Consider the following 227,775-nt stretch of genomic DNA (forward strand, 5'->3'; position numbering starts at 1 on the left):
GTAAATTATTCTTTATTAAATATAAGAATAAATAGTTTATTTGTTTTTGATTTTTAATTCCTATAATTAAGGAGTTTTCAGTTTCATCATATTTAAAGGATTTAATATTATATTTAGCAAGAAAATTTTTAAGATTTTCTACGTTAAATTTCTGTTTAATAAATAATTTATATTTAGGATATAAATCTAACTCTTCTTTTGAGCCTTCAAAGATTTTTTCTCCCTTTTCTAAAATTATATAATCATCAATAATATCTGCTATTTCATCAATATTGTGAACTGTAATAATAATAGTTTTGCCCTGCTCTTTATAATTTATTAGCAGTTTTTTTATTTTGTATCTTCAAACAGAGTCTAAATTAGCTCCTGGTTCATCCATAATAATAATTTCTGAGTCTTTTATAAAACAAAGAATTAGATTTAATCTATTTTTCATACCTCATGAGAAGTTACTTATTTTCTTATTTCTTGCTTCTCAAAGATCAAAAAACTTTAATCAATACTCTATTTTTGAATTAATTTCTTTTTTATTTATTCCAAAACTTAAGCACATGGTTTTTAGAAAAAAAGTTACTTTAATATCATAAAGAGCAAAATCAATTTGAGTATAAAAAGTTATTTCTCTATTTACTTTATAATTAAATAATTTCTTTCTAGAGATATTTTTTATTAAAATATCTCCTTTAAATTTCTTTGTAGCACCAATAATTGAGTTAATTAAAACACTTTTACCACTGCCACTTGAACCAAGAATAGCTGTTACTCTATTTTTCTTTATTTCACATGAAATTGGCCCAACCTTATTTTGTTTAAATTTCTTTAAAAAATTCTTAATAACTATTTGCATTTTATCTACCTCAAATCAGCTCTGCTAAATTTATAACTTCCAATCAAAATGAAAATTAAAGATAAACAAGACTGAATGGCTAAATAAATTCAAGCTTGTATATAGTTTTTAGAAGAGTTTTTGTTAATAATATTTTGTTCATTTAGTTTAAAAGTATAATTTTTATAACTTAAAAATAAATTTTTTTGTTCATTTAACTCTATTTTAGATTTTGAGTAATTTTTAAATCAAAAATCATCATAAGAAAATCCAGAAAAGTTTGCATAATTTGTTCAAATTCCATTAAATATATTTACATTGTTATATCAGTCAAATTTTTCTCTAGCTTTTAAATAATTTATTCAACCTTCATTGTTTACATCTACTTGATAATTTGTAGCAACAATATACTTACTTGTATAATTTATAAAATACTCTTCTAAAATTCTGGCAGCTAACATTAAAGGTAAAAATAAATCCTCTTTAACAAATTTATTTTCATTTACTCCAGGTTTCAATGTTAAACCATTTTGCAATGAAGAAGTTGCATTTAAGTTATATTTGTAAAGATTAACTAAATAATCTTTTCTCATTGTTGCACTTATTGTTTTATTGTCTTTATAAATTTTACTTTTTGATTCATCAACAAAAACAAACTCATTAAAGTAATCACTTGATAATTCTTTAAAATTTGAAAGTTGATTTTGAATTGTTTTTAAAAAATTGTAAAGATCTTGTAATACTAATTTCTCTGATTGACTTTTATCTTGTGAATTATAAGCTAATTCTTTTAAAGCAACTTCATCTATAAAAGTTTTATTTAAATAGATTTTAAAATCAACTGAGTCATTTGGTTTAAAAGCTGCTAAATCTGTTAGAGCAGCATCAACAGGTAAAGTTTTTAGATTTAAATTATCTTTCAAAATCAGCATTTCTGTATTGTTTATAACTCCTAAGGAAGTTCAAAAATTATTTAGTCTATTTGAAATTGATTCATTAGTTACAAAACTTTCCTTAGTAAATTGATTATCTTCGACCATAAACTTATTTAAAGCAAAAGATAAATAAGGGTATTTAACTTTATAGTTTACAATATAGTCTTGTAAATCAAATGAGTCATATAAATCAGGGATTTTATACAATTGCCCTCCATTATAGTTAAATTTTATTGTAGATTGCTCTTCTTTTGTAGTTATGAATTGTCTTGGAATGTTTGATAAAAAAGTTATAGAGATCAATAAGGTGCAAATTATTGTTGTTACTTGCAAAGAAGTAACTAGCAATAAGAGCAAAATAAAAGATATTAAAAATAAACAAGACATAAAAGAGTATGCTAAAAATGCTAAATTAAGTCTTAGCACTAATTTAAAATTATCTGACATGAAAGTTGATGCAGCTATAATAACAATACAAGAAAATAATATATTTATAAAAGCAATTCCAAGTATTAATATAAATTGACCGCACAACATTTTTAGTCTAGAAATTTGATTTGATAAGACAAGATAAAGCAATTTATTATCTATAATGTTAACCAGAAAAAATTGTAATGATCTTAAAATTATTAAGAAAATAAACAATGAAATGTAAATAATGATATAAAAATTAAAATAAGTTACAATTTTTTCTCCTGTATCTAAAAATAGAAAAGTTAAAGAATATATTATTGGAAAAGTTAATAAAAACAAATTTAAAATAATAAATGATTTTTCACGAAAAATCATTTTAAAATTAAATATTAATATATTCTTAAAAGAGATTGTAGATGCTAATTTTTTATTTGTAGTTAACAAATTAACCTTTACTTCTTTCAATAAAAATTGACTGTAGTGAACTATCTGCTTTATATTGTTCACAAACAAAAGCAATATAAATGAAATTCATTTTTATAGCTAATGCAGTAGTTCTACTTGTGAATCCACTAAATAATCTTGTTTCTTTATAACCTTGATCAGTTACTTCTAAGTCTGAATAAATACCATACCATTTCTCAATATCATTTATTGAGTTATTTGAATTAAAGTTTGTTGTTGCTAATCTAAATGTTGATTGATATCCTTCCTCTAATAATTTATCTCTGAAATTAATTTGATTCTTATAATTTAATGATAAGGATTCATTAAGATTTCAAACAAAGCTTCCATCACTATTTTTCAATTTGTCTCAAATATTTTCTTCAATTTGACCATCTCTTACTTTACCACTAAATGCAAATGGTGTTCTAAATTGCTTGCTTCCACTATTGTTTAAAATTGTTGGTTCTCTTGTATCAAAAACATTTTGAAATGATTCAAGACCTTTAATTACATTAAAGTAAATTGCATTTCCCAAAGATGTGTCTTTTATCATTGTGTCATTGTTATTATCACTGCTTTCACTATTATCAATAGAAGCAGAATAGCTTAATTCAAAAGCATTAATTGGTAAAACATAATTTTCATTTATTCTCATTAATAAACCTTCAAGTAAAACATTTCCATGCATAAATGAATTAGTTTTTTTGTAATTTCCTTCATAACTATTTGCTGTTAAAAACTTACTAAAATCAGTTTGATAATTAGAAAGCATACCTTTTAAATTCTTATTTAATAAAGAATAAATTGCATTATTTACTTGTTTAGTTCCATAATCTTTAAAAGCAATTTGATCTCCATATTGTTGAATTTTTTCCATAACAGCTTTAGTTATTGCAGAATACTCTTCACTGTTTTGTTTATCTAAAAAGTAATCATGTTTTGTTGTTTCTATTTTTTTAGTTACAGTATTTGATTTAAAATTAACTTTGTTATCTTCATACTCTAAATTTATATTAATATTATTTAAATATTTTGATTTAATAAAACTTGAAAAATCTGTTTTAAACTCATCAGAAGTATAAATTTTTTTAAGTGCTTGCATTCTTTTATTTTCATTAAATAAATCAAACATTTCATAAGTTTTATTTTGAGAAATATTTAATGCACTATTTTTATAATCCAATCATGAGTATTTAGAATCAGTTGCTAAGAAATCTTTTTTAATATTTGTTTGAATATTTTTAATAATTTCAACTATAGTTTTATCATTTGTATAAGTAAATGATAAGGGTGTAGTTGTTGTAAAGTTTTCTTTTATCCCATCTTCATTTTTATATTGAATTGCTATATTTATTTTAATAATTGTTGATGATAAAAAGTAATCATCATTAGCTTTTGTTAATTGTTCTTGTTGTCAATCTTTATTAGTATATTTTATATCAATAGAGCTTTTATCAAAGTCAATAGAGTCAACAACTGAACCGTTTCAAAGTATAACATCATATTTATCTGATGTTTTGCTTATATCATTTAATTGTTTTTCTAAATCTGAAGTGTTTAAAATATTGCTGAAATCTTTTGCAATATTTTCTTTAATTTCTTCTGTCATTTCTTCTTTAGTTGAATAAGTAGAAATATCTGTTGATTTTCCATACTTTTCAATGTTTTCTCTATTAAAGAAATTATATTGAACTCCATCATTTACTAATCCCAATAATTTATCTTTTTTTGAATTTATATGAGAACTTATAATATCACTTGCTTTTGTTTTAAGTTCTTTAATAAGTTCAGAAATATCTTCATTAGGTTTTGAAGGATTTTTATCTTCATCCTTTTTTGTTCCACAAGCAATAACTGTAGTTGTTGCTGAAGCTACAATACCAAAACCTGCTAATAGGTTTAATAAAGCTTTCATTTTTCTTCCTTCTTTCAAATAAGTACTTGAAAAAAGTCAAATAAGTATCTATAAATTTTTATTATTTTTTAATTCAAATTATCCTTCTTATGATATTAAAAAAAAAAAAAAAAAAGCAATAGATAAATGTAATTATTTATTATATACTTTTTTTAAATTATTTTCTTTTTAATTCAATATTAATTTTACTTTTATATAACTATATTATTTCTCAATTTCTTGAATAAAGTTATTAATTTCTCTTGTTGTTAAGAATGCATTTGGATCTTCTTCTGCATCTCTATAGATTATTTCAGCTTTTTTAGCTCTTAATTCTTTAATTTCTGTTCTTAGTTTTTCAACTTCTTGATTATTTTCAAAATCAATAGTTTTTTGCTCTTCTAAATCTTGTTCTAATCTTCTGATTTTTTGTTTTAACATTCTTTTTTCTTCAGAACTTAATTCCATGCTTTCATTTTCTTGATTTTTTAAAGCATCTTCTAGTTTTTTAATTTTTGCTTTTAAAGCTTCTTGTTCTTCAGATGTAGCTTCTAATTCTCTGATTTTTTGTTTTAACATTCTTTTTTCTTCAGAAGATAATTCATCTCTAATATTTTCTTGATTTCTTAAAGTTTCTTCTAATTTTTTAATTTTTGCTTTATATGCTTCTTGTTCTTCTAAAGCTTCTTCTAATCTTTTGATTTTTGCTTTTAAAGTCTTTTTCTCTTCTTCTGCAGCTTCATCACTTAAAAGTTCTTGAGTTTTTAAAGCATCTTCTAATTTTCTAATTTTTGCTTTTAAAGCTTCTTGTATTCTTAAACTATTTTCATCTTCTTTTTGCTTATTTTTTTCATTTAAAGATTTTTCCAATTCTTGAAGTTTAGCTTTTCAAAACTCTTCATTATTGTTTTTATCTAATTTTTTATTTCTACGATTATTAAGTTCATTTATTTCATCCATTTGATTAATTAGTGGATTATTTTTAATATATTCATCATAAGTACTTTCATCTGGTTTTAGATACATATTTTTATTTGGAATTGGTAAATTAAAATTTTTTACTTTTCCAGAGAAACCATCATAAGGCAATAAATTATTTATATTATTAATTGGTAAACCACCATTCATTCTCATTGGAAAATGAGTGTTTATAGAACCTTGATAATTTAGAAATGATGCTACTTGTTGAGCTTCAACAAGTGTCATGAATTTATATATAACGTTCATAAATCTATCTACAACATAAAAAACACGCCCATTTGAAAAAACATAATACATATTTTTTGCCTCCTCTTAATTTAAAAGAATACATTTTTTTATAAATGCAGTAATAGATTATATACATTTCTAAAAATCTTTCAATATAATAATACACAAAAAATCAAATAAAATCAATGCTTTTGGTCTAAATAGAAAAACTTCTCACCTAAAAGAGAAGTTTTTTATAAATTATTCTTAAATAAAATATTTTAATAAACAATCAGCAATTTAAAATAAAGACATTTGTAATAATAATACTAAAACCTCTACCTCTAATTCAAATGACAGCTATATTATTATTTTGATACTCTTTTTAATGATAATTTAGCTTGGTCTTTGCTTTCATCAGTTGAAATTACATAACCTTCCATTTGTTGACCTACAGTTACATAGTCAGCTACATTAGTAACATAAGCGTCAGCAATTTCAGATATGTGAATTAAACCTTTGTAGATTTTTCCATCAATTTCAGCATCACAGAATGCTCCAAAATCAACGATTTTAGTAATAGTAATATTTACAATTGTTCCCATATTAAATTCTCCTTACTCAATTAACTATAAACTATTTTTATAATTTTGATAGGTTTTTTTGAATAAAAAATAAAATATTTTTATAATTGAATTAAAAAAATATTTTATTGATAAGTTATAAACATAATTTTTTTGTTATTTAAATAAGCTAATTTACTAATTTAAAAGTACGATCTTTTTTTTGGAATTTTCTTTTTCATTGCTTTATAGTGCTTTTTACAGATTCTTCCAGTTAAAAAAGGTTTATATCCCTTTCTTAAATACCCATTTATTGGGCAAGAACTAATTTCCATACAAATATATCTTAACTCCTCCAAATTGTGAGAAATTTACATTTTTTTTAAAATTATAGGTTTAATAAAAATTTTTAAGATTTATTAATATTTTATTTTGGATTTTTCAATAGTTAAATAAAATTAAGAACTTAATGACTATATTAGAACTAAATATTGATCTAATAACACCATTTTTTCCGTCTATTACCCTTTCATAAAACGTATACTTCTTACATAGTAATTTTAAATCCAGTGGGAGATAAAATATTTTTATCTAGAAACAGGAAAAAATTTTACTGAAAAAAAGTAATTTTTAAAATATTTTTCCCTTTTTATTATTTTATTGATCTGTTATTGTTTTTTTCTGCTTTAATTTGATTTTTTAAAGCTAATTTTGATTGTTTATCTTTTAATATCAATTCTTTAAAGTCTTTTTTAGAGATTGCTTTTAATTCGTAAATATCTTCATTGTAATCTTCTAATAATAAATCTCTTGTTCTTTTTTCAAAAAATTTAATTTTTCCTAAAACTAGGGTCATTGTAAAAGTAACGCTACAGCTTACAAGAATAGAGATTCCACCCCATACATAACCTCCTCCAATTCAAGTAGTTGCTCCTGTTAATTCTGGAGCTTTGTGTTGAAACATTAAAAATCCAAAAATAGAACTAGCACCTTGTACAGCAAATGTATTTGAAGCAACTAAAACTAAACTTCCACAAAAGACACCTATTGAACATGCAATTAGTGGAAATAAATGCTTTAAATTTACTGTAAATAGAGATGGTTCAGTAATTCCCCCAACAATAGCAGAAACTCCATTAGAAACACCCAATTCTTTTAATTGTCTTACTCTTCTGTTCAATACAACAAAAGCAATAGTTGCTACACCTTGTGAGATGTTTGAAAGTGTACAAAGACCTTGAATAATAGTGGTTCCATATGCTGCTTGTCCTTGTAAAATGATTGGAGTTAAAGAATGATGTAAACCTGTAATTACAAGTGGACCATAAGCAGCTCCAAGTAAAGGTAAAGCAATATATTTGGCAATACTGTTAGTACTCAATCAATTTACAGATATAGATAAATAATTTGTAAATAACATTCCAATTGGTGCCACTACAAAGATTGCAAATAAAAATGTAACTCCAATAATAGCAATTGGCCCTACTATGTTTTTTGCAGTAGTGTTTTTTATTTTTGATGTTCATATTTCCATGTAAGCACCAAAAATAGCAATAAATATCATTGGAACCATTAAACCATTAAAATTAATTTTTCAAGGATAAGTGATTCCTTCTCCGAAAAGAGTTCATCCTGGATAAACACCTAAAATTGTTTGTCCAGATTCAGGTTTTACATCTCCCATGGCAACTAATCCTGGTGCAGTTAATACAACTCCAATTAAAATTCCATAGATTGGTGTACACCTCATCGCTTTAAATACAGTATAGCTTACAGCTATTGTAATAAACAATGAAAATGTGCTTGTTAAAACATCTAAAATGCTTGCAAATTCGCCAAAGAAATGTACAGTTGAGGCAAGTGAACTGTCTTTTCCACTTCATTCAACTGTCATCACTGATCAAAGAGTTAAAAGTAGTCCATATCCTATTAGAGGATAGACGATTGGTGAAAATACTTTAGAAATAAAAGATAGACATTTATTTGTAAGTCCTTTTACTTTAAATTTATCTTTCATTTGTTTAATATCTTCAATTTGTTTAGTTTTAAAATTAGTATCTTTTTGTGAAATCTCTTTAAAGATAATAGTTTTTCCATCTTTGTCAAAACCATTTATTTCACAAAAAGTATCATAGAAATCTGCTACATCCATACCCACTATTATTTGATATTCATCTCCACCTTGATTTTTATTAATACCTGTAGCATAACTGCTAGCTTTAATTTTTGCTTCATTTACTATACTTCAATCTTTTAAGTGAAATCTCATTCTTGTCATGCAATGAGTGAAATAATCAATATTGGCATATCCACCTAAATCTTCAAAAAGTTCTTGAACTGAATCAATATATTTTTTCTTTATCATAGCTTTATCCCTTCTTATTTAAAATTAAATCTTTGTATCAATACGCAGATTTTTTAAATTTTCTACTCTGATCTTCTAAATTAACTTCAATAAGACCATATCTATTTTTAAAAGCATTTCTAAAACTTCAACAATCAAGTGCAGCTCAAATGTGATAACCAAAGCAATTTGAACCACTGTTAATTGCTTTTTTTATTTGAGACATGTGCTCAAATAAAAATTCAATTCTATAATCATCGCTGATAACTCCATTTTCATCTCTAAATCTATTTTCATTTTCAACACCCATACCATTTTCTGCAATATATCAAGCTATATTGTCATATTTTTCTTTTATTTCCATTCCAATTTCATATAGAGCATCAGGATATATTTCTCATCCTCGATGAGAATTTATTTTAGCATTTTTTGGAATTTCAATAGTAAATTCATCCATGATTCATCTTTTTTTACCATTACTTTTTGCTTTTACTCTACAAGGGAAATAATAGTTAATTCCTAAAAAATCTATTTTAGTTTTTTTAATAATTTCTAACTCTTCTTTGCTATATTTAGGCAATAATGAATATTGTTTTAAAGTATCTATTAAAATTTGATCGATTGTTCCATTAAACATTATATTTAAAGGACCTCTATTCACATAAGCATCATAGATTTTTGCAGCTTCTTTATCTTCTTGAGAATCAGAAAAAGCATAGGTATAATTTCAATTAAAAACAAGTCCAATTGGTGATTTTAAATTATACTTTCTAAAAGCTAAAAGTGCTTTTGAATGAGCCAAAAAGATTCCATAAACTTGTTCTACTGCTTGTTTTGGATCATCAATTGCAGGATAGTGTTTATCATTTAAATATCCTTCATATACTGGCACTAATGGCTCATTAAATGTTACATAGTAATCTACTTTATCACCATATTCTTTAAAAACAAATTCACAATAATTGATAAATAAATCAATTACTTCTCTTGAAGCTCATCCACCTTTTTGATGCGCTCATAGGGGCATATCAAAGTGAAATAAAGTCATATAGATTAATATATTATTTTTTCTGTATTCATCTAAATATTGATGATAAAACTCAACTGCTTGTTGATTTAAAGTTTTTCCATCAGGAAACAATCTTGCTCATGAAAAACCAGTTCTTATAGAATCTAAGTTAATTTCTTTAAACATTTTTATATCATTTTTATAGTGTTTTGTAATATCACAAGTAATTTCTGGACCAACATTGTTATAAAATAACTCTGGTCTCTCTTGAAAATACTTATCAAAAGTTAATTCTCCTATTTTTGTTATTCCTTTTCCTTCAGTTTGCATAGAGCTCATTGATGCTCCTATTTGAAAGTTTTTGGGAAATTTAATCATGTTTTGTTACCTCCAAATTAATAATATTGTTTGGAATATTTTTTTACAATGAATTTAAGGTAATGGAGAAATTTTTAGGAAAATAAGAAAAAATTCTTATTAATGAGAATATAAGTTAATATAAAAATAGGAGATAAATTATGTTTAAAAGTATTAAAGAGAAATTAATTTTAATAAAAAATAATCCAGAGAATCAAACTCATGTAAGTATTGCCAATTACCTACTAAATTGTATTGAAAATAAAAAAACACCCAAAATTAATGAGTGTTCAAAAGAAAGTTTTTGTTCTGAGTCAGTTATCACAGCTTTTGCAAAAAAATATGGCTATGATGGTTTTAAAGAATTGGCTATAAGAGTAAAAGTTGAAACAGAATATTATGATTGATCAATTGCTAAAAATATAAAAAATAAAGATAGTAACTCTTATAGAAATTTAATAGATAAATCTTTAGATTTATTAGACAGTCAAAATGAAAAAATTCAAAGCTTGATAACTTCTTTAAAAAAATCTGAAAATATATTTGCCATAAGTTCTTATCAACAATTGTTTAACACAGAGCTTTTTATAAGTGAATTAAATTTACTTGGATATAACGCTTTTTTTAATTATCAAAGAAAATTAAATGAAACTTGAATAAATAAAGTTAAAGAAAATGATACATTTATTATTGTTGCTTTTGGTTTAGACAATCAATATATTATTAACTTCTACAATCTTTTAAAAGAAAAGACAAACAATATTTTTATAGTCTGTTCACCTTCTCAAAAACATAAATTTGATAAGTATCAAGAAATAATTATTGTTGACTATTATGATAGAGGAACAATTTTAGAATCAACTCGCTCATCTTTGATTATGTATCTATTTAGTTCAATTGTTTATAAATTATAAAAATCCCTTTTAAAGGGATTTTTATAAGAAGCATTAAGATTATTTATCTTGATCTGAAAAGATAATATCAAAAGTAAGATCTTTTTTTGTTAAATATTCAAAACTATTAGTTTGAGTATTAACTTTTACTAAAAATTGAGCTTCTACTACTTTCAATTTAAAACTACTGTAAATTTCAAAAGTTCTAGAGTTGATTCCTTTTGTAACAGAAGTTCACTCTTTTGATTCTGAAGAATAAAACTGAAATACAAATTTAGCTTTTTTAAAAGTTACTTGTGCATTATCTAAATATCTTTTATCAACTCCAAGTTCATTTATTAATAATCCAGGGAATCTATTTATTATTTTCTGCATAGACATTTCAGGTAAAAATGAATTCATTGCGCCATTTAATTTATCTGTAATTGTTGATTTTATTAAAGGAACTGCTGCTTGAATAATTGGTTTTCGAATTGTATCAAGATCCATTCTTTCAACTATTGCTTCTAAATTAATATCAGAGTTTTCAAAAAACTCTATTTTTAAGTTAGGACTTAAAAATAGTTCATCTAATTCAAGAAAGTTTTTTCCCTCAAAATTAAATAATCTATTAATAATTTTTAAAACCATTTCTCCAGGAACTACTTTAATATCTTGTAATACTTCATATAAATTATCATCAAATACTTTTTTTGTTCCTCCAATAACTGATCCACTTAAATCTAAATTTAAATGTATATATAAATTTAAATTTTCTGTTTTTCTGCGATTTTTGTTATAATCTAACATTAAATTAAATAACAATGAATCAACTCCACTTTTTGCATTACTTGCACTTAAATGATCTGGATTATTTTTTTCATTAATTTTTAATAAATTTGGATCCATATCTGTTATTAATTCTTTTAATAACATGTAAAGTAAATTGTGACTTCCTCCAAATTCAGGTTTGTAAGTTTTTGGATTTAGAAATTTTGCAAATATATGAACAATATTTGGAGCAACATTTGCTAATAGATCACCTAAAAGAAGTTTTTTATTTTGACCTTTTGAACCAATTTTGGCAGTCATTTTCATTGATAACCCCATACCCAAGTCTTGATTCATTGCAATACTGTCTGGATCAAAATTTACAATATCAAATATATTTGTATCTAATAATTCTGAGATTTTTATAACAACTTCTGGTTTAGTTTCACTTGCAGGTATTTTAATACTATCTTGCATACCCAAAGTTTTCAAAACTCCTCCAAGTGCTCCAAAAAGATCTTTAAAATATTTTCTAAAATTTTTATCAAATTCATTATAAATATATTGACCATTTGCATCATTTGGATTTGCATCTGCTAATTCTTGAACATTTAAATTAACTATTTTTTTAATTGGAGTTAAAATAGCTGTCATTCAATCAGTTGAGGTTCCACTTTTAGTTGAAGAAAAAGAATTAGAAGAGTTTGTGATATTCAATAAAGATATAAAAGTATGAATTGTACCTAAAGTTATTTTTAAAGGTATTCCCATTCCTGATAAATCAGCTAAGGGAATATCAATCTTTTTGGACTTATAATCTCCTACATTTGCATAACTATTTACTTGTAATATATTAATTACATTTTCAATAACTTCATATTCTGGAATAGTTCATTCAAATACTTTTGTATATATTTCTTTATCTAAATAATTTAATCTTAAAAAAGCTTGACCATAGACTAAAGAAGCATCATTGTCAAATGTAATTCCATCACTGCTTAATCCTTTTAATTCTGGAAGAGAAAATGAGTTATTAGAATCAATTGTAATTGTAAAACCATTTTCTGTTATATTGGCTTGTTCTTTTATATTACTAATTAACTCTTTTATTATTTTTTCCTCTGATGCAAAATTACTTTTTTGAATTTTATTTGTAGCACTTTTAACTGACACATTTACAACAACTTTTTTAGAAACAATATTTTCTAATTTTTTAATAATTTGATCAGGTCCATCAACTATAAAGTCACCTTTATTTTCATCTTGAGGTTTATTTTGATCAAATATACTATCATAGTCATTTTTACTTGTACAACTTGTAACTGAAAGTACTGAAACAGAACTTAACGTCATACACGACAATACTGTAAGTAATTTTTTCATTTTTTTCTATCCTTTCTAATTGTTAATTGCCAATGAATCAACTGCTCTTATTTTTGAAAATTGTTTATATGAAATTAATATTGTTATTAAATACATTAGTATTAGAATTGAAAGAACAGCAAATGGTTCTCACCCTAAAAATTGATAAGGAATTGCAAAAGAGTAATTTGAAGAAATATATTTTATTACTCTCCCTATTGCAAATCATGCTGTGACAAATCCGAATATAAACATTAAGAAGATTGGCAATATATATATTGCTATAATTTGAGACATAATATATTTATCAGAGTATCCCAAGATTTTCATTGTAGCAATAAATTGAGTATTTTCTCCAATAATTAAAACTGTAGTTATAACAATAATAGAAACTGAAATTATTAAAGCAATTGCTGTTACTAAATAAATTATGATTCCAATAATTGCTTGAACTTGAGCTAATAGTTGTCTTTTAAATTTTAATGAGTCAACTTTTTTTAATCCATTTTCTCCATAACCTTGAATATAAGTTATTTTTGAAGTTCCTGTATCATCAGTTTCTAAATTTGATTTACCCATCATACCAATTGTTCCATAATCACCAAATGGTTGAGTTTTAGAAGTATTTATAATTTGATCATTATAATCATCTCTTATTGAATATTTATAATTAAATATTGGATATTGATTTTCAAATAACTGTCATAAATATTTTGAAGCATATTTGAATCCATTTGGATTATCATAATCATCTGATAATTTTAAAAACATGTTGATATATTCATCATAAGGATTATCAGCTCCTGTAATAAATCTATCATTGCCCCCACTTGCTCACTTAACTAATAAGAAGTTATTGTAATAATTTATAAAACCCTCTCATTGAGTTTTGCTAATTTTGCTCATAATACTTTGATCATAGAAATTTTTTAAAGCATTTCCATCTCTTCACTCATTTAAAAAGAAATTATTGAAGAAATATTTTTTAACTTTATCATAACCTAAAATTTTATTAGCATTATCATTTGATACTCAAGCTTTTGAGTCACCATAGTTTTGAGTAATACCTGCAATAACAAATTTTTTATTCTCTCCCGTTTGTGCTTTTTTGATTTCAGAACTATCTGCTGCTTTTTGAATATCTGTTTTTTGAGATATACCAGCTAAAGTATTTGAAGCAACATTATATCCATTTATTTTTGCAACTGATATTGTTGATTCAGAATTTCAACTTCTATTTGAATCATTATAGGCAAAATAGTTTTTTTTATGCTCAGAAATATAATCATTTGAAGTTTGAGTAACATAATTATATTTTGACTTAATTCCCATTTCAACTTTGTCTAGCTCAATTGCTTTATTTTCTTTATCAACTAACTCTTTTTTCAGAATTGAAATATCTATTACATCTTTTGCCTTTAAATTTAATTTTTCAGCAATAGTTGCATTAACAACTATTGGCGTATATTGTTTGTAATCATTTGTTAATCTTTTAAATAAATTTTGACTTAGATCATTTCCACTTCTATCTAACAAATTAACAGCTTTTGAACCTTTATTTATTCCATAAATTTTAATGTTTTGCAATTTACTATTTGAAAAATATGTACCATTAATCATTGTTCCCAGTTCGTCATTTTCTTTATTATAAGGAACAATGTTTGTTGTAATATTGTAGTTTGTTCCTTCCAACAATGCTTTTTTAATACTTTGTTGAGCAACACTATTTGCTTGTTGATAAGTAGCTTCAATTAACATGGTTCCAATTTTTGATTCAAAATTTATTCAGTATCATAAGATTAAATTAGTGTTAAAAATTTTAAATTCTTCAGTTGTTCAATCAACAGTTTCTAAATCAATTGCATTAACATCTTTTTCTTTAAAGAAAACTTTTTTACTTTGCAATTCAAAATTTTTATTTGCAAATTCTAAAACTTTTGAATTTCATTTTGAATTGGCATCTGTTGAATTTTTATCATACCCATAAAACAATCTATTGTTTCCTTTTGCAGCTAACTTAAAAGGAGTTTTTACATTTTGTTCAGAGTAAATGTTATTAGTTGAAGTTGCAAATAATTGATTGTCAAAATTTATTTTTTTAATTTCTTCAATGTTTAATTTGTTCTCACTGCCAGTTAAATATTTTTTAGTAACATTTAATGGTAAAGCATTTACATACTTTTTATAAAAATTCTGAAGTTCTTTTGATATCTCTACAACATTTTCTTTGTTATCATCAATATTTTGTTTAATTGATTTTATTGCAACTTTTTCAATGCTATCAACTAAATTTGAAAAATCAGTTCACTGATTAATAATTGAAACAATTGCATTATAAGGAACTCCTTGTGTATCTCTTGAAGGTATAGTTACTTCATCTAATTTTCTTAAATACTCTAAAGACATGTTCTTTCAATTACTATAATTATTTTTTGTTATTTCTTTATATAAATCAAAATTATTACCTATTACAGGAATATTGTATGAATAAAAATTAGAACTAATATCATTGTTCATTAAATCTTTAATTATTTTTTCTGTATCATAACTGTATTCTGTTTTAGAATCTTTTAATTTTAATGGATAAGCTGTTTGATATTTTTGTTTTGAATTTGTAGCTTCAGAAATATCTGTTACATTATTTTCTTGTTTGTAAGTTCAATTATCTTTTTTATTAGGATTATAAGTTTTTAAAAAAGTAGAAGGATTATTTGAAATCGGTTCATTAAATTCAACTATGTCATTGTAATTTAATCCTGTAAAACTTGCCGTATTATTTTTTTGTAAAACTATTGGAACTATTACAGCTGAAGAAATTAAACTTATTGAAACAAACAATGTTGCAGAAGTTGCAAATATTTTTCCTGTTGAACTCATTAATAAAGCTGAATGTAATTTTACTGTTGGATTTGAATTTTTAAAAAGATATTTAAATCCTCTTCCAACTTTTGAATTTGTTTTTGCAAGATTTCCTGCCAATAATTTTAAAGCACTTTCTTTAATAACAAGATAAGCAATTAATAAAGTTAAAGACATTAATATAAATAACACAAATGCAAATATTAAAATTGATTCTCCCACTACTGGATTAAATTTTAAAAAGTGAATATTAAAATAAGTTGCAAAGAAGTTTACAATTTGATTTTGAAGTGACAGTGTAAGAATATAGGCAAAAATTGAACCAAAAAAACTTATAACTATTGAAGGTGATATAAAGAACATTAAAAGAGAAAAATCAGAATATCCCAATGATTTAAATGTTCCAAGTTTTGTTCTTGTCTCTTCAATTTGTTTTTTTATTATTAAAATAATAATAAAGAAACTTATTAGTACTAGAAGTATTAGTAGAAATGCGGAAAACATTCAATAAACTCAAATTACTTGTCTATAAGTTGCTGTTCTAAAATAATATTTATACTCTGTATCTCTTAAAGAATAAAATAATTTAGTATTTTTTATATTTAAATTTCCATAATTAATTCACTCTTGATTAAAAGCTCTTAAATAGGATTCTGAATTATTACTTTTATTTTTAAACTTTCCTGAAAAATAAACTTCTCTGTCTTTTTCAGATTCTGGATTTAGTTTACTACTTGCAATATTATAAAGATAAAGTTGCATTTTACTTCCATATTCTGATTTAACATTTACTTTGCTTAAACCAAAAATTGAAGGTGCCACATACACTACTAAATTTCTTTTTGTAGAAGGAATTGAGGAGTTAACTTCTGTAACAGGATAAACAAAATCAGCTGATGCTCCAAATCCTATTACTTGAAATCAAACTTGATCTTTATACTCACTTGCTTCAATTCCTAATTTTGAATCATTAATACTTACATCATTTCCAAAAGTTAAATTATTAATATTTTTTTTAACTAATAGTTCACTTCCATAAACATCACTTGTAAGTCTAATAATATCTCCTCTTTTAATATTATTTTTTTTAGCAAAACTTGATTGAATAATAACTTCTCTTGAAGCTAATTTAGTATCTGAAGAAAAATATTTATCTTTTGTTTCATCTTCTAAAATAATTTTGTCCACCATTACTTTTTCTTCTTTTGTTTCTTCAAATCTTTCATCTACAATAGAAGTTTTTGTTAATGCTTTAATACTTAAATCATTATTATTTAGTTTTACACTTGAAAAAGTTCTTCCCTCTGTTCTAGATCAGCTAAAGTAACTATCTCCAGTTACAATACCTTGAGAATTTTTTATTCCCTTTCTTGATAAAGAATTTATTAAGTATTGAGAGTATAAATCTTGATTTGAGAATTTATCAATATCTTCTCCCCCAATTCAATTATGTTCATCAAAAGAGATTCTTGCAGAGTTAGCTTCATCAACTATAAAGTCATGTTGAACAGATTTATTTAATAAGTCAGTATAGCTTTTATCAACTCTATTTTGTACAACAAATATTGACATACCTGTAAGAACAGCTACTGTTACTAAAAAACTCAAAACAAGTAAATGTCCCAAATTTTTTATATTTGTTTTAAAACCAGACTTTATTATTAAAAACATTTTACTTTTCTTTTTCATTATTAAGAAACCTCTATACTATTTACAACAACTGATCATGATGATTGAAAACTACTACATCCTGATCAATCTTGAAGTTTAGAAGATATCTTTATTTTTATTACAAAGTAATCAATTGAATTAGCATTTGTTTTACTAATTGAATAATAGAAATTACTTGTAAATTTTATATTCGTACTTGATGTACAAAAAAATCCGCTTTTAAATGAAACAGGAATTGAGCTAGACTCTCTAAGAGATTTTTCTCCATTTTGATTTCCTTGTGAAAAATCATAAGAAATACTTATATTTTCTTTATCATATTTTTTTAACTCTGCTGCAGACACAGCTGATTTTGCTGACATCTTTTTAGCTTTTGTTGATAAGTTAAAATTAATATTTTTTTTACCAGCATTTATTAAACTCTCATAACTGTCTGGAATTGCATAGCGCAATTCAAAAGTAGAATCATCTGGAGTTTGATACATTGTTGGTACATCTTGTTTTGAATCAAAAGATTCTGCTGTTAAGTTTCCATTCACTGCATTTTTAAAATCAAAGTCATTAATTTTTTTAAACACTGTTTCATAAATTATTTTTACTTGTCCATAATAATTTAGTGATTTTTCTTTTGCTTTTAAATCTATACTTGTATAACTAGGTTTTGAAAAGTCCACACTATCTTCATTAAAATTTGTTCCATTTTTATCTTTGATTTTTTGAATTATATCTGAAGTTTTAATTCAATAAATTTTTCCTAAATTTTTTGTTGTTATTAAAGAAGAAATATTTTCTCTTCTAATATTAAACTTTCCATTTACAGTTCCATTGTAATTTTTTATTTTTAAATTAAATTTTACATCTTTAATTAAAATGTCATTTATTCCAAACTCTCCAATTTCAACATTACTAATAATGAAATCTGAAGCTGGCAGTTTTTTTAATAATGGATTAGATGTTTTAATAGCTTCAACAATTAACTGATCTCTTTTTAAAGTTTCTTCACTATAGTTTGAAATATTTCCAATATTTTTTTCAGTAACAATAACATTTATATCATCAATTTGGAAAGTTAAATTAATTCGATTTGCTAAATTTGGATTTGAAATAATAGCTGAATTTAAATCAAAATCTATAATAGAACTATTTACTTGACTGTATTGAGCAAATATAGGATTTAATTCTTTTACTTTTGATAAAATTGTTTCTTTATCAAGTTTATTTAAAATACCTAAATTTGTATTTTTAATTAAAGCAGCTATATCACTTACATTATAAGTAACCATTAAAGCATTTCCTTCTTGGAAATTAACAATTTGATTATTATATTTAATTGATATGACTGCGTTTTCTGGAGTTTGTTTTGATGTATCAGAAATTATTATTTGATATTGTTGACTAGATAAGAAGGAAGACTCTTTATTAATTTCCAAAATCTTATTTGAGATTCATGAAGAACTAATGTCATTTGTTACTCCCAAATCTGTATTCATAAAAATTCCATCAAGTGAAATTGATTCATAAGTTAAAGTTAACTCTTCTTGTGATTCTTTTGTTTCTTTAGCTCATGTTAATTTAATTTCATTTAGTGATGATACTTTTAAATCAATATCATTAATAAAATCCATACCTGCAATATTAGGATTTAACTCTTTTATTTTTTCAATAATTGTTGTTGATTTAATATTTTTAATTTTTCCAAGTTCTTTATTTTTAATAAGTCCATTTAAACTTGTAATTTTAAAATCAAAATCAAAAGTTCCAGTATAATTCTCAACAGTAATTTTTATTTTTTTCAAAGTTAAAGCTTTAATATATATTTTTTTATCTTTTAATGTTGGATTAACTTCTTGTATTCTTTTAATTAATCCCTCTTCACTTATATCTGAAATTGATCCTAAATTAGATTTTAAATTTAGAACGCTTATATTTTGATAACCTTGATTACTATCTTTTACATCTTCTCCTACTTTTTTCGATTCATCTTCATCTACATTTGGATTATACTGTTCTAAACTTCTAACAAACCCTTTTACAACTAACATGCTTGGTGCTAACACTGCACCAAATCCTATTGTACAAACTCCTCCTAAAATAAGTAATTTTTTCATAATTCACACTCTTTCTTAATTTTTTTAAAAAATATAAGCAAGAACAATTCCTTTTTTAAAAAAATTAAGCAAGTGGAATAATACTTTTCTTTTTAATTAACAGTAAAATTTTGTTTTTCATAAATACATAATTTAAAAATATAAAGTAATCGTTAAAGAATTCAAATACTTTATTTATTTGTTTAATAATTTTTTTAGTTTCTTTTTTAAATATTGGTCTAATTCGTCTAATAAAAAATAATGGCAAATCAAAAATAAAGAAATTAATTGGTTCAAAATCAATTAAAGGATTTCTTTTCTTAAGTATTTTGTAAATAATCATCATTATTACTAAAGAAACAATTAGAATGAAATTCATTGAAAATAATATAAAAATAGTTACTAACTGATCATTGTTTGATTCAGCTATTTCCTTATTTTTAAAAAAGAATATAGTAATAAAAAGAACTAAAGGAATTACTACTAAAACAACTTTAAAAATAAAAATTGAATCAACTCTTTTTTTATAAAGCTTTATAAAATTTCTTCAATCTATTTCTTTATTTTTAATTGTGAGAAGAATTGATAAAAGATTTATAAATAAATACGCTAGTAAACAAGTTAAAAAAAAGTTATTAATTAATACTTTATTTGCAAATAAAAAAGAGTTATTTTTATAAAGTAATAAAAATAATATATAAATTACAATTAGTGAGTAAGATATAAGCAAAGAAAAAGTTTGTTTTGGATTAAATAATTTTATCTTCGACAGCATATCTCTTTCAACTCCTATTGCTTTAATATTTTTAAGATTTTAACACTATAATTTTGTAAAACTTTTTTTGTATATAAAAATCCTTTTATATAATTATTTTTAGTTTAAAAATCTTTTAATTCTACTTTTTATATGCTTAAATATATATTTAAAACCTAAATAAAAAAACCTTTGTATTTAACAAAGGTTTTTTTGTTTTAAATTAATTTTAATAAAAAAAGTTTAATTTTTTTTATTAATTTCATTATTATTATTCAGATTTTGCTAAAAATAAACTTTGAATCTCATTTGCAACATGCTCAACATCAGTTCCTATAATTAATTGTAGACCTTGATCACCAAGTCTTTTTAAACCATAAATTCCCAAAGCCTTTAGTTCTTTATCTTCAATTCCTTCTTTATTGTTTTTAAGAGTCAATCTTAATCTTGTACTGCAATTCTCTACTTTTAAAATATTGTCTAATTTAACAATATCTACAATACTTTTTGCCATTTTATTATATTTATTTTTATCTTTTATTTTATTTATTATCTTTTATTTCCATTTCTTCTTCCCGTCCAGGAGTTAGAATATTCATTTTTTTAATAAGTATATTAAATGTAAAGAAATATGTAGGAAATGCTAAACCAGCTAAAACAAACATTCATAAGGGATTTGATAAAATACCATAAATAGGTCCATTTATTATTCTTTCATATTTGCTCATAGCCCATGAGTTTGAAAATGAAATAGCATAATCAATAAATCCTCCACTAAATCCAAATCCAATATGCATGTGCATAGCAATTGCAATAGATGCAAAAATTGCAGTATATAGAGCATTAATCACTAATAAGATAGGTCCAACAAAAATAAAAGAAAAAACCAAAGGTTCATCAATTCCAGTTAAAGCAGCAACTATAGCTACTCCTGCTAAAAATGATATGACCTCTTTTCGATTTTCCTTTTTAGCTGAATAAATCATTGCTAGTGCAGCTCCTGGTAATCCACCTCAAAACATTGGAAAGTAACCTGTTTGAAAATTTCCAGAAACCATAGATTTTTGAAAAGCATTTATATCTCCAAATATTGTAAAACAAGGGACATTATTTGTTGTTGTCAATATTACATTATTTGGAATTGCACACATTTGTATTGAAAAATACTGATTAAAGTTTTGGTTTGTAATAGAAACTTGTCCAAAAATTGAGTTTGAAATTTGATTCATTACATCTAAGCCAGTTGAAGAAAGTATTGTTGAACTTTTTAGTAATGGATTTTCATACATGTTATTAAATAATACTACTTTTCCATTAAAATCAACAATAAAACCATTTATTGGCATTTGAAATCATAGAAAAGTATTAATGATATGATGTAAACCTGTTGGTTGAACAAGTCGATTTAATAGTGCATAAAGAAATGCTCCAGGTATTGGTATTGCTCAAGAATCACCACTTGAAACCAGCTTTCCAAAATTAATTAAGGAATACTGAAATCATGGTCAAATAATGGCAAACATAAATGCTATTGGAATTGATAAGACCATAGCTACTATTGGAGCAAATCTTCTTCCTCCAAAAAATGATAATGCTTGAGGTAGTTTAACACTTTTAAATTTATTATATGCTCAAGCACTTAAACACCCTGAAACAATACCTCCCAAAACACCAATATTTAATATATAAGTACCACCAATTATCTCGAGTTTATTTTTAATTTCTCCATATTTTGGAACATAAAATAAACTCGACAAAGACCCCGCTAGTTCCGGTCCATTATTGCCTGTTTTATAGAAATCAAATGTAATTACATCATCATAAAATAATTTTGGAAGACAATTTCTACCAAGAAGTCCTGTCAAAATTAAGTAAAATCCTGCACCAATAAGAGCTGCTTCACCTCTTTGATCTTTTGCAAGACCAAATGCTATACCTATTGCAAATAATAAGGGTAAATTATCAAAAATAACTAAACCTGGTTTTTGTATTATAAAACCAATTCACCATCCAACATTATGAACTGTTTGACTATTGAGTTCCATTGCCAAAGACCCAAAACGATTTAAAAAAGCAGCAAAAGGTAACAGTGCAATTGGATACATTAAAGATTTACCAAGACTTTGTAATTTAATCAAAAAACTTCCTGCAAATTTTTTTTTAATAGATTTGTGTTTTTGATTATTTACTTCTTGTTTTCTATTAAACGTATTCATTTGTACTCCTTTCTACAAAAATTTTATTTTATTTTCAAAACTTTATTTTACTTTGCTTTAAAAAATGTGAAAAAAAATGGAATTGTTTCCATTTTTTTTCATTATTTGTTATTTCAACTATAAACATCAAAATATAAAAGAACATAATTAATATTAAAAAGATAAATAAATATATTTAATTAGTTAGTTAATCTACTTTTAAAAAATTTTAAAACATTACATTTTTATAAATTAAATTTTTCAAAACTCTAGTAAAAGTTTCTTTAAAATTTTTTAAAAAAGTTTTTTTATCTTTCAATAATATCTACTTTTATTTTTAAATTTGCAATTGGCAACTATATTTATTTAAATGTATTAAACTTTATATATTTTTTATTAGAATTCATTTTCTTGTTCTATCATAGAGTAAATAATTTTTTTAGGTTCTAAAAAATCATTAAAATTATTATTATCTGAAAAATCTGTTACTAGTATATCTATTTCTTTAATATTCATAAAACCAGCTCCAACTTTTTTCATAAACTTTGTTGAGTCTACTAATAAAATTTTTTTACATGACTTTGTCATAACTTCTTTTAGAATGTTTGCCTCTGGAATAAAATTATCATAGATATTTCCTTTGCAATCAACAGAAAAACAACTAAAGAAAGTATGTGAGAATTTAATTCCCTCTAAATATTTCTTTGCATCTTTATTTCAAAAAACTTGACTGTTCTCTCTAAATATTCCCCCTATTAAAAGAATATCTTTTACGTTATCATTTTTTCAACCTTCCAAAAAAACAGGAAATGAATTTGTTACAAGTAGTTTTATTTTTCTATTTATTTTTCTAACAAAAGCTTCAACTGTTGTTCCTGGACCACAAAAAATATTGTCACATTTTTCTAATAGTTTTATAGCTTCTTTTGCTATATTTTCTTTTTTATTAATTTCTTTATATTTCTGTTCAGATCTTAGAATTAAATTTTTATCATCTTCAATGGATTTAATTAATCCAAAAAATATATTTATTTTACATTCATTTTCTAATTCCTTTAGATCTCTTCTAGCTGTAGAAGAGTTTATATTGAAATCACTGATATAATTAAGAATTACTTTAGTTTCAATTACTTTTTCAATATTTATTTTTTTTAATAGTAATTCTTTTCGCTTAACTTTATGCATAATTTCTCCCTTTATTTGCAATTATAGAACTTTATAATTAATTAGATTTCAAACAAAGTGGAAATATTTTAAAAAAAATGAAACTTTTTGCTTTTTTTCAAAAATTAAATTCTGACAACTCTAAAATATCAAATTTACTTTTTAATAATTTTTATAATATACAAATTATTAAATAACTTCATCAATTGAAAGCATTACAAATTTTATTTAACCTTTCAGTTTTATCTACTTCAATTTCATCTTCAAATAATATTTATTTATTTCTTCAAAGTTAAACTTTGCAAGTATAAAAAATTCTTTTTGAAGAGTTTTAATTATCAAGTTTTCTAGTTAAATTTTTTTCTTACTACCCTAAATAATATTTTATTTCATCTTTATTTTTGAAAATCAATAAATATGAAAAAATAATTAATATTAATTATTTATAATAAATATAATCTTTTTTTCAATAAGATAGTAAATATTTACTAAGAAAAAAGTTTCTTTATTAAAAATAAAATATTTTATATCTTTTTTACACTCATATAATTATTAAGGTAGTAATGATTTTAATTTTAAAGAGAAAAAAATTTTTTTAATCAAATAAGAAATTTTAATTTTTAAATTTTATAAAATTAAATCTTAATGTTTATAAATTAGTAAAATTTAAAAAACTTTTTAAATTTAAAAGAAAATAAAAATTGTTTTATGATAAATTTAAATAAATAAAAAAAACTATTTTTTATAATAGTTTTTGATAATTAATTACTATAATTTCATAATTTATAAAACATATTTGTTTTATTTATTGAAAATATATTTTTTTTCATAACTCAAAGGTAAGTTTTCACTAATTAAATATGTTTCTTTTTCAACATCAACTTTAATTTTATTTTTAGAATTAAATTTTGATGAATCCATTAGAATGTAGCTTCTTAATGAATTTTTAATAACTTTTTCTTTTATCATTGCTTCTTCAATATTTGTAGTGTAGAAATCATTTTTATATAAATTATTCATTCCTAAAAAAGCCTTATCAAAATTAAAGTTATCTAGAAATTTTAAAGCTAATTCACCAGCTGTTGCATGAGTTGTAGGAATAATTGTTCCTCCAACTAAACAAACTGAAATATCATTTTCTAATAATTCTAAAGCAATTGAATAACCATTGGTAACAACTTGTATATTTTTTCCAATTAAATAATTTATCATTTTTTTAGTTGTTGTTCCTGTATCAATAAATATTAAATCATTTTCTTCAATTAATGTTGATGCAAAACTAGCAATTTGATTTTTAGCCTCAATATTTAATGATTCTTTTTCTTCATCAAAGTATTCTCTAATTGTTTGTTGATTATTACTAATGGATCTTGCTCCACCATAAACTTTTATCAAACGACCTTCTAATTGCAATTCATTTATATCCATAATAATTGTTTGAATTGTTGAATTTGTTAATTCAGATAATGTAATATTTTTCATAAAGCCATTTTTATTTAATAACTCAACAATTAATTCTCTTCTTTCATCTTTTAGCAAAAACTTAATCCTCCATACTTATTAATATAATAAACTTTTATTTCTTTTAGTAAAGCAAAAAAAATTATAATTATTAAAAAGTAAAATTAAACATATAATCATTCAGTTTTTGGAATTAAATTTATATTCTCCATTTTCATCATTTTTATTTATAGAAAAATATATAAAATAAAAACTTTGTATTATATACAAAGCTCTTCTTTTTATTTTATATATTTTTCTATTTCATGCACTGATTCAATACTATATTTTACACATTCAAATAACTTTTTATTTGTTAACTCTGATTTTATTAAAAATGAATTATCATTAAATAACAACATTTCTTTATCATTTGGTCCATCACCAATTGTATAAATATCTTTAGAATCTATTTCAAAAGTTTGTGCTAATTTTTTAATTCCATAATCTTTTCCTGCATCTTTGTGAACTACTTCTATTGTTTGATTTGTAATCATTAAAACTCTTAAATCTTTAAAGTTTTTTTCAAAATAATCTGTTACTTCTTTTACATCATTGATATGACATGCAATTTGAAAAGATATTACATTTTCATCTTCTAACAGTTCATTGAAATTTTTACAATTATCTGTTCCTAAAAACTCTTGATAATTAAAATTATCATTTCTAATGACTCCCTTTGGCAAGACATTAATCATTTTTCTTGCTTGAGGTGTACAATATGAAACTTCTCATCGATTTAATTCATCTTTAACAAAATTCCATAATTTCTTTCTAGTTTCAAGATCTATTTCTAAAGAATAAAGTACTTTATTTTCTTTTCTAGAATATCCCATTGTTCCATCACAGCAAACTAATAAATCTAAATCAATATCATTTAACTCAAATAATTTATTCATTTCTCTAGGAATTCTTCCTGTGTTTATAATAAATTCATTGCCTTTTTTTTGTCATTCTTTTACAAATTGTAAATCTTGTTGAGTGATTTTATCATCTCGTGTTTTACACAAAGTTCCATCATAGTCTGAAAAAATTCATTTTCTAGTCATACTTTAATTCCTTTCAAAATATTTTTTATAAACCTATTTAATTTTATATAAAATTAAATATTATTGTGATAATTTTACTTTAAATAATGGAATTAACACTAATGCAGCAACAAAACCAGATATTGCAACAAAACCAAATACTCAGTTATAACCTAAATGCATTAAGCCCATTCCTACAATTATTTTAGACATGATAGCATCTCCTGCATAACCTGCAATACCAAGTAATCCCCCTGCAGTTGAAACAACTCTTCAATGAGAAACTTCTGCAACCATAATTGGTAAAAAACATTGTGGAATAAAAATAACTCCAGCTATTAGTAAAAATACAATTATTAATGCTTCATTATCATTTGCCAATAGTCAAAAACCAAGCAAAGAACCAGTTGCTATTAAAATAACAATAAATGTTATTGGAGCAAATCTTTTTAAATATTTATTTGCAGTTAATCCAATTACTAGTGTAAATAAAAGTCCTCCTCAATCAAACATTGAGTATAGAAACGCTGCACTACTTTGTTTGTCAAAGTGTTTTTCATTAATTAAATAATCCAATGATCAATCACTTAATGCCATTCTTAGAGTATAAATACACAAATTTGAAATAAACAATAGTCAAACATATTTATTTTTTAAAACATATTTAACAAAAAAGTAACCTCATTTTTTATTATCTTCATTAATATCTTCTTGTGTTTTTTCTCTTTTAGCTCCAATTAACTCCATTTTGTAATAGTCTTTTAATGGAGGCAAACCAACTGTTTCTGGTCTGTCTTTAATAAAAAATATTAAAAAGATTCCCATAAGTATACTAATAATACTTGGTAATAGAAAATAGCCCATATAACTTCCATTTAAATATTTGCTAAATAAAGTTTGTGAACCTAATATTAAAAATGTTGCCAAAGCACTTCCAATATTGTGTGCTACATTTCAGCTAATAATTCTTGTTCTTCTTTGTTTATTTGGAAATCAGTTATAAAAAAACCTAACTGATGGAGTTGCTCCTAAACTGTGAATAAAACCAATTGCTACTTGAATAACACAACTTAAAATAATTGGTGTCAATATCATAGAAGCATTAAGTCAAGATAAACCTAAAAGTAAATTTAAACCCCCTGCTCCTATTAACCCTATTCCTAACAGTCACTTGTTGGACTTTGTATCAGATAATGGTGAAGATACAAATTTTGCAATTCCATATGATATAGCAAAAACTAAACCAACTGTGGCAAATTGAGTACTGCTAAGAACACCATCTGTCATTAAAATAGTTCCAAATATTGTTCATTGTTTTCTAGTTAAATAAAATACCATGTAACTTACAAATACAGTTCAAAAAACTTTCTCTTGATTGTATTTGTATTCTTTTTTTATAACAAAATCATAGAGATTTTCTTCTGTTATTAAATCTCTTTCATTTTTTTCTGCTAAAAAATTTTTAAAACTCTTTTTCTTCATTATTTTTAAAACTCCTTTAAAATTTATTTTACTTGCCTTATATAAGTTTTCTTTTGTAGAAATGATTTAAAAATGTTTTTACTTCTACTAAAGGATTTTAAGAAATAAGAAAATATTGATCCCAAAAATTCTTGATTTAAATAAAATAAAAAAAATGAACAACTAATTTTGTTCATTTATAATTTTATATAATTTCTACAAATATAGATAATGGTACAAAATATGAAATGTTTACGTTCTTATAATCAACTTCAGTATCATTAAAGATTAAGTTCTTGGTAGTACTTTCTCTACCATCTAATCATTTTTTATTCCTTTAATCTACCTTTTAGTTTTTATTTAAATTTCCCTCTTATTTTCAAGAAGAGTTTTAATAAAAAATTATTCTAAAACAATATTTTCTTCATTCTTAATACCATTTTTTCTAGTTTTTGATGTATTAAATATGATTAAGAAAGTTAAATAATTTAAACATGGTATTGCAAGAAATGATAATAATATAATTTGCTCTTTTTTTGAAAATTTTATTTCTTTATCTGCTAATAGAGAAAAAATATATATTATACAAGTTGTATAAAGAAGTGAAATCAATATTATAGTTGTAATCAAACTACTTTTGAATGTTTCATCTTTATCTAAGATAGCTCATATTAATGTTATTCAAAAATAAATTTCTAAAAAAAAGTTAAAGAAAAATTGTCAGAAGCATACTATTTTAAGAGTTTTTATGGACTCAGTTTTAAAATTTGGATCTGAATAATTTATATTTAATTTACGAGTAGCTTTTATATAATAGACAATACTTAGAATATATGTTGGTATAAAAATAATTGAAAATACATCAAAAATTCCTAATACTAAATATTTTGTTATTATTCCTTTATCTATTTTTACTCAAGCATTTTGTATTGCAAAAATAATATAGGCGTATGATACAAATATTGCTATAGTTAAAATAACATCAATTATTCCTCCAAAACCTTTTAATTTAACTAAAAAACTTTTATCATTAGAATTTTGTATGAATAACTTACTAATTAAATTAAGTCAAATAATAAAAGCTACACTACAAAATAAAGCAATTATTGTATAAATAAATATTGTTCTGCGAAGTATACTACCATCAAGTCATTTTTTTTCCATAATATCTCTTTTCTAATTTTTATGTTTTTACATTTGATTTCAATTAACAATTATTACATCAAGAATACCTATATATGCTCCTCCACTATAATTTTTAAAACTCTCTATTGTAAAGTGATACAGTATTGCATTTAGCAATAAAATTAGTCCAATTCCCAGAAGAACTCATCAAAGAATACTTGCTATTGCAGCTGCTCCTGTTATAGCTGCATTTACTAAAATAGTTTCAACTGTAAGAACACTTCCTGCTGAACTTAAAACCTCTTTAGCTGCTTTTAAAAGAACATCAGCTCCAATATTAACTAATATTTCTCTTCCATATTGACTCATTTCAAATCTTTTATATCCAAATCAATATCATTTACTTACTAATCAAAAATCGCTTGTAAAATCGATAGTTCAATATGGTATTTGTGAATTATTAATCATGTAATTTTCATTAAATATAAGTTTATTATTAATAATTAGTATTTCATTTGAATTAATAGATTTAAGTATTTCTTTTTCAAAATCTTTTGATTCAAGTAACTCTATTAAAGATTTTGTTAAATTTAATTTATTTAATTCTTTAAAATTAATTTCTATTTTGTTATTTAAATAAATAATATTGCTTAATATTACATCTTCAATATTAATTTTGTCTTCAAAACTATCTTTGCTTTTAAAATAACTAATATTGTCCATTTTTTTATTATAGTTATTAAATTCATTTTCTAATTTCAAAGAAATATTTGAAAGTCCATTATTTTCTAAAGGAACTGGATTTTCTAATTTCTTTTTATTATTTATTACTGAATAAAATATTAATAAAGCAGATACTATTAAAATAGTTGATAAAAATATTTTAAGTTGTTTTGTAAAGGAAAAAAGACTTTCCTTATTTAAAAAACTTTTTAATTTACTCATATATTTCTTTCTAAAGTACTACAAATCAAATTGTTACTTTTATATTACTCCACTTTTAATATAAGCTTAAATTTTATAAATAATAAAATGTATTTTATAAGTTAAAAATTATTTTAAATTTTAACTGGATTATAAAAAAATCCTTTATAAAAATAAAAGGATTTTTCTTAATAAAAACTTAATTGTTAAATTTAGGTCTCTTTTTTATTCATATTTGTATTTTTTTCATTTATTAAAAATAATGTTTGAACTTCATTTGCAACATGTTCTACATCTGTTCCAATAATTAATTGTAAACCTTGATCTCCTAGCCTTTTAATTCCATAAATTCCTAAGGCTTTTAAATCTTTATCTTCAATTCCGTCTTTATTATTTTTAACAGTTAATCTTAATCTTGTACTGCAATTCTCCACTTTTAAAATATTGTCTATTTTAACAATATCTACAATACTTTCTGCCATTTTTCCATCTCTTAAAAAAATTAAATAAAAAAATAATCTAAAAGTAGATTATTTTTAAAATATTTTATATAAATTATTCAAGATTTTTTAATTCCAAACTATTAATTTGTTCTTTTAATTGATCAACAAGCTCTTTGCTAGCTATTCTCTTTGAATAAGCTGTAGCACTTCCACATATGATTGCCATTTTTAAAGCTTTTTCATAATCATTTGTTAATATATACTCATTTAAAAAACCAGCTACCATACTATCTCCAGCTCCTGCTGCATTTACAAGTTTATGATCTCACTTGCCAACACTACAATATTTCATTAGTTCTTTATTCAAAAAGATTGCACCTTTTTTTCCCATGGAAATAAGAATATTTTCAACACCCTTTTCAAGAAGTTTTTTTCCAGCTACTAAAATATCTTTTTCATTATTTATGACAATACCTGTAGTCAAACTTAACTCTTCTATATTTGGTTTTATTAAAAACGGTTTTTTCTCTATTGCATAATTTAGAGGTTCACCAAAAGCATCAACTATACATTTACATTTTAAAGAATTACTTACCTCTACTATTTGAGAATATATTTTTGAATCAAGTCCTTTTGGCAAACTACCTGTTGCAATTACAAAGTCACCCTCTTTTAAATTTTGTTTTAAATACTCAATCATTTTTTTTAAGTCATTTTCATCAATTGCAGGAGCTTGTGCAGTACATTCAGTTTGATCTGAATCAATTAATTTTAAATTTATTCTAATATTTTCTTTTGCTCTAAATTTTTTGTAATCAATTTTTAATTTATCAAGCTGACTGTAAAAATAATTCTCTAAATCCCCTGTTGTAAAAATAATTGATTTACTCTCTAAACTTAGATTTTTTAACATCATTGCTATATGAATACCTTTACCAGAGGGATACATTTCAGTATTAAATGGTCTATTAGTTTTATCTTTTTTTAAGTCATCAAATTCTAAAATATAATCTATTGCTGGACTCAAAGAAATTATATATATTTTATTTTTCATATTTATAACCTTTCTCTTTAATCATTATCTAATTTGAATTTGATTTTCTTTTATTTGTAAATAATGAATATTATTATAATAATTATTTTTATAATTAATTAATGACTCATTCATTAATTTTTCCATTTTGTTTAAAGTCTCTTCAATCTCAGAATAATATTTTTGTGTTTCTATTGATAAATTTATATAACTGTCATTTATTTTTACATTTTGCTTTTCTATTTCTAAATTTAAATTTTTTACTTTATCTGTTTCTAAATTTTTTTCTCCTGAAGTTTTAATTAGTAACTCTCCAATTTCAACTTTTCCTGGATCCTTGCTTATTATTAATTTTTTTCCTTTATTGAAAAGTTTTACACTCTTCTCTTCATTAATCTCTAAAGTTTTGTTTAAAGAATATTGCAAATTAGATTTTTTAATAAGCAATTTATAATGTTCTTTTGTGTAAGGATTAAGTTTATTTAACTGCTTATTAAAAATAAATAAACTTTTTAAAATATCTCTTAATTGTTTTTGTCTATTAGATTTAATTGAATTTAATTTGATTATTATCTCTTTTTTTAATTCAGCATTGTATTTTTCTTTTAATAAATCCTCAATAAATAAATCAATTTGTTTTTCTAAATTGGAATCAATATCAATAAGTTTTTTTCTTCAAAGTAAAATATTTGAAATAAGCTCTTTATTTTTAATTTTTCTATTAGAAACTTTTTTAAGATAATATATTAACTTTTTAGCTGAAAAATCTGTATCTTGGTTTAAGTAATAATCTCTTGCCAATTTTTTTGTAGTTTTAATTGCTAATTGTTTTTCTGTTTTTTCTTCTTTTCACAAAAAGTAAGTTATAACAATTCCCAAAGCAAATGAAAGTAAATCAATTGCTATTGCAAGTGCAAGATGATTTGTATATGCTAAGAAACCAACAATTCCTCCAAGTCCTGCTAAATTATCTAAACTTACTCCCAAAATACCAATCATTCATCCCCCAATTGCTCCTGCAAGAGTTCCTGTAATAAAAGGCAATCCTTTTGGGAGATTAACACCATAAATACATGATTCAGTTGGACCAGAAATTACTCCTGGCAAGACAGCAGCAAAGGCAGCTGACTTATCAATAGTTTTTTTAGATTTTAATCCTACTGCAACAGTTGCACCCATTTGTGCTCAAGCTGCTGCAAAAGCCGCTGCTAAAAAAAGTGAAGGTCTTCCTGTTGTACTAAGATCTGTAACAGCTGCAAAAAATAAGATATTGTGAACTCCTAAAACAACAAGTGGTTGTCAAGTTAAACCAACTATCATTGTTCCTAAACCTAAAGGTCAATTCATAAATCAATTAAATACATTTAATAATGAATTTTCTACTATTCCCATAATTGGACCCATCACAAAGAATGCTAAAAGCCCCCCCACTAATAAAGTTAAAAATGGATTTAATATAAAATTTGCTACTGGATTAAAATATTTCTCCATTAGTTTTTGACAATAAGCCACAAGAATTCCCATTGCTATAAAAACCAATATTGTTGAATAAAATGGTTTTAAAGCAACTTCTCAACTTCCAATTGTAAATAGATTTATACCTTTTTCAGGTAAAATTGGATTTACCATAATTAAACCTAGAGCAATTGCAATTGGAGTTTTGCCTCCCAAATATCTAACAGTAGATCAAATTGCAATTACACCCATCATTTTAAATCCTGTACTTGATATCACATTTAAAATAACATCAAAGATATTATAATCTTGTCCTAAGATAGCATTTTCTTTATTTGGATTATGAACTAAACCTGTTCTTAACAGTAATTGTTCTAAAGCCATAATTAGTCCTACTCCAATTAAGAATGGAATTAATGGACCAAATATTGCAGAAACAGATTTAATTAATCTCTTTCATATTGGTACTTTTGTTGAATTTAAATTATTTTCAACTTTAAAATTAACTTTATCATCCTTATTTTTAAAACTAGTTAATTTATTTTTTAATAGTTGTGTAACTTTAGAAACTACAGGTCCAATTATTAATTGTAACTCTCCATTGGATCAAAGAGCACCTTTAATATTTGTAATAGTTTTCAGTTCCTTTAAATTGGCTGAATCTTGATTAAATAAGGTAAGTCTCATTCTTGTTGCACAATGATAGACATCTTTAATATTTTCAGAACCACCAATTTTATCAAAAATATTTTCTATTAATATTTCATTTTTTGATTCTTTACTCATTTATTTCTTTCATTCTTCTTAATTAGAGCAAATATTAAAATGTATTTGCTTTACTTATGAAAAATATATATCCTTTCGTAATCAGAAGGCAAATCTTCACTGATTAAGTCAGTTTATTTATCAACTTTAACTTTAATTTTAATTTAATTTCGTTTAATTACAGTTTTACCAATTAAGTATTTTATCTTTTTTTAAATGTTGTTGTATTGGTAAATATTAAATCATTTTTTTTCAATTAAACTTGAAGCAAAACTTACAATTTCATTTTTTGAATCAATACTTAATTGTTCTTTTTACTCATCAAAATATTCCCTAGTTGATTGTTGACTATTATTAATGGATCTTGTTCTCCAATAAACTTTTATAAAGCACTTTTTTAAATGAAGTTTATTATATCCATAATAATTGTTTGAATTGTTGAATTTGTTAATTCAGATAATGTAATGTTTTTTTTAAAAATTACTCTTATTCAACAATCCTTTCCTTTCCTTTCTCTTTTAGCAAGGATTTAACCTTCCATATTTATAATATAATAAACTTTTAATTTTTCTTATCAAAGTTTAAAAAAGTTTAAAAAAGTTTAAAATTATTTAAAATATATACTATACTATTCTTGAGAAAGGAAAAGATATGAAAGCGAGTTTAAAGAAAGAATTATTAAAAGCAAGAAATGGTAAATATGCTGTACCAGCTTTTAATTTTGACAATCTTGAAATGATGAAAGGTATTATTGAAGCTGCAGAAGAAGAAAAAGCACCTGTTATTTTAATGGTAACTGAAAGTGCTGCCAAATATATGGGTTTAGATTTAGTATTTTCTTTTGCAAACACAGCAGTTAAAAATTCAACTGTTCCTATTGTTTTACACTGAGATCATGGTTTTGATATAAATCTTATTAAAAGAGCAGTTGATGCAGGTTTTTCAAGTGTAATGTTAGATTCATCTTTAAAACCATTTGAAGAAAATGTTAAAGAAACTAGAGAAGTTGTAAACTATTCTAGAAAAAAAGGAGTTGAAATAGAATCTGAAATTGGTCATGTTGGAGGAAAAGAAGATGATAGAAATTCTAATTCAAAAGGATATACAAATATTGATGAAGCTATAAAATTTGAACAATTAACTAATGTTGATGCTTTAGCTATTTCAATTGGTACAAGTCATGGACTTTTTAAAGGAGAAGTTAATTTGCAATTTGATTTATTAAAAGACATTGCAAATAAAATTGAAACTCCCTTAGTTTTACATGGATCAAGTCAAGTACCTCTTGAGGATTTAAAAAAAGCAATTGAATTAGGAATAACAAAAATCAATATTGGCACTGATTTAAAAATAGCTTGTGCTCAAGGAATTCAACAATGATTTAAAGAAAATGATAATGGTTTTGATGCAAGAAAATATGGTCGAATGGGAATAGATTTTGTTAAAAAAGAAGCAATTAAAAAAATTAGAGCTTTTAATGCTAATAATAAAGCTTGTTAAAATAAAAATAAAAAAACTTAACTTATGTTAAGTTTTTTCAAATTAACTTTATTTTTTTTTATTATAATTTATAACTATATTTTTTTAAGTTCATATATAAAAAAGATAAAAGATATACTTATTGTCTATTACCAAATAAAGGATAATCTGTACTTAAAATTCTATTTCCATTTCCAAAAATTTCAAAATCAGTTTCTATATTTCTATAAAAAATTATAGTTTGTATTTTCTTATTTTTTAAATAGTTGAATAATAGTTTTTTAAATTCAAAATCAGCATTATCAAATATTGAAGAATCAATAACCATAGGTCCTTTTAAATCAAAAAGCTCTAATATTTGAGATTTTAAATAAATTGTTGTTATTTGTTCTCTACCTTCACCTTGTGTTATTTCTGCTCCTGTTTCTAATCCTTTCATTGAAATTTTACATTTAAGATCATTTTTAATATTAAAAAACTCCACAATCAAATTTCTTTGAATTAAATCTTTAAAAATAAGTTCTCATTCTTTTAAAACTTTTTCCTTAAAGTTTTTCATTTTCATATTCATTGAGAAACTATTACTTTTACTTCTTTTTTGTTTAATATCTTTTTTTTCTTCTTCAAGATCTTTAATTTTTTGAATAACTTGATTTAGATTGCTAATTTTAGATTTAATACTTTCAATATCTGAAATTGCTATCGATAGACCCAATTCCTCTAATATTTTATAATTTTCATTTATTTTTATTTTTGTTTTATTTAAAATTTCTTCAATATCCTCTTTTTTATAAATATTTTCACTGTAGCTTTTTTGCATTATTGAGTAGAATTCTTTCACATCCTCAATTTTTTTTATTGATTCCTCTTTTAAAAAATTTTTTGAGTAATTTTTTAAAAATTTATTAAATAGTTTTAAATCAAAATTTAAAGTATTAGCATTTACTTTCAAACAATTTTTTAAGTATCTATATTCTTCTTCCAATATATTAGTTTCTATGTATAAACTATTTTTAGAAAACATAAATAATTTCTCTTGCTTTTTATTAAGTTCTTTGTTTAAATTACTAATTTCCTTAAAAATATCGCTTTTATTAATATCTTTAATTAATATATCAATTTCTTTTAATCTAACTTCTAAGCTCAAATCATAGAATTGAGTATTAAAATCAAAAATACTTCTTATTGTTTCACTTGTAGTCTTTACACTTTCCTTTGAATATTTTTTAAATAGATCCATTTTATTTTCTAAAGGTATTTTATTTATAAAAAATAAATTCATTTGTGTTTGATATTCTTCTCCAAAAAAAATATTTATTTCTTTTAAATAATCTTTGGAAAATAAAAGTTTATTGTTTAAAAAATATTTATTAGTAAATATATAAAATTTAGCAAAATGTTTTTCATCATTTCTATTAGAACAAATTTCCATTTCAAAAAAAACTTCTTCTAGTTTTCTTATTTTAGTTTTTTTTGATTCAAACAAATCTAAAATTATGTTTTTTATATTATCAATACCTGAAGTTTTTTTACCTAATAAAAGTTTAATGATTGTATAAAATGAAGATTTACCTGCATCATTTGCAGATTCCTTTTGAGAGTTCCTAAAACCTGATGAAATAATTGTAAGATTTTCTGAAAAATTAAAATTAAATCCTTCATCAATATTTGAATTTATATTTTTGATATAATACATATTTTATCATCTCCTTCAAAAATATAATCAATATAACCAAAATTGTATGCTAAACACAAAAAATATTTAGTTTTTGTTTCTAATTGTATTTCTTCTAAATATATTTTTTTCAAATTTTCTATTTGAGATAAAAAATATATAAAAGTATTATTAAAAATGCAGCTCTTATTAGGTAAAAGCGAACTGATCTTGTATTTCTTTTTCAAAAATATCACACTCCACAAACATAATTCATATTATTTTTAAAATAAAATATTCAATATTTTCCAAATTTATATTAGCATTCTTATAAACAATTATAGTTTCTTTTTCTGTTGTTTCTTTTAATAACAAGTTAGATAATAAATTTCTCAATTCCTTAATTATTTTAATATTTCTATCACTCAATTTTAAGTCAAAATTTTCTTGTTTTAATAATAAATAATTTTGATTTAAAAAATTTCTAATATCTTCAAATTCCACATTGCTTTTTTTTAGAAAATCCCTATATATTTTATAATCATTTGTCATTAAATTTCTTATTTGAATATTTATAAAAATTTTATCATCCTCATGAAAGCTGTTTATATCCATTTTTTCTTTATATTCTATAGTTTTATAATTAATTTTATCCTCAAAAATATCTTGATCAATTTTTGAAATTAATTCGTATATGATTTCTTGATTTTCTATTCACATTTTTTCTGTATGAACAGCATACCTAACAGAATGTCTTTCTTTTAGTTCTATTAATTTATCCATTGGAAATTTTTCAGGATTTATAGAATCAATGTTTTTATGACAGTTCTTACAAAGTAGAACTGCATTTTCTTCTTTATTGAGTTTATCTTCTCCATATCTAATAATAAAATCATCTTTATATTCACTTCTTGGCTCACCTTCTTTATTAGAAGAAGGTATTATATGAGCAATTTCACAATACTTGAAATTAAATAAGGAAATAAATGAGTTTTTCCATCTTTTTTTTGCATCAGTTTCCATAACAAGAACACAAAGACATATAGTACAAATGCCTTTATATTTTTTATAAACTTCTTTTTTAACTTTTTCACTAAAATCAAATAATCTGTTACTCATTTTAACCTCGTTTAAATAATCAACATTATTATTTTAACACTTTTAATTTTATAATAAATTATTAATAGATTTAAAATACATTTTAGAATTTAAAAATATTTTTAAAATAGTAATTATAAATTAAAAATCAAAGTTATCTGGATCTGGTCCATCTCTGTATTCTTTAATTGTTGCCAATAATTTCATATCTTCACTAGTTAACTCAAAATCATCTATTTGAATGTTTTCTACAACCCTTTTTGGTTTTGAAGATTTTGGAATAATAACATAGTCAAGTTGTAAAGCTCAACGCAAGCAAATTTGTGCTTCACTTTTATTATATTTTTTAGCCAATTGTTTGATTTGATCAATTTCAAAACATTTTCCTCTAATCATTGTTCCTCATGATTCAACAACAATATCATTTTCTTTACAAATATTTACTACTTCTAAATTTTGTAAAGCTGGATGTAGTTCAAATTGATTTATAACAGGTTTTATTTTACATACCTCTAATAATTCTTTAATATGGTGAGGTTGAAAATTGCTTACACCAATTGATTTAACTTTACCCTCTTCTACTGCTTCTTCTAAAGCTTTTCAACATTCAAGTCTGTGTTCAGTTGGTCAATGAATTAAAAGTAAATCAATATAAGTTAATTCCAATTCTTTTAAAATTTCATCAATTGCTTGTTTTGCAAGATCATAGCTGTGATGTGAATTTCATATTTTTGAAGTAATAAAAATATCTTCTCTTTTTACTTTACTTTCTTTAATAGCTCTTGCCACTACTTTATGATTGTTATAAATTGTTGCAGTATCAAGATGTTTATAGCCATTTTCTAGTGCTGCTTTAATAGATTCTAAAGTTTCTTTTTCATCTGTTAATTTGTAAGTTCCTAAACCTACTTGTGGGATTTCTAATCCATTGTTAAATTTTATTTTTCTTTCCAATACTTTATTCATACATTTTCTTCTCCTTTTATAAAGTAATTAAATTATACAACTTTATAAATAAAAAAAATGAAAGATTATTTTTTAAAATAATCTTTCATTTTTAAAATATATCACCATTTTTTGAAATTAAATCTTTATATCAAAAAAACGATTTTTTCTTATATCTTTTAAGTTCTTTTAAATCTTTTTCAGTTCTGTCAACAAATATAAAACCATATCGTTTTTTAAAACCTTGATGTGAAGAAACCACATCAATTGCACTTCAAGGATTATAAGCAATTACTTCTACTCCTTCAGAAATAGCTAATTGTAACTGTTCAATATGTTTTGAATAATACTCTATTCTTTGCATATCATTTACAGTATCATTTTCTAATTCTTCTGTTAAACCAATTCCATTTTCTGAAATCATTAAAGGTAAATTATATCTTTCATAAACTTCTCTAAGAGTTATTCTAAAACCAACTGGATCAGTGTTTCAACCATATTCAGTTTTTTCAAGTTTATCATTTTGTGCATAACTAAATAAACCATTAATATCAAACATTGTTTGTTGATCTATTTTTACTTGTTCAGATGTATTTTTAATATTTTCTTGAACAGTTCCAGAAGTATAATAGTTTATTGATAAAAAATCAGGTTTTCCTTTTTTTAATATTTCAAAGTCATCATTTAAAATTTCAGGCATTAAATCATTGTCAATAAAATATTTCTTAGCAATGGGATTGTAAATTCCTCTTACAATTGCATCTAAGTAATATCAATTTCTCATAACACTTGCATTTTGTGCTGCTAAATAATCTTCTGGTTTATTAGAATTGGGATAAATACATACATTATTTAAAGCTGGTCCAATCTTTGCATTACTATTATATTTTCTAAGCAATTCAACTGCTTTTGCTTGAGCTATAAACATGTGATGTGATTGTTGATATAATTCTTTTTCTGTTAAAGATGATTTTCCCCCATTTAACATAGCAACTTTATTGCCAATCATTATTATTACATTTTGTTCATTGAAAGTTATTCAGTATTTTACTTTTTGAGAAAAGTGTTTAAACAAAGTTTCAACATATTTTAAATAAGCATTAACTGTTAATTCTCTGTTACTTCACCCTCCTCTTTCACTTAAAGAAAGTGGCAAGTCAAAGTGGTATAAAGTTGGAATTGGCTCGATATCATTTTTAATTAATTCATCAATTAACTCTTCATAAAATTTAATTCCTTTTTCATTAATTTCTCCATCTCCATCAGGAATAATTCTTGATCAAGCAATTGAGAATCTAAATGATTTTATTCCCATTTCTTTAAGCAATTTTATATCATCTTTAAATTTATGATAAAAGTCAGATGCTACTTTAAAATCAGCAATTTGCTCTCCATATTTTTTAACATCTTGAATTGAAAGTCCTTTACCATCTTGATTGTAAGCTCCCTCTGCTTGAAAAGCAGAGATTGATGCTCCTCAAAGAAAATCTTTGGGAAATTTATTTTTCTTTAATAACATTTTTATTTAACCACCTTTAGTTTGATATCTTTTTTTAACAAACTTTGATTAACTTTATTTGTCAAGCCATAATTTATATCAAGAGAATGAATAGCATTGAAATATTGTCCATCAATATTTGTTAGATTAGAGAAGTTTAACTCTTTTGCAAGTTTTGCTGTATTTTGTGAAACTATTTTCATAAACTCATCTTGTTTATCATCAAATCATTTAGATTTATTTTTCACAATTACTTTATATTCTTCAATTTCTTTTGTTAATTCTTCTTTTTTATTATTTGATTTAAAATCTTCAAATTTTAAATATAGAATTTTTAAACTTTGAGGATTATCACTGTTTCTTAATTTTTTTAATTTGATAAGATAGTTGTTATATTTTTTCTCATATTTATTTTGATATTGTTCAAATTTTGCTTCTTTTTGATTTAAAATGATTATTTCTTTTTCAAGCTCTTTAATTCATTTTAAATCTTCTTTTTTAAGAAATTCATTTTGAGATTTTAAAACCTGTTCAAGTTTTAATTTAGCTTCTTTTTTAGAAATTTGTTTTCTAGATGCATAAGCACTTATTAATAATTTATTAATTTTATTAACTGTTTTTAATTCATCTGGTCTTTCTTGATAAATTAAAATGGTAGCTACAGCTCCCCCACCAAGAGCAACCAAAAGACAAAGGACAAACATAGCAACATTAGTTGCACCTCCAGGAATATAGCCTGTAATTGAGAAAATTCCATATCCTCCTGGAACGTGTAATTTTACACCAATTATTCCACTTAACATCCCCCCAATTGCAGCTCCTATATTTCCTGCTATAAAAGGTTTTTGTTTTGGTAAGTTTATACCATATAAAATGGGCTCTGACACTCCAATAAATCCTGCTGGCAGTGAAGCAATTGACATTGCTCGCAGTTTAGCATCTTTGGTTCTTATTATAATTCCAATTAAAGCTCCAACTTGTCCATAAACTCCATACATTAATCCAGGACTTAAAAGTTGAGGTATTCCTTGTTGAACTTGTAAACTAATTGGCATTGCAATTGCAATGTGAATTCCCAAAACAACAGCTGGTTGTCATACAAATGCAAAGATTGCAACTCCAATTCCAAATGGGATTAAACCAATTTGATTAACTACATAACCTATTCCATATTCAAATAGTCCTAATATTGGTCCCACCAAAAAGAATGTTCCTACAACTACTATTAAAAATGCTAGAGTATGTCTAAAAATTATATCAACCATTGAAGGCATTCATGTTTTAATTCATTTGTCCAATCAATAATAAGCAATCATTGCAGCAATACAAGGTAAAATTGTATTTGCATATGCTTTAATTCCAATTGCCACATCACCAATTTTAAATCATTCTCAAATTGGTTGACCATTTTGAAATAAATAAGGATTGGCAATTACTAAACAAATTAGCAATCCCATTTGTGAGTTACCACCTAAATATCTTATTGTGTTATAACCAACAAATAGACCTAAAAATTTAAAAGCAACATCAGTAATTATGAAGAAAAACTGACTGAAATGATCTATATCATTTAAAGATACTCCAAATCCTGGTTTTGTCAATACATTTGCTTGAATCAAAATACTTTGAACAGCCATTAACATACCTATTCCAATAAAGATTGGTAAGTTAGGTACCATTACTCCTGCAAGTGAAGCCATGATTCTTTCTTTAATTGGTTTTTTTACTTTTATTTCATTTTTATCTTCATTAATTTTTTGATCAATATTTTGAAAGGCTGTAAAAACTTTTTGAACTTCTCCTCCAATTATAATTTGAAGTTCTTCACCATTTCAATGTGTTCCTTTAACTAAAGCAATTTTTTCAATTGCTTTTAAATCTACTTTAGATTTATTTTTTACAATAAGTCTAAAACGAGTCATACAATTATAATATTTTGAATAATTTGCAGAAGTACCTACATTTTTATAAATTTCTTCTGCTGTTTTTTCATATTTGTTAATTGAAAATAGAGCATCAATATTTTTTAAAATATCAACTTCTTGATCTAATTCAAAATAACCTATTTCATCTCCTTGTTTAACTTTTGTTAAACCTTCTTTTAATTTTAACTTTCACTTTTCATTTACATCTTCTTGTATAACAATTGGTGTTGAAATAGCTAAATTATTTTCTTTAATTAACTTTAAATCTACTTCTACAATTTTGTCTTTTAATGAAATCTCTTCATTAATTTTTGAAATAAATTTAAAAGGTTTTCCTTTTAAATTTACAGTATCAAGTCCAATATGTATAAGAACATTAGGACCATCTTGTGCTTTTACAAAAAAAGCATGTTTTGTTTCAAAAATTAAGTTTATTGTGCTTTTTTCAAAGGGTGAATAAAATACATTTGAACTAGGTTCAATATAAATTCCTTCTCCAAGCATTTTTTCACTAAACACGCCATCATTAAGTTTTTCTATTGGAAAAACCATACCATCACATGGTGCATAGAGTTTTATTTTTTCCATTTCTTCCTCCTCATTTAAATAATAAAGACTAAGAAAAAATATATAAAGAGATTATTGTTCTAATTCATTTAGATTAATTTTTTTCAAGTAAATTAATTGCTTCATGAAAATAAGCAATAATATAGCTCATTGCTATATTCCTGTATATATAATTGTGTGGTTTTTGATTAATATCTAAAACAATTTTAGTATCGTAAAAATCAAATTTATATTTTTGAGAATTAGAACAAAATATAAAGATATTTTTATTTATTTTAGATATTTTTTTATATATTTGAAACAATACATCATTATCTTGACCTGCAAAGAAAAATATAATTGAATCTTTTGAATTAGTATTTTTTATATATTCATAAAATAAATAATTATTTAAAAATAAAGTTGAATCAATGTTATTAAACTTAAAAATCTCATTTAAAAGTTCTGTTTGAACTCTTAGTTGATTTGAAGAGAGTATAAAAACTCTAGTTTTTAAGATTTTGTTAAAAATATTGTCAATATCGCTTTTATTAAAATTAAATAAATCAACTAAATTCTCTTCTTGAGAAATAGTTTCTCTATTATTTGCAGGTTTAATTTGTTCTAATCTTTCAAATTTTAAAAGTGATATCAATTCTCTATATCCTTTAAGATCTAATTTTTTTGCAAATACTGTTAAAAGAGATTCGCTAACATGAATATCTTGTGCTAATTCTTTAACTGATAGAAAATTATCTTCTAAATACATTTGAACTAATTTTTTAGCTATCAAATAATCTGTATTTTCATTTTTACTATTAGAAATTGCTGTTATTTTATCAAAAATCATTTTTCTCTTCTCATATCTATTTTTTAATTATTTTAAAACAATTTAATTATAATCAAATATTAATATAAAGATATAAAAACAAAAAAATCAGTGCATTTTAATGCACTGATTTAAATCTTTTAGTCAAAGAATCCTAATCCGTTAGCAACTTTTTTTGATAACTTTTCATCTAACTTGTATTCTTCATTGTTTGTAAGTTTTATAAATACTTGAGTTTGACTTTTAATATTTACACTAACAATATGATCTGTTAATATTTTAACAACACCATCTTCTTTGCGAATAGTTAGATAATTTTCTTCTAACAAATCAGGAAATTTTCTGTCGAAAAAGAACTTTTCTTCATTTCGATTTTTCATTTTTATATCTCTACTTTACTCCTTTAAAAAAATTATATACCTTTCATAAGAAAATCACATAAAAGTTTTAAAAATTTTATTTAAAATATTCATTTTTTAAAATGCCTTATTCATACTTCTAATCATTAAATTTTTTTACAATAGATTCATCAAATAATTTAAAAATATTAATTTCCTCATTATTTATCTATTTTTAATTTTATATAAAATAAGATTATTAATTTCTATCTTTAAAATTTAGCTAATAGATGCTTTTATAAAAACAGTATTTTATAGATTATTTAATGTAGTTATATTTTTGTTTCTAACATAATCTCTTTAAAAAATTTATGTAAACTTGAAAAGTTTACATTTTTTTATTTCTTTGTATTTAATATGCAAAACAATTTAACATATTTAAGTTTATTAATTATTCTTTTTATTCAATTCCTTAATATAAAATACTTAAGTCCTCTAATTCAATTTTAAGACCTCTTAATGCTAATTGTGAATGTCTTTCATTATATAATATTGATATCATTTTATATTTATCTTTTTTTGTTGAATAATGAATTTTCTTATGACAATTAGGACATAATGCTACATAATTTTCAATAACTTCTATTGAGTTTTTAAAATCCTCACTATAACCATGTGGAATTAAATGATGAATTTCAATATAATTTTCATTTGTAGTCTCTGATATAAAGTATTTACAATTATTATTATTTTCAAAATAGCACTTATTATTATAATAATTTCTAGCTATAGATTTCATTTTATTAAATTCTGTACGATCTTTTCTAGATATTTTTACATACTTAATTTCTGCTTTTTCAATTGGCATTATAACAAGTTCCTGATTATTAATATTTTTATAATCAATAAAATTTACAATAGATGTAAAATCTGAAAATAATTCAATAACTGATTCATTATATTCATTTAAAAAAGAGTCTCTTTCTAAAAAATTTATAATATATTTATAATCATTTTTCTTAAATATACTATATAAAGTTTTTACTGTTTCTTCAAGATTTAAATTTTCAAGAAAATTGATAATAAAATTATAAATAAAAAGTTCATCTTTAAATGTCTTTATAGTATAAACTCCTCCAGATTTCAATTTTTGGTCTAGAATCTCATTAATTTTTAGTAAATCTTCGGTTTCTAAATAATTAAAATTTCTCATAATTTCAGAAGTTAAATCAGAGAAATTAGAAAAATTCCAAAGCATAAATTCTAAACTTCTTACTTTTGAATTATTTTTTTTGGTATATACTTCATAAAATAAATTACTAATTTTTTTATTAAAAATTTGAAATTCTTCAACACTTAAATTATTTTTAAAAACCTGAATTTTTTTTAAAATTTTTACAAAAAGTTTCTCATTATTTGCCATCATAAAATATAGTGTATATATTTTAGAGTCAAAATCTTTAAAATTTGAGTTTTGTTCAATTTTCAACAGTTCATTTTCATAAAAAATAGAATTTTTAGTGATAATCTCAAAATCATTTTCTTTTTTAGTTAAATTGTACTCTTTTCATTTTTTAATTGATTGTTTATGTTTATCTTGACCTGAACGTTGTTTTGGTCAATCTTTTACCTTTATATTTTGCAAAGTCTTTATTGTATCTATATTATGTTTAATGGATTCTAAAACTCTAAAGTTAGTTGAAAATATATTTGATATTAAAGAAAGATTACTTGTTATCTTTGATGAAGTTCAAAATTCGCTTTTATCTTTAATAAATTCTTTATAATATTTATCTATTACTACGTTTGCAGACATATAAAATCTCCTTATGATCTATAAAATTTGTTTTACCACTATTAAATGACTTATATGGTTTTTCATAAATTTCTACTTTTCCATATTCTTCAAAAATTTCAATAATATCCTGTTCTGTAATTTTATTATTTGAAGCTGTTGAAGATGCATTATAAGTATTATTATACGACATTAATATCACTTTACTTTTACTTGAATTGATTAATTCTTTTAAAAAGTGTTTTGCCTTTGATCTTGAATATTCACTTTTTAAATGATCTCTCAAAAATTTCATCGATTTACCTTGAAATTCAGTTGGTTTATTTCAAATTGCTATATTTTCTAATACATGATAAAAGTTTATATATTGTCTTGCATTGTAAGGTGGATCTAAATAAAGAATAGAGTTTTCTTGATTTAAATTCTTTATTAATAAATTTGCATCCATATTAAAAGGAGTAATTTTTGAACTATATTTTTGAACAAATAAAGTTTTTAACTCTAAATTTTTATCAAAATGCTGGTTATTTAAAAAAGATTCATAATGTCCAACAGTATTTGCTATTTTATCTGCACCAAACATAAGACTTGTAATTAAATAATATTTTTCATCTTCATTTATTATTTTACTTTTAAATTTTTTTTCAATATCTTCTCTTATTTCTCCAATTTTAAAAGCTTCAGTTTTACTAAAGTACCTATTTCCATAAATTTCACTAATATAATTATCAAATAAGTATTCATATTTTTTGTTATTATATTTATCAATAATATTAGATAATTTTTCTTGATCAATGTTATCAAAACTATTAAATGCTCTATAAATTACATAATTATGAAATAAATTATCATTTAAAATTGTATTATATCCTTTTTCTGCAAAATAAAAGCCAACAGCTCCTGTACCAGCAAAAATATCAATAAATTCAGTATTTATATTCATTTCCTTTTCAATTGTTTCAAAAATTCAACTAGTTAATTTATTTTTATTACCAATATATCTCCTATTATTATATTTCAAAATTCATCACCAACACTTCTTTATCTAACGTATATCTATTTTTTTTATTATAGCTACTTGAAATGTAATTTTTTTCAATTTCTTTAACTATTAAATTATTTCTTTTAATAAATTTTTTTAATTCAATATTAATTTTATCTCCTCTTTTAAGAATATTTGAAATTATAATTTTTTTATTATTGGCTAATATTTTTTTTTCAATAAAAGCATAAAATTCAATTTCAGTATTAATATCTCATTCCTTATTATAAGTTGCTTCTGTTAACAAATATGGAGGATCAATATAAACTATATCTGAATCTAAAATCTTTTGATTAAGTCTTTCATCTCTAAAATCGAAATTATTTATATCTATTTTCATATTATTTGTCTTTAATTTGAAATTTTCAATTCTCTTAAATGTGGCTTTATTAAAATCAGTTTTACCTACAGGAATATTATAATTACCAATAGAATTAAATCTAATTTCTCCATTAAAACCATAGATCTTTAGAACAAACAAAATAATAATTGCTTCTTCTGTAAATTTATCATTTAAAGAATTGTAGTAACTTCTTAACTTATTAAAAGATACAATATTTAATTCCTTTAATCCATTATTAGAAGTATTTTTTAGTTTACTTTTGTAAAATGAATAACTATTTCTAAAAGAATTTGTTAAATCAAATTTATGTATTACATTTTCTATATCTGAAACAATTTTATCCAATTTATTTTTAATTAAATACTTTAATATTTCAATAATGCTCTTATTTAAATCATTAATTATAATTTTTTTATTTCTCGAATTTATTCCCACAACAGAACTACCACAAAAAAGATCTAAAATAACTTCATCATTTTTTATGTAATTATAAATTATATTCAATATTTGAAACTTATTTCCAGCATAACTCAAAGGACTTTTAATAAACATATATACTCCTATAACTATTATAGTATAACATCTTTGTTTTAAAAATTAATTTAGTTACTTAATATTTACTATTAATATTTTTAAAAATAAAACGAGATTTTTACCTCGTTTTACTATTATTTTCCTAAATTTTAATCTTTCATTTATGAATTTCTATTTCCCTTTTAAATTTCTTTTCTTCTTTTTCTCTTTTTCTTATCTTACTTTAACTTCTAAAAACATTTTATCTAGTGAGCTTAATTCTTTTTGCAATTTTTCTTTTCTTTTTAACTATTATATTTGTTTCTACATATTATAAAAAAACCCTTTTATTAGTTCTGTATATAACTAAACTATTAACTAACATAGAAAAAGAATAATTATAGTATTAATTAATTTAATATATTTGCATAATTGAGTTTAAATCATAACTTTTAATATTAAATAAATCAATATTAAAAGATATATTTTTGATTTTATTATCATATTCTTTGATATATGGTATTTCTTTAATATTAATAAACTTTATTTTTATTTCTTCTTCTGAAAATCTTATAAGATTTCTTTTATCATGATTTTCTTTGAAATCTGTAAAAAATTCTTTCATCCCTAATGCTAATGAAGGAATAGATAAATATCAATCAATTAAATCAATTAAGGTTTTTCCACCTTTTCTTACCTCCGAAATTTTTATTGCAGCAAAATAATCATTAATATTTTCATTTATTTGATGATTTTTCAAAGAAAAAAGATCTTCATCACTTGTAGTAGTTTTAACTTCTATATTTATTTTTTTATTATTATGTGTATTAATTTCAAAATCAGTTTTAGATTCAAATTTTTTAAAATTATTGTACTCTTCTATATGATATCCTTCTAAAAATTCTTTTAAATATTCTCCACTATTTTTTAATATTAATAATTCTCCTATTAAACCTATTTGAATTTTTTTCTTAATTTTAAAGACTAATCCAAATATTGTTTCCAAATTAACTACAGTATCAAAAATTGTTTGAGATAAATCATCTATATTAGAAATAGTTTTAAATACTAAATCTACAAAGTATTTTTCCATTTTAGGTTGTAAAATTAATACTTCTGCATCACAGTCTTCATGTCCTTCAACATCGATATTCATTGTTTGACTAGGAAATCCAGAAAGTTTTTCATCTCCTTCAATACCATTGGAAATTGATTTTATTGATGGATAATATGAAAAGTTAGGCTTTTTTAAACTTTTTATATTTTTTGGTAAATTTACATTTTTATAAATTGGTTTTAAAATAAAATATGTGCTTGACTCAGGTAAAAGAAATAAAGAATATTCTCCTATATCTTTAATTGCTATAACATTTAGTTTTTCCATTGTTTTCTCCTAATTTGTTCATCTTAAAGAGAATTTTTTAAACTCCTCTTTAATATCTTCTGATTTTTTATCATTATGAATAGAATCTTCTTTGTACATTTTTCTCAATTTATTTTCAATAATTTCAATATCTTTATAAAAACTAATTGCTTTTTTTGAAGTAAATATATTCATATCTTTTATATAAGAACTTCTATATCCAAATCATCTAGCTCTTTGGAGTAATGTATCAGCAGTTAATTCATTAGAGTTTGAGTGATTTAACATAATTTCAAATAATAATTCTTCAAAAGTAAATCCTCTTGACAATAAATTACCTCCAATAATTATTTCAGGACATTTTTCTCTTAAGTACTCTATTCCTTCTCTTACTTCTTTAATCTTCAACTTATTAATAATTTTTATTAAATCTGACTTAGTAGTTTTCATTGAAAAAGTATCATTAAAATCACTTGACATTAAAGCAATAGATAAATCACTTACTGCATCTCTAAAAATTTTTTCTAATCATATAATATGATTTTTACCAACATCAATATTTATAAGAAACTGAAAATTTCTATTATATTGGATACACTTATTAAGAAATTTCAAAATAACTTCTTTTATAAAATATTTTAATTCATTTGATAACATCTTATTTTTAAAACTAAAGACAATTTGATCTTTGAGCTCTACATATAAATTATTATTATTAAAAATTTTTAGTCCACAATATGAATTTGGAGATACAAGGGGTATTAAAAAATCAGGTTTAATTCAATCAGTATAATGTGTTATATTTGCATAAGGTGTAGCAGTAATTTGAAAATATAACACATTTTTAAAGCCACAGTTAATAATATTTTCAATATTATTATTTATTGATCTATTTTTTTTACCTTTCTCAGAAGAAGCTTCATCACATTCATCATCAATAATAACTATTTTAAATTCAGATTTTTGATTCTGAGTCATTTCCTCTAAATTTATTAATATATTTTTTATATTTTGTTTTATGCCATATAAAAACTCTGTTTTATTATCATTTTGAAAAAAATTACTTTTATTTGAAAAAGGCAAAAAACGACTTTTTTGATTTGCTTGTTTAAATCTATTTATATTTTGCTTATTAAGATTATTTTTAGTTCCAGTCAAAATAATAAATTTTTTAAAATCATTATCCCTTAAAAAAGAAGTTAAAAATATAATATTATTTGTTTTACCAGATTGTACCTCACCCAGTAGAAGAAATTTTTGTATTTTTTTTTCATAAGAAAGTTTTTCACTTATATTCTTTAAATTTACTTCTATAACATCATCAATAGTATTTTGACCATAAGTTTTATTTTCTCTTATAAATTTTTCTCTAAGTTCTAAGTAATTCGCTCCTTTAGAAAAATCATTATAATTCTTTTTTTTAGCTAAACTTATTTGTATTCTACTCACCTTCAATACCCTCAATCAATTCTTTAAATCTTTTATTTTTTTCTTGATTAGTTTTATATTTAATCAATTCACACATAAGTAGTTTTATTAATGGATTAAATAATATTGAAAAATGTTCATCTTTTAGATTATTTTTAAATCCATAGAATTCTTTGTTAAGAACAATAACAAATAATATTGAGTTATCTTCACAAGGTAAAGCTCTTGTTTTAAATAACTTATGTTTATTTCCAAATTGACCTTCTGGATGGCAAACTATTTTAAAAGCACTTTCTTCTTTTTCATTTACAACTATAAAACCATTTCTAAATCTTTCACCATCTGTATCATTTATTTTTAATTCTTCTGTAATTACAGAATGATTCTCTAAAATTTTATTTTTATTAATTTCATTTGCGAATCTATCAATTTCTTGTTGAAACAGCTTATCTTCAAGAAGCTGATCATTTTTATAAAAAATAATATCCAATATTTTATCAAAAAGTGGAGACAGATAATTTTTAAAAATGTCTGATAAAGTTTTTTCAATATCCTCTTTAACTGTTCCATGAAATCCCATTTTATTATTATCCACTCTAAATATTTTCTTATTATTAAGGTCAATTTCGCCAATAAATCTTTTAGTTACTTTATAACTACTATCACTTAGGGCTTTTGGATAAGAAAGTCATGTTAAATTACTCTTTTCAGAATTTGGACCTGAAATAATAGCTCTATCATCTTGATAAACTGTTAAACCATTATATTTTAGTAAACTACTATTATTACCTATAAAACCAAAAGTGAAGGGTATCCTTTCATTTTCATAATAGTTATAGGGTAATCTAAAAAAAGTTTTAAATTTAAGTTCTTCTTGATTTTCAAATTTTTCAATTATCATTCCATAGGTTATATCTTCTAAACCCTCAATTACATTGTTTCAAGAATCTGCAAATGCATTTTTAATTTCTTTCATTGATTTAATATAAAATTTTGATTTATTAATATTAATTTTTTCCTTATCAGATACTTTAAACTCATAATCCTGTCTTTCTTTGGAATTTTTTATATACATATCAGGTATTTTTGATTTTGTTATTTCAACAGGAACTTTATTTGGCATTTCTTCATCACCATCTTCATTAATATAACTCATATTTATAGATAAAAAGTTTTTCTTTATATATCTTGAATATCTACAAGCTAACTGTTCTTCTAAAGCTTTACCCTCGTTTTTAGTACCTTTATTAAACATTCTTTTTTCATATCTTTCTGAGTGAACAGTATCTATATGAAATTTATCTATTTTTATAATTGTTCCATGATCATAATTGAATTGTATACCAGATTCCTTTTTAATGTTTATATCCTTAGTATCATAAAAATTAAAATTTTTTCCCTTTAATTTGTCTATATCAAGATTTATCATATATGGAAAATCATCTTCAATACTTTTCGTAAAAATTCTTAATCTTTTACCAAATCATATTGCTGCCATTTTCATTCCAACTCCAAACATATTTAAAGAGTTTCCTTGTTCACTTTCATCTTTTCCATTTCTAATTGCAATACTTCTATTTTTATAAGCAATACCAGCTGCATTATCAATTATATAAATTGCCTTTTCTAACATGTTAACAATTATTTTAACTTCAACATATTCAAAATTATTATCTATTGCACTTTGAATTGAATTATCTATAAATTCAGAAATCATATATATATGACTTGTTGTTTTATCAATGTAACCAAGAAATTCTCTATTCGTTCTTGGTATTTCATTTTCATTTATTTTACTCATTTAATTGTACCCCTTTATTTGCTCAAACAATCCACTAATCTTTTCATCAAGATACCTATCATTTTCTAATGCTTCCATTACTATTTTAAAAATTTCTTTTATTTTATTTATTTCCTCATCTGAAATAATCTCAATTTTATATTTCTTCATCGCTTTTTTTAATTTAAGAATTTCTATAAGTAGTTCTTTTCTATAGTCTAATGTATATGGACCTAAACCAACTATTGATAATTTATCATTATCTAAGTTTTTGTCTAATTTAATTACAAAATTGAATAATGGTATTTCTCCCTCTACATAAGGATTTATTTTACGTTGATCAACTTTTTTTCGATATTCTGATTCACTAATTATTTTAAAAACTTTTTTATTATATTTTAATTTTGTAAAATCTTCGTTAATTTCACCAAATATAATCTCTTCTCTTCCCTCTTTTTTTGGTAAATAATAAATTCCATTTTTAAACTTTAAATCCATATATCTATATTTAACTAAGGTTACAATTTTTTTATTTTTCATAATTCTTAAGGAACCATGATATCTATTTTTTAGTAAATCTCTTTCTTTCATTAATTTTTCTCTAAAACTCATAAGTGGTTGTAGTCAATCTTGACCTGAATTTATAAAACCCTGAAGTGATTTGTCTTGAGTAACAACAGGACAAAGTCAACAACCTCATCTAGAATTTCCACAACCCTTTTGCAATTTATCATCTAAACTCGATGGACATTCTCCTGTTCCCACCGATGAATCTTCATAAAGAATAGATAATTTATCATTATTTTTTTTAAAAAAATTAATATTGCTTTCAGCTAAATATTTTCATATATCATAAAGTTGAAATTCTTCAATTGGTGAGAATATATATTTTCCATTAGTATTATTAATTCTCAAATCTGAATCTTCAATTTTGGTTTTATCCATTTTTATATCTCTACTTAAAGATTCTCCTTTACGAACACCTAAAACAGTAAGTATTTCTTTTTTACTTTTTTTAGATATTTCTTCCATATAATCATTCATAGGTTTAATTTTTAATCTATCAGTACATCATCTAAAACTTTGATTAGGTAGTGGATATCCTCTACCTATTAAATTTACTCAAAAAGTCTCATTAATATCTGGTGTAACTTTAAATACTTCCACAGGTAGTTGTTTTTCATCTGCATAAGTTTGCAAAATTTCTAGTGAATTATTTAATTGTTCCAATACAATTGGGTTTTCAATTAAAGTATCAGAACTAACAATATAAATTTTATTTTTTAATTTTGTTTTTATCTCTGTTAATGATTCTAATATTATTTGAACTAATACTGATGAATCTTTTCCACCAGAAAAACCAATCATTCAATCATAATTACATTCTCTATAAACTTTTTTTATTTTTTCTTTTACTATCTTAACTTTTTTAAGATATATATCTTCTCTGTTCATTTTAATAACCCTTATTAGTTTTTTTATTATTATACCTATCATAGTATGCAATTGCAAAAATATTTTTATTTATATTTTTCATATACAATTCCTCTTTCTTTTCTAAAGAATAGAATAAAACTGATCTTATTCATACTAAACTAAGATTATTTATTGATAAACTTAATATTTTTTTCATTTTCCTCCTTTTATAAAAGCTATTAAAATACAAATAAACAATTCAAATTGATATCAATGATTATATAAAAAAAAAAAAAAAATCAAGTTTATTGATTTTATTCTATTAAGGAATGTTCCCCCCCCCATTTAGGCAACAATTTTTATACAATAATAGAAAAGGATAAAGTATATGGCAAAAAAAGGACAAAAGTTTAGAAAGTGAACTCAAGAAGAAAAAGAAAAAATTATTGAATTAAGTTTGAATGGTTATTCTCTAAAGGAAATAGCATTAAAATTTAACTCAACTACAGGATCAATTGGAACAATAATAAACAAATACAAAAATACAGATATTGGTGATTCAAAAACTCGTTTACCTTATAAAATAGATTACAGTATATCTCAAAAGGCAAATGATCTGTTTGTAGGAATTCTATTTGATTACAATAAGGAATTAATTAAGGAGAATGATATTTTAAAAAAGCAATGAGCCTCCAAGGCCAAAACCAAAAAGAAATAGTTCAACAATTATTGATAAATACCAAGAGCAATAGAACAATGATTTGTAAAATTTTAAATATTAATAGAACATCAACATATAAAAAAAATAAAACTTTAATGAATTTCCTGGATGATACAAGAATTATGAATTTAGTTATTTCAGAAATTGAAAGGAATAATTTCCTTAGTGCTTATAGTGCTAAAAGATGAGCCCTATATTTTAAATTAAATTATATTGACCCTTTCAGAATTAATCATAAAAAATTAGAACGTATATTTAAAAAATTTAATCATATTGCATATTACATTAAGAAACAATCTAAACATGAGATTAAAAGATATAACGAAACTATTAGAAAGAATTATTTAAAAGAAGCAAAAGAAATTGGTTTTGAAAATATTTGAACTAGTGATATAACTGAATTTTCAGTTAAAACAAAAAAAGGTTATATTTGCACAGTTCAAGATAATTTAACTGGAGAAATAATAGGAAAATCTAAAAGAATTGATAATCAAAAAACAGATTTTGTTCTTGAAGCTGTAGAAATGGCATATAAAAATAAAAAATATTTAGGTTCAATATTATTACATTCAGATAATGGAAATCAATATACCTCTCTGGATTACATAAGTTTATGTAATGATTTACAAATTATTAGAAGCTATTCAAAACCAGGAACACCTCATCATAATGGTAAACATGAAAGTTTTCATGGTCGTTTAAAAGATGAAACTATAAGAACATGTCATATTGAAAACATTAATCAATGTATGGAAATAGCATGAGCATGATTGGACTTTTATAATAATGATAGAATTAGAATGAATAAAAAATGATAAAAAAAAAAAAAAAACGTTCCCAATTTGGGGGGAACGTTGTAAATCCTACTCACTTAAATTTTTTAAAAAATTAATAATATTTAAATGGAGATTTCTATATATTTTAACCAATTATTATAACAATACACTTTGTTTTATATTGAATAACTCCTGCACTTTTATGTTTATATTCAAATTCAATTTCAATTGGATTTGAAAAATCAGTATTTTTTACTATACTTTCAATAAGATTTGCATCTAAATCATTTTCTGCAAATGCAACATATAATCTATAATCATAATCAAATCTCTCTTCATCTTGATTTTCATACATTCATTTAGCTAAAATTTCAGGATTGTTTTTTAAATACTCCTTTGGATTTACAATATTTAAATCTTCAATTAACTTATTTCCAAGAGATTTTGAAACTTTTTGATCAAACATAGTTCCATCTATAAAAAAATCTACAGATTTATTATGTAATAATAGTAGTATTTTTTAATATAACCCTCTTTAATTAGATTATTAGTATTTTCCAAAACTCTTTGCCTTTTGTTTATTGCATTTTGGATGCATTGGTTGAAGGTTATTTATAAAATTATCCTCGTAATTTTCATTTATATGATCTATATCTCAACTATATTTTTTATCTGGTTGTACTCCTTGATATTGTGCTTTTAACATTAAAGAACCACAAAGTGGACATGGTGCTTCTTGACTAAAATCTCATTTTTCTTTATCTAATTTTTGAAAATATTTAAACATTTTATTACTAATATAATCTTTTCATATTATATTTCTATCTTCTTTACTTCAAGTTCCTCTTTTATCTGCCATATTTTTTACCCCTTTATAATAATATTTTAATACTAAATTTAACTATTTGAGTAAACTTTTTAGTGATTTTTATTTATAAACTAAGTATTTTGTTTTAATTCACAAAGTAGACATTATAAACAGGAAAAAATAAATTCTTCATTTTCAAAAAATGAGAGATAGAGTTTTTTTATGTCAAAAAAGATAATTATTAATCAATGAATTAAAGTAATTAAAATTAGAAAAAATGAGAATACAAAGAAACCCATAAATACTATTTAAGCATTAATAATTCAAATATATCTTATAAAAATTTTTTAAGTTTATATAAATAAAAAATAGGCCTTTTGCCTATTAATTTTAATTTTATATGTTACATACTATTTTTTTCAAAAAATAAATAAAAACAATAACTACTATTGAGCAGATAATATTTCAATAATTTCTTTTATTTTTGGGGATTTTATATTATCTTCTCCAAATAATTTAATTTGATCATTTCATTCTTTACTATTTATACTTATAAGATTTTTTTTAACATTATTTAAATCTATTTTTTCAGAGTTAGCAGCTCATATATCCAATTCTTTATTACTAATTACTATATTTTCATTATTTTTTAATGTTTTTTTCATGATAACTCCCCCCACTTATGTTAAAAACTAAAATAATTAACATAAGTTAATAATATACTATTTTTTTTAATATTATCAATTAAATTAGTTGTTTTATACATCAAGTATTCTTTTGACATTCATATTTGATAATTTACATTTATTGTAACATTCTCCAAAATGAATAATTTAATTTCTTCTAAAATTTCATTTTCTCTTTCTGATTCAAAACTTGCAACATGAACCATAAAATTCTTTACTCTTTCAACTAATTCTGCTTTATCTATTTTTAACAAATAGTTTTTTCAAGTATCTATTTGCACTATCTTTGCAATAATTATCATATTCAACAAATATCACTTCATAGCTTTTAAAGATTCTTCAAATTCTTGTAAAAACTGCTTAAATTGAAATTCCCACAGTATAACCAAAAAAAGTAGAGTTAAATACCTCTACTCACTTTAATTATTTAAAAAATAACAAATTGAGAGCCTCCAATATTATAGTTTCTATCGAATTTAATTTTAACCTTTACTACTCCAAATAAATTTAAAATCATATAATCATAAGTTTTTAAAGATTTACTTGATGAATATAAACTATCAACAAAAACAAAACCATCATTTAGAACTTCATTTTCTTGAAAAACAAATTTAATAGGTTTTTGTATTTCTTGATCAAACTCTTTTGTCATATTAAAAGAAAAATAGATATTTTCTTCTTTAAAAGAGTTACTTGATAAATTAAACTTATTTAAGTGCTTTTCTTTATTTTTATAATAACTATTATTAAAGTTTAATAATGTATTGTTAACATCTCTTACACTTCTTATTTGAGTATTATTTGTAGGTTTTCAAATCTCATATTTATAAAATCATAAATCAAATAATCATTTTCTTTGAGAATGACTTTCTTCTTCTTTTGGCATATAAAGTTCTTTGTAAACATTAAATAACTCTAAACAAAATTCACTAAGACTTTGATTATGTTCATCATTTATTCCATTAATTGAATAAGAAATAGCTAATTTAAAATCAGGTAATTCATGATTATAAAAAGACTCATCTTTTCCAATTTTTATACTAGGTCCAATAAATTCAACATATCCCATAGCTACTCCAAGATCATAGTTTTTTGTTTTTTGATATTCATAAATTTCACTTTGATTTAAAAAAGAGGTTAAAAAACTATTTTGAGCAATTTTATAATTGCTTCTTATTTTGCTTCAATTAGCTCTATTAAATTGAGTATCTAGAAAAAATTTATTTAATTCTTCATTATTATTTAAAAGCATTTTTCTTGTCATTTCATATTCTTTTGTATTTGATAAGTCAAAACTTTTAATATCTTCATCGCTTTCATAAAAATTATTTACAATTAAATAGTTTTTATTTTCTTTTGCAAAGTTATTAGTTTTATAGATACTTTTTTTATTATAACTAATATCTATTGATGGAAATTGAGCTTTAAAATATTTATCATTAATTGTTTTTAGCAAAGAGTTATGAAAACTTTCATTTTCATTATAATATTTTTTTAATTGAGAATTTGAGTTTACATAAGCTTTAGAATCACTGCTATTGTTCTTTATATCACTTCATTTCAAATTTACATACTTTTGTGTTTCTTGTGAAATAAACATATCTTTGGCAATATTTTTATACATTACATCTCCAACTTCTTTAAATGACTTACTATCTGTTGAAGTATATTTTAAAGTTCCTGATTTTTTAAACTTTTCTATATTATTCATTCCCATATATTGAGTTACAACTTTATAATCAACTATTACATTTCCTATGTAACTTCCAGGAGCTATTTCTCCTGAATTAATTTGAAAATTATTGTTAAAAACCAACTCTACATGTTCAAAAACTGAACTAACTTCATCAAGAATTATTTTATATTTAGTTACTTTTTTAAGAGCATCTATCTTTTCTCTTAATAATTTTGCATTAAAAAGCTTTTCAATATCATTTGTTAGCTGTTTTTTATTTTCAATTGTTAACTTATCTTTATTTTCAGGTTTAGAGAATTTTTGAATATTGTACTTATTTAAAAACTCATTGTCCTCTTCCATACTTTCAACACCAATTAAGTTACCTAGAACTTCTTTTTCATAATGCTTTGTTCATATTTTCTCTACATCTTTTTGAAAATCTTGAACTATTTGAGTAATGTCTTTTTTTGATTGATTATTATTTTTTGTTTCTTTTGTACCACATGCAATTACACTAACAGATGATGATGAAACAACTCCAATTGTTGCCAATACACTTAATAATTTTTTCATTTTTCCTCCACTTTAAAGAACGATAAAAGCAATTCAAATTGATACATATGATTATAAAAAAAAAAAAAAAAAGTCAAATTTAAGTGTATAAAAACTAAATAGAATGTTCCCCCCATTTAGGCAACAATTTTTATACAATAATAGAAAAGGATAAAGTATATGGCAAAAAAAGGACAAAAGTTTAGAAAGTGAACTCAAGAAGAAAAAGAAAAAATTATTGAATTAAGTTTGAATGGTTATTCTCTAAAGGAAATAGCATTAAAATTTAACTCAACTACAGGATCAATTGGAACAATAATAAACAAATACAAAAATACAGATATTGGTGATTCAAAAACTCGTTTACCTTATAAAATAGATTACAGTATATCTCAAAAGGCAAATGATCTGTTTGTAGGAATTCTATTTGATTACAATAAGGAATTAATTAAGGAGAATGATATTTTAAAAAAGCAATGAGCCTCCAAGGCCAAAACCAAAAAGAAATAGTTCAACAATTATTGATAAATACCAAGAGCAATAGAACAATGATTTGTAAAATTTTAAATATTAATAGAACATCAACATATAAAAAAAATAAAACTTTAATGAATTTCCTGGATGATACAAGAATTATGAATTTAGTTATTTCAGAAATTGAAAGGAATAATTTCCTTAGTGCTTATAGTGCTAAAAGATGAGCCCTATATTTTAAATTAAATTATATTGACCCTTTCAGAATTAATCATAAAAAATTAGAACGTATATTTAAAAAATTTAATCATATTGCATATTACATTAAGAAACAATCTAAACATGAGATTAAAAGATATAACGAAACTATTAGAAAGAATTATTTAAAAGAAGCAAAAGAAATTGGTTTTGAAAATATTTGAACTAGTGATATAACTGAATTTTCAGTTAAAACAAAAAAAGGTTATATTTGCACAGTTCAAGATAATTTAACTGGAGAAATAATAGGAAAATCTAAAAGAATTGATAATCAAAAAACAGATTTTGTTCTTGAAGCTGTAGAAATGGCATATAAAAATAAAAAATATTTAGGTTCAATATTATTACATTCAGATAATGGAAATCAATATACCTCTCTGGATTACATAAGTTTATGTAATGATTTACAAATTATTAGAAGCTATTCAAAACCAGGAACACCTCATCATAATGGTAAACATGAAAGTTTTCATGGTCGTTTAAAAGATGAAACTATAAGAACATGTCATATTGAAAACATTAATCAATGTATGGAAATAGCATGAGCATGATTGGACTTTTATAATAATGATAGAATTAGAATGAATAAAAAATGATAAAAAAAAAAAAAAAAACGTTCCCAATTTGGGGGGAACGTTGATAGAGTCAAAAAAATAGGCCAAAAAAGCCTATTTATAACTTTAATTTCTTAAAATTTACTTTAACTACTCTTTATTAAATTCTTTTAGTTTCTAATAAACAAAATAAAATTAATTAAATATATTTCTAAAGAAATAAGTTAATTAAAATAATCAGAAAAAATCATCATTTGCTGAATAATTCTTATCAAATTTCACTTTTAGTTTCAATATTCCAAACAAGTTTAATGTCATAGAATTTAAATTGTCAAATACTTTGATATTTACAGTATCAGTTAATCTAATAAAACTCCAGTTTAAGCCAGTATTATTAATTGATATTTTAGGATTAATTATATTCTCATTATAAAAGTTAATTGAGAAATATATATCCTTTTCTTTAAATGTGTTTTCATTTATATTAATTAGATTCAAGTTTGACTTTTTATTTTTAAAATAAAATTGACTAAAATCAACTAATCTTTGATTAATTTTAGTTCCAGTTAAAGAAAATTCATCTTTTTTGTTAACAATAGTTCAAACACGTTTTTGAATATAATTTGGATTAAAATTCATATTAAAATAAAAATAATCAGGTCTTTTTTTAATTGGATCATATATATTTTTATAAACATTAAATAATTTTAAAGAAAAATCAGCAAGAGTTTTATAATTTTCATCATTTATACCATTCATTGAATAAGAAATTGCCAATTTAAAATCAGGCAATTGATGAGCGTAACTTTCTTCACCTGTCCCTATTTTTATACTTGGTCCCACAAATTCAACATTTCCTATTGCTATTGCAAGTTTATAACTGTTAGTTTTTTGATACTCAGATATTTCACTTTTAGTTAAGAAACTATCTAAAAAACTATCTTGTATATTTTTATAACTATTTCGAACTTTAGATCATTTCAAAGCAGTAAATTGATCATTTAATAAAAAGTTATTTAACTCATTTTCATCTGCTAAAAATATTTTATCTACTTTATTTTTTTCTTCTAACTTAGATAAATCGAAAGTTACAATATCATCATCACTTTTATATAAATTGTTAATAATTAAGTAATTTTTATTTGATTGAGCAAAATCCTCTGTTTTATAAATACTTTTTTTATCATATTTTATTTTCATTGTTGGAAACTGTTTTTTAAAATACTTATTATTAATAGTTTCTAATAAAGCCTCATGAAAATCATTCTTTTCATTATAGTATTTTTTTAATTGAGAATTTGAAGTAGCATATGCATCTGAATCATCTTTATATCCCTTAATATCACTTCATTTTAAATTCACATATTTTTGTGTTTCTTCGGAAATAAACATATCTTTGGCAATATTTTTATTCATTTCATCTCCAACTTTTTTAAAAGACTCACTTTCAGTTGAAGTATATTTTAATGTTCCAGATTGTTTAAATTTTTCAATATCACTAACTCCTTTATATTGAGTTACAATTTTATAGTCAACTATCACATTTCCTATATAGGTACCTGAAACTATCTCTCCTGAATTAATTTGAAAATTATCATTAAAAACTAATTCAACATGTTCAAAAACTGATTCAACTTCATCAAGAATTATTTTATATTTATTTATTTTTTTAAAATCATTTAATTTTTCTTCTAATAATTTTACTTTAAATAATTTCTCTACATCATTTGTTAGTTGTTGCTTATTTTGACTTGTTAATTTATCTTTTCACTCTGGTTTAGAGAACTTTTGAATATTAAACTTATTTAAAAATTCATTTTGCACTTCCATACTTTCAACACCAATCAAATTGCTAACAACTTGTTTTTCATAATGTTCTGTTCATATTTTTATTACATCTTGTTCAAAATCTTGAACAATTTGAGTAATATCTTTTTTAGGTTCTTCTGGTTTATTTTCTGGTTTATTTTCTGGTTTTGTACCACATGCAACTGCACTAGTAGCAGATGATGAAACAACTCCAATTGTTGCCAATACACTTAATAATTTTTTCATTTTCCTCCTTTTTTAAAGAGCTATTAAAATACAAATAAAACAATTCAAATTGATATAGATAATTATAAAAAAAAAAAAAAAAGTCAAGTTTATTGACTTTTCTTCAAAAAAGTTGACCTAAATGTCTACTCATTCCATCTCACTTTATTAAATATTTTTTATTAGTATTTAAACTTAACAAATGCTTTTGAATCTTGATTTTCAGATAATTTAAATAATTTTTCGTATTTAAAATTAACTGCTAAATAACCCAATTTAAATGTAATTGAATCAGGATTTTTATCTTTTGCTCCACCCTTTGCTGATGTAAATACAAATATATCATCATTTAATGAAGCTGTTATTTTATTATTTCTATTTCCTCAAACTCTACTTGAGGCATAATCAAATAAATTATTAGAGTCATTAATATTGATAAAAAATGATTCATAAACTGGTTTATCAGATAAAGTTGAAGTTTTTATATTCTTTAAAAGAATACTATGTATTTGTGAAGTATTTGCATATATAATCGTTCAAAATACTGTTGCTAAATAACCTTCTCCCAAATCACCTGGATTATTTTTGTAATATTTTTTCATATTAGAAATTAAGTTTTTATCTCCAATATTCATTAAATAATCTTCATTAGAATTAAATTCAGGATATTTAAAATTTGAATCAATTCCATAAAAATTATGAAACTCTTTTATTATTTCTTTAGATGTAAACTCGCTTAAATAATCAATCATTTGTGAATCATTATTTGAAGCATTGTAAGTTATTGATAAATTAAAATCAGGTAACTCATGATTATATTTATTTTCTCCAGTTCCAATAATAATATTTACTCCTTTAATTTTGACATTTCCAATTGAACTTGCATTATTAAACTCATTTGTTTTTTGAACTGTAGTAATTTGATCTTGAGACATTTTTATATCTTTAAGATAATTATTTTTTAAATCTAATAACTCCTTATTTCACTTTTGAATATTTGTTTTTGTAAAATATAATTCTTTTAAAGAATCTATATTTATTTTACTATTTGGATCATTTCTAAAAATAGCTTTAAATATTTTTTCAGAACTAGCTTCTGAACTTATATAATTTTCAAATGAGTTAGAACTTTTATTTTCAAAAACATTAAGTAAATTGGTTTTAAACTTTGAATCTAAGTAAATATTGCTATTGCTAAACTCTAAATTTAGATTTTGAAAACTTGTAAAGTACTTTTGCTTAATAAAATCAATTAAATTTTTTTTATACTCATCATTTGAATTTATATATTTTTTTATTTCATCAGAAAAATCCCCAAAACCTTCATAAGTTTGTTTATTTCCTTTTATGTTGTTTCATTCAAAATTAGAATATTTTCTCATTTCATTTGAAACTAAAAAATCTTTTTCAGTATTTTTTACTAAATTATCTCCTACTAGTTTAAATGTTGCATCATCTGTTGAAGTATATTTTAATATATCTTTTATTTCAAATTTTTCTATAGAGTTTTTTCCCTTATATTTAATATTTACTTTATACTCATTTATAAAATTTCCAATATAAACTCCTTGAGATAATTCTCCTGATTTTATTTTAAGATTATCATTATAGATAATTTCTACTCCATCAAAAATAAAATCAATATCATCTAAAATAACTTTATATTTATTCACCTTTTTTAATTCATTTAATTTTTGTGCAAGCAAAGTAGAATTTAAAATTAAGTTCTCATCATATTCAATATCTTTTTTATCTTTTAAAGTTAACTCTTTTTCTTTATTTGAAAAAGCTGTTATTTTATCTTTTTTAATAAATAAATGTTTTTTTTCACTTTCTTGTATTCCAATCAAATTTTGCATAACCTCATTTTTAATATGATCTATATAAATATTTGTTGCTTCATCTTTAAAGTCTTTTATAATTTTATTTAAATCTTCTTTTGGTTGCTCAGGTTTATTTTCAGGGTTTTTATTTTCTGATTTTGTACCACATGCAACCACTGTCACAGTTGCTGATGAAGTAATACCAAATACTGCCAACATACTTAATAACTTTTTCATTTTTCCTCCTTTTTAAAGAACTATTAAAATACAAATAAACAATTCAAATTGATATCAATAATTATAAAAAAAAAAAAAAAAGTCAAGTTTATTGACTTTATTCTACTCAGAATGTTCCCCCCATTTAGGCAACAATTTTTATACAATAATAGAAAAGGATAAAGTATATGGCAAAAAAAGGACAAAAGTTTAGAAAGTGAACTCAAGAAGAAAAAGAAAAAATTATTGAATTAAGTTTGAATGGTTATTCTCTAAAGGAAATAGCATTAAAATTTAACTCAACTACAGGATCAATTGGAACAATAATAAACAAATACAAAAATACAGATATTGGTGATTCAAAAACTCGTTTACCTTATAAAATAGATTACAGTATATCTCAAAAGGCAAATGATCTGTTTGTAGGAATTCTATTTGATTACAATAAGGAATTAATTAAGGAGAATGATATTTTAAAAAAGCAATGAGCCTCCAAGGCCAAAACCAAAAAGAAATAGTTCAACAATTATTGATAAATACCAAGAGCAATAGAACAATGATTTGTAAAATTTTAAATATTAATAGAACATCAACATATAAAAAAAATAAAACTTTAATGAATTTCCTGGATGATACAAGAATTATGAATTTAGTTATTTCAGAAATTGAAAGGAATAATTTCCTTAGTGCTTATAGTGCTAAAAGATGAGCCCTATATTTTAAATTAAATTATATTGACCCTTTCAGAATTAATCATAAAAAATTAGAACGTATATTTAAAAAATTTAATCATATTGCATATTACATTAAGAAACAATCTAAACATGAGATTAAAAGATATAACGAAACTATTAGAAAGAATTATTTAAAAGAAGCAAAAGAAATTGGTTTTGAAAATATTTGAACTAGTGATATAACTGAATTTTCAGTTAAAACAAAAAAAGGTTATATTTGCACAGTTCAAGATAATTTAACTGGAGAAATAATAGGAAAATCTAAAAGAATTGATAATCAAAAAACAGATTTTGTTCTTGAAGCTGTAGAAATGGCATATAAAAATAAAAAATATTTAGGTTCAATATTATTACATTCAGATAATGGAAATCAATATACCTCTCTGGATTACATAAGTTTATGTAATGATTTACAAATTATTAGAAGCTATTCAAAACCAGGAACACCTCATCATAATGGTAAACATGAAAGTTTTCATGGTCGTTTAAAAGATGAAACTATAAGAACATGTCATATTGAAAACATTAATCAATGTATGGAAATAGCATGAGCATGATTGGACTTTTATAATAATGATAGAATTAGAATGAATAAAAAATGATAAAAAAAAAAAAAAAAACGTTCCCAATTTGGGGGGAACGTTGTCACCTCAAGAAATTATTGCTTAATATATTTCTTATAGAATATCTGCAAGATTTGTAATTGCTACTTTAAATAGAGCAATTAATATTATTTAAAAAATAAAAAATCTGAGTTGAATAACTATTTAACTCAGATTATGGATTTCAATAGACAAGTTAAACTTGAAAAACTGTTTGTAACCCGAACTATTTAATTATATCAATGGAAATGAGAAACAAGCATGCGTAAATAAAATGATTATTGAAAGTTGTCACTTTTTACTTATAAAGGAACAATTCATAATAACAAATATAAATCACTTAAACATTATATAACTAATGATATGACTCAAGAAAATTTTAAAATAGTTTTTTTAATAGAGAATAAGAAAATAAAGATGTCTTTTATCGAACAATAACTAGATAAATAAAAAATAGGCTAAAAAGCCTATTCACTTCATTTAACATAAAAATATAAAATACTAATAATTTTAAAATAATATAAAACGTCCTTTAGAGTAAGTTACATTTTTATCAAAATATACTTTTATTTTAATAAGTCCAAATAAATTTATTTCAATATATTCTAATTCTTTAAAAATTTTATCCCCCGTATTACTAGTTCACTTTGATAAAATTAAATAAGCATTATTATCATCTCTACTTAGAAACGCTAAACCTCTTTGTTGTTCATAAGATAAATTTTCATTTGTTGCTTTTATTGTAAAAATGATATCTTTATTTTTAAATATATTCTCAAAACCTTTTGTTTTGCTTAATAATTCTTTCATTCTTGTATAATAAACACTGTCAAATTTTTTTAAATATTCATTAATATCTGAGTTAGTTTTAGGTTGAAAAGTAGCAAATTGTTCCTTTGAAAATAGATAATTATCAAAATATAAACCAAAAACATAACTATAACCATATCTCTCTTCTTTTTCAGCAACATTTGCATTAGGTTTATAAACTTGTTTGTATATATCAAATAATCTCATTCCAAATTCACTAAAAGGTTGTTGAATTTGTTCATTGTTACCATTAATAGAGTAAGTAACTATTAATTTAAAATCAGGCATTTGATGATTATAAAAAGAATCTTCTTTTCCAATCTTAATGCTTGGTCCAATAAACTCTATGTAACCTATAGCTATTGCTAATTTGTAACTATCACTTTTTTGATACTCAGATATTTCATTTTTATTTAAAAATTTTGTTAAAAATTCATTTTGAGTTTTTAAATATGCATCTCTTATTTTAGAGATATTTCTATTTGAATAATATTTATCTAATAAAAAAAACTTTATACTTTCTTCATCACCTTGAAGAATTTTGGAGATCTCTTTTTTATCTTTTTCAATTGTTAAATTGAAACTTTCTTCACTCTCTTTATTTTCAGCAATATTATTTATAATTAAATAATCTTTGTTTTCTTTTACAAAGTCAGAAGTCTTATAAATATTTTTTTTATCATATCTAATTTCTAATGAAGGAAATTTTGAATTAAAATATTTTTTAATTGTATTTAATAAAAGTTGATGAAAATCTTTATTACCATCAAAATATAATTTTAAATCAGTATTTGAGTCTATATATCCATCAAGATCATTGGAACTTTTTTGTTTAACATTATTTCATTTTAAGATAACAGAATCTTTAGTTTCTTGTGAAGTAAACATATCTTTTGCAATATTTTTATACATTACTTCTCCAACTTCTTTAAAAGTATCATTATCTGTTGATGTATATTTCAATGTTCCTGACTGTATAAATTTTTCTATATTATTAAGTCCTTTATATTTAGTAATAATTTTATAATCAATAATTACATTTCCTATATAAACTCCTGGAATAATTTCACCAGAATTAATTTGAAAATTATCATTAAAAATTAACTCAACATGTTCAAAAACTGAATCAATTTCATCAAGAATTACTTTATATTTACTTACTTTTTTAAGATCACTTAGTTTTTCTTCTAACAACTTTGATTTAAACAGTTTTTCAACATCATTTGTCAACTGTTGTTTATTTTGACTTGTTAATTTATCTTTATTTTCTGGTTTTGAAAATTTTTGAATATTATATTTGTTCAAAAATTCATTTTTTTCTTCCATACTTTCAAGAGCAATTAAATTATTTCTAACTTCTTTTTCATAATGTTGTGATCAAATTTTTGTAACATCTTGTTCAAAATCTTGAACTATTTGAGTAATATCTTTTTTTGAGTTTTCAGAATTATTTTTTGATTTTATACTACATGCAGCTACGCCAATAGTTGATGAAGAAATAAAACAAAATGCTGTTAAGAAACTTAATAATCTTTTCATGTTTTTCCTCCTTTTTTAAAGAGTTTAAAAACAAATAAGTAATTCAAATTGGTATTTTTAATTATATAAAAAAAAAAAAAAAATGCAAGACTAATTTTACTAAACTTAATTGTAGACTAGACTAAGTTAAAAAAGTAGGTATTGAAATTTATCTAAAATATTTAAAAGAAAGAAGATAAAAATGGCAAAACTTGGTCAAAAATTTACTAAACACAAAGAAGAGTTTAAAGTAAATATAATACTTTATGTAAATGAAAATGATGTAACAAAAGCTTATAAATCAACAATAATTAATGGATTACCAAAAAAAATATTACATCAGATATCTCTTTTAGAATGCTTACAAAATTTGAATTTCTACTTTAAAAAGAACAATTAATATTATTTAAAAAATAAAAAACCTGAGAGAAATAATTATTCACTTAGATTATGAGTTCAATACACAAGCAAAGTCTAAAAAAATTATTTGTTATTCAAACAATTTAATTACATCAATGAGAACAAAAAACATGTGCAAATAACATTATTATTGAAAGTTATTATTCTTTACTTAAAAAAAAATTCATACTAATAAATATGAATCACTTAAGCATTATATAACTGATAATATCAAATAAAATAAAGGATATAACTCAAGAAAATCTTAAAATAGTTTTTTTAAAATATAGAATAAAAAATAAAGATGTCTTTTGTGTGACAACAACTATATAAATAAAAAAATAGGCTAAAAAAGCCTACTCACTCTAAATGCTTTATTTTTTTAACTAAATAAACTTAATAAAAACTTTTGACTCTTGACTTTCTAATAGCTTAAATAGTTTTTCATACTTTAAATTAACTGCTAAATAACCTATTTTTAAACTAATAGAATCAGGATTTTTATCTTTTGCTCCAGCTTTTGCAGGAATAAAAGAAATATCATTATCTTTTAAAACAAATTCAATTTTATTATTTATGCGAGCATTTCCATTTTTTCCGTTTTCAATATCTAATAAGTTTTCTGAATAATTTAGGCCAAATAAATATGTTCTATATACATCTTGATTTGCCATTGAACTAATTTTTAAATTTCTAAAAAAATTAATTTTATCTTGTGAATTAATATAAAATAAAATACCTCAAATTAAAGGATCCAAATATCCATTATAAGGATAATTAATATTTTTAAGATTTTCTTTTATTTGTCGAATTATTTCTTTGTTTCCAATACTCATTAAATAATCCTCATTAGAATTAAATTCAGGATATTTGAAATTTGAATCAATTCCATAAAAATCATGTAACCCTTTTATTTGAATTTTTGATGTAAATTCACTTAAATTGTTTATTTTATCTGCTTCATTATTAGAAACATTATATGTTAAAGATAAATTAAAATCAGGTAACTCATGATTATATTTATTTTCTCCAGTTCCAATAATAATATTTATTCCTTTAATTTTAACATTTCCAATTGAACTTGCATTATTAAACTCATTTGTTTTTTGAACTGTATTAATTTGTTCTTGAGACATTTTTATATCTTTAAGATAATTATTTTTTAAATCTAATAACTCCTTATCTCATTTTTCCATGTTAGTTTTTGTAAAATATATTTCTTTTAAAGAATCTATATTTGTTTTACTATTTGGATCATTTCTATAAACAGCTTTAAATATTTTCTCAGAGTTAGCTTCTGAACTTGTATAGTTTTCAAATGATTTAGTAGTTTTATTTTCAAAAACATTAAATAAATTAGTTTTAAACCTTGAATCTAAGTAAATATTGTTATTGCTAAACTCTAAATTTAGATTTTGAAAACTTGTAAAGTACTTTTGCTTAATAAAATCAATTAAATTTTTTTTATACTCATCATTTGAATTTATGTATTTTTTTATCTCATCAGAAAAGTCACCAAATCCTTCATAAGTTTGTTTATTTTCTTTTATGTTATTTCATTCAAAATTAGAATATTTTCTCATTTCATTTGAAACTAAAAAATCTTTTTCAATATTTTTTACTAAATTATCTCCTACTAGTTTAAATGTTTCACTATCTGTTGAAGTATATTTTAATATATCTTTTATTTCAAATTTCTCTTTAGAGTTTTTCCCCTTATATTTAATATTTACTTTATATTCATTTATAAAGTTTCCAATATAAACTCCTTGAGATAATTCTCCTGATTTTATTTTAAGATTATCATTATAGATAATTTCTACTCCATCAAAAATAGAATCAATATCATCTAAAATAACTTTATATTTATTCACCTTTTTTAACTCATTTAATTTTTGAGCAAGTAAAGTAGAGTTTAAAATTAAATTCTCATCATATTCAATATCTTTTTTATCTTTTAAAGTTAATTCTTTTTCTTTATTTGAAAAAGCTGTTATTTTATCTTTTTTAATAAATAAATGCTTTTTTTCACTTTCTTGTATTCCAATAAGATTTTGCATAACTTCATTTTTAATATGATTTATATAAATATTTGTTGCTTCATTTTGAAAGTCTTTTATAATTTTATTTAAATCATCTTTTGGTTGCTCAGGCTTATTTTCTGAGTTTTTATTTTCTGTTTTAGTACCACAAGCAACAACTGTAACAGTTGCTGATGAAGTAATACCAAATACTGCCAACATACTTAATAACTTTTTCATTTTTCCTCCTTTTGTAAGAGCTATTAAAATACAAATAAACAATTCAAATTGATACCAATGATTATAAAAAAAAAAAAAAAAGTCAAATTTTTGACTTTTCTTTAATAAAATTATCTTTAAACTATACAAATTTAATAAATATTTTTGATTTTTGACTTTCAGATAAATTAAATAATTTTTCATACTTAAAGTTAACTGCTAAGTAACCCAATTTAAATGTAATTAAATCAGGGCTATTACTTTTGCTTCCACCTTTTGTAGGAATAAGAGATATATCATTTTCGTTTATAGTAGGGTCAACTTTATTATTATAATAAGTTCCATTACTTGAAGATGAAAAATCCTTTAGAAATTTTGAATGGTTTTCAAAAATAAAATGCACAAAACCTAATGCATTAGTTGACAACATATTAAAAATATTTAAATTACTAATAAATTCCTTAGATTTTTGATAACTTACACTACTTCAAATATTTCAAAAAACTTGACTAAAAGTTCCTGGAAATTTTAATTGATATTCATTACTAAATTTTTTCTTTATATTTGAAATTATTTCTTTATTTCCAATATTCATTAAATAATCTTGATCAGAATTAAACTCTGGATATTTAAAATTTGAATCTATTCCATAAAAATTATGCATACCTTTTATTATTACTTTTGAAGTAAACTCACTTAAAAAGTCAACTTTTTCTTCAACTTTTGAAGAAGCATTATATGTTACAGATAAATTGAAATCAGGCAATTCATGAATATATTTATTAATTCCAGAACCTATTGTAATAGTTGCCCCTTTCAATTTAAAATTTCCTATTGAATCTGCACTAATATATTCATTAGATTTTTCAATTAAATTAGTTTGTTGATCTGTTAATTTCAAATTTTTAAGATAATTACTTTTTAAAGTAATTAGTTCTTTATTTCATTTATCCATATTATTATTTGTAAAATAAAGTTCTTTTAAAATTTGTTTAGTTGATTCACTATTTGGATCATTTCTAAAAATAGTTTTAAAAATTTTCTCAGAGTTTTGATCTGACTTTGTATAATCCTCAAAAGACTTTGCACTTTTACTTTCAAATACATTTAATAAATTATTTTTAAAACTTGAATCCATAAAAATGTTGTTTTTATTAAATTCTAAGTTAAGATTTTGAAAACTTTCAAAATAATTTTGTTTAATAAAGCTAATTAAACTATTTTTATACTCATCATTTAAATTTATATAATTTTTTATCTCATTTGAGAATTCACCATAGCCTTCATAACTTTGTTTATTTCCTTTTATGTTATTTCATTCAAAATTAGAATATTTTTTCATTTCACTTGAAACTAAAAAATCTTTTTCCATATTTTTTGCTAGATTATCTGCTGCTAATTTAAATGCTTCACTATCTGTTGAAGTATATTTTAATATATCTTTAATTTCAAATTTTTCTATAGAGTTTTTACCTTTATACCTAATATTTATTTTATATTCATTTATAAAGTTTCCAATATAAACTCCTTGAGATAACTCTCCTGATTTTATTTTAAGATTATCATTATAGATAATTTCTACTCCATCAAAAATAGAATCAATATCATCTAAAATAACTTTGTATTTATTTACTTTTTTCAATTCATTTAATTTTTGAGCAAGCAATGTAGAATTTAAAATTAGGTTTTCATCATTTTCAATATCTTTTTTATCTTTTAAAGTTAACTCTTTTTCTTTATTTGTGAAATCTTTTATTTTATCTTTTTTAATAAATAAATGTTTTTTTTCACTCTCTTGTACTCCAATAAGATTTTGCATAACTTCCTTTTTAATATGATCTATATAAATATTTGTTACTTCATCTTGATAGTCCTTTATAATTTGGTTTAAATCTTCTTTAGGTTGCTCAGGCTTATTTTCTGAGTTTTTATTTTCTGTTTTAGTACCACAAGCAACAACTGTAACAGTAGTTGATGAAATAATACCAAATACTGCCAACATACTTAATGACTTTTTCATTTTTCCTCCTTTTAATAAACTTTAAAAAACAAATAAACAATTCAAATTGATATTGCTAATTATAAAAAAAAAAAAAAAAGTCAAATTTTTGACTTTATTCTACTCACTTAACATATCATTTTAATAAATAAAAAAAATAGGCAAAGTGCCTACTCACTTCAAAAATTAGTTTAACTAAATTTTTATATTTTACTGCTCCAACTTATTTTTAATAACTTTGTATATATTTTTATTTTCACAATAAATGCAAGTCCCAATTAAAGTTCTTATAAATAAATAATATACAAATTAAATAAATATAATTTGAAATCTATATTTTTATATTTATTAGAATATAATACTTCATTCATTTACAATATAACTTCTATCAAACTTTAGTTTTATTTTAATAATTCCAAATAAATTTAATGTCATATAATCAAAATTTTGAAATGGAGTTTTTAGAAAATTTGAAGAACTTTCATCATCTATATTAACTCTAAAAAAACTTTCATTATTTCTATTATTAATTCAAACTTGATTATTAACTAAATTTACATCAACATTTTTAATTGAAAAATGTATATATTTTTCTTTAAACATATTATTATTTAAACTTTTTTTATCTAAAGACTCTTTTAAATTAGCATAATAAATATCTTTAAAGTCAGTTAAAGCACTATTTATTTTCAAGTTATTGGCTCCTTTTATCTCTTTTTCCTGTCATATTTTGGTTTTTTTAAAATAAACTGAAGTAGCTGAATAACGTATATTTTTCAAATTAATTTCATAAGTATTTTGATAAACATTAAATAATTTTAATGAGAAATCTATAATAGATTTATAATTTTGATCAGTTATACCATTCATTGAATAAGAAATAGCTAATTTAAAGTCAGGCATTTGATGATTATAACTTGACTCTTCCTTTCCAATTTTAATACTTGGTCCAATAAAATCAATATATCCCATTGCAATTGCAAGTTTATAATTATCAGTTTTTTGATATTCAGATATTTCATTTTTATTTAAAAAATTATTTAAAAAAGTATCTTGAGCAATTTTATAATTACTTCTAATTTTAGATCAATTTGAATAATTAAATTGATCTACTAAGAAACTTTTACTTTCTTGTTCATCTTGAGCAATTATTTTTTGAAATTTTTTGTACTGTTCAGCATTTCTCATGTCAAAACCTATAATATCATTGTCACTTTGATTTAAATTATTGATAACTAAGTAGTCTTTATTTTGTATTGCAAAATCATCTGTTTTATAAATACTTTTTTTGTCATAACTAATTTCCATTGAAGAAAACTCTTGTTTAAAATATTTATCATTAATAGTTTTTAATAAAACTTCATGAAATTCATTATTTTCATTATAGTATTTTTTTAATTGAGAATTTGAACCAACATATGCATCTGAATCATTTTTATTTTCCTTAATATTATTTCATTTTAAATTTACATATTTTTCAGTATCTTTTGAAATAAACATATCTTTTGCAATATTTTTATACATTACATCTCCTACTTTTTTAAATGATTCACTTTCTGTTGAAGTATATTTTAATGTTCCAGATTGTTTAAATTTTTCAACGTCTGCAAGTCCTTTATATTTTGTAACAACTTTATAATCTACGATTACATTTCCTATGTAACTACCAGAAACTATTTCTCCTGATTTAATTTGAAAATTATCATTAAAAACTAATTCAACATTTTCAAAAACTGAATCAACTTCATCTAGAATTATTTTATATTTATTTACTTTTTTAAGTTCATTTAACTTTTCTTCTAATAACTTAACTTTAAATAGTTTTTCTACATCATTTGTTAATTGTTTTTTATTTTCATTTGTTAACTTATCTTTATTTTCTGGTTTAGAGAATTTTTGAATATTATATTTATTTAAAAATTCATTACTTTCTTCCATACTTTCAACACCAATTAAATTTGCTGCAACTTCTTTTTCATAATGTTGTGATCAAATTTTGCTAACTTCTTGTTCAAAATCTTGAACAATTTTAGTAATATCTTTTTTAGGCTCTTCAGGTTTATTTTCATTTTTCGACTCTGTTTTAGTGCCACAAGCAACTACTGTTACAGTTGCTGATGAAGTAATAGCAAATACTGACAAAATACTTAATAATTTTTTCATTTCTCCTCCTTTTATAAGAGCTATATAAAATTCAAATAAACAATTCAAATTGATATTGCTAATTATAAAAAAAAAAAAAAAAGTCAAGTTTATTGACTTTATTCCACTAACGAATGTTCCCCCCATTTAGGCAACAATTTTTATACAATAATAGAAAAGGATAAAGTATATGGCAAAAAAAGGACAAAAGTTTAGAAAGTGAACTCAAGAAGAAAAAGAAAAAATTATTGAATTAAGTTTGAATGGTTATTCTCTAAAGGAAATAGCATTAAAATTTAACTCAACTACAGGATCAATTGGAACAATAATAAACAAATACAAAAATACAGATATTGGTGATTCAAAAACTCGTTTACCTTATAAAATAGATTACAGTATATCTCAAAAGGCAAATGATCTGTTTGTAGGAATTCTATTTGATTACAATAAGGAATTAATTAAGGAGAATGATATTTTAAAAAAGCAATGAGCCTCCAAGGCCAAAACCAAAAAGAAATAGTTCAACAATTATTGATAAATACCAAGAGCAATAGAACAATGATTTGTAAAATTTTAAATATTAATAGAACATCAACATATAAAAAAAATAAAACTTTAATGAATTTCCTGGATGATACAAGAATTATGAATTTAGTTATTTCAGAAATTGAAAGGAATAATTTCCTTAGTGCTTATAGTGCTAAAAGATGAGCCCTATATTTTAAATTAAATTATATTGACCCTTTCAGAATTAATCATAAAAAATTAGAACGTATATTTAAAAAATTTAATCATATTGCATATTACATTAAGAAACAATCTAAACATGAGATTAAAAGATATAACGAAACTATTAGAAAGAATTATTTAAAAGAAGCAAAAGAAATTGGTTTTGAAAATATTTGAACTAGTGATATAACTGAATTTTCAGTTAAAACAAAAAAAGGTTATATTTGCACAGTTCAAGATAATTTAACTGGAGAAATAATAGGAAAATCTAAAAGAATTGATAATCAAAAAACAGATTTTGTTCTTGAAGCTGTAGAAATGGCATATAAAAATAAAAAATATTTAGGTTCAATATTATTACATTCAGATAATGGAAATCAATATACCTCTCTGGATTACATAAGTTTATGTAATGATTTACAAATTATTAGAAGCTATTCAAAACCAGGAACACCTCATCATAATGGTAAACATGAAAGTTTTCATGGTCGTTTAAAAGATGAAACTATAAGAACATGTCATATTGAAAACATTAATCAATGTATGGAAATAGCATGAGCATGATTGGACTTTTATAATAATGATAGAATTAGAATGAATAAAAAATGATAAAAAAAAAAAAAAAACGTTCCCAATTTGGGGGGAACGTTGAACTTTATAAGTTGATAGTTAAATTAGATTTAAAAAATTTAAACGATACTTAAATAAATTTAACAAATATTTTTGTTTTTTGCCCATCTTTTAATTTAAATAATTTTTCATACTTAAAGTTAACTGCTAAATATCCTAGTTTAAATGTAATAGAATCTGACTCTCTATTTTTTTCTCCACTAACAGCTGGATTTAAGTTTAATCCATCATTTTCTAATTTATAATCTAGTTTATTATTTTTTATTCCATTATTAGATGAATATTTATAATTAAACAAATTATCAATAGAGTTATCAAATATATAATAATTATAAGAAATACTTCCTATTGTATTTCATAATTTAGATAACTCAAATATTTTTTTAGCTTTTGAATTCTCTATTTGATCATTTACAAAACGATGGAACATATGTGAGACATTTCCATTGTCAAAACTTTTATACACGCCTTTTTTTATACTTTCTATTATTTCTTTATTACCTATATTCATTAAGTAATCCTCATCAGAATTAAAATCTGGATATTTATATTCTGTATCAATACCATAAACTTTGTGAAAATTACCAATTAATTCTTTTAAAGTATAATCGTTAATTAAATCAACTTTTTGTGATAAGTTTGATGTAACATTATATGTAAATAAGAAATTAAAATTTGGTAACTCATGTTTATATTCATTTTCTCCACTACCTATTAAAATTGAAAGATTTTTAACATTAGCCTGGCTAATTAAGTCTGCATTAATATAAGCACTAGATTTATTAATTGTTTCTAATTGTTCTTTTGTGAATTTTCTATTTTTTATGTATTCATCTTTAAGAGATAAAAACTCTGTATTTCATTGTGTCATATTTTTATCATTAAAATATAAATCTTTTAGTGTTTTTTTACTTTCGCTACTTTCTGCATTTGTTCTAAAAATAGTCTTAAATATTTTTTCTGAACTTGAATTATCATTAAAAGTAGTAAATTTATTTACATCTTTTTTTTCAAATAACATAGCTAAAGATATTTCACTTGATGAATCAGTAATTAAACTTTTATCTTTAGTAAAGTCCATTTTTAGATTTTCAAAATTTTTAAAGTAATTTTCTTTAATAAAATTAATTATTTTAAGTTTATTTTCACTTTTATTATAAAAGTTATCTCCATACTCTGATCTAGTAATTAAATCTGAATATCCCATATATAATTGATCATTATCTTTTTTAACTTGTTGTCACTCTATATTTGAAAATTCTTTCATTTCATTTGAAAATAAAATATCTTTTTCAACATTTTTAATTAAATTATCTGAAGATAATTTAAAAGCTTGACTTTCAGTGGAAGTATATTTAAATGTATCTTTAATCTCGTATTTTTCTATATCATTAATGCCTTTATAATTAACAGTTATTTTGTAATCATTAATAAAATTTCCAATATAAGCATCTTGATTTATTACTCCAGATCTTATTTTAAAATTATTATCAAATATAACTTGAAAATTATTATAAACAGAATCAACAGAATCTAAAATAACTTTATATTCATTAACTTTTTTTAATTCATTCAGTTTTTCTGCCAATAAATCTAGTTTTAAAATTTTACTTTCATCACTATTGATTTCATTTTTATTTTTTGCAGTTATTTCAGTTTCTTTATTAGAAAATTTTAAAATATTGTCTTTTTTAATAAAAGAATAGTTTTTCTCAGTTTCTTGTAAACCAATAAGATTTTGTAAAACTTCAATTTTAATGTGCTCACTATAAATTTTTGTTACATCTTGTTCAAATTTTTGAACTACTTGAGCAATATCTTGTTTTGGTTCTTCTGGTTTTTCAACTTTAGGAGTTTCTTTTTTTGCTCCACATGCAACTACGCCAGTAACTGATGAGGATATAACTCCAACAGTTGCTAATACACTTAACAATTTTTTCATTAGTTTTTTCTCCTTTTTTAAAGAGTTTAAAAAACAAATAAGCAATTCAAATTGGTATTTTTGATTATATATAAAAAAAAAAAAAAAAATGCAAGACTAATTTTACTGAACTTAACTAAGTTGAAAAAAATTAGCATTAAGATTTATGTAAAATATTTAAAGGAAAAAAGATAAATCTAGCAAAACCTGGTCTAAAATTTATAAAATAAAATATAATTAATTAATTTGCAAAGAAAATTATTGCATCAGATATTTCTATAAAATGTCTGCAAAATTTGTAATTTCTCTTTTTAAAAAAGAAATTAATATTATTCAAAAAATAAAAAACAAAATGGATTAACTATTAACTCAAATTATGGAGTTTAATATACAAGTAAAGCATAAAAAACCTTGCAATATAACAATAAATAAAAAGAATATAAATAAAAACCTACTTACTTCATAATAAACAAAAAATAGGTATTAATAGACCTATTTTCTTGAATCCTTTTATAGGATTTATTTTTTATCCTTAATTTTCTACTATTTTTAATTCTTAAAGTTAGTTATTTTAATTTAATAAAATATGTTTTTGATTCAATTTTCATTGAATATACTTCTTTTAAAATATCTTTAAAAAAGATACTTGTTTTGTTATTAGAAGCTCCATAGTTTTTTGGATTAAAATCTGGTAATTTTTTATAAAGATTTTCTATTACTACAGAAAACTGTATATAACCTTGATCATCTTTATCATTATTATCCATTATATTATTTACTAATTCTATTAATTCTTTAACTTTTTTATCATTTAAATTAATAGAGTTTGATTTATTTTTAACAGTTTGTGATTTTTTGTTATTTTCATTGCCAATTGCTTGTTCAATTGTATCTACACTTATAAATCTATCACAAATTTTTTTGTATAATTGATTTGTACCTGATAAACCTGCTCCTATTACAGTTTTATTTTTCAGCTTTAATCGTTTCAATATTGGAGCAAAATCTAAATCATTTGTTGCTAAACAAAAGCAATCAATATATTCTTTATAAAATAACATGTCTTGAACATCTAATGCCATTCTTATATCAACAGTATTTTTACCTTTAGAATAAGAAGGTTCAACAATAAAATCAGTTATACCATAATTTGTAGCTTTTTCTTTTACTTCTTTATCTTTTGTATCACTGTAAAAAGCTCCTTTATATAATATATTTCCCATTTGTTCTAATTCTTCAATTAAAATTTTAAAATGTTGCTCATTATTAAAATTATCAAAATCAATAAAAAGTGCAATATTTTTATTTTTTATTTCCATTATGTCACCCTTTCATAATGAATAAATTATAGACTTATTAATGTTTTGTTTATTTAATTTTTAATATATTATTTTTTTATACTCCTAGCTTATTTTTAATGATTTTATAAATATTTTTATCTTTACAATAAATGTATGCTCCAATTAAAGCTCTTGTTAAAAGAGTCATTAATCGATTATTTTTAATTTTATCTTTTATAGAAATATAGTTTACATTATTTATTTCTATTCCTTTAGGAATATAAATAACAACATAATCTACTTCTAATCCATGAACATAATAAATTGTTGCTATTTCTTCTTTTGAAAATGGAGTATTTAATCATCCAGTTTTAAATTCAAACTTATTGTCATTAATACTAAATGCTTTAATAGATAACTTATTATTTTGTTTTAATAAGTTATTAATATCAAAGTGCATTTCATTTAAATTATTAAAAAGATGAATATTTGCTTTTGAATTATCAATAAATGTTTCATCATCTGAAAATAATGATTCAACCATAGTAATATATTCTGAGTTTTTTAAAAATCTCATTTGATTTAATAGTGTATTTTCATAAATTGATCCTTTTGGATCAATAGATTTAAAAGTATTTTTAATTCATTGTTTTGTTACATTATCTTTTGCATTAATCTTTTGTTGTTCATCCAAACAAATAATAACTGTTTTTGCTACTTTAATAGCATTTGTTACTTGATTCATCGTCAATCTTTGAGCTTCATCAAATAAAATAATTTGATCTTTTGCTTCTTTAAAAGTTTCAACACTTGATGCTCTATTAAATTTATAATTTTGTTCTAAAAAAAGATTTATGTTTTTTACATATGTTGGATTTCTTGCCATTATAAAAGTATTATTTTCATATTTCTTTAAATTTTTGAAATATAAAAATAAAGAATAAAGAAAGATAGTTTTTCCAGTTCCAGCTTTTCCTTCTAAAATTACAAGTTTTTTATTATCTTCTACTTTTTGAACAAAAGTTTTTACTTCTTTTGCTAATTTCATTTGAACATCAGTTAAAACAATATCGTGTTCATTTGTTTTATTTTTTAAAACCTCAACAGTTTTAAATCCTCTTTTATTCTTAGTTTTTTCAAACTCTTCAATAAAATTGCTTTTTTCACAATCTTGAAACACTTCATTTAAATAATTTGCAAATTTGTCATGCTCATCATGTAAGAAAAACTTTAAATTTGTTCCTGTTACTGTTCAATCATTTTTATTTAATTGCAGCTCTTTTTTTATTACAGTACTTCTTTTTAAATTATGAAGATAGGCAACTCCATTTATTTCAAATTCTTTTTCATGATTTTGCATTTGAACAACTGTTTCAAAGAAGTTTATATATCTTTTAATTTGTGAACCCAAATAGCCTCTTCCAGTTTTTCCTGTTAGAAGTTGAATATCATTTCCAAGACTTACTCTGTTAAAAGTTGAATGTTGTTTTAATTCAATTACCAAAACTTTGTCAACTCCTTTTACATTTCCAGTAAGGATGACATCACATCTTGATTCACAAAAATCAAACTTATATTCCAAATATACTTTTACATTTGTGTTTAAGTTTGATTTTTGTATAACTTTAGCAATTTGCATTAAAGATACTTCTCATGCTTTTTGCTCTCCATTTGTAGCTATTTTATATAAATCAGGTAAAACTTCATCAAAAGTTTTTCATAGCATATCATATGAAAAATCTTCTATATTTGCTTCATAACAAATCATAGATATCTCCTATTCTATTCATATTAAAGTTTATAATTAATATTAAAAATGGTTAAAAATTTGAAAGTTTCCTATTTACAAGTTAAAATTAAAATTTTTAAGTAAATACAATAGTTTTAGTTATCATAAGAATTATAACACTCAAAATGTAAAAAAACGAGGTTTTTCCCCGTTTTGTCTAAGATTTCAAAAAAATATTTTAATAAGAGTGACCCTATATGAATTGATGATTTCTGCTTAAATATATAAATCTATAGTCTCTTTTTATAAGTAGGTTTTTAAATATCTTATAGAATATAAATAAAAATATATAATTTATTAAAGGCATTAAACTTATAAAAATATATAAAGCTTTTGGTTTAACAATATCTTCTCTTTTTAAAACATTACAGAGATTATTTGCTAAAATAGCACAATTTGTGGATAAAGAAATTGTTGCAAGACCAAGAACTACTGAAAAGATAATTCATCAAAACTTTGCATCTTTTTCTTTACTAGAAATTAAGAAATAGTAAATTAAATATGATGAAAGAATAATAATTATTACTTTAGCAATATTATATGAAAAGAAATCTATAAAAGCTTTTCGATCTATTTTCCTATTTTCTAAATCATGTGCCTCGAAATGATAATTTGTAATTAAAAAGCAAAAAGCTAGTCCTCAATCCATAAATAATTTACCTCCTAAGTAATTAAATAAAATTAAGATAATCTAAATAAAATATAAAAACAAGTACATCTAATTTTAAATATTATTACATCTCCAAAATTCTTTCTAATTCTATAAATTTGTAATCTTTTTTTCTAAACTGCTTTTTAAAAAAATAATAGAAAAACAATAGAAAAATAAAATTTATAAAAGGTATTATGTTTATAAAAATAAATAACTTCTCTGGTTTTTTGATCTCTATTTTTGTAAAAACATAACACAAACTTTTCACTAAAAATATACAATTAATCGATAGTGAAATTAAAAAACATAATGCTACTACTGAACATCCAATTATTCCCCCAATATTTTTAGAGCCTGCTAATATATAAACTGAACTTAAAAGAGCAATGGTAAAAAAGATTTTAACTAAATTAACTCAAAAGAATTTTTTAAATACTCTTGAATCTACATATTTCTTTTCTAAATCTCTTTCTCAATAATCGCATTTTGTTACTGCTGTTATTGAAGATAAACTAAAAAGATCCATAAAGATTCTCCACTAAAAGAAATATATAAGGGAGTAATACTGCTTTTACTATATATCCAACTATACTTGTATTCAAAGTAGTTGTAACTATACTAAAAGTATTTTTCATAACTTTTATTTCCGTTTCTACACCAAATTCAAGTTATTGTTTGATACACTTATATTCTATTTTCTTAAAGAAAAATAACAATTAAAAAGTTGCATAATAAAAGTCTTTTTATAAATAAAAAGATTTTTAGTAAAAATTAAATTAATAGCTTAGATTTGTTTTAAATGTATTTAAAATAAAAAAATAAAGTCTCTCAATACTTTATTTTTTGTTATCAATTAACGCTTTATTATCGTATTTATTATTTTTTTATCTTTTAATTTTTTTAAACAATTCTTTTACTATATTTAGTTTCTAAACCTTTTTTAGAAAACTCTTAAATTTTTATAAAAAAAGTTAGTTTCCATATATTTAATTATTAAAGAGTTTACTTTTATTATTTTATTTCTTAAAATTAGATAAAACTTTATTATAAAAATCGTAGATATTTAATATTCTATTTTTATTAAAGTTTATAGTTAATAATATAAAGATTTGAAATTTTTAAGAAATTATAATAATTTGAGTTATCCTAAAAATTTAAATACTCAAAATGTAAAAAACGAGGTCTTTGCTCGTTTTTTACTAATTTTTGACCAATCTTTTATCATTCAGGATTTTGTGGATTTCTATTTAAACTTATAAATTTATAATCTTTTTTTCTAAGTGATTTTTGAAATACTATATAAAAAATAACTAGAGCTATAAAATTTAATATTGGAAAAAAGCTTAAAGAAATAAATAATCATTTTGGTTTATTAATATCTTCTCTCTTTAAAATATTAAATAAATTCTTTGTTAAAACCAGACAATTAATTATTAATGAAATAGTTGTGAAACCCAGTATTACTGATGTAAAAATTAACAAACTTTCCTTTTTAAATTTTATAGTATCATAAATTCCAAAAATACAAAGAGAAATAACTATTATTTTAAACATGTTAAAAGAAAAGAAATCTCTAAAAGCTCTTCTATCTATTTTTTTAATATTCAAATCATTTTCATTATAACGGCAATTTGTAACTAATATTAGCAGCTCCAATCCATAGTCCATAAAAAATCACCTCCAAAACAATTAATTATAAAAGAATATATTTGAGATATTTAAAAGATGTATTTGTTCTTTTAGAAAATTACTATTCAAAGGCTCCTTTATAAAGTTTAAATAATAAATTCCCTATTATAGGTACAAGAACAGCTGATGTTATATATCCTACTATACTTGCCGATAGAGTAGTTTTCACAATCAAAAGTTTAGGAATAGCTATCTGACCTATTGTAGAATATAATCTATAAGAGTTTAATGATCAAGTTAAAACATCCCAAATACTATTTAATTTCTCTCTAAATGCAGCTACTGTTAATCCTAATCCTGCTGAACAAACTGTTAAAACAGCTGCTACTCTAGCACAATCAATGGCAAATGGAATACTTATTCCAAATCATCAAGCTGCTGCTCAAAATCCAGCAGCAGCAGCTGCAAGTGCAATAGCTCCTCACCCTAATTTACCAGCTACTAAATTCATATCATCAAGTAGAGAATTAAATCAAGTTTTTGATATATTTTTTTTAATTTTTTCATAACTATCTAGATTTAAAAGATTATAAATTGAATTATTACTAGTTTGTTTATCAAGATTTTCTTTAAATCCATCTACATTATTTTCAAAATATTTAATCATTTCTTCTAAACTTTTTTGTTCATTTTTAAAAGAGTTCAAGAGTTTTTTAGTTTCTTGTTTTGCAAACTTTAAAACCTCATTTGTTATATTTTGATTATCATCTGAGTAAAACTGTGAATTTGAATTATTTACTAATTTCTCAAAAATATTATTTGTTTCTTGATCAATATAGTTTCAATTCACATCATCTTTTTTATTATTAATTTCATTTGATATATTTTTAGTATTAAAAGTTGTTGTTGATACTAAAGGAGCAACCAATACTGTTGATCCTAATATGCTCAAAATTTTTTTCATAACTTTTATTTCCGTTTCTACACCAAATTCAAGTTATTGATTGATACACTTATATTCTATTTTTTTAAGAAAAAATAACAATTAAAAAGTTGCATGCTAAAAATATTTTTATAAATAAAAAGACTTTTATTGAAAATTAAATTAATAATTTAGATTTGCTTTAAATATATTTAAAATAAAAAAATAAAGTCTATCAATACTTTATTTTTTGCTATCAATTAATGTTTTTTACTGTGTTTATTTTTTTTAATTTTAAAAACTATAATTTTAACATATTCATTACTTATGCTTTTCTCATTGATCTATATTTTTCTCCATTTTTTTGATTGCTTCAATTGGTATATTTTTTCTTTTTCTAACACTTGCAAATATTTGTTTTTGAAACTCATCATCTCAATTTTCTGGAAGATTTAAATAAAGTATCTTTAATTTATCTCAATCAGTTTCTAATAGAATACCATGATGCATAACTTTATTTCTTAATTCAACAATTTCTTTTAAATCAGTAGAAAAATAATTTACATCATAATCTGTAAAATCTTTTAAATTAAAATTATTCTCTTTAATTCCTATAAAGCTTAAAATATTGTGAGAATATCCATCTGTGTAATATCCCTTACTCTTTTTAAAATACTTTGCTCAATTATTTAAAACTTTCATAGTTTCTAAATTTAATTCTAAAGATTTTCTTTCTTCTATTTTTAATATATATTCTTTTTCTTGTTCATCAACTACTATATTGTATTTATCTAAAATAATTGTTTTTATTCATTCTTCATATGTTGAAAGAAATTTATAAGTTATATTTTTAATACTTTTATCAAGTCTTACAAAGTCATTTACTATTTTATATTTTACTTTTTCATTAGCATAAAATAGTGAGCTCTTATAATTTTGCTTTATATAATATGCTATAGAATAGTATAATTCCTTAGATGTAACTTTTGAATATATTTCAAAATTCTCTAAATCGTCTTGCTCAAAATCTATAATATCTTCATTTCTCATTTATATTTTTCCTTTATTAATTTACTATATAAAGATTTTAAATTAATTTTTATAATCTATATAAAAATTATTGATTAGAAATTCTATTTTCTTTCATTCTATATCAGTTTTAATAATTTTTCTTTCTATAATTTTATGTATATTATTTTTTGATATAATATCATTTTCTTTTTTAATTGAATATTGTTCATTCATATAAATAACTATTCCTGAAAAAATATAATTATAATTTTTTTTCAAAAAATTCATTACAGTTTTAATATCTTCTTCTTTGTATAATTCATTTAAGATTAAATCATAGAATAAATAAATAATTTCCGATATAGAAATAATTTTTATTAAAATATTTAAAAAAGAAATAACTTCTATTTCACTTTTTATAATTCCTCTATAAATTAAAGAGAATATTATCTCTCTATTATTTCCAATTAAAGTTGTATTTATTAGGAATTGAATATTTTTATTTAGAAAATAAAATTCTTTCACATAATGCTCATCATCATTTTCAACACATTTATTCAATATGAAATATACAATAATAAAATTATTTAATTCTTTTATATCAGTAGTATCTTTTATTTTATAATTCTTTGAAAATATATTTTGAATAATATGGTTTCATGTACATATTAAGTCTACTTTTTCTTGATAACTTGAAAATCAAATTTTATTTTTGATACTATCAATAAAATATTTCATATCTTCAAAATTTGAATAGTTTGAAAAAAAGTTTTCATCTAATGGAATATAAAAAAACTCCTTAATTAGCTCATACAAATTACTTGAATTAATTTTTAATAATAGCAATAATTTAAAGAATTCTCTTAAATCATCACTATTTATATCAAAGTCTATGTCTATTTTTCATTGATAATATTTTTTTATAATATCTGAAACATTAAAAGATAGACCAGATAAAAATGAATAATTTTCCTGATTTTCAACAATATCAAAAAATATATCAGTATTATTTTTTAAATTTAAAAAATTATTTTCTTCCAGCAATAAATTTCCAAACAAATAATCACTGTAAATATTCTTAGGTAAATTTTTAGTCTCATATACTTGCTTTTTTTGTTTATTACCCAAGGGACCATATTCTTCATATTCTTTTAATTCTAAATCAAAAAAATTTATATTATTATAAAGTTTAGATTTTTCAATTTCACTCTTAATAATATTTTCATAAAATAATTCATCTACATACTTTAAATAAAAAATACATATTAAATCATTAATTTTAAATAAAGATTTTAATGTTTCCATATTCTTAAAAGTATTTTCAAAATGAGTAAACTTTTCTACAAAATTATTGGTAATTCTAAAATTACCTATTTTTATTATTTTTTTAATAAATACATTATTTAAATTATCTTTTAATATTTTACTTTTGATTATTATATCTTTTATATTTTTTTTGCTTGCTTTTTTTAATAAAATTAAGTCAAAGTATTTTTCCTCAAAATCTATATTTAAAATTTCTGATTCTGGACTATCTATGAATATGAATTTTGTAGTATTGTTTTCCTTCACAAATTCCAATGCTGAGCTTATTAAATTATAAATTCTTAATTTTAAATTTTTATCTTCAATTCTATTTATATCATCAAAAATAATTAAATCATATTTACAAAAATAGTTAATAAGAACCTTAATATCGCTTTTATTACCATTTCAGAAGAAAAATAAAAAAACAGTAGCAATTGATATACTAATTGGAACTAATCAATATCATGGGCTTGCATTAAATTTATCAATAATAAATCAAGATGTTATAAAAGATATTATTGACAAAATCATATTTAGACTAGTTTTTATGTAATTAAATACTAAACTTTTTGTTCAAGTTCATGAATATTTTGAAGGAATATAATTATCAATTAAATCTTTTATTAAATCATTTTGAGGATTAAACAAAGACGCATTAATTCATATTTCCTTATATGTGACTTCACTATCTTTAATATAATCTTTTAAAGATGTGGTTTTACCAGATCCGTAGTCTCCTTTAATTAATATTTTTTTATACTCTTCTTCAAAATATTTTTTATAATGAGAACTTTTCTCTATATAATTCATTTATAAATCACTCCCTTCAAATTTAAAAAATTAAATTTAAGTACTATTTTTTTCAATATCTAATTTAATTTTTTTTATTATCTCATCTGTAATTTTATATAATTCATGATTTCGCACATCACTACTATTAATTTCTTTTATTACTATTTTTTTAATTTTATAATTAATATTAGGCATTTCATTTTGTTTAAAATAAAAATAATTAATTATTAGTTCTATATTTCCTAACTCTAAAATTCTAAATTTTGAAGAAAACTGTAATGCTATATCTTTACATATTGAATGTATTAAGTGATTATCATTATTCATTGATAATCCATATAAATCAATTTCTATATTTAGATTTTTTAAACTAGGATTGTTACTGTGATTATATCAATAATTCTCAAAAGGTATTTTTAAAAATGAAAGTTGAGTAGATATTTTCTTATCTTCAAGATTTATTTGAATATTAGAGTATCTTTGAATAAAATTTTCTGCGTTAATTTCATTTTTTCCATGAATATTAATGACTCTGAGTTCAAAATGATCATAGTAAATGCTATTTCGTCTTCATTTATAAATAAAATTTTTCAGAATTTCATTATAATTTGTAGTAAAAATTAAATCATATCCTAAATTTACTAAATTTTCAAATGACCCACTTTCAAATTGATAGTTTTCAATTCCATTTTCAAATCACATAGCAATTTGGTCATCAAATTTTGAAGAAAATTCAATATAATAACCTAATAGTGTTTTGCAAATTGAAAAAAATAGATCTTTATTTTTATTTTCTTGATTGAAATCACCTTTATTTTTAATTACATTTCTTGAATAATTTTCTCCAATTAGTTTTATAGCACTCTCAATTGTAAAATTTTCAGTCAAGTTTTCTTTATATTTTATTAACTCTTTATAAAAGTACTTTATTATAACAAATATTTTTTCTTTAAAATCTTCAAAATTATTAAAAACTGTATCAAAAAAAGAATCAAATTCATCAACACTAGAAGCATAATTTTCTAATCATATTAGAAAATTATTATTAAAATCCTTTAGCTTATTATTAAAATGAGCATTTCATCCATTTCCAACTATTAATATTTTCATAGTATCTTGATTATCACTCATAATTAATACCTAAACCCTTCTAAGAAATCTAACATTAATGTTTGTCAATTTCTTCATAATTTTTCCCTATGTTTTTTAATATCTTCTACTTTATTTAAAATAGTTCTTTCATCTGATTCAATTCCATCAACTGCTTTTTGAACAATGCCTTTAAATGTTTCTAAAGAATTTAATTTTCATTTATTAAATTGTTCAAAAGTTTCATTATTATCTGTTTTATCTCTTAGGTTAGATTCAATTAAAATTAACTTTCTAACCATTGAAGTTACAAATACAAAACTGTCAGGATCTGCAATTAAGATATTTTTATTTTTTTGTGATACTAAAAATGGTACTTTAAATTTTTCATGAGTACTTGTTGCAACAAGAATTGCATAATTTGCTCCTTCTTTTGCCATATCTTCTGTTAATTTAGGCTCTCATGTTTCTTTTCATTCTCCATTTTTACATTCAAAAACTATTTTTCCTAGATCTTTATCTTTATCTCTTACAATTTGTAAGAAGTCAGCTTTTGTACCTGTTCGTGTAATTTTATTAACTTCATCTCCTGTTGATGAAGCAATTTTTCTTAATTCTAATTCAACTTCATTTTCTCAGTTTTCACCTTTTGTTTTGTTATTAAGAATTCTGTTTGTAGCATTAGCTATTTTCAGATCAGTTATTTCTATTTCTTTTGTAGAAATTATTGATTCATATTTTTCTTTAAGTTCTAATTCCTTTTGATTTAATTCAAGTTGTTTTTCATTTTTATAGTTCTCCAATTGAGAACTATATTTTGATAAATCTAATTCAAATTTTCTTTTTTCTATTTCAAAATTTGAAGTTAATTCAAGTTGTCTTTTCTCTAACTCACTTTTATTCAATTGATCAATATTTTTAGCATCACTTTCAAGTTTTACAATTTTCTCTTTTAAAGAGTCAATTTCTGATTGTTTTTCTTGAGTAATTTTTGACTCTAATTGAGTTGCTAACATTTGACTTTCTTTTTGTTTATTCTCTTCAATATAGGCCATATCTTTTTTTAAATTTTCTATAATTGTATTTAGCTTAGATAACTCTATATTTTTTTCTAGATCAATTTCTTTAATTTTAGATTCTAATCTAAAATTAAAATTTTTTTCTAAATTTTGACTGATGTCCTTTTCAATTTGACCTCTAATTTCTTCTTCTAAGTGTTTTTTATACTCTAAAAAACTTTCAGTATCTCTATTTTGTACTTTACCTATCTCAAGTAAATCGAAATCTTGGTGACATTTTGGACAATTTATTAGTAATTGTTGCATTTTTTATTCCTCTTTTTTTCTATTTAAAAAGGAATTAGAACTTAAATTTTTAGGTTAAGCAGATTTATGTATCAAGAACTATTTATCTATCAACTATAAGATAACCTCGAATAAATATTTCTATTTATTCAATAATTATAATACTCTTAAAAAAAGAAAAAACAACTTAAATAGTTATTTTTTTCTTTTCTTTTAAATTTTCTATATATAGAAAGCCAACAATAAATATAATACCTATTATTCAAGAAACCATTAAACTAAATCCAAACATTAAAGCCAATACATCAACTGTATACTGTAATGCCCCTATTGAATTAATTATTATAAAAGGTACGAATGTTAAAATATTGCAAATTAATGCTTGAGCTGTTATTAATCAATTTTTACCTTCTCCATTAAAATGAGCACTAAAAGTAGATGCTGAAACATAGAAAATAAAAAACCAAATTAATTTTGAAAATATAGTTCAACTTCTATTTACTAAATCAACATTGTTGTCTGAAAGAAACATTGTAAATTGCTTATAGACAGGAATAAAAATAGCAAAGGAAAGTAGAATTGACAATAATGATATTAATTGAAATTCAAAAATAAGCATTACTCTTTTTTTAAAATTTAGTTGATTTTGTGTTGAAACAATTGACTTATTTATAGAAAAAATAACATTTGGTATCATCAATATTCAAGATCATATAACTGTATTTGATAACCAGTAAGCATCGCTTTCTTTTGCTATATTCATATTTTTTGCCATCATAAATAAGTAAAAAGTATTATTTATTGTTGAAAATAGAAACGAAGCTAATACATTTGAGAAAAATACTTTATTAAAATTTCATTTCTTGATGTTAAAACTAAATGTCTTTAAGTTAAAAAAGTTTTTAAAACCAAATATGTAAGCTAACATAATAATTGATGTAACAAATAAACAAATTTCAGTAAGAAGTGTGCTTAATCCTAATCCAATATATGCATTATCAAAAACATTATTATTTGCAAGAGTAAAGTCAAATATTATACTAATTAATAATTTAACAATAAGTAAAGCTAAAAATCCTTTGTAATTTTTTAAATTTAATAAAATAACAGTTGAAATTCCAGTTAATATACTTGGAATTTTGCTTCACAATTGTAATGAAAAAAATACTCTTTGTTCATAACCTTGTTGTGAACCTATTACTTTTACTAAATCACCTACAAATATATTCAAAACACAAATAAGTATAAAATAAATAATAAATGTAAATATATAAACTTCTCTTATTTTATTAAGATCTTCTTTTTTACCAATTTTTATACTTCCAAATCATCAAAATAAAGGTAAGACTATTGTTTCTTGAATAACTTCTAGCATTATATTTAAATAATCTCATTGTGCATAAGTTTCAACACTTGCAGACATATATCTTGTTATAACAATAGCTCTAACCAATATTCAGCATGCAGGTATTAAAGAATATAAGAATATTCAAATGAAAAGATTTCAATGACTTTTTTGTTCTTTAAAAAGAGAGCTAAATTCCTCTTTTTTTATATTAAATAAATTCATTTTCTATTTTACCCCAATATTTTTTCACTCAGCTTTTAGTATATTCATATCAATTATAAATATTTAAATTTGAGTTTCTTTTTTGATCTTTATTTATTCTTATGAGAATAGAATTTTCTTATGAGAATAGAATTCTTAACGTTAATAACATCTATTTTTTTATAACCCAAATACTTGAAAATTGCAATAATTTGTAACACATATTTGCTATGTTCTTGTTTATCATCTCCAAAATTAACTCACAATCAACAAATATATCCAATATCATCATATTTACTTCCAAAATAAGAGCCATCTCAATCAATTAACTTTTTTGGCAACAATTTATTATTAAATATGGCATTTACTGGACTTATATCTCCATGTACTATTACATTATTTTCACTATCTATATATAAAGACTGAAGTTCTGATATTATCTTTATAATTTTCATTGTTGATTCAAATGGCATAGCTTTTACTTTTTCTAATGTAATGCCTTTAACATATCTATATGAGTAAGTGAAATCATCAATATCTTTGAATTTTGAAAAATATTTAAACCTCTTTTCATTTAAAATGTTTGATATTTCAACTAAATTTTTTGAGTTACTATTTTTTTCCTTTATAATTCATTTACCTTTTTTAATTAACTTTTTACCAGACAATCCATTATTTTTCATATATTTATTTTAAAGGTTTATTGTTTATTTTTGAATAAAAAAACAAACTAATAGTTTGTTTAAAACATTAATTTTATACATAAATAAATATTTTACATTTTCTATATAAATAAATTTAAAATTATCTAATTGCGTTAAACCCTATTGATCCTGAATTTGTTAGATTTATTCATTTTGTTTCAAGTTCTTTTATTTCTTGTTTAGTTCAAGAAATAAAATCTTTATTTTCTTCTACAATATAAAAGAAAATGTCTTTTAAAGATAAATCATAATATTTAATATATTCAACTATTTTTTTATATTTGATTTCAAGATTCTTTTTTTCTTCATAAAAAACCTTTTCGATATTTGCAATATGCTATTTTCATCTTAATGATAAATTTGTTGCTTGTCCTACATATATAGGTATTTTATAATCATCAGCTTGCTTATCATTGTGAATTTTTATTACATAAATTCCCTAATTTGTATTTTCAAACAATCCATTTTTTAAGGGATTAAAGTTTTTACCTCTTTGCTTGTTTAATATTTTATCTAATGATTCAGAGTTAAATTTTGAAACACTATGGAATTTAAAAAAGTAGAGTTTAATCTCTACTTTTTTTATTATAAAAAGCAATAAACTATCTTCTCATAACTTGAGCTGGAAGAAGTTCATCTTCAATTGTTATTTTATCATCTTTAATTTTTAACAATAAACTTGGAGCTGCTCCTCTTATTCTTTGCAGTTCATTTTCTCCATTTGAAGAGAAATTAGAAAATGCTAAAGTTAGTAGATAATCAGAGTCTAAATTATCATACATAACTCCTCATGCATAAGCATAATTTTTATTTCATACAACTTCTCCATTAATTGTTTCATTTTCTGGGTGTGAATATAATATTAATCCATCATCATTGATTGGTTTCATTTCTCCAAAAATACTTTCTTTTGCTGTGAAACCATGTAAGCTATCATTTTTATCTAATCCTGGTGCTAAATTCATATTATAGTAACCATGTGTTGTTGTAAACATATAATATCTATCATATTTGGCATTATAAATTAAACTTGGTCTTTCAGTTTCATCTGAAACTAGATTAGATGCTCATAAAGGATTTAAGAATTCTACTTTTCCTTCTTGTAAATTTAATTTAGCAATCCCTATTGCTGAATTTGCCATATTGCTTCTTTCAAAATCATAATTTTCTGGATAATCTTCAAATCCTCCAGTGTATTCAGGAAGTCTTTCACCTTCTTTACCAGTTAAAAGACCTGTGTTTCCTTCAAATAACATATATTCTTGATTTGTTTTTGGATCTCTAAAGTAAAATGGATCTCTAAATGCTCATTTTTGTTTTGCATAACCTTGTGCTTCTGCTGCTTGATGAGTTTGATATAAATCTCCATCTGGTTGTGCTATTATTTTATGAAATACTGGAGTATTAAATTTTGGAATATCTTGATCAAAATTTAAATCCATTTTAGCTAAAGCTATTCTTTGATTTCAATTTTTTCCATAAGTGTGATTAGAAACAGTATAAAATAAATTAACTTGTTTTGTTTTTTCATCAAAGAGTGCTGAACCAGATCACTCTTCTGTACCTTCAATTAAATTTTGACTTAAAGCATATCCTCCTGGAATTCAATCAGATCCAGTTTTTGAATAAAAGTACATTATTTTTGTATGTCCTGTTCCATCACTTGGTTTTGATAGAGCAAATCAAATTTGATATCCATTTATAGTAGCTACTTGACCATTATTATCTAATAGCGCTCAACTATCTCAAATATCATAATTATCGATAAAAGCAGTTTTATTTGAATAATCAATATTAGGTATTAATCTTGATTGATCAAATTTTACTGTAGATGCAGCTTTTTCTGTTCATCTGTAAGTTTGATTATTAATGACTACTTGTTCTTGAACTAAAACATTACAAATTGATGCACTTGGAAATAAAGAACTTCCAAGCAAACTTAATAATATTTTCATATTTGACCCTTTCTTTCGCAAGCCCACCCAACCAACCAAATATTGATAGTTGATAAATATTTATATTATTTTTTATGATATTTTTTAATTCTTAACTCTAAATATGTCTTTTGCTAATTGCTAATTGTTCTTATCATACTCTTTAAAATAAATAAAACAATATTATTTAATGATTATTTTATATTAATATAAAAAAGAAAAAGTAATTAGATAATTACTTTTTCTAATATTTTAAATAAATTCTTTACAATATAAAAATATTTACAACATTTAATTTGGCTTTAGCTCTTGAATAATATGTATTTATTCAACTTGCATATGCTTTAACTTCTATTTTAAATTCAAATTCTATTCTATTTGTAAATGTTATGCTTCTTACATAACCTTTTGAGAAATTTCAATTTACTGATCCATAATATTCTCTATCTCATAATTTATAAGGTCCACTATTAATTTGATATTTTACAATTCCATTATGATATTGTGTTATAAGAGAATTTTTATCTTCAATTGCTGAAAGAGCGCTAAATTCAAAACTAAAAAATTTAAAATGAGATAAAAAATCATTCATTCCAAATACTGGATAATGAACTACTTTAAATGTTTGAGAGTCATATTGAGTAGAATTATAAGCTTCTACAAATAAATCTCTTGATCTAAATTGATCTTCAAATTCTAATCCAGATCTATAGTTAATAGTTTCTTCTTGTCCTGCAAATTCATATAAACCAACTAGTGTAACTTCACTATATTTAAAGTTAGTAAGTGAGAACATATAATTTTTTAACTTTGGATTTTCTTTCATAAGAGTTTCTCTAATTTTATTTTCATTTGGATTATAAATAAATCCTATATCACTTTGAGTAATATAGTTTGCCAATTTTTCTGGTTCCGGATTTACAGTTGTAGAGTTTGTAATTACTAAGTTTGCAGTTAAGTGACCTTTAAATAATTCATTTTCACTTAAAGCTCTAAAACGCAATTTAGTTTCAATTACTTCTTCAGGTTCAGGAATTTTAAAGTCATATCCGCTTAATTCTCAATAATTGCGATTCTCTAGAAAATCATATAGTGCATCATAAACATCATCATTATCTGCACTGTCCATTATTTCATAAATAAGAAATTTAAGCATATCCTCTTCTGTTTCTAATTTGACATTCTTTACATCCACATATGTTGTTTCAATTTTAATTTTAGTTAAATCAACTTTTTCAGATGAGTCGATACTTAATATATGTGCACTATTTGTACTGTTTATAATTGAAGCAGTTGATGGTGAAGTTAAACCAACACTTGCAACTAATCCTAATAATATATTCATATTTGTGACTTTTCTCCTTTCGAACACTAACTCTTTAGTCTTCATTTTTATAATAGTTAATAATGTTATAAAAACTCTTTTTTCTTTACAAGTAAGGAAAATTAAAAAAACTTTACAGTATTGTAAAGTTCTCTAACTATTTTTTTAGTAATTAATTTTTAATTTTTGATCTTTCTAAGATTTTTCCTTGTGCAGTTTTTTCATTTCCTCCACCTTTAATTACTAATGAATCATGTGTATCCATTCTTTCAAAAGCATTAATAGAGCAATTAGATTTACAGAAAAACATTTTTGCACCTTGATCAATTATTTCTACATATGAATTTTTATTATTTTTTAAAACAGTTTCACAAATAAAATTATAATCTTTGTTCTCCAAATTATTTTCGTTTATTACAAATATTTTATTATCTCCAAACACAGTTGGTTCTATATTTTTATATTTATTAAATAAGAAATCTTTTTTCTTTGCATCAACATGAATTAAATATTCATTCATTGCTTTTCTTAAATTTGTTGTAATAATTTTAAATTTTATATATACATCTCACTTTGGAAGTAAAAATTCTTTTGTAATTGTTAAAATGGCATCTCTTGCTTTTTCAACATTTTTATCTTCCCCATACTTAAATTTAAGTGATGAGTATTTTTCAGATATATGAATAACTTCTGGAAGTTCATTTTTTCTAAACTTATCATATTCTTGTTCTAAAAATTTTGGATTTGTTCTTGCATAAAATCTGTAAATATTACTTCCTTTTGATTCAAAATCATAAATTAAAAAATTAGGTATTTCAAGTAAGTTCCTTACATGAGTTCCACTACACAGTTGAATGGAGATGTTTTTGAATTTTACAATTCTTAAATCTCCTTCTAATTCTTTTTCATTAAATTCTATAGCAAGATTATATTCATTTTTTGCAGTTTGTGCATCAACAATAATTTCTTCTTTATATGCTCCCGATTTTGTTTTTTTAATAACTATTTGATTTAATTTAAAAATTAAATCTCAATCCACTTTTTCATCAAGTTGCATATCAATTCTTAAACCATTTTCATCATTAAAATAACCTTTTCCTAAACTTGTTGGAAACAGTTCTCTTATTGTATCAAATAATAAATGAGCTGCACTGTGGTTTTGACTTACAAGTTCTCTGTGTTTTAAATCAATTTTTGCAACAACTTCTGATCCTACTTGAATATCTTTTATTAATTCAGTTTTATGCACTACTTTATCTTCACTTATTGCAAGACCCAATATTTTATAGCTGTTATTATTAAATTCAATTACCCCTAGATCTCCTGTTTGTCCTGCAGATTCTGGAAAAAATACAGTTTCTTGTAAATACATTAAAGTAAATTTTTCTTTATTTACAAATTCTGTTACTTTAGTATTTATTTCAAATTGTTCATAGCCTTTAAAGTTTTTTAACATTTTTTATCTCCCTGTTATTAAGATAATTTTTTTATTATCAGTATAAATTTATTATAAAGAAATATATTGTTAAAGAAAAGTTAAAAAATAAAAAGAGCAATTTTAAATTGCTCTTTTTATTACAAATGTATTTTTAAATTATTAAAAGTTACAATAAAATAATGCTCCTGTAAAACCAAAATAGTATCTAAAAAAACCTAAATTTACTCTCAATTGTTTATAAGTTGTAGTATTTGAAATCATATAATAGGATTTAGTAGTTCTACTTACAGTATCACTTATACCAAAATTAAATTGTAAAATATTATTTTGATTATTGATAGTCATTTTCTTTAAAGATTCATTATAATCTTTCCATTTAAATGTTGTATAGTAACTAGAACTTGAAGTTGGCAATTCAAGACCATCTCAAAGAGGATTTTTTACAGTTGTTTTTGTTTGACCTAATGCATTATCATGACTTAGTGCTGTTGAATCATCAATTTTTACTATTTCAGCCAAATTGTGAAATTCTTGTGCTAAGTGAGTTAAGTACTCTTTTGCTTTAACACTTGTTTTAGATATGTTATTTGAACTAACTGTAGTATATTGAGATTTATATGTAAATGGTATCATTACTGTTCCTAAACTGATAGGTTCACTTCCAGCATATTTTACTTTTAAATTACTTAAAGTAAATTGACCAAAAGAATAAACTCCTTCTAAGTATTTTGAGATTTCTTCTTCATTAGTATTACTATCATATTTTCATTTTCTTTTCAAAAATATAACTTCTTTTTCAAAGTCTTTATACAAATCTTGATATAGTTGTAGATTGAAGAACTTATCTTATCAGTTATCTTCTAAATTGGCTCTAAACAATATATTGTTAATTACATTAGCTTGTGCATAATTTAAATTATTAGAATCTGTTTGAAATTCTTTTTCTATTACTAAATTGTCTAAAAAATTTGTACCTTCAAAAATAATTTCAGCTTTATCATTTCCATTACTCTCTATTGAATTTTCTTCTATTTCTTTCATAAAATCATTAATATTTTGTTCATTCTTTTTTGGGTCAAAATAGTTTGCAATATCTTGAGAAACATCTTTTCAACTTGAGTAAGGATTAACTCCTAGTTTTGTATCACTAAAATGAATTGTTAATTCTTTTTGATTAAATAATTTTTTTCCCACATCAGTTATATTAATTACTTCTTTAATGTATTCTTTATTTTCAAAAAGATTAAAAGTTACTTTATAAGTATAAACTTCTGTATTAATTGATTGTAAAAAGTATTGTCAGTTAAAATTAACTTCAAATTCTCCTGTATATACTATTTTATCTTCTACATTTTGTTTTTTAATAGTTATTTCTTTTCCAAGATAATAATTGGCATACACATTTTGTACTTTTGAAAGAAATATTGAATAATTATTAATCGTATTTGTTTTTAAAAGATTTAAATTATTCTCAAGATTATTTAAATTAACAAAATTTTGTAAATCATTTTTTAATTGATCTACATTATTTAAAGAGCTTATTGATAAATTCAATTCTTTATCTTCTTTTCCTTCAAATAAACTTTTTAAATTATTTTTACTAAAAAATTTATAGTCATTTGTAAAATCATTTACAAAGGCATTTTTATATTGAATAAAATGATTTTGAAATACTGAACTTATATCTCTTTTTAAATTTTCTAATAATTCTTTATCTATATCTTTATCTTTATCATCTTTAATTTCTGTAACTGGTTCTTCACCACAAGCAACTATTGATAATGTTGAACTTGTTGTAATAGCACAAGCAGAAAACAATATTAAAAGTTTTTTCATACCCTTATTTCCCCTTTAGTTTTACCTACCTAAATCTTATCATAATAAAAGTGTTTTAGAAAGATAAAAAAGTTAATTAAGCTTTTACTTATAGCAATTTTTGAGAAAATAAAAAAGTAATAAAAATTACTTTTTTATATATTTAATTTATATTTTTTCCATTATACTTTTGAAAAAAACAAAGCACCTTTATGAGAAAATTTATATTTAAAATAACCCAAATTAACTAAAACATCTTTTGCAGTACTTGCATCAGAAATTAGATAATTGGAGTTTGTTTTATATACATAGCTATTAGAACTATATTCTTGAATTTTCAATATATCATTTTCATTATTTATAACTACTTTTTTTAAAGATTCATTATAATCATTATAATTAAAAGTATTATACCTACTATTTGTAAAATTCAAATTTAGTTCTTCTCATATATAAGTATCTTTAACTGTACTAGTATATGCCAAAGCTTTGTCTGGTCAATTTGAATCTGTAGATTTTGCAATTTTGGTTACATTGTGAAATTTTTCTAATAAAGTAGTTAAGTATTTTTTTGCACTTACACTCGTTTCCCCTATTTTATCAGAACTAACTGTAGTGTATTGAGATTTATATGTAAATGGAATTACAACTGGAGCCAAATTAATAGGTTGATTATCTTTATATACTAATTGCAAATTATTTAAAGTAAAGTGACCAAAAGAATAAATTCCTTTTAAGTACTCATTAATATTTTGACTATTTGAACTTTGATCTTCTCATAGTTTTGCAAATTCTGAAACTGAGTTTTCAAAACTTATATATGATTCTTTATTTGAATTTAAATCAAAGAATTTAGTTCAATTATCAGTTTCTAAATTAGCTTTAAATACTAAATTATTAAAGATTTCAAGTTCCTCACCAGATAGATATGCACCAGAGTTAGTATATTTAAACTCATTTGCTACTTTTAAATTTTCTATTAAAGTAGCATTACTTGATTGCAAATTAAATTTAGTATTCTCACTATATTTTTTTATTTCTTCAAAAAATGAGTTAACATTTTGCTCAGTTTGAAATATTTTAAAATATTTTGAGAAACATTTTTTCAACTTAAATCTTTGTCAATATCTAATTTTTTATTATTAAAATGAATTAATGAAGTTTCATCATTAAAAAACTTTTTACCAACATTAGCTATTTCAGTAATATGAGGAATTAATTCTTTATCTTCTGAAATAATAAAACTTCCTTTATAATTGTAAGTTTCTGTATTAACTGACTCTGTATAATATTGTCACTTAAAATTAACTTCAAAATTTCCTGTATATGTTATGTTATCATCAATTATTTGTCTTCTAATTATAAAGTCTGGTCCAAATTCATAATTTGCATAAACACTATTCACTTTTGAAAGAAATATAGAATAATTATTTTTATCACTATTTTTTAAAGAGTTTATATCAGTTTTTAGATCCTCTAAATTAAGATGCTTTTGTAAATCTTTATTAAAGCTATCTAAATTTGCTAAGGAGTTTATTGATATTTTTATTTCTCCATCTTGTGAATTTGTATATAAATTAGCCAAGTTAGTACTATTGAAAAATTCATAAAGTTCATCTGCTTTATCAAAAGTTTGTACAAATGGGATGTTATTTTTAATGAAATGACTGTCATATTTTAAATTCGCTTCATTTTTTAACATTTTTAATAAATCTTGATCTACTTCATAGATATCTGTAATTGATTTTGTACCACAAGCAACTATCGATGATGATGTACCTGTTATAATTGCACAAATAGAGAACAGCATTAAAAGTCTTTTCATTTTTTTACCCCCTTTTTTTGATTAGTATAATACTACACTAAAAAATTTTAAAGTAAATAAAACTCTTTAACTTTTAATTTTTGTTTTATTATTTTGATTATCTTCAATAGCTTTATTAATTGACTCCATATTTATTGGTAACTTTACAAGATTTAATATTGGATTTGCCAATCCAATAAAGTATAAGAAGATTCAATTTATTTCTTTTAATGAGTTTGTTGCAAAAACAATAGAGTTTTCATCCTCATTATATCTAAAGCTTTTAATATTTTTTTCTTTTAAGAAGTCTTTAAATTTCTCAACACTAAATTTCTTATCTAAAAATAACTTGTACTTATTATAAATATTTAATTCTTTTTGAGAACCTTGAAAGATTTTTTGACCTTCTTCTAAGATTATATAATCATCGATAATATCTCATATTTCATCAATATTGTGAGCTGTAATAATAACAGTTTTTCCCATTTTTTTATGCTCTTTTAATAAGTTTTTAATTTTATTTCTTCAATAAGAATCTAAATTAGCTCCAGGTTCATCTAAAATTATAATCTCTGCTCTTTTAATAAAACACATAATTAAGTTCATTCTATTTTTCATTCCCCATGAAAAATTTTTAACTTTTTTATTTCTTTCTTCTCAAAGACCAAAATAAGTCATTCAATATTCAATCTCTTCTTTTATTTTATTTTTTTCAATATTAAATGATAAGCAAATTAACTTTAAAAAACTATATGCTGAAATATCATAAAGAGAAAAATCCATTTGAGTATAAAAACCAAATAATGAATTTTGTAAGTATGAACGACGCTTTCTTCTATTTACACTGTTAAAGAATATGTTTCCTTTGTATTTTTTAATTGCCCCTATTATTGAATTTAAAATAACAGATTTTCCACTACCACTTCTTCCACACAAAGCAGTAATTTTTCCTGCTTTGATTTCCAAATCAATAGGACCTATTTGAGTTTTTTTAAATTTCTTTTTAAAATCTTGAAAATTAATAACTGTTGTTTCCATTATACAAAATCCTTTTTCTTATAAATATTCAAACAAATTATGTTATTTATAATTGCAATAGTTAGATGAACTATTAAAAAATAATAAGGTTCTACAAAATTGTTGTAAGTGTCAGGTTTAATTTTATTATTTTCATCTAATTTAAAAATATATGATGAGTAACTTAAAAATAAATTTTTCTGTCATGTTAAATCAATATATGAGTCACTGTTAATTGCAAATCAATTATCTTCTCATGACTCTCCTGCATATCTAGTATAAACTGAAAACATATTTGCCAGTGGGTTTAGATAAAAAGCAATGTTATATATATCTCTAGCTCTTTTGTATTCTCATCACTCTGATCTTGAAGTGTCTAGAGTATAGTTAGTTAAATTTACATAACTGGAAGTATAGTTTATAAAATATTCTTCTAAAACTCTAATTGCAATATATAAAGGATCATATAAAATGTCATTATACAGTTCATTGGCATTAGAATCTCTGATAAATCCTACTGAATTAATTCCATCAACAAAATGTAATTTATAACTGTCAATTAAATAAGCTTTTGAAAAGTCTGCTTTAACACTAGGATCAGATACTAATGAGATTTCTCCTGTTTCAAAGTTTAATAAATCTCCATATAATTTGTAGTATTGTTTTTGAAAGCTTTTTGAGTTTGAATAATAATTTAATAAAGAGTTTGTAAAATCATATAAATCAGTTAAGATTAGTTTTTTCTCACTGTCAGTTTGTGCACTTATTAAAGTTTTCATATTATCCATAGAAATAAATCTACTGTTTTGAAAAATAGATAGATTTACACTATCACCTAATTGAATACATTTTTTTTGTTCTGAGGGTTGGCAAGTATCTCCTCAATTGGTTGGCAATTTTGAAACTGTCAAATTGTTTCCTTTGATAGTTCATTTTGAAGTATTAATTACACCCAAAGAATCCCAGAAATTAAATCGAGAGTTTAAAGTTGTTTGACTAGTTCACTGTGTACTTTCTTTTGAAAATTTGTTAGATATAAAAAAGTTATTTAAATAATTTGATAAATGCTTATATTTTATTTTCTTGTTTGTAACTCTTTGTTGAAAATCAAAAGCTTTATAAATTTCATCAATTTTTTCAACATAAGTATTTCCTAATGTTGATGTAAAATATAAATTTCTATTTTTCTCAGAAGAGATTATAAATTGATAAGGTAAGCTTGCTATAAAGCTCAAAGATAAAATAAGTGTAATAATGATTGTTGTAATTTGATTTTTGAAACAAATACTTAAAAGCGAAAAGAAATTAATCAATGCATAGCTTATAAAAAATAAGTAAATCATATGTACTAAAGTCATATTAATAATCACTTTATCTTCTCAACCAAATATTAAAGCAAAAATATTTATTATTGAAAAGTTCATTAAAATAGCAAACACAACATATAAAAATAAAGTTGATGTTTGCACTAAAAATATTTTGCTTCTTGATATTGACTGAGTTGAAATAATATAGATGGTTTTATCTTCAATTTTAGAATACATAAATAAAAAGACAAGTCTCATAATTAGTATGATTCAAATAATTCCACTAATAAATAAAAAGTAATAATTATAATAAATCACAAATTGACCTATATTTTTTATTAATAAAAAAGTAAAACCAAACAAAACTGACAAAACCAATGATATGAAAGCTATTATTCCTGAAGCCTTATCAAAAAAGATTAATTTGAAATCAATCTTAAACATTGTAAAAATGCTTATAGATTTTTTTTTCATTTTTAATTATTAAACCTTTGCGTAAAATATAGCACCTTTATGAGAAAATTTATATTTAAAATAACCTAAATTAACTCAAGCATTTTTTGTAGTAGTACTATCTGAAATTATGTAGTTTGGATCAAATTTATATACATAACTATTCTTACTTCCCTCAAATTTTAAAATATTATTCTCACCATTTATAACTATTTTTTTTAAGGTTTCATTGTAATCATTGTAATAGAATTGTGTATATTTATTACTTCCAAAATTTAAATTTACTCCCTCTCATAATAAGCTATTTTTAGTTGTACTAGTCATTCCAAGAGAGTTGTCTGGCAATTTTGAATCTGTTGGTTTCACTAACTTAGTTTGTTTATGAAATTCACTTATTAAATTTGTTAGATATTCTTTTGCTTTAATACTTGTATTGTCAATATCATTTGAACTAATTGTAGTATATGAAGATTTATATGTAAATGGAATTATTACTGGACCTAAATTGATAGGTTGACCATCTTGATAACTTATTTGCAAATTATTTAATTTAAATTGACCAAAAGAATAAATTCCTTTTAAATATTCATTAATATTTTTACTATCTAATTGTGGATCTTTTCATATTTTCTTAGCTTCTGATACTGAGTTTTCAAAATTTATGTATGATTCTTTATTTGAATTTAAATTAAAGAATTCTTTTCAATTATCTGCTGTTAAATCAGCTTTAAATATTAAATTATTAAATGTCTCTAACTCTTTTCCAGAAAGATATGAATTTGAATTAGTGTATTTAAATTCATTAGCTATTGTTAATTCATCTAATAAGTTTTTTGGATCATATGTAATTTTAAATTTAGTATTATTTGTATACTCTTTTATTTCATCTAAAAGTGCATCAATATTATCAATTACTTTATAATGTCTTGAGATTTCTTGAGAAACATCTTTTCAACTTTCATTATCTTTAATTTTTAAATCACTATTTTTAAAATGAATTAATGAAGTTGCATCATTAAATAATTTTTTACCTACATCAGCTATTCCAGAAATATTTGCAATTAACTCTTCATCATCTGAAATAACAAAGTTTGCCTTATATTTATAAGTATCTGTATTAATAGATTGTGTGTAATACTGTCATTTGAAGTTAACTTCAAAATCTCCTGAGTATGTAGTTTTACCGTTAGAAGATTGAGTTTGTTTTTTAATTGTAAAATCTTGACCAAAATCATAACCTACATAAACATTATTTACATTTGAAAGAAAAACAGAATAGTTATTTTTTTCATCTTTTTTTAAAGAATTTATATCATCTTCTAAATCTTTTAGATTAACAAAGTTTTGCATATCACTTCTTAAATTATCCAAATTCTGTAATGAATTTATTGGTAATGTCATTTCTCCATCATTGGGATTTGTATATAAAGCTTCTAAATTTTCTTTTTTAAAAAAAGAAAATTTCTTTGAGTTTTCAAAAGTATCTACAAATGGAGTATTATTTTTAATAAAGTGATTATCAAATCTTAGATTTGCATCATTTTTTAACATTCTCAATAAGTCCTGATCAACTTCTGAATTATTTGAATTAGGTTTTGTACCACATGCCACTATTGATGATGTTGTACTTGTAACAACTATAGAAATAGACAACAACATTAAAAGCTTTTTCATTTTTATTATTATCTCCTTTTAGAATTAATTCTTAGTATAATTTTATATAAAAAAAAAAAAAAAATATTTTTAATTTAGTAAAATCATTTTATCTTTTCATTAACTCTAATTAAAATATCTGTAAGAGTTTTATATTTTTTCAATAAAAAAACAGCTAAAATAAGCTGTTCTTTTTTATATTTAATTAGTTCAATAATCTCTTTCATAAAAGAAAATTTAAACTATTATTAATTTTAAATTTTTGAAAATAAATATTTTCAATAAAAATAATTTGAATTATATCTACTAATTATACTTATATTTTTACTTAACTTGCATCTGCAGAAAATATAGCCCCTTTATGAGAAAATTTATATTTAAAATAACCTAAATTAACTTCTACTGTTTTTTCAGTAGTATTATCAGAAACATAAAGGGCTGACTCTATTTTAATTTTATATACAAAACTACTATTATTTCCATTTACTTTCAAGATATTGTTTTCATTATATACAAGTAGTTTTTTTAATTCTTCATTATAATCTTTATAATTAAAACTATTATAATATCCTCCTCCAAAATTTAAATCTAAACTTAATCATAAAGGAGTTTTTACAGAGGCTGTAAATGCTAAGGTATTTCTTAGTACTTGTGAATCTGTAGCTTTTATTGCAGTTTGATTACGAAATTCATTTAACAATGCATTTAAATATTCTTTTGCTTTACCACTTGTATTGACAATATCATTTGAACTAATTGTAGTATATGAAGTTTTATATGTATATGGAATTATAATTTGGCCCAAACTTATTGGACTCATTTTTTTATAACGTATTTTTAAATCATTTAATCTAAATTGACCAAAAGAATAAATTCCTTTTAAATAATCATTGATAGTTCTTGTACTCTCTTCAATTTGTCATAATTTTGAAAAATCAGTAAGTGAATTTTCAAAACTTATATAAGAATTTTTGTTTGATTCTAAATTAAAGAAATCCTTTCAATTACTATCAGTTTTTTTAACTTTAAATACTAAATCATTAAATTTTTCTAACTCTGTTCCAGAAAGATATGCACCAGAGTTAGTATATTTAAACTCATTGACTACTTTAAAATCATCAACTAAAGTATTCTTTTCATACTCAAATGTAAGGTCTTTACTTCCTACATTAAGATTTAATATTTCGTTTAAAAATACATCCACATTTTCAAGTTTTCCATCAGAACTTGTTTTTCTAAAATAGCTTGAAACATTTTGTGAAACATCCTTTCAACTTCTTTTAGAATCAATGCCTAATTTTGTATCAGTTAAGTGAATTAATTAACTTTCATTATTAAAAAGATATTTACCCATATCCTTTATTTTATTAATGTCAATGATTAAATCACCATCTTTTGATATAACAAAATTTGCATTATAAGTATAAATATCTGTATTAATTGAATTTGTATAATACTGTCATTTAAAATTAACCTAGAATTCTCCTGAATATGTTATACTTCCAGATTCATCACTACTTTTTTGTATTAAAAAATCTGATCCGAAATCATAACCTGCATAAACATTTGCCACATTTGAAAGAAATACAGAATAATTATTTTCATCACTTTTTTTCAAAGAATTTATAGACGTTTCTAAATCACTTAAATTGACAGAATTTTGTAGATCACTTTTTAAGCCCTCTAGATTTTTTAAGTTATTTGTTTTTAAATTTAATTCTGTTTGACTAGAATTTTCAAATAAACTTCCTAGATTAGTTTCATTGAAAAAAGCATATTTTTTATTCGCATTTTCAAAATTGCTTATAAATGGAATACTATTTTTAATAAAATGATTGTCAAATTTTTGATTTGCATCTTTTTTTAATTTATTTAATAAGTTTTGATTTATATCTTTTCCACCTGGATCTGGTTTTGTACCACAAGCAACTATTGATGATGATGTACCTGTAACAATTGCTGATATAGAAAATAACATTAATAGTTTTTTCATAATTATTTCTCCTTTATTTATTATTACTAATATAATTTTACTCTAAAATAAACTTTTAAGTTATAGAGTTTTTTAAGCCCTATTTTTTTACTTTATTATCTTCAATTGCCTTATTGATAGATTCCATATTTATAGGCAATTTTATAAGATTTAAAATAGGATTTGCCAAACCAATAAAGTATAAGAAAACTCAGTTAATTTCTTTCAGTGAATTAGTTGCAAATACAATTGAATTTTCATCATCATTGTATTTAAAGCTTTTAATATTTTTTTGTTTTAAAAATTCTTTAAATTTATCAACATCAAATTTCTTATCTAAAAATAGTTTGTATTTATTATAAATATTTAACTCTTGATTAGAACCTTGAAAAATTTTTAAACCATCACCTAAAATTACATAATCATCAATAATATCTCATATTTCATCAATATTGTGAGCACTTATGATAACTGTTTTACCTTCTTTTTTATAATCTTTTAATAAATTTTTAATCTTATTTCTTCAATAAGAATCTAAATTAGCTCCAGGTTCATCTAAAATTATGATCTCTGTTCTTTTAATAAAGCACATAATTAAGTTCATTCTATTCTTCATTCCCCATGAAAAATTTTTAACTTTTTTATCTCTATCCTCTCAAAGACCAAAATAAGTCATTCAATATTCAATTTCTTCTTTTATTTTGTCTTTTTCAATGTTAAATGATAAACAAATTAATTTCAAAAAACTATATGCTGAAATATCATATAAAGAAAAATCCATTTGTGTATAAAAACCAAATAATGAGTTTTGTAAATAAGACTTGCGTTTTCTTCGATTTTCATCAGCAAAGAAAATATTTCCCTTATATTTTTTAATTGCCCCTATTATTGAATTTAAAATAACAGATTTTCCACTACCACTTCTTCCACACAAAGCAGTAATATTTCCTTCATTTATTTGTAAATCAATTGGTCCAATTTTTGTTCTTTTGAATTTCTTTTCGAAATTTTGAAAATTTATAACTATTTTTTCCATTATACAAAGTCCTTTTTCTTATAGATATTTAAACAAATTACATTATTTATAACTGCAATAACTAATTGAATTATTGCAAAATAATATGGTTTTATAAAATTATTATAAGTGTCTGATTTAATTATGTTTTGATCATCTAAATTAAACATATAGCTTGGATAGCTTAAAAATAAATTTTGTTGTCATGCTAAATCAATATATGAATCATTATTAATAGAAAATCAATTAGATTCTGATGCTTCTCCAGAATAGTAAGTATAAGTTGAAAACATATTTGCTACTGGATTTAAATAAAATGCTATATTATATATATTTCGCGCTTTTTGATATTCTAATCACTCACTTCTTGAAGTATCTAAAGTATAAGTTGTTAGATTTATATAATTTGAAGTGTAATTAATAAAATACTCTTCTAAAACTCTAATTGCAATATATAAAGGATTATATAAGACTTCATTATATAATTTTTTTGCATTCGAGTCTCTAATAAATCCAATTGAGTTAATACCATCAACAAAATGTAATTTATAACTGTCAATTAAATAAGAACTTGAGAAATCTATTTTTACATCTTCATTGTCAGCAAGAGAAAGTGTTCCTGTTTTAATATCTAATAGATTTCCATATAATTTATAATATTGATTTTGAAATTCTTGCGAAGTTGCATAGTGTCCTGATAAGTAATTTGCAAAATTATACAAATCAGTTAATATCAATTTTCTTTGACTGTCAGTTTCAGTATCTACTAAACTATTTAACTCTTCAAGAGAAATAAATCGAGTGTGTTTAGAAATTGAAAGATTTACTACAGATCCTAATTTAATACAAGCATTTTCTTCTGTTCCTTCACAATTATCTTTTCAATTTACTGGCAGTTTTGAAATATACAAATTTTGTGCTTCAATCTTTTGCTCTGAAGTATCAATAATTTTTAGAGAGTCTCAAAAAGTATAGCGAGAGTTTAAAGTTTCTGTACTAGTTCAATCACTGTTGTTTTTTGAAAATTTATTAGTTATAAAAAAGTCATTTAAATAATTTGATAAGTATTTATATTTGATTTTCTTATTTGTAACTCTTTGTTGAAAATCAAAAGTTTTATAAATTTCATCAATTTTTTCAACATAACTATTTCCTGTTGAAGATGTGAAATATAAATTTTTATTTTTTTCAGAAGATACAATAAATTGATAAGGTAAGCTTGCAATAAAACTTAAAGATAAAATAAGTGTAACAATAATTGTTGTAATTTGATTTTTAAAACAAATACTTAAAAGAGAAAAAAAGCTAATTAATGCATAAGTTATAAGTAATAAATAAAGCATGTGCACTACTGTTATTCTCAAAATTACTTTATCATCTAATTTTGACATCAAAGCAAAACCATTTATTATTAAAAAGTTAATTAAAATTGTAAATGTTGCATATAAAAATAAAGTCACGTTTTGTACAATAAATAATCTACTTCTTGATATTGATTGAGTTGAAATAATATAAATGGTTTTATCTTCAATTTTAGAATACATAAATAAAAAAACTAATCTCATAATTAGTATTATTCAAATAATTCCACTAATAAATAGAAAATAATAATTATAATAAATTACAAATTGACCTGTATCTTTTAATATAAATAAAGTTAGACTAAATAAAGCTGTAAGTACAAGAGCTATAAATGCTATTATTGCTGATGCTTTGTCAAAAAATATTAACTTTAAATCAATTTTAAACATTGTAAAAATACTTATAGATTTTTTTTCATACTCTTAGCTCCTAGCTATTAGTATAAAAGAAGCTATAATAAGCTTTTTATAAAATTAAGCCCATAACAATTTAAAAATTAGAAAACAAAAAAATGTTTTCCTAATTATTTTCCCCTTTTTATACACTTATATATTATCAAAAAAACCTCATATAGTCTAGTCCAAAATTAACTTTATTCCTATAAAAGTTAAGAACAATTAAATAACTTTTCTACATATAGTTAATTTTCATACATTGAATATATAATATTAATAAATATTTAAAGGATCTATTATGAATAAGGCAAAAGAAAATTTTAACTACTGAATAAAACTTTTAAAAGATTTACAAGAATTAGATAAAAAAAATACAAAAAAAATTGAATGAGAAGATCAATTTGATAAATCTTCAAATAGCAACATAAAAGAAAATATGAAAAGTGTTTACAATAGCATAATGTATTTTTTTGATTTTAATTATAAAAATGATTATAAAAATATAAATAAAGAATCAGTTTTATATTATTTTATGCACGGAGAGTTTAAAAAAAATCTTGATAAAGAAGAAAGAAAATTAATATATCCTTTTGGAATTAATAATAGTCAAAAAAGAGCAGTAGAAAATGTTTTTAAATCAAATATTTCAATAATTCAAGGCCCTCCAGGTACTGGAAAAACACAAACTATATTGAATATAATTTCAAATATTTTATTAAAAAATCAAACTGTTGCTGTTGTATCAAATAATAATTCAGCAATTGAGAATGTTTTTAATAAATTAAATCCTAATATAAATGTTGATAATCAAAATGAAGAAAAACTTGAAAACATCTCTTTTTTAACCTCTTTTTTAGGATCTTTTGAAAAAAATAAAAAATACTTTAGCCAAGAAAATAAAGAAGAATTTGAAAGATTTAGAAAAAATTGAAAAGAAGAGTTTGAAAAATCATCATTCTTTAAAAATAATCAAAATTATAAAGAACAATTATATAAAGCAAATCAAATAATAAAAGATATTCAAAGAGTTCAAAATTTAAAAGAGTCAATTTTTAACAATAAAAATCTTATTAAAAAAATTGAAAAAGAAAAGCAATTATATGAAAGCAAAATAGTTTTAAAATATAAAGAAAATAGAAATTTATTAAATCTTCCCTTAGAAAAGATTAATAAATTTTATCTTCAAATAAAGACTTATAAAAAAGATAAATTATCATTTCTATTTAAATTTATAAGTAAATTAAAATATAAGTTACCAAGAAAGTTTTTTAAAAGCGATTATATATCAGAATTATATTTCTTTGTTTTATCTAGAAAAAATATAGAAACTAGAATTTCTATCGAAAATGATGAAAAAGAGCTTGAAAGTTTAGATAAAGAGCAATTAAATAATTTGATATTGTTATCAAAAGAAATACTCTATAAACATATATACAACAATTATTTAACTAATTTAACAATAGATTTAAATGCAGAAAACTTTTACAAAAATGAACAAAAAATGAAGCAAATATTTAATCAAAGACCAATAATATTGAGTACTATTTTTTCAATTATTAATGCAAAACCCCCTACTTTACTTTTTGATTATTTAATAATTGATGAAGCTTCTCAAACAGATATGCTTGCAAGTGTTGCTGCTATGGCATGTGCAAAAAATATTGTAATTGTAGGAGATTTAAAACAACTTCCTCAAGTTGATTCTCCAATTTATGAACAATACTTTAAAAAAAATGTAGCTCCTGTTGAAAAAGGTTATACTTTTTGAAAAAATAATATTTTAAAAGCTTTTATAGAGATTTATAAAAATACTGTTCCCAATCAATTGCTTAGAGAACACTATAGATGCCATCCAGCAATTATTGATTTTTGTAATCAAAAGTATTATCAAAATCAACTTATAATTATGAGTGAAGCAAAGAATCAAGAAAGTCCTTTTGAATCAATTATTGGTGAATCACTTTATTACAACGATACTGATAATTGAAAAACTAGTAAAAAAGAACTTGCAAATATTAAACAATATATAATAGAAAATAATATTAAAGATATTGGCCTTATTAGCCCTTTTAGAGCTCAAGCAAACTTATTTATAAAAAATTTAGCAAATAACAAAATTGTTGCAAATACAATTCATGCTTTTCAGGGCCAAGAAAAAGATACAATTTTATTTGCAGTTACAAAACAAAAAATAAGTGGAAAAGATGATTTTGTTTGTAATCCTCAATTAATAAATGTTGCAGTTTCAAGAGCAAAAAGCAAATTTATATTAGCATATTCTAACTCTGTTAAAGAAGGTCCTGACAATGATATTAAAGACTTAATAAATTATATTGAATATAATTTTCCTAAAAGTAAAAAGATCTATAAAAAGAATACTGAATTTTATATTCTATCAAAAGAATATAATAAAAAACTAATAAATTTCATTAAAAGTTACAATGAAACTCATAAACAAGGTTCAAAAGAACCAACAGAAATAATAATTCATACAGTTCTTGAAAAGATTATTGCATTAGAGGAATTCAATAATTTAGACATAACTTTATTTAAAAAATTAAGTCATATTATTCCAAATGCTATTAAAAATCAAACTTTTAATGAAAGAGAAAAAGCTTTTTTGAGTCATCACTGAGCACATATAGATTTCTTAATATATGATAAATTTAGTCACGAACCTGTTCTTGCAATTGAAGTAGATGGTCTAACTTATCACAATAGTAAAAAACAAATATGAAGAGATAATCTAAAAGATAAAGCTTTAAAAGTAGAAGGTATTCCTCTTATGAGGATAAGAACAGATACTTACAAAAATATTGGTATTTCAATAATTGAAAAGTTAAGAAAAATAAAAAAAAGTTAATATATTTAATTAACTTTAAAAACATAAACTATATTTTTTTAAAATTTCAAATCTTTTTTAAAGATTTGGTATAACACCCATTTGCTCACTTTTATCAATTTCAGTTTTACTTTTAATTATATTTATCTGTCTTATCATTAACATAATTCACAATGGTAAATATAATAAAAAATAACACAAGACAAAACTTAGACAAGTAAAAATAAATAATGTTTTTGTATAAGATTTTTCTTTTAGATAAGTAATTCTAAAAAATAGAAAAAAACTAAATATATAAACTAAAATAGTTAAAATGCTGAAAGGAATAATCAGATGATAACTTGTGCTAAAAAATATATTTATCTTTTCTCTGCCTTTTTCAGTAAGAGAAAAGATAACTAATAAGAAAAAATTATTTATTAAAACTAAAGATAAAATTACACCTAGAACTAAACCATAAATTCTAATGGCAGAATCAAGTTTTTTCACAATAAAGACCCCCATTCACAAATATAAGGAAATGAAATAAATCAATTAATATTTCATTTCCTTATATTAAAAATCATAATTTTTTTAATTATTTAAAAAACGATATCTTTAATATTATCTTGAAAGTTTTAATGAAAGAAAAATAATAACTATTAATAAGTGAAAGCTATAAATAATTACTCAAAAATAATAAGAAAGGTCTTTCAACATTCCCACCCAACCAACCAAATAGTAAAAGCTTTTTTACACTTATATCTTATTCCTAATATCAACTAAAACTAAAAACATAAAAGAGTTTTTATACTTTAATAATATTTTTATAAACTTATAAAAGGTTTAAACTTATAACTACAGTTGACTTAAATAAATTTGAAAAAATTTTTTTTGAAATAGATTATAATACTGTAATTTACTTTATAATCAATAGGTATAAAGGAAACTTAATTAACATGGATGACAAACAATATAAACAAGATTTACTAGAAATATATGAAACAGCTAAAAAAGCTATAGGAAAAACTTTAAGAGAACTTGCAAATAATAATATTGATAAAATAAGATATTTTGACAATAAAGATAAAGTAAAACACTTTCTTCAACAAGCAATATTTAATATACCTTTATTAAGTAAAGTAGAATATACTTTTGAAGATCTTCAATTAGAATTAAAACCAGTGGCTTTAAAAAGAAACAAGTATGATGAATTAATAGTAAAAGAACGATTACTTTTAAACGATATTTACTATGATGAAATAGTTAATGAAACATTTAAAGACTCTAAATTTATAAATAGAAATCAATTGCTTTTAATCATAACCTATGTTCATGATTATGAAAAAGATTTTTTAGATTTTAAAATTCATGATGCTTTTATAATAGATATATCAACACAAAAAGAATTTTATTTAATAGTAAACGATTGACTTGCTATTCAAGAGAAAGTAAAAAAAGGAAAAGCAGAAGAATTGAATGAAGGATTTACAAAGATTCTTTCTGCTTCAACTAGAAGTCAAAGTAGAATTGATTTAAAAAAACAACCCTATTCAAATGTACTTGCAAGATTTAGAAGTTATTCATTTAATACTAACTTTTTAAAAGAAATTATTTCAAGACACAAAAATAAAGTTGAATATATTAATGAAATTTTTGAAGAAAGAGAAATCAAAGATATTGTTGAATTTAAAAACGAGCAAATTCAAGAATATATGACAAGTATAATTGGAACAGATATTTCCAATTATACTCAATCAAAAGCTAATCAAAAACATCAAATGGCATTTGAAAACTTTTTAAAAGAAAATAACTCTGAATTATATGACTTTTTAAAAATTACAAATTTCAAGCTAACACATAAGTTAACTCAAAACAGTAATTTACAAGAACAAATTACTACTAACTATGAATTAGATCCTTTTGAAATAATGAATGATGAATTTGAAGATAGTACTTTTTATCAAGATATAATATTGAAAAATTATTTAGTAATTATGATTGAAAAGAGTACTAACAAAATTCTAAACTTTAAACTATTTAATCTAAGTGAACAAGATATAAAAAATTCTCAATTAGTTTTTTATAACACTAGAAAAGAAATTGAAAGATTAATTAAAGAAGATAAGTTAAATAAAGAAGAGCCAAATTTTGCTAAGACAAAAGATAATCTCTCAATTAGTTTAAGAAAAAGTAAGAAAAATGAATATGCAATTTATAAAGTAAATGAAAATGAATTTAAACTTCCTGCATATGAGTTTGTAATTAATAAAAATGTAATTTTTAAATAAAATTAAAAAAATCTCTATTTTAAAAAGTAGAGATTTTATTTTTATTATTAATTTTAATAATTATATTTTATGCACTTAATTTATCAATTGTTAAAGTTTTTGCACCTTTAACGATTTTTGAATCTAAGCTTGCATCAATTTTAATTGATCCTGTTGCCTCTTTTGTAGCTTTTGTTTTAGTAATTGAAACATCATCTGCTGTTAATTTTTCAAGTCCTTTAACTGCTTTTAATGCATCAACAATTTGAGCATCTGTTGTATCATTTGTTGCTTTAAATGAACCTAAGTTAACAGTTGATAAATCAACTAGTGTAGCTGGTGCCTCTAATTTAGCAATTTCTAAAGTTTTTGTACCTTTAACAATTTTTGAATCTGATTTTGCATCAATTTTAATTGATCCTGCTGCTGATGTAGTAGCTTTTGTTTTAGTAATTGTAACATCTGATGTTGTTAATTTTTCAAGTCCTTTAACTGCTTTTAATGCATCAATAACTTGAGCATCTGTTGTATCATTTGTTGCTTTAAATGAACCTAAGTTAACAGTTGATAAATCAACTAATTCAGCTGGTGCCTCTAATTTATCAATTACTAAAGTTTTTGTACCTTCAACGATTGTTGAAGTTGATTTTGCATCAATTTTAATTGATCCTGTTGCTGATGTAGTAGCTTTTGTTTTAGTAATTGTAATATCTGATGATGTTAATTTGTCAAGTCCTTTAACTGCTTTTAATGCATCAATAACTTGAGCATCTGTTGTATCATTTGTTGCTTTAAATGAACTTAAGTCAACTGTATCTAATTTAACTTTTGCTGTTGAAGCCCCTTTTTTACCAATTTTAACTTCAACTGATGCAACTTTTACTGGTTCTGCTGCTTTAGTTGATTTTGATTTTGATGCATCTTTTGCTTTATGCATAACATCAATTGTTTCTTTAACTTCTTTATCTGTTAATTTATCTGCTGTTGTTGAAATTATAATAGTAACTTCTCCAGCTTTTTGTGATTTTTCTTTAACCTTTACAGTTAAAACTGATTTTTCCGCTAATTTAAAAGTAATTGTTCCATCAGCTGTAATTTTTTTTGATTTAACAACAGTTTCTGCTGATAATTTAGTTGCAGTTAAACTAACAGTTTCCACTTTTTGTCCACAAGCAACAACTGTTGCACTTGTAGTTGCAACTAATCCAACTGCTCCTAATAATCCTAATAATTTTTTCATGTTATTCCTCCATAATTGAAGTATCCCGACTAACACATTCAAGCTTGATATAATTATAAATTTAAAATGTCCTATTTAATGAACAACCTAAAACCAGAAAAATATTTTAGTTAGATAAAATAATTTTCAGTTTAAAAAAAAAAAAAAAAACCGTTTTTTAATATATAATACGGTTTTTTAATAAAATAAATTTTTCTAAAAATATGAATATACTCATCTATTTTTCTTCAAAAATTTCAGCTTATTATTTTTTTATTTTAAATTAATAGTAACTTTTTAATTACCTTATGCAACTAAAGTTCTTTTTTTGCTTATAATTTAGCAATTACTAAAGTTTTTGTACCTTTAACTATTGTTGAAGTTGATATTGCATCAATTTTAATTGATCCTTCTGCTGATGCAGTAGCAGGTGTTTTAGTAATTGTAACATCACTTGTACTTATTTTTTCAAGTCCTTTAACTGCTTTTAAAGCAGTAATAACTTGGTCATTTGTTGTATCATTTGTTGCTTTAAATGAACCTAAATCAACAGTTGCTAAATCAACTAGTGCTAATTTAGCAATTACTAAAGTTTTTGAACCTTCAACAATTGTTGAATCTGAGCTTGCATCAATTTTAATTGATCCTTCTGCTGATGTAGTAGCAGGTGTTTTAGTAAATTTAATATCACTTGCACTTATTTTTTCAAGTCCTTTAACTGCTTTTAATGCATCAATAACTTGAGTATCTGATGTATCATTTGTTGCTTTAAATGAACTTAAATCAACTGAATCTAATTTAACTTTTGCTGGTGCATCAGCTTTTTTACCAATTTTAACTTCAACTGATGCAACTTTTTCTGGTTCTGTTGCTTTAGTTGATTTTGATGCATCTTTTGCTTTATGCATAACATCAACAGTTTCTTTAACTTCTTTATCTGTTAATTTATCTGCTGTTGTTGAAACTATAATAGTAACTTCTCCAGCTTTTTGTGATTTTTCTTTAACTGTTACAGTTAAAACTGATTTTTCTGCTAATTTAAAAGTAATTGTTCCATCAGCTGTAATTTTTTTTGATTTAACAACAGTTTCTGCTGATAATTTAGTTGCAGTTAAACTAACAGTTTCCACTTTTTGTCCACAAGCAACAACTGTTGCACTTGTAGTTGCAACTAATCCAACTGCTCCTAATAATCCTAATAATTTTTTCATGTTATTCCTCCATAATTGAAGTATCCCGACTAACACATTCAAGCTTAATATAATTATAAATTTAAAATATCCTATTTAATGAACAACCTAAAACCAGAAAAATATTTTAGTTATATAAAATAATTTTCAATTTTAAAAAAAAAAAAAAAAAACCGTTTTTTAATATATAATACGGTTTTTTAATAAAATAAATTTTTCTAAAAATATAAATATGCTCATCTATTTTTTTCTAAAATTTCAACTTATTATTCTTTTATTTTAAATTAATAGTAGCTTTTTAATTACCTTGTGCAACTAAAGTTACTTTTTCGATTATAATTTATCAATTACTAAAGTTTTTGAACCTTCAACGATTGTTGAAGTTGATTTTGCTTCGATTTTAATTTCTCCTGCTGCCTCAGCAGTAGCAGCTTTTTTAGTAATTGTAACATCATCTGCTGTTAATTTTTCAAGTCCTTTAACTGCTTTTAATGCATCAATAACTTGAGTATCTGATGTATCATTTGTTGCTTTAAATGAACTTAAATCAACTGAATCTAATTTAACTTTTGCTGGTGCATCAGCTTTTTTACCAATTTTAACTTCAACTGATGCAACTTTTTCTGGTTCTGTTGCTTTAGTTGATTTTGATGCATCTTTTGCTTTATGCATAACATCAACAGTTTCTTTAACTTCTTTATCTGTTAATTTATCTGCTGTTGTTGAAACTATAATAGTAACTTCTCCAGCTTTTTGTGATTTTTCTTTAACTGTTACAGTTAAAACTGAGTTTTCTGCTAATTTAAAAGTAATTGTTCCATCAGCTGTAATTTTTTTTGATTTAACAACAGTTTCTGCTGATAATTTAGTTGCAGTCAAACTAACAGTTTCTACTTTTTGTCCACAAGCAACAACTGTTGCACTTGTAGTTGCAACTAATCCAGCTGCTCCTAATAATCCTAATAATTTTTTCATGTTTTCCTCCATAATTGAAGTTACCCGACCAACATATTCAAGCTCAATATAATTATAAATTTAAAATACTCTATTTATTGAAATATATCAAAAGTAAAAATGCTTTTAATTTTTTTTTTTTTTTTAAAAAAAAAAAAAAAAACTGCTTTTTTATATATAATACAGTTTTTTATTAAAATAAATTCGTTTAAAAAATGAGTATTACTCTTCTTTTTTTTCTTCTAAAATTTCAACTTGTTCTTCTAATTCTTCAACTTGATCTGATAAAACTTCAACATTTTCTTCTAGTTTTTCAATTTCTTTTTGCATATTAATGATTTCTTCACTTAAAAGCTCATTTTCATTTTGTATTTCTACTACAGACATTTCTTCTAAATTTTCATTTAATTTTTTGTCTTTTTTTAATCTATTTAAAGTAATTTTATCTTTAACTTTATTAGATATAATAAAGATTAAAATAAACAATGATGCTCCCATTGCAGCTAAATTAGCACACCCTACTTGTAAGTCAGGTGTTTCTTTTGTAAAAAATGCATAACTTGTTCATATACATGAATTTAAAAAAGTTAAAAAAAACATTATTGGTGAAAGTGCTTTAGTATTTTTTGTAATACAAACTTTAATAACTTGAGGCATTAACATTGAAAAACTTGTTGCAAATCCAATTCATCCAAGAATTAAACTAGCCATTTCTTTACTTTCTGATGATAACAACAACATAATAAAAACCCCCTTAACTTTTTTATAATAACAAATAAGTTTAGTGGGGTCAAATTGGAGTGTTTAATGATTGTATAAAAATAGTAAACTTTATAAAATAAATTGAAAGTTATAAATAAAAATTTCTAAATTTAATTATCTTTTCAAATATCACAGCAAATTTTTGTTAATTGTTCAGTTCTTTTTTTAATATTATCCTCATAAAAGTTATTAAGTTCTCTTAAATCCATTAATTCTAAAGTTTCATCTTTATAACCTTTAAACTGATAAGAGCTGAGGATTTTGCCTTCCTTTGAATACTCATAAATTTTCTTATTAAAAGTTTTATTTTGAATTTTTGAATTTGATTTACCTTCAATACACATTAAATTACCTAATTTATTTAAAAATTTAGTTTTTCATCTTTTAGCTTCTTCTAATGATAATTCGTGATCACTTCATACTATTATATCTTGATATCATTCCTCATTAGGTTTTTGAGGAATTATATGTTCTAATGTTCTTTTTTCATATTTAGTGTCAATATAATTATAATCGTCTCCAAAAAAGTCCTTATTATTCGATAAGTAATTCTCAATTCTATATCCAATAAGAGTTGCTATCTTATTGGATATATCATACTCTCTCAAACTATTTCTAAATCTTTCTAAAGAAATTCTATTATTTGATTCATCTTCATGTTCACCTATAAATAATTTTCTTATAAAATCAGGAGTTATAATTCCATTTCCTAGCTCTTTTAAAATATTAAAATCAATATATTGAGAAAGGGATTGACCTTTATAATTAGAAACTTGAAGTCTAACTTCATATTTTTCAATTTCAAAAAATACTCTTCTTATCTGTTTTGTAATTTCTTTATTTGTCTTATTATTTTCATAATCAAAATTTATTAAAATTTTCATTAATAGAGGATAATAAATTTCTCTGCCTTCTAACATAGTTAGAATATCTTTAAATCTATATGTTAAGGAGTCTGCTTTATTAAATGAATTAGAGTCTGAAACAGAAATATACATATCAATGTATTTACCTAAATCTATAAATAACTTTCTAGATTCTTCAAATGATTTTAAGTTTCTATTATTAATAAAATCAGAAATCAAAGTTTCTTTAAAACTTTCAAATGCTGATTTTGTTGCATATTGTTTTTCTTTTAATCTTAAAAATACATTTATAAAACTATCCATTTTTGATGTAGGATTCTTAAAATCTTTAAATTTTGAAGTAATTTCTTCTTCAAAAGTAAATTGTAACTGCTGTTCATGTTTATCTACTATTTGTTGATCTATATGCATAAACAAGAAGTTTTTTATTAAATCCATAGTAGAGAGTTGCAAAGATTTAGTATTCAAGTTTTCAAATAAAGTATATTCATTTGATATATGATCTGTAGTAACTGAAAGAATTAGCTGTTCATAAATTTTTTTTAAAAGATCATTTAAACCTGCTTCATTAAAATCTTTAATAATATTAAAAACTGCAACTGAGTTTGTAAATACTGAAGTTGTAGTTTCTTGAATTTGTTCACCTTTTATAATATTATTAAATGTTCTAAAATCACTGTTAGTATCTATTCTTTTAAAAGTTTTTGATATTGCATTTTCATCATACTGATCAAGAACAAATAAATTATATAAAACATCAGGTATTTTATAGTCCTTCATTAAATATACATTATATATTTGTCTTAAAATTATTAAACAAGTTGTTAATCTTTGTTGTCCATCAATTAATTTATTATTCAATCTGTCTCTAAGAGGCACAAATAATACAATACCTCCAATATAATGATATTTTCCTTCCTTTAGATTTAGAATGTCATTTAAAAGACCTGTAGCAAGTTTTTGTTCTCAATTATATTGTCTTTGATAAATAGGAATTGCAATTTTTGAGTTATCTCCTGTTTTTAAAAAATAATGATTTATAAATTCTCCAAAAGAGTAATTTTTTGAGTAAATCAGCTCTTCATTATTTCAATTCATAGGTAAATTTATAATATTTTCTTTATTAACTTTAAATTTTTTAAAGCTATCATTAATAAACATATTCTCTATATCATTAATTTTGTAATAATTCGTTCATTCCTTTTCAAAAATATATTTATAGCAGGCTTGAATTATTTTTTTATTATCATAAATCCCTTTTACTTTATATGTTGTTAGCAATCTTCTAAGAGAATCATTATTTTTTATATCATCTAATCCTTCAATTAAAAAATCAGCTTTATTATCACATTTAGAAATAGCTTTATTAATTCTATTTTTTATATTTTCATCGTTATCATCATAAGTTAATTCATTTTGTATTAATGTAGCAATTGAAAATCCATTATAAAAAGTATGTTCATTTTTAAAACTATATTCAGTATAGCCATTTAATCTTTTTTCAATAATTTCTCTTGCTTGTCTTTCTAAATCTTCATCAAAACTATATTCAACAATAAAATCATATTCAAAAAAGGTATCTAGCTTTTCAATAAATTCAGCATTTTTTAACTTAATAAATCCTAATGTACATCAAACTCTTAGAATTTGCACAAATGTACTTCTATCTCCTTTTTTAATTATGTTGGTATCTTTTTTATTTATTTTAACTTTTAACTCTTTTCCAGATGGAGTAAGAGAAAAATTTACTATGTCTCCTTTTTTAAAACAACTAGTTTTTATATAATCATTTATATAACTATTAAAATTTGTTGCAATATTTCATGCGCTTCCTGATCTCATTAATTCTTTTCCTCTTTCATCATATTATTGAAAAGAGCTACCAATACGTTTACTACAATTGAATTTCCTGCTTGTCTATAAAGTATATCTTTTCGTTGATTAAATACTGTAGCCTTTTCAAAGTCTTCTTCTGTAAATCCCATTAATAAAAAAGTTTCTCTAGGAGTTAAAAATCTGTAATTGGATTTGCCCGTTTTTTCTAACTCTTTTATTATTTCTGTTTCCTTGAGAACAACAATTCCTGCGTTAGGATGTCTATCTTGTTTTGTTGTGATAGTTCTTACAAAACTAAGATATCTATATTCTCCCTTTATAACCTGAAACACTTTTGGATTCTCTTTGTACATTTTTCTTCTACTTGGTGTATTATTTGGTGAACAATTTTTAGCTTCTTTTTCATATTTTTTTATTGAATAATTAACTTTTAAAATTTTTTTTAATTGTTTATTAATATTAAATTCCTTAGATACATCTTCAATATCATCTGAATCATTTATAAAATTTTCTATATCCAATAAAATTTCTTCATCTTTTAAAATACTAATTGCAAATACTCTTTTTCTTTTTTGTGGTATTCCATACTTACTTGCATCTAATATATAAGTTTTTGTTTCATAACCTAACGAGGCTAAAAACTCTAATCATTCAATATAATCATCTTTATGCTTATTAGAAATCATATTTTTGACGTTTTCCAATAATAAATATTTAGGCAACTTATTAAGCTTTTTTAACTCTTTAAGTATTCTTTCAATTTCTCATAACAAACCACTTCTAGTATTTGAACCTTTTGCCATTCCTTGATTAAAACCATGAAAACTTCCTGCAACAGATAAATCTTGACAGGGAAAAGAATAAGTTAAAAGATCAAAATCACCAATATTATTAATAAGTCTATTACCAGTTATTTCTAAAATACTTCCTTGATTATTACAATTTATTAAAGAACTATATAATAACTCTCTAATTTTTCTAGGCTGTCTTAATACAAACTTTTCATCAATTGGTTTTTTTCCATCATTTGAAAGAGTATATTTTGTAATGAAATTATTAATTTCTTCATCACTTAATTTTTCAGCTACATTTTTATTATTATGATGTATTGCATTATAACTTAAATTTGCTCAAATATCTCATTCACTTGTTCCAGCTATTTCATAGTCAAATCCCACTATATTCTTTTTAAGTATTTCTAAAGCTTTATGTTGCGCTCCTATACCTGCAAATGTTTCAAATACTCTTAATTTACTCATAAAAAAATACCCCGTTAAGAGTAATTTTATTGTTTTTTTTTTTTTTTTGCAAGGGGTTAATTAGCTAATTTTAAAAATAAATTTGGGTTTTTTATGGGATTTTTTTTCAGACCCATTTTCTACTTCTTTTCTATCAATTATTTTTTCAATTTTTCCAATAAATACTTTAGCTTTATCTCCCTTTTCATTTCTAAGTTTTTCATCTGAAAAGAATACATAAGTTTTATATTCCTTTAAATTCATCATATTTCTTTGCATTTCAGTAATTTTGTCCATATCAAATTTTCAATCATCAGGAGTATCTCAATATAAAGTTTGATTTTCATAATCATAAATATTACCGTGTCCAAATTTTGTGGAAATTGTATTAGTTGAAGCATCAATTGCAAAGATTTTATCTTCTTTATTACTAATAATTCCCCCTACACCTTTACCTTTAAATTGATTGTCTTTTACTGTAATAGAGCATAATGCTTGAAATTGATTATGATTTAAATGTAAACCTTTAAAACTTTCAATTTCTTCAGTTAGACTTGTTGTTAATAATTTTTCATTGTTTAATTTAAATTTAAGTAAATATTTAATTTCTTTTAAAAAAAACTTATTTTCTATATTAAAAATAGTTTCAAAAGCTAAATTTAAATCATAATAAAAATTATCTTGTTTTGTTGGTGAATGATGAAAAGAAACTAAAAATATTTTATTAATAAGCTTATTATTTGAAATCTTTTTATTTTCTATTATTTCTAGAATCTCTTTAATTAAGTTCTTATTATTAAAAAACATAAATTGGCGAATTCTTGTTTGGTTATTAGTTGTTAAGTTTTCTCTGAAATATGCTTTTTTAAGATTATAAAATTCATAGATACTGACTTCCTTATCTCTAAAAAATGATTCATAATCTTCAAATACTCCAGTTCTATATTCATCAATAATTGATTTATATAAATTATGTTTTTCATATTCTTTAAGTTGATTCAAAAAATCTTCTTTGATAATTTTTGTAAGTATAAAATTAGAATCACCTGGTAAAAAATCGTTAATATGATTTATGTTTTTCTCAAACTCATTTATTTTTAAGTCATTTGTAAGAACATTAAAAGCAGTTAAAGGATTATAATTTTTATTTACTTTAATATCAACATTATTTACAAAATCATATATTTGCAATCTCTTGTCAGTAACTTTTCTCATTCCTCTACCAAGTTGTTGTAAATAAATAAGAACAGAAGCAGTTGGTCTTAAAAACATTATAGTATCTATTTCTGGAACATCAACACCTTCGTTTAAAATATCTCTTACACAAAGAAAGTTTATTTTTCCTCTTCTAAAATCATTTAATATTTCTTTTCTTTTCTCTTTTGTTATTTTTTCAGAAACTAAAAATTCACTTCTTTCTCCCTTTTCATTTAAAAAATTTGATAAATCACGTGCATGCTCTATTGAATTACAAAATAATATGGCTTTAACATTTCTAGAATTTGTACCTATATATTTTTGTATATTTTTATAAACAAATTCATGTCTTTTTTTAATATTTAAAACTTTGTTTAATTTATCAGTTTTTAGAATATCTATGTTTGTCAAATCAGTTGAATCATCTTTTATAAAAAAGTAATCAAAATCACATAATAACTCTTTTTCAATAGCTTCAAATAATCTTATATTTGCTGCATATTCATCATCAAAAAAAATATTTACATTTATATTATCAGTTCTTTCTGGGGTTGCAGTTAGGCCAAATACTTGTTTAGTATTTGGAAGTACTAAAGAATATATTTCCTTAAATGTATCTGCTTGAACATGATGAGCTTCATCAAAAACTACAATATCAAATTTTTTATTTCTTAATTTTTCTTTTCTTCTTATTAAAGTTTCTGTATTTGTAAATATTCAATTTTCTTTTGATAAATCAGCATCATTATTTCTACTATCATAAAATTCCAATCCAAAATCATATATTTCAAGATAATCTCTAAAGTCTTTAACAGTTTGATCAAGTATTTCTTTGGAAGGTGCTATATATAATAAACTTGGTTCTTCTATTTCTCAAAGATTTGCAAGAGCTTCGTATGTAAAAATCATAGTTTTAGTTTTACCTGTTCCTGTTGCCATAACAAGCAAATGTTTATTTTTTCCATTATTTACCCTATTTAAAATATTGTCAACAACTTCTTTTTGATAACTATATGGAGTTATAAATTTATTTTTTGCATTTATTCTTTCAAAATGCTTTGACCTATTATCTTCATCTTCTCATATAGAATTATTAATTTCTTCTCATTTATCATTTTCAATTTTTTGACGTAGTAGTATATTTTGAATTTGTTCATGATCTTTTATGTCTATAAAATCAGTTGAATTAAATAATTGATCAAACTCTTCTCTATAATCTTCAATAATTTTTTTATCTTTAAATTCACTAATTCTTAAATTATGTTCATTGCCAGTTATTAAACCAGTTTTTGTAAAATTACTACTTCCAATATATAAAGAACTAAAGTTATTTTCTCTATTAAATAAATATGACTTTATATGTAATCTTTTTGCACTTTTTTCAAACAGATTTTCTATTTTAACTTGAATTATCTTATTATATTCATTAGCTAGTTTTATTAAATCTTCTAAAGCTAAGAACTTTGAAGTTCCATCATATGTTGTTGTTATTATTTTTAATGATTCTATATTTGGATTATTTACTAAAATATCTTCTAACTTATTTATCATGTGTTTTGAGATAAATGGTGAGATCATTTGAATATCATTTGAAGATTCAAATTCTTTTTTTAAATTAGATCATAACTTATTTTTAATAAGTTTGTTTATACTTATTTGATCTAAACTATTATACTTAACATCTTTTTTTATTGCTTTTAATGAAGTTCATTGTTCCTCATTAGTTAAATTATTTAAAAACTTTATTTTATCTTCTATTGTTTGAAAATTAGATAATTTATCTTTAATTTGTCTAGAAAACTGATTTATTAATCAGTCATCATCAACATTTTCTAATTCTCTAATATCATCTTTTTGAAAAAACTGCAGCTCGTTTTCTTTAATTAAAAGATCATATATTCCCTTTTTAAACTTTTCCATAAAAAATACCTCTATATAAACAGTTTAACAGGATTAACTTTTTAAATAAATACATAATAAAAAAAGTAGATAATCTACTTTTTGTTTTAAATTAATTTATTTTTTTTGCCTCAATTTTTTTTTATACTAATAATTCTTCAGTTTTTGTTAAAAAATCTGAGTTTAAATCAAATAATGATAAATCAATTTCAGAAGAGTATGAGTTTTTTCGATCATTAATATCTTTTGAATTTAGCAAAATCATATATTTTTTAATCTCTAAAATAAGATTTTCTAATTCTTTGTAATTGTCTATTTTTTCATTATCATTGCTAATTAAAGCTACTTTTTTATTTAATTCATTAATTTTATTTTGAATTACATCTTTAATTTCCATATTTTTAGAATTATTTTCATTAATAACTTCTAATTTATTTTCTAAATTCTCTGGATAATATTCTTCTAATGTTAGATAATTTGTTCCCTCTTCTTGAGAATTTAATAAGTTATTTTTATTATTGTAAGTATATTTTTTTAAATCATTAATATGCAATACTGCTTCATGAAAGTATTTATACTTTGCCATTACAACATTGCCAATTAAATTAATGACCAAATATTCTTCTTTTATTTTTTTAATAAAATACATAAAGTCTCCCCTTTAAATAAAATTGATTTTACCCTAACCATTGCTATTATATCAAATTCCAAAGGTATTTTATTTTTAATTTTTATTAATATTTTACAAATAAAAAATGTAGAATAATCTACATTTCATAATCTACATTTCACAACAACCCAATAATGTTGCATCTTCTAAATCTTTGGCAAATTCAAATTTAACTTTATAATTTGCATCTTTTGTTACTTGTCAAACTTTCTTCATGATTTCTGTTATAAATTCTTGATTCTTTATAGCAACACTTCCCCCAATTACAATCATTTCAGGATTTAAGAAGTTAATTGAAGTTGAAAATAAACTAATTAGTTGATTTTCAATTTTTGCAAAAAACTTATTTACAGTTTCATTTTTTTTGGTTTTATACAATTCAAAAGCTTGTTTGGCATTTTCTACTTCTACTCCAAGTTTATTCAATTGAACACAAATGTTTTTTCCACTTGCTTGAAATTCAATACCACTTCTTTGTGGATTTTCACTTTCTCAACATGGAAGTGAATTTGCTATTTCAAGAGCAGTTCCATTATATCCTTGAAATATTTTGCCCTCATAAATAAAACCTGCTCCAATTCCTGTTGAAATTGTAAAATATAATAAAGAGTGCAAGTTTTTTCTAACAATATATTGACCCAAAGCTGCTATATTTCCATCATTGTCTATTTTTACATTGTCAATCTTAAATAAGTCTTTAATTTCTTGTAAAATGCATTTTTCACTTCAATCTGGAAGATTGTAAGTAATTAATATTGTTCCTGTTTTTAAATCTAAAGGTCCAGGACAACAAATACCTATATAGTCAATTGTTTCATTTCAAGATTCTACTGTTTTTTTAATGTAATCAAAGTTACTTTTTCTGTCATTTGGATTAGTATCCATTACTTCTTTTTTTATTATTTGATTTTTGTCAATTAATGCAAATCTTATTGAAGTACCACCAATATCAATAGCTAATTTCATTATTATTTCTTGTCCTTTTCTAGTAGTTTACAACTATTCTTAAATATTCTATCAAAATTAAAAGAAACAACCACAAACTATTGTTAATAAACCTGCTACAAAAAAGATTATAGGAATAGTGTCTAAAAAGTATTTTACAATCCCTCTTTTTATACAAAAAATGCTTTTTGTTTTTTTTATTAAAAAATATATTAAGAAACCCAAAGACATTAATAATAGTCCAAAAAACACATATATTAATATACTAGTCATATATTTTTCTTAAATTCCTCATATTTTCATTGCAATCATATTTTGAAGTGTTTATAGCTCTTAAAAGGCTCTTATAAAAAGTATCAATATTTTTTAATAATAATTTATTGTCTAAATTCTTAATTAAAATAGTTAATAAGAATACTATTTATTTTTTAAAAATAAATGTAACTGTTTTTACATTTAAATTTATTTTACTCCCATAATTAATAATAAAAACTCCATCTTTAAATCCTTTTGAAGCTAAAATATCACAAAATTCTTGTACTCCATATCAAGTTAATTTGAATTCTTGAGTTTCTTTTAATTCATTATTGATGAAGTAATCAATTTGATTAATTGTGTATTGCTCTATTCAATTAATTTCTTTTGATCAGTTTTTTACTAAAACATCTTGATTTTCGACATAATGAGTAGATTCATGTTTTGATCCTGCTCTAAATTCAATTGGCAATATTAAATCGATTATAAGAGTTCCCTTGTCAGTTAAAGATTGATAAAAGTTATCTAATACTTTTAAAGCTTTTTGTCTTGTTTCTAGCAAGTTAAAACTTGCATTAGGCATTATTATATATTCATATGTATTTTTTTCAATATAATTCTCCAAATCTTGGCAAATTAAAGTTGCTTTTAAGTTTTCTTTTTTTAGATTTTCACTGCAAATATCAATCATTTCTTGAGATTTGTCAATTCCTACAATATCTACTTTATATTTTAAAAGTGGAATAAATAACCTTCCATTTCCAACACCAGCTTCAAGTATTTTTCCATCAATTGGTAGTAATAAAGACTTGTAAAACTCTAAATCTTTGTCAATACTTGTTCCTGGAGGCTTTGTTGCATTGTAAATTAAACTACTTATTTTCTTATAATGATTTTCCATGAAAATTCCTCAACTTTTTTTCAAAATTCTTTTAAAAATAATAACATAAAATAAATCAGAATTTTTCTAAACTATATAATTTATTTATAGGGTGCAGGGTGGGTTTCGAAGAAAGGCTAATAAAAATTAAAAATAAGAAATTCAAGTTTATGATTACAATGTAATGTTTTCATTAATAACTTTAATTTTTAATATAAGTAAGATTTAATTAACTCTAATTAAATATTGCTGAAATAAATAAAAATGGATTATAAAGTCTATTCCTTATATCTTTTAGAGCAAGAAATATTCCTACCAAATATGTTTCATGATTACCTGATATGTAATCCGTTTAAAAATAAGTTAGCAATATATAATAAATTGAACTGTATAAAATATTTTTAACTGCCAGACAACATTTTTTAAAAGAATCAAGTGAAATAGATTAATCTGTGAAATAAAGAATTTCAAGTACCATAAATTTTTCTTAAATCATAAAAGTTAAATTTTTAACAAGAAATTTAAAAAATATTGAAAATAGATAGAAAATACAGAAAATAATAAAACTTGCAATTAAACACACAAATTCATATATCAATTAGCATGCATAATACCCACTGGTTGATGTTTGATCTAATTTGAATTTGTATTTAAATGTATCAGTAAACCATATGATAAATTAAATTATGTAAACTATATTCAAAATAAAAGATTTATAAATAAATTTTTTATAACATTAATTTAATAAATCAGTTTAGAAAACAAAGAGCTTCATAAAGCAGTAATACATATAATGAATTAAATTCTCTGTTACTATCATTAGTTTTAAAACTAATTGGCCTTTCAGCTTTATAAATTTTATTCATTTTTTAATAAAAATATTCCTTTTTTTAAACACCTTAATTGGTGTTTTTTTTATATAGATTTTAAAAACTATATTCATTTTTTACTAAAACTTTAAAAGTAAATTCAAATTAAAATATTTTCACTATAGTTTATTGTTTAAAAATTGATTTGAGAACTTTTAAACAAAATAAAAACCCAATGTAAATTGGGTAAATAAGAAACTTAATATTGTTAAATTTTAGATTAAATGTTATTTTTATCTATTAAAAAATAACATAATTTTCTCAAAGTTTAAATTCTTGTTCTCTATCAAATTTTATTTTAATTTTAATTATTCCAAATAAATTTAGCATCATATAATCAAAATTTTGAAATAGTTTGTAACTGTCTTCTTTTATTACATGGAAAAAAGAAGATGAATTTTTGTTTGGTGTTAATTTAACATTATTGGCTATATTATTGTCAATATTTTCAATTGAGAAATATATATTTTTTTCTTTTAAAACTCTTTCAGATAGTTTTACTTTATTTAAAAAACTTAACTTTCTAGTATGATATGTTTCTGAAAAGTCTTTTAGAAGAGTATTAAGTTCAAAATTGTTTAAAGATTTATATTCTCCACTACTATTTCAAATAGTTGAATCTTTATTTTCAAAAAGTAAATCAAAATAATAAAAACTAATCTCGTTTTCAAAAGGTAACATTCCCTCATTTTGAAAAGGTGCAAAAAGCATCTTGTAAGTTTCAAATAATTTCATTGATAAATCTAAAAGACTATCATAATCTAAATCTCTTACTCCATTCATAGAATAAGAAATTGGCAATTTAAAGTCTAGTAATTGATGATTATATGCTAACTCTCCTGATCCTATTTTAATACTTGGACCTGCAATATCAATATAACCCATTGCTATTGCCAATTTATAATTTTGTGTTTCTTGGAATTTTAATATTTCACTTTGACTTAAGAAAGTACTCAAGAAATTATTTTGAATCACACTATAATCGCTTCTAATTTTAGCTCAATTTCAGAAATGAAATTGTTCTGTTAGTAAGAAATTATTAATTGCATCTTCATCTCCTAAAAGTAATTTATTAACTTTTTCATGATCTTCTGTTTTTGTTAGATCAAAACTTATAATATCATCATTACTCGCATATAAATTATTTATAATTAGAGAGTTCATATTTTGTTGTTCAAAACTTTAAGTTCTGTAAATACTTTCTTTATTAAATCCAATTTCCATTGTAGGAAATTCGTTTTTAAAATACTTATCTTTAATAGTTTTTATCAAACTTTCACTAAATGCATTATTCTCATTATAATATTTTTTTAATTGATCATTTGAGTTTAAATAAGCATCAGAATCACTATTGTCTCCTTTAATATCACTTCATTTTAAATTTAAATAATTTTCAGTTTCACTTGAAATAAACATATCCTTTCCAATATTTTTATACATTGTATCTCCAATGACTTTAAAAGATTCATTATCTGTTGAAGTATACTTCAATGTTCCTGATAATTTAAAATTTTCTAAATCATCTAGTCCTTTATATTTAGTTACAATTTTATAATCAATAATTACATTTCCTATGTAACTGCCAGGAACTATTTCTCCTGAATTAATTTCAAAATTATCATTAAAAAGTAACTCTATATGATCAAAAACTGAATCAACTTCATCAAGAATTATTTTATATTTATTTAATTTTTTAAGTTCGTTTAATTTTTCTTCTAATAAATTAATTTTGAATATTTTTCCTATATCAATTGCTAATTGTTTTTTATTTTCATTTGTTAATTTATCTTTTCATTCTGGATCTGAGAATTTTAAAATATTTTCTTTAAATAAAAACTGATTTCCCTCTTCCATACTTCCAACACCAATGAGATTGCCAACAACCTCTTTTTCATAATGTTGTGTTCAAACTTCTCCCACTTCTTTTTCAAAATCTTGAACAGCTTGAGTAATATCTTTTTTAGGTTCTTCTATTCCAGAATTACCATCTTTTTGTTTTGTACCACATGCAATAACACTAGTAGTTGTTGAAGCAACAATGCCAATTGTTGCTAATACACTTAACGATTTTTTCATTTTTCATTTTTCCTTTTTTAAAGAGCCTTAAGAAATAAAATAAGTATCTTAATTGATATTTATAATTATATATATTAAGGAAATAAAAACCTTTTTAACTTTTCTTAACCTTAGACTACAAAAGGAGTTGAAAAAATAATATTAAAATGTGTATAAAATAGCTCGTAATTAAAAAATAGACATAAATACGTCTACTCACTTCATATTAAATTTTAAAATTCAATAATCTTTATCATATTTACTAAATACTTTTAGCTTTTAATGATTTTATTTTTTGACATTAGAATTAAACATTCATTTTCTTTATCTAATTTCTTATAAAAAATTGGTCCTGCAGCTTTAATTTTAACTCCAAATCTTTCAGTTAATTTATCAAACTCAATTTCATCTAGCATTACATAAGTTTCATCAATTTTTTCTACTAATAGATAAGGATCTTCAAACGCATCCAAAATTTTAATATCTGAAATAATATTCTTTGTTACTTTTATTTCCATTCTTTGATATATATACATATTTATAACATTCTTTCAAATGTATTTTACTAAAACTAAATGAAAAAACTCAATAATATTGAGTTTTTTAATTAATATACTTGCCAATTTCTCTTTTAGTATTTCTAATTATTGTTTTTCCTGCTTTTAAAGCTAATTTTGTACCACTTGCCATAACAAATGAATTTTGCACATTTTCTAACATTTCAAAGTCATTATCTCCATCTCCTGATGAAATAATATCTTTTGGATCAATATTGTATTTCTCTTGTAAATACTTTATTCCAGTATACTTAGAAACATCTTGGTGCATTAATTCTAATACAAATGGAGAAGTATGCAATATTTTAACATCTTTTAAATCTTTAAATAAACTTCTAATATAGTCAAAATCTTGAGTATGTGCATAAAGAGCAACATTATTTAGTTTTTCATTTGTTAAAACCGTTTCAATATATTCATCAAATTTATCTTCTTTTTCAAATCAAAGAGGAATAACTATAGTTGCTTCATATCTTGGTTTTTCTTCTTTTATACCCGATATTTCAATAGCATTTAAAGTATCTGATAATTTAATACCACAAAAATTATGTAATTTTTTTAAAGCATCATAAATTTTTTGTCTTTGTGTCATAGGTATTGAAAGCTCATAAAGAGTTTTTTGCCCTTTAAACATCGCAGCTCCATTGTTAGTAATTTTATACTCAACATCAAATCCATGTTGTTGTACTAACTCATTTACATGATCAATATCTCTTCCTGTTGCAATAATAAATTTATTTTCTTTTGTTCATTGTTTTACAAAATTTATATCTCTTTCAATTAACTCATAGTTATTTTCTTTTAAAGTTAAAGTACCATCAAAATCACTTATTCATCATTTCATATTTTTTTATATCCTTTCACAATTAAAAGGTATTCATATTAATACCCTATTAAAAGTATAGAACTTTAAAGTAGGTTTAATGCAAGAGTTTTTTAAATAAAAATAAAATATTTTCTATTAACTGTATTTACTTAATTTAATAAAAATAAAATAAAAAAAACATTTTCAAGTTTGAAAATGTTATTTATAAATAAATTATAAAGGTTTTACTCTATTAAATATTAAATGATATTTTTTTAAATATAATTGTTGATAATCAAGCAAGTGCAAAAGAGATTGAAATAGAAATAACTATTAAAGAAGAATAAGATGCTTTATTTATTTCTTTTAAAACTGGTGTTTCTATAAAAATAATTCTTGTTGAACCACTACCTATTATTTCTTGACTTAATATATATCTTACAGGTTCTGCATCTAAATCATAGTTAAAAACATTTGTAATAAATGCTTGTAATCCAATATAATTAATTACTATTTTAAAAGCCTGACTTTGAGAATTACTAACAAGATAAATTAACTCAAGTATACCTATTAAAATAAAGTATCCCAAAATTAAAGATGCAATAACATTAAACATTGTAGCTCTTTCTGTTAAAAGCAATGACATAATAAAAAATATTGAACTTAACATTATTAGAAAAAAGTAGATTTGAATAAATCCTAAAACTATATTATTATAAGCATTTTTTGCATCTTGAGTAAAAGATGCCATTATCAATAATACTATAAGAGCAGGAATATACATCACTGTAATTACTAAAAGTAAAAATAAATATTTCATAAGTATTATTTGAGTTTTTGTTAAGGGTTGTGTTAGCCATAAAGAAATTTGTGTAGAACTTATTTCTTTTAATAAAATTTTATCTATAAAAGTTATCATAACAAAACCATAAATAGCTAAGCCTAAACTTTTAAAAAAGATATTATAAATCAGTTCTAAAGGTATCATTGATTCATAAGTTCCTGATATTGACCCTGATCCTGATAAAGAAGATTCATATATTGATCCTCTTACTATTGTAAATCCTGAAGAGATTAGAGGTAGCATAAAAATACCTACTATAAATATTGTAAAAATTGCTACAGTACTAACAATTAATTTTCAGTGAATTTGAAAATAAGTACCTATTCCATTAAATATTTTCATTAGAACAAATCCTCTACACTATGATTTTTAAATAATTTTACAAAATCCTCTTGGATTTCTTTCATATTTGTCTCTTTAGTATTATATTCTTTAATTAAAACTCCTTGTTTTATAAATCCCACACGATCACATAACTTTAAAACTTCATTAAATTCATGAGAACAAATTATTATAGTTGTTTTAAAGTCATTTTTAAATTTTAATATTAGATCATAAAACTGAATTGATATTGCTAAATCTAAACCTCTTGTTGGTTCATCTAAAACTAAAAATTCTAGTTTGTGCATAATAGCAGAGATTATAGCTGTTTTTTGTTTCATGCCTGTAGACATTTTTTTTATTTTTTTTCTTTGCATCTAATTCGAAAAAATTTAATAGTTTTTCTACAAAATTTCAGTCAACATTCCGTTTTAATTTAGCAACTATTTTTAAGTATTGTATTCCTGTTAATCCATCATATAAAGCAATTTCTCCAGCAATATATCCTGAGAAAAACATTATTTCTTTAGTTTTCTTAAAACTATCAAAATCTTTAACTGTAATTTCTCCTGAATCTGGTTTTACAAAACCTAAAATTTGTCTAATAAGAGTAGATTTCCCTGCTCCATTAGGACCCATAATTCCATAAACTTCATTTTCTTTAACATTTAAAGAGATATCAAAATTTCCTGTATTTTTACTATATGTTTTTGTTACATTTTTTACTATTAACATTTTTATCCTTTCTACTTTTTATATTAAAATTATCACGCTTTATATCTCACTTCTGTTGCCTTCACTGTTCCAGCAGATCAGTATCAGTTAGAACCCACTCCATAAGCGGCAATTTCATATTTTAATTTAATTTCTAAAGTATTCTTATTTTTAAAATTAGCATAAACATATGCTTTATAATAATTTCCTCATTTAAATCCACCTTTATCAGATTCTTTATGTATAATTTCAAATCATTACCCCATACTTTCTCTTAAGTTTCAAGTAAAAGTACGTGAAGCACTGTATACATTTTTATTTTTTATATATTCATCTCAATCCATGTTTTTTCCTTTTTTAAAGTAATACTCTTCTTCAATTACTACTGTTAAATCTGCATAATATTTTTGTAATAAATCTTTTCCTCCAAATTTAGTTAAGTCAATTTCAATGCTTTCTTCTAAAGGTTTAACATTTATAGTATGTCCTCCTGTACCTCATGCTTTTCCAACAGCTCATGTTTCAAGACCCAAATAAATATCATCTGTAACATCTTGTGCTTTATTATTTAGTAAATCAATGTTTTGTGATTCTATATTTTCATTAATATAATTATTTTCTCGTTTATTTAGTTCAAGTCTAGTTGTATCAACCATTGTTGATGTTAAAGGTGTAGTTAATGTTACTACTCCCAAAATTGGTAATAATTTTTTCATATTGTTTTTTCCTTCTATCGACTTCTCAAGTCTAATTTAATTATATATTAATAACACTTATTAAAGTTTTTATTATAAAAAAGTGTTAAAAACACAATTAAATTAACTTATAAAATAAAATTTAGTTTCAATATAAATATTTATAATAAAAAAATAGTAGCAAAAAGTATTATTTAATATTGTAAAAGTTTTATATTCTATATTATTGGATTTTATTTTTTTTATTTGAATAATATAAATAATAATGAAAGTACAAATAGATACTATAGATATTAAAATTAAAGACCAACTTAAAACAATATACTTTTTATATTGTTGTAATTAATTTTCAATTTGAATAGTGAACAAAGTATAAAAGTCTTGCTATAAATACTAAACAAAAGTAAATATAAATATGATAAAAAATAATGTAGAAAACAAAAAGTGCTATAACTGAATTAGTTTAGAAATTAAGCATATCTGCTCCTGATATTGACACAATAAGCAAAAAGTAAAATCCAATAAATTCAAAAAGAATACAAGCCTCTATTTCATTTAAAGTTTTTACTTTCATAACTTTCTTTGAAAGTTTTTCTCGTTTTCGATAATCACACACTCCAAACTATTATTTTATAGAATTTATCAAAATATTATTTTTATAAATATTTTATCTTGTTTAGTAACAAATTATATTTCTATCAAAAGTAAATTCTTTATACTCAATATTTTTCTCTTTCCTTTTTTTTGATAGAAATAATATAGAAAACTATAAATATACAAATAGAGATTATTGGCAATCATATTAAAACTTTACTTAATTTTATATTTTTATTCTCTTCTTCGAGTTTTGAATTTGAATAGTGCAAAAAAAGATAAGTTGATATCTTTGTAAAGTATCAACTATGATTATCATTGCTACAAGAATAGTAGATAAAGCAACATATACTACATCCAGAGTTGAAGCAAAGTCAATTTTGGATTTATTAAAAAGATTAATAAATAATAATAAGAATTTCAGAAGTAATAAATATTATTAAATAATTTATGGGTTTTCTTTTTTTAATTGCTTTCCTAAAAATTATCTGTCTCTCTTTTTCGTAATAATTTGTATGCTAGAAAATATTGTTCTGAATAAATTTAAAGATTAATATTATTTTCTACTCTATTAGAAAATATAAATATTTAAACTCTCTATTTTTTTTTTTTTTTTTAAAATACTTAAAGTTTTTAAACTATACCTTCTTCGAATCTATGATTTTTATATTTAGCTTACATTCAATGCCTACAATTGATTTTTACACTTATAAAAAGAGTTTTATTTTTATAAGTGTAAAAAAATAAAAAACCAGCATAAAGTTGGTTTAATTTCAAACTATTAATTTATAAAAATTATTAATATTCTATTTTTTATAAGTTCTCTAATAATAAATTATATTTTTTTCAAAAAGTAAATTCTTTATACTCTATATTTTTCTCCTTCATTTTTTTAATAGCAATAATATAAAATGCTATAAATAAGCAATTGGATATTATTGGCAGTCAAATTAATGCTTTACTTATTTTTATATTTTTATTATTTTTTTCAAGTTTCTGATTTGAAAAATATAAGAAATTAATAAGAGAAATTCTATTTAAAGGCCCTAATATAAAATACAATAATGTAACAGTAATAACTAAGATAGAAAATACTATATCTAGTTTTGTTTCAAAATTAAATCTAGTTTTTGAAAAATCTATAAATAGTCATATTAATATAGCTATACTAAAAACTTCTGCATCAATACATATTAAAAGATTCCTTACAGGTTTTATTGTTTTTATTTTTTGCATTTTTATCCTTTTCTATAATGAATTAACACTTCACACTATTAAGACTGTAGCTCATAAATATACTCCATTGCCTCTATTTGCTGATTCAATTCTATACACTACATATTGAATTTATAAAGAAATAACTAACAAAATTTTTGCTGCTATTCAACCAATTTTTGGTATAAAACTAGCTATAGCTGCAGCAGTTCTTGTTGCATCTTGAAAAACTTTTGCATAGCGACATAAAACAATAGTAGCTTCATAATTAAATGTTGCTTTATATGTTCCAAATCAATATCACTTTGTATAAATTTCTACTCTAGGAGCATTTGAATATAGTTGATATTCATTCTTGTTTTCTAAATTAAAGCTAATATTATTGTTTTGTTCTTTATATGGTAAGTATTCTACCTTATTAGCTTCTAAAACAAAATAACCTTTAATAAAAGCGTTATTAAGTTCATTAATAAATTCTTCACTTAAAATTAAATTTATTAATTTATAGTTATTTGTAAGTTTTTTTAAATCATCTTTATAAATCTTTAAAATATCTAAATTTGAGTCATATTTTATTTCATCTAAAATTTGTTCTTCCAAAGACCTGTTTACTTCTGAAAAAAAGTCTATTTTGTCACTATTAAATATTTGTGTTAATTCATTAACTATTTGAGAATATCCATTGTTAGATTCTAACTGGCTTTTAAAGAATTGAGTAGTTTTATCCTTTTTTATTCCTCCAAAAGCTGCAACAGATGAACTAGTAATTAACATAGCTGACGCCAATGTTCCTAAGAAAATTTTCACAAAAATCCCTATTTTCTTTTAGATCAAGAAGTTATATTTAAACTTTAAAAACAATTAAATAGTTTTTAAGCTATCCTTTCTTCGAATCTATGATTCTTATCTTTATTTTACAGTCAATGTCTACAATAGGTTTTTACACTTATAAAAAACCAACATAAAGTTGGTTTTTAAAAATTAATACTAACCGTGATTAGTGTCAGTTGAACACATTTGACATTCAGCACAGTTATCATCTAAGTCACAAGAGCAATTACAATCTTTGCAATCTTTATTACATTCCATGATTACGTCACTTCCTTTCATATATATTTTATTACTTTTTAAGTAAATATTTTTTTACTTTAAAATTTGCAATAAAATTTCACTAATTTTTTCACTACCTTTTTTTAAAATTAATTTAAATTGCTCCTCATTACTTCCACTCTCAATGTGATCACTTATCACTTTAAGAGCTATTAAAGGTTTTTTAAACAGATATGCTCCTTGAAAAAATCCAAAACATTCCATATCAAATATTAAAATTGAATCACTCAAAGGTTTTATTATAGAATTAACTTTTTCTTGTGAATTAATAAATACATCACTTGAACAAATATCTACCTTGCTAAAGTCTTGAAAAGATTTTAGCAGATTTTCATCTGAGCAATAATATTGTTGCATTCCAGGAATTTGACCCATTTTATAACCAAATCCTGTAGCATCAGCATTACCAAGATAAGAGTTCTTAACAACTACTGTTTGTAATAAAGATAATTTTTTGCTCAAAGTTCCTACAAGTCCAGCATTAATATAAAAATCAATTTGATATTTTTGATTAACATAAGAAAAACAACTTGCAGCATTAATTAAACCTATTTTTGAAATTGCTATATAAATATTGTCTTTTTGATATATTTCAAAATATTTATCTTCTAATAAATTAGCACAAAGTTTATCTATTAAACTTTGTGCTTCATCTTTCATAGCAAATAAAATTACTCAATTTTTATTTTTCATTATTTTTCCTCTTTAATTCAATAATTATGAGACTCAATTAGTTTAGAACCAATTGTTTCTTTTGAGTGTTTTTTAATAGCAACTTCATATTGATTTTTAAGCAATTTTTTAAAACCAGTCAATAGATCTGCTTTAACAAGTGCTCTGAGGCTCTCTACACCCTCATATTGTCTTTCAATAGATATTTTATCAGCACAAAATATTATCATGTCCAATAAACTCATGTTTTTAGATGCTACTGTATGATTAAAAACAGCAGATATTACTTCTTTATCATCTAAAAGCCAATCATTTTTTAAATGATATGCACCTACAAATGAATGTCAAACTGGTTCAGGTTCTTTTAAAAGTTCTTTATTATTTTTTAATAAACAATCTTTCATTTCTTGGTTAGTTCAGCGTTTTGCAACATCATGAAGTGTTCCTGCCAATAGTGCTTTTTGCAAATCAATATTATTTAAAACAGCTAATTCTAATGCCATTTGACCAACATTTAAAGAGTGAAAATATCTTTTTTCATCCATTTTACTTTCTAATCTTTCATATAGATACATTAATTGATTATTAACATAATCATTTATTTCTTTTATTTGTAAATCTAAATTTTCTAAATTTCTTATTTTTGTTGAACTTAAATGATTGTTTTCAAATTCAAAAGTTTCTAAATTATACTTTTCAACAATGTTTTGATTAAAATTAGTTGTTCTTAAAAAAACTTTAAAATCTATTTCTTTTATAAGGTCATTAAAATGATCTCATTTTTCAAAATTATCTAATTGATCTGAACCCATTATAAAAGAAAATTTTAAATTGGGATATTTTGCTTTGTAATATTTAACAGTATCATAAGTAAAACTTGAGTTTTGCTTTGATATTTCATATGTTTCGATTTTTACATAATCTAAATTTTTTGTAGCTATTTTTAACATTTCTAATCTTTGAACAACACTTGAAGATGAAAGTGTTTTAAAAGGATTAACATATGCAGGAACAACTCAAACCTCATCAAAATTCAAGTTTTGTTTACAACTTTTAATTATATTTATATGATCTGTATGAATGGGGTCAAAACTTCCTCCAAACAAAGCAATTTTTTTCATTTTCTTTTATCCCTTACTAATTAACTCTTTTAAATATTTACCTACACCATTATTGTCAATGTGATCAATAATTTTTCAAGCTTGTTTTTTTAAGTTTTCAACAGCATTTCCAACAGCTATTCCAAATGGCAATTCGCTAACCATTTCTATATCATTGTTATTATCACCAATTACATGAATGTCTTTCAAAGCAACATTCATAATTTCAGCTCATTTTTTAATACCACTAGCTTTGTTTATTCCTTTTGGCATTGCATCAACTAATATTCTTGATTGAATTATTGTTGAAGGATGATATAAATTTTTAGACTTCAAATAAACTTTTAATTCTTCTGCTTTTACTGTGTCTGTTTTACAATCAAGTGAATACATTAATTTAACTGTTCTGTGTACATCATTTTTAATATCTTCAATTAATTCATTATAATTATTATATAAAATAAATTCTGGTTGATCTTCTTCAAGATAATGTCCATAAAGTTTTTTATAAGCTTTAACTCTTTCTGCGCTTTTAAGTGCACATAAAGTTGTTGCAGTATATACAGAAACATCTAAATCATTTTCTAATGAATGTTGCAGTAACTCTATTACTAAATCTTTGTCCATTATATGTTCATAATATACTTCTCAAGTTAAAGGATCAGTAATTGCTCCCCCATTTGAACTTACTACAGGAAGAGTTACATTTAATTGTTTAATGTAATGCTTCATATTTTGAAATGCTCTTCCAGTAACAATAAAGAATTTATTATTTGATTTTTTTTGATAAGCATTTATATCATTAATTGTTTCTTCCAATATTTTAAAGTCACTGTTTTTAACAACAGTTCCATCTAAATCGCTTCCAATATAAGGTAATTTCATAATCTTATATCCTCCAAAAATAATTTTACAATATATTTTAAAAATAACCATAGGTCAATTATTGAAAATCAATATTTTTTTAATATCACTTACTAATGCTCTGTAAAAAACTAACAAAAAAAATAAAACTGAAAGCAACTCTATATAGCTAAAAATCTATATAATTTATCTTTTTCTCAAATTCATCTCTAATCAGTTTTTTGAATAATTATATGCTTTTTTTATAATCCTTTAATAAACAAACTTCACAGTAATTTTTAACTCTATTTAATTGAGTTACTAACATATATTTTGAAACATTTTCACATGTTTCACATTTAGTTTTATCATTATTTTTTAATTGAGCATTTAGTTCTTTAATAGCACATTTTTTACAAATTAAAGTAACAACGTTTAATTGACTTATCCTCTTAAAATCAGCATTACTTTTACAATTATTGCAAATAAGTTCTTTCATTATTATCACTTCTTTTCTATTAATGTAATTATATTTAAAAAAATGTTGATTTTTTAATTTTTTTTTGATATATTTAATAATGTCCTTTTGGACGCGACTATGATAGTTAAAAAATCTAAGCAGATAACATCACTTGTCTGTATTTTCATTTTTTAATTAGTATAATATCCTTTCTTTCGATTTAGGCCACTTATATTATCATAGTCAATAAGTGGCCTTATTACTCATTCATATCTTTTTAATTATTAGCAAATCAATTACATATGCGAAAGCATGATTAATAATAAAAAAAATACACTTTTATAAAGTGTATTTTTTTTATTAATTTTAACAAAGTATACAAAGCAATTTAATATACTTAATAATTTATTGCTTTTTTTCTTCTTTTTTATCTATTTTTTTAACTTTTACTTTTTTCATTACAATAATTTTATCTTCAACTTTAAACTCATATTCTAAAGCTTTGCAAATTGCTTCCATATTAATTGGTAACTTAATAAGATTAGCTAATGGTAAGTTATTTTTAATTAAGTATAAAAATAAGTAGTTTAATTGTTTATATCTTTCAACTGCAATAACCAATGAATTTTCTTTATCATCGTATTTAAAAGTTTTAATACCATTTTCTTGTAAGAAAGTTTTAAATTTAATTACATCAAATTCTTTTCTAACATATAGTTTATATTTTGAATATACATTTAATTCTGCTGCTGAACCTTCAAATATCTTTTTACCTTGATCTAAAATAATATAATCATCAATAATATCTGAAATTTCGTCAATATTATGGACTGTAATAATTACTGTTTTGCCTGCTTCTTTAGCTTCAATTAATAAGTTTTTAATTTTATTTCTTCAATAAGAATCTAAGTTAGCTCCAGGTTCATCCATAATAATTATTTGAGAGTCTTTTATAAAACATAAAATTAAATTTAATCTATTTTTCATTCCTCATGAAAAATCACAAATATTTTTATTTCTAGCAACTCAAAGATCAAAGAATTTAAGTCAATACTCTATTTTCTCTTTAATTTCACTCTTAGGTAATCCAATAATTAAACACATAGTTTTTAAAAAATCTTTTGCTTTTATTTTGTAAAGTGCAAAATCAGTTTGACTGTAAAGGCCAACAAATTTATTTACTTTATAACTAGTCATTTTTTTTCTTGAAACATTTTTTACCAAGATTTTACCTTTAAATTTTCTTGTAGCTCCAATTATAGAGTTAATAATAACACTTTTTCCACTACCACTTGAACCAAGAATAGCTGTAATTTTACCAGATTCAATAGTCATATCAATAGGACCAATTTTATTATTTTTAAATTTTTTTACAAAATTTTTTAAAACTACTTCCATATTTACCCCCTATTTTAAATCCAATTTATTAAATCTATGAAATGCTAACATTAAAAATGTTATTGTGATAATCAACATTACGATTAAGTAAATTTGAGGATTTACATGCTCGTTATATGCTTTTTCATTAAAAGTACCATTTTCATTTGGTTCAAAAGTATAATTACTATAACTTAAAAATAGATTTTCTTGTTGATTAAAATAAATTTTTGATTTTGAATAACTATTAAATCAAAAGTCATCATAACTAAATCCTGATCAGTTACTATAGTTACTTCAAATTCCATTAAATATATTAAGTGTATTGTAAATATCATAATTTTTTCTAGCTTTTGAATATTGCTTTCAATTATTATCTTGATCAAGAGTGTATGTAGTGGCAACTACATATTTGCTTGTGTAATTTATAAAATACTCTTCTAAAATTCTTGCACAAATCATTATTGGAGAAAATAAACTATTTCTAATAAAACTATTTTCAGTTGAACTTGCTCCAATTGTAAATCCAGATTCCAGTGAAACATTAGAAGCTATATTATATTTATACATATTTATTAAATAATCTTTTTTAAATGGTGCAACAATTGAAGTATTAGTTTGATCAGTTATTTGACTTTTTGCTTCATCTATAAAAATGAAATCATCGTAAAAACTACTAGTATTTTCCATAAAATTAGTTATATTTTTTTGAATATCTACAGAGAAATTATAAAGATCTTTAAGTACTTTTGCATTTTCACTTGCAGATTGATTAATTTTATATTTTAATTCTTCTTGAGATATAAAAGTATTTTCTAGTGACACTTTAATTGTTACTAAATTGTTTTTTTGAAACTTTTTCAATTCATCATTTGTTGGTAAAGTATTTATACGAATATCTTTTGCACTTATTTCTTTAGTATCTGTATTTACAACTCCAATTGCTTTTCAAAAATCATTAATTCTCTTATCTATTGAACTTGTTTCAACAAATTGTTCACGTGTAAAATGATTATCATCTACAAGAAATTTATTTAAAGCATATGATAAATATGGATATCTAATTTGATAATTTGTTACATACTTTTGTAAATCAAATGATTCATATAAATCAGTTACTTTAATTATTTGAGAAGTACCTCTTGAACTAAAACTTAATGTTGCTTGCTCTTCTTTTGCTGTAACAAACAATCTTGGAATATTAGATAAGAAAGTTAAAGAAATTAATAATGTACAAATTATTGTTGTTACTTGCAATGAATTAAATAGCAATAATAATAAAATAAAAGATAATAAAAATATTGTTGATATAAATGAATAAGTTAAAAATGATAAATTAAGTCTTACAATCAAATCCGAATTATTTGATAATAAAATTCCAAAACCTGTAATAACTCCCGTTGATATAGCTGTATTTATAAAAACTATTATTATAATTAATAAGTATTGACCCAACAACATTTTTATTCTTGATATTTGATTTGAAAATACTAGATATAATAGTTTATTTTCTAAAATATTAATTATAAAAAATTGCAAGGATCTTAAAACTATTAGAAAAATAAAAAGTGATATATAAATTAGTACATAGAAATTAAAAAATATTACTAGTTGTGCACCAGTTGATGAAAAAAAGAATAATGCTGAAAATAGGAATGGTAAAAAAAATAAAAATATATTTAATATTAAAAAAGATTTTTCATGAAAAATCATTTTAAAATTAAAAATAAAAACGCTTAAAAAAGATATTTTATTTTTCAACTTCACAATAAAGCTCCCCCTTTTTAGATTTATTTTTATAAAAATTAATTAAAAAATAAGTCTAATAGCTCTATATATAAAAAAATTATATGTTAATCTTTTTTTTTATTTTTAAAAAAGATATTTATTTCATATATATATTATAACAAATATTAATAAAGTTCAATATCTTTTAAAATGTTATAGCAAGTTTTATTATAAAAAAATAAAAAAATCTTATATATTTAATAAAATTAGATTTTATTTATTTCCTACTATAATTTTTGATACTTTATTATTTAGATTAGCATTATTACCACTTAAATTAATTCACATTTCTATGAAGTTAAAGTTAATGTAGAATCCATACATAGCTTCATCTGATCCTTTTCCATTACCAGCTTTAACTGCTTTAATTCCATCAGTTGTTAAACTATATTGCATATAATCTTGTGATAATTGTCATAAACCTTGGAAATATGATGCTATTCCAAAGTTAAATGACATTTGTGATCCTTCATTCATTAATTTATTTCTATAAATTAATTGATCACTATTTTTTAAAGATAAAGAACTATTCATATTTGCTGTACTTCATATTCCAGTGTCTTGAACTGGTGTTTGTCCAGAGATAGTTCTTCATATACTTTGTTCTATTGTATTATCTTTAGTAAGTCCTGTAAATGATACATATGTAGAATCCGTTGTTGGTTTTTTTACATTATATACATTTTGGAAAGATTTAATACCTTTAATTGCATTAAAATATAAAGCTCCCAATACTGCACTACTTTCATTATTAGCAATTTCAGAATTTTTAATTGAGTTGTCAATTGCAACTGAATATGAAATTTTTAAAGCATTAAATGGTAAGTAAAAATTAGAGTTAATTTTCATTTGTAAACCTTCAACATCAAGAGATCCATACATTATTGAAGTAGTATCATCATATTTTCCTTGATAATTTTCATTTTTCTTAAAAGATTTATAAGAAAGTGTTTGAAATGACTCTACTCGACTTTTTCAAGTATCACTTCCAGTAGTTAAATCAAATATGAATTTATTTACTCTTTGATTTCCATAATTTTTGAAAGTTTTATCAGTATCTTCAATTGTGCTTTCTGCAAATATTGCATTTTGAATTGTTGTACTTTTATCTTGTCCATAAACATGTATATAACCATTAGATGATTGAAGATATCCAGTACCATAAATATTAAGTTTATTTGGTGTACCTACTTTTAATGAAGGTTTGTCATCAATAAAAGTAAAATCATAATCTGTTAAATCATAACTAGTTTTAATAAATGAATTTACATAACTTGAAAATTCGCTTGTTTGATAAAGATTTTTCATAGCTTCTTGTCTTGAAGAATCGCTGTAGAATGTATCTAATACTTCATAACCCTTTTCTTTAGATATTCCTAGAGCCTGTCTATCAATTCATGAGTATTTATTATCGTCATTAAAAAATTTACTTGAAAAAGTTTTTTCAATTTCTTTAATTTTTAAACTTAATGCTCCATCATTTGAGAAAGTTATAAATAAAGGAATTTTAATTTCATAAGTATTTTTTACACCTTGTTGATCTTTATAAGCTGCTTTTATTATTAAATCAAACTTACTTGAAGATAGAAGATAATCTTCTGTAACATTTCCTGATACATCCTTACTTGTATATTCAATTACAACATTGTCTGTATATATTGAATCTACAACTTTATTGTTTAATAAAATAGCATTGTATTTATCACTTTTTGAAGCAATTAATTGTAATTCATTAGATAAATCATTTAAACTTAAGAAACTGAAAACATCTGCTTGAAAGTTATTTTTGACTTCTGTAGTCATTACTTCACCTTTATCATTTTCAATATCCTTATTATTTCCATATTTTTTTACATTTTCAATGTTAAAGAAAGAATTTGATCCTGTTTCTTTAGCTTCTTTAACCAAATTAGCTCTTCTTGCATTAATTCATGAAGTTGATGTTGTATCTACTTCCTCTTTATATTCTTTTATAAGTTGTTCAATTTGTTCATTAGTCATAGGATCTTTAGTTCCACATGAAACAGCATAAGCTGTTGTATTTGCTATAAGACCAAAAGCTCCTAGAAAACTCAATAGTTTTTTCATTATTTTACCCTCCATAGTATATTATACACTAAAAAGTGACTGAAAATCTATTTTTGTGATTTTAAGGATGAATTATAATCTGGGTTATTTTTATTTTGAGAAACATGTTTCTTTCAATAATTCATTAATAATTCTTTTCATTTATCTTCTACTGCTATTTTATATTCAAATTGACCATAAGATCTTTCTTTATCTTTTCATCAAGTATTAATATCATCTATTTTTTGATCTTTTGCAACTCCAAAAGTATTAACAGTTCCTGCAAAAATATATTGTTTTTGAGAGAAATCTCATAAAACTTGAATTTCGTTATTAAAAATATTTTCTCTAACAACTGATTCAGATGATTCTTTGTAATCATTAGTTATTAAATTTATTTTTTTACTTTCAAGTAATTCATAAAATGCAATATCGTCATCTGCTTTTGCTCAATCAGTATTCGAGTTAAGACCTTTATTTGAAAAGTCCAAACTTACGTTTCGATTGTGAATTTCAAGTTTATCATTTTGATCTTTTCCAAATATTTCATATATTTTTTCATTTGAGTATTTATTAATTAAAGCTAATAAATGATAAATTCTTCAAGAATCAGCAACTGGTTCATTTTTATTTGCAAAATTAGTAGTTGAATTTAAAGCAATAGCTTCTTTTAATTTATCTAGCATAATTTTTTCTAATTCATCTTCAGTTGCATTAACTTTTGAGTCTTTTAAACCCAATACATCTAACTCTATTGATGAGCTTGCTTGATATTTGCTTAAAACATTATAAGTTTTTTGAGAATAAGCTCTATCAAGTAATCTTTGACTTAAAAAAACATTTCTAAATCCTTTGTCAGCAATGTATTCATCTTCATTTTTTTTATCATCAGGAGAGTATCATTGTTTTCCATTTCCAGTTATTGGAGTTGTTTTAGATCAATAAAAAACTTTAAATTTATATGAAGAATCATAACCAAAATCTAAATAATGTGTTTGATTAGCTAAAGCTATATTATCTTGATTCTTATTTTTAAATAAATTAGCATTTAATCATTCTACAGAAAAATTAAATTGTCCTGATTCTGGGTCATCATTATTTCTTGAATCATCAATAATGTTTCTAAAAACTGATATAAAATTATCTTTATTTACTGATATAAATTCATTATTATCTTTTTTTATTTTATCTATCATATTTGTAAATTGATTTAATAATTGTGTATTTATTGATGGATTATTAGCTAGCACATTTTTAATATTTGTTTCTAATTTTGTTATCATAGATTGAACAATTATATCAGCTTCTTTTAATTGTTCTTCTATAAAAAGTGGTTTTCCATCATTGTCTACAAGATTTCTTCTATCAATTGAATTTTTAAGTAAAATAGCATAAATTTGATTTTTAACAATAGTATCTACTTGATCAGTACTCATTCCTTCACTTAAAAAGATAGGTTTCTGTAATAAATACTCATTTAAAGCTTTTTCAATCTCATCTTGAGAATTTTGTAAAACCATATTTGTAAAATCCAAGTTAACTATAGTATTATTGATAAAATCAGTTGCACTTGGTGAGTAATTGAAAAAGCCTGTAGGTACTTTTGAAGATTGAGTTGAAAGAATATTTTCCAGTTTGAATAAGCTTGAAGAGTTTGCATATCCTCGATAAATCATACCTTTGTTTGGATTTTTTTCGTCTAAAAATGCATCTTGTGAATTTAGAGTATTAGATGAATTATCATTTCGATGAGTTGCTTCTTTATTTGATTTATCTTCTTGTACTTCTCCATCTTTATTTGCAGATAACTTTCTATTTATATTAACTCTAGCATAAGTTGGTTGATCTACACCATTTCATCCTAATAAATCTTCATTTAAAAAAGTAACTGATAAAGATCAGTCTTTGTCTTTTTCACTCATTCAACCACTAACATTATTATAAAATGCTAAAGATGTATTTTTATCTTTAACTAAATCTTTTATTGCTCACTGTGACTGTCATGAAAGTTTATTTGAAATTCACCCATATCCTGGAACTTTTGTAGAAATTTCATTTAAAAATTGATTAGACATTATATAAACACCTAAACTTTTTTTAAGTACTGCTCCATTTGGGTTTTGATTAATTAATTCCTTCAATCCTAATGCTTCTACTACTTTATCAATGTCTGCATCAGTCATTAAAGAATTGATCTGAACACCATTTTTAACAAGTTGATCTTCTGTTAAATTATAAATTGATACTATTTTTTCTTCATCTGTATAATTAAGAGACATGTCAAGACCACCATTACAAGCAATAACAGTTGATGAAGAAACTACAGTTAAACTAATTACACCTAAAAATGAACATAATTTTTTCATATCTTAACATTCCTTTCAAATTTATCTTATTATACTATTCTTTTTAATTATTTTTCTTTTTACTTTTTTTACTATCAAGTTTCTCAAGTTTTAATTTACGCTTTTTGTCTTTTTGTAAAAGTCTTCATTGATTAAATACCTCAATAAGTTTTTGAATTTGTCTTCCCAATCAACAAAGTGCCAATCAAAGAGTTCAAAATAAGATAATTGCTGTAAAAACACAACCTATTGCATAGTATACAATTCCACTTACTCCTGCAATTCTTTCTGCTATATTATCACTAAATGCTCCTGGAACTGCTATGTATGCTTGATGAGGAAGTATTCCTCCCCCATTAATATAAGTTAAAAGTCCTGGAATTATAAAAAATATAACAGCTATTCCTGAAAAGTGAATGAAAGTTGTTCAATATAAATATTTATCTTTTGGTACATTAATAAATTTATCGCTCAATTTTTCCTGAATCAATCAATTTGCAAATGTAAAATACAATATTGGAATAATTGGAATAATTGGAAGACATCCAATAACTGTTGCTGCAAATATAAAACCTTGAGCAGATTTTGGTTCTACTATTGATTCTCCAAATAAAAAATATAGTCCTTTAATTCAATAGTAAAATCCACCATTTTTATGTGGTACTGCATAAGAAAGACTTAGCATAATTATTTGAAAAATAAATAGACATGCTATTATAAATACCATTCAAAAAATTTTGTACAATCTTTTATATGGTTTTAATTTTATTAAAAAATTACTAAACTTTTTCATATTTTGCTCCATAGTAATATTTTAAATGAAAATATGATTTATAAATTAGAAAAAAACAAAAAAAATATAGTATTTTTTTACTAATTTTAAATAGTAAAATAAATAAGATGAGGTGTTTTATGAATGTTTTAAAAGTAACTCCAAGAGGTTTTTGTCTTGGAGTAGTCAAATCAATAAAAATGGCAAAAGATGCAATTAAAATGTATCCTCATAAAAAAATTTATATGATAGGTCTTTTAGTTCATAACAAAATAATAGTAAAAGAATTAGAAGAACTTGGAATAATTGCTATAGATGATTGAAAGAAATCACGTTTAGAAATAATAAAAACAATTCCTAAAGGAAGCGTTGTTATTTTTTCAGCTCATGGAACAGATCCTAAAGTTGTTCAGTTAGCTCACGAATTAGAATTAATAGTTGTGGATACAAAATGTGAATGAGTTTTAGAAACAGAAGAAATCATTCAAAAGTATTTAAGTTTACACTATGATGTTATTTTTATAGGAAAGCACGATCACCCAGAAACAATCGCTTTAACAAGTTTGGACAAGAAAAGAATTCATTTAGTTACTAATTTAAAAGAAGTTGAAGATCTAAATATTGTAAATACAGATATTTTTATAACAAATCAAACAACTCTTTCAATAATCGATACTGAGTTAATATATAAAAAAGTAAAAGAAAAGTATCCTAATGTTGTTTATAAAAATGATATATGTGAAGCAACTCTTGTAAGACAACAAGCAGTATTAGATTTAAATCCTAAAGAAGTAGATTTATTATATGTAGTTGGTGATGAAAGAAGTAACAATACTTTAAAATTAGTTGAATTAGCTCAAAATAAAGGGATTAGATCTATTAGAATAAATAGAAAAGAAGAAATAAATTTACAGGACTTAAAGAATGTAAATACAGTAGCTGTTACTGCTGGTGCATCAACTTCAAGTATTATTCAAAATCAATTTATTAAATATTTAGAGGAATTAAAAAATGAAACTAATTAATTAGTTTCATTTTTTATTGTATTTTTTGCTTTGTTTTTAGTGTCTTTTTGATCTTCTTCTTTTGTTCTAGTATATTTATATTTAGCAATTAAAAATAAAATACCACAAGGAAGATTTCCAGATATAAAAGAACCAACTATACTAAATATTGAAGCTGTTTTCTGTTTTCTGTAACGTTTTATAGAAGAAATTAATCCCATAATTCCCAAAATTACTATTAAAACTGAAGTAATTGTCAATCCTGTAAAAAGTCCCTTATTTTCATCATCTTTATAAACTAAAGTAGTAATAAAAGCTGATAGAGCTAATAAAGTATATATTGCTTTTACAACAATTCCTGCAAAAAAATATTTTTTTGATTTTTTAAATTTCATAAGTATTTTGCCCTTTTATGTTTTAATAGATTATAAATGTATTTTTAATATCAAATGCACTAATTTCAACTTCATTGTCAAATGTTTTTAATAATTTGTTTCTTAAATCATCAATAAAATGATTTTCCATGTAATGACCAAGAGTTAACATATCCATATTATTTTGATCAGCATAAAGTCACTCATTTCATTTAGCCTCTCCAGTTATAAAAAAAGTATTTTGTAACTGTAATTCCATCATAGTTGATGCTCCACTTCCAGAAGTTAAATAAATTCTATCAATTTCCTTCTCCAAATTAGAGTTTCTTGTTAACAATGCCTGTTGTTTTCCAAATATAAACTTAAATTTGTCAATTGTTTCTTTTAAACTAACTGCTCTTAATAATTTAATTTTATAACCTTCATTTGATAAACCTACTTTGTCTACACTTTTAACATTTAATTGTGTTTCAATTAAATCAATAATGTTTTGTTTATCACTGTTATCATAATTTGTATGTATTGAAAAAATTTGAATTTCATTTTTTATACACATATCATAAATTTCTTTTTTAGCTAAATTTTTCATTTCAATTTCTAAATCCATAAATAAAAATGGATGTCTACTTATAATAAAATTTGATTTTTTTTCAATTGCATAGTTTACAACTTCTTTTGTAACATCAAGACAAATAACAATATGTTCTATTTCATCTTGACTTTCTAAGTTATAAACTTCTTCTAATTGAAAACCAACTTTATCTCATTCAGCTGCATTTTTTTGTGGAAACATATCGTTTAAATAATTAGTTAAAGCATTTGCTTTGATTTTATTCATTTATTAAAGTTCTCCTTTTTAAAAGTTTACTAATTTCTTTTTTTCGCTTTAAAGTAACTTTATATTTTTTATCCTTTTTAGGGATTTGTTGCAATAGCTTAAAAAGTTTTTCTTCTTCTTCTAATCATTTTTGTAGAAATAATTTATTTTTCTCATCTTTAATTAGTAATGGACCAAATAAGATATCTCTTTTATTTCTTATTTTAGTTCCTGCAAATTTATTGATTTTAATAATTTCATAAATAATCTTGTTATCTTCAACAATTAATTCTCTCTCTACAAAATATTTTTTTTCCTTAGTTCATTTTCTAATTGGTTCTAAATTAGTATTTGAAGCAATAATATAAGAATAAATGTTTTCATTATCCTTTTTAAGGATATCTAAAATAGAAGATGAACCCATTCCTGCTATAATACATGAATCCAATTTTATTTGATTTAACATAGTTCATTCAATACCATCTGCAAGTATTGTTTCTACTTTGTCAGCAACTCCAAAAGAAGTTAAATTATTCTTTGCAACTTTAAGTGGTCCTAATGCCACATCAGTTGCATATATTTTCTTTGCTTTTCCATCTTTAGCCAAATAAATAGGAAGATAAGCATGATCTGTTCCAATATCTGCAACTACTTCGCCTTCTGTTATTAAACTGGCCAATGAAAATAAGCGTGGAGTAAGAAAACTCAAATTATCCTTTGAAGAAATCTTTTAAAGCTTTTGCTTTAGGATTTGATGCAGATGGCTTGAATTTTCTAATTGTTTTTGCTTCAATTTGCCTAATTCTTTCTCTTGTAACTTTTAATTCTTTCCCTACTTCTTCTAGAGTTTTTGGTGAATCATATTTTGAAAGATGAAATTGAATAGTGGGATTGTTATATTTTTGAATTTTTTCAATTGATGTATCATAGTGAATATCTAAATCTGCAATTGCTTGTTTTAGTTGTTCACAATTTTCATCTTCACACTCTTCTGCAAGTCTAATTAAAGTTCTTAATTTAGTTGGTAAGATACCAAATCTCATTCTTACAACTTTTTCTTCTCTTGGAGCTAAAATATCGCTAAACACTTGATCTATAACTTCTCTTAAAGCTTCTTTTTCTGCATATTCATCTGGAGAAGAAATATCTTTATCTTCAACAAAGTCACCAAAGTGTGTATCATCTTCATCTCCAAATGGTTTTTCTAAACTAACTGGCTCAATTGATAATTTTTTAATTTCAATAACTTTTTGTGAAGTAATTCCTTTTCCAAAAGTTTTTGCAATTTCTTTTGATGTAGGTTCTCTTCCTAATTCTTGAGTAAGTTGTCTTTCAATTCTTGTAAGTTTATTAATTGTTTCTACCATATGAACTGGAATACGAATTGTTCTTGCTTGATCTGCAATTGCTCTAGTTATAGCCTGACGAATTCATCATGTTGCATAAGTTGAAAATTTGAATCCTTTTTTATAGTCAAATTTATCAACAGCTTTCATTAAACCAATATTTCCTTCTTCAATTAAGTCTGCAAAGTCTAATCCCCTGTTTAAGTGTTTTCTAGCAACTGAAATAACAAGTTTTAAGTTAGAAGTAATTAATTTATCCCTTCCCTCTTTTGCGATTTCTGGATCAGAATCTTCTAGCATTTTTGCATATTCAACTTCTTCATCTTTTGTTAAAATTTTTGAAGAACCGATTTGATTAAAATATGATTTAATGATATCTTGAATTTTAGTTTCATTGCTAATTCCACCCACTCTATATTTAACGGGTGTATTATTTTCATTTGCTTTTTTTAGATCTTTTCTTTCTTTATCTCTTTTTCTAAACTCTCCTTCAAGTTCATCAGCTTCATCATCAAGATCTTCATCAAGATCATCTTCATCTTCGTCAATAAAGTCATCTGTAAAAACTACATCTCTTTTAGCAAGTTCATCAAAAAGTAAACTTACCTCATCTTCATCTATATCTTGAAATTTTTTAAAAATAACTTCTTGTATTTCTTCTTGAGCTATTTCATTATCATTTTTATCTAAATAATTTCAAAGATATTCTTTAAAATCCTCAATTGTTTCAAATTTTTTTAAATTTAGTGCCATTATATTTTTCTCCTTTTTTCATAAATTTTATTTCTATCTTTTAATAATTGTTCAATATGCTCTGCAAATTGAATTTTAAGTTCTGGATCTTTTGCTAAATGCATTTTTTCATTATAAGTCTTTATTTCATCTTCAATATTGTAGAGTTCAATTGCATCAAAGCAATCTTGTATACCTTTCTGTGATAAGGTTTTTTGTAATGAAGAGAAATGCCTATTTTTAATTTCATATATGTATTCACAATATTTGGAACCAAGTTCTTTTAAGTCATTTGCAATTTGTTCTCAATTGTGACCAAAATACTTATTTTCCCTATACTGATTAATTATAAAATTTAATATTTTTTTGACTCCAACAGATTCAATAATATTTATTTTTTTCAATAATTCATCTTTTAAAGAATCATCTTCCAATAAATTTCAAATTAGAGCTGCTTCAGCAAAATTTTTTGAACTTTTACTATCAATAATCTTATATTTAGTTTGTTCAATTTTGTCTTTTTTAATTGTGTCATAAGCATATTCTGGAATTTCAAAGTTGGAAGTTTCCTCATCAACATAACTATTCATCATTCTATTTATATAATCTTCATTATTAATAAAATTATTTTCATATTGATTATTTAAGTTATTTTTATCTACTTTCGTTAATGAAGGTTTTATTTTTTCTTTTTCTTGATTAAAAGTATTTCTAATTGTATTTCTTTCCAATTTAGTGATTTCAGATAAGTTTAATATGGCAGAATCTATTATACTTTCATTGGATTCATACTTTAGAATTGAAATAACTTTATTAATAAATTCACTAACTTTAATTGAATTTTTTATATCAAGATCTTTTGAAAAATATCTTGATGCAAAATTTGCCGGGTGAATAGAATTTTCAATCATTTGATTAATCAGATTCTTTTCTCCTAATTTAACAAGTTCATCTGGATCTTTTCCCGTATTATTTTCAATTACAGTTACATCTATTTTCTTTTCGAGTAGAAATTGAGATATTTTTAAAGCAGCATTTACTCCCGCTTTATCTCCATCTAAAAATAATTTATATCGTTTAGCAACTCTTGAAAAGAGTCTTATATGATAATCACTTAAGCTTGTTCCCATAATAGCTACAGTATTTTTTATATCAATGGATTCTAAACTTATTACATCCATAAAACCTTCTAAAATAATAATTTCATTTTTTATTCTAGCTTCTTTTTTTGCACAATCAAAATTATATGCTAATTGTGATTTTTTAAAGATTAGATTTTCACTACTATTTTTATATTTGGGACTTTCATTTGCATCAATTACTCTTCCAGAAAATCCAATTATATTTCCATCTTCATCTGTAATTGGAAATATTAATCTATTTTCAAAAGCACAATTATAATCTATTCCATTTTTATAAACAATTTGTGATTCAAAGATATTTTCTTGTGAAAAACCAAGTTTAATTAAATAATCATATAGTTTTACTTTATTAGGACAAAAACCAATTTTAAATCTTTTAATTTCTGTATTAGTTATTCTTCTTTCTTTTAAATAATTTCTTGCTTTAGCTGATAAAGAAGAAATTAATAAACCATTGAAAAAATCAGCTGCTGCTTTATTAATGTCAAATAAAATGCTTTCTTTTGAATTATACTTAGGCTTATCATCAAAGTCTTTTAAACCTTCAATTTTAATATTTAAATCTTTTGCAATTAATGATAATGCTTTAAAAAATGTTATATTGTTAAACTCTTGAACAAATGTTATAAGATTGCCACCAGTTCCACAAACAAAACATTTAAATATTTTTTTATCTGGAGACACATTTAATGAAGGATCTGAATCATCATGAAAAGGACAAACAGAAACATAGTTTCTTCCCTTTTTTTGAAGATCAATATATTTGCCAATAACATCAACGATATTGGCTTTATTTAAAACTAAATCAATTTGTTGTTGTGAAATTGACAAACTATCCCCTCCTTGATTAAATTAATTTTTTTACTAAATATTCTTTAATTTTTGTAATTTCAATTCTCTCTTGATTCATTGTGTCTCTATTTCTTATAGTTACACAATTATCAGTTTCTGTATCAAAATCAATTGTTATACAAAATGGAGTACCTATTGCATCTTGTCGTCTATATCTTTTTCCAATATTTCCTGTTTCATCAAAAGTTGCATCAAAGTCAATTAAAAGTTCTTTATAAAGTTTATTAGCTTTTTCTTTTTGTTGTTTTTGTAAAGGCATAACTGCAACTGAATAAGGAGCAAGTTTATAAGGAAGTTTCATTACAACTCTTTCTCCACTTTCAATTTTTTCTTCAGCATAACTTTGACAAAAAATAGCTAATAATAATCTTTCAACTCCAACACTTGGTTCAATAACATTAGCTAAGTATTTTTGATTTGTTTCTGGATCTAAGTATGTTAAATCTTGACCAGAATGACTTTGATGTTGATTTAAATCAAAGTCACTTCTATGAGCTATTCCTCATAATTCTCCTCTTCCAAATGGAAAATTAAATTCAATATCTACTGTTCTTTTAGCATAGTGAGCAAGTTCTTCTTTGTTATGTTCTCTTATTGAATAATTTTTTTTATCAATTTGAATTATTTTTTCTAAGAAGAATTTTACTTTTTCTAATCAATATTCAAATCAGTCATTTGAATCATTTGGAGAGAAAAAGAACTCTAATTCCATTTGTTCGAACTCTCTTGTTCTGAAAATAAAATTACCTGGAGTAATTTCATTTCTAAATGATTTACCAATTTGTCCAATTCCAAAAGGAAGTTTTTTTCTTAAAGCTCTTTGTGAATTTTTATATTGTGTAAAAATTCCTTGAGCTGTTTCAGGTCTTAAATATACAGTTGAAGCTTCATCTTCAACTACACCTTGATTAGTTTTAAACATTAATGTAAATTGTCTAATGTTTGTAAAATCATTAGACTCACATTTAGGACAATTAACTTCATTTTCTTTAATGAACATCTCAATTTCTTGATTTGTTCATCCCCCAACATTCATTTCTGTAAACTTTTCTTCAATTAATTTGTCTGCTCTAAAACGTGATTTACACTTTTTACAGTCTATTAAAGGATCATTGAAATTACCTAAATGACCTGAAGCTCCTCAAACTTTTGAATTTAATATAATTGATGAATCCAAACCTATATTATATTCATTTCTTCTTACAAAAAAATCTCATCATAGTTTTTTTAATTTATTTTTAATTTCTGCACCTAATGGACCATAATCTCATGAATTGGCAAGCCCTCCATAGATTTCTGAACCTTGAAATACAAATCCTTGTGACTTCAAGTGAGAAATTAGTTTATCTATTTCTATCTTCATGGTTCTCTCCTAACAATAAAAAAAGCAAACTTCTAGTTTGCATATATCGAGATACTTAGGAATTTTCTAACATATATTAGTTCTTGTCAATACAATATAAGTGTTATTTATATTTATTTGCTTCTATTTCATTCACAATTAAAGCAACAGTTTCTTTCAATAATTTTATTGGCCCCATATAAATACCAAGTACATTTTCATAATAATTTACAACAATATTGTGCAATACTATTAAATCTGTATAAAAATACTTTTGCTCTACATTAAAATGAATTGTTTTTCTGTTAATATTTGCAAATAATTTAATAAATGATTCTGGTTGTACTTTTTCACCAGGTCATAAACATCTGCTACAAACAAAACCATATTCACTATATTCAAATCTCACTAGTGGTGCTGTTGTCTTTTTACATCTTACACAACCTTTAATTCTAAAAGGTTGAATAGATTCTTGTATTAAATAAGTTATAAAAAATAAATAATTTATAAAAGGATTTTTATTATTATTTATATTTTCTAAAGAGAAAATAAGCATCTTAAAAATTTTATAGTTTTTATCACTAATTTGTTCTATTTGATCAAGAATTTTAAATATAATTGAACAATAAATATAATTATTATAATTTTGAGCTATTTTAAAATAGTCTTTTTTTAAAACTCCTGTTTTTAATTTACTTATTTTTTCTTCTTTTCTAGCTTTAAAAATTTCAAAATCACTTAAACTAAAAGTTTGAATAGAATATTTATTTTTAGATGTTGATTTATTCACACCTAAAGCAATAAAAGATAGTTTTCCAAATTGTTTACTAAACACTTTAACAATTTTTGCAAAGTCATCATAATCAGTTGATTCAATAACTATTGCATTTATTTTTATTGCCCCCATTTATTTCACCTAATAACTATCCTTATCATAGCCTAATTGTTTAATTAGTGAAGCTGACTGTCTTCATTTTTCTTTTGTTTTGACAAATAACTCCAAATAAAATTTTTTATCAAATAAATGTTCAAGTTTCTCTCTTGAATTAATTCCAATTGACTTAATTTTATCTCCCTTATTTCCAATAATAATTCCTTTTTGACTTTGTCTTTCACATATTATTGAAGCAATTACTTTAATGATATCTTTTTTTTCTTCAAATTTATCAATTAAAATAGCAACTGAATGAGGAATTTCTTGTTCAGTTTGTAACAAGATTTCTTCTCGAATAATTTCTCTTATTAAAAAACGTTCTGGTTGATCTGTAAAAGTATCATCAGGATAAAACTTAATACCTGTTTCAGGTAAACTACTTTTAATTTCATTTAAAAGTTCATTTAAATTATTTCCCATTGTAGAAGAAATAGTTAAAATTTTTTCAAATTTAAAATCTTGTTGCTTTCATTCTTTTACTTTTGTTTCTAATCGATCTGATTTTACTAGATCACTTTTAGTTATAACTAAAAATACAGGAACATCACGTTCTTTTAGAGCATTTAAAATAAATTTATCATTATCTCCAATGAATTCATCTGCTGGAGCTAAAAATAAAATTAAATCTACTCCTTTTGTAGAAGATAGAGCAACTTTATTCATAAATCTTCCTAATTCATGTTGTGCTTTGTGAATTCCAGGTGTATCTACAAAAATGTATTGTGCATCACTATGTGTCAATATACCATTTATTCTATTTCTTGTGGTTTGTGCTTTATTTGTAACAATTGATACTTTTTTTTCTAATAAAGTATTTAAAAGTGTTGATTTACCAACATTTGGTCTTCCAATAATACTGATAAATCCTGATTTAATTTTTTGCAATTTCTTTTCTCCTAAATTATATCTTCTGATTCTTTAATCTTTTGTTCTACTTCTTTTTCTTCTATAAATTCTTCAAAATCATCGTCATTTTCAAACATATTTAATGCAACAGCTTTAATTTCTTCTTTATCCTTTATGGTTCAAGTATATCTTATTGCCGAGCTTAATGATAACATTCAAGGAATAAGCAATATTAAATATAAATAGTGATATCACATTGATGAAAGATATGCTACATTTTGTACCATATAAAGACCATAGATTATAAATGCAAATAAAAAGAGTTGATTTGTTCAATAAAATATTAAACTTATTCTATTATAAGGTATGACATAAGAAGATAAAAAGATGATATATCCTGAAACAAGTATTATATATTTAACAACATTAAAATTAGTTGATGCAAAAACATCCATTAGATGAAATACACTAGCAGAAACAACTAAAAATCATCCAGCAGTTATCATCAAAACTCTTGCTTTAATTTCTCCAGGAGTAACCCATGTTTTGAAAATGAAACCATTTTCTCTATCTTCTGTTTTTCTATATCTTTCAATTCTAATTCATTCTCTATTTCACATATTTATATCTTTAAAAATTGATTTTAACGGAGCATATGAGAATAAAGCAATAAAAATAGCAAATATTCACAATCATTGTGTTTTAAGTATTTCAAGAAGCTGAGAAATATCTTGAAATTTATGAAGAATTCCCACTCAATCTAATACAAATAAAAAGCTTCCATAAAGCAATCCCTCTGAAATATATAGAATATTAAATATTGTTGTAAAAATAGTGGTTCCTTTACCCATTGTCATATTTAACATAACAATTAAAACTGCTGACATTATAAATAAATGATAAATTTGAATAAACATAAATGTATTTAAAACATTTATTTGGTCTTGATATAATCATAAATCTTGTGAATTTATTGAGTTTATTGGATTGTTCATATATTTTTGAACTACAATTCTTGCATAAAAGAAGAAAGCAATTCAAATAACTTGAATGGGCATACTATAAATTACTTTACAACAGCACCTTAACCTTGCAAGATAATCTCCTTCAGAGACCATCTTTACTTGTTTAGACTTTAAAAAAACTCTTGTAAAAAATTCACCAATTTTTCCTCTTATTAAGTAATTTGTTTTTCTCATATTCTCACCACCTTTTTTAATTATTACTACTATTATTATTTAAAAAATATATTAATTACAATTAATGAAAATCCCACAACAGGAGCTCCTCAAGATATTCAATAAACTATTTTATAATCTTTTCAAACCTTTTCTTTTTTAGTTAAATTAATTTGTCTAACTTGATCATTTATTACAGTTTTTACTTTGGTAAATTCAGTATATTTTACTAAACTTGTAAGTGCATTGGCAAAAAAGAATAATACTCAAATAGAAACTATACCACTATCTGATTTCATTTTTGTCATATTAAAAAGTCAATCTAATATATCTAAATAAGATCCCCCACCAATGACCAAAATTGTTAAAACTCAGATTCCAGTTTGCAATCAAGATTTTTTTCTAATTGTTGAATTAATATGTCTTTTTGCAAATAGTTCATTAAAATATCATACAACTTCTCTTGAATTATAGTCCATTGCACCTCTAAAAATAGTTTTTGCATAGTCAATATCTTTATACAATCTTGTTTTAGAAATACCTGACATTTGTGATAATTTTAAGTCATATTTCAGCTTTTCAAATAGCTTTTCTCCATCAACTCTAGTGTGAAGTCTTTGTTTTAAAATCTTTCTTTGAATATCACAAAAAATTAAAGGAGCTAAAATTATAATAGCTAGACCAATTGCAGCTAATACATCTGTTACGATTGTATCTCATCTTATCATTTTATTTCTCCTTTATAATATATAAAATTATATAAAAAAACTAGGTAAAAACCTAGTTATCTTAAGCATAATTTTTTTTAATATGTTTTAAGTATTCTTCAGATTTCAAAATTCAAAGATTAGTTAATTTTTTAAAGTTTTCTCCTTCAATTCATTCTCTTTGCTTTAAGTGTAAAATTTCTTCATTTAATGAGTTTGAAATTGAGATTATTTCTGCCATTTCAATATAATTTTCTGGCAAGGTAATAATTGGTCCAAAACCTTTAAAAATTAAAACCATTTGTAATAAAAATCAACAAAATAACTTAGTATTTGATCCAAATGTTCCCTTAACATAATTTTCATGTAAAAAAATTGAAAATTCTAATATTATTTCTTGATAATTTTTTAATGTTTGAACTTTCTTCAATATACCTGATAATGCCATATAAACATCATTATCTTCTCTTTTATTTTCAATTAAAAATAAATCATAAACTCTAGCATCCTTATTTAAGATTAGATAAAGTTCTTTATAATCAAAAACTTTGCAATGAGGATAACTTGATTTATTTTTTTTCATTTCAGACTTTTTTTCTAAAATAATTCTTTTAACTTCTAATCAAGCATCTATTAACATAGTAAGATTTCTATTTTTTATGTCTGTTTTATCTTCTGTTTTATTAACTATTTTTAATTTAGTTGCATTCAAGATTTCTTCAAAAGAATGTTCATCACCAATAAACTTTAAACAATTAAAGATATTGTGTGATCCAACATTAATTCAAAAATTATTATTATTTCAATATCTACTCATTTAAAATATAACCCCTTTTTTTATTCAAAAATATATTTTTTCTTTTCGTGATTTGAGAAAAATTCAATTTTATCCTTAAAAATTGAAACAAGTTCTCTAAATTCTTTACATAAACTAAAATTTTTACTATTATTTTCTTTTACAAATTGAATTATGTTTTCATGTAAATAAAATAATCTTTTTATTTCATGTTGATCTTCAAAAATAGCTACCCCATATCCTCTAGAAATCATTACTGTTTCTACAAGTCAGATTAAATATCTAAATGTTATTTTTCCTAAAAAATCATTTGCAGTTAAATCATATGCTGCTGCTAATAAATATTCAACAAGAGAGTCAAAAGTTTCTACTTTAGTCATTTTTACAATAATTCTTTCTAATTTAGATAAAAAAGATTTACTTTCTTTTGTTTCTCCTTTAAACATATCAATATATGTTCTTTCTGGATGAACACTTTCGTATAAAATTGTAAACTCATCTAAAATTAGTGTATCAACTCTTTTTTGATACTTTTTCTCAAATTCTTTTATTTTTAAAATTATTTCTCTTACAGTATCTCAAGCTTTTATATAATTAATAACTTCAGGTTCAAAATCTTTTGCTACTTCTTTATCTAAATATTCTTTTTCAACAATTAGTTCATAAATTTCATCTTTTGATGAACTAATATTTACTAATTTTAAATATGAATAAACAAAGTCTGCTCCTTTTTCATTTCAAAATTGATCACTTCTATAAAACATATCATATCTCCCTTTTATTTTATGTTTTTACTTGTAAAAGCATATGGTAAAAAATCTATCACTTTAAATGAATTAACAAATTTGTTTTTATTATAAACTCAAATTTCTTGATTTTCTAAAAGTAATTCAAAAAGTGTTTGTCGACAAGTTCCACATGGAGAACCTAATTCTTCTGAATCTGTATATAGAGCTACAATTTCTACATCATTTTTATTATAACCTTGTGCTATCATTTGAGTTAAAGCTGACCTTTCAGCACATATAGTAGGATTATAAGCTGCGTTTTCTACATTAACACCCTTTATTTCATTACCATTTTTTAAATAAATTATACAAGAAACTCTGAAATTTGAATAAGGTGCATAAGCATTTTTTCTAAGTTCTTTTAAATCACTATAAACTTTATCTTTATTTAAACTCATATTTTCATTCCTCACTAATTGAATAAATTACTAATTGTTTCTATTAGTTTTGGTAAATAAATTAAAAAGCCAATAACAACAGAGAGTAAAGCATTAATAATACTTGCTGCAGCACAAATATCTTTTATCTTTTTTGCTTGAATATTATATTCAAAACTTAGCAAATCTACAAAATTTTCAATTGAGGTATTTACAAATTCAAATCCTGTCAACACTCCAATTGTAAGAATCACTATTGACCATTCAATAGTAGAAAGTTTGATTCAAATACCTAGTCCTATTGCAAGAATAACAACTATTAAATATACAATTAAAGTTGATTCCTCCTTAAACGCAGTATAAATCCCTCTTGCTGCATTAACAAATTTATTTTTTACTCTTGTACCAACTTTGGTTTTCTTTTTAATATCATTCTTTTTTGCCATATATTTACACCTTTATTCTGCTCTTTTATTATACTTTAATTAACTTTTAATTTGCAATATATAAAAAATGCCTTTTAAGGGCATTTGAATTATTTTTTTACTTTTCTTGATCTAACTTTAATAATAATTAAATAAAAAGCTGTTACAGTTATTGCTGTTGCTGCTATTGAACCAACTGCAATTCATAGTGATTTGTTATTTCATATTGAGTAAGTGTATTCTCCAAAGAAATCGCCTTTGTAAAGATTTTTGTAATTTAATAATTTTGAATAATTAGTTGATCTTTTTAAATTTAACTTACTTCCAAAACCATCAACAACATGACCCATCTCGTGTATTAAGACGCTATATTTATTTGGACTACTTCAAAATCCTGCTTTATATTGATCATTAAATTTCTTATAAGTTAAACTAGGACCTGTAATTACAATATAGGCATATTCAGTACTTACAATTTCTTTGGTTGAAGGATCTAGACTATATTGTGTAGCAGTATAACCCATAGTACCTTGACTACTAGTTCCATCATCACTTATCAATGGAAAATCAGGACTTATTATCAAAGCAGATAACATTTTATCAACTCATTCTTCTCTCTTAATTAAATTAAAAAGTGCATTATACATTTTTAAAGTAAGCTCTTTTAATTGATTTGTATGGTCTTTTGTTCATTTTTCATTATCAATTCTTACATTTGGAGTTTGTGATAAATAGTTTTTCTCCATATTTTCATAAATATATGAAAATCAAACAGCACTATGATTATTTATATCCTTAGAAGAATTTTGCAATTTAGTATCAAGTTCTTCAAATGAATTAAAATATTTTTTATTAAAATTATTAAATGAATCAATTGATTCTTGGCTAGCTGGTGTATATGAGTCATACATTCATTTAGAAGTTATACCATTAATAGTTGTTATATCTTTAAAAAGAACTACCTCACGAGATTCTTTAATAATTTGCGAACTAATCTTTGATAAAGCATTTTGTGAATTATTATTAGATCAAATAACTGACTCATTATTATATTGTAAATTTAAAGAATTAGATTCTTTTTGTTTTAAAGTTGCATTATATTTTACTTTTGAAGCTGAATTTAAATCAGAATTAATTAATTCTACTGTTTTATCAGAAATAGTTTTATTTTCTTTATAATTATCATTATATCTTCCACCAACTGAGATAATTTCAGGCAATATATTTATATAAAAATTATTTGTAATTTCTCAACTTTTATTTTTTAGATCATCATCTGTATTTAATCACTTACTAAAACTTTCTGCAAAAAATTCTGCATCACTTGTAGCACCATAAATACTTGGCATAATTGTTGATGCTAAGATATTTTGAATAGTCAATTCTTTATACATGTCTGATTTATTTCCTGTTACCATTATATTTTCTCTTATTGAATTAATATCATCTTCATTTACTTTTATGCTATTTGCATAATAGTATTTTAAAAGACGACCATAATACATAACTTGCTTATTAGGTTCTATTAAACTTTTATAAGTTATTGACTCTTTTATATTTTTTTGTTTAGTTGTATTTAAAATTAAATTATTTACTGAATTTTCTTTTATAACTTCATATGTTGAAGTTGTATAAGAAAATGGATTTAAAAATGCTCAAAACATTATTAAAAATTTCATTTTTCCACTACCTTTATTCTTATTTTAATTTTACTTCAAATTGTTAATTATATAAATAATACTAAAAAAATAAAAAAATCCCACTAAAAAGACATAATATATTTAATATTTTCACTTTTCAAAATATCATCTGTTAATTTAAACATTTCCTTTGCATCTTGTTCATTAGTTTCGTGGTCAAAACCCAATATATGAAGCAAACCATGTACAAACAATCAAGCCATTTCTTCTACAATTGTATGATTGTAATTTTTTGCTTTATTTTGTGCTTCACTAAAAGTGATAAAAATATCACCAATCTCTTTGAAATCTAATTGATCGTAAATTCCAAACTCATCATTAATTGGAAAAGATATTACATCTCCAACATACTCTTTTTGTCTATATTGTTTATTTATTTCTTTTGATTTATCTTTATCAATATAGTTTACAGACAAACTTAAATTTTTCTTTATACCCAATATTTTTTTAGTAGAAATTAAAAGATTTCTAAATAAGCTTTCATATTCTTTTAAAGATTCTTTTGTTTCATAATTAAATTCTAATAAGTCACCCATTTTTTTAATCTCCTATTTAAGTTTTAAAAAATATTTGATAATAAATAAGATAATAGAGACACTTTTTCTCCATATATCAAAACATTATTTGAAGGATATTTAATACTTCCAATATTGTTTATATTAATCTTTATTAAAGAATTACTATATTCTAGTTTTGAAGCATTAACAAACATATTTCCTTGATTTGTTTCTAAAATTATATAATCAATTAAGCTTATATTCAAATTTTTAGAACTTAATAAATACAAATCCTTTTTTATAATTCCTTGTTCATCAATATATTCTTGTATATAAACTGATCCATAAAAAGTTTGTTGCTTTTTAAGCAAAGCTAATGACAATAAAAATAATAAGAGAAATATTAAAAGAAAATAAAGCATTTTCAACTCTTTTTTCACTAGATTACCTCCACTCTTTTTTCAAAGAAATTAGAATAAGCTAAATCATGGTCACACATTATAATTAAGCTACTTTTTTTATATTCCATAAAAGTTTTAAATAGAAAATAAGCAGTATGTTTATCAACATTACTTAAAGGTTCATCAATAAGATACAAGTCTTTATTTGTAAAAAATAAGGCTATAAAATTAATAATTTGTCTTTGACCTTTGCTCAAGTTATAACCATTGTCATAAATTCTTTTTGTTAAATCTATATTGTTTCTTTCCAAAATTTCGATTAAGTGAAAGTCTTGTAAAATTTGAAAATCTACTTTATTTTTAAACTGTTGAATATTTTGCCATACAGTTCCATTAAACAAATAATCATATTGACCTAAATATATCGTTTTACTCAAAAATGAGTTTTTATCTAAGTTATTAAAATTTATATTGTGATTAACAATTAATTCCCCTTCATATTTTTCATAATGTCCAGATAAAAGTTTTAACAAAGTAGTTTTACCACTACCACTTTTCCCATGTATAAATGTATTTTTATCAAACTCAAAATTAAAATCTTTTAATAAACAAGAATCACTTTTATATTTATATAAATTTTTTGCAGTTATATTCTCTATTTTATTTATTTTTTTGTATTCAATATTATTATCCTTAGAATTGAAAATAAAATTTAATGATTTATCAGCAATTAATGTTTCTTGTATATTTAAAATAAAACTTTCAATATTACTAAAAAAAATATTTATATATGAGCTAACTGCTGTATAGAAAAGTAAATCAGGTAAAGAGTATTTTTCTTGATTTATATAAATAATTGATATATAAAATATTAAATAAAAAAATAGCTTATTTGTTAAAGAAAATAATACTTGAGTCTTACTATCTAAATTAAAGATATTTTTAGTTTCTTTAATAGTAGATAAGTAATTTTTATAGTTTTCAGTTTTAATTTCTAGCTCAATATTTTTATATTTTATTTCTTCAAATCCATCTAATAACTGTCTATAACCAAGAAAAAATTCAATTATTTTTCGCTCTTTTCTTAATTTTAACTCCTTCATAAAATAAAAACATACAATTGATAAGCAAACAGAAATTAAATTCTGAACTAAAACTAAAGTTAAAATAAAAGGAGATATTAAAAGTAAAAATAATGAAGACATAAGAAAAAGAGTTAAGCCCAATGGTAAAGATATTGTACATTGACTTATAAAATCAGACATAGAATTTATATAAGATAATTTTTTTATTCATTCTTCTTTTGAAAAAGAGTTAAATTTTTCAATATTAAGATCTACAAGTTTGGTTTTATAAAAGCAAAATATATCTTTTGTAACTTTATTTTTTATTGTAAATATTATTTTATTAATAAAATAAGAAGTTATTGTTTGAACTACAAAAATTAAAGCAAAAGTTAAAAAAATTAATTGCATTGTTTTATTGTTTTTTAAATTTATATTATCCATATAAATTTTTATAAAATTATTACTAATTAAAATTAAGACATTAAGCAATATTGAAACAATAAATAATAATGATATTTCTAGTTTAAATTTTTTTAAAAAAGTAAATCAATTAAGTAGACTCTTATTTTTAAAATTTACTTTATCAAATACTTTTGTAGTTGATAAATATCCTTGATATATTTTTTTTATTTCATCACAACTTACTCATTTTAAATCATTTAAATTTGGATCAGCTATTAAGAACTCATTTTTTCGTTTTTTATAGACAATTATAAAATGATCCAAATCATTATCATTTAAAACATTTAAAACTATCGGATTTGTAATATCTATTTCTAATAGTTCATTAAAGTTGCATGTATAAGATACAAATTCAATTTTATATTTAGTCAATAAATTCTCAATATCATATAAACTTAACATTTCATCATTTAAAGAATTTTCAAATTTAATTTCTTCAATTCCAAAATCTTTATTATGATAATAATTTATTAACATTGAACTTATTGCAATACCACAATCATTTTCTCCTTTTTGCTTTAAAAACTTATAATTCAAATTTATCACCAATGAATTAATCGTTTAAATAATACAAAAAATTAAAATTTAATTGCAAATCTAATAAATTCTATATCATCTCATTTTAATTTAACTTTTTTTGGTCTTCCTTTAATAAAGAAATCAAATATAAATTCGTCATCTTTAAATTCTGTTAATGTTGCAGAAAATTCTGTAAAAGTTTCAATGGGATTAATAGTTTTTAAGAAAAAATAACTTCCAACATTGCTTTTTAAAATTTCTAATGTCCTTACAACTCTTTCTGCTCCTGCACTGGCAACTTCTAATATATATGGATCTTTAAGTTCTTTTATGTCATCTAATAAAGTAGAAAGATTTTCATTAGCTTTAATTAATAAATCAAAATCCATATTTTTCTTATTAGCATCTTTATTTTCTACCAAAACTTGTAATACTGTTGATTCAAAATCATTTACAATATTTAATTCATAAAGTAGAAAATCACTTTCGCTAAGAATTTCTTTTATATTATCTAAATATTTATCTTTTACAATTTCTAGTGACATAGCTACCTCTTTTATAAATTAATTTTATATTATTTTAGGTTAATAACTAAAAAAAGATAATGATTTTCATTTAAAAATTAAATGAAAGTTGCTCATCATCTTTTAAGTTATCAGTTATTTTAAGTTTTGCAAATATCTCAATTTGTGTCTGTGTTACTTGTGTTCTTTGTTTTAAATCATTAACACTTGTTATTTGTCTATCTTTTCGTGCATTAACAATAGATTTTGCCACAGCTTCTCCAAGAGAGTCAATAACGTTAAATGGAGGTATTAATATTTTTTTATTATCCTCTTTAAAAATAACAAATCTATTACCTTCTGAGATATTAAAATCAATATTTTTAATTTCTATGCCTCTTGCAAACATCTCTAATAATACTTCATAAACTGTGATTAAAGAGATTTCTTTTGCAGTAACTGGAAGTTTATTATTTAGTCTTTGTTTAATATCTTCAATTGATGCTTTAATTGCTTCTTTTCCTTTTAAAGCAGTTTCTAAATCAAAGAAATCTGCTCTAGTTGAAAATCAAACAGCATAATATTCTTCTGGATAGTAAATTTTATATCAAGCTACTCTGTAAGCCATTAATACATAAGCAGTGGCATGAGCTTTTGGAAACATATATTTAATTTTTAAACAACTGTTAATATATCATTCAGGAACATTGTGGTTTTTCATAAGAGCAATTCACTCTTTTGAAAGTCCTTTTCCTTTTCTAACACTTTCCATAATATTAAATGAATTGGAAGAGTCTAAACCTTTTGACATTAAATAAACCATAATATCATCTCTACAACCAATAACAGAAGATATATTTGCAACACCATCTTTAATTAAAGATTGAGCATTTCCAACATAAACATCAGTTCCATGACTTAATCCTGAAATTTGAACAAGATCTGCAAATGTTTTAGGTTTTGTTTCTTTTAACATATTTCTAACAAATTGAGTTCCAAATTCAGGAAGTCCAATTGCACCTGTTGTTTCTCCAAGAATTGATTGTGAATCGATTTTTAGAGCTGAAAGCTCAGAAAATAAAGAGTAAACTTTTTTATCATTTGTTGGGACTTTAATTGGATCAAATCCAGTTAAATCATATAACATTCTTAAAGCAGTTGGATCAACGTGTCCTAAAATATCCATTTTCAATAAATTATCATGAATTGAGTGAAAATCAAAATGTGTTGTTCTTCAATCACTTGTTTCATCATCTGCTGGATAATTTACTGGTGTAAAATCTTCAATTTCATATTCTTTTGGAAGAATAATAATTCCCCCTGGATGTTGTCCTGTTGTTCTTTTAACTCCTGTTGATAAACTTGCAAGTCTTTCAATTTCAGCTTTTCTAATTAAATCTAAATTAGCATTTTGTTTTTCAAAATATCCCATTGTAAATCCATAAGCTGTTTTTTCAGCAACAGTTGATATAGTACCAGCTCTAAAAACGTTATTTTCACCAAAAATTTCTTTAGTAAAATTATGAGCAATTGGTTGATATTCACCTGAAAAATTTAAATCTATGTCTGGAACTTTATCTCCATCAAATCCTAAAAAAGTTTCAAAAGGAATATCATGACCTTCTCCAATTAATTTTGAATTACATTTTGGACACATTTTATCTGGCAAATCATATCCACATTTAAATTCTTCAGATGTATCAAAATCTGAGTATTTACATTCAGTGCAAATATAGTGAGCTTTAAGTGGATTTACTTCTGTGATTAAAGATGTTGTTGCCACAAATGAACTTCCAACAGATCCACGACTTCCAACTAAATAACCATCATCATTTGATTTCTTAACTAATAAATGACTTATTCAATAAACCACTGCAAAACCATGTTTAATAATTGAAGCTAATTCTTTTTCTAAACGTGTTTTAACAATTTCGGGTAACTCTTCTCCATAAATTGCTTTGGCATTTTTATAACATTCATCTGTTAATAATTTATCCACATTTTCTATATTAGGTGGATATGAACCAGATTTAATAGGAATTATATTTTTATCAATTAAATCTGAAAGAGCTAATGAGTTTTGAATTACTATTTCATTTATTAATTCACTATTTTCTAATCATTTAAACTCTTCTAACATTTCATTTGTTGTTCTCAAATGTTGATCAGGATTATCTTTTACTCTTTGTTTGAAATCATAAAGTGGATGATAAACTCCTCCCAATCCTTTTGTATTTATATAAATATCTCTAATTTGTTTTAATTCAGGATCTATATAGTGAGCATCACTTGTTGCAATAATTTTTTTATTTAATTTCTTTGAAACTTCAATTATTTTTAAAATTACTTTTTTCAAACAGTCCATAGTTAAATCATCAGTTTGCAATAATTTTTTGTAAACACTCAATGGTTGAATTTCTATATAATCAAAAAGATTAATTGCCTCTTCTAGCATTTTAAAAGTTCCTGTTCTTGCATATTCAAAAACAATTCCATTAACACATCCACTACCAATTAAGATATTATTTTTTTCTCTCATTTCTAAAAGTTTTGATTGAAATATTTTTGGAGATCCTAAAAAATTCTCTGTATGAGAATAAGAAATTAGCTTATATAAATCTTTTAATCCATCTTGATTTTTTGCCAATACATTGACATGAAAACCTCTAGATCTTCTAAAATTCTCATTCTCAAATTTATTTTTATTAAATTTATTTCAATCTGAGTCAACATCAATTGGAGTAATTTTTTTAGCTTCACTTCACATATGTTCATACATATTTGTAAGTACTTCTGCATCATAGTCAGCACGGTGAGCAATTTTTTCATCATATAAAATTTGATATGCTTTAGCAACAGTTCCTAATCGATGATTTTTCAATTTTGGTTGTAAAAGTCTTGAAAGTGATAAAGTATCAATTACAGTATTTGTTAATTCACCATAGCCAAGTTTACTTGCAAAAGCTTGTAAGAAGTTAAAGTCAAAGTTAGCATTATGGGCAATAAGAATACCATCTTTAATAATTTCCATTATATTTTTAAACTCAATTTCAATTGAATTTTTGTCTTCTAACATTTCATTTGTAATATGAGTTAAATCTATTGTAAATTTTGATATTGGTTTAGTTGGTTTAATCAAAATATCATATTTTTTTGAAGTACCTTTAGCATAGTCATAAACATTTGCTCCAAATTCAATAATTTCATCATATTCTGGAGATAAACCTGTTGTTTCTAAGTCGAAAACAACAAATTTTGCTTCACGTAAGTTTTGATTCTTAGGATTTTTAATAATTCATGCTTCATCTTGTAACATTACAAGTTCACTACCATAAATTAGTTTTAATTTATTTTCTTCTTCTACACCTTTATTAACATCTAACAGTGCATAGTATGCTTCAGGAAATGCTTGTACATTTAAATGATCTGTAATAGCAATAGATTTTCAACCAAATCTTTTGGCAGCTTCAATATAACTTTTTGCACTACTTACTCCATCCATTACAGACATTTTTGTGTGAGTATGTAATTCAACTCTTTTAACTTTTGCTTCATCTTTTCTATAAGTTTTTTTTGATTCAATTTTCTTGTATTTATTAATATAAAAAATATATCCTTTATCAAAAGTTGAGAAATTGAAATTACCATTAAAAGAAACTCAATCTCCTTTTCTTATAATTTGGTTTTCAAAACCTGTCAGACTTTCTTTTGTCTCTTCTGTTATTTCATCAAAAAAAGTTGGGTCATTATTTCTTTGGAAAAAAATACACATAACTGATGATGTACCATCAGTTATTGCAATATTGTAAATATTTCTTCCTGCTTTAGATTTACGAGTATTTTTAGAGATAACTTCACCTTGAATTGTTACATTTTGAGCATCTTCTTCTAAATCAACTATTTTTTCATAAGTTGGTTTATTTAGAATTTCTTCATTTGATCTATATTTAGTTTTTGACAAAGAATAATTTGGCTTAGAATCACTCATTTCATTTTGCTGATTTGGAATTATTTTAGAAGCCTTTTCATATTTTTCTCTAATTGGTTCTAATACATCTGTTTGTGAATTTTTTTTAACTTTAATTTCTAAATCTATATCTTTAAAACCATATTTTAAAAGTTTATTTTTATAATAATCCTTATGTTCTTCTAAAAGAATTTTTTCAGTTTCATTAGAGACATTAAAAATAACTATTCTGTGCTCATTAAAATACTCAACAGTTGAAGGTGAAAGAATTTTAATTGTTCCTGTTTTAACCTCTGCTTTTTGCTCTTTAACATATTCAATATGATTTCATATTAATTCCTTTGAATAATTATTATTATCAACTAGTAAATTCAATTTTGTTGGAATTAAAGTGTTTGTATTTAAAATAGTTTCAATTTTATTTAATAAATGAATTGGTAAAAAATCTTTAATTTTAATAAAAACTCTCAATTTATTAATACTGGCACTAAATTCAGCTTCTTTATAAAAATGAGCTCCATCAAAATAAACTTCTTCAGATTCTTCTAAAAAAACATTTAATTTTTCAAACATATCTTTTACTTCTTTGTTCATTTTGTTAACCCCCTTTTATATTCTGCTAGACTATAAAATCTTTTATAGTAATTACTACAAATAATAGTAAGAATAAAATTGCTCCAGCTGTATTTACAAAAATTTTATATTTTAAAGGTAACTCTTTTCTTAATATCATTTCAATAAAATTTTCTAATAATCTGTATCCATCAAGTGGTGGTAAGAAAATTAAGTTTAATATAAATAAATTGGCACTAATTGTTGCTACATAAATAAAGAATTGATCTGCACTTTGCAATAGAGTTGCAGTTTGTTTTGCAACTCCCACTGGTCCTACAAGATTTGAGAATTTACCGGTAAATACATTTCCAAGAGCTTCTAAAATTGAAATTGAAGCCTTAAATGTTTCTCCTCATCCAGCTCCATAAGCCTGAGCTGTAGTTTCATAAATTCTATTTGGAGCAGCTATTCCTACTGAGTCACCAGCTTTAATATCTTGCAATTCAGTGATAACTCCATCTTTGTAATTATCCAGTGCATATCCACTGTATTTATCGACTTTTTTGTAAGCAAATTGAATTTTTATATTTTCATGATCTTTTGATAATTTTAAATTATCAATAAAATTATAAACGGTCTTTTTATAATCAACAGCTTTTTGTTCATTTAAACTATTTATTGTTATTTTCTCATCACATTTTGTAGTCTTTGCATCACAAATATTGTCAAATAAAATTTCATCTTTTTCATTTTGAACTGAAATCATTTTTCACCCTCAAATAACATAATCTTGCCCCACATATTCAACATTAATATTTTGACTCTTTTCTTTCTCTTTAATTGCTTTTGCAGCAATTCCTTCTTGGACATAGTTTGCCCCAAAATAAGTCATATCATTTTTCTTTTCTCCAATTGCTGCAAAAATAGTTGTAAATAACAATAATGCAATAAATAAATTCATTAAAGGTCCCGCTAAAATAAAGAACATTTTCTTTCATCTTGCAATATAATCTAATTTTCTATCATCTGGAACCACTTCATCTTCTCTATCACTTGGAGGATCTGCTTTATCTGATGCAATTGAACAATATCCTCCTAGCGGAAATATTCTAATAGAAATTCAAGTTTCTTTTCCTTTGAATACAAAAAGTCTTGGTCCAAAACCAATTGAAAATTCATAAACATAAGCCTTTGCCATTTTGGCCACAACCAAGTGACCAATTTCATGAATAGTTATTAATAATAACATAACTATAATTCCAATAAAAAAAGCTAATACAACCATTCCACTACTTACTTCACTCATTTATTATTCTCCAATTCTTGACAATGTAATTTTTCTTATTGCTTTATCATATTTTAATATTTCATCATAAGTTTTTAATTCTATATTTTCACATTCATTAAAAACCATTTCCACAATTTCTGTTATTTGATAAAACTTTATTTTTCCCTTTAAAAAATAATCTACACATACTTCATTTGAAGCATTTAAAGCAATTGACTTTGAGTTTTTGTATTTAAGACAATTTAAAGCAAATTTAATAGGTTTAAATCTATCTTGATCAATTTCTTTTAGTTCTAAATTAATTAAATCATTAAATTGCATATCTTTTTGTTTATAATATGAAAATCTTTTAGGATAATGTAAAAAATAGTTAATTACTTGTTTCATATCTGGAACAGATAATTGTGCTTTTATTGATCCATCATTAAATCCAACCATTGAATGAATAATTGATTGGGGATGTAGTAAAACTTTTATATTTTTAACTCCAAACAAATAATATGCTTCTAATATCTCAAAAGCCTTATTGAACATTGTTGAACTATCTATTGTTATTTTTTTACCCATATTTCAATTTGGATGTTGTAAAGCATCTTGTAAAGTTACTTTTTTAGTTTCTTGTAAAGTCAAATTTCTAAAACTTCCCCCTGATGCTGTTAAAAATAAAGTAGTTGGTTTATTCTCTTTTTCCAAACATTGAAAAATAGCACAATGCTCTGAATCAATTGGATAAATTTTAGTTTTACTTGTTTTAAGCATTTGATTAATTAAGTTTCCAGCTGTTACAAATGATTCTTTGTTAGCATTTAATAAAACTAAATTTTTTTCAATTGTTTTTAAAGTTACTTGTAAACCATAAAAACCACTTAAAGCATTAATAATTATTTCTTCCTTATTATTAAATAAATTTAAGATATCATCACTTATAAATTCAACTTTTGGAAATTTTATTTTTAAATAAGTGAGCTCTTTTTTAGAATAAATCTTTTTCAAACTTGGAAAAGAAAGCAAAAAAGATTCTACTTCTGAATCATTTTCCCCCACACTAAGTGCTATTAAATTATATTTATCTTTATTTTCTCTTAGCAATTTTATACATTGCTTTCCAATATTTCCTGATGCTCCAAATAATATTATATTTTTCATACTAAACAGGTAAACAAGATATAAAGATAAATAATATAAACAATGAAAATAGAATTGAATCCATTCTATCTAAAGCTCCACCGTGTCCTGGAATTAGATTTGAATAATCTTTAATTTTAACTACTCTTTTTACTCAAGAGAATAATAAATCTCCAAATAAACCAATAATTGGAAAGACAATTGCTAATAAAAGATAGATAATTATCTCTAATGCTATTGTTTTATCTCCAAGTGATTGCATTGGTTCTCTTAAAGGTTGGAAATTCTGTAAAGGTTTCACGAATTGAAAAATCATTGCAAAAACTATTCCAGTAAATGCTGCTGTTCCCATACCTATTAAAGCTCCCTCTCAAGTTTTTTTAGGACTTATACTAGGGCATAATTTAGTTTTTCCAAATCTCATACCTCCAAGATATTGGAATGAATCACTTAAAATAATCATCATTCAAATTCAAACAATAGTGTTGAATGAAAATCTTGCTAAATTATTATCAAGTGCCAATGAAGTAATTGAAAATGCTTTTAAAGCAAGAATAATTATTAAAGTCATTATAAAGTTTATCAATGCATTTTTTGTATCAATTCTTTTATCTGAAACAGAAATAATTATTGTAATTAATAAATAAACTGTAATAATAACTGGAAACTGTCATGTTTGAAATCATGTTTCCAAACTTAATTCAGTATAAAATGAAAAATTATATAAATTATACTTTGATGGAAATAACAATAATAATATTGAAATAGTAATTATTAAAACTTGATAATATCAAAATTTAAATCCCATAACTTTATTCATTTCATAAATACAAAGTCCTGTTAAAACAACAGTTAGAATTATTGAAAAATATGAAGCAATTTCTGGATTACCTATATTTGCTGTCTTTAAAGATGTATAAATAGCTCCAGAACAGACGAAACCTAAAAGTAAAATTAAAAGAACTACTGTTGAAAGAAGTCTAGTTTTTAAATTTCTTTTTGCTGATTCTAATTTAAAACGATTCTTGCCAATATTATCGTCAGTTTCTGGTGAAATTTCAACTGTATCAGGGACTTCAAAATTCTTATCATTAGTTTTCATTTTTTATTTCTCCAAATCTTCTATTTCTATTATTATAATATTCAATTGCTAACTTTAAATCTTTTTCTTTAAAATCAGGTCAATATTGATCTATAAAATAAAATTCAGCATATGCTAATTGTAAAAGCATGAAATTACTTAATCTTTTTTCTCCACCAGTTCTAATTAATAAATCTACTGGTGGTGCTTTTTTTGTATATAAATTATCCAAAATTGTCTGAACAGTAAAATCTTCAAGTAAAATTTTTTTATTATTAATATCGCTAAATACTATTTTAAAAGCATTTTCTATTTCTTCAAAAGAACCATAGTCTAAGGCAATATGAACTACAATTTGATCACATTTTTTTGTTTTTTCTTCTATTTCTTCTAGTATTTCTTTTGTTTTTAAAGGAACTTTACTTCTTCGTCCAATTCAAACAATTTTAATGCCCTCTTTAACGTATTGTTCTTGTTGTTTTTTTGAAAAAATTTCACTTGGAAAATTCATTAAATAATTTACTTCTCCATCTGGTCTATTTCAGTTTTCTGTTGAAAAACAAAACATTGTTATATATTTTATTTCCAATTTTTTTGAACTTAAAATTGTTGGCAAGATATTTTTCATACCAATTTTATGTCCATATGTTCTTTGTTTTTTTCTTGCCTTAGCTCATCTTCCATTTCCATCAAGAATAAAAGCTATATGTTCCAATTTTTTGATAATTTCAACCTCTCTTATTTTACTATTTGAAGTTCTCTTAATGGAGTAGTTAAAAATTCATATCCATTTTTAGTAACTAAGATATCATCTTCAATTCTTACTCCCCCAATTTCAGGAATATAAATTCCTGGTTCAACAGTAACGCACATACCTTCTTGTAAAATTTTATTACCTGCTGCTGAGTTATAAGGCTCTTCGTGAATTTCAATTCCTAAACCATGTCCAGTTCCGTGAGTAAAATATTTACCATAGCCTTTACTTTCAATATAGTCATAACAAATTTTGTGTACTTCATTTCCACTAATTCCTGGTTTGATACTTTCAATTCCTAATTGTTGTGAATTATAAACTATTTCATAAATTTCTTTTAACTTTGTATTATCAGTATTTCCCATTACAAAAGTTCTTGTTTGATCAGAGCAATACCCATTAAAGTAACATCCCATATCAAGAGTTACAAAATCCCCAGTTTCAATTTTTTTATCAGTTGGAACAGCATGAGGCATACTTCCATTTTTACCACTTGCCACAATTGTGTCAAAACTTAGTTTTTCAGCACCATTTTTTAAAAATGAATCACTTACAAATCTAGCTAAGTCTTTTTCACTCATTCCTGGTTTAACAAAATCTAAAACTTCCAAAAATACTTTATGTGTAATATCACATGCTTTTTTAATTTGTTCAACTTCTCATTGATCTTTTACCATTCTAATTGCATCAAAATTATAACCTACCATTTGTGCATTTAGTTTTTCTTGGAAAATTTGTGAATCTTTAACAAAAACTCAATCACTTTCAAAAATAATTGTTTTTATTTTATTATTTGATATTTCTTTATTAATTAATTCATATAACTTCCCAAATTCTATTATTTCATCAATATTATTTAATAATTTTGAGTTTCTTGCAGCTATAATATATCTTCCATCAACAAATAAATATGATTTTTCACTTGTATATAAAAGATATCCAAGAGATGAGTGAAATCTAGAAAATCAGTATCTATTTTGAGGTGAATACAATAAAATTGCATCTGCATTATTTTCTTTTAAAATTTTATTTAGTATTTCTTTTTTCATACGTTTGAACTCCTTTTAATAATACTATACAAAAAAAGAGAGTAAAAAACCTTATAAAAAGTATTTTTTATTCTCTCTATTTTTTTTGTTTGTGAACTTGATGTGAATTACATTTAAAACAATGTTTTTTAACTTCAATTTTATCTTTTCTTTTATCGTTTTTTGCTATGTAATTTTCTTCTTTACAAGTTGCACAACGTAAAATAACTCCTTCACGCATATTCTTAAGCCTCCTTGATAATTTTGATTAAGATAATAAGCAAAATAATAATACCAAAAAATATAAAAGAATACTCATTTTTTTACTATAAATAATAATTTTTTTTAAAAAAAACTGAAAAAAAGATTAATTTGTAGTATTATCTATATAGATAGATGTCTATATAGATAACTATCTTAAGGAGGATTACTATGAATAAAATTTCTTCAGCATGTAATTGTGAAGTATGTACTTGTTCAAATTGTACTTGTTCAAATTGCTAATAAAAATTTTTTAAAATAGAGTTTATATAGCTCTATTTTTTATTTATTACAATTTGAGCAGTTCATTAGTTTTTTCTCTTCTTGTATTGAACCTATAAAATTGTTTATTTCTTTTATCATTTCTTGATTTACTTTATATATCTTTGAGTTTTTTTCTTTTGTAGAATTTAAAATCCCAACTTTTTCTAACATTTTCATATGATAACTTAAAGTTGGTTGAGTAATGTTTAAGTTATCTAATATATTTTGAGCACATTTATTACATCCACAATCGCAGATCATATTAATAATTTTTAATCTTGTTGGATCTGCTAGAGTTTTAAAAACTTCTGCAAATTTTGTATATTTTTTTTCCATGTATAAAACCTCTATTTATCTCAATAATTTAAATAATTATATCAATTTTACATAAATTATTTTTGAACTTTATTTTTTTAAATAAAATAAAATTTTATTTAAAAAAAATGTGTAAAATAATAATAGTAAATTAGGAGTGATTAAAGTGAGAAAATTACTTAGCGTAATTTCAGCCACAACACTAGTTGGAACATCAACTTTAACTGTTGTTTCTTGTAGTTCAAATAAAAATTATAAAGAATTTAAAGGATGAATTGATAATAAAGAATCATTCATTTTATATATAGGAGCAGATAACTGTCCACATTGTCAAGATTTTGAATTCGTACAAAAAAAATACGATAAAAAATTTAATGATAAAATTAATGAGTTAAATACAAGTTATAACCAAAAAGTTGTAAATCAACAAGGATCTGAAAATCCAGATTCACTTATTGCATATGGTGAAAAATTAAACAATGATGTTAATTTAAGAACATTTAAAACAGAAGAATATCAAAGTAAATTTACTGAAAAGTGAACAAAAAATATTCTAAATTGAATGATTGATGAAGTAACTGAGATTTATAAAAAACAATATACTATTGGCGATAATATGAGCGATAAATTAGCAACAAAATTAGCTAAAGCAAAAGTAAAAAAATACTTTAATCTTGATGCAACTCAGGGATTTCCAATGTTTATATTAGTTAGAAATGGTAAATTAGTTTCTTGACAAAGTGGTTTTGGCAGTCAATCTGCTGGAGGATGAACTGAAACTTTACTTGATGATTTATTTGATCCTTTAATAACTGCAATGAATAACGGAGAACAAGAAGCTGAAATTATTAAAAAAGTAGATACAGGATTAAACTCTGGTGGAGGCGAAACTGGATCTGGTGGAGAAACTGGATCTGGTGGAGAAACAAAAAATAAACCTAAAACTAAGGCTAAAGCCAATACTAAAACTAACCCTAAAGTTAAAAGTAACAATAAAGCTAAATCAGTAAATTATTCAATAAGTGATAATCTTTTAATTGATTACTTAACTAATACAATTATCTAGAATAAAAAACTCCTATTAAGGAGTTTTTTATTTTTTTAGTTATTAGTTTTAAGTTTCTTTCCTACCTTTTTATTTATTAACAAACTTAATCTTATTCTTTTAATTTTGGAAAAGCTTTATTGTAAAAAAAGGAAATATTAAATAATATAATAAAATAAATAGAAATAGAAATAAGTAAAAAATAAATCAAGTTGGAGAAATGTTTTATTCCTTATTTAAAAAATATCGTGGTGATGGTTTTAATAATGGATTAAAAATGTATGATATTTGTACAATAGCATATATTTTAAATCCTGAGTTATTTATAGTTGAAAAAGCATATGTTGAAATTGATACACAAAAGGAAATAAGTGTAGGTACAATGTATGTTGATTTTAAGGGTTATTTAAGAAAAGAACCAAATGTAAAAATAATGACAGATATAAACTCAAAAAAATTCATTTCATAATTTCTAGATAAAATTAAGCAATGCAAAATTAATTAAAAAATAAGTTTTACAGATTCAAAAAATGCAAAACTTATTTTTATATCTAGTTATTTTTCAAAAAGAAAAAAAGCACTCTTTAGAGTGCTTTCTTAATCAAGTCCTTAATAATGGTCCCCAGGGCCGGACTTGAACCGGCACGACCGCTTAAAGTCGCTGGATTTTAAGTCCAGTGCGTCTACCTATTCCGCCACCTGGGGTTAATAAAAAAATGGTGTCCCGTATAAGACTTGAACTTATGACCCACTGGTTAAAAGCCAGTTGCTCTACCGACTGAGCTAACGAGACGTTACTAAAATAAATGGCTGGGCTAGCAGGATTCGAACCGGCGCATGAGGGAGTCAAAGTCCCTTGCCTTACCGCTTGGCTATAGCCCAATAACTGGTGGGGAGTGACGGATTCGAACCGCCGAACCGTTAGGAGATGGTTTACAGCCACCCGCGTTTAGCCACTTCGCTAACTCCCCTTAAATAATAATGTGGTGCTGACTAAAGGACTCGAACCTTCGACCTATTGATTACTAGTCAATTGCTCTACCAACTGAGCTAAGTCAGCAGTTATCCTTTTCTACAAAAGTAAGAACCTTTTCAATTATACAAAAAATATTAAGTTAAAGTCAATGATTTTTTATAAATATTTTAAAAAGATATTAAAAATCTCTCATTTTTAAATAAAAAAAGCACTCTGGGCGGAGTACTTAATTAATAAATCTAGAATAGTCAATACTTTACATATTATAAATCTAAATATTATGTTCATTTGATAGGGCTAAATAAACATCATGGGCTAATGCTTTAAACTATTCCAGACAAATAAATTATATTTTAAATGCTCTTAAATTTCAATATTTAAAAGTTAATTTTTTAAATATAATAGATATCTAACTAGTTAAAAGTTTAAGAATTAATTCTTCATTTTCTTTTTTATCTTTTATTAAAATTAATTCTTCTGCTTTTTGTTTAAAACTTTCAACATTATCTCTATTTGTATAAAGAGTCATTATAACTTCTCCTTTTTTTACAAATTCATTAGTTGTTTTATTTAAATAAATTCCTGCAGAAAAATCAATTTCTTCTTCTTTAGTTGCTCTTCCAGCTCCTAAATACATTGAAAGATATCCTAATTGATCTGCTGAAACAAATGAAACATAACCCTCTTTTTGAGCAAAAACTTCAATAACATGTTTTGTTGAGAAATTTTTATCATAATCAATAATTACATCAAAATTGCCGTTTTGTGCCTCTATAAAGTCCTTTAACAAGTGTGCAGCACTTTTATCTTTTAATACCTTTAAAAGCTCTTCTTTAGCTGTTTTTAAGTCCTTAAAAACTTCATTTTGCACTAAAGTCAATCCAGCTGCAGTTACACACAATTCTTCTAAATCAGAAGGTCCATTACCATTTAAAGTATCTCATGCTTCTTTTACTTCAATTGCATTTCCAATTGCTCTTCCCAATGGTTTGTCCATATTTGTAATCATTACACTAACATTTCTGTTATGCTCTTTTCCAATACCTATCATTGTTTTTGAAAGTTCAACAGCTTTGTCTAAATCTTTCATAAAAGCTCCACTTCCCATTTTTACATCTAAAATAATGCTATTTGCTGGAATAACTAATTTTTTTGACATAATACTTGAAGCTATTAGTGGAATTGAATCTACAGTACCTGTAACATCTCTTAAAGCATAAAGCTTTTTGTCTGCAGGAACTACTTGACTTGATTGACTCATAATTGAAATACCAATTTCATTTAGTATTTCTTTAAATCTATGATCTGATATTTCACCAGTTCATCCTGGACAACTTTCTAATTTATCAATAGTTCCTCCAGTTTGTCCTAATCCTCTCCCTGAAAGTTTAGCAACTTTAACTCCAAACTTTGCAACTAAAGGTGAAAAAATTAGACTTGTTTTGTCTCCAATTCCCCCTGTTGAATGTTTGTCAGCTATTAGTCCTTTAACTTCACTTAAATCATAAGTTATACCTGAATCAATCATTGCTTGAGTAAATGAAGCAATTTCTTTAGTTGACATTCCATTAAATCAAACTGCCATATTAAAAGCTGACATTTGATAATCTTTTAATGAATTATTAACAAAAGAATTAACTACTCAATAAATTTCTTGAGTACTTAATTCTATATTTTTTTTCTTTTTTTCTATAATATCTACAAAATTCATATCTTTATCTCCGTTTTAATAAAAAACTAGTAATATGCGACTCTATTTTTTTTATCTATTCTTTTTGGTTTTATTCCTAATGCTTTTGGATCTCAATTTTTATAAGCTTCAATATTTTTTTCCACTTCTTTTTGAACATTTTTAGTTAGCATTTCTGTTTTAAGCGATATAAATTTTTCTGGCAATAATGGTTTTCCAAAAACAACTTTAATATGAAATCTTCCTCTCGGTCTTTTTTCAAATAATTTGTATGAATCAATTATTGAAACTGGAACAATTGGAACATATGCCATTTGAGCTAATTTCATACTTGCTGGTTGAAATTCATTTGGTTGTTGTTTAGCACTTCTTGTTCCCTCTGGAAAAATAACTAAACTTCTTTTATATTCAGAAATTAATATTTTTGCTTCTTTCATAGCATTTAGCGCACTTCTTGGATTTGCTCTATCTAAAGGCACATTATCAATTAAATTCATAAAGTGTCTAAATATTTTTGTTTTTCATAATTCTTGCTTTGCAATAAAAGCAATTGGTTGTTGTAAAGAAAAGTCGTTTATAGCCATCATTAAAATTGAATCTAAATTTGATTGATGATTTGGTGCTAAAACAATACCTCTATCTAATCAATTTTCAATGCCAATGACATCTACTTGAACATTAGCAATTTTTAGAACTTTTCTACTCTTCTTTTTAACTCAATTATATCTTCACTCTTCTGAATATAAATTTGGGTCTTGTTTTATTTTTTTTGATACTTTTTTAGCTTTGGCTGTAACTCTTCAAATACTTCATGCATTAGTAAATAATCTTCATTTACTTACATGTGCCATTTCCTTTTTGTCTTTTTTTTCTTCTTGATTTTTATCACTTATTTTTTTTTCTTTTGCTAATTCTAATTGTTCCATTTTTAATACCTTTCATAATAATAGATTTCAAATTCTTCAAAATCCATTTGCTTTGTAATTTTAAAAAGTGACTTATCAAATTGTGGAGCAAAAGTATCTCCTTGATAGTCTTTTTTAATAACACTGATTATTAATCTATCTGCATAATTAAGTGCAGTTTCATAAATCTGAGAACCTCCAATAATGACAAGTTCTTCTTCAATGGATTTATACTTTTCTAGAAAATCTTCTAATTTATTAGACAATTCAATATCATTATAACTCTTTTCCAATTTTCTTGAAGTAATTAATATATTTTTTCTATTTGGTAAGGGTTTAACAGAAAGTGAGTCTCAAGTATTTCTACCCATTAAGATTGTTTTTCCCTTTGTATAATTTATAAAATGTTGCATTTCTTCTTTAATATTTCAAGGTAATTTATTATTTTTACCAATAACTCCATCTTTTGTTTGAGCTCAAATAAGTGAAATCATTAAACAGCCACTGCTCCTTTAATTATAGGATGACTTTCATATCCCTCTAAAGAAATATCTTCAAATTTTATTTCAAAAATTGATTTATTTTTTGTATCAATTTTTAAAGTTGGCAATTTTTTTGGTTCTCTTGTTAATTGTAATTCTAATTGCTTAATATGATTTGAATAAATATGAGCATCTCCTATTGTATGAATAAAATATCTTGGTTTTAAATCACATTCAATAGCTACTAATTCTAAAAGTAAAGAATAACTTGCTATATTAAAAGGTACTCCTAAAAAAATATCTCCACTTCTTTGATAAAGTTGTAAATCTATGAATTTGTCTTTTGAAACATAAAATTGAAATAAAGAATGACATGGAGGTAAAGCCATTTCATTAACTTCTGCTGGATTTCAAGCAGATATTATATGTCTTCTTGAATATGGATTCTTTTTAATATCATTGATTAAATTTTTAAACTGATCTACACCATTGAAATTTCTTCATTGCTTTCCATAAACAGGTCCTAAATCACCATGTTTTTTAGCAAAATCAGAGTTATTTTTAATTTTATCGATAAATTCTTGCAAAGTTTCATTTTTATAATCTTTTTGCTTTTTAAAGATTTCATAAGGTCATTCATTTCAAATATTGACATTATTATCAACAAGATACTTTATATTTGTATCTCCACTAATAAATCAAAGAATCTCATGAACTATTCCTTTAAAAAAAACTTTTTTTGTTGTAACAAGAGGAAATCCTTGTCTTAAATCATATCTTGATTGAGTTCCAAACTTCGAAATAGTTCCTGTATTAGTTCTATCTTCTCTATTTTCTCCAGTTTTTAAAATATCGTTTACCAAGTCTAAATATTGTTTCATACTATCACCTTCTAAGATTATAACTAGTTAAAAAAATAAAAACCACAAAATATACTGTGGTTTTTATAAATTTAGAGCAACTGCAACTGAATAGTTCTGTTCATGACTTATTGATATTTCTATATTTCTATATTCTTGATTTTCAATAATTGGCTTTTCATTATCATAAATAATATTAATTGAATTTAAAACTATTTTTTTTTCAAGACACTTTATTAATGCTTCTTTTGCAGCTCATCTTCCTGCTACAAATTGAGTTTTTGCTTCTTGACTTTGCAATTTATTTAGCAAAATGAATTCACTTTCATGCAAAAACTTCTTTAAGAATTTATCATTTAAATTAATTCTTTTATTTTCAACAATATCTATTCCTATTTTTGCCATAATTAATTAAAATATCCTTTTGCAAAATCAAAGTAGTATTGAATTCAATAACTATTTTTATAGTTATCTTTTCATCATTTTTGTTGTTCTGGTTCAATATCTTCTACATTATTTTTAGTTTCAAAAGTTGCTCGTGTTGCAAAATTTGCAAGTCTAGAAGGTAGTGCATCAATACCATAGAATTCTCCAAGTTTTAATTCACCTGAGGGCACTATTTCTAATCCATCAATTAAATAATTTGCTGTATAAATTGTTGATAAATAAGGCATTGTATCTAAATTATTTCTTGTTGTTGCATTTACATAATTTAAACTTTTAAAGAAGTTATAAGTCAATTTTGGATCTCTTAAAACTGTTGACATATGTCTTTGAGTCGTTTTACCCGTTGCTTTTCATTTTTCATCAATATTATCTGCTAATTTAATAAATGGATTAACTCTTGTATCTTGTTGTGTATTTGGACTTTCACTAACTCATTTATAAAAGTTAATCATTTCACTTTCGTTTAATCACCCTTCATGTAATTTTTCTTTATCATGATTTGTTGATAAATAATATTTATCTAAAGCATTGATTAATTGAACACTTGTAACTTCAGTTTTTGTAGTAGTTGTATCATTTACAAATATAGCTGTACCCATTAACATCATCTCTGTTGTTAATCTGAAAAGAGATCTTGAATCTTTTGGCATTACTTCAATACAAGTTGATACTGGTGTTTCAAGTGGATTTGTAGTTGAATAACCTTTTGCTAATAAATCTTCATAAACCACAAAAAAGTCTTTTAAATTATCTGTTGATTTATCTGCAATTAGTTGAGAAGAAATAACCATAAGTGGATCTAAGACATATTTTGTAATACAAGAGTTTGTATATGTAAATCCAAAGATTGGAATTGCAGGCATTGGTGAGCTTATCTTTCTTGCTAAAGAATATTTTTTATATGCGCTTCCATTAAGAACTTTATCTTTAATTTGTTCTTCTGTCATATTTGAATAATCCATTAACCCTATTCTTTGATTTTCTGTTTGAAATAAAGGAAAACTAGCCATAAAACTAACAGACATTGATAAAGTCATTCCTAAAGCAAGACCATTAAAAGCTCCTATTAATGTATCTACACTTCCAATAATTTTAACTTTGCTCATTTTTCTTTTAAAAGCTCTGTAAAAAATTAAACCAATTATATTTACAAATATAAATATAAATATACTAAAAAAGACATATATTCCAAGTGCTGATATTACTTTTAAAATCTCATAACCTGTTCCTGATCCATCAATTGGTAGGTTTGTCGACCCTGGTAAAAGACCTGAAATAAAGTTACCAAGTGTTACACCAAGAGAAGAAAAAACATCAACAAAACCAGATTTTACTCATAATTTCATAAAAGTTGGATTTAAAGCATTAGTTAAAAGTGCTGGGACAAACATTAAGATTATAAGTGCTATAACTTGTAAAAGAAGTAAATAAAAAGTTGCTAAAAAACCTCTTTTAATTCCCCAAACAGTGCAGCCAATTATAATAGAAAAAGCCATTATATCAAATAGTCATCACGGCCCTATATTAATCATTTGCTTTTCCTCCCATCATACTATAATTTATTATACCAATATTATTATTTGAAACTTAAATCATATTTTACTTTATAATTTATTTTGAAGGAGTAATAAATATATGAATAATAAAAGTTTTAAAAGAGTAAATGAAGAAGTAATAAACAAAATTGTTAATGAAAATCAAAACTTTTTATATACTTCTAAAAATAAAAGTATAAAATATTTATTCAAACTTCCATACGGACTTGTAGTTAATATTTACAAAACAAATACAATATTATTACAAGGTGAGAAAATAGAAGAATTTGCAAGTAAATATTTATTAAACTCTGATTCTGACAAAAATAAGTCTACTTTAGTTAAAAAAATAATAGAACTACCAAATATTGGCTGTGATGAAGTTGGAGTTGGAGACTTCTTTGGACCTTTAATAACTTGTTGTGCTTTTGTAGAAAAAGACTTTCTAAAAAAATATCCTTTATTAATTAAAGAAATAGTAGATTCAAAAAAAATAACTGACTTAAAAATAATTAACTTATTTGAACAAATAAAAGACAAAGTTATTTGAGAAGTTTATATACTTGATAATTCAAATTATAATAAAGCATATGATATTTACAAAAATACTCATAAATTAAAAGCAATATGCCATAATCAGGCTTTAAAGAAATTACTTAAAAATAATATAAATCTAAAGGATATACAAATAATAATGGATCAATTTGTAGATGAAAAAAACTACTATAAATATTTACTAGATCAAAAAGTTGTAATTAAAGATATCTATTTTGAAACTAAAGCAGAATCAAAATATATATCAGTGGCTTGTGCAAGTATTATTGCTCGTTATCATTTTTTAAAAGAAATTAAAAGATTAGAGAAAGAATTTCAAGTAAAACTACCTTTAGGAGCTAATAATCATGTAAAAGATTATGTTAATAGATATAAAATAGAAAAAAAAGATATTGTTGATAAATTTACAAAATTACATTTCAACAGTAAAATATAAAAAACCCATTTTAAAATGGGTTTTTTATATTCTTAACGATGGACGCATTAAGAATATTAATTTACTTTAATAAATTAATGTTTGAAATACAGAGTGCTAGTAAACTAACACAATTTATATTATATTTTAAAAAAGGAAAAATAAAATAACTTTTTAAACTAATTTAATGATACTTTAACTGCTTTTTTAAAAACTAATTCAACTTTTGCATCTTTAAGCATTTTTTTTGCTATTTTATTATGCACTGTATCTTCATATTTATCACAAGAATATATTATTTTTTTAATTCCTGATTGAATAATACTTTTTGAGCATTCATTACAAGGAAATAAATTTGTATATATTATACCTCCTCTTACAGATTCTTTTGAAGACAAAATAGCATTTAATTCTGCATGTACAATATAAGGATATTTTGTATTTTCCAACTCTCCATCTCTTGCTCAAGGATAATTATCATCATTTAATCCTCTTGGCAAACCATTATAACCAGTTGAAATAACTTGTTTTAAATCATTTACAATAACACATCCAACTTGAGTTACTGGGTCTTTACTTCTCATTGCATTTAATTGAACCATTGCTAAAAAATATGTATCTCAATCTATATAATCTTTTCTTTTTTTCATAAACTTTTCTAACTCCAACTAATAATAGTACCATCTGAATTCATAAATCAATTTCATCCATTTCGTTGAAATATTTTATTTGCACTATCTGCTGACATTCAGTTTTTATGAACATAAACAGATAAAGCTCGTGCTGATAACAAATCATGTGCTGGCATATAATAATTAATAAAAGTTAAAGTTAATGGTAAAACTAATGCAAATATTAGTATTACTATTGGTAAAATTATTAATTTATCTATATTTTGCTTATTATAAATTGATAATAAATAAATGCTTGAAGATATAGCAGCTGAAGCAATTATCATAATATATATATGAAATTGTTGTGAAAATAGTGGATAAAAAATTAAACATATTATTGGAAAAATTAATCTATTTTTTGAGAATAATTGAATTGGTTCTCTTTTTTTATCTCAAGTAGTTACCCCAAGCACTCCAACTACACTTGCCATAAATCCTATTCCCCCTGAAAAAATTGCAGTTTCAGATGGAATAGTTGCACTTACAAAAAAACCTGTTAATGGATAAGTTATAAATATTGCAAGAGCAAATCTAAAAGAACCTACAAGTCCTTCAGTATATCTTGCAATTTTAATTGTTCCATAAGTTATAAATATAATTTGAAAAATAGCCATTGGAAGTCCAGCTGAAAGAACTGTAAATCCATATGTAAATATTCTTCACCACTGACCACCAGTTATTGTTAAATTTCTATTTGTTGCACCAAAAAATAAATCTGCTATTCTTGAATCTAAAGGATTAAATCAAAGAAAATATAGTATTGTTGTAACAATTGGAAGTATAAAGAAAATACTAGATAAAATTATAGAAATAGGACTATTTTTATTCATTCTTTGAACTGCTTTTTTAAATTTTAAATTTGTTGATTTTGAAGGATTTTGAAGAATTTCAATTAATTCTTCATCAGAGATTCTTTCATCCTCTTCTTCTTTTTCAGGTTCTTTTAAAGAATCAATTTTTGAGAAATATGGCTTTAATTTTACTTTTATATTTTCTAAATTAGAAACACTAAAAGTTGTTCCTTCTAAAGCAATATCTATATCTTGATCACTTAAAGCAATATTTAAAATGTCAATTTTTTCTCTTTTTTGTTTTTTTAAAGTATCTTTTATTTCGCCTAAGTTTTTATCAGTTGTAACAGGTGAACCCACAGTTACTCTAATTATTTTGAATTCAGCTTTAGGATTAACTAAATATGAAGCATAATCATTGCTATACTTTTCCAAAGCTTTATATTTTTCAACTTTAACAAAATAGTGAACTAAACTTAATTTTAATTCATTGAAATTTGCCATATATAACTACTCACCTATTCTTTTAAACATATTGATTTTATCATTAAATTGTTTTGGTAACTCACTTATTAATTCAATTTTTTCATTAGTTATCGGATGATTAAATGCAAGCTTATAAGAGTGTAGATATTGACCAAACTCATCTTTCATATCCTCTTTAAATGCATAAAGTGGATCTCCAACAACTGGATGTTTTATATAAGCTAAATGTACTCTAATTTGATGAGTTCTTCCAGTTTCAATAATACAACTTATTTTTGTATGATTTTCAAAACGCTCTAAAACTTTAAAATTTGTAATTGCATGTTTTGAATTAATATCTGTTATTGTCATTTTTTTTCTATCACCCTTATGACGACCAATTGGAGCATTAATTTTTCCAGCATTTGGTTCAATAATACCATGAACTAAAGCGATATACTCCTTATGAATTTGATTATTTGCCAACATTTCAGTTAGTTTTTTATGAGATTTATCATTTTTTGCAACAATCATTAATCCTGTTGTCATTTTATCAAGTCTATGAACTATTCCAGGGCGCAATACTCCCCCAATTGAAGATAAATCTTTAATTTTAAATAATAATCCATTTACCAAAGTTCCATTGGGATTTCCTGCAGCAGGGTGAACTACAAGTCCATTTGGTTTATTAACTACTAATAAATCTTTGTCTTCATAAACTATTTCAAAATCAATATCTTCAGCTTGTGCTGTTAATTCAACAGGCTCTTTTAAATTTATTTTAATAGTATCTCCATTTAAAAGATTATATTTAACACTAACTGTTTGATCATTTACAAGAACATCATTAGATTCAATTAATTTTTGAACATAACTTCTAGAAAAATCATAATCTTTTTTTAGGTAATCTGTTAAAAATTTATCTAATCTTCCTAAATCCTGTTCTAATTTAATTTCTAATTGTTCCATAATTTACCCCTTTTGCTTATATTCTTTTCATGTTTTTGAAAGTTCTTGATTACTTTTCAAATATTGTTTATATGTCATTTTTTCTTCTTTTTTAAAATTGAATTTTTGATAATATACTTCAAAAAGAATTTGTTTTCTATTCTGAATATCGCAGTAAAATTCATATTTATCTTTGTCTTTTTTTCTCATCACAAGTTCTATAATCTCTAAAATAACATAAACAATTAAGATAAGTATAATTATTCCCACAGCAATAGAGACTCATGCATCTGCTAAATTGAAAATATAACTATCTGATCCAAAAAAACTAAATTCAAACTTAAGAAAATCAACAACTCCACCTTTTATCCCTTTATTAGTAGCTGGTGCTCAAGCTCTACCTAATAAATTTGCAACACTTCCTGCAACCATTAAATTAATTGGTATTAATCAGTATTTATTTTTTATAAAAATAAATACACCTATTAAAAATAGTGTTACAAGAGCAGCTATTGATATTGCCAAACTTAAGTTCCCTGCGTTCATACCATAAGCAGCTCCGGGATTTATTACATATTGAAAACCTATAAAATTAGGAATAAATGTAACTCCAGCTCCATCCAATACCATTTGTTTAACAACAATTGCTTTACTTATTCAATCTAAACTTGCTAAAAAAATTATGAGTGGTAAGCATCATATTAATTTATACTTTCAGATATAATTATATTCTTTTAAATATGACTTAATGTTAAAAATAAAGTCTCTCATTTTTTATCACACCTTAATTGATTACATCGAAACATCTTTGACAAATATCTTCTTTTAATTCATCAAAAATAGCTCAACATCTTTGGCATTTTAACCCTTGTTTTAATTCTACACTAACATTTGCAACCTTAGAATTTATTTCATTTTTAAAATTTAAAAATTTAATTGAATTAACAATTAAAATTTGATGTAAATCATCAATTTCTTTAATAAAATCAAATTCTTGTTTTAATTCTAAACTAATAACTGCTTCAAATCCCTTTTTAATAATTTTTTCGTTTCTTGCTTTTTCTAAAGCTTCGTTAACATCATCGCGTAAATCTAAAACAGTTTGTCATTTAGAGTTAAATTCCTCTGATTGAACAAAATTTTGTTCTCTTAAATCTAATAAGTGAATTGATGCTTCTTTTTCTATATTTTGAATATGTTGATATGCTTCTTCAACAGTATGAATTAAAATTGGTTTCAACATATCAAGTAATGCTCAAAGTTGTTCATACATAACTGTTTGAACTTGTCTTCTTCTTGTGGAATTTGCAGCTTCAACATAGATAATATCTTTTATAAAATCTAAATAAAATGATGATAAATCATTTGCTACATAATTATTTATTATTTTATAACCACTATTAAATGAGTAACTTTCCATAGTTTTAAAGAATTTTGTTTTTGTTAAAGTTAAATTGTTTAATGCAAATTTATCAACATCTGCTAGTTGTTTTTGATAATCTTTTTTAGGATCAAAATCAACTAAATTAGATAACATAAATCTAATAGTATTTCTAATTTTTCTATATGATTCTGATACTTGTTTTAATATATCTTTTCCAATTCTTTGATCATCTGTAAAATCTGTTGAAAAGACTCAAAGTCTTAATATATCTGCTCCCAAATCATTTGCTATTTCTAAAGGATCAATTGTATTTCCAATTGATTTAGACATTTTTTTACCTTTTTCATCATTAGTCATTCCATGAGTAATTAATTGTTTATAAGCAGGTTTTCCATCAAATATTACAGAGTTAATCATAGATGAGTTAAATCACCCTCTATATTGGTCATTTCCTTCTAAATAAACATCAAATGGTCTTTGTAAATTAAAATTTTGCTCCATTGCTAAATTTGAACTTCCTGAATCAAATCAAACATCAAGAATATCTGTTTCTTTAGTTCAACCAAGTCCTCTAAATTGCTTTGGTAAAAATTCATCTGCTGGTAATTCAAATCATGAGTTTGTTCCTTTTTTAGAGATTACTTCAATTGCAAAATCAACAATTTCTTTTGTTAATTGAGGTTGTTTTTCTTTATCAAAAAAAGCTATAATTGGAACACCTCAAAGTCTTTGACGAGAGATAGTTCAATCATTTCTATCTTTAATAATATTTCTTAATCTTTCTTTTGATCACTCTGGATTTGTTTGAACACTTTTAACAATGACTTTATCAATTTCTTGTTTTACACTTGATAAGCCAACAAATCATTGATGAGTTGCTCTATAAATAACTGGTTTCTTTGTTCTTCAATCATGTGGATATGAATGTTTTACAAATTTTAATTTTAATAGTAAACCTTTTTCTTGTAAAGTAGTTCCAATGATTTTATTAGCGTCTTCATAAAAAACTCCTTCTAATCTTGAGTCTTTTATAGTTACATCAAACTTTCCTTCATCATCAATTGGTGCAAAAGCTTTAATATTATTTTTTGTAACAATATCAAAGTCATCTTCTCCAAATCCCCCAGCAGTATGAACTAAACCTGTTCCAGCATCACTTGTAACATGATGCCCAATTACTGTAAATCCTGTTTTATTTTCAAATCAAGGGTGTTGATATACTATATTTGTTAATTCTGTACCTTTAAATGTTTTAAGAATTTTTACATTTTCTCAACCAATTTGTTCACTTACAGATTCAACTAAATCTTTTGCAATAATGAAATATCTTTCATCATTTTCAGGCTTCAATTTAACATATTCCAATTCTTCTCCCAAAGCAATTAATTGATTTGAAGGAATTGTTCAAGGTGTTGTTGTTCAAACTACTAAATAAGTATCTTTAAAATCTTCGTTTTGAATAATTGGACAAGCAACAAAAATAGTTGGAGATTTAACTTCTGCATATTCAATTTCAGCTTCAGCTAATGCCGATTCACTTGAAGGTGATCAATAAATTGGTTTCAAATCTCTATAAATTAATTTTTTTTCAACCATTTTAGCAAATAATTTTAATTCACTTAATTCAAAATCATCTGTAAGTGTAATATATTTATAATCATAATCTGTGAAAATACCAAGTCTTCTAAATTGCTCTGATTGATTTGAAACTTGTTGTAATGCATACTCTTTACATAAATTTCTAAATTCTACAGGAGACATTGCTTTTCTATTTACTCCTGTTTTTGTTATTGCAGTTTCAATTGGAAGACCATGAGTGTCTCAACCCATAATATAAGGTGAATTATAACCAATTTGATTTTTTCAACGAACTATGAAATCTTTTAAGATTTTATTCAATGAATGTCCTACATGAATATTTCCATTTGCATATGGAGGTCCATCATGTAATATAAAAGTTGGCTTATTTTTATTTGCTTCAATTTTTTTGTTATATATTTTCTTTTCTTTTCAAGTATTTTGAATTTCTGGTTCTTTTATTTTTAAATCAGCTTTCATATCAAAACTTGTTTGATTTATAAGCAAAGTATCTTTATAGTTTTTTTCCATATTAGTTAATTCCTTTCAAAATAAAACGCTCCTAAAATAGGAGCGTTTTACCACGGTACCATCCTAATTAAATAAGCACAAAAAAATATGCTTATCCATCTTAATTAGATTGTTAACGCTATCCTTGCGAGCAGTTCTACTAAGTAAAATTAACTTTTCTTCTGCTAATTAAATAAGTGATAATTTAAATAATCTTTTGTTAATTCTCACCAACCATTAACTCTCTGTGAAAAGTACTTATTTAAATTCTGTCTTATTTCTATTCTTTATATCATTGTTTCATATTTTCATTAATAAATCAATCTAAACTTGATCCATATTTAAAAGCTGTAGGATTTTTTATATGTTCATTTATGCTTTGATTTTCTGTTGCAGAGTTATTTGAAAATATTTGGTCAATATTTATTCCAAAATAATTAAATCCTACTATATTTTTTGTAAATTCTTTATTTAGTTCTTTTGAATTATCATGAAGCTGTTGTAAAGCTATTGCCAAATTACTTAATTTATCACTTTCATTTTTAAACCCAAAAGCACTTGATGTTGAAGAATAGGGACTTGCAGTTCCTATTCTTATTGCTTTATTTGATAAATCATAAAATCTTGAGTTTTTATTTCATTCAGGGTCTAAAAAACCTCTTAAAGTTCCATAAAAATAAGCAGGATCTTCTATACTTGGTGAAAGTTTTGATCTAATTTTTTCACCTTTTTGAATTGTTGTATCTCCAACTGTAAAAGTTTCTGGTGCCACAAAAAAGTGAGTTGGTCTATTTATATTATACACAAGCAATGTAATATCTTTGTATCATCCTTCCAAAGATTGAATAAAAGGTATTACAGTAGGTTTGTTTGTTTCAATTGCTTCTCTATAAAGTCATTCCATTTTTGAAGAAATAGTCAAATAAAAGTCCTTTCCTTCTAGTCAATATTCAACCATAATTTCTTTAACAGCTTGAGAAAGTGTTTCTTGGCTATCTCTATCATATAAAGTTTTTCCAGCAAGAGCTATGTCAAGTCCATCTAAACCATAAGTTGTTAAAATGTCTTTTATTTTATCTTTTAAAGACTGTTTTTGTTTTCATTTTCAAATCATTCTATCAGCTGTTGCTCCACCAAGTGAAGTGATTATTTTAGTATTATCAGTTCAAGTGCCTGCTTCAATACTATTTTTTCTATTAATTAAGAATTGTGAATTTTTTATGTCATATGCTGCATTATTTTCAATAGAGTTTGGATTAAAATCGTTAATATTTAAACTATCAATCTCATATTCTCCTGCTTTTGTATATAATGAAGAAATATTGATAATATTATATGGATTTACTTTTTTTTCCCCCATTTTTGCTTGAATAATTGCTTCTAAAGATGGCTCTCTTCAACCTAAACCAAAGTAATTCTCTTTTTCCTCTACTTTTTCTCTTTTACAATTTGCAACTTTATCATTTTTTATTGAATAAGTATTTCCTCAATTCCATCAAGTTCCCATTAAATTCGACTCTTGTTGATTGATTGGATTTTTAGCATTTTTAACTGCATCCTGAGTCGAATCAAAAGTAATTGTTGTATTACCTTTCATAATATTTGAGTTTTTAGAAGCCCTTACAGTTGCTGAATAAGTTTGAGTTTTTTTATCATTTGAATCTGAAATTAGCTTAATTGAACTATAATCAAAAAAAATACTTGCCAAATTTTCTATATCTTTTTGCTTACTTTTATAATTATCTTTATTAATATTATTAACTTGAGCAATTTTTTTAATTATTTCTTCTTGATTTACTTTTTCTAAAAGACCAAGATCTCAATTGTAATTAAGAGAGTCTAAGTTTTTTGATTTAATTGAGCAAGAAACAATTGTTGATGTTGTTGATGATACTATAAATGAACTTGCTGCAAATATTGAAAGTAGTTTTTTCATATATATCATTTCCTTTAAAATAATTATAAATTAAAAAAATAGCAAAATCTAATAAGAAATGCTATTACTTTTTTAAATTATTTATTATTTCATCTAAATATTTTTCAATATGTTCATCTTTTTTATTTAAAAAATGATCATTTTTATCTAAAAATTCCTTTAAATATTTTGTAAATTCTATTGGATTAGCTTCAATATTTATAAGAACTTCTTCAATATTTTTTTTGAATTCTTGACCTAATGAAATTGCTTTTGCAATTATTATCTCAGCATTTTTTCTTGCAATTTCATAAACATTTTTGGTTCTTTCCAAACCTATTTTTGTATACTCTTCTCTTTTTTTATAATTTTCTAATTCCTTTTCAAGAGATCTAATTCTTTTTTCTAATTCATAATTTTCCATTAAAATTTACCCTCAAAGTTTCAATTTAGTGATATTTCAGCTGTTTTTTTAAATTTCTCTCTGAATTTTTCATTTTGACTAACAATAATATTAAATATTAAGTCAAATATAATCATTTCTCCTGGAACTGAAGATATTGAAGGATATTTAATTTTATCATTGCTTATTGTTTGAGTTTCAATCATATGAATTTTATTAATATCAATTTCATTTTCTAAATGTTCTTTAGTAATTTCTTTATCAGCTGTTAAAACTAAGATTGGAATGTTTTTATTGTAAGTTCATTTAATTGATTCAATTATTTCTTTAGTTCAACCAGTTCTTGTGATAAAAATTGCAAAATCATTCTCATCAAAGAAAATAGTTCTTTGAACATAGTTGTGAATATTTGAAACATTTTGAGCTATTATATTTATTCTTGATAAATTTAAAACAAAAGAACTAGCGCTAATTTGTTGTTGTTCTAAACCAAATATTATTATTCTCTGTGAAGAATAAATTTTTTTTGAGATTTCTTCAATTTCTTCAATATTGATACTATTTAAAGTTTCATTAATTGTATAAATTGCAGCACCTCTAACATTATGAATTATTTCATCTATAGTATTATTTTCTTCTAATTTATAATAACCACTTTGCATACGTGATTTTTCATAAACAAACATTTGAGTTGATTTAAATGATTTAAAACCTAATTTTTTACAAACTCTTGTCATTGTTGAAGGACTTACATTACTCTCTTTTGAAACTTCTTGAATTGAATGACTACAAAAAAAATCGGGATTAGTATTAATCAACTTAAGTATAGAACTTTCCGTTGAGTTTAATTTATTTTCTTCTAGATTAATTATTTTCATTTCTTATTTCCTCCTTTTTCTTAGACTTTTTATTAGCATCATATTGCTTCAAATAGTTCGAATTGATTTTACGATTGTTGATATGTTTTTCTCTTATTTTTTTTAATTCTACAATATCTGAACATTTTTTAATTTCTTTAATATAATCAGTTGACAATTGTATAACAACACTAGTTCCATAGATATCCTTTTTTGTTTGTCTTACTTTAATTATTATAAATGTTATTAAAAAAAATAATAGTAAAAAGATAAAACCAAAAGTTATCAGATAAGGAATTGCAAGATTGCCACCTAATCTAAAGTCTACTTTATAAAGATGATTTTCTCCAATACCTTCAAAAACAAGATTTTTTGCATTAACTCAACCAGCTTGCATTACATTCATCATATATCTTTGAGGTAAAAAATATAAAATAATATTTAATCAATTAATTCTTGCAATAACTTCATAAGGAAATGCACAACCCAGTAAATTATATGCAAAAATATAGATTAATGAAGCATAAATTCCCCCAACAGTTGTTGAATCAACAAATATAAAAATTGAATAACTTATTAAAACAGATAACAACCATAGACAAAATGTTCCTGTTATAAACATTCATCAATTAACATTTGAGAAAAGATTTCTTTGCTCTTTAAAGAAAATTAAAGTTAAAAACATTAAAAAGACACTTATAATAAAATTTATTGTAAAATTTGCCAATATATTTGCTAATGGTCTAACAAAGCCATTCAAACCTGTATTATTAATTCTTTGTACAAAACCTGTATTTTTATTATTTGCAAGTGTTCTGTGAAAAGTTTGAACTCCATTTCTAACAATAAGTGTTCCTATTGCTGATGCAAAAAGAAAAGGATTATCGCCTTTAAAAAATAATCAAATAAATAAAGTAAAAATAACTAGAAAAACTCCTAAAAACATATTAATAGGAGAATATACAAAAGTTTTAATAGATAATCAATATAGATCTTTAAAGCTTTTTCAGTTATTATTCAATTTTATAGAATTATTCTTTTTTACCATATTTATTCTTTCTCCTTAGATTTTTCCTTTTTTGTTTATTTTCTTGGGTTAGCTCTTTAACTTTCATAATTTCATTTAATTCTTCAATTGAATTTGCTTTTTTAATACTGTAAATAATTGCCATGTGCTTCATAGTACTATGATATCTATGAAATTTCTTATTTTCATATTCAAACTTCCTAATAAAGATATAAATAATTCATATAGTTAAAATAGCTATAATTGCAAACGAAACAATATATGCTATTCAATAATTTCCTCCATAACCAAATTGATTTATTTCCATATGAATATCACCAACTCAACCTGATGCCATTATATTTAAAAAATATCTTTGAGGTAAGAAAAAACCTATTATCATTATTGGTTTATTACTCTCAAGTAAGCTTCAAGGAATACCAAGTCCTAATAAAAACACTGGTAAAAAATAAAATACATTCGCAATAACTAAAGCTCATTCCAGTTTTTTTATAATAAATACAATGATTAAAGCTAATAAGTTAGATGAAATTGCCATTAAAAAGAAACCTAATAAGAATATAAGTCAGTTAATATTTGCCAATAAAGCTCTTTGCTCGACAAAAATCATAGATATTGCAAACATAAAAATTGCTACTAATATATTCATTATTTGATTAAATAATACTATTATAAAAAAGACAAAAGTTTTTGAAATGCTAGTTGAAAATAACTTCTCAAAAAATAATGTTGATTTGAAATCAAATAAGGTCTTTACAAAATTATATAAACAATTTCTAATAATGCTCATTCCAATAGCACTTGCAACAATGAAATCATCTACTCGTAGTCCTTTATCATCTGCACCTGTCCCTGCATTTTTAAAAGCTAATCAAATTAAAAGAGTAAGTGTTGTTATTATTCAACCTGAAAAAATTACAAATAAATCTTTTTTGTAATTTGAAGCTTGCATTGAAAATATAATTTTAAATACATTTCAATTAGTTGATTTCATATATTAGTCTCCTATATTTGTTTTATTTTAATTTTTTTGCCTGTCTTTGTTGTCTTTTTATAGCTCTATTTTCTGATTTCATTATTTTTATTTCTTCTTGTATATATTTTTTCTTTAAAGCTGATAGTTGTTTCAATTCTTTTCTAGAAAGAGCAGCCGTAAGTTCTGTTGCATATGCAATATACTTATTAGATTTAAAACTTTTATATAAATCTTCTTCTAAATATTTTACAAAATTTTCAGTATTTTTGAAAAATCTCATTGCTGATTTTTTGTACTTTACTTTTAGATCTAATTTACCCATTTTCTTTTTAACAGTTTTAAAGTATTTAATAAGTATTTTAGTATGTCAAATTACTTGATCAATACTTTTTTTATTCATTGCCGTTGAAAGCAAACTATTTAAGATATTGTGTAATTCATTTAAGTGAAAATCTATATTTCTTATTTCAACAATATAGTTATCATCTTCATAAGCAATATTTTTCTCTAAAAACATATTATAAATTTCTCTAAATTTTTCAACATTTGTTTCAAATTTTTTAAGTATAGGTTTAAAAAGTGGATCAGGTTTAACTGTAATTTCATTTTGTTTAATTGCATTCATTATATTTAATGAGTATTTTTCAAATGTAAGAGTTTCATTTCAATCTGTTATATAGTCATCAGATATTATAAATCCTGTTTCAAGAACTACTACTCTTTCACAAAGAATTTCAAAAGTAGCATCATCTGGAGAAATGATAATTAAAGCTACATCATTTTCAGTTTTATACTCTTTTAAGAAATTTAATATTTTAATCTTAAAATCTAATCCAATTGAAGAAGAAACTTCATCAAGAACAAGTAATTGAGGTTTGTGTATTATTCCTAAAGCAATTGAAAATAATTGTAATCAAGATGTATTACAAGCAGTTAGTGCTTTATTTCATCTTGATTCGATACCAAAAACTTGAACTAAATCATCTAATCATTTTTTGTCTTTAACATTATGGATATTTTTATATAAATTAAAAACTTCTTTAACTGTAAAACCCTCTGGTCATGTTGTTTGTCTAAATTGAAAACCAATATTGGCCATAACATTGTCGTTTTCAAAATTATACTCAACTATTCCACCTGATTGTTTTATTTGACTTGCAATTAATCTTCCCAAAACACTTTTTCCAGATTGATTCGGACCAATTATTGCTACACCCTCACCTTTATAAATTTTTAGATTAACTTTTTTTATAGCTCAAATTGTCTTATTAAAAATTTTTGAAACATTTTCTAGTGATACACATATTTCTTTTTTTTCCATTATTGCCACCCCTTATTTATTCTTTATAAAATTTTCAACCAACTTTCAATACATTTCAGTATGTACTATTTGAGTTCTTATATGTTCTCCCGTTTGAAAAATATGTAATGAATCTTTTACTTTTAAAACTTTTCTTAAATTATAAAATTTCTCACTGTCTTGATAGTTTGTTACAATATCTTTTTTAGAGTGCAAATAAAGTATTGGAAATGTATTTTTACACAATGGAATTCTATAAGTTAATGTATCTTCTTCTATATTTATTTTATATTTATTATTATATACTTTATAAACTTCAACCAATAGTTTATCTAAAAAATTTCCAACTAATGATCCTCCAATAGAATTGATTATTTTTTTCAAAACTTTTGTTGTTTCGAAATAAGGTGAATCTGCAATAGCAAATTTAATATTATATTTTTTAATATTGTCTGATAAAGCAAATCTATTTAGTGTATGTGCTCCCATAGAAAAGCCAATTAAACTTAACTCTTTAACTTTATAATTTTTCTTTAAATAATCTAAAGCACTTTTTAAATCCTTTTCTTCATTTATTCCCATAGTAATAATTGCATCATCTGATTCACCATGATTTCTAAAATCAAATGCAAAAATGTTGTAACCTAATTTATTAAAATAATAACTTGCTATTGCAGATGATTCTTTTGAAGAACCAAAACCATGACATGCAATAATTCATTTTTTACTTCTTTTTTCATTTAAATGAACAATACCTACTAAATTTTTTGAGTCAAATGATTTGAATTCTACTTTTTTAAAATTCTTTATATTTAAATTTAATACTTCTTGATCATTTGTTTGATCAAATATAGCTTGTTGATATAAACCTAATAAATTAATATATCCTTTATTTTTATATATATCAAAATTATTTCTATTTCTATTATTTAAAATAGAGATTATTTTTTCAATTAAAAGTTCATTCATAATTTAATACCTCTTACTTACTTAATAGTATAAAAAAAATCTACATATATGTAGATTTTTTTTAAATATTAATTATAATTTTTATTAATTTCTTTACCATCAATATCAGTTTGTTTTGCTCAATGAGCACCTATTCTACCTTTTGATCAATCCGAAGAAATTATTGCTTTTTCTTCTTTATATTTTTTTAATAGTTCTAGATACTCTTCTCTGCTTCTAAGTTTTGCATCCATAGTTACATTATAAAGCTTATATTGAGAAGTTCCAAAAGCTTCATATGATTTTTTATATGGAGTTAAATGACTAACTGTTCAAACTTTAGGCATAGCTTTTGTATATAAAGGTAAAGCTAAGAAGTTTTTATAAAAGAAATTATATTCTAATTTTGCAAAACCTTCATATCTTTCTGTAGCTACATTTTTTGTTGTATCTACTTCTTTATATCCCTCTGAATAATCCTCAAAAGCTTTTAATAAACCTTTAGTTTCTGTTGTATAAAGATTTTCATTTTTAAGTTTATAATTATTACCTATAACAGAATTTTTCTGTTCAGCTGATTTATTTTTTAATTCAAATAATCTTGAAGTACCATTATATCCTCTATAAGGTCCTGTTAAAGTTATAGTTTCTAAAAATGAAGATGGATCTTTATAGTCAGGAGATCAACCACTCATAAATAAGTCAGTTGCTCCCTTTGATCCTTCTGTTTTATACTCATCAGTTGATGATAAAGTTTTAGTTTCAATATAAAGTGGATTATCACTAATTGAATTAAATTTTTTCATCATTAAATTAATATAAGGATTCATTGAGGTATTATTTGATGGAGATAAGATAAGTTTTAAAATCACTCTTTGTCCATCATAACCTTTTACTTTTTGAGTTTTTAAATTGTTATCTTTTATAAATTTTACAGTTTCATCTCTTAATTGCTCTTGAGTTTTACCAACTAATTTTTCTGAATTATTTTTAAATGGATCTTTACCATCATCTAATGCAGTTAAATCATTGCTTGATGGTGTAGATACTTTTTTAATATTGCTTTCATATTGAGCTGCAATATATTTTGTATAATCTACTACATTTTCATCAGCAGCAACTCCAACTCCTGTATAAGTATTTCTTAACATTTTTGAATTTTGATTTGGTTCATCAATTGTTTTTGAAAAATATCTTGCCATTTCTGATCTATCTAAAGTTGTAGAAATATATGCTCTTGCAGCAGAAGATTGTAATAATTTTGAACCTGTTAAAGCATTTTCTCTTTCACTTTGTGACAACAAACCATTATCAATATTTGAATTATAATAGTTGTAAAATACTAAAAATGAACCAGCTTTATCTGGAGATTCAGTTTCATATGCAGAACCAAAATTTGGTCTTTCATATTTCTCTTCACCTTTTCCAATATATTTATTTCATCCTTTTAAATCATCAGATTTAAGTTCAAATCAACTACTAGAACCTGATTCAAATAATGTTCTTTCTTTTGCAGCAGAACCACCATCTAAATAATTAAAGTGCAATTCTTCAATGTTTGCACTATCTTTTAAAGCATAGTGTTTATTTTTCTTTAAAACTATTTCTGAGTTTGGATCAGCTTTAGCTGCATAGTAAGCTCCATTAAATAAAGCATTTTTGTAGTTGTTAACTTCTGTTTTATAAGTATCTGGTATTGGTGAAAATACTGAATAAGTTAATAAACTTTCAAAATAAGAAGCTGATTTAGTAAGTTCAAAAACAATTGTTTTGTGACCTTGTCAATCTTGTCCACTGTAAATTCCAAATTCATTTGGATTTTCAATAAGTGCCTCTGCTTCTTTTGTTTTTCCATCACCATACAGTTTTTGTACTTCTTGAGCACCTTTTATAAAAGATACTCATAACTCAGAAACATCTGAGTTATTTTTTGGATTTAATGCATATTTTGCTGCATTTTTAACTCCACTAACAACATCAGCATCTTCATATACTATATTTCCACTATTATCAACTCAGTTCATTTGTCTTAAAGCATAAGTTCATTTTTTAGAATCATTTTCAGATTTACCTACTGTTAAGGCTTTTCCATTAGTACCAGAACTTTCTTCTCCAAATTCACTTATGGCAAGAGATCCAAAAATTCTTCCATATTGATCTGTAGATAGAAAAGTATCATAACTATTAGATCAAATTCTTGAATCTTCTCCTTGCATTGAATGAGCTGTATTTCAACTAGATACGTTTAATGTATAATTTATATAATATTTATCTGTTGAAACTACTTTATTTAAAATAATATCAAAAGAAGCTACACCACAAGAAACAACTGAAGATGAAACCATTGTTGTTGCTAACCCTAATCCAAGTAGTCCTAATGTTTTTTTATATCATATTGACATTTTTTTCTTCCTTTCGTTGTTCTATTTTTTTAATAATTTTTTAATTTCGCTAATTTCTCTCTTATTAGCTCATACAAAATGATCTTTTTTTATTTCTTTAAAATATGGTAGATCAAATATGTAATCTTTATGTTCTTCTTCTGGGTTGTAAACAACCAATTTTGTTTTTTTAGCTAATTCTGGTTCTGGTATAGGAATTGCAGATAATAATGCTCTAGTATATGGGTGAAGAGGATTTTTAAATAACTCTTCTGCTGGTGCAATTTCAACTATTTGCCCGTGATAAATAACAGCTATTCTATCTGCAATATGACGAACAACTGATAAGTCATGGGCAACAAAAACATATGTAATACCTAACTCTTCTTGAAACTTTTTAAATAAGTTTAGTACTTGTGCTCTGATTGAAACATCTAAAGCAGAAATTGGTTCATCTGCAACAATAACTTTTGGTCGCATTGCTAAACTTCTTGCAATACCAACACGTTGTCTTTGTCCTCCTGAAAATTCATGAGGATATCTTGATAAATGTTCTGGAAGCAATCCAACTGAATTAACAAGTTTTAAGATAATATGTTTTTTAACCTTAGCTGGTGTTGCATCATCTAATATAATTTTTTCATTTGGATTAGCTTCATTAAATTCTTTTACATATAATTCTTTTGCTTCTTGACTTTTGTAAAGTTCTGAGAAGTTTTCCATACCTTCTGCAATAATTTCTTCAATTGCCATTCTATCGTTTAATGATGAACCTGGATCTTGGAAAATCATTTGTATATTTTTTCTATTTTCTCTTTTTTGTTCTCTTGATTGAACTTTAAATAAGAATGATTCTTTAATAATTTCATCAATTGAAGGTAATTCTAAGAAATCTGTTAATTCAACAAATGATTCAATTTCTTCTGGTGTATATGTATTTTCTATACCTTTTCAAGAATAATATGTTTCAATTAATTCTCTATCTTTAATAATATTTTTATTTATTATTTTTGAAATATATTCAAATTCAGTTTTTAGTGAATCTAATTTTTTATCAGTTATATTTTTTTCATTAGAGACTAATTCTCTTAAAGAATTTTCAAAATCAGTATTTTTTAATTTTGAAATTAATAAATTAATTTTTTCATTTAGATTTTTATCTTCTGATAATAATTTTAAAATTTCTTTACATGCATTTAAATTTAAATTTTTCTTTGATCAAAAGTCTCTTATAAAATACTCTAGTTTTTTATATTCTTTATCAGATGAGTCTATTCCTTCTTGTTTCATCATTTCAAATTGCTTTTTACATTCCTCAAAAAAATCACTTCTTTTTACATATATTAATGAGTTGTAATAACTAACATATTTTTCTCTTTTACTCATAGGAGAAGAAAGAGCTTTTAGTTGAAATTGCAATGATTTAGCTCAAGAAAGTTTTGATAAAAACTCCTTGTGATTATCTGTAATAACTTTTCATAAGTTTAGAATTTTTTTAACTACTAATTCAACTTCATCAGTTGATACTTCATTAATTGATTCTCTATAATTTCTAATTTCTTTTATTTGTAAATAAATTTCATCAGCATTATCTTTCATAGAAATAATTGCTTTTTTTGTTTCTTTAAGTTTTGAAAGAATTGACCCTTCCAGTTTTTTTGAAACTTTAGGTACATAAGAATTTAAATTATCTATAAATTTAATCATTCTATCTTCATTTTTTATAATAGAATTTATATATTTTAAATTTTCTAATAAAATATCTTTTAAATAATCTAATCTAGAGCTTTTCGCATACTTTTCTAATTCTTCTTTATTTAAAGTTCTTGGATTCTCTAAAAAATTTTCATAAAGAGCTTTTAATCCATCAATTCTAGATTGAATTTCTCTCGTTGTTATATTCATTTTGTATGACATATTTTCTAGCTTCTTAGAAATTTCTTTATTTAATTTATACAAACTTGTTGGACGACCAGCAACGATATTATCATCCATATAGATAGCACCGTCTTTTAAAGGTTGTACACCAACTATTGCTCTACCAATTGTAGTTTTTCCACTTCCAGATTCTCCAACTAAACCAAATATTTCTCCCTTGTAGATATCAAAACTAGTTTCTTTAACAGCTCTAAATTTTTTACCTTTATTTCGAAATTCAATTACTAAATCTCTAATGTTTAAAAGTACTTCTTTATTTGTTGACATAGTTTTATCCTACCTTTTCTGCTTCTTCTATTTGTTTTCTTAAGTTATTTAAAACTTTTGGTTTTTCTATTTTTGGAGATCTTGAATCTAGCAATCATGTTTTTGCAAAATGAGTTTCAGAAACTTTAAACATCGGTGGTTGTTTAATATAATCTAATTCTAATGCATATTTATTTCTTGGAGCAAATGCATCTCCCACAATTTCATTAAATAATGAGGGAGGAGTTCCTTCAATTGAGAATAAATCATCACCTTTTTTACCTAATTGAGGTAATGAAGATAATAACGCTCATGTATAAGGGTGTTTTGGATCATCAAATATTTCTTTTGCTGTTCCAACTTCAATAATTTGTCCTGCATACATAACTGCAACTCTATCTGCAATTTTGGCAACTACTCCTAAATCATGGGTAATGAATACTACTGAGAATTTATATTCTTGTTGCAATTCCTTAATTAAGTCCAGAATTTGAGCTTGAATTGTAACATCAAGTGCTGTTGTTGGTTCATCACAAATTAATATTTTAGGTCTTGCAGCAAGAGCAATTGCAATAACAACTCTTTGACGCATTCCCCCTGAATATCTTCCTGGAATGTCTTTAAAACGTTTTTCTGGATTTGGAATTCCAACTTTTCTTAATAATTCAATAGCCTCTACTTTTGCTTCTTTTCTGTTTAATCCTATTTGCTTTCTTAATACTTCTGTGATTTGAAAACCAACAGGCAATAATGGGTTTAATGAAGTCATAGGATCTTGAAAAATAGTTGATATAGTTTTACCTCTTAATTTTCTAATTTCCTTTAGAGCTTTCATTTTATTGACAATATCATTGTGTTTAATTCTTTTTCAATCAACTAAAATATTGTGAAAATGATCTTTATCTAAAGTATTTTTCTCAATTATTGATAAAGATATATTTTGTAATTCAGTTTCAAATCTATTTAAATATTTTTTATCTAAAAAATAATTTAATACACATTTTTTTTGCTCATCGCTTCATACTTCTTGTGATTCAATAAATTTTTCAATCATTTCAGTAATTTTTGAAATAGTATTTCTACTTTTCATATTTAGCGGTTTGACTTTATTAATATCCATTTCTAATTTTAAGATACTTTCAAGTTTTAATATTACTAATTCATCTCTATATGAATTATCGTTAATTATTTTTATAGTTTCTTCTATAGCTTTAATTCTTAATTCACTTTTAATAACTTTATTAGCATGTCGATTATTTGATCTAAATCCTATATCTTCTTGAAGAGCTATTAATTGTTCTTTTCTTTTTGATAATAATAAATTATATTTGTTATTATTAATTTCTTTGATAGATAAAATTGTAGTTTCATCTATTAAGCTAGATTCTAATTCCTCTTTTAATTCTTCTAATTGTTTATTTAAACCAGATAAAATTGTTTCATTTTGTTCTTGTTCAATATATTTTTCTAATCTAATTTTTGTTAATTCTTTTTGTTCTAAATTCCCTTTATATTTAGGATTTAGTTTATATAATTGTTTAATTTCTTTTAATAATTCTTTAATTTTTTCATTATTTATTTTAACAACACTTTTAATAACATCTTTTGAAATAAGTGGACTTTGTAAGTTTACGATATCAATTGGCTCTTTAAAATAAGCACTTTCGTCGTTAAGTGTTTCTTTATTTGGTCTATAAACTATTGAACCATTGCTTACTCAACCATTTGCTTCTAGCATACCTGTAAATGTTTTTGTAATAACTGATTTACCACTTCCAGATTCTCCTACAATAGCGAGAATTTCTTGATCATATAAATCTAAATCAACATTTCTAATAGCAGTTAAAAAATTACCTCTAACTTGGAATTTAACTTCCATATCACGAACAGATATAATTCTATTTTCTTTATTCATAATTTTTTATCTCCTATCTATGTGTTTTAGGATCTAATGAATCGGCAAATACTTTACCTGCTAAGAAGAATAATAATGATATTCCCCCAACAAATACTACAGGAATAATTAATAAGTGTGGATACACTTCTCAATCAGATCCAGATAATAATTCATTTAATATTGATCCTAAAGATGCTTGATCTAATGTGTTAGTTACAAATCCAAAGTTATAATATGCAAGTAATGCATCAATTGCTATAGCTGTTGGTATTGCAAATGTTGATGTTTGAATAACTATTGGTAAGATTTTTGGCATAATATTTTTTCTAATGATTTTTGAACTTGGTGTTCCCAATACTCTTGATGCAATATTATATTCTGCATTTCTTACAAGCATAATTTGAACCCTAATAACAGCTGCCAAAGTAATTCAGCTTGTAAGTGATATAGCAAGTATTAATACTGGAATTGATGTAGTTCCTCCAAATAAGAAAATAATTATCAATCATAAAATTAGTGAAGGAATAAGAGTTAAAAATCTTGTAATTTCAATAAATACTAAGTCTAATTTTGAGAAAAATCCTCAAATTGAACCTAATAATATTCCCAACAGTATTTGAATTGAAGCAACAAAGAAAGTAAATATCAATGTTGTTCTTGTTCCAATTCACATTTTAGTTCATAAATCTTCTCCAAATCTTCCTAGACCAAATATATGTTGTCAGCTTGGTGCTTCAAAATCAATTCCTGGTCTATCAATTGGCACAGGTTCTTGACCAATACCAATTGAAAAAGCCATAATAATTATTGCTATTAGTAAAAATAATGAAATAATAAATGTTTTTGATTTGCTAACTCTAGCAAATACTGATTTTCAATAGCTATATGGTTTGTTTATAATTCTTTCTGCTTCTTCGTGCTTTGCACCAACCATTTTGAAGAGTGAACCATCTATAGAATTCATTTCTTCATTTGTATATTGTTTTTGTTCCATAAATAATTCCCTTCTATTTTGTTAATTTTATTCTTGGATCTAATGTAGCAAGTAACAAGTCTCCAATTAAACTTGAAAATACTCCTGCTGAAGCTGATACAAATATGTATCCTAAAACAACAAATGTATCTTTATTAGCTACACCGTTAAGAATAAATTTACTCATACCATCAATTGATCAGTGTCTTTCAACTAATATACTTGATCCAAATAATGTTAATACAAATATTTCTGGTAGAGTTTTAATTAATCTAACTCCTGCATTTCTAAAAATATGTACATAGAAAACATATTTTTCACTTAATCCTTTTGATAATGCAAATTTAGCATAATCAGCAGTCATTTCGTCTAAAACAAATCTTCTAGTATTTACAATAATCATTGGCATAGTTAATAACATTACTCCAATAACTGGTCATATTTTTGTACCGAAGTTTGATCCTTCAAATGATCCTTGAGCTCCAAATACATATATTGACATTTTATATAACAGTGCTATTACAACTAATGCTGGAATGGCACTAATAATTAAACTCGTTCCATTAATTGCATTATCAGCTGACTTTTCTTTATTTTTAGCAGCTAAAATACCTAATGGTACTCCTAAAAAGTACGATAAGGCAACACCAATTCCACCAATTTTAAATGATATAGGAATTGATTTGGCAAAAGCATCTTGAACAAATGTTCCTGGGATACCTCCACTAGCTTTATTCATAAATACTCCTAAATAAAATCACATTGTAACTGGATCTCCTGTTATAGCTTGAGTTTGATCGTCAATTACGGGATTTTGAAGAATTGTTTTAGGTATAAATGGTGTAATATTTCTTAAATAAATAAGCATTTGTTGAAACATAGGCCCATATACACCAAACATTTTCATTCTATTTTCTAGTAGCCTTTCATATTCTGGACTACCATACACAATACCATGTTTTGCTAAATCAATATCAGCTAGATATGCACCATCAGTAGTTACAAATCTTAATATTACAAATACAAATGCAATTGCAATATATAGTGTTATAAATGCATAAATTATTCTTTTAAAAGAGTAGGATAAAAGTGGATTTTTTTGCATAAATTCATCAAAAGATGCATTTGAACGTCTAAATACACTTTTCATACTCTCTCAATGGCTAGTTTTTGTTTGCTTAACTTCTTCAGTTAAACTAATCTCATCAAACATTTCCAAAATGGAGTTTTCGTTTTTATCGTTGCTTGATTCTAAGCCATTAACTTTTGTTTCCATAAGTTTAAGTTGTCCTTTCTATTTTATTTTTATCTTATAAAACCTATATAATATCTATAAAGGTGATACTATGAAAGATAAAAATAAAACAAGTAATTTTCAAAAATTAAAAGATTTACGTGAGAATGAGAAACAAGCTCATTCACAACAAGTACAAGATAAAGTAAGTGAAATTTCTAAAGATCCAATTGGTTCAAAAACCAAATATATGGATTCAAAGAAATTAAGATGATATGACTATCTAATTGCTTTATTAATAAGTTTAGTTCTTATTGGTTTTAGTTTCATCATTGGGATTTTTGCTTTTAAAAGCTTAGAAAAATCTGAATGAATGATAACAGCATTTGCTTTACTTTCTATATTGATTTGACTAATTATAGGTTGAATCAAAAATAGACAAGTTGCAAAATTTTATAATGATGCAAGAAGACGTTATCAAACTACTTTATCAGAAGAGGAAGGTTTTTTAAGAAGAATTTCTAAAATAACCTTATTAGTCTGCTTGGTATTGACAATAACTTCAATTATTATGGCAATTACACTATGAGTGTAATTTTTTTAATAAAAAAAGAGTAATCTATTTTTAAAAAGTATAGGTATAATAAATCCTAACTGTTTATAAAATAAATCACTCTTTTAAATATTAAATATCATTAATAAAATCAGTTTTTTATTGTAAATATCATTTAAAACATTGTCTATCTATAAACAATTACGATCATTGCGCCATGTGTTGTTTTGCGCAATACATAGCCATTTTATTATTTAAGTTCGCATTGTCTTTAAAAAACATATTTTTAAATGACAATGTAGAAAACGCAAAAAAAGCAATCGGATTATTAAATTTTTTAGTAGTTAATAATACTTTCATTTTTTGGTCTCCTTCATCGCCTATATAGATATTAGCAAAAGGATACTTCAATTTCAACACTATAAGAAAGAAAATAAAAAAAATAAACAGTACATGTTTATTTAAAATATAAAATTTCTTTAATTAGAGAAAAAGTGACTAAATATTTTTATCATTTTTTTCTTAAGAATGTTGGAAAATCTCCATCTTCATCTTCAAGTGAATCTTCAATTTTTTGAGCAATTTTAGGTTCTGAATCGACATTATCTTGATTTCACTGTACTAATCTTTCTTGACCTTGTCTATTCTCTTCTTCCATTTGTTTTACATATTCTGGTCTTTTATCTTGGTTTGCCATAAATGAAGTTCTTTGATCATAAACAGTTTCAACTGGCTCTTCTTGATAAACACCTTGTTGACTTACTAAATGTTGCTGTTCATTAGTTTTTTGTGATGAATTATCATTTATAATTTTTGGTGGCACATATTCATCATCAAATCCTGTTGCAATAACAGTAACAATCAAATCATCATCTAAATGTTCATTAATTGCTATACCAAAAATTATATTTACATCTTCTCCACTTGCTTGTTGGACAATATCAACTGCATCATATGCATCATTTAGTGAAACAGTTTTTCCCCCAGTTACATTAATAATTGCATCCTTTGCTCCACGAATTGAAGTTTCTAATAAAGATGATGTAATAGCTTTATTTGCAGCTTCAATTGCCTTATCTTCTCCAGAACCAATACCAATTCCAAATAAAGCATTCCCTTTACCTTTCATAACAGTTCTTACATCAGCAAAGTCTAAGTTAATAACAGCAGGAACTGCAATTAAATCAGTAATTGTTTGAACACCTTGTTTTAAAATATTATCCGCTTCTCTAAATGAGTCTTGAACTGGAATTCCCCCAATTATTTCTAATAATCTATCATTTGAAATAACAATAATTGAATCAACATATTTTCTTAATTCATTTAATCCTTGAACTGCATAAGAATTTCTTAATCTTCCTTCAAATCTAAATGGTTTTGTAACAATAGCAATAACTAAAGCTCCAGTTTCCATAGCAATTCTTGCTATTTCAGGAGCAGCACCAGTACCTGTTCCTCCACCCATTCCAGCTGCAACAAATATTAAATCTGATCCTTGTAATACTTTTTTAATTTCTTCTTCTGTTTCAATAGCAGCTTGTTTTCCGATTTCTGGATTTGCACCAGCTCCTAATCCTTTTGATACTTGCTGACCTAAAATAATTTTAGTTGAAGCAGCACTTGCAGATAAAACTTGTGCGTCAGTATTTGCAACAATAAATTCAACGCCTTGAACGTTGTCATCCACCATTCTGTTAACAGCGTTGCAACCTCCTCCTCCAACTCCTATTACTTTAATCTTAGCATTTTGATTAAATTCTAATTTTGTAGACATATTTCTTTCCTCACCTTATTATTTATTTCTTTGCGTATTTATAATACCATTTTTTTAAAAGTTTTCATTGTTTTGATAATTTTGCTGAATTAGCATTTGTTGATTAAGTTGTTGGTTCATTTGTTGATTTTGTTGATAGACTTTTTGTTGATTTTGCATCATATATTCTTGTTGTGTCATTGCTCTATTTTGAGGCATAGGCATTCCTTGCATTCTTGGATGATTCTGAACTTGATTTGGATTATCCATAAATGGTAAATGATAAATTTCTGTACTTGTTCTAATCTCTTTTTGATTTTTGTTTATTGCGCGAGAGTGTTTTATTATTCCACAAAGAGCAGTTGTTCAAATTTCACTTGCTCCAGTTATTAAAGAATAATATGCTTCTGATATATTTTTATGCTTACTTCTTAATAAGATTTTTTCAAATCCTGCAATTTCAGTAATTTTACCTGTATGATAAACTTTAAAGTTTTTAACAGCGCTCATTTCTCGTTCAATTAATACATCAACTTTATCAATAACTGAGTTTAGCTCTTCTAATAATAATTTTTTAATATCAATTGTTTTCAATTCATATGTTCTTTTTTCACTAGCTATATATTTTCTATAAATAACTATGTTATCTAATGTTGTTGAAGAAAAATTTAATAGTTTAAATATATATTTATTTGAAATATCAAATTTTGCAGCCATTTTATTAGCTAAATTTTCAATAATATGTTTAATACCAAAGCTTAATGTTTCTTTTTTTACTAAAGTCTCTCTTGAAAAATAACCAATATCAACACAATCTCAATCTCAATTAATTAGAGCAAACGTGTGTCTAAAGTTTAGCCCATCATTGCATTGCTTTGCCAAAGAATATAATTGACTTGCTACAGTTAACTTCTCTATATTTAAAGTTTTTAGAACTCTATCAAATGAATCAACAACATGCTTTTCTGCAGTATATACTTTTGCATTCATAGAAAGAAGATTTGCTTTTATATTTACTGGTGGTTTTGCAACACTATGAGAGTTATTTATTCTAAATTCATATGGTTTAATATTTGTAACTATTTGATTATCATTAAAAATGACTTTTTTTGCATTTTTGTAAAGAGTTCTGATATGTTCAGATCTTATTACTTTATCTGGAGTTTCAATGAAAATGCTTGGTGAAGCTTCTTTAATTTGAAGTGTTCCTGTAGGATATATAACAGAAACTCTTCTAATTTTTTCTTTATACATTGATTCATATTTGTTTATCATTTTTATTAATCTATGAGCAACAAGATTTGTATCAACTATATCATTATTTTCTGTAAGCCAATTACCTTTGCTTTTTTCTCGTTCTTTAAAAACAATTTTTAATCCAATATGTTGTTTATATTTACCTACAACAAATTTAATATATTTTTTACTAATTTCAATTGCTGCATAAGTTTCATTATACATTCTACTCACCAACCTTTCTAATTGCTCAAAGTTTTGCACTATGAGCTCTTCTATTTTTTTCCAATTCCTCTTCTTGTGGTAAAATTGGTCTTTTAATAATTAGTTCAAAATCTTTTTTCGTCTCCATAAATACTGGAAGTTTACTTAAAAATTTATCCTCTTTTGATATAGTTTTAGTCTTAAAAATATCTTTAATAATTTTTTCTTCTAAGGAATGAAAAGTTATTACAGCAATAACTCCACCTGGATTTAATAATTCTAATGAATTACTTAAAGATCTTTTTAACACTTCAAGTTCATTGTTAATATATATTCTTAAAGCTTGAAAAACTTTCTTTGCAGGGTGTTTTTTTTGTTTAAGAATTTTTTGAGGTAGACATTCTTTTATAATATTTACCAATTCAAAAGTAGTTTTAATTTCTTTTATTTGTCTTTGTTCAACAATTTTTCTAGCAATATTTCATGAAAATTTTTCATCGCCATATTTAAAAAAAATTTCTGCTAATTGTTTTTCATCATAGCTATTAACTACATCTTTTGCAGTAATTTTAGTATTTTTTTGATCCATTCTCATATCTAATTCTGAATCAAAACGATAACTAAATCCTCGTTCTGCTTTATCAAATTGGGGACTTGATACTCCTAAATCATATAAAATACCATCTACTTTTTTTACACCTTTTAAAGAGAGTAAAACTTTAATATCTGCAAAGTTTCCCTCTAAAATAGTAAAATTACTTGATATAATTTCAAGTTTTTTTCTACTTATTGCAATTGCCTCTTCATCTTGATCAATTGCATATAAATGTCCTTGATCTATTTTTTTTAAAATCTCAGCACTATGACCTGCTCGCCCTAGAGTACAGTCAACATATATTCCGTTATTCTTTATATTCAATAATTCTATAGATTCATTAAGTAAAACAGATGTATGTTCTTGTGCCATTAATTTACTCCGCCCAATTTCTCAGCTGCATCTACTAGCTGATTTTTAGCATCTTTATCATAATCATGATGCTTTTGTTTATCTCAAATTTCTATTCATTCACCAGCCCCAGTGATTTGAACAGTTTTTGTAATTCCAACTTCCTCTAATAAATTTAATGGAAGTTTAATTCTTCCTGCATTATCTATTGATAATTCATCGGTATTTGAAAAAATTGTTCTAACTACAGTACGTGTTGAAGAAGAAAGTGCACTTTGTGACTTTAATTCGCTGTATCATTCTTTAAAATTTTCTGGTGTTCTAATTTCTAAACAATTTCCATCAATACTTCTAGTTACATATACAAGTTCGCCCAACTTATTACGTAATTTTGAAGGTATTGTTAATCTAGATTTATCATCCAAATTATGTTCGAACTTCCCAAATAACATACATAGTCACCCACTTTCTCCCACACACTTACAATTATATACCACTTTGGTTCATAATCAAGTACTTTTGAATTTTTTACTCCCACAGAGCACTTAAAAAATGCCCAAAAATAGGCATTTATTAATGAATTATTTGTTTTTCTAAAATATTTATTATTTTATCAATTTTCATTTTTAGTTTTCTCTCATTTTCAAGTACTTCTTGCATTGAAGGACTTTTTCTTAAAATTAAAGGTTTTATAAAATATTTATTCAAATAAATCTTATAGTAAAAGTAAAAACTTCTAAGTAAACTAACTGATAATCAAGGATCTGAGTTTTGTACTATTTCATAAAAAGTTTTTTCATCAATTTCATAAGAAAAAGTATTAAAACCATTCTCATTTAATGAATTTATTGCTGATAAAGGAATGATTCTTTCTGATATATCTTTAATATTATTTGTCATATTTTTTCCTCCAAAAGAATTAATCGACAATTTTTTTGAAAAATTTTAATAATTTTAAATATTTTTTAAAATAGATACAAAAAAAAGCACTTTATAAGTGCTCTATTTTATTAATTAATCAACTTTTTTAACTTCTTTATTTTTATAATAACCACATTCACGACAAACTCTGTGTGGTTTAATCATACTTCCACAGTTTGGACATGAAATAATTGCTGAGCTAACTAAAGCCAAGTGACTTCTTCTCTTATTTTTAGCAGCTTTACTGGTCTTTCTAAATGGTACAGCCATGTTTACACCTCCGTTACTTATTTTTCAAAATTAAATTCCTTTAATTTTTCTCATCTTGAATCTACTTGATTTTCTTGTTCTTGTTGGTATTCTTCTTCAGACATAAGTATGTAATCTTTACCGACAAATGAAATTTTACCATAATTATTAGTTAAATTCATAGGGATATTTAAAACAATTTGTTCAATTGCATAGTCCAAAATGTTAAATTTATCGCCTAATAAAATATTGTGTTGATCATCATTTACATTTTCAAAATAATATTCTTCTTGTCAATCATAGTTTTGATCTAATAATTGTATAACCTTGCCATCACGTGCATCAATTGCAGAAATTGATGCAGTTATTTTAGCATTTACAATAAGAGATTTCATTAAATCTTGATAACTTAAAGTACCTTTAATATGGACTTTATCAATTGATTTAATCAAATCATGGTTTATATTCAAACTTGAACTTATTTCAAGTTCTTTATCTAAATTAATAACTTTTTTCAGTTCAATTTCTTTTTTAAGCATTATCTTACCTCTATTTTTAGTTTTGATAAATTACTTAATACTTTATCTAATTCCTTTTGAACTTCTTGATCAGTTAATTGTTTTTCAATACTGTTAAATTCAAATGATACAGACACTGATTTTGAGTTTGAATTTCTTAACTTCTCATCTTGATAAATATCAATTAATTCAACTTTAGTTAAATGATTAACTTTATTTATAATAGTTTTAATAATTTCTGAGTATTTATCTTTTAAGTTAAGAATAAATGATACATCTCTTGTTGTTTTTTGGAATTTTGATACTTCTTGAGCTCTAATAACTGAGTTCTTAATTTCTTGAAGTTCAGTTATATTTAATTCTAAAACAAATGTAGAGTCTAATTTTTGTGATTGTTCAAATCTTGGATTTAATTTATAAATAAATCCTAAAGTTTTACCTTTTGAAGTAATTTTTGCATTAATAAAAGGATGAATATCATTTGGTGCTTTTTCATTTAACTCAAATTCAACTTCATTTAAATTAAGATTGTAAGTTGTTTGTAAAATTGAGTCACAAATACCTTTTAAGTAAGCATAACTTGATTTTATTGAGAGATCATAGCTCTTTTGATTTATAACATCTCCAGATATTAATATAGCTAAATGTCTTTGTCTTAAATCATCCATATTGTAAATATCTGCAAATTCATATAATTTAACATTTTTATTACCTTTTGAGTAATTAAATGAAGCTGTTTCTATAATTGATCTAGATAAACTTAATCTGAAAGTTTCTCTTAATTTACTTAATGGACTCATTAAATTTATTGGATTTTTAATATCAAATAAATTTCATCTTTGTACTGTGTCACTTGATAAAAGTGAATAAGTTTTAATATTTGTAAATCCTAGACCTAATAAATAGTTTTCGCTTTGTTTTTGTAAACGTAAATCCAGTTTTTTTGTTTTATTGTCTGAAAGAATTTTTGGTGGAGTTGATTGAACATTATCATAACCATAAATTCTAGTTATTTCTTCAACAATATTGGCACTATGAAAAATATCAGTTCTAAACTCATCAACTTTAAATAATAGTTCATCTCCATTATCTGTGATTTCAAAATCTAATGTTTTAAACAAGCTTTTAATTTCTTTTCCAGTTAAATTAATACCCATTAATTTATGAATATATTCTAATTTAACACTAACTTCTACTTGTTTTTCATTTGATTCTTTCATAACTTCTAATTTACTATTTGATTGATAAATATTGTATTGATCTAATCAATATATAACTCTATCTTGAGCAATTTTGTATAATTTAGAACTTACAGGTTTCATATATCTTTGTAGATCAATTGTTGATGTATTAAATTCTTTTTGTTGTTTTCTCATAAAAATTGGATCTAGTGATAAGTAGACTACCAATATTTCTTTTGAATCAACTGTTGGTAAGTATTTTTGATTTATTTCAATACCAAGTGTTGAAATAACTTCTTTGTCACTTAATAATTGTAAATTCACACTGTGATCAGCATTTTTATTATTTTTAATTTCCAATTGTGATTTTAATTTACTTGGATCTAAGAATAATATTGGTTGACCAGTTTCAATTGCTATAGCATTTGCTAAATCCATTCAGAAATTATGAGTAGTTTTACAATCATTAAATTTTAATCAAATATCTTGATTTGAATAAATTTTATGTTCTTTTTCTCCAATAGTTAAAACATCTTTTACACTAATAACTTGCATAGCTACACTTCTAACAACTTTTTCAACTTCTTTATCAATTTTTATTGATACAGGTGAATTTAAAGAGTTTTCTTTAAAAGTATAATTTTTTGTAAAGTCATTTAAATCTTTATCAAAATAGTTAGCTAATTCTTTTGCTAATTGCAATGCTCCCAAAGCATCACTTCTATTAAGAGTTAGATCCACTTCTCAAACAGCGTCTAAAAAACCAATTTCTTCTAATGCTGTATCATTTCCTATTAATGTATAAGTATCTTCTTTTGTAACAATAGGATAAATTCAGTCTTTTTCTTCTTCTGAAAGAGCCTTTTCATTTAATCCAATTTCTGTTAGAGCACAAATCATTCCTTCAGACATTTTACCTTTAATTTCTCTATTTTCTAGCTTTAAGCCATTTGCTATTTTTTTACCTGCCTCTGCTAAAATAACATATTGACCTTCTTTTACGTTACTTGCACCACAAACAATTGGAGAAACTAAATCATCACCTTTGTCTACAAAACAAAAGTTTAAATGTGTTCCTTCTATTGGTGTAACATTTCCTACATGAGCAATTTTTAATTTATCATTTAATGATGAATAATCTTTAAATGAATCAACTTCAAATCCAAGTGAGTTTAATGCAACAGTAATTTGTTCATTTTTAACACCATTCAAGTCTATTAACTTTTCTAATCATTTTCTTGTTAAATACATATAAATCTCACTTTCTAATCTCCAAAAAATTTAAATTGGTCTAAAAATCTAATGTCATTTTCATATAAATCTCTAATATTTTTTAAACCATATTTTAACATTGCCAATCTTTCAATACCAACACCAAATGCTAGACCTGTAACTTTTTCAGGATCTAATCCGTTTGCTTCCATTACTTCTGGAGCTAACATTCCTGATCCTAAAATTTCAATAAATCCTGTGTATTTACAAATTGAACATCCCTTTCCACTACAATTTATACATCTTACATCCACTTCTGCTGAAGGTTCAGTAAATGGAAAGAAACTAGGTCTCATTCTAATAACTGCATCTTCGCCAAATAAACGTTTACACATATATTCTAAAACTCATTTTAAATTAGCAAAACTAATTTTTTCCCCAATAGCAAATAAATCCATTTGCATAAACTGATGTGAATGAGTTGCGTCATCATCATCACGTCTATAAACGTTACCATAACTTACAGCAGCCATATTAATATTTCCTGTTTTCGCAGCTTGTGTTAACATTCTAGCTGTCATGTTAGTTGCATGAGTTCTTAAAACTGTATGATTGTCAATGTAAAAAGTATCTTGCATATCTCTTGCAGGATGTCCTATTGGCATATTTAGTTTTTGGAAACAATATTCATCTGTTTCAAACTCTGTTCCATCAACCATTTCATAGCCTAACTCAGTAAAAATTGAAGATATTTCATCAATAACTAAGTTTAATGGATGTTTTGCTCCCATTTTTAAATTGATTCCAGATAATGTTAAATCAATTTTTTCCTTTTCTAAAACTTTTTTTAATTCTTCATTTTCAAATTTATCACTTAAATCATTTAATTTTTCAGAAATAATTTCTTTAATTTCATTTGCTTTTTGTCCTGCTTCTTTTCTCTCTTCTGGAGTTGCAGATTTTAAGTTTTTAAGAATATCATTTAAAGGAGAATCTTTTCCTACAAATTCCTTTTTCAATATTTCTAATTCTTCTTTTGTTTTGATGGTTATTATTTTTTTATTAAAACCCTCTAAAATTTTATTTATTTTTTGTAACATAAGTACACCTTTCATATAAAAATTTAAGCAATTTAATTATACTTGATAATTTATAGAATTTACTTAAAATGGTAGATTTCTAACACTATTTTAGTTATTTTTAATAAAATAAAAATTAATTTTAAATTCTTTAGCTTAATTAGTATTAAAAATATCAGCTAAAAGCTGATATTTTTAATACTTTATAGATTTTTAAACTACTAAAGAGCAGTATACTCTAATGAATTAAGAAGTAATTCAGATTCAAGTTGAATTTTTAAACAAATTAGCTTTGCAAATTTCTTTTTACTTGTTATATTTGAAAAATTAAATAAACCTATTGGATGAATTTCTTGTCTTTGAAAAATTTTTTCTACAGACAAATCATTTTGAACTCACATTTTATAAAAATTTTTATTATTAAGTTTACTTAATGCATCAACTCTTTTAACATCTAAAAATTTAGCCATTTTTAGGTCCAATGTATTAGCATTTGTAGTATATTTTTCATTAAATTCAATTGATTCATTTTTATATTTACCCTTCAAATTTCCTTTTTTAGATACTTTAACTCCTCTATATTTTTCACTAAATTCTTCATCTTTAATTACAAGTCTGTCTAAAGATAATTTGAAAAGTGTTCTTTTTAGAATTGGTTTTAATGCTCATATAATAACTATAATAAAAAATATTTCATAAAAATCTATAAAAAAGAGTTCTTCATTATCAGTAAAGTTAAAAGTTAGAGGATTATCAATATAAAAAAATGATTCCTTATTCTTATATTCAAATTTTAAAAAATTTATATCTTTATAATAGATTTCATTATCATTTTTAGTTTGTAAATACTCCATTATATTTCCATTTTTTTCAACTAAAGTTAAATTTGAATTTAAATAAACAAGTGAAACGTTTTTTAACTCTTTAAATTTATCATTTGTAGAATAATAATAGTTGTAAATATCTTTTAAAATATTTGCATTATAAATTACTTTATTTATACTACTACACTCTTTATAACTTGATCGACTAGTTAATTTAATTAAAAAAATAAGTGGAATATTTATAATAACTAAAGAAAGGATTATATAATCTATTATTCCTCCAAAAATACTTTTTTTAATAAGCATTGTAATAAACGCCCAAGTTCAAAAAACTGTTAAAGAAATTAAAATAAACTCATACATAATTATTAATTTTTTATTTCTTGTTAGTTTTTTTATCTTCTTTTTTAAATCGTTATCAGATTTTACTGATTCTCTTACTTTACTATATAAGTTAGTATCTACTTTTATTTTCATTTTATTTTTCATATTTTCATTCCCATATCATGTTCAATGCTATACACTAATTGCAAAAATATATTTTATTGATAAGTACTTAGAAAAAAAGTGAAATAACGTTTAAGAATTACTTCACTTTTATAACTTCTATTAATTAAAATTTGATTTCAACATCTTCTAATTCTTCACTACTAAATTCTAGTAAATATTTGTAAACAAAATTTAATTGTCTTGCAGCTGAGTTTAAAGGATAAACTGAAATTGTTTGATTAAAAATACTTACATTAGAATTATAAATTCTTCTAGAAGCTGAAATATCATTTTCAACTTCAGAAACAGCACTCATTAATTCTTGAACTAATTTAGTTGATTGTAATTGAGGATAATTTTCTAATCTCATAGTTACATCTTTTGAAACTTTATCTAAAAGTTTCATGTTTTCATTTAGTTCGTTAGGATTAACTCCAGTTCTCATTTGGGTTAAACTTAATAGCATTTCCTTTTCAAATTTAATTCCATCTTTTACAGCATTAATAAGTTTTAATAAAATATCTCTTCTTTTTTTAAGTTGTATATCAATTCCAGATTGTGCTTCTGAAACCTTAATATCATATCTTTTTAATTTATTAATATTTGCTATATGAACAAATAAAGGTATTATTAAAATAAAACTTATATATCAAATGAAGGCTCCAAATCCATTTCTTTTTACTTTAGTTCCTGCTAGTTTATTTATATTTTCCTTTTGTAAAGTTTGGTTGTTACTCATAATTTATCTCCTTTTTAAAACTTGGAATTCTAAAATTATTTTATTACGAATTTCATATAATAAGTTTTTTTTTTACAAAAATATTTTTAAAATTATTTTTAAATTGATAAAAACCTTTTAATATACCTTTGAATTCTTTTATAAAGTCAATATATTTATTTTTTATTTTAAAAAAGAGACATATTCCAAAGATTGCAAAAACAATTCAGCTTCCAACTCAATTTTTTTATAAATAATTTCTACTATTTTTTTACTACTATATAATTTAAAAAAATTAAATACTCCAATAGGATAAATTGCTTTTAGAACCATTTCTTTTTTTACAAAAAGATCATCTTTTACACCCATTTTATAGAAATTTTTATTCTCTATTTTTGATAAATTATCTAATGCATTTGGGGTTAAAAACTTATTCATTCTAATATCAAGAGAATTTGCATTTGTTTTATATTTATTATTTAATTCTATTGATTCAGATTTATAATCCCCATTTAATAAAGTTCTTTTTCTATTAAAAATAGGAATTCCATTAGAATTATTTTTTAAATATTCATCTTTTATAATTAACTTATCTCTTGAAATTAATACTTCTGAGGAATTTTCTGTTTGGTCATAATTTCTTCTTTCAGAATAGTCATTTGTAGTATATATTGGATTTTTTATTAAATATTTTGCATTCCTTCCTTTAAAAGTAAATGACAAAAAATTAATCTCTTCATTATCTAATTTACTATTATTTTCTCTATTACCAGATATATTTTTTAAAAGAAATTTTTTGTTAGCTTTTATTAAAAAGTCTATTTTATAATTTTTGTAATGAAACTCTAAATTACTTATCTCTTTGAATTCTTCACTTTTTAAGTATATTAGATAACCATTATAGGAGTTACTATACTTGAAACTGCAATTAATAATGATCCAAAGACACCAAATAGAATTTTTTTATTGACTTTTTTTCTCAGCCTCTTTATCCTTTTAATTTAAACTTATTTTATTACAAATGTACATAATAAGTTTTTGGAGTTTGTAAAATATTTCTAATTTTCTCTAAAAAGAGAAATTTATCAAATTAAAACAATCTTTTTTTACAATATTTCCCATCTTTGAATTTACTCTTTCATTTAACATTTTTCTCATGGCAAAAAGTCCAGGTATAATTGAAACTGTATCGATTAATTCAAATTTACTATTTTCAGTATAATTAAAGTCTTCTAAATCATTATATCTATCAATAACTTTATAAAGTGTAAATTTAATTACATTTTCATCAGTTTCCATTCTATAAGTACCCTTTTTTGCATAAAATTCATAGAAATTATTAAAGTTAATTTGATCAATATTTATGTCAAAAAAATCTACTTCTATTTTGCAATAAATCTTATTTGTATTTTCATCTAAAAATAATTCGTGATAGCTTATTTGAATTATCTGATTTTTAAATTTAAATTTTATAGAGTTGTTTATTTTAAATTTATTTATAATTTTGAAATTCTCCATTAAATTTTCAACACCAAATTGGACATCATCAAATTTTGGATCTTTTTGTTTATTAAAGCTTGTTATAGGTATATAAAAAGTATTAAGATCTACTTTAAGAATTTTTATTGCTTCTATTGAGTTGTTTACATAAAATTCTCTTCAATCAAAAGACTTTAAAATCTTATAGTTATTTTTATATCTTCTATTTTTAAAATTTCTTTCTATTTTTTTAATAAAATAAAAGGAAAAAAATAAAGTTGAAAAAAATGAAATTAGACCTATTATATATGCAAAATTAAAATCATATTTTAAAAAAATAAATAATAACATTAGTATAAAAGAGAAAAAGTTTGAAAAAATTAAAAAGAGAAAAACTCAACGAAAAAATCTTTTTCTCTTTTTAATTTAAAGTTTTTTACAGGTATTATATCCATATTCATTTTTTTATTTATCATTTTTTTCTCCCTTGAAATTTTTAAATAAATAGCATCTCTGTAGAATTCAATAGAGGTTCAACTCATGTAAATAAAAATTGACTTCAATAATTTTTATCATCATAATTATATATACTATAAAATTCCTTCTTATTTAGTTTTCTCTTTTGAGATTTTTGTTTTAAACTAATATTCAATAAGTTCAATTTCTTATATAATTCTTTTATTTCCATAATTATTCATCTTTTCTAAAATATTTTACAAAAATTAATATTTTATAACAATGAATAAAGGGTTAAAAATAAAGAATAATAACTTTTTAGTTTCTTAAAAAAATTTTAGAAAAGTGTTTAAATGAGTATTTAATTTCTTTTCAAAATTTGAAATTTTAAGTAAAAAATATTGATCAGTATCATAGTAATTGTTTTTATATTCTATTGAACAGTGTATTTTTTCATAAAATAAGTAAACAATCAAACCATTATTAATAATTTCTTTAACTTCCATATATGTCATATGAATTAAATTATCTAATTTATTTAAATCAGAAAGATTAATGTTTATTTCTTTTGCTTGATCAAATATTGTTAAAAGTAAATTTCTGATATTTTCCACTTTTTCTCTTATATCTTTTTCTTGATTAAAATTATATTCAACTTTCAATTGTTTTTGCATCATAGTAAAGAAATTATTTATATTTAAAACATTAAAAAAATCTTCAAACTCTCATTTAAATTTAATATCTTCAATTTTCGTCTCTATAAATTTCTTTTTAAATCTTTTTGTAATTTGTTCTATTAACATAAAATTTCCTCTTATCTATAATATTTTATAAAAAAACCTACTCTTAAGAGTAGGTTTTAAAACTTTTAAACTGGCAGCGCCCTATTTTTGCATTATACTATCGTCGGCGTAGCTGATCTTAACTTCTGTGTTCGGCATGGGAACAGGTGTGACCTCAGCGCTATGACCACCAGATCTTAAGTTTTTTTGTCTGAGAGACTAAGTTTTCTTTTGAAAACTAAATCGTACTCTCAAAACTGAATACTAGATGATTTTATATATCTATACAAGCAATTTGTTTTGGTTTTTCTTTGAAAGACCTCGATCTATTAGTATTGGTTAGCTAAACACGTCACCGTGCGTACACACCCAACCTATCAACCATGTGGTCTACATGGGATCTTACTTCCGAAGAATGGGAAAACTCATCTTGAAGGAGGCTTCTCGCTTAGATGCCTTCAGCGATTATCCTTTCCGCACATAGCTACCCTGCTGTGCCACTGGCGTGACAACAGGAGCACCAGGGGTGCGTCCATTCCGGTCCTCTCGTACTAGGAACAGCTCTTCTCAATTTTCCTACGCCCACAACAGATAGGGACCAAACTGTCTCACGACGTTCTGAACCCAGCTCGCGTACCGCTTTAATGGGCGAACAGCCCAACCCTTGGAACCGACTACAGCTCCAGGATGCGATGAGCCGACATCGAGGTGCCAAACCTCCCCGTCGATGTGAACTCTTGGGGGAGATCAGCCTGTTATCCCCGGGGTAACTTTTATCCGTTGAGCGACGGCCCTTCCACACGGGACCGCCGGATCACTAAGTCCTGCTTTCGCATCTGTTCGACTTGTAAGTCTCGCAGTTAAGCACCCTTATACCTTTGCGCTCTTCGTACGATTTCCAACCGTACTGAGGGTACCTTTGAGCGCCTCCGTTACATTTTAGGAGGCGACCGCCCCAGTCAAACTACCCACCAAACACTGTCCCTGGCCCGGATAACGGGTCTAGGTTAGAACCTCAATGTAACAAGGGTGGTATTCCAAGGATGACTCCACGGCCACTAGCGTGACCGCTTCAAAGTCTCCCACCTATCCTCTACATGTTACACCAAGATTCAATATTAAGTTATAGTAAAGCTCCACGGGGTCTTTCCGTCTAGTTGCGGGTAACCAGCATCTTCACTGGTACTAAAATTTCACCGAGTCTATAGCCGAGACAGCGAAGGGATCATTACGCCTTTCGTGCGGGTCAGAACTTACCTGACAAGGAATTTCGCTACCTTAGGACCGTTATAGTTACGGCCGCCGTTCACCGGGGCTTCAATTCAATGCTTCACCAAAGCTAACATCTCCTCTTAACCTTCCGGCACTGGGCAGGCGTCACCCCCTATACTTCGTCTTACGACTTTGCAGAGAGCTGTGTTTTTGCTAAACAGTTGCCCCTTCCTCTTCACTGCGGCTCACGTAAAGTGAGCACCCCTTCTCGCTAACTTACGGGGTGATTTTGCAGAGTTCCTTAGCTATAGTTATCTCGCTTGCCTTAGGATTCTCTCCTTGACCACGTGTGTTCGTTCTAGGTACAGGCACCTAGTAAATTAACGCTAGAAGCTTTTCTTGGAAGCGTGGAGTCATGGACTTCGCTACTAGCCGAAGCGTTCACTCCCCATAACACTTCAAGGTTACAGTACGCGGATTTGCCAACGTACACCTCTTTGTGCTTAGACCGGCATAACCAACAGCCGGCATCCACTATCCTTCTCCGTCACTCCATCACTTTACTAGGTGGTACAGGAATATCAACCTGTTGTCCATCGACTACGCCTTTCGGCCTCGCCTTAGGTCCTGACTAACCCTGGGTGGACGAACCTTGCCCAGGAAACCTTGGTCAAACGGCATGGGAGATTCTCACTCCCAAACGTTACTCATGCCGGCATAATCACTTCTAATCGCTCCACACGTCCTCACGGTCGAACTTCATCGCAATTAGAACGCTCCCCTACCACTTGCATTGCTGCAAATCCAAAACTTCGGTACTACGCTTAAGCCCCGGTACATTTTCGGCGCAGAAGCACTCGACTAGTGAGCTGTTACGCACTCTTTAAATGATGGCTGCTTCTAAGCCAACATCCTAGCTGTCTGTGCACTTCCACATCCTTACACACTTAGCGTAAATTTAGGGACCTTAGTTGTTGATCTGGGCTGTTTCCCTCACGAGCATGGACCTTATCACCCATGTTCTGACTGCCGAGTATGAAATTATGGCATTCGTAGTTTAATTGTGATCAGTACCCCTAGGTGGGGCCATCACACATTCAGAGCTCTACCTCCATAATCCTTTACCTCGACGCTAGCCTTAAAGCTATATCGGGGAGAACTAGCTATCTCCGGGTTCGATTGGAATTTCACCCCTAGCCACAAGTCATCCACGGTCTTTTCAACGAACGTTGGTTCGGTCCTCCATTAGGTTTTACCCTAACTTCAACCTGCTCATGGCTAGATCACCCGGTTTCGTGTCTACGACATCGTACTAAACGCCCTATTAAGGCTCGCTTTCACTACGGCTCCGTGGATTCCACTTAACCTTGCACGATATCGTAACTCGCCGGCTCTTTCTACAAAAAGCACGCCATCACCCATTAACGGGCTCTGACTTCTTGTAAGCGTATGGTTTCAGGTACTATTTCACTCCCCTCACGGGGTACTTTTCACCTTTCCCTCACGGTACTGGTTCACTATCGGTAAAATGGTAGTATTTAGGCTTACCCAGTGGTCTGGGTAGATTCCGACAGGGTTTCTCGTGCCCCGCCGTACTCAGGATACTCACTCGAGGTTAGTGCATTTCGCATACGGGGCTATCACCCTCTGCGGCGCTGCTTCCCAACAGCTTCTGCTATACACTAACTTTGTAACT

General features: G+C 23.6%; 191 protein-coding genes, 5 tRNA genes and 2 rRNA genes (2 of these 198 only partly in view). 19 read left to right on the plus strand and 179 right to left on the minus strand.

What is annotated here, in order from left to right; genetic code table 4:
* From SFLOR_RS03355 to SFLOR_RS03385, 7 genes are all read right to left on the minus strand, one after another.
* A protein-coding gene (locus SFLOR_RS03355; RefSeq protein ID WP_100916680.1) for an ATP-binding cassette domain-containing protein crosses the window boundary here: on the minus strand, positions 1-847 show its 5' portion. 83 nt of this gene lie to the left of the window's left edge; 847 of the gene's 930 nt are visible here — the first part of the coding sequence; the start codon lies at positions 845-847; its stop codon lies beyond the left edge, outside the window.
* A 5-nt stretch (positions 848-852) separates the two neighbouring features.
* Positions 853-2,619, minus strand: a complete 1,767-nt coding sequence (locus SFLOR_RS03360) for a hypothetical protein (protein ID WP_157806944.1) — start codon at positions 2,617-2,619, stop codon at positions 853-855.
* 1 nt (position 2,620) lies between these two features.
* On the minus strand, positions 2,621-4,537 hold the full coding sequence (locus SFLOR_RS03365) for a hypothetical protein (RefSeq protein ID WP_100916682.1): 1,917 nt from the start codon (positions 4,535-4,537) through the stop codon (positions 2,621-2,623).
* Positions 4,538-4,741: 204 nt separating this feature from the next.
* Positions 4,742-5,794, minus strand: coding sequence for a coiled-coil domain-containing protein (locus SFLOR_RS03370; RefSeq protein WP_100916683.1), 1,053 nt, complete (start codon positions 5,792-5,794; stop codon positions 4,742-4,744).
* A 278-nt stretch (positions 5,795-6,072) separates the two neighbouring features.
* Positions 6,073-6,309 (minus strand): S1 RNA-binding domain-containing protein, encoded by a 237-nt coding sequence (locus SFLOR_RS03375; protein WP_100916684.1) that lies wholly within the window; start codon positions 6,307-6,309, stop codon positions 6,073-6,075.
* Between the two features lie 610 nt (positions 6,310-6,919).
* Positions 6,920-8,632 carry a PTS transporter subunit EIIB gene (locus tag SFLOR_RS03380; protein ID WP_100916685.1) on the minus strand — a complete coding sequence of 571 codons (1,713 nt, stop codon included), beginning with the start codon at positions 8,630-8,632 and terminating at the stop codon, positions 6,920-6,922.
* A gap of 4 nt (positions 8,633-8,636) precedes the next feature.
* Positions 8,637-9,998: a glycoside hydrolase family 1 protein gene (locus SFLOR_RS03385; RefSeq protein WP_100916686.1), complete on the minus strand. Its 1,362-nt coding sequence runs from the start codon at positions 9,996-9,998 to the stop codon at positions 8,637-8,639.
* 140 nt (positions 9,999-10,138) lie between these two features.
* Here SFLOR_RS03385 and SFLOR_RS03390 point away from each other — a divergent pair, with 140 nt between their 5' ends.
* Entirely contained in the window at positions 10,139-10,891 is a 753-nt protein-coding gene (locus tag SFLOR_RS03390) for a MurR/RpiR family transcriptional regulator (RefSeq protein WP_100916687.1), read from the plus strand.
* Between the two features lie 39 nt (positions 10,892-10,930).
* Here the strand turns inward: SFLOR_RS03390 and SFLOR_RS03395 are convergent, their stop codons facing one another.
* The 15 genes from SFLOR_RS03395 to SFLOR_RS03465 all read right to left on the minus strand — a co-directional run bounded on the left by SFLOR_RS03395 (position 10,931) and on the right by SFLOR_RS03465 (position 33,467).
* Positions 10,931-13,003, minus strand: coding sequence for a hypothetical protein (locus SFLOR_RS03395; RefSeq protein ID WP_100916688.1), 2,073 nt, complete (start codon positions 13,001-13,003; stop codon positions 10,931-10,933).
* A gap of 15 nt (positions 13,004-13,018) precedes the next feature.
* Complete coding sequence (locus SFLOR_RS03400) at positions 13,019-17,530, minus strand: ABC transporter permease (protein WP_100916689.1); 4,512 nt, start codon at positions 17,528-17,530, stop codon at positions 13,019-13,021.
* A gap of 2 nt (positions 17,531-17,532) precedes the next feature.
* Positions 17,533-19,620, minus strand: a complete 2,088-nt coding sequence (locus SFLOR_RS03405) for a hypothetical protein (RefSeq protein WP_100916690.1) — start codon at positions 19,618-19,620, stop codon at positions 17,533-17,535.
* Between the two features lie 64 nt (positions 19,621-19,684).
* Positions 19,685-20,374: a hypothetical protein gene (locus SFLOR_RS03410; protein WP_100916691.1), complete on the minus strand. Its 690-nt coding sequence runs from the start codon at positions 20,372-20,374 to the stop codon at positions 19,685-19,687.
* 250 nt (positions 20,375-20,624) lie between these two features.
* Positions 20,625-20,867 carry a PTS sugar transporter subunit IIB gene (locus SFLOR_RS03415; protein WP_100916692.1) on the minus strand — a complete coding sequence of 81 codons (243 nt, stop codon included), beginning with the start codon at positions 20,865-20,867 and terminating at the stop codon, positions 20,625-20,627.
* A gap of 28 nt (positions 20,868-20,895) precedes the next feature.
* Positions 20,896-22,569, minus strand: coding sequence for a PTS transporter subunit EIIC (locus SFLOR_RS03420; protein WP_100916693.1), 1,674 nt, complete (start codon positions 22,567-22,569; stop codon positions 20,896-20,898).
* 375 nt (positions 22,570-22,944) lie between these two features.
* Complete coding sequence (locus SFLOR_RS03425) at positions 22,945-23,733, minus strand: DeoR/GlpR family DNA-binding transcription regulator (RefSeq protein WP_100916694.1); 789 nt, start codon at positions 23,731-23,733, stop codon at positions 22,945-22,947.
* A 780-nt stretch (positions 23,734-24,513) separates the two neighbouring features.
* On the minus strand, positions 24,514-25,251 hold the full coding sequence (locus SFLOR_RS03430) for a DeoR/GlpR family DNA-binding transcription regulator (protein WP_100916695.1): 738 nt from the start codon (positions 25,249-25,251) through the stop codon (positions 24,514-24,516).
* Positions 25,252-25,454: 203 nt separating this feature from the next.
* Complete coding sequence (locus SFLOR_RS03435) at positions 25,455-26,261, minus strand: HAD-IIB family hydrolase (RefSeq protein WP_100916696.1); 807 nt, start codon at positions 26,259-26,261, stop codon at positions 25,455-25,457.
* 60 nt (positions 26,262-26,321) lie between these two features.
* Positions 26,322-27,722, minus strand: coding sequence for an MFS transporter (locus tag SFLOR_RS03440; RefSeq protein WP_100916697.1), 1,401 nt, complete (start codon positions 27,720-27,722; stop codon positions 26,322-26,324).
* Between the two features lie 381 nt (positions 27,723-28,103).
* Positions 28,104-28,865 (minus strand): hypothetical protein, encoded by a 762-nt coding sequence (locus tag SFLOR_RS03445; RefSeq protein ID WP_100916698.1) that lies wholly within the window; start codon positions 28,863-28,865, stop codon positions 28,104-28,106.
* A 27-nt stretch (positions 28,866-28,892) separates the two neighbouring features.
* Positions 28,893-29,771 (minus strand): hypothetical protein, encoded by an 879-nt coding sequence (locus tag SFLOR_RS03450; RefSeq protein ID WP_100916699.1) that lies wholly within the window; start codon positions 29,769-29,771, stop codon positions 28,893-28,895.
* Between the two features lie 191 nt (positions 29,772-29,962).
* Positions 29,963-30,232 carry a PTS sugar transporter subunit IIB gene (locus SFLOR_RS03455; RefSeq protein ID WP_100916700.1) on the minus strand — a complete coding sequence of 90 codons (270 nt, stop codon included), beginning with the start codon at positions 30,230-30,232 and terminating at the stop codon, positions 29,963-29,965.
* 73 nt (positions 30,233-30,305) lie between these two features.
* Complete coding sequence (locus tag SFLOR_RS03460; protein ID WP_100916701.1) at positions 30,306-31,247, minus strand: 1-phosphofructokinase family hexose kinase; 942 nt, start codon at positions 31,245-31,247, stop codon at positions 30,306-30,308.
* Positions 31,248-31,271: 24 nt separating this feature from the next.
* The gene (locus SFLOR_RS03465) at positions 31,272-33,467 is read right to left on the minus strand and encodes a PTS transporter subunit EIIC (RefSeq protein ID WP_100916702.1); all 2,196 of its coding nucleotides are present in this window, start codon (positions 33,465-33,467) and stop codon (positions 31,272-31,274) included.
* A gap of 630 nt (positions 33,468-34,097) precedes the next feature.
* On the opposite strand from SFLOR_RS03465, the gene SFLOR_RS03470 reads away from it, so the two are divergent.
* On the plus strand, positions 34,098-34,946 hold the full coding sequence (locus tag SFLOR_RS03470; protein WP_100916703.1) for a class II fructose-bisphosphate aldolase: 849 nt from the start codon (positions 34,098-34,100) through the stop codon (positions 34,944-34,946).
* A 118-nt stretch (positions 34,947-35,064) separates the two neighbouring features.
* On the opposite strand, the gene SFLOR_RS03475 is transcribed toward SFLOR_RS03470, so the two are convergent.
* The 15 genes from SFLOR_RS03475 to SFLOR_RS05875 all read right to left on the minus strand — a co-directional run bounded on the left by SFLOR_RS03475 (position 35,065) and on the right by SFLOR_RS05875 (position 53,655).
* The gene (locus SFLOR_RS03475) at positions 35,065-36,621 is read right to left on the minus strand and encodes a V-type ATP synthase subunit I domain-containing protein (protein WP_100916704.1); all 1,557 of its coding nucleotides are present in this window, start codon (positions 36,619-36,621) and stop codon (positions 35,065-35,067) included.
* Between the two features lie 168 nt (positions 36,622-36,789).
* Positions 36,790-37,698 carry an HNH endonuclease signature motif containing protein gene (locus SFLOR_RS03485; protein WP_100916706.1) on the minus strand — a complete coding sequence of 303 codons (909 nt, stop codon included), beginning with the start codon at positions 37,696-37,698 and terminating at the stop codon, positions 36,790-36,792.
* 120 nt (positions 37,699-37,818) lie between these two features.
* Positions 37,819-38,643: an aldo/keto reductase gene (locus SFLOR_RS03490; RefSeq protein ID WP_100916707.1), complete on the minus strand. Its 825-nt coding sequence runs from the start codon at positions 38,641-38,643 to the stop codon at positions 37,819-37,821.
* 91 nt (positions 38,644-38,734) lie between these two features.
* Positions 38,735-40,141, minus strand: a complete 1,407-nt coding sequence (locus SFLOR_RS03495; RefSeq protein WP_100916708.1) for a glycoside hydrolase family 1 protein — start codon at positions 40,139-40,141, stop codon at positions 38,735-38,737.
* A gap of 2 nt (positions 40,142-40,143) precedes the next feature.
* A complete protein-coding gene (locus tag SFLOR_RS03500; protein ID WP_100916709.1) occupies positions 40,144-42,633 on the minus strand; it encodes a glucose PTS transporter subunit IIA in 2,490 nt (829 codons plus the stop codon).
* A gap of 73 nt (positions 42,634-42,706) precedes the next feature.
* On the minus strand, positions 42,707-43,441 hold the full coding sequence (locus SFLOR_RS03505; protein WP_100916710.1) for a MurR/RpiR family transcriptional regulator: 735 nt from the start codon (positions 43,439-43,441) through the stop codon (positions 42,707-42,709).
* Positions 43,442-43,560: 119 nt separating this feature from the next.
* Positions 43,561-43,800 (minus strand): hypothetical protein, encoded by a 240-nt coding sequence (locus SFLOR_RS03510; RefSeq protein ID WP_100916711.1) that lies wholly within the window; start codon positions 43,798-43,800, stop codon positions 43,561-43,563.
* 430 nt (positions 43,801-44,230) lie between these two features.
* Positions 44,231-45,574 carry an HNH endonuclease signature motif containing protein gene (locus tag SFLOR_RS03515; protein WP_100916712.1) on the minus strand — a complete coding sequence of 448 codons (1,344 nt, stop codon included), beginning with the start codon at positions 45,572-45,574 and terminating at the stop codon, positions 44,231-44,233.
* On the minus strand, positions 45,549-46,574 hold the full coding sequence (locus SFLOR_RS03520) for a DNA adenine methylase (protein ID WP_100916713.1): 1,026 nt from the start codon (positions 46,572-46,574) through the stop codon (positions 45,549-45,551). The genes SFLOR_RS03515 and SFLOR_RS03520 overlap by 26 nt, the downstream gene beginning before the upstream one ends.
* Positions 46,564-47,490 carry a DNA adenine methylase gene (locus SFLOR_RS03525; RefSeq protein WP_100916714.1) on the minus strand — a complete coding sequence of 309 codons (927 nt, stop codon included), beginning with the start codon at positions 47,488-47,490 and terminating at the stop codon, positions 46,564-46,566. Before SFLOR_RS03525 ends, SFLOR_RS03520 begins: the two co-directional genes overlap by 11 nt.
* 376 nt (positions 47,491-47,866) lie before the next feature.
* A complete protein-coding gene (locus tag SFLOR_RS03530; RefSeq protein WP_100916715.1) occupies positions 47,867-48,835 on the minus strand; it encodes a hypothetical protein in 969 nt (322 codons plus the stop codon).
* A 9-nt stretch (positions 48,836-48,844) separates the two neighbouring features.
* Positions 48,845-50,263 (minus strand): Z1 domain-containing protein, encoded by a 1,419-nt coding sequence (locus tag SFLOR_RS03535; protein ID WP_157806945.1) that lies wholly within the window; start codon positions 50,261-50,263, stop codon positions 48,845-48,847.
* Positions 50,256-52,043 (minus strand): ATP-binding protein, encoded by a 1,788-nt coding sequence (locus SFLOR_RS03540; RefSeq protein WP_100916717.1) that lies wholly within the window; start codon positions 52,041-52,043, stop codon positions 50,256-50,258. The genes SFLOR_RS03535 and SFLOR_RS03540 overlap by 8 nt, the downstream gene beginning before the upstream one ends.
* Positions 52,044-53,477: a DNA phosphorothioation system sulfurtransferase DndC gene (dndC, locus tag SFLOR_RS03545; protein WP_100916718.1), complete on the minus strand. Its 1,434-nt coding sequence runs from the start codon at positions 53,475-53,477 to the stop codon at positions 52,044-52,046.
* 1 nt (position 53,478) lies between these two features.
* Positions 53,479-53,655: a hypothetical protein gene (locus SFLOR_RS05875; protein ID WP_157806946.1), complete on the minus strand. Its 177-nt coding sequence runs from the start codon at positions 53,653-53,655 to the stop codon at positions 53,479-53,481.
* A gap of 171 nt (positions 53,656-53,826) precedes the next feature.
* Between SFLOR_RS05875 and SFLOR_RS03550 the strand changes: the two genes are divergently transcribed.
* Together SFLOR_RS03550 and SFLOR_RS03555 are read left to right on the plus strand one after the other, a co-directional pair.
* Positions 53,827-54,156 carry a hypothetical protein gene (locus tag SFLOR_RS03550; RefSeq protein WP_100916301.1) on the plus strand — a complete coding sequence of 110 codons (330 nt, stop codon included), beginning with the start codon at positions 53,827-53,829 and terminating at the stop codon, positions 54,154-54,156.
* Positions 54,123-54,977, plus strand: coding sequence for a DDE-type integrase/transposase/recombinase (locus tag SFLOR_RS03555; protein WP_100916333.1), 855 nt, complete (start codon positions 54,123-54,125; stop codon positions 54,975-54,977). Before SFLOR_RS03550 ends, SFLOR_RS03555 begins: the two co-directional genes overlap by 34 nt.
* A 103-nt stretch (positions 54,978-55,080) precedes the next feature.
* Here the strand turns inward: SFLOR_RS03555 and SFLOR_RS03560 are convergent, their stop codons facing one another.
* From SFLOR_RS03560 to SFLOR_RS03580, 5 genes are all read right to left on the minus strand, one after another.
* Positions 55,081-55,401, minus strand: a complete 321-nt coding sequence (locus SFLOR_RS03560; RefSeq protein WP_100916719.1) for a hypothetical protein — start codon at positions 55,399-55,401, stop codon at positions 55,081-55,083.
* Between the two features lie 81 nt (positions 55,402-55,482).
* Complete coding sequence (locus tag SFLOR_RS03565) at positions 55,483-55,794, minus strand: HNH endonuclease signature motif containing protein (RefSeq protein WP_100916720.1); 312 nt, start codon at positions 55,792-55,794, stop codon at positions 55,483-55,485.
* Positions 55,795-56,189: 395 nt separating this feature from the next.
* Positions 56,190-56,408 carry a hypothetical protein gene (locus SFLOR_RS03570; RefSeq protein ID WP_100916721.1) on the minus strand — a complete coding sequence of 73 codons (219 nt, stop codon included), beginning with the start codon at positions 56,406-56,408 and terminating at the stop codon, positions 56,190-56,192.
* 20 nt (positions 56,409-56,428) lie between these two features.
* Positions 56,429-56,731 carry a hypothetical protein gene (locus SFLOR_RS03575; RefSeq protein WP_100916722.1) on the minus strand — a complete coding sequence of 101 codons (303 nt, stop codon included), beginning with the start codon at positions 56,729-56,731 and terminating at the stop codon, positions 56,429-56,431.
* 125 nt (positions 56,732-56,856) lie between these two features.
* Positions 56,857-58,680: a lipoprotein gene (locus SFLOR_RS03580; protein WP_100916723.1), complete on the minus strand. Its 1,824-nt coding sequence runs from the start codon at positions 58,678-58,680 to the stop codon at positions 56,857-56,859.
* 159 nt (positions 58,681-58,839) lie between these two features.
* Here SFLOR_RS03580 and SFLOR_RS03585 point away from each other — a divergent pair, with 159 nt between their 5' ends.
* Together SFLOR_RS03585 and SFLOR_RS03590 are read left to right on the plus strand one after the other, a co-directional pair.
* On the plus strand, positions 58,840-59,169 hold the full coding sequence (locus SFLOR_RS03585) for a hypothetical protein (RefSeq protein ID WP_100916301.1): 330 nt from the start codon (positions 58,840-58,842) through the stop codon (positions 59,167-59,169).
* The gene (locus tag SFLOR_RS03590; RefSeq protein WP_100916333.1) at positions 59,136-59,990 is read left to right on the plus strand and encodes a DDE-type integrase/transposase/recombinase; all 855 of its coding nucleotides are present in this window, start codon (positions 59,136-59,138) and stop codon (positions 59,988-59,990) included. Before SFLOR_RS03585 ends, SFLOR_RS03590 begins: the two co-directional genes overlap by 34 nt.
* Before the next feature lie 183 nt (positions 59,991-60,173).
* On the opposite strand, the gene SFLOR_RS03595 is transcribed toward SFLOR_RS03590, so the two are convergent.
* Both SFLOR_RS03595 and SFLOR_RS03600 read right to left on the minus strand, forming a co-directional pair.
* Positions 60,174-62,000 (minus strand): lipoprotein, encoded by a 1,827-nt coding sequence (locus SFLOR_RS03595; RefSeq protein ID WP_100916724.1) that lies wholly within the window; start codon positions 61,998-62,000, stop codon positions 60,174-60,176.
* Between the two features lie 161 nt (positions 62,001-62,161).
* Complete coding sequence (locus SFLOR_RS03600; RefSeq protein WP_100916725.1) at positions 62,162-64,039, minus strand: lipoprotein; 1,878 nt, start codon at positions 64,037-64,039, stop codon at positions 62,162-62,164.
* Between the two features lie 167 nt (positions 64,040-64,206).
* Here SFLOR_RS03600 and SFLOR_RS03605 point away from each other — a divergent pair, with 167 nt between their 5' ends.
* Entirely contained in the window at positions 64,207-64,536 is a 330-nt protein-coding gene (locus SFLOR_RS03605; RefSeq protein ID WP_100916301.1) for a hypothetical protein, read from the plus strand.
* Positions 64,503-65,357, plus strand: a complete 855-nt coding sequence (locus SFLOR_RS03610) for a DDE-type integrase/transposase/recombinase (RefSeq protein ID WP_100916333.1) — start codon at positions 64,503-64,505, stop codon at positions 65,355-65,357. Before SFLOR_RS03605 ends, SFLOR_RS03610 begins: the two co-directional genes overlap by 34 nt.
* Positions 65,358-65,864: 507 nt before the next feature.
* On the opposite strand, the gene SFLOR_RS03615 is transcribed toward SFLOR_RS03610, so the two are convergent.
* Entirely contained in the window at positions 65,865-67,703 is a 1,839-nt protein-coding gene (locus tag SFLOR_RS03615; protein WP_100916726.1) for a hypothetical protein, read from the minus strand.
* A gap of 181 nt (positions 67,704-67,884) precedes the next feature.
* Here SFLOR_RS03615 and SFLOR_RS03620 point away from each other — a divergent pair, with 181 nt between their 5' ends.
* Positions 67,885-68,082: a hypothetical protein gene (locus tag SFLOR_RS03620; RefSeq protein WP_100916727.1), complete on the plus strand. Its 198-nt coding sequence runs from the start codon at positions 67,885-67,887 to the stop codon at positions 68,080-68,082.
* A 385-nt stretch (positions 68,083-68,467) separates the two neighbouring features.
* Here SFLOR_RS03620 and SFLOR_RS03625 read toward each other — a convergent pair whose 3' ends face one another.
* From SFLOR_RS03625 to SFLOR_RS03635, 3 genes are all read right to left on the minus strand, one after another.
* The gene (locus SFLOR_RS03625; RefSeq protein WP_157806947.1) at positions 68,468-70,342 is read right to left on the minus strand and encodes a lipoprotein; all 1,875 of its coding nucleotides are present in this window, start codon (positions 70,340-70,342) and stop codon (positions 68,468-68,470) included.
* A 121-nt stretch (positions 70,343-70,463) separates the two neighbouring features.
* Positions 70,464-72,341, minus strand: coding sequence for a hypothetical protein (locus tag SFLOR_RS03630; RefSeq protein ID WP_100916729.1), 1,878 nt, complete (start codon positions 72,339-72,341; stop codon positions 70,464-70,466).
* A gap of 327 nt (positions 72,342-72,668) precedes the next feature.
* Positions 72,669-74,483, minus strand: a complete 1,815-nt coding sequence (locus SFLOR_RS03635; RefSeq protein WP_100916730.1) for a lipoprotein — start codon at positions 74,481-74,483, stop codon at positions 72,669-72,671.
* Positions 74,484-74,652: 169 nt separating this feature from the next.
* On the opposite strand from SFLOR_RS03635, the gene SFLOR_RS03640 reads away from it, so the two are divergent.
* Together SFLOR_RS03640 and SFLOR_RS03645 are read left to right on the plus strand one after the other, a co-directional pair.
* Complete coding sequence (locus SFLOR_RS03640) at positions 74,653-74,982, plus strand: hypothetical protein (protein WP_100916301.1); 330 nt, start codon at positions 74,653-74,655, stop codon at positions 74,980-74,982.
* Positions 74,949-75,803: a DDE-type integrase/transposase/recombinase gene (locus SFLOR_RS03645; RefSeq protein WP_100916333.1), complete on the plus strand. Its 855-nt coding sequence runs from the start codon at positions 74,949-74,951 to the stop codon at positions 75,801-75,803. The genes SFLOR_RS03640 and SFLOR_RS03645 overlap by 34 nt, the downstream gene beginning before the upstream one ends.
* An 88-nt stretch (positions 75,804-75,891) precedes the next feature.
* Here SFLOR_RS03645 and SFLOR_RS03650 read toward each other — a convergent pair whose 3' ends face one another.
* From SFLOR_RS03650 to SFLOR_RS03780, 27 genes are all read right to left on the minus strand, one after another.
* Entirely contained in the window at positions 75,892-77,763 is a 1,872-nt protein-coding gene (locus tag SFLOR_RS03650) for a lipoprotein (protein WP_100916731.1), read from the minus strand.
* Positions 77,764-78,308: 545 nt separating this feature from the next.
* Positions 78,309-79,061, minus strand: a complete 753-nt coding sequence (locus SFLOR_RS03655; RefSeq protein ID WP_100916732.1) for an NYN domain-containing protein — start codon at positions 79,059-79,061, stop codon at positions 78,309-78,311.
* 76 nt (positions 79,062-79,137) lie between these two features.
* Positions 79,138-80,790, minus strand: coding sequence for a DNA/RNA helicase domain-containing protein (locus tag SFLOR_RS03660; protein WP_100916733.1), 1,653 nt, complete (start codon positions 80,788-80,790; stop codon positions 79,138-79,140).
* A 214-nt stretch (positions 80,791-81,004) separates the two neighbouring features.
* Positions 81,005-81,460 carry a hypothetical protein gene (locus SFLOR_RS03665; RefSeq protein WP_100916734.1) on the minus strand — a complete coding sequence of 152 codons (456 nt, stop codon included), beginning with the start codon at positions 81,458-81,460 and terminating at the stop codon, positions 81,005-81,007.
* Positions 81,461-81,545: 85 nt separating this feature from the next.
* Positions 81,546-81,989 carry a hypothetical protein gene (locus SFLOR_RS03670; RefSeq protein ID WP_100916735.1) on the minus strand — a complete coding sequence of 148 codons (444 nt, stop codon included), beginning with the start codon at positions 81,987-81,989 and terminating at the stop codon, positions 81,546-81,548.
* Positions 81,990-82,681: 692 nt separating this feature from the next.
* Complete coding sequence (locus tag SFLOR_RS03675; RefSeq protein WP_100916736.1) at positions 82,682-83,131, minus strand: DUF805 domain-containing protein; 450 nt, start codon at positions 83,129-83,131, stop codon at positions 82,682-82,684.
* 82 nt (positions 83,132-83,213) lie between these two features.
* Complete coding sequence (locus tag SFLOR_RS03680) at positions 83,214-84,056, minus strand: hypothetical protein (RefSeq protein ID WP_100916737.1); 843 nt, start codon at positions 84,054-84,056, stop codon at positions 83,214-83,216.
* 279 nt (positions 84,057-84,335) lie between these two features.
* Positions 84,336-85,064: a hypothetical protein gene (locus SFLOR_RS03685; protein WP_100916738.1), complete on the minus strand. Its 729-nt coding sequence runs from the start codon at positions 85,062-85,064 to the stop codon at positions 84,336-84,338.
* 42 nt (positions 85,065-85,106) lie between these two features.
* Positions 85,107-87,143 (minus strand): hypothetical protein, encoded by a 2,037-nt coding sequence (locus tag SFLOR_RS03690; RefSeq protein ID WP_100916739.1) that lies wholly within the window; start codon positions 87,141-87,143, stop codon positions 85,107-85,109.
* 36 nt (positions 87,144-87,179) lie between these two features.
* Positions 87,180-88,256, minus strand: coding sequence for a hypothetical protein (locus SFLOR_RS03695; RefSeq protein WP_100916740.1), 1,077 nt, complete (start codon positions 88,254-88,256; stop codon positions 87,180-87,182).
* Positions 88,257-88,258: 2 nt separating this feature from the next.
* Positions 88,259-89,539 carry a DUF2130 domain-containing protein gene (locus SFLOR_RS03700; protein ID WP_100916741.1) on the minus strand — a complete coding sequence of 427 codons (1,281 nt, stop codon included), beginning with the start codon at positions 89,537-89,539 and terminating at the stop codon, positions 88,259-88,261.
* Between the two features lie 166 nt (positions 89,540-89,705).
* A complete protein-coding gene (locus tag SFLOR_RS03705; RefSeq protein WP_100916742.1) occupies positions 89,706-91,088 on the minus strand; it encodes a hypothetical protein in 1,383 nt (460 codons plus the stop codon).
* An 89-nt stretch (positions 91,089-91,177) separates the two neighbouring features.
* Positions 91,178-91,750, minus strand: coding sequence for a protein kinase family protein (locus SFLOR_RS03710; protein WP_100916743.1), 573 nt, complete (start codon positions 91,748-91,750; stop codon positions 91,178-91,180).
* Positions 91,751-92,373: 623 nt separating this feature from the next.
* Positions 92,374-93,726, minus strand: a complete 1,353-nt coding sequence (locus SFLOR_RS03715; protein WP_100916744.1) for a glycoside hydrolase family 68 protein — start codon at positions 93,724-93,726, stop codon at positions 92,374-92,376.
* 244 nt (positions 93,727-93,970) lie between these two features.
* Positions 93,971-95,050, minus strand: a complete 1,080-nt coding sequence (locus SFLOR_RS03720) for a hypothetical protein (RefSeq protein WP_100916745.1) — start codon at positions 95,048-95,050, stop codon at positions 93,971-93,973.
* A gap of 151 nt (positions 95,051-95,201) precedes the next feature.
* Positions 95,202-96,485: an alanine--tRNA ligase-related protein gene (locus SFLOR_RS03725; RefSeq protein ID WP_100916746.1), complete on the minus strand. Its 1,284-nt coding sequence runs from the start codon at positions 96,483-96,485 to the stop codon at positions 95,202-95,204.
* Between the two features lie 141 nt (positions 96,486-96,626).
* The gene (locus SFLOR_RS03730; RefSeq protein WP_100916747.1) at positions 96,627-97,247 is read right to left on the minus strand and encodes a hypothetical protein; all 621 of its coding nucleotides are present in this window, start codon (positions 97,245-97,247) and stop codon (positions 96,627-96,629) included.
* A gap of 66 nt (positions 97,248-97,313) precedes the next feature.
* The gene (locus SFLOR_RS03735) at positions 97,314-98,303 is read right to left on the minus strand and encodes a hypothetical protein (protein WP_100916748.1); all 990 of its coding nucleotides are present in this window, start codon (positions 98,301-98,303) and stop codon (positions 97,314-97,316) included.
* A gap of 161 nt (positions 98,304-98,464) precedes the next feature.
* A complete protein-coding gene (locus SFLOR_RS03740) occupies positions 98,465-99,286 on the minus strand; it encodes a hypothetical protein (protein WP_157806948.1) in 822 nt (273 codons plus the stop codon).
* A 29-nt stretch (positions 99,287-99,315) separates the two neighbouring features.
* The gene (locus SFLOR_RS03745; RefSeq protein WP_100916750.1) at positions 99,316-100,107 is read right to left on the minus strand and encodes a hypothetical protein; all 792 of its coding nucleotides are present in this window, start codon (positions 100,105-100,107) and stop codon (positions 99,316-99,318) included.
* Between the two features lie 66 nt (positions 100,108-100,173).
* On the minus strand, positions 100,174-101,124 hold the full coding sequence (locus tag SFLOR_RS03750) for an ATP-binding cassette domain-containing protein (RefSeq protein WP_100916751.1): 951 nt from the start codon (positions 101,122-101,124) through the stop codon (positions 100,174-100,176).
* Positions 101,124-102,884, minus strand: coding sequence for a hypothetical protein (locus SFLOR_RS03755; protein ID WP_100916752.1), 1,761 nt, complete (start codon positions 102,882-102,884; stop codon positions 101,124-101,126). The genes SFLOR_RS03750 and SFLOR_RS03755 overlap by 1 nt, the downstream gene beginning before the upstream one ends.
* Before the next feature lie 9 nt (positions 102,885-102,893).
* The gene (locus SFLOR_RS03760) at positions 102,894-104,537 is read right to left on the minus strand and encodes a hypothetical protein (protein WP_100916753.1); all 1,644 of its coding nucleotides are present in this window, start codon (positions 104,535-104,537) and stop codon (positions 102,894-102,896) included.
* 307 nt (positions 104,538-104,844) lie between these two features.
* Positions 104,845-105,720 carry a hypothetical protein gene (locus SFLOR_RS03765; protein WP_100916754.1) on the minus strand — a complete coding sequence of 292 codons (876 nt, stop codon included), beginning with the start codon at positions 105,718-105,720 and terminating at the stop codon, positions 104,845-104,847.
* A gap of 270 nt (positions 105,721-105,990) precedes the next feature.
* Positions 105,991-106,509 carry a hypothetical protein gene (locus SFLOR_RS03770; RefSeq protein ID WP_100916755.1) on the minus strand — a complete coding sequence of 173 codons (519 nt, stop codon included), beginning with the start codon at positions 106,507-106,509 and terminating at the stop codon, positions 105,991-105,993.
* Between the two features lie 79 nt (positions 106,510-106,588).
* A complete protein-coding gene (locus tag SFLOR_RS03775; protein WP_100916756.1) occupies positions 106,589-107,524 on the minus strand; it encodes an ATP-binding cassette domain-containing protein in 936 nt (311 codons plus the stop codon).
* Positions 107,524-109,254, minus strand: coding sequence for an ABC transporter permease (locus SFLOR_RS03780; protein WP_100916757.1), 1,731 nt, complete (start codon positions 109,252-109,254; stop codon positions 107,524-107,526). The genes SFLOR_RS03775 and SFLOR_RS03780 overlap by 1 nt, the downstream gene beginning before the upstream one ends.
* Before the next feature lie 304 nt (positions 109,255-109,558).
* Between SFLOR_RS03780 and SFLOR_RS06000 the strand changes: the two genes are divergently transcribed.
* The gene (locus tag SFLOR_RS06000; RefSeq protein WP_211282844.1) at positions 109,559-112,123 is read left to right on the plus strand and encodes an AAA domain-containing protein; all 2,565 of its coding nucleotides are present in this window, start codon (positions 109,559-109,561) and stop codon (positions 112,121-112,123) included.
* Between the two features lie 57 nt (positions 112,124-112,180).
* On the opposite strand, the gene SFLOR_RS03800 is transcribed toward SFLOR_RS06000, so the two are convergent.
* On the minus strand, positions 112,181-112,591 hold the full coding sequence (locus SFLOR_RS03800; protein ID WP_100916758.1) for a hypothetical protein: 411 nt from the start codon (positions 112,589-112,591) through the stop codon (positions 112,181-112,183).
* Between the two features lie 449 nt (positions 112,592-113,040).
* Between SFLOR_RS03800 and SFLOR_RS03805 the strand changes: the two genes are divergently transcribed.
* On the plus strand, positions 113,041-114,372 hold the full coding sequence (locus SFLOR_RS03805; protein WP_100916759.1) for a MutH/Sau3AI family endonuclease: 1,332 nt from the start codon (positions 113,041-113,043) through the stop codon (positions 114,370-114,372).
* A gap of 67 nt (positions 114,373-114,439) precedes the next feature.
* Here the strand turns inward: SFLOR_RS03805 and SFLOR_RS06005 are convergent, their stop codons facing one another.
* From SFLOR_RS06005 to SFLOR_RS03895, 19 genes are all read right to left on the minus strand, one after another.
* The gene (locus SFLOR_RS06005; RefSeq protein ID WP_100916760.1) at positions 114,440-115,591 is read right to left on the minus strand and encodes a lipoprotein; all 1,152 of its coding nucleotides are present in this window, start codon (positions 115,589-115,591) and stop codon (positions 114,440-114,442) included.
* A 311-nt stretch (positions 115,592-115,902) separates the two neighbouring features.
* On the minus strand, positions 115,903-116,781 hold the full coding sequence (locus tag SFLOR_RS06010; protein ID WP_211282845.1) for a lipoprotein: 879 nt from the start codon (positions 116,779-116,781) through the stop codon (positions 115,903-115,905).
* 312 nt (positions 116,782-117,093) lie between these two features.
* Entirely contained in the window at positions 117,094-117,735 is a 642-nt protein-coding gene (locus tag SFLOR_RS05940; RefSeq protein WP_169919193.1) for a lipoprotein, read from the minus strand.
* A 201-nt stretch (positions 117,736-117,936) separates the two neighbouring features.
* Entirely contained in the window at positions 117,937-118,455 is a 519-nt protein-coding gene (locus tag SFLOR_RS03825) for a SemiSWEET family sugar transporter (protein WP_100916761.1), read from the minus strand.
* Positions 118,456-118,586: 131 nt separating this feature from the next.
* Positions 118,587-121,184 (minus strand): DUF262 domain-containing protein, encoded by a 2,598-nt coding sequence (locus tag SFLOR_RS03830; protein WP_100916762.1) that lies wholly within the window; start codon positions 121,182-121,184, stop codon positions 118,587-118,589.
* Positions 121,184-122,437 carry a DNA (cytosine-5-)-methyltransferase gene (gene dcm, locus SFLOR_RS03835; protein WP_157806949.1) on the minus strand — a complete coding sequence of 418 codons (1,254 nt, stop codon included), beginning with the start codon at positions 122,435-122,437 and terminating at the stop codon, positions 121,184-121,186. Before dcm ends, SFLOR_RS03830 begins: the two co-directional genes overlap by 1 nt.
* A gap of 60 nt (positions 122,438-122,497) precedes the next feature.
* Complete coding sequence (locus tag SFLOR_RS03845; RefSeq protein ID WP_100916763.1) at positions 122,498-125,533, minus strand: DEAD/DEAH box helicase family protein; 3,036 nt, start codon at positions 125,531-125,533, stop codon at positions 122,498-122,500.
* Between the two features lie 121 nt (positions 125,534-125,654).
* Positions 125,655-126,161 carry a hypothetical protein gene (locus SFLOR_RS03850; RefSeq protein ID WP_100916764.1) on the minus strand — a complete coding sequence of 169 codons (507 nt, stop codon included), beginning with the start codon at positions 126,159-126,161 and terminating at the stop codon, positions 125,655-125,657.
* Positions 126,162-126,293: 132 nt separating this feature from the next.
* Positions 126,294-127,148 (minus strand): ROK family protein, encoded by an 855-nt coding sequence (locus SFLOR_RS03855; RefSeq protein WP_100916765.1) that lies wholly within the window; start codon positions 127,146-127,148, stop codon positions 126,294-126,296.
* Between the two features lie 400 nt (positions 127,149-127,548).
* On the minus strand, positions 127,549-128,283 hold the full coding sequence (locus SFLOR_RS03860) for a class I SAM-dependent methyltransferase (RefSeq protein WP_100916766.1): 735 nt from the start codon (positions 128,281-128,283) through the stop codon (positions 127,549-127,551).
* Positions 128,284-128,990: 707 nt separating this feature from the next.
* Complete coding sequence (locus SFLOR_RS05880; RefSeq protein WP_157806950.1) at positions 128,991-129,128, minus strand: hypothetical protein; 138 nt, start codon at positions 129,126-129,128, stop codon at positions 128,991-128,993.
* A 243-nt stretch (positions 129,129-129,371) separates the two neighbouring features.
* On the minus strand, positions 129,372-130,295 hold the full coding sequence (locus SFLOR_RS03865; protein ID WP_100916767.1) for a hypothetical protein: 924 nt from the start codon (positions 130,293-130,295) through the stop codon (positions 129,372-129,374).
* A gap of 18 nt (positions 130,296-130,313) precedes the next feature.
* Positions 130,314-131,207 carry a hypothetical protein gene (locus SFLOR_RS03870; RefSeq protein ID WP_100916768.1) on the minus strand — a complete coding sequence of 298 codons (894 nt, stop codon included), beginning with the start codon at positions 131,205-131,207 and terminating at the stop codon, positions 130,314-130,316.
* A gap of 251 nt (positions 131,208-131,458) precedes the next feature.
* Positions 131,459-131,722: a hypothetical protein gene (locus SFLOR_RS03875; RefSeq protein ID WP_157806951.1), complete on the minus strand. Its 264-nt coding sequence runs from the start codon at positions 131,720-131,722 to the stop codon at positions 131,459-131,461.
* 67 nt (positions 131,723-131,789) lie between these two features.
* Entirely contained in the window at positions 131,790-132,587 is a 798-nt protein-coding gene (locus tag SFLOR_RS03880) for an HAD-IIB family hydrolase (RefSeq protein WP_100916770.1), read from the minus strand.
* Between the two features lie 214 nt (positions 132,588-132,801).
* Entirely contained in the window at positions 132,802-133,734 is a 933-nt protein-coding gene (locus SFLOR_RS03885) for a hypothetical protein (RefSeq protein WP_100916771.1), read from the minus strand.
* Positions 133,734-134,036, minus strand: coding sequence for a P-loop NTPase family protein (locus tag SFLOR_RS06170; protein ID WP_425443405.1), 303 nt, complete (start codon positions 134,034-134,036; stop codon positions 133,734-133,736). Before SFLOR_RS06170 ends, SFLOR_RS03885 begins: the two co-directional genes overlap by 1 nt.
* The gene (locus SFLOR_RS03890) at positions 133,927-134,448 is read right to left on the minus strand and encodes an ATP-binding cassette domain-containing protein (RefSeq protein WP_157806952.1); all 522 of its coding nucleotides are present in this window, start codon (positions 134,446-134,448) and stop codon (positions 133,927-133,929) included. The genes SFLOR_RS06170 and SFLOR_RS03890 overlap by 110 nt, the downstream gene beginning before the upstream one ends.
* Positions 134,449-134,684: 236 nt before the next feature.
* Positions 134,685-135,143, minus strand: coding sequence for a hypothetical protein (locus SFLOR_RS03895; protein WP_100916772.1), 459 nt, complete (start codon positions 135,141-135,143; stop codon positions 134,685-134,687).
* 839 nt (positions 135,144-135,982) lie between these two features.
* On the opposite strand from SFLOR_RS03895, the gene SFLOR_RS05885 reads away from it, so the two are divergent.
* Positions 135,983-136,159, plus strand: coding sequence for a hypothetical protein (locus SFLOR_RS05885; RefSeq protein ID WP_157806953.1), 177 nt, complete (start codon positions 135,983-135,985; stop codon positions 136,157-136,159).
* Between the two features lie 370 nt (positions 136,160-136,529).
* On the opposite strand, the gene SFLOR_RS03900 is transcribed toward SFLOR_RS05885, so the two are convergent.
* The 11 genes from SFLOR_RS03900 to SFLOR_RS03950 all read right to left on the minus strand — a co-directional run bounded on the left by SFLOR_RS03900 (position 136,530) and on the right by SFLOR_RS03950 (position 149,486).
* Positions 136,530-136,952, minus strand: coding sequence for a hypothetical protein (locus SFLOR_RS03900; RefSeq protein ID WP_100916773.1), 423 nt, complete (start codon positions 136,950-136,952; stop codon positions 136,530-136,532).
* A gap of 111 nt (positions 136,953-137,063) precedes the next feature.
* Complete coding sequence (locus tag SFLOR_RS03905) at positions 137,064-137,738, minus strand: hypothetical protein (RefSeq protein ID WP_100916774.1); 675 nt, start codon at positions 137,736-137,738, stop codon at positions 137,064-137,066.
* A 336-nt stretch (positions 137,739-138,074) separates the two neighbouring features.
* A complete protein-coding gene (locus SFLOR_RS03910; protein WP_100916775.1) occupies positions 138,075-138,734 on the minus strand; it encodes a 5'-methylthioadenosine/S-adenosylhomocysteine nucleosidase family protein in 660 nt (219 codons plus the stop codon).
* A complete protein-coding gene (locus SFLOR_RS03915; protein WP_100916776.1) occupies positions 138,734-139,834 on the minus strand; it encodes a nicotinate-nucleotide adenylyltransferase in 1,101 nt (366 codons plus the stop codon). Before SFLOR_RS03915 ends, SFLOR_RS03910 begins: the two co-directional genes overlap by 1 nt.
* A gap of 6 nt (positions 139,835-139,840) precedes the next feature.
* Entirely contained in the window at positions 139,841-140,698 is an 858-nt protein-coding gene (locus SFLOR_RS03920) for an HAD family hydrolase (protein WP_169919195.1), read from the minus strand.
* Between the two features lie 208 nt (positions 140,699-140,906).
* Positions 140,907-141,155 carry a hypothetical protein gene (locus SFLOR_RS03925; protein WP_100916778.1) on the minus strand — a complete coding sequence of 83 codons (249 nt, stop codon included), beginning with the start codon at positions 141,153-141,155 and terminating at the stop codon, positions 140,907-140,909.
* Positions 141,156-141,521: 366 nt separating this feature from the next.
* On the minus strand, positions 141,522-142,514 hold the full coding sequence (locus SFLOR_RS03930) for an ATP-binding cassette domain-containing protein (RefSeq protein ID WP_100916779.1): 993 nt from the start codon (positions 142,512-142,514) through the stop codon (positions 141,522-141,524).
* Between the two features lie 9 nt (positions 142,515-142,523).
* The gene (locus SFLOR_RS03935) at positions 142,524-143,954 is read right to left on the minus strand and encodes a hypothetical protein (RefSeq protein WP_157806954.1); all 1,431 of its coding nucleotides are present in this window, start codon (positions 143,952-143,954) and stop codon (positions 142,524-142,526) included.
* 540 nt (positions 143,955-144,494) lie between these two features.
* Positions 144,495-146,369 (minus strand): lipoprotein, encoded by a 1,875-nt coding sequence (locus SFLOR_RS03940; RefSeq protein WP_100916781.1) that lies wholly within the window; start codon positions 146,367-146,369, stop codon positions 144,495-144,497.
* A gap of 47 nt (positions 146,370-146,416) precedes the next feature.
* Positions 146,417-148,714: a hypothetical protein gene (locus SFLOR_RS03945; protein WP_100916782.1), complete on the minus strand. Its 2,298-nt coding sequence runs from the start codon at positions 148,712-148,714 to the stop codon at positions 146,417-146,419.
* 43 nt (positions 148,715-148,757) lie between these two features.
* Positions 148,758-149,486, minus strand: coding sequence for a hypothetical protein (locus SFLOR_RS03950; protein WP_100916783.1), 729 nt, complete (start codon positions 149,484-149,486; stop codon positions 148,758-148,760).
* A gap of 119 nt (positions 149,487-149,605) precedes the next feature.
* On the opposite strand from SFLOR_RS03950, the gene ispH reads away from it, so the two are divergent.
* Positions 149,606-150,490 carry a 4-hydroxy-3-methylbut-2-enyl diphosphate reductase gene (gene ispH, locus SFLOR_RS03955; RefSeq protein ID WP_100916784.1) on the plus strand — a complete coding sequence of 295 codons (885 nt, stop codon included), beginning with the start codon at positions 149,606-149,608 and terminating at the stop codon, positions 150,488-150,490.
* Here the strand turns inward: ispH and SFLOR_RS03960 are convergent.
* The 27 genes from SFLOR_RS03960 to SFLOR_RS04090 all read right to left on the minus strand — a co-directional run bounded on the left by SFLOR_RS03960 (position 150,487) and on the right by SFLOR_RS04090 (position 178,933).
* Entirely contained in the window at positions 150,487-150,864 is a 378-nt protein-coding gene (locus SFLOR_RS03960; RefSeq protein ID WP_100916785.1) for a hypothetical protein, read from the minus strand. The two genes, ispH and SFLOR_RS03960, sit on opposite strands and share 4 nt — an antisense overlap.
* Before the next feature lie 22 nt (positions 150,865-150,886).
* Positions 150,887-151,681 carry a Nif3-like dinuclear metal center hexameric protein gene (locus SFLOR_RS03965; protein WP_100916786.1) on the minus strand — a complete coding sequence of 265 codons (795 nt, stop codon included), beginning with the start codon at positions 151,679-151,681 and terminating at the stop codon, positions 150,887-150,889.
* Positions 151,674-152,369 (minus strand): tRNA (adenine(22)-N(1))-methyltransferase, encoded by a 696-nt coding sequence (locus tag SFLOR_RS03970; RefSeq protein ID WP_100916787.1) that lies wholly within the window; start codon positions 152,367-152,369, stop codon positions 151,674-151,676. Before SFLOR_RS03970 ends, SFLOR_RS03965 begins: the two co-directional genes overlap by 8 nt.
* Position 152,370: 1 nt before the next feature.
* A complete protein-coding gene (locus tag SFLOR_RS03975; RefSeq protein ID WP_100916788.1) occupies positions 152,371-153,759 on the minus strand; it encodes a sigma-70 family RNA polymerase sigma factor in 1,389 nt (462 codons plus the stop codon).
* On the minus strand, positions 153,759-155,711 hold the full coding sequence (dnaG, locus tag SFLOR_RS03980; RefSeq protein ID WP_100916789.1) for a DNA primase: 1,953 nt from the start codon (positions 155,709-155,711) through the stop codon (positions 153,759-153,761). Before dnaG ends, SFLOR_RS03975 begins: the two co-directional genes overlap by 1 nt.
* A 16-nt stretch (positions 155,712-155,727) precedes the next feature.
* Complete coding sequence (locus SFLOR_RS03985) at positions 155,728-157,095, minus strand: glycine--tRNA ligase (protein WP_100916790.1); 1,368 nt, start codon at positions 157,093-157,095, stop codon at positions 155,728-155,730.
* Positions 157,096-157,198: 103 nt separating this feature from the next.
* Positions 157,199-157,981, minus strand: coding sequence for a DNA repair protein RecO (gene recO, locus SFLOR_RS03990; RefSeq protein WP_100916791.1), 783 nt, complete (start codon positions 157,979-157,981; stop codon positions 157,199-157,201).
* 9 nt (positions 157,982-157,990) lie between these two features.
* Positions 157,991-158,893: a GTPase Era gene (gene era / locus SFLOR_RS03995; protein ID WP_100916792.1), complete on the minus strand. Its 903-nt coding sequence runs from the start codon at positions 158,891-158,893 to the stop codon at positions 157,991-157,993.
* 11 nt (positions 158,894-158,904) lie between these two features.
* Positions 158,905-160,053, minus strand: coding sequence for a hypothetical protein (locus SFLOR_RS04000; protein ID WP_100916793.1), 1,149 nt, complete (start codon positions 160,051-160,053; stop codon positions 158,905-158,907).
* 35 nt (positions 160,054-160,088) lie between these two features.
* Entirely contained in the window at positions 160,089-160,760 is a 672-nt protein-coding gene (locus SFLOR_RS04005) for a hypothetical protein (RefSeq protein ID WP_100916794.1), read from the minus strand.
* Positions 160,761-160,821: 61 nt separating this feature from the next.
* Positions 160,822-161,556, minus strand: a complete 735-nt coding sequence (locus SFLOR_RS04010) for a hypothetical protein (protein ID WP_100916795.1) — start codon at positions 161,554-161,556, stop codon at positions 160,822-160,824.
* A gap of 20 nt (positions 161,557-161,576) precedes the next feature.
* The gene (locus SFLOR_RS04015) at positions 161,577-162,299 is read right to left on the minus strand and encodes a hypothetical protein (protein WP_100916796.1); all 723 of its coding nucleotides are present in this window, start codon (positions 162,297-162,299) and stop codon (positions 161,577-161,579) included.
* 14 nt (positions 162,300-162,313) lie between these two features.
* Complete coding sequence (gene cdd / locus SFLOR_RS04020; RefSeq protein WP_100916797.1) at positions 162,314-162,721, minus strand: cytidine deaminase; 408 nt, start codon at positions 162,719-162,721, stop codon at positions 162,314-162,316.
* A gap of 14 nt (positions 162,722-162,735) precedes the next feature.
* Positions 162,736-163,146, minus strand: a complete 411-nt coding sequence (locus tag SFLOR_RS04025) for a diacylglycerol kinase family protein (RefSeq protein ID WP_100916798.1) — start codon at positions 163,144-163,146, stop codon at positions 162,736-162,738.
* 89 nt (positions 163,147-163,235) lie between these two features.
* A complete protein-coding gene (locus SFLOR_RS04030) occupies positions 163,236-164,804 on the minus strand; it encodes a hypothetical protein (RefSeq protein WP_100916799.1) in 1,569 nt (522 codons plus the stop codon).
* An 83-nt stretch (positions 164,805-164,887) separates the two neighbouring features.
* Positions 164,888-165,361, minus strand: a complete 474-nt coding sequence (gene ybeY / locus SFLOR_RS04035) for an rRNA maturation RNase YbeY (protein WP_100916800.1) — start codon at positions 165,359-165,361, stop codon at positions 164,888-164,890.
* Between the two features lie 23 nt (positions 165,362-165,384).
* A complete protein-coding gene (locus SFLOR_RS04040) occupies positions 165,385-165,762 on the minus strand; it encodes a hypothetical protein (protein WP_100916801.1) in 378 nt (125 codons plus the stop codon).
* A complete protein-coding gene (locus SFLOR_RS04045) occupies positions 165,762-167,789 on the minus strand; it encodes an ATP-binding cassette domain-containing protein (RefSeq protein ID WP_157806956.1) in 2,028 nt (675 codons plus the stop codon). The genes SFLOR_RS04040 and SFLOR_RS04045 overlap by 1 nt, the downstream gene beginning before the upstream one ends.
* 41 nt (positions 167,790-167,830) lie before the next feature.
* A complete protein-coding gene (locus tag SFLOR_RS04050; RefSeq protein WP_100916803.1) occupies positions 167,831-168,316 on the minus strand; it encodes an LSm family protein in 486 nt (161 codons plus the stop codon).
* A gap of 70 nt (positions 168,317-168,386) precedes the next feature.
* A complete protein-coding gene (locus SFLOR_RS04055) occupies positions 168,387-172,835 on the minus strand; it encodes a PolC-type DNA polymerase III (RefSeq protein WP_100916804.1) in 4,449 nt (1,482 codons plus the stop codon).
* Positions 172,836-172,860: 25 nt separating this feature from the next.
* Positions 172,861-174,102, minus strand: a complete 1,242-nt coding sequence (gene rseP, locus SFLOR_RS04060) for an RIP metalloprotease RseP (protein WP_100916805.1) — start codon at positions 174,100-174,102, stop codon at positions 172,861-172,863.
* 3 nt (positions 174,103-174,105) lie between these two features.
* Positions 174,106-175,230 carry a 1-deoxy-D-xylulose-5-phosphate reductoisomerase gene (dxr, locus tag SFLOR_RS04065; RefSeq protein ID WP_100916806.1) on the minus strand — a complete coding sequence of 375 codons (1,125 nt, stop codon included), beginning with the start codon at positions 175,228-175,230 and terminating at the stop codon, positions 174,106-174,108.
* A 1-nt stretch (position 175,231) separates the two neighbouring features.
* A complete protein-coding gene (locus SFLOR_RS04070; protein WP_100916807.1) occupies positions 175,232-176,311 on the minus strand; it encodes a phosphatidate cytidylyltransferase in 1,080 nt (359 codons plus the stop codon).
* On the minus strand, positions 176,301-177,005 hold the full coding sequence (gene uppS / locus SFLOR_RS04075; protein WP_245858708.1) for a polyprenyl diphosphate synthase: 705 nt from the start codon (positions 177,003-177,005) through the stop codon (positions 176,301-176,303). Before uppS ends, SFLOR_RS04070 begins: the two co-directional genes overlap by 11 nt.
* Before the next feature lie 23 nt (positions 177,006-177,028).
* Positions 177,029-178,093, minus strand: a complete 1,065-nt coding sequence (locus SFLOR_RS04080) for an aminopeptidase P family protein (protein ID WP_100916808.1) — start codon at positions 178,091-178,093, stop codon at positions 177,029-177,031.
* Positions 178,094-178,169: 76 nt separating this feature from the next.
* A complete protein-coding gene (gene rpmG / locus SFLOR_RS04085; RefSeq protein WP_100916809.1) occupies positions 178,170-178,313 on the minus strand; it encodes a 50S ribosomal protein L33 in 144 nt (47 codons plus the stop codon).
* Between the two features lie 302 nt (positions 178,314-178,615).
* Positions 178,616-178,933, minus strand: a complete 318-nt coding sequence (locus SFLOR_RS04090; RefSeq protein ID WP_100916810.1) for an ArsR/SmtB family transcription factor — start codon at positions 178,931-178,933, stop codon at positions 178,616-178,618.
* A gap of 145 nt (positions 178,934-179,078) precedes the next feature.
* On the opposite strand from SFLOR_RS04090, the gene SFLOR_RS04095 reads away from it, so the two are divergent.
* Both SFLOR_RS04095 and SFLOR_RS04100 read left to right on the plus strand, forming a co-directional pair.
* Entirely contained in the window at positions 179,079-179,978 is a 900-nt protein-coding gene (locus tag SFLOR_RS04095; RefSeq protein ID WP_100916811.1) for a DUF6568 family protein, read from the plus strand.
* Positions 179,979-180,177: 199 nt separating this feature from the next.
* On the plus strand, positions 180,178-180,426 hold the full coding sequence (locus SFLOR_RS04100) for a nucleoside hydrolase (RefSeq protein ID WP_100916812.1): 249 nt from the start codon (positions 180,178-180,180) through the stop codon (positions 180,424-180,426).
* 147 nt (positions 180,427-180,573) lie between these two features.
* Here the strand turns inward: SFLOR_RS04100 and SFLOR_RS04105 are convergent.
* From SFLOR_RS04105 to SFLOR_RS04155, 11 genes are all read right to left on the minus strand, one after another.
* Positions 180,574-180,662 (minus strand) — tRNA-Leu (locus SFLOR_RS04105).
* Between the two features lie 12 nt (positions 180,663-180,674).
* A tRNA-Lys gene (locus tag SFLOR_RS04110) sits at positions 180,675-180,750 on the minus strand.
* 14 nt (positions 180,751-180,764) lie between these two features.
* Positions 180,765-180,839 (minus strand) — tRNA-Gln (locus SFLOR_RS04115).
* 5 nt (positions 180,840-180,844) lie between these two features.
* Positions 180,845-180,928, minus strand: a tRNA-Tyr gene (locus SFLOR_RS04120).
* Positions 180,929-180,941: 13 nt separating this feature from the next.
* Positions 180,942-181,017, minus strand: a tRNA-Thr gene (locus SFLOR_RS04125).
* Positions 181,018-181,342: 325 nt separating this feature from the next.
* Positions 181,343-182,644 (minus strand): thymidine phosphorylase, encoded by a 1,302-nt coding sequence (locus SFLOR_RS04130; protein WP_100916813.1) that lies wholly within the window; start codon positions 182,642-182,644, stop codon positions 181,343-181,345.
* 26 nt (positions 182,645-182,670) lie between these two features.
* Positions 182,671-183,549: a lysophospholipid acyltransferase family protein gene (locus tag SFLOR_RS04135; RefSeq protein WP_100916814.1), complete on the minus strand. Its 879-nt coding sequence runs from the start codon at positions 183,547-183,549 to the stop codon at positions 182,671-182,673.
* Between the two features lie 2 nt (positions 183,550-183,551).
* Complete coding sequence (locus SFLOR_RS04140; RefSeq protein WP_100916815.1) at positions 183,552-184,022, minus strand: dihydrofolate reductase; 471 nt, start codon at positions 184,020-184,022, stop codon at positions 183,552-183,554.
* Positions 184,022-184,891, minus strand: coding sequence for a thymidylate synthase (locus SFLOR_RS04145; RefSeq protein WP_100916816.1), 870 nt, complete (start codon positions 184,889-184,891; stop codon positions 184,022-184,024). The genes SFLOR_RS04140 and SFLOR_RS04145 overlap by 1 nt, the downstream gene beginning before the upstream one ends.
* Positions 184,892-184,954: 63 nt before the next feature.
* Positions 184,955-185,275, minus strand: coding sequence for a holo-ACP synthase (locus SFLOR_RS04150; protein WP_245858709.1), 321 nt, complete (start codon positions 185,273-185,275; stop codon positions 184,955-184,957).
* A gap of 2 nt (positions 185,276-185,277) precedes the next feature.
* Positions 185,278-186,849 (minus strand): hypothetical protein, encoded by a 1,572-nt coding sequence (locus SFLOR_RS04155; protein ID WP_100916818.1) that lies wholly within the window; start codon positions 186,847-186,849, stop codon positions 185,278-185,280.
* Positions 186,850-186,952: 103 nt separating this feature from the next.
* Between SFLOR_RS04155 and rnhC the strand changes: the two genes are divergently transcribed.
* Positions 186,953-187,843, plus strand: a complete 891-nt coding sequence (gene rnhC, locus SFLOR_RS04160) for a ribonuclease HIII (protein ID WP_100916819.1) — start codon at positions 186,953-186,955, stop codon at positions 187,841-187,843.
* Between the two features lie 158 nt (positions 187,844-188,001).
* Here the strand turns inward: rnhC and SFLOR_RS04165 are convergent, their stop codons facing one another.
* From SFLOR_RS04165 to oppB, 17 genes are all read right to left on the minus strand, one after another.
* Positions 188,002-188,472: a deoxycytidylate deaminase gene (locus SFLOR_RS04165; protein ID WP_100916820.1), complete on the minus strand. Its 471-nt coding sequence runs from the start codon at positions 188,470-188,472 to the stop codon at positions 188,002-188,004.
* A gap of 8 nt (positions 188,473-188,480) precedes the next feature.
* Complete coding sequence (locus SFLOR_RS04170) at positions 188,481-189,791, minus strand: hypothetical protein (RefSeq protein WP_100916821.1); 1,311 nt, start codon at positions 189,789-189,791, stop codon at positions 188,481-188,483.
* 6 nt (positions 189,792-189,797) lie between these two features.
* Entirely contained in the window at positions 189,798-190,721 is a 924-nt protein-coding gene (locus tag SFLOR_RS04175) for an RluA family pseudouridine synthase (protein WP_100916822.1), read from the minus strand.
* Positions 190,722-190,724: 3 nt separating this feature from the next.
* Positions 190,725-191,471, minus strand: a complete 747-nt coding sequence (locus tag SFLOR_RS04180) for a signal peptidase II (RefSeq protein ID WP_100916823.1) — start codon at positions 191,469-191,471, stop codon at positions 190,725-190,727.
* Positions 191,472-191,484: 13 nt separating this feature from the next.
* Positions 191,485-194,193, minus strand: coding sequence for an isoleucine--tRNA ligase (gene ileS, locus SFLOR_RS04185; protein WP_100916824.1), 2,709 nt, complete (start codon positions 194,191-194,193; stop codon positions 191,485-191,487).
* Between the two features lie 259 nt (positions 194,194-194,452).
* Positions 194,453-196,108 (minus strand): hypothetical protein, encoded by a 1,656-nt coding sequence (locus SFLOR_RS04190; RefSeq protein ID WP_100916825.1) that lies wholly within the window; start codon positions 196,106-196,108, stop codon positions 194,453-194,455.
* Positions 196,109-196,172: 64 nt separating this feature from the next.
* Positions 196,173-196,511 carry a hypothetical protein gene (locus SFLOR_RS04195; protein WP_100916826.1) on the minus strand — a complete coding sequence of 113 codons (339 nt, stop codon included), beginning with the start codon at positions 196,509-196,511 and terminating at the stop codon, positions 196,173-196,175.
* A complete protein-coding gene (locus SFLOR_RS04200; protein WP_100916827.1) occupies positions 196,511-197,368 on the minus strand; it encodes a MurR/RpiR family transcriptional regulator in 858 nt (285 codons plus the stop codon). The genes SFLOR_RS04195 and SFLOR_RS04200 overlap by 1 nt, the downstream gene beginning before the upstream one ends.
* Positions 197,355-198,395, minus strand: coding sequence for a hypothetical protein (locus tag SFLOR_RS04205; RefSeq protein WP_100916828.1), 1,041 nt, complete (start codon positions 198,393-198,395; stop codon positions 197,355-197,357). The genes SFLOR_RS04200 and SFLOR_RS04205 overlap by 14 nt, the downstream gene beginning before the upstream one ends.
* A complete protein-coding gene (locus SFLOR_RS04210; protein WP_100916829.1) occupies positions 198,379-199,368 on the minus strand; it encodes an ABC transporter permease in 990 nt (329 codons plus the stop codon). The genes SFLOR_RS04205 and SFLOR_RS04210 overlap by 17 nt, the downstream gene beginning before the upstream one ends.
* A gap of 22 nt (positions 199,369-199,390) precedes the next feature.
* Positions 199,391-200,671, minus strand: coding sequence for an ATP-binding cassette domain-containing protein (locus SFLOR_RS04215; RefSeq protein WP_100916830.1), 1,281 nt, complete (start codon positions 200,669-200,671; stop codon positions 199,391-199,393).
* 12 nt (positions 200,672-200,683) lie between these two features.
* Positions 200,684-201,619: an alpha/beta hydrolase gene (locus tag SFLOR_RS04220; RefSeq protein ID WP_100916831.1), complete on the minus strand. Its 936-nt coding sequence runs from the start codon at positions 201,617-201,619 to the stop codon at positions 200,684-200,686.
* Between the two features lie 68 nt (positions 201,620-201,687).
* Complete coding sequence (locus SFLOR_RS04225; RefSeq protein WP_100916832.1) at positions 201,688-204,000, minus strand: ABC transporter substrate-binding protein; 2,313 nt, start codon at positions 203,998-204,000, stop codon at positions 201,688-201,690.
* A 21-nt stretch (positions 204,001-204,021) separates the two neighbouring features.
* A complete protein-coding gene (gene oppF, locus SFLOR_RS06095) occupies positions 204,022-206,184 on the minus strand; it encodes an oligopeptide ABC transporter ATP-binding protein OppF (RefSeq protein WP_100916833.1) in 2,163 nt (720 codons plus the stop codon).
* A gap of 4 nt (positions 206,185-206,188) precedes the next feature.
* Complete coding sequence (gene oppD / locus SFLOR_RS06100; RefSeq protein WP_100916834.1) at positions 206,189-208,078, minus strand: oligopeptide ABC transporter ATP-binding protein OppD; 1,890 nt, start codon at positions 208,076-208,078, stop codon at positions 206,189-206,191.
* A 13-nt stretch (positions 208,079-208,091) separates the two neighbouring features.
* Complete coding sequence (gene oppC / locus SFLOR_RS04240) at positions 208,092-209,054, minus strand: oligopeptide ABC transporter permease OppC (RefSeq protein ID WP_100916835.1); 963 nt, start codon at positions 209,052-209,054, stop codon at positions 208,092-208,094.
* Positions 209,055-209,067: 13 nt separating this feature from the next.
* The gene (oppB, locus tag SFLOR_RS04245; RefSeq protein ID WP_100916836.1) at positions 209,068-210,309 is read right to left on the minus strand and encodes an oligopeptide ABC transporter permease OppB; all 1,242 of its coding nucleotides are present in this window, start codon (positions 210,307-210,309) and stop codon (positions 209,068-209,070) included.
* 70 nt (positions 210,310-210,379) lie between these two features.
* On the opposite strand from oppB, the gene SFLOR_RS04250 reads away from it, so the two are divergent.
* Entirely contained in the window at positions 210,380-210,862 is a 483-nt protein-coding gene (locus tag SFLOR_RS04250; RefSeq protein WP_100916837.1) for a hypothetical protein, read from the plus strand.
* A 159-nt stretch (positions 210,863-211,021) separates the two neighbouring features.
* On the opposite strand, the gene SFLOR_RS05890 is transcribed toward SFLOR_RS04250, so the two are convergent.
* The 18 genes from SFLOR_RS05890 to SFLOR_RS04335 all read right to left on the minus strand — a co-directional run.
* Entirely contained in the window at positions 211,022-211,180 is a 159-nt protein-coding gene (locus SFLOR_RS05890; RefSeq protein ID WP_157806957.1) for a hypothetical protein, read from the minus strand.
* Positions 211,181-211,328: 148 nt separating this feature from the next.
* Positions 211,329-212,594 (minus strand): cell division protein FtsZ, encoded by a 1,266-nt coding sequence (gene ftsZ / locus SFLOR_RS04255; protein ID WP_100916838.1) that lies wholly within the window; start codon positions 212,592-212,594, stop codon positions 211,329-211,331.
* A 54-nt stretch (positions 212,595-212,648) separates the two neighbouring features.
* The gene (locus SFLOR_RS04260) at positions 212,649-214,034 is read right to left on the minus strand and encodes an acetate and sugar kinases/Hsc70/actin family protein (RefSeq protein WP_100916839.1); all 1,386 of its coding nucleotides are present in this window, start codon (positions 214,032-214,034) and stop codon (positions 212,649-212,651) included.
* A gap of 1 nt (position 214,035) precedes the next feature.
* Positions 214,036-214,980 (minus strand): 16S rRNA (cytosine(1402)-N(4))-methyltransferase RsmH, encoded by a 945-nt coding sequence (gene rsmH, locus SFLOR_RS04265; protein ID WP_100916840.1) that lies wholly within the window; start codon positions 214,978-214,980, stop codon positions 214,036-214,038.
* On the minus strand, positions 214,980-215,411 hold the full coding sequence (mraZ, locus tag SFLOR_RS04270; protein WP_100916841.1) for a division/cell wall cluster transcriptional repressor MraZ: 432 nt from the start codon (positions 215,409-215,411) through the stop codon (positions 214,980-214,982). The genes rsmH and mraZ overlap by 1 nt, the downstream gene beginning before the upstream one ends.
* Before the next feature lie 121 nt (positions 215,412-215,532).
* Positions 215,533-215,859 carry a hypothetical protein gene (locus SFLOR_RS04275; RefSeq protein ID WP_100916842.1) on the minus strand — a complete coding sequence of 109 codons (327 nt, stop codon included), beginning with the start codon at positions 215,857-215,859 and terminating at the stop codon, positions 215,533-215,535.
* A gap of 114 nt (positions 215,860-215,973) precedes the next feature.
* Positions 215,974-216,150 carry a 50S ribosomal protein L32 gene (rpmF, locus tag SFLOR_RS04280; RefSeq protein ID WP_020836573.1) on the minus strand — a complete coding sequence of 59 codons (177 nt, stop codon included), beginning with the start codon at positions 216,148-216,150 and terminating at the stop codon, positions 215,974-215,976.
* Between the two features lie 17 nt (positions 216,151-216,167).
* Positions 216,168-216,668, minus strand: a complete 501-nt coding sequence (locus SFLOR_RS04285; RefSeq protein WP_100916843.1) for a YceD family protein — start codon at positions 216,666-216,668, stop codon at positions 216,168-216,170.
* A complete protein-coding gene (gene pheT / locus SFLOR_RS04290; protein ID WP_100916844.1) occupies positions 216,668-219,079 on the minus strand; it encodes a phenylalanine--tRNA ligase subunit beta in 2,412 nt (803 codons plus the stop codon). Before pheT ends, SFLOR_RS04285 begins: the two co-directional genes overlap by 1 nt.
* A 14-nt stretch (positions 219,080-219,093) precedes the next feature.
* The gene (gene pheS / locus SFLOR_RS04295; RefSeq protein ID WP_100916845.1) at positions 219,094-220,140 is read right to left on the minus strand and encodes a phenylalanine--tRNA ligase subunit alpha; all 1,047 of its coding nucleotides are present in this window, start codon (positions 220,138-220,140) and stop codon (positions 219,094-219,096) included.
* A gap of 200 nt (positions 220,141-220,340) precedes the next feature.
* Positions 220,341-221,432 (minus strand): hypothetical protein, encoded by a 1,092-nt coding sequence (locus tag SFLOR_RS04300; RefSeq protein ID WP_100916846.1) that lies wholly within the window; start codon positions 221,430-221,432, stop codon positions 220,341-220,343.
* Positions 221,433-221,556: 124 nt separating this feature from the next.
* Positions 221,557-222,171, minus strand: a complete 615-nt coding sequence (locus tag SFLOR_RS04305) for a LemA family protein (protein ID WP_100916847.1) — start codon at positions 222,169-222,171, stop codon at positions 221,557-221,559.
* A gap of 162 nt (positions 222,172-222,333) precedes the next feature.
* On the minus strand, positions 222,334-222,873 hold the full coding sequence (locus tag SFLOR_RS04310; RefSeq protein WP_100916848.1) for a hypothetical protein: 540 nt from the start codon (positions 222,871-222,873) through the stop codon (positions 222,334-222,336).
* A 345-nt stretch (positions 222,874-223,218) separates the two neighbouring features.
* Complete coding sequence (locus tag SFLOR_RS04315; RefSeq protein ID WP_100916849.1) at positions 223,219-223,980, minus strand: hypothetical protein; 762 nt, start codon at positions 223,978-223,980, stop codon at positions 223,219-223,221.
* A 145-nt stretch (positions 223,981-224,125) separates the two neighbouring features.
* On the minus strand, positions 224,126-224,317 hold the full coding sequence (locus SFLOR_RS04320; protein WP_100916850.1) for a hypothetical protein: 192 nt from the start codon (positions 224,315-224,317) through the stop codon (positions 224,126-224,128).
* Between the two features lie 94 nt (positions 224,318-224,411).
* On the minus strand, positions 224,412-224,888 hold the full coding sequence (locus SFLOR_RS04325; RefSeq protein WP_100916851.1) for a hypothetical protein: 477 nt from the start codon (positions 224,886-224,888) through the stop codon (positions 224,412-224,414).
* Positions 224,889-224,956: 68 nt separating this feature from the next.
* Positions 224,957-225,062 (minus strand): 5S ribosomal RNA (rrf, locus tag SFLOR_RS04330).
* A gap of 113 nt (positions 225,063-225,175) precedes the next feature.
* Positions 225,176-227,775 (minus strand): 23S ribosomal RNA (locus tag SFLOR_RS04335); it runs 312 nt beyond the window's last position.

The organism is Spiroplasma floricola 23-6, assembly GCF_002813555.1.
GTDB classification, from domain to species: Bacteria; Bacillota_I; Bacilli_A; order Mycoplasmatales; family Mycoplasmataceae; genus Spiroplasma_A; species Spiroplasma_A floricola.